At 65.0% G+C, this 162,681-nt stretch carries 138 protein-coding genes, 6 tRNA genes and 1 other RNA gene; 61 read left to right on the top strand and 84 right to left on the bottom strand.

Annotated features, from left to right (window positions below):
- The 3 genes from CBY09_RS07580 to CBY09_RS07570 form a co-directional block, all read right to left on the bottom strand.
- Positions 1 to 1,275, bottom strand: a 1,275-nt coding sequence (locus CBY09_RS07580; RefSeq protein ID WP_094287937.1) for an efflux RND transporter periplasmic adaptor subunit, incomplete at its 3' end; no start/stop codon positions are given.
- 203 nt (positions 1,276 to 1,478) lie between these two features.
- On the bottom strand, positions 1,479 to 1,928 hold the full coding sequence (gene rnhA, locus CBY09_RS07575; RefSeq protein WP_094287935.1) for a ribonuclease HI: 450 nt from the start codon (positions 1,926 to 1,928) through the stop codon (positions 1,479 to 1,481).
- An 80-nt stretch (positions 1,929 to 2,008) separates the two neighbouring features.
- A complete protein-coding gene (locus tag CBY09_RS07570; RefSeq protein WP_094287933.1) occupies positions 2,009 to 2,860 on the bottom strand; it encodes a class I SAM-dependent methyltransferase in 852 nt (283 codons plus the stop codon).
- Between CBY09_RS07570 and gloB the strand changes: the two genes are divergently transcribed.
- Together gloB and CBY09_RS07560 are read left to right on the top strand one after the other, a co-directional pair.
- Positions 2,859 to 3,644 (top strand): hydroxyacylglutathione hydrolase, encoded by a 786-nt coding sequence (gloB, locus tag CBY09_RS07565; protein WP_094287931.1) that lies wholly within the window; start codon positions 2,859 to 2,861, stop codon positions 3,642 to 3,644. The two genes, CBY09_RS07570 and gloB, sit on opposite strands and share 2 nt — an antisense overlap.
- Complete coding sequence (locus tag CBY09_RS07560) at positions 3,641 to 5,149, top strand: transglycosylase SLT domain-containing protein (RefSeq protein WP_094287929.1); 1,509 nt, start codon at positions 3,641 to 3,643, stop codon at positions 5,147 to 5,149. The genes gloB and CBY09_RS07560 overlap by 4 nt, the downstream gene beginning before the upstream one ends.
- A 48-nt stretch (positions 5,150 to 5,197) precedes the next feature.
- Here the strand turns inward: CBY09_RS07560 and CBY09_RS07555 are convergent, their stop codons facing one another.
- The 6 genes from CBY09_RS07555 to dnaX form a co-directional block, all read right to left on the bottom strand.
- Positions 5,198 to 5,350 carry a DUF3096 domain-containing protein gene (locus CBY09_RS07555; RefSeq protein WP_015013605.1) on the bottom strand — a complete coding sequence of 51 codons (153 nt, stop codon included), beginning with the start codon at positions 5,348 to 5,350 and terminating at the stop codon, positions 5,198 to 5,200.
- A 211-nt stretch (positions 5,351 to 5,561) separates the two neighbouring features.
- Positions 5,562 to 6,617 (bottom strand): ABC transporter substrate-binding protein, encoded by a 1,056-nt coding sequence (locus CBY09_RS07550; protein ID WP_094287927.1) that lies wholly within the window; start codon positions 6,615 to 6,617, stop codon positions 5,562 to 5,564.
- 171 nt (positions 6,618 to 6,788) lie between these two features.
- On the bottom strand, positions 6,789 to 7,214 hold the full coding sequence (locus CBY09_RS07545; RefSeq protein WP_094287925.1) for an MAPEG family protein: 426 nt from the start codon (positions 7,212 to 7,214) through the stop codon (positions 6,789 to 6,791).
- A 94-nt stretch (positions 7,215 to 7,308) separates the two neighbouring features.
- A complete protein-coding gene (gene recR, locus CBY09_RS07540) occupies positions 7,309 to 7,899 on the bottom strand; it encodes a recombination mediator RecR (protein WP_094287923.1) in 591 nt (196 codons plus the stop codon).
- Positions 7,900 to 8,142: 243 nt separating this feature from the next.
- The gene (locus tag CBY09_RS07535; RefSeq protein ID WP_055398201.1) at positions 8,143 to 8,475 is read right to left on the bottom strand and encodes a YbaB/EbfC family nucleoid-associated protein; all 333 of its coding nucleotides are present in this window, start codon (positions 8,473 to 8,475) and stop codon (positions 8,143 to 8,145) included.
- Positions 8,476 to 8,728: 253 nt separating this feature from the next.
- On the bottom strand, positions 8,729 to 10,786 hold the full coding sequence (gene dnaX, locus CBY09_RS07530) for a DNA polymerase III subunit gamma/tau (protein WP_094287921.1): 2,058 nt from the start codon (positions 10,784 to 10,786) through the stop codon (positions 8,729 to 8,731).
- 178 nt (positions 10,787 to 10,964) lie between these two features.
- Here dnaX and ffs point away from each other — a divergent pair.
- Positions 10,965 to 11,061: signal recognition particle sRNA small type (gene ffs / locus CBY09_RS07525), an RNA gene on the top strand.
- Positions 11,062 to 11,144: 83 nt separating this feature from the next.
- On the opposite strand, the gene CBY09_RS07520 is transcribed toward ffs, so the two are convergent.
- The 3 genes from CBY09_RS07520 to CBY09_RS07510 form a co-directional block, all read right to left on the bottom strand.
- On the bottom strand, positions 11,145 to 12,476 hold the full coding sequence (locus CBY09_RS07520; protein WP_094287919.1) for a TIGR03862 family flavoprotein: 1,332 nt from the start codon (positions 12,474 to 12,476) through the stop codon (positions 11,145 to 11,147).
- 94 nt (positions 12,477 to 12,570) lie between these two features.
- Positions 12,571 to 16,074 carry a UvrD-helicase domain-containing protein gene (locus tag CBY09_RS07515; RefSeq protein ID WP_094287917.1) on the bottom strand — a complete coding sequence of 1,168 codons (3,504 nt, stop codon included), beginning with the start codon at positions 16,072 to 16,074 and terminating at the stop codon, positions 12,571 to 12,573.
- Positions 16,071 to 18,668, bottom strand: coding sequence for a PD-(D/E)XK nuclease family protein (locus tag CBY09_RS07510; RefSeq protein ID WP_094287915.1), 2,598 nt, complete (start codon positions 18,666 to 18,668; stop codon positions 16,071 to 16,073). The genes CBY09_RS07515 and CBY09_RS07510 overlap by 4 nt, the downstream gene beginning before the upstream one ends.
- Before the next feature lie 110 nt (positions 18,669 to 18,778).
- Here CBY09_RS07510 and trxA point away from each other — a divergent pair, with 110 nt between their 5' ends.
- From trxA to CBY09_RS07485, 5 genes are all read left to right on the top strand, one after another.
- Positions 18,779 to 19,111, top strand: a complete 333-nt coding sequence (trxA, locus tag CBY09_RS07505) for a thioredoxin TrxA (RefSeq protein ID WP_008906761.1) — start codon at positions 18,779 to 18,781, stop codon at positions 19,109 to 19,111.
- Positions 19,112 to 19,382: 271 nt separating this feature from the next.
- The gene (rho, locus tag CBY09_RS07500; RefSeq protein WP_094287913.1) at positions 19,383 to 20,645 is read left to right on the top strand and encodes a transcription termination factor Rho; all 1,263 of its coding nucleotides are present in this window, start codon (positions 19,383 to 19,385) and stop codon (positions 20,643 to 20,645) included.
- Between the two features lie 252 nt (positions 20,646 to 20,897).
- On the top strand, positions 20,898 to 21,152 hold the full coding sequence (locus tag CBY09_RS07495; protein WP_044396829.1) for a type B 50S ribosomal protein L31: 255 nt from the start codon (positions 20,898 to 20,900) through the stop codon (positions 21,150 to 21,152).
- Between the two features lie 107 nt (positions 21,153 to 21,259).
- Positions 21,260 to 22,960: a hypothetical protein gene (locus CBY09_RS07490; protein WP_094287911.1), complete on the top strand. Its 1,701-nt coding sequence runs from the start codon at positions 21,260 to 21,262 to the stop codon at positions 22,958 to 22,960.
- Positions 22,960 to 24,327 carry an MATE family efflux transporter gene (locus CBY09_RS07485; RefSeq protein WP_094287909.1) on the top strand — a complete coding sequence of 456 codons (1,368 nt, stop codon included), beginning with the start codon at positions 22,960 to 22,962 and terminating at the stop codon, positions 24,325 to 24,327. The genes CBY09_RS07490 and CBY09_RS07485 overlap by 1 nt, the downstream gene beginning before the upstream one ends.
- Here CBY09_RS07485 and phoR read toward each other — a convergent pair.
- The 7 genes from phoR to pstS all read right to left on the bottom strand — a co-directional run bounded on the left by phoR (position 24,281) and on the right by pstS (position 31,064).
- Positions 24,281 to 25,624, bottom strand: coding sequence for a phosphate regulon sensor histidine kinase PhoR (phoR, locus tag CBY09_RS07480; RefSeq protein WP_094287907.1), 1,344 nt, complete (start codon positions 25,622 to 25,624; stop codon positions 24,281 to 24,283). The genes CBY09_RS07485 and phoR overlap by 47 nt on opposite strands.
- A gap of 139 nt (positions 25,625 to 25,763) precedes the next feature.
- Complete coding sequence (gene phoB / locus CBY09_RS07475; RefSeq protein WP_063459542.1) at positions 25,764 to 26,474, bottom strand: phosphate regulon transcriptional regulator PhoB; 711 nt, start codon at positions 26,472 to 26,474, stop codon at positions 25,764 to 25,766.
- 23 nt (positions 26,475 to 26,497) lie between these two features.
- The gene (gene phoU / locus CBY09_RS07470) at positions 26,498 to 27,199 is read right to left on the bottom strand and encodes a phosphate signaling complex protein PhoU (RefSeq protein WP_094287905.1); all 702 of its coding nucleotides are present in this window, start codon (positions 27,197 to 27,199) and stop codon (positions 26,498 to 26,500) included.
- A gap of 12 nt (positions 27,200 to 27,211) precedes the next feature.
- Positions 27,212 to 27,994 (bottom strand): phosphate ABC transporter ATP-binding protein PstB, encoded by a 783-nt coding sequence (gene pstB, locus CBY09_RS07465; protein ID WP_094287903.1) that lies wholly within the window; start codon positions 27,992 to 27,994, stop codon positions 27,212 to 27,214.
- 60 nt (positions 27,995 to 28,054) lie between these two features.
- Positions 28,055 to 28,909: a phosphate ABC transporter permease PstA gene (gene pstA, locus CBY09_RS07460; protein WP_094287902.1), complete on the bottom strand. Its 855-nt coding sequence runs from the start codon at positions 28,907 to 28,909 to the stop codon at positions 28,055 to 28,057.
- Positions 28,910 to 28,942: 33 nt separating this feature from the next.
- Positions 28,943 to 29,962, bottom strand: coding sequence for a phosphate ABC transporter permease subunit PstC (pstC, locus tag CBY09_RS07455; protein WP_063459538.1), 1,020 nt, complete (start codon positions 29,960 to 29,962; stop codon positions 28,943 to 28,945).
- Between the two features lie 79 nt (positions 29,963 to 30,041).
- Entirely contained in the window at positions 30,042 to 31,064 is a 1,023-nt protein-coding gene (gene pstS / locus CBY09_RS07450; RefSeq protein WP_094287897.1) for a phosphate ABC transporter substrate-binding protein PstS, read from the bottom strand.
- 265 nt (positions 31,065 to 31,329) lie between these two features.
- On the opposite strand from pstS, the gene CBY09_RS07445 reads away from it, so the two are divergent.
- Together CBY09_RS07445 and CBY09_RS07440 are read left to right on the top strand one after the other, a co-directional pair.
- On the top strand, positions 31,330 to 32,808 hold the full coding sequence (locus CBY09_RS07445) for a Ppx/GppA phosphatase family protein (protein WP_094287896.1): 1,479 nt from the start codon (positions 31,330 to 31,332) through the stop codon (positions 32,806 to 32,808).
- Positions 32,809 to 32,860: 52 nt separating this feature from the next.
- Positions 32,861 to 33,367, top strand: a complete 507-nt coding sequence (locus CBY09_RS07440) for a hypothetical protein (RefSeq protein WP_094287892.1) — start codon at positions 32,861 to 32,863, stop codon at positions 33,365 to 33,367.
- Positions 33,368 to 33,452: 85 nt separating this feature from the next.
- On the opposite strand, the gene CBY09_RS07435 is transcribed toward CBY09_RS07440, so the two are convergent.
- The 5 genes from CBY09_RS07435 to CBY09_RS07415 are packed head-to-tail and all read right to left on the bottom strand — an operon-like array spanning position 33,453 to position 38,945.
- Positions 33,453 to 33,917 (bottom strand): SixA phosphatase family protein, encoded by a 465-nt coding sequence (locus CBY09_RS07435; protein ID WP_094287890.1) that lies wholly within the window; start codon positions 33,915 to 33,917, stop codon positions 33,453 to 33,455.
- Positions 33,914 to 36,109 carry a polyphosphate kinase 1 gene (gene ppk1 / locus CBY09_RS07430; protein WP_276208256.1) on the bottom strand — a complete coding sequence of 732 codons (2,196 nt, stop codon included), beginning with the start codon at positions 36,107 to 36,109 and terminating at the stop codon, positions 33,914 to 33,916. The genes CBY09_RS07435 and ppk1 overlap by 4 nt, the downstream gene beginning before the upstream one ends.
- Before the next feature lie 39 nt (positions 36,110 to 36,148).
- A complete protein-coding gene (locus CBY09_RS07425) occupies positions 36,149 to 37,240 on the bottom strand; it encodes a glycosyltransferase family 4 protein (RefSeq protein ID WP_094287888.1) in 1,092 nt (363 codons plus the stop codon).
- Positions 37,237 to 38,109 (bottom strand): UDP-2,3-diacylglucosamine diphosphatase, encoded by an 873-nt coding sequence (locus tag CBY09_RS07420; RefSeq protein WP_094287886.1) that lies wholly within the window; start codon positions 38,107 to 38,109, stop codon positions 37,237 to 37,239. The genes CBY09_RS07425 and CBY09_RS07420 overlap by 4 nt, the downstream gene beginning before the upstream one ends.
- Positions 38,109 to 38,945 carry a GNAT family N-acetyltransferase gene (locus CBY09_RS07415; protein ID WP_094287884.1) on the bottom strand — a complete coding sequence of 279 codons (837 nt, stop codon included), beginning with the start codon at positions 38,943 to 38,945 and terminating at the stop codon, positions 38,109 to 38,111. Before CBY09_RS07415 ends, CBY09_RS07420 begins: the two co-directional genes overlap by 1 nt.
- Before the next feature lie 199 nt (positions 38,946 to 39,144).
- Between CBY09_RS07415 and CBY09_RS07410 the strand changes: the two genes are divergently transcribed.
- On the top strand, positions 39,145 to 42,096 hold the full coding sequence (locus CBY09_RS07410) for a bifunctional diguanylate cyclase/phosphodiesterase (protein WP_094287882.1): 2,952 nt from the start codon (positions 39,145 to 39,147) through the stop codon (positions 42,094 to 42,096).
- Positions 42,097 to 42,222: 126 nt separating this feature from the next.
- A complete protein-coding gene (locus tag CBY09_RS07405) occupies positions 42,223 to 44,475 on the top strand; it encodes a bifunctional diguanylate cyclase/phosphodiesterase (RefSeq protein ID WP_094287880.1) in 2,253 nt (750 codons plus the stop codon).
- 42 nt (positions 44,476 to 44,517) lie between these two features.
- Here the strand turns inward: CBY09_RS07405 and CBY09_RS07400 are convergent, their stop codons facing one another.
- The 5 genes from CBY09_RS07400 to CBY09_RS07380 form a co-directional block, all read right to left on the bottom strand.
- Positions 44,518 to 45,063: a GNAT family N-acetyltransferase gene (locus tag CBY09_RS07400; protein ID WP_094287878.1), complete on the bottom strand. Its 546-nt coding sequence runs from the start codon at positions 45,061 to 45,063 to the stop codon at positions 44,518 to 44,520.
- Positions 45,064 to 45,132: 69 nt separating this feature from the next.
- The gene (gene glmM, locus CBY09_RS07395) at positions 45,133 to 46,467 is read right to left on the bottom strand and encodes a phosphoglucosamine mutase (RefSeq protein ID WP_094287876.1); all 1,335 of its coding nucleotides are present in this window, start codon (positions 46,465 to 46,467) and stop codon (positions 45,133 to 45,135) included.
- 118 nt (positions 46,468 to 46,585) lie between these two features.
- On the bottom strand, positions 46,586 to 47,416 hold the full coding sequence (folP, locus tag CBY09_RS07390; RefSeq protein WP_094287874.1) for a dihydropteroate synthase: 831 nt from the start codon (positions 47,414 to 47,416) through the stop codon (positions 46,586 to 46,588).
- 146 nt (positions 47,417 to 47,562) lie between these two features.
- Positions 47,563 to 49,482: an ATP-dependent zinc metalloprotease FtsH gene (gene ftsH / locus CBY09_RS07385; protein WP_094287872.1), complete on the bottom strand. Its 1,920-nt coding sequence runs from the start codon at positions 49,480 to 49,482 to the stop codon at positions 47,563 to 47,565.
- Positions 49,483 to 49,655: 173 nt separating this feature from the next.
- Positions 49,656 to 50,318, bottom strand: coding sequence for an RlmE family RNA methyltransferase (locus CBY09_RS07380; RefSeq protein WP_094287870.1), 663 nt, complete (start codon positions 50,316 to 50,318; stop codon positions 49,656 to 49,658).
- A 33-nt stretch (positions 50,319 to 50,351) separates the two neighbouring features.
- On the opposite strand from CBY09_RS07380, the gene CBY09_RS07375 reads away from it, so the two are divergent.
- Entirely contained in the window at positions 50,352 to 50,825 is a 474-nt protein-coding gene (locus tag CBY09_RS07375; protein ID WP_094287868.1) for a YhbY family RNA-binding protein, read from the top strand.
- The gene (locus tag CBY09_RS07370; RefSeq protein ID WP_094287861.1) at positions 50,825 to 51,592 is read left to right on the top strand and encodes a glycosyltransferase; all 768 of its coding nucleotides are present in this window, start codon (positions 50,825 to 50,827) and stop codon (positions 51,590 to 51,592) included. Before CBY09_RS07375 ends, CBY09_RS07370 begins: the two co-directional genes overlap by 1 nt.
- Positions 51,593 to 51,711: 119 nt before the next feature.
- On the opposite strand, the gene CBY09_RS07365 is transcribed toward CBY09_RS07370, so the two are convergent.
- The 4 genes from CBY09_RS07365 to carA all read right to left on the bottom strand — a co-directional run bounded on the left by CBY09_RS07365 (position 51,712) and on the right by carA (position 57,265).
- Positions 51,712 to 52,161 carry a DUF4149 domain-containing protein gene (locus CBY09_RS07365; RefSeq protein ID WP_094288126.1) on the bottom strand — a complete coding sequence of 150 codons (450 nt, stop codon included), beginning with the start codon at positions 52,159 to 52,161 and terminating at the stop codon, positions 51,712 to 51,714.
- A gap of 17 nt (positions 52,162 to 52,178) precedes the next feature.
- Positions 52,179 to 52,655: a transcription elongation factor GreA gene (gene greA, locus CBY09_RS07360; protein ID WP_094287859.1), complete on the bottom strand. Its 477-nt coding sequence runs from the start codon at positions 52,653 to 52,655 to the stop codon at positions 52,179 to 52,181.
- 201 nt (positions 52,656 to 52,856) lie between these two features.
- Positions 52,857 to 56,102 (bottom strand): carbamoyl-phosphate synthase large subunit, encoded by a 3,246-nt coding sequence (gene carB, locus CBY09_RS07355; RefSeq protein WP_094287857.1) that lies wholly within the window; start codon positions 56,100 to 56,102, stop codon positions 52,857 to 52,859.
- Positions 56,102 to 57,265 (bottom strand): glutamine-hydrolyzing carbamoyl-phosphate synthase small subunit, encoded by a 1,164-nt coding sequence (gene carA / locus CBY09_RS07350; RefSeq protein WP_094287855.1) that lies wholly within the window; start codon positions 57,263 to 57,265, stop codon positions 56,102 to 56,104. The genes carB and carA overlap by 1 nt, the downstream gene beginning before the upstream one ends.
- Positions 57,266 to 57,546: 281 nt before the next feature.
- On the opposite strand from carA, the gene CBY09_RS07345 reads away from it, so the two are divergent.
- Positions 57,547 to 58,365, top strand: a complete 819-nt coding sequence (locus tag CBY09_RS07345) for a hypothetical protein (protein WP_094287853.1) — start codon at positions 57,547 to 57,549, stop codon at positions 58,363 to 58,365.
- A gap of 105 nt (positions 58,366 to 58,470) precedes the next feature.
- On the opposite strand, the gene CBY09_RS07340 is transcribed toward CBY09_RS07345, so the two are convergent.
- The 16 genes from CBY09_RS07340 to rpsB all read right to left on the bottom strand — a co-directional run bounded on the left by CBY09_RS07340 (position 58,471) and on the right by rpsB (position 73,570).
- Positions 58,471 to 59,244: a TrmH family RNA methyltransferase gene (locus CBY09_RS07340; protein WP_094287846.1), complete on the bottom strand. Its 774-nt coding sequence runs from the start codon at positions 59,242 to 59,244 to the stop codon at positions 58,471 to 58,473.
- A 21-nt stretch (positions 59,245 to 59,265) separates the two neighbouring features.
- A complete protein-coding gene (gene rnhB / locus CBY09_RS07335; RefSeq protein WP_094287844.1) occupies positions 59,266 to 59,892 on the bottom strand; it encodes a ribonuclease HII in 627 nt (208 codons plus the stop codon).
- Positions 59,858 to 61,021, bottom strand: coding sequence for a lipid-A-disaccharide synthase (gene lpxB, locus CBY09_RS07330; RefSeq protein WP_094287842.1), 1,164 nt, complete (start codon positions 61,019 to 61,021; stop codon positions 59,858 to 59,860). The genes rnhB and lpxB overlap by 35 nt, the downstream gene beginning before the upstream one ends.
- A gap of 9 nt (positions 61,022 to 61,030) precedes the next feature.
- A complete protein-coding gene (gene lpxA / locus CBY09_RS07325) occupies positions 61,031 to 61,819 on the bottom strand; it encodes an acyl-ACP--UDP-N-acetylglucosamine O-acyltransferase (protein ID WP_094288124.1) in 789 nt (262 codons plus the stop codon).
- Positions 61,820 to 61,839: 20 nt separating this feature from the next.
- Positions 61,840 to 62,280 carry a 3-hydroxyacyl-ACP dehydratase FabZ gene (gene fabZ, locus CBY09_RS07320; RefSeq protein WP_094287840.1) on the bottom strand — a complete coding sequence of 147 codons (441 nt, stop codon included), beginning with the start codon at positions 62,278 to 62,280 and terminating at the stop codon, positions 61,840 to 61,842.
- A gap of 16 nt (positions 62,281 to 62,296) precedes the next feature.
- Positions 62,297 to 63,280 carry a UDP-3-O-(3-hydroxymyristoyl)glucosamine N-acyltransferase gene (gene lpxD, locus CBY09_RS07315; protein ID WP_240515611.1) on the bottom strand — a complete coding sequence of 328 codons (984 nt, stop codon included), beginning with the start codon at positions 63,278 to 63,280 and terminating at the stop codon, positions 62,297 to 62,299.
- Between the two features lie 27 nt (positions 63,281 to 63,307).
- On the bottom strand, positions 63,308 to 63,829 hold the full coding sequence (locus tag CBY09_RS07310; RefSeq protein WP_063459514.1) for an OmpH/Skp family outer membrane protein: 522 nt from the start codon (positions 63,827 to 63,829) through the stop codon (positions 63,308 to 63,310).
- Positions 63,829 to 66,126, bottom strand: coding sequence for an outer membrane protein assembly factor BamA (bamA, locus tag CBY09_RS07305; protein ID WP_094287838.1), 2,298 nt, complete (start codon positions 66,124 to 66,126; stop codon positions 63,829 to 63,831). Before bamA ends, CBY09_RS07310 begins: the two co-directional genes overlap by 1 nt.
- Before the next feature lie 44 nt (positions 66,127 to 66,170).
- On the bottom strand, positions 66,171 to 67,535 hold the full coding sequence (gene rseP, locus CBY09_RS07300) for an RIP metalloprotease RseP (RefSeq protein ID WP_094287836.1): 1,365 nt from the start codon (positions 67,533 to 67,535) through the stop codon (positions 66,171 to 66,173).
- A 29-nt stretch (positions 67,536 to 67,564) separates the two neighbouring features.
- The gene (gene ispC, locus CBY09_RS07295; protein ID WP_094287834.1) at positions 67,565 to 68,743 is read right to left on the bottom strand and encodes a 1-deoxy-D-xylulose-5-phosphate reductoisomerase; all 1,179 of its coding nucleotides are present in this window, start codon (positions 68,741 to 68,743) and stop codon (positions 67,565 to 67,567) included.
- On the bottom strand, positions 68,743 to 69,597 hold the full coding sequence (locus tag CBY09_RS07290; protein ID WP_094287832.1) for a phosphatidate cytidylyltransferase: 855 nt from the start codon (positions 69,595 to 69,597) through the stop codon (positions 68,743 to 68,745). Before CBY09_RS07290 ends, ispC begins: the two co-directional genes overlap by 1 nt.
- A gap of 30 nt (positions 69,598 to 69,627) precedes the next feature.
- Positions 69,628 to 70,359 (bottom strand): polyprenyl diphosphate synthase, encoded by a 732-nt coding sequence (gene uppS / locus CBY09_RS07285; RefSeq protein ID WP_094287830.1) that lies wholly within the window; start codon positions 70,357 to 70,359, stop codon positions 69,628 to 69,630.
- 23 nt (positions 70,360 to 70,382) lie between these two features.
- Positions 70,383 to 70,943, bottom strand: a complete 561-nt coding sequence (gene frr, locus CBY09_RS07280) for a ribosome recycling factor (RefSeq protein ID WP_094287828.1) — start codon at positions 70,941 to 70,943, stop codon at positions 70,383 to 70,385.
- 49 nt (positions 70,944 to 70,992) lie between these two features.
- Positions 70,993 to 71,715 carry a UMP kinase gene (gene pyrH, locus CBY09_RS07275; protein WP_026436856.1) on the bottom strand — a complete coding sequence of 241 codons (723 nt, stop codon included), beginning with the start codon at positions 71,713 to 71,715 and terminating at the stop codon, positions 70,993 to 70,995.
- A 66-nt stretch (positions 71,716 to 71,781) separates the two neighbouring features.
- Complete coding sequence (tsf, locus tag CBY09_RS07270) at positions 71,782 to 72,711, bottom strand: translation elongation factor Ts (protein WP_094287826.1); 930 nt, start codon at positions 72,709 to 72,711, stop codon at positions 71,782 to 71,784.
- A gap of 106 nt (positions 72,712 to 72,817) precedes the next feature.
- Positions 72,818 to 73,570 (bottom strand): 30S ribosomal protein S2, encoded by a 753-nt coding sequence (gene rpsB / locus CBY09_RS07265; protein ID WP_094287824.1) that lies wholly within the window; start codon positions 73,568 to 73,570, stop codon positions 72,818 to 72,820.
- Positions 73,571 to 73,752: 182 nt separating this feature from the next.
- Here rpsB and CBY09_RS07260 point away from each other — a divergent pair, with 182 nt between their 5' ends.
- The 3 genes from CBY09_RS07260 (at position 73,753) to CBY09_RS07250 (ending at position 78,014) form a co-directional block, all read left to right on the top strand.
- Positions 73,753 to 75,108 carry an amidase gene (locus CBY09_RS07260; protein WP_094287822.1) on the top strand — a complete coding sequence of 452 codons (1,356 nt, stop codon included), beginning with the start codon at positions 73,753 to 73,755 and terminating at the stop codon, positions 75,106 to 75,108.
- Positions 75,109 to 75,161: 53 nt separating this feature from the next.
- Entirely contained in the window at positions 75,162 to 76,394 is a 1,233-nt protein-coding gene (locus CBY09_RS07255; RefSeq protein ID WP_094287820.1) for an FAD-dependent oxidoreductase, read from the top strand.
- Positions 76,395 to 76,475: 81 nt separating this feature from the next.
- Positions 76,476 to 78,014 carry an NAD(P)H-hydrate dehydratase gene (locus CBY09_RS07250; RefSeq protein WP_094287818.1) on the top strand — a complete coding sequence of 513 codons (1,539 nt, stop codon included), beginning with the start codon at positions 76,476 to 76,478 and terminating at the stop codon, positions 78,012 to 78,014.
- A gap of 6 nt (positions 78,015 to 78,020) precedes the next feature.
- On the opposite strand, the gene CBY09_RS07245 is transcribed toward CBY09_RS07250, so the two are convergent.
- Positions 78,021 to 78,770 (bottom strand): AraC family transcriptional regulator, encoded by a 750-nt coding sequence (locus tag CBY09_RS07245; RefSeq protein WP_094287816.1) that lies wholly within the window; start codon positions 78,768 to 78,770, stop codon positions 78,021 to 78,023.
- Between the two features lie 110 nt (positions 78,771 to 78,880).
- Here CBY09_RS07245 and CBY09_RS07240 point away from each other — a divergent pair, with 110 nt between their 5' ends.
- Complete coding sequence (locus CBY09_RS07240) at positions 78,881 to 79,882, top strand: alpha/beta fold hydrolase (RefSeq protein ID WP_094287814.1); 1,002 nt, start codon at positions 78,881 to 78,883, stop codon at positions 79,880 to 79,882.
- An 87-nt stretch (positions 79,883 to 79,969) separates the two neighbouring features.
- Here CBY09_RS07240 and rnr read toward each other — a convergent pair whose 3' ends face one another.
- Positions 79,970 to 82,303, bottom strand: coding sequence for a ribonuclease R (gene rnr, locus CBY09_RS07235; RefSeq protein ID WP_094287812.1), 2,334 nt, complete (start codon positions 82,301 to 82,303; stop codon positions 79,970 to 79,972).
- Between the two features lie 19 nt (positions 82,304 to 82,322).
- Here rnr and CBY09_RS07230 point away from each other — a divergent pair.
- From CBY09_RS07230 to CBY09_RS07215, 4 genes are all read left to right on the top strand, one after another.
- A tRNA-Leu gene (locus tag CBY09_RS07230) sits at positions 82,323 to 82,407 on the top strand.
- 269 nt (positions 82,408 to 82,676) lie between these two features.
- Positions 82,677 to 82,761, top strand: a tRNA-Leu gene (locus CBY09_RS07225).
- Positions 82,762 to 83,117: 356 nt separating this feature from the next.
- Positions 83,118 to 83,303, top strand: coding sequence for a hypothetical protein (locus CBY09_RS07220; RefSeq protein WP_094287810.1), 186 nt, complete (start codon positions 83,118 to 83,120; stop codon positions 83,301 to 83,303).
- A 151-nt stretch (positions 83,304 to 83,454) separates the two neighbouring features.
- The gene (locus CBY09_RS07215; protein WP_240515610.1) at positions 83,455 to 83,832 is read left to right on the top strand and encodes a hypothetical protein; all 378 of its coding nucleotides are present in this window, start codon (positions 83,455 to 83,457) and stop codon (positions 83,830 to 83,832) included.
- A gap of 13 nt (positions 83,833 to 83,845) precedes the next feature.
- Here the strand turns inward: CBY09_RS07215 and CBY09_RS07210 are convergent, their stop codons facing one another.
- The 4 genes from CBY09_RS07210 to CBY09_RS07195 all read right to left on the bottom strand — a co-directional run bounded on the left by CBY09_RS07210 (position 83,846) and on the right by CBY09_RS07195 (position 86,973).
- Complete coding sequence (locus CBY09_RS07210; protein WP_094287808.1) at positions 83,846 to 84,535, bottom strand: hypothetical protein; 690 nt, start codon at positions 84,533 to 84,535, stop codon at positions 83,846 to 83,848.
- Positions 84,532 to 85,539, bottom strand: coding sequence for an MlaD family protein (locus CBY09_RS07205; RefSeq protein WP_094287806.1), 1,008 nt, complete (start codon positions 85,537 to 85,539; stop codon positions 84,532 to 84,534). Before CBY09_RS07205 ends, CBY09_RS07210 begins: the two co-directional genes overlap by 4 nt.
- 22 nt (positions 85,540 to 85,561) lie before the next feature.
- Complete coding sequence (locus tag CBY09_RS07200; RefSeq protein ID WP_094288118.1) at positions 85,562 to 86,362, bottom strand: MlaE family ABC transporter permease; 801 nt, start codon at positions 86,360 to 86,362, stop codon at positions 85,562 to 85,564.
- Between the two features lie 146 nt (positions 86,363 to 86,508).
- Entirely contained in the window at positions 86,509 to 86,973 is a 465-nt protein-coding gene (locus CBY09_RS07195; RefSeq protein ID WP_094288116.1) for a Cd(II)/Pb(II)-responsive transcriptional regulator, read from the bottom strand.
- Between the two features lie 74 nt (positions 86,974 to 87,047).
- On the opposite strand from CBY09_RS07195, the gene CBY09_RS07190 reads away from it, so the two are divergent.
- From CBY09_RS07190 to CBY09_RS07180, 3 genes are all read left to right on the top strand, one after another.
- On the top strand, positions 87,048 to 87,719 hold the full coding sequence (locus CBY09_RS07190) for a cation efflux transmembrane domain-containing protein (RefSeq protein ID WP_205734105.1): 672 nt from the start codon (positions 87,048 to 87,050) through the stop codon (positions 87,717 to 87,719).
- A 3-nt stretch (positions 87,720 to 87,722) separates the two neighbouring features.
- On the top strand, positions 87,723 to 88,634 hold the full coding sequence (locus CBY09_RS24040; RefSeq protein ID WP_240515609.1) for a DUF3703 domain-containing protein: 912 nt from the start codon (positions 87,723 to 87,725) through the stop codon (positions 88,632 to 88,634).
- Positions 88,635 to 88,773: 139 nt separating this feature from the next.
- Positions 88,774 to 89,430 (top strand): YitT family protein, encoded by a 657-nt coding sequence (locus CBY09_RS07180; protein ID WP_094287804.1) that lies wholly within the window; start codon positions 88,774 to 88,776, stop codon positions 89,428 to 89,430.
- Between the two features lie 43 nt (positions 89,431 to 89,473).
- On the opposite strand, the gene CBY09_RS07175 is transcribed toward CBY09_RS07180, so the two are convergent.
- The gene (locus tag CBY09_RS07175; RefSeq protein WP_240515608.1) at positions 89,474 to 93,031 is read right to left on the bottom strand and encodes an EAL domain-containing protein; all 3,558 of its coding nucleotides are present in this window, start codon (positions 93,029 to 93,031) and stop codon (positions 89,474 to 89,476) included.
- A 219-nt stretch (positions 93,032 to 93,250) separates the two neighbouring features.
- On the opposite strand from CBY09_RS07175, the gene CBY09_RS07170 reads away from it, so the two are divergent.
- The 10 genes from CBY09_RS07170 to CBY09_RS24215 all read left to right on the top strand — a co-directional run bounded on the left by CBY09_RS07170 (position 93,251) and on the right by CBY09_RS24215 (position 103,579).
- On the top strand, positions 93,251 to 93,784 hold the full coding sequence (locus CBY09_RS07170) for a hypothetical protein (RefSeq protein WP_133066248.1): 534 nt from the start codon (positions 93,251 to 93,253) through the stop codon (positions 93,782 to 93,784).
- Positions 93,785 to 93,882: 98 nt separating this feature from the next.
- The gene (locus CBY09_RS07165) at positions 93,883 to 94,341 is read left to right on the top strand and encodes a hypothetical protein (protein WP_094287800.1); all 459 of its coding nucleotides are present in this window, start codon (positions 93,883 to 93,885) and stop codon (positions 94,339 to 94,341) included.
- Complete coding sequence (locus CBY09_RS07160; RefSeq protein ID WP_094287798.1) at positions 94,338 to 95,771, top strand: TolC family protein; 1,434 nt, start codon at positions 94,338 to 94,340, stop codon at positions 95,769 to 95,771. Before CBY09_RS07165 ends, CBY09_RS07160 begins: the two co-directional genes overlap by 4 nt.
- A gap of 3 nt (positions 95,772 to 95,774) precedes the next feature.
- Positions 95,775 to 97,157, top strand: a complete 1,383-nt coding sequence (locus CBY09_RS07155) for a multicopper oxidase family protein (protein ID WP_094287796.1) — start codon at positions 95,775 to 95,777, stop codon at positions 97,155 to 97,157.
- 13 nt (positions 97,158 to 97,170) lie between these two features.
- Positions 97,171 to 97,668, top strand: a complete 498-nt coding sequence (locus CBY09_RS07150) for a cupredoxin domain-containing protein (protein WP_094287794.1) — start codon at positions 97,171 to 97,173, stop codon at positions 97,666 to 97,668.
- Positions 97,669 to 97,697: 29 nt separating this feature from the next.
- Positions 97,698 to 98,231, top strand: a complete 534-nt coding sequence (locus CBY09_RS07145) for a DUF411 domain-containing protein (protein ID WP_094287792.1) — start codon at positions 97,698 to 97,700, stop codon at positions 98,229 to 98,231.
- Positions 98,228 to 98,599: a copper-binding protein gene (locus tag CBY09_RS07140; protein ID WP_094287790.1), complete on the top strand. Its 372-nt coding sequence runs from the start codon at positions 98,228 to 98,230 to the stop codon at positions 98,597 to 98,599. Before CBY09_RS07145 ends, CBY09_RS07140 begins: the two co-directional genes overlap by 4 nt.
- 77 nt (positions 98,600 to 98,676) lie before the next feature.
- Positions 98,677 to 99,684 (top strand): P1 family peptidase, encoded by a 1,008-nt coding sequence (locus tag CBY09_RS07135; protein WP_094287788.1) that lies wholly within the window; start codon positions 98,677 to 98,679, stop codon positions 99,682 to 99,684.
- A 382-nt stretch (positions 99,685 to 100,066) separates the two neighbouring features.
- Positions 100,067 to 101,617, top strand: a complete 1,551-nt coding sequence (locus CBY09_RS07130) for a methyl-accepting chemotaxis protein (protein WP_094287786.1) — start codon at positions 100,067 to 100,069, stop codon at positions 101,615 to 101,617.
- A gap of 372 nt (positions 101,618 to 101,989) precedes the next feature.
- Positions 101,990 to 103,579 carry a methyl-accepting chemotaxis protein gene (locus tag CBY09_RS24215; protein WP_205734104.1) on the top strand — a complete coding sequence of 530 codons (1,590 nt, stop codon included), beginning with the start codon at positions 101,990 to 101,992 and terminating at the stop codon, positions 103,577 to 103,579.
- Between the two features lie 73 nt (positions 103,580 to 103,652).
- Here the strand turns inward: CBY09_RS24215 and CBY09_RS07120 are convergent, their stop codons facing one another.
- A complete protein-coding gene (locus tag CBY09_RS07120) occupies positions 103,653 to 105,221 on the bottom strand; it encodes an EAL domain-containing protein (RefSeq protein ID WP_165773871.1) in 1,569 nt (522 codons plus the stop codon).
- Between the two features lie 223 nt (positions 105,222 to 105,444).
- Here CBY09_RS07120 and CBY09_RS07115 point away from each other — a divergent pair, with 223 nt between their 5' ends.
- From CBY09_RS07115 to CBY09_RS07105, 3 genes are all read left to right on the top strand, one after another.
- Entirely contained in the window at positions 105,445 to 106,242 is a 798-nt protein-coding gene (locus tag CBY09_RS07115) for a lectin (protein ID WP_094288106.1), read from the top strand.
- A 10-nt stretch (positions 106,243 to 106,252) separates the two neighbouring features.
- The gene (locus CBY09_RS07110; protein ID WP_240515607.1) at positions 106,253 to 106,771 is read left to right on the top strand and encodes an EF-hand domain-containing protein; all 519 of its coding nucleotides are present in this window, start codon (positions 106,253 to 106,255) and stop codon (positions 106,769 to 106,771) included.
- Between the two features lie 236 nt (positions 106,772 to 107,007).
- Positions 107,008 to 108,375 (top strand): TAXI family TRAP transporter solute-binding subunit, encoded by a 1,368-nt coding sequence (locus CBY09_RS07105; RefSeq protein ID WP_094287782.1) that lies wholly within the window; start codon positions 107,008 to 107,010, stop codon positions 108,373 to 108,375.
- A 24-nt stretch (positions 108,376 to 108,399) separates the two neighbouring features.
- Here the strand turns inward: CBY09_RS07105 and CBY09_RS07100 are convergent, their stop codons facing one another.
- Positions 108,400 to 110,892 carry a DUF1631 family protein gene (locus tag CBY09_RS07100; protein ID WP_094287780.1) on the bottom strand — a complete coding sequence of 831 codons (2,493 nt, stop codon included), beginning with the start codon at positions 110,890 to 110,892 and terminating at the stop codon, positions 108,400 to 108,402.
- 89 nt (positions 110,893 to 110,981) lie between these two features.
- Complete coding sequence (gene ettA, locus CBY09_RS07095) at positions 110,982 to 112,643, bottom strand: energy-dependent translational throttle protein EttA (protein ID WP_094287778.1); 1,662 nt, start codon at positions 112,641 to 112,643, stop codon at positions 110,982 to 110,984.
- Positions 112,644 to 112,888: 245 nt separating this feature from the next.
- Between ettA and CBY09_RS07090 the strand changes: the two genes are divergently transcribed.
- From CBY09_RS07090 to CBY09_RS07075, 4 genes are all read left to right on the top strand, one after another.
- A complete protein-coding gene (locus CBY09_RS07090) occupies positions 112,889 to 114,676 on the top strand; it encodes a DEAD/DEAH box helicase (protein WP_094287776.1) in 1,788 nt (595 codons plus the stop codon).
- A 100-nt stretch (positions 114,677 to 114,776) separates the two neighbouring features.
- Entirely contained in the window at positions 114,777 to 115,337 is a 561-nt protein-coding gene (locus CBY09_RS07085; protein WP_240515606.1) for a Rossmann-fold NAD(P)-binding domain-containing protein, read from the top strand.
- A gap of 74 nt (positions 115,338 to 115,411) precedes the next feature.
- Positions 115,412 to 116,455: an endonuclease/exonuclease/phosphatase family protein gene (locus CBY09_RS07080; protein WP_094287772.1), complete on the top strand. Its 1,044-nt coding sequence runs from the start codon at positions 115,412 to 115,414 to the stop codon at positions 116,453 to 116,455.
- Positions 116,456 to 116,611: 156 nt separating this feature from the next.
- The gene (locus CBY09_RS07075) at positions 116,612 to 118,501 is read left to right on the top strand and encodes a M14 family metallopeptidase (protein ID WP_205734103.1); all 1,890 of its coding nucleotides are present in this window, start codon (positions 116,612 to 116,614) and stop codon (positions 118,499 to 118,501) included.
- Between the two features lie 304 nt (positions 118,502 to 118,805).
- Here CBY09_RS07075 and CBY09_RS07070 read toward each other — a convergent pair whose 3' ends face one another.
- Entirely contained in the window at positions 118,806 to 120,545 is a 1,740-nt protein-coding gene (locus CBY09_RS07070; protein ID WP_094287770.1) for a cation:proton antiporter domain-containing protein, read from the bottom strand.
- 195 nt (positions 120,546 to 120,740) lie between these two features.
- Here CBY09_RS07070 and CBY09_RS07065 point away from each other — a divergent pair.
- The 9 genes from CBY09_RS07065 (at position 120,741) to CBY09_RS23655 (ending at position 128,854) form a co-directional block, all read left to right on the top strand.
- Positions 120,741 to 120,817, top strand: a tRNA-Arg gene (locus CBY09_RS07065).
- 175 nt (positions 120,818 to 120,992) lie between these two features.
- Positions 120,993 to 122,237, top strand: coding sequence for a tyrosine-type recombinase/integrase (locus tag CBY09_RS07060; RefSeq protein WP_094287768.1), 1,245 nt, complete (start codon positions 120,993 to 120,995; stop codon positions 122,235 to 122,237).
- Between the two features lie 98 nt (positions 122,238 to 122,335).
- A complete protein-coding gene (locus tag CBY09_RS23660) occupies positions 122,336 to 123,031 on the top strand; it encodes a hypothetical protein (RefSeq protein ID WP_133066247.1) in 696 nt (231 codons plus the stop codon).
- Between the two features lie 532 nt (positions 123,032 to 123,563).
- Positions 123,564 to 123,740: a helix-turn-helix transcriptional regulator gene (locus CBY09_RS07055; protein ID WP_338025243.1), complete on the top strand. Its 177-nt coding sequence runs from the start codon at positions 123,564 to 123,566 to the stop codon at positions 123,738 to 123,740.
- Positions 123,741 to 123,751: 11 nt separating this feature from the next.
- The gene (locus tag CBY09_RS07050) at positions 123,752 to 124,045 is read left to right on the top strand and encodes a helix-turn-helix domain-containing protein (RefSeq protein WP_165773870.1); all 294 of its coding nucleotides are present in this window, start codon (positions 123,752 to 123,754) and stop codon (positions 124,043 to 124,045) included.
- A gap of 259 nt (positions 124,046 to 124,304) precedes the next feature.
- On the top strand, positions 124,305 to 126,446 hold the full coding sequence (locus CBY09_RS07045) for a DUF3987 domain-containing protein (RefSeq protein WP_240515605.1): 2,142 nt from the start codon (positions 124,305 to 124,307) through the stop codon (positions 126,444 to 126,446).
- Between the two features lie 191 nt (positions 126,447 to 126,637).
- A complete protein-coding gene (locus CBY09_RS07040; RefSeq protein ID WP_094287760.1) occupies positions 126,638 to 126,928 on the top strand; it encodes a hypothetical protein in 291 nt (96 codons plus the stop codon).
- Positions 126,925 to 127,623 (top strand): hypothetical protein, encoded by a 699-nt coding sequence (locus CBY09_RS07035; protein WP_094287758.1) that lies wholly within the window; start codon positions 126,925 to 126,927, stop codon positions 127,621 to 127,623. Before CBY09_RS07040 ends, CBY09_RS07035 begins: the two co-directional genes overlap by 4 nt.
- A gap of 580 nt (positions 127,624 to 128,203) precedes the next feature.
- Positions 128,204 to 128,854 carry a hypothetical protein gene (locus tag CBY09_RS23655; RefSeq protein WP_133066246.1) on the top strand — a complete coding sequence of 217 codons (651 nt, stop codon included), beginning with the start codon at positions 128,204 to 128,206 and terminating at the stop codon, positions 128,852 to 128,854.
- 314 nt (positions 128,855 to 129,168) lie between these two features.
- Here CBY09_RS23655 and CBY09_RS07025 read toward each other — a convergent pair whose 3' ends face one another.
- The 12 genes from CBY09_RS07025 to CBY09_RS06970 all read right to left on the bottom strand — a co-directional run bounded on the left by CBY09_RS07025 (position 129,169) and on the right by CBY09_RS06970 (position 140,505).
- Positions 129,169 to 129,372, bottom strand: coding sequence for a hypothetical protein (locus tag CBY09_RS07025; RefSeq protein ID WP_094287754.1), 204 nt, complete (start codon positions 129,370 to 129,372; stop codon positions 129,169 to 129,171).
- Between the two features lie 174 nt (positions 129,373 to 129,546).
- Positions 129,547 to 129,622 (bottom strand) — tRNA-His (locus CBY09_RS07020).
- Between the two features lie 48 nt (positions 129,623 to 129,670).
- The gene (locus CBY09_RS07015) at positions 129,671 to 131,599 is read right to left on the bottom strand and encodes a SurA N-terminal domain-containing protein (RefSeq protein WP_094287752.1); all 1,929 of its coding nucleotides are present in this window, start codon (positions 131,597 to 131,599) and stop codon (positions 129,671 to 129,673) included.
- Between the two features lie 60 nt (positions 131,600 to 131,659).
- Positions 131,660 to 131,735: transfer RNA gene (locus CBY09_RS07010), tRNA-Val, on the bottom strand.
- A 16-nt stretch (positions 131,736 to 131,751) separates the two neighbouring features.
- Positions 131,752 to 132,024, bottom strand: a complete 273-nt coding sequence (locus tag CBY09_RS07005; RefSeq protein ID WP_008906675.1) for an HU family DNA-binding protein — start codon at positions 132,022 to 132,024, stop codon at positions 131,752 to 131,754.
- Between the two features lie 301 nt (positions 132,025 to 132,325).
- Positions 132,326 to 133,420 carry a tartrate dehydrogenase gene (locus CBY09_RS07000; RefSeq protein WP_094287750.1) on the bottom strand — a complete coding sequence of 365 codons (1,095 nt, stop codon included), beginning with the start codon at positions 133,418 to 133,420 and terminating at the stop codon, positions 132,326 to 132,328.
- Positions 133,421 to 133,490: 70 nt separating this feature from the next.
- Entirely contained in the window at positions 133,491 to 134,057 is a 567-nt protein-coding gene (pgsA, locus tag CBY09_RS06995) for a CDP-diacylglycerol--glycerol-3-phosphate 3-phosphatidyltransferase (RefSeq protein WP_094287748.1), read from the bottom strand.
- Between the two features lie 43 nt (positions 134,058 to 134,100).
- Entirely contained in the window at positions 134,101 to 136,122 is a 2,022-nt protein-coding gene (uvrC, locus tag CBY09_RS06990; RefSeq protein WP_094288100.1) for an excinuclease ABC subunit UvrC, read from the bottom strand.
- Between the two features lie 117 nt (positions 136,123 to 136,239).
- Entirely contained in the window at positions 136,240 to 137,220 is a 981-nt protein-coding gene (locus CBY09_RS06985) for a Bug family tripartite tricarboxylate transporter substrate binding protein (protein ID WP_094287746.1), read from the bottom strand.
- Between the two features lie 75 nt (positions 137,221 to 137,295).
- Positions 137,296 to 138,276, bottom strand: coding sequence for a Bug family tripartite tricarboxylate transporter substrate binding protein (locus CBY09_RS06980; RefSeq protein WP_094287744.1), 981 nt, complete (start codon positions 138,274 to 138,276; stop codon positions 137,296 to 137,298).
- A 46-nt stretch (positions 138,277 to 138,322) separates the two neighbouring features.
- Positions 138,323 to 139,303 carry a hydroxymethylglutaryl-CoA lyase gene (locus CBY09_RS06975; protein ID WP_094287742.1) on the bottom strand — a complete coding sequence of 327 codons (981 nt, stop codon included), beginning with the start codon at positions 139,301 to 139,303 and terminating at the stop codon, positions 138,323 to 138,325.
- Complete coding sequence (locus tag CBY09_RS06970; protein ID WP_094287740.1) at positions 139,300 to 140,505, bottom strand: CaiB/BaiF CoA transferase family protein; 1,206 nt, start codon at positions 140,503 to 140,505, stop codon at positions 139,300 to 139,302. The genes CBY09_RS06975 and CBY09_RS06970 overlap by 4 nt, the downstream gene beginning before the upstream one ends.
- 149 nt (positions 140,506 to 140,654) lie before the next feature.
- On the opposite strand from CBY09_RS06970, the gene CBY09_RS06965 reads away from it, so the two are divergent.
- The 3 genes from CBY09_RS06965 (at position 140,655) to efp (ending at position 143,417) form a co-directional block, all read left to right on the top strand.
- On the top strand, positions 140,655 to 141,557 hold the full coding sequence (locus CBY09_RS06965; RefSeq protein ID WP_094287738.1) for a LysR family transcriptional regulator: 903 nt from the start codon (positions 140,655 to 140,657) through the stop codon (positions 141,555 to 141,557).
- Positions 141,554 to 142,699 carry an elongation factor P maturation arginine rhamnosyltransferase EarP gene (earP, locus tag CBY09_RS06960; RefSeq protein WP_094287736.1) on the top strand — a complete coding sequence of 382 codons (1,146 nt, stop codon included), beginning with the start codon at positions 141,554 to 141,556 and terminating at the stop codon, positions 142,697 to 142,699. Before CBY09_RS06965 ends, earP begins: the two co-directional genes overlap by 4 nt.
- Positions 142,700 to 142,862: 163 nt before the next feature.
- The gene (efp, locus tag CBY09_RS06955) at positions 142,863 to 143,417 is read left to right on the top strand and encodes an elongation factor P (protein WP_094287734.1); all 555 of its coding nucleotides are present in this window, start codon (positions 142,863 to 142,865) and stop codon (positions 143,415 to 143,417) included.
- Positions 143,418 to 143,549: 132 nt separating this feature from the next.
- On the opposite strand, the gene rimO is transcribed toward efp, so the two are convergent.
- The 5 genes from rimO to CBY09_RS06930 all read right to left on the bottom strand — a co-directional run bounded on the left by rimO (position 143,550) and on the right by CBY09_RS06930 (position 149,602).
- A complete protein-coding gene (gene rimO, locus CBY09_RS06950; RefSeq protein WP_094287732.1) occupies positions 143,550 to 144,941 on the bottom strand; it encodes a 30S ribosomal protein S12 methylthiotransferase RimO in 1,392 nt (463 codons plus the stop codon).
- 181 nt (positions 144,942 to 145,122) lie between these two features.
- On the bottom strand, positions 145,123 to 145,683 hold the full coding sequence (phaR, locus tag CBY09_RS06945) for a polyhydroxyalkanoate synthesis repressor PhaR (protein ID WP_063459464.1): 561 nt from the start codon (positions 145,681 to 145,683) through the stop codon (positions 145,123 to 145,125).
- Between the two features lie 541 nt (positions 145,684 to 146,224).
- Positions 146,225 to 146,301, bottom strand: a tRNA-Val gene (locus CBY09_RS06940).
- 122 nt (positions 146,302 to 146,423) lie between these two features.
- Positions 146,424 to 148,637, bottom strand: coding sequence for a RelA/SpoT family protein (locus CBY09_RS06935; RefSeq protein ID WP_094287730.1), 2,214 nt, complete (start codon positions 148,635 to 148,637; stop codon positions 146,424 to 146,426).
- Entirely contained in the window at positions 148,634 to 149,602 is a 969-nt protein-coding gene (locus CBY09_RS06930; protein WP_094287728.1) for an alpha/beta fold hydrolase, read from the bottom strand. Before CBY09_RS06930 ends, CBY09_RS06935 begins: the two co-directional genes overlap by 4 nt.
- Before the next feature lie 117 nt (positions 149,603 to 149,719).
- Between CBY09_RS06930 and CBY09_RS06925 the strand changes: the two genes are divergently transcribed.
- Positions 149,720 to 150,502 (top strand): 3-hydroxybutyrate dehydrogenase, encoded by a 783-nt coding sequence (locus CBY09_RS06925; RefSeq protein ID WP_094287715.1) that lies wholly within the window; start codon positions 149,720 to 149,722, stop codon positions 150,500 to 150,502.
- Between the two features lie 206 nt (positions 150,503 to 150,708).
- Positions 150,709 to 151,131 carry a hypothetical protein gene (locus CBY09_RS06920; RefSeq protein WP_094287713.1) on the top strand — a complete coding sequence of 141 codons (423 nt, stop codon included), beginning with the start codon at positions 150,709 to 150,711 and terminating at the stop codon, positions 151,129 to 151,131.
- 34 nt (positions 151,132 to 151,165) lie between these two features.
- Here CBY09_RS06920 and CBY09_RS06915 read toward each other — a convergent pair whose 3' ends face one another.
- Positions 151,166 to 152,059 (bottom strand): AraC family transcriptional regulator, encoded by an 894-nt coding sequence (locus tag CBY09_RS06915; RefSeq protein WP_094287711.1) that lies wholly within the window; start codon positions 152,057 to 152,059, stop codon positions 151,166 to 151,168.
- Positions 152,060 to 152,190: 131 nt separating this feature from the next.
- On the opposite strand from CBY09_RS06915, the gene CBY09_RS06910 reads away from it, so the two are divergent.
- A complete protein-coding gene (locus CBY09_RS06910) occupies positions 152,191 to 152,970 on the top strand; it encodes an SDR family oxidoreductase (protein WP_094287709.1) in 780 nt (259 codons plus the stop codon).
- Between the two features lie 107 nt (positions 152,971 to 153,077).
- Here CBY09_RS06910 and CBY09_RS06905 read toward each other — a convergent pair whose 3' ends face one another.
- Complete coding sequence (locus CBY09_RS06905; RefSeq protein ID WP_094288098.1) at positions 153,078 to 153,791, bottom strand: SIMPL domain-containing protein; 714 nt, start codon at positions 153,789 to 153,791, stop codon at positions 153,078 to 153,080.
- A 215-nt stretch (positions 153,792 to 154,006) separates the two neighbouring features.
- On the opposite strand from CBY09_RS06905, the gene ompR reads away from it, so the two are divergent.
- Positions 154,007 to 154,738 carry an osmolarity response regulator transcription factor OmpR gene (gene ompR / locus CBY09_RS06900; protein WP_010460834.1) on the top strand — a complete coding sequence of 244 codons (732 nt, stop codon included), beginning with the start codon at positions 154,007 to 154,009 and terminating at the stop codon, positions 154,736 to 154,738.
- 11 nt (positions 154,739 to 154,749) lie between these two features.
- Positions 154,750 to 156,273, top strand: coding sequence for a sensor histidine kinase (locus tag CBY09_RS06895; RefSeq protein WP_094287707.1), 1,524 nt, complete (start codon positions 154,750 to 154,752; stop codon positions 156,271 to 156,273).
- Positions 156,274 to 156,364: 91 nt separating this feature from the next.
- On the opposite strand, the gene CBY09_RS06890 is transcribed toward CBY09_RS06895, so the two are convergent.
- A complete protein-coding gene (locus CBY09_RS06890) occupies positions 156,365 to 156,805 on the bottom strand; it encodes a nuclear transport factor 2 family protein (protein ID WP_094287705.1) in 441 nt (146 codons plus the stop codon).
- A 31-nt stretch (positions 156,806 to 156,836) separates the two neighbouring features.
- Entirely contained in the window at positions 156,837 to 158,906 is a 2,070-nt protein-coding gene (locus CBY09_RS06885; RefSeq protein WP_240515604.1) for an NADPH-dependent 2,4-dienoyl-CoA reductase, read from the bottom strand.
- 150 nt (positions 158,907 to 159,056) lie between these two features.
- On the opposite strand from CBY09_RS06885, the gene CBY09_RS06880 reads away from it, so the two are divergent.
- Positions 159,057 to 159,593, top strand: coding sequence for a PadR family transcriptional regulator (locus CBY09_RS06880; RefSeq protein ID WP_094287703.1), 537 nt, complete (start codon positions 159,057 to 159,059; stop codon positions 159,591 to 159,593).
- Positions 159,594 to 159,708: 115 nt separating this feature from the next.
- Here the strand turns inward: CBY09_RS06880 and gudD are convergent, their stop codons facing one another.
- The 3 genes from gudD to CBY09_RS24025 form a co-directional block, all read right to left on the bottom strand.
- Positions 159,709 to 161,061 carry a glucarate dehydratase gene (gene gudD, locus CBY09_RS06875; RefSeq protein WP_094287701.1) on the bottom strand — a complete coding sequence of 451 codons (1,353 nt, stop codon included), beginning with the start codon at positions 161,059 to 161,061 and terminating at the stop codon, positions 159,709 to 159,711.
- Between the two features lie 47 nt (positions 161,062 to 161,108).
- On the bottom strand, positions 161,109 to 162,092 hold the full coding sequence (locus CBY09_RS06870) for a Bug family tripartite tricarboxylate transporter substrate binding protein (RefSeq protein WP_094287700.1): 984 nt from the start codon (positions 162,090 to 162,092) through the stop codon (positions 161,109 to 161,111).
- Between the two features lie 79 nt (positions 162,093 to 162,171).
- A partial coding sequence (locus tag CBY09_RS24025; protein ID WP_240515603.1) for a dihydrodipicolinate synthase family protein occupies positions 162,172 to 162,681 on the bottom strand: 510 nt, incomplete at its 5' end.

Below are 162,681 nucleotides of genomic sequence, written 5' to 3'. Positions count from 1 at the left end.
GGCCGCCACAACGGCCGCACCCGATGCGCCCGCCGCAGGCGCATCGGCCACGCCCGCCGCACTGCCCCCCCGAGGGCCCGAGGCCGGGCGCGCGGCGGAGGGCGCAGCACCGGCGCCCTGCTTGCCCAGCTCCACCACCCGCACCTCGGTGCCGTCCTTGCGGATGCGCTGCTGACCGGCGGTGACCACCAGGTCGCCCGCATTCAGCCCCTCGACCACCTCCACCAGGCCCGGCGCGCGGGCGCCCAGTTGCACGGGTGTGCGGCGCGTCACGCGGGTACCGGGTTCCTTGCCTTCCACAATCTTCAGCACATAGGGGCTGTTGCCATCGGGCACGATGGCTTCTTCAGGCACCACACGCGCATCGCTGCGCTCTGCAAACACAGCCGTCACGCGGGCGAACATGCCCGGGCGCAGTTGCAGGCGGCGGTTGTCGATGCAGCCACGCACCGCAATGGCCCGGCCGTCGGCATCGATCTGCGGGCTGATGGCCTGCACCACGGCGGCGTAGCGCACGCCGGGCAGCGCATCAAACGCCACCTGGGCGGTCTGGCCGGTGCGTGCCTTGCTTTGCAGGCGCTCGGGCAGGCGGAAGTCCACATAGACGGCGTCCAGGTCTTCAATGTTGACGATGTCGGCGCCGTCCTTGAGGTAGTCGCCCACGTTCACACCCCGGATGCCCGCAATGCCATCGAAGGGGGCCACGATCTTGAGGCGCTGGGCGGTGGCCTGCGCCAGGGCCAGCTTGGCCTGCGCCACCTCCAGGTTGGCCGCGCTTTCATCCACCGAGCGCTGGCTGATGAAGCCCTGGGCCACCAGCTCCTGGTTGCGCTTGTGGTTGGCCTGGGCGATGGACAGCTCCGCCTGGCTTTGCTGGATCTGCGCACGGGGCAGCTGGTCGTCAAACTGCACCAGCACCTGCCCGCGCCGCACGCGCTGGCCGTCGCGGAAGTTGAGCTGCGTGATGCGCCCCCCCACCTCGGGCCGCAGCATCACGCTCTGGCGCGACCGCAGGCTGCCCACGGCCTCGGCGTCGTCGCGCAGGGCCATCTGCCGCACGGCCACGGCCTCTACCGCCACGGGGCGGCCCGCACCACCGGCGCCACCTGCAGCGCTGGCACCCCGCGCAGCCCCACCCGCTGGCGCCCCCCCACCAGCGACCGCAGACACATCGGTGCGCGCAGGCTGCGCAGGTTTCTGGAGCCACCAGGCGGCCCCCGAGGCGGCGGCAATGCCGATGACAGCGAAAACGATGAACTTGTTCTTGGACGCCATGGGTCAGTGAAACCAGGTGGTGTGGGGAATGCAATCGAACAATGTATCAGTGCGTGTCTTGTGCTGCAGCCAACTTTGGCAAGACCCCAAGGTCAATTGCGGCGGTTTTACGCAGGCTTTACACGCCCAAAAACAAAAAAGCCCCCGAAGGGGCTGGTGGCTGCGCCTATGCACTCTTTTACGGTACCGAACCCGCGCCGAGGTCATCCGCGCCCCAGGGCCTTGTCCACGCCCCGGTTGGCCAGCGCATCGGCGCGCTCGTTGCCCGGATCGCCCGAGTGGCCCTTGACCCAGCGCCACTCGATGCGGTGGCCGCCGGTGCTCACCAAGGCATCCAGCCGCTGCCACAGTTCGACGTTCTTGACGGGCTGCTTGGAGGCGGTGCGCCAGCCCTTGGCCTTCCAGCCATGGATCCACTCGGTGATGCCCTTGCGCACATATTCGCTGTCCAGGAACAGCGTCACCGCACAGGGGCGCTTGAGGGCCGACAGCGCCTCGATCACGGCCATCAGTTCCATGCGGTTGTTGGTAGTGCCCAGCTCACCGCCAAACAGCTCCTTCTCGACCTGCCCGGCGCGCAGCAGCACCCCCCATCCGCCGGGGCCCGGGTTGCCCTTGCAGGCGCCATCTGTGTATATCTCTACCTGGTTCAAACTGTGTTCCTGCTCTCGTAGTTCAGTCATGGCCACCAGGGCCCGGTCAAGGGGCTCCGTGGCGGCCGGTGGGGGATTGTCTATGTTCGGTCGCGCCGGACCGGGGACACATGGGCGGCGGGCACCCGGCCGCCCGCCCGGTTGGCCACAGGCACCGTGGCGGCAGACCGCTGGCGCTGGTTGCGCCATGCGGGCTCCAGCAGGCGCATGCCATGCACCCGCTTGACCGCCACCAGAAAGTAGGCCGCGCCCAGGATGGGCCACCAGCGCTCTCCCAGAGGGTCCATCCAGCCAAAGCGCTCCAGCCACTGGGCGCTGCGCACCGCGGGACGATAACAGCCAAAACGGGCCGATTCGACCTCGAAGCTCAAAAGCCTGAGCCAGTCCCGAAGGCGCCGGTAGCCAATGAACTCGCCCACATCGGGCAAATACAGGGTGCCCCGCCCCATGCGCTGGTACAGCCGCGCCCGCCGCTGGCGCAGGCCCCACAGGCTGGTGGGGTTGAGCCCGCTGATGACCACACGCCCCTCGGGCATCAGCACCCGCTCCACTTCGCGCAGCGTGGCATGGGGGTCGATACTCAGCTCCAGGGTATGGGGCAACACGATGAGGTCCAGGCTCGCATCGGCAAACGGCAGGGCCACAGACTCGGCGAGCAGGTCCACGGTGTGCTGTCGCAAAGGGGCGCCCCCTTCGTCACCCGCTTGCGCATACGCAATAGGGCCCAGCACCGCCTCCTGCCCCAGTGCCAGCCACTGGTAGGGCATGCGGTTGGCGCGCAGGCCGTCCAGCAGAGGCATGCCCAGTTGCAGGCTGTGGTAGCCAAAAATGTCCACCACGGCCTCGTCAAAGCGCGCCTGCTCCCACGCCAGCAGGTACCGGCCCGGCGGGGAATCGAACCAGTGGTGCAAACCTATAATTTGATCGCTCATGAACTTGCTGCCGCTGCCCGCCTTTACCGACAACTACATCTGGATGCTGCACGACGGCCGCCAGGCGATCGTTGTGGACCCGGGCGACGCAGCACCCGTGGTGCAGGCCCTGGACACACTGGGCCTGGGCTTGCAGGCCATTCTAGTCACGCACCACCATGCCGATCATGTCGGCGGCGTGGATACCTTGCGCGAAGCCACTGGCGCACGGGTCTACGGCCCGGCGCGCGAGCGCATTCCCGAGCCCCTGGTCCGCCTGGCGCACGGCGATGTGGTGGAAGGGACCGATGTGCTGGGCCTGCGTTTCACGGTGATCGATGTGCCCGGTCACACTGCGGGCCACATCGCCTACTACTGCGAGGCCATGGACGGCGCGCCCCTGCTGTTCTGCGGCGACACCCTGTTCTCCGGTGGCTGCGGCCGCCTGTTCGAGGGCACGCCCGCGCAGATGCTGGACTCGCTGGACCAGCTGGCCGCCCTGCCCGGGAACACCCGCGTGTGCTGCACCCACGAATACACCCTCTCCAACCTGAAATTTGCGCGGGCTGTGGAACCTGGCAACGCCGCCCTGCTCCACTACAGCAGCCAATGCGAGGCCCTGCGGGCACAGCAGCAGCCCACGCTGCCGTCCCGCATGGACCTGGAGCGGGACATCAACCCTTTCCTGCGCGTCAGGCAACCCACGGTGGCCCAGGCCGCCCGGGACCACGACGCGCAGGTGCCTGAAAACGATGCCGTGGCGGTGCTGGCCGCCCTGCGCCAATGGAAGAACGAATTCCGATGAAAATTCTGCACATCGCCTGCCTGGCGGGCCTGCTCTGGCTCACAGGCTGCGCCACCACCGGGGGCCCCTCGCCCGACCAGGCTGACCCCGACACCAAAACCATCCCCAGCACTGCACGCTCTTCCACCCATACCCCCCTGATTCCCAACGGGCCACTCAAGCCGATCACGGCCGCCCAGGCCAGCAGCGGCGAAGTGGCCTCGCTGTCGGCTCCGGCCGACCTGTGGGACCGCATCCGGCGCGGCTTTGCCATGCCCGACCTGCAGCACGAGCTGGTGCAGGACCGCGAGCAGTGGTACGCCACCCGCCCCGACTACATGCAGCGCATGACCGAGCGCTCCAGCAAATACCTGTTCCACATTGTTGAAGAGCTGGAGCGGCGTGGCATGCCCACCGAGCTGGCCCTGCTGCCCTATATCGAGAGCGCGTTCAACCCCCAGGCCGTGTCCAGCGCCAAGGCGGCGGGCATGTGGCAGTTCATGCCCGCCACGGGCAACTACTTCGACCTCAAGCAGAACGCTTTCCGCGATGACCGCCGCGATGTGCTCGCGTCCACGCGCGCAGCGCTCGACTACCTGCAGAAGCTCTACAACATGTTCGGCGACTGGCACCTGGCCCTGGCAGCCTACAACTGGGGCGAGGGCAGCGTGGGCCGGGCCATCGCGCGCAACCAGAAGCAAGGCCTGGGCACCAGCTACACCGACCTCAACATGCCCGCCGAGACCCGCATGTATGTGCCCAAGCTGCAGGCCGTGAAGAACATCGTGGCCAACCCGGATGCCTTCCGCACCGAGCTGCCGCTCATCGAGAACCACCCGTACTTCCAGACGGTGGACATCACGCACGACATCGACGTGGCCCTGGTGGCCCAGCTCGCAGGCATCCGCGAGGAAGACTTCCGCGCGCTGAACCCTTCCTACAAGCGCCCCGTGATCCTGGCGGCGGGCACGCCCCAGATCCTGCTGCCCTGGGACAACGCCAAGGTCTTCCAGCGCAACCTCGAAGCCCGCCGCGAGGGCCAGTACGCGAGCTGGACCGTGTGGTCCGTGCCCACCACCATGAGCGTGGCGGAGGCCGCGCAGCGCGTGGGCATGAGCGAGGCCGACCTGCGCAGCATGAACAACATCCCGCCACGCATGCTGATCAAGGCGGGCTCGGCCCTGATGGTGCCGCGCGCCAACACCACAAGGCAGGATGTGTCTTCGCACCTTGCCGACAACGGGCAGGTGGCGCTGACACCCGAGATCGTCACCCGCCGCACCACGGTGCGCGCTGGCAAGGGCGAAACCGTGGCCAGCATTGCACGGCGCTACAAGCTCACCGCCGCCAACGTGGCTGACTGGAACGATGTGCGCGCCAATGCCGCGTTCAAGGTGGGGCAGCAGGTGGTGGTGTACCTGCCTGTGCGGCAAGCGCAGGCCAATACCCGCGGAGCCGCCAGCAAACGCGCCGCAAGCGCCCCCGCCCGCAAGGGCGGTACCCCTTCCAAGGTCAAACGCCGTTGATGGCGAAGGGCGGCCCCTGGCGGCATGGGCCACCCCGCCGGGCGAAGCTTAGAACCGGAGCGTGTGCATCCCCAGCAGCCCCAGGATGCCCATGATGATGAGGTACAGCGCCACGATGGTGCTGAGCAGGCGCGGCATCACCAGAATGAGGATGCCTGCGATCAGGGAAACAAGCGGGCCGATGCTGAGGCTCAGCGACATGGGTCAGTCCTTGGAAAAATCAATGAGGGTGTGAAGGGACAAAGGGCCAGGTGAACTGGCCGCAACTGCCTTGGGACGCGCCGGTGATTGCACCTTGGCAAACGCCCCTGCACTGTAGTCCAAACCAGCCCCTGTTTCGGGCGACTCCCCCGGTACAAAAGCCCCATTCCGCAGACCGCACCATGGCGGCCCGAAACGCAGGGCGCTGGGGTCAGACGCTGTACTTCTGGCGCGCCTTGCGCACCAGGTCGTTGGTGTAGGTGCGTGCCAGCTCTACCTTGGCTTCGGCCAGCTCGGGCTGCACGCGCGCCAGTATGCGCAACGCCGTGGCCGGACCGTCGTCCGGCATCAGGCCGTTGGGCGAAAAGGTTTCGCGCACGCGGCCAAAGGCCGCCAGGTACAGCCCCCGATCGCCCATCAAATATGCAGCAGGCACCGCCTTGACGAGGTCGGCCGGCCCCGCCGTCTGCAGCCACTTGAGCGCATGCACGATGCCGTTGACCAGCGCCTGGGCCTGGGCAGGCTGCTTTTGCAAAAACGACTGGGGCGCATACAGGCTGCCCGCAGGCAGGGTGCCACTGCCTACCAGCTCCTGCGCGGCTTTGAGCGAACGCAGGTCGCCCACGATGCGCGTGTCGGCCTTCTGCTCCAGCAGCGTCATGATCGGGTCGGCATGGCACAGCGCATGCACCTGGCCCGAGCGCAGCGCATTCATCGCGTTGGTGCCCGAACCCACGCCCACAAACGCCACGTCCCGGGGCGACAGGCCCGCACGCACCAGCATCAGGCTCGCCGCCAGGTGGGTGGATGAGCCAACCGACGACACACCGATGCGCCGCCCCGCCAGATCGCCCAGGTCCTTGTAGGCAGGCAGCGAGCGCAGCGACACCCCCAGGGCCAATTGGGGCGCACGCCCTTGCAGCACCAGCGCACGGTAGGACTGGCCCCGCACGTGGGCGCGCAGCACATGCTCGAAAGCCCCCGAGCAGACATCGGCCGCCCCCTCCTGCACGGCCTGCTGCGCGAGCGCACCTGCCGCAAAATCGCGCACCACCACCTCCAGCCCTTCCACCCTGAAGTAGCCCAGTGCATCTGCCAGCGCCAGCGGCAGGTGGTAAAGCACCCCCTGCCCCCCCACCGCCACCGTGACGCGCCCCAGCATGGCCCCATCGGTCTGCGCCCGCACCAGCGCAGGCGCACACACCGCAGCCACCGAGACGGCGGACACGGTGCCAAAGGCACGGCGGGTGATCAGAGACTGGGGCATGGAGTCAGGCAAAAAGACAATGCTGCATTGCAACAATCGTGCCCCGAAGGGGGGCAGGCCGCATCAGGGAGATTCCCTGCGGGTTTCTACGTAAGCAAAAAAATGATGTGGAAGGGCTCTTGCTGCGATGCACCCCTTGGGTGCGTCGGCCTGCCTGGGCCCACGCCAGGGTCAGCGGTAACCGATGAAAAGAATCGCCACGTTGACCAGGAATCCTGCCGCCCACACGGCACTGCGGGCCGTGGGCATGTCTGCAACGTACATCATCACGTAGAAGATGCGCAGCAACACAAACAGCAGCGCCAGCATGTCGAGCAGCGTCTGCCCGGCGCCCAGCAGATGGGCAATGATCACTGCACCGATAAAAAACGGCAGGGCTTCAAAACTGTTGGCCTGCGCCGCGTTGGCCCGCGCCCGCCAGTCGGTCTGCCGGGCCATCCAGGCGCGCGGGTCATGGTTGTCAAACCCGCCGTCTTTGCGCGACTTGCCCAGGCTGCCGCTCTTGGCCAGCCAGGCGCAGCCCATGGGCAGCAGTGCGGCAATCAGCACGCACCAATAGGCAGCGGTGAACCGGGCAACATGCATGGTGGTATTCATTTTTGCGACTCTCTTTGGCCGCTACCGCCTGTTGGACAAGCGCGAGCAGCTATTAAATTGTGAGTATTCTAGTGGGCACCCCGATGCGGCGCTGTCACCGGCGGTCCACCAGTGCATGCGCAATGGTGCCCAGGTCCACGTACTCCAGCTCGCTACCCACAGGCACCCCGCGTGCAAGGCGCGTGACATGCACGCCCCGGCTCTTAAGGGCCTCGCTGATCACATGGGCCGTGGCCTCGCCTTCGGCGTTGAAATTGGTGGCCAGGATCACCTCCTGCACCTCGCCACCGGTGGCCCGCTCCATTAGCTTCTGCAGCCCGATGTCCTTGGGCCCCACCCCGTCCAGCGGGCTGAGCCGCCCCATGAGCACGAAGTACAGTCCCTTGAAGGCCCCGGTACGCTCCATGGCGGACTGGTCCGCAGGCGTTTCGACCACACACAGCCGTGTGGCATCACGCTCCGGGTCCAGGCAGGTGCTGCACACCTCGGCCTCGGTGAACGTGTGACAACGCGCACAGTGGTGCACCGTGCCCACCGCCTCCGAAAGCGCCCGCGACAGGGCCAGCGCCCCCTCGCGGTCGTGCTGCAGCAGATGAAACGCCATGCGCTGCGCAGACTTCACCCCCACCCCCGGCAACCGGCGCAGCGCCTGGATCAGAACGTCGAGGGAATTGGTGGTGGACATGGAAACGAGCGATGCAGGAAAGATGTGAGGAACGAGCTGGGCAAGGCTTCGACAAGCTCAGCCCGAACGGATGCAGGCAAAAACAACAGGCATGTGGTCCTTGCCTTCACACCCCGCCCTCAAGGGCGTAGCGAGCGGGATCAGCTGCTAGGCGGACGGAGCACAGCCACCGGAACGTACTTGAAGTACGCGAGGATGGCGAGCACCGCCCAACGACGCAGATGGCCCGCTTGGTAGCCAGTATCAGAAAGGGAATTTCATGCCGCCGGGGAGGCCTGGCATGCCTTGCGTGAGCTTGCCCATCTTCTCCGACGAAGTCTCCTCGGCCTTGCGCACTGCCGCATTGAACGCGGCCGCCACCAGGTCTTCCAGCATGTCCTTGTCTTCCGCCAGCAGGCTGGGATCGATGGTGATGCGCTTGACGTCGTGCTTGCAGGTCATCACCACCTTCACCAGGCCCGCGCCCGATTCACCCTCCACCTCGATGAAGGCCAGTTCGTCCTGCGCCTTCTTGAGGTTGTCCTGCATGGCCTGGGCTTGCTTCATGAGGCCGGCGAGTTGTCCTTTGTTGAACATGGTGTGGTTTCCTTTGCTTTCTTTCTGGTTGATCGATTCCCACGAAGGGACTGAAATTCAGTGTCCGAAATTCACGGTATTGTGCTTTGCACCGTTAGTGGCCGTCGAAACTGCCGCAGCCCTGACCAGTGCTCCCGCGCAAGGGCCGCCAAGCCGCGTAGGCGGCGCTTCGCTTGCGTGCGCTGGGAGCGTCCCCCTCCCGCGAAGCGAGAGAGGGGGAAGGCGCCAAAGGCGACTCAGGGGGTGCTCCATTTCACGCGGGTTTTATGCTGCCCGGCACGATTCTCGCGCCGTAGTCACGCATCAGCGATTGCACGAAGGGGTCGTTGTGCACGATTTCCTCGGCGCGGCGCTGGCGCTCGGCCGCGGCAGCGGCGTTGCGGCGGGCGGGGCTGTCAATGACCACGCCCACCTCCACGCTGATCTGGGTGGCATGGCCTGCCGCCTCCAGCGCGGCGCGCAGGCGCTCGCGGGCGGTGGGCTGGTTGAGCGACTCGCGCTCCACGCGCAGCAGCCAGTGGCCACCATCGCGCGCCACCAGCTGCGACTGCAGGGCCAGCTCCCGCACCAGGGCGTTGATGGCCTCGGCCGCGACCATCTGCTGCACCGTGGCATGCCAGACGTCGCCCTCCTCGGTGGGTGTATACCGGGCCGACGCGGGCACAGGAGCCGAATGGGGGGCTGGCTGCAAACGCGCACCGGGCTCGGGGGCTACGCGCACGGGAATTGCTACGAATTCAGGAGCACCCTGCGCTTGCTGAGTAAGCGCAGGGGCCTGGTTTTGTTCAAAATTTCGCGCCTGGCGCACGGGCAGCGCCGTGACGGCGGCGGGCGCCGTAGGTGCAATCAGCGCACCGGCTGCAGGACCTGCATCGTCCTCCGACCCGGGCCAGGGCGGAGGCTCGGAGGAAGAGGCGTCGTCAAAGCCCGGAGCGCCATCATCGAGCGCCGACACGGCCGCTGTTGTGGGGGCGGGGGTCGGCATGGCAGATGCCGCAACAGGGGCCACAGCAGGTGGCACGGGCATCGCCGGTGTGGGCTGAGCCACCGGGACGGCGGCGACCAGAGGCGCAGCCGGGGGAATCGGCGCTGCAGGCGCCGCCAGGGGGGCCGGTGCAGACGCCGCAGAAGCCCCTGTGGATGCAGTTTCAGGCCGCGTCAGAGTTTTTTTTTCAGCCGATTCGCCAGCGCCGCCCACACCGCCCGCAGGCTTGAAAGCCAGCAGGCGCAGCAGCACCATGGTCAGCGCCGCGTACTCATCAGGCGCCAGGCCCAACTCGCCGCGACCGTGCAGGCACAGGCTGTAGAGCAGCTGGGTTTCGTCGGCGGGCATCAGCGCCGCCAGGCGGGCTGTTTCGGCAGCCTCGGGGTCGTCGGCATCCACCGCACCGGCCATCTGCGGCACGGCCTGGAACACAGCCATGCGCTGCAGCACTGCGCTCATCTCTTCGAGCGTGGACGCAGCGGACAGGCCGTTCATGCGCAGTGCGTCCGAGGTTTCGACCACGGTCTTCCCATCGCCCTGGGCCAACGCTTCGATGAGGCGGAACACATAGGAGCGGTCCACCGCACCCAGCATCTGGCGCACACCGGCTTCCTGCAGCTGGCCGCTGCCGAAGGCGATGGCCTGGTCGGTGAGCGAGAGCGCATCGCGCATGGAGCCGCGCGCAGCGCGCGACAGCAGACGCAGCGCCTGCGGCTCGGCGGGCACGTTCTCGGTTGCCAGCACCTGCGTGAGGTGCGAAAGCACGGTTTCGGGCGCCATGGGGCGCAGGTTGAACTGCAGGCAACGACTCAGCACCGTGACCGGCACCTTCTGCGGGTCGGTCGTGGCGAGCACAAACTTGAGGTATTCGGGCGGCTCTTCCAGCGTCTTGAGCATGGCGTTGAACGCCGTGTTCGTGAGCATGTGCACTTCGTCGATCATGAAGACCTTGAAGCGCCCCTGCACCGGTTTGTAGACCGCCTGCTCCAGCAGGCTCTGCACCTCGTCCACGCCCCGGTTGGAGGCCGCGTCCAGCTCGGTGTAGTCCACAAACCGGCCGCTGTCGATGTCGGTGCAGGCCTGGCACACGCCGCAGGGCGTGGCGGTGATCCCGCCCTGCCCGTCAGGCCCCTGGCAGTTGAGCGACTTGGCCAGAATGCGCGACACCGTGGTCTTGCCCACGCCGCGCGTGCCAGTGAACAGGTAGGCGTGGTGCAGGCGCTGCTGGGTCAGCGCATTCGACAGGGCCTGGACCACATGCTCCTGCCCCACCATCTCGGTGAAATTGCGGGGGCGGTACTTGCGGGCGAGCACGAGGTAGGACATGGGGGGTGATTCTAGGGCCCAACCAAGTGCCCCCGCCCTTCGATAACGGCACGCTCCCCACCAGGGACACCGCGCAAGGGCCGCCCCGCCGCGCTGGTGTCGTCCCCCTTCCCGAATTGCGCAGCAATTCGAGAGAAGGGGGAAACGGCGCAGCCGTTCAGGGGGTAGAATGCGAACTGACGGGCCTCCTCGCATGGTGAAGCGGCCAACCGGGTCAGGTGGGGAACCAAGCAGCCCTAACTGTGGAGTCAGTGCCGGGGGTAAGGCTCGTCAACTTCTTCTTTCTTTTTGCGTGGTCGCGCAAAAAACTCCCCTTTCTCCAGTATTTCCATCGCGCGCCGTGCGCTTCAGCGACCGCTCAGGCCCCTGACGACTGCCCCAGCCAGCGCAGCGCCCCCTCGCCCGCTACACGGCCGCTGGCCATGCTGGCGGTGAGCAGGTAACCCCCCGTGGGCGCCTCCCAGTCCAGCATTTCGCCCGCGCAGAACACGCCCGGCAAGGCCGTGGCCATGAGGTGCGCGTCCAGCGCCTCAAACGCCACGCCACCCGCCGTGCTGATGGCTTCGTCCAGCGGGCGCGCAGCCACCACGGTGATCGGCAAGGCCTTGATCGCGTGGGCCAGGGCCACGGGGTCGTTCATGCCGTCCTTGCCCAGGTGCTCATACAGGATGCCCGCCTTGATGCCGTCCAGGCCCAGGCGGCTCTTGAGGTGGCTGGAGAGTGAGCGTGATCCGCGCGGGTGGCGCACTTCCACCAGCACACACTCGGGGCTGTGGTCGGGCAATAGGTCCAGGTAGAAGGTGGCGTGGCCATGGGCCTGCACCTCGTCGCGCAGCAGGTGCGATACGGCATAGACCAGGCTGCCCTCCACCCCCGTGGCGGTGACCACAAACTCGCCCCGGCGGCTGAAGCTGCGGCCCTGGCTGTCGGTGAAGCTGAGCACCACGGTCTTGAAGGGCTGGCCCACAAACTTCTCGGAAAAATGCGGCGTCCAGCCCACCGTGGGCGCGGGCGTGCGGCCCAGCAGCTCTTGCAGAAAGGCGCGGCGCGTTTCGCCCACAGGTGCATCGGCGCGCAGCACATCAAAACCGCAGTTGGACGGGCGCAGCGGCGCCACCGCCACCCCGCGCTGCGCCAGCAGCGGCACCCAGGCACCATCCGACCCCAGACGTGCCCAGCTGCCGCCGCCCAGCGCGAGCACTACGGCCTTGGCGGCCACCCGCACCTCGCCTGCCGGTGCGGCAAAGCGCAGCGCACCCTCCTCGGCCCAGCCCAGCCAGCGGTGGCGCATGTGGAACAGCACCCCCTGCCCGCGCAAGCGCTGCAGCCAGACGCGCAGCAGCGGCGCGGCCTTCATGTCGGCGGGGAACACACGGCCCGAGGTGCCCACAAAGGTCTCCACCCCCAGCCCCTGCGCCCAGGCACGCAGTTCGGGGCCGCCAAAGGCGCGGACCAGCGGCTCGATCTGCTGCTCGCGCTCCGCATAACGCCCCACAAAGGGCTCGTGCGGCTCGGAATGGGTGAGGTTGAGCCCGCCTTTGCCCGCCAGCAGAAATTTGCGCCCCACCGACGGCATGGCGTCGAACACATGCACGGCCACACCCGCCTGGGCCAGCACCTCGGCGGCCATCAGGCCCGCTGGACCGCCGCCGACGACGGCCACATCGCACTGCAACGGTTCCGCAGACAAGGTGGGAGCATCGGAAGGAGGAAGGATGTGGGACACAGAAGGGCCTTGCTAAAAAGAGGGAGAGCGCTGCGCTGCCTGGGGGCGTAAGGACCCGTCAGAACAAGGAGCCTTGCGGAGAATCCGCAGGCCCCGGCGCGGCGCGGGCACGCTCTGGCTTTGCAGGGACAACCGGCGCAGCGGGGGCGAGAGTATGCCCCACCGCAGGCACCTGGGCTGCCGATGCCCCTGCCGCACCGGGCACTTCGCCCACGGGCACTAAGCGCCCATCGCCCGTGAGAAAGGCGGCGTACACCGCCTCGCCCGGCATCAGAACCGAAACGGCTTCGCGGTAGCGCTGCAGTTGCGCCACCAGCGCCTGCTGGCGCTGGGGCTGGGCGGCGCTTTTGTAATCCAGCACCCACCAGCCTGCCGCTGCGTCGTCGGCATACGCCGCGCGGCGCAACACCAGGCGGTCGATTCGCAGGCTCTGGCCCTGGTAGTGCAGCGGGGCTTCGTTGATGGCGGTCTGTACCTGGGCCGGGTCCCAGGCCCAGGCGCCCTCCCCGGCCAGGATGCCCTGGGCCATGTGCGCGGCCAGCTCGGCGGCGACGGGGGTGATGTCGTGGTCGCTGGCCAGCCGGGCGATGCGTGCGGCGGGCCAGCCGTTGGCGCGGAGGTCGGCCAGCGGGGAACCGGCCACACCGGCCTGCTCCAGCAGCTGGTGCATGGCGTCGCCCTGGCGGGACAGCGGCGTGGAGTCGCCATCGCCGGGCATGGCCACGGGCGTGGCGCCACTGGGGTCGGCGGCTGCTGCACCCGGTTGGGTGCGGGCGCTTTGCAGGGCCTCGGGCAAGGGTTTCAGCGCGGCGATGGTGAAGGTGTCGGGGGTTGCCCCGGCTCCGGCGGAAGGCGCAGGGGCCGCGCCCGCGTCCACCCCGGTCACCAGTGGTGCCAGCCGGTTCCACCAACTGCCCGGCGCCGAATTGCTGGGCAACACGGACGACAGCGCCAAGCAATGCTTGGCACGCGTCATGGCCACATAGAGCATGTTCAGTTCTTCGCGGCTGCGGGCCTGCTGCTCAGCAGCCAGCGCGGCTTCGGCGCTGGGCGGGGGGGTCGATTCGCTGGCGAGAAAAACAAAGGCCGCAGGCACGGGCTGCTCGCCCGGCCAGTCCACCAGCACGCCCATGGTCTCGGCTTTTTGCGGGCGGGTATCGGTGTCGAGCAGCAGCACGCAGTCGGCCTCCAGGCCCTTGGCACCGTGCACCGTCAGCAGGCGAATGGCCTGCGCATCGGCCCGGCCGGGCGCGCGCACGCCGCCCTTCTTCATGGCCCGCACAAACGCATAGGGCGTGAGGTAGCGGCCGCCATCGTGCTGCAGCGCGGCGGCCAGCAGCGCGCGCAAGTTGGCCTGCACTGCCTGGCGCTGGGTGACTGGGGCGGCGGCGGCAAAGCGGGCCAGCACATCGCCATGTTCGTAGATGGCATGCAGCGCATCATGCGGCGGCAGGCTATCCACCCAGGCCTGGTATTGGGTCAAAACAGCCCCTACCGCCTGATGGTCATGCCCTAGTAGCTCATTTTTTGATAGCAAATAAAACCAGCTGCTGCTCGCATGCTCGCTCTGACGGCGCAGCGCGGCCAGGGCCACCAGGGCCTCGTCGCCCAGGCCAAACAAGGGCGACTTGAGTGCACGGGCCAAAGACAGATCGTGCGTGGGCGAAACCAGCACATCGAGCAGCGCCACAACGTCCTGCACCTCGGGCGCGTCGAACAGGTCCGCCTTTTCAGGCTGCACGCAGGGCAGGTGCAAGGCGCGCAAAGCGTCTTGCATGCTGGCCAGGCGGTCGCGTTTGCGGGCCAGCACCAGCACTTCTTTGGGTGGGGTGCCGCTGGCGATCTGCGCGGCCACCCAGGCGGCGGCCTGGGTGCATTCGCGCATGCGCTGGGTTTCTTCGGCCTCGTGGCGGGGTTCGGTCAGGCTGTCGCGCCAGGCCAGGGGGTCGCGGGCTGCGCCCTGGCTGTCGTCGTCCGCATCGGTGATGGCGGGCAGGCGCAGCAGCTGGCCGGGGTGCTTGGATTCGGTGGTGTGGTCGCGAAAGCCGCTGGTCTCGTGCTGCGCCTGGGCCTGCCCCATGACGGCGTTGACGGCGGCAATCACGCCCTGCGCGTTGCGGCGCGTGTGGTCGCAGCTGAGCAGGTCGCCGCCCAACCCGTCGCGCACAAAGGCCTGCGCAGCGATGAACACCTGCGGCTCGGCGCGGCGAAAGCGGTAGATGCTCTGCTTGGGGTCGCCCACGATGAACACGCTGGGCGCGGCAGACCCGCCGCCCGAGCCCGCATAGCCCGCCAGCCACGCATGCAGTGCCTGCCACTGCAGCGGGTTGGTGTCCTGGAACTCATCGACCAGCAAGTGGCGGATGCGCGCGTCCAGCCGCTCCTGCACCCAGCCACTGAGCACCGGATCGGCCAGCATGACCAGGGCCGTGCGCTCCACATCGTTCATGTCCACCCAGCCGTGCTGCTGCTTGACGGCCACAAACTGCGCAATCAGGCAGCGCGCCAGCCGGGCCATGCGCTGCTGGTGCTGCCAGGCCTCGTGCTGGCGGCGAGCGGTGAGCAGGCGCTGCAACTCGGGCTCTGCCTCCTGCGCAGGGGGAAATTTCTCCAGGTTCTTGGAGAGGCGGTCTTCCTTGGCGACGAATATCGCTTTGCGCAACATGTCGAGCCGCTGATTCACATCGGGGCAAGCCAGAGCGTCAATGATGGCGTCGGCCGCCTTCTGGGGGGTCTTGTTGGCCTCGGCGCCCAGGGCGCTGGCACGGTTGCGCCAGCGTTGCAGGGCGGCTTCGGTCTGCAGGGCCTCGGCGGGCTCGGCCAACGCGGCCAGCTCGGGGTATGCCTCCTGGAAGGGCGGCACGGATGCATCCACCACGCCTGCCGCGTCGGCCAGGTCAAATTCCACCCGCTTGGCCAGTGCCGCCGCCAGCGCCTTGTGCGTTTGCGAGCGGCCGTGGCGGGCCACCACAGCTTCGTAGTCGGCACGCAGGCTGGCGCTTTCGGCCACGACCTGCAAGAACGGGGGCCAGACCTCGCGCACGGCCTCGGCATCGTCTTCGAGAAGCTCAAAGTGCGCGGGCAGGCCCTGTTGCTGCAGCAGCGCCAGCGGCGCTGTGCCCAACAGCGCGGCAAACCAGCTGTGGAAGGTGCGGATCTGCACCGGGCGCCCTGCTTCGAGCAACTGGCGGTATAAATTTTGTAGCGCCTCGCGCTTGTCCAGTGCGCCTTGGGGGCTGATTCCGCGTGCAATCAGCTCGGCCGTCAGTTCTTCCACCGGCTTGTGGCTGAACTGCTCCAACCATTCTTGCAGGCGCTGGCGCATCTCGCCCGCGGCCTTTTTGGTGAAGGTGATGGCCAGGATCTCGTGCGGCGCGCAGCCGTCGAGCAGCGCCCGCAGCATGCGCGAAACCAGCATCCAGGTCTTGCCCGCACCGGCGCAGGCCTCCACCGCCACGCTGCGCGCGGGGTCGCAGGCAATGGCGTAGAACGCCTCACGCGAGACGGGGCGGCCGTTGTGTTCGTAGGCGGCCTGGGTGGGTTGTGAAATGCTGACGGTCATGGCGTCTCTTGCGCGGGCAACGCCTGTTCAGTGTCTGCCCACATGTCTTTGCGGCACAGGCCCCGCACGGCGCAAAACTCGCACACCGAGCCCTCGCCCAGCGCGGGCAGCGGAGCCCCGGCGGCAATGCGGGCCATGTCGTGCTGAATGCCTTCGATGAGCACATCGCGCAGGTGCACCACCTCGTCCTGCTCGTGCATGCTCGTTTCACCGCGCTCGCCCACGTTGACGTAGGCAGCGCGCAGGGTGTCGTGGCTCAGCAGGGCGGCGTAGAAGGCCAGTTGCGTGTCCTCCGCTCCGCTCTTGATGCGCTGGCGGGTCACGCTGTCGCTTTCGGTTTTGTAGTCAATGACCAGTACCGTGGGCTCGCCAGTGGACGAGACACCATCGATTCGGTCGAGGGTGCCAACCAGCTCCAAGTCGCCCAGCGGCTGGCGGGCCTTGACCTCGGCCTGGCGGAAGGTGGCGCCCCGCTGCTCGTGCCCTGCCAGCCATTGCAGGTAGCCGTCACGCAGTTGCGCCCAGCCTGCGGCGAAGGGCAGAAAGTCACCGTCTTGCAGGCGTTGCTCGCGGGTCACGGCTTCGGCGGCGGCGTCCATGCGGGCGCGGCGCTCGTCCGGGTGGTCGGTGGGCTCAGCCAGCAACGCCTCGTGAAAGTGTTGCAGCACGGCGTGCAGCCAGTTGCCAAAGTCGCGCTTGTCCACTTCGGCATCCAGTTCGTCAGCCTCGCGCAGACCCAGCTGGCGCTGTGCAAAGAAGCGGTAGGGGCAATGGCGCAGGTCGGAATACGCGGTGGAGGACAGGTGCGCCACCGGCAACGCCTGGCCCACGGGCTGGGGACGCAGCGTTGGGGTGGCGGCCACGGCACGGGCCGCACGGTCGTCCGTGCCGGGTGTAGCGGCGCCATCCAGTTGCAGGGCCAGCACCAGGGCGCTGGCCAGCAGGGGCTCGCCGCCCTCATCGCCGGTGCGCCACAGCACGTCCACCACGGGCGTGCGCAGCGCGTGGGCCCAGGCGGCCCGCTGGGCGGCCTCCAGCGACTGGCGTGTGGGCAGGCCCCAGGCCTCGCGCTGAGCCTGCGACCAGTCGCCCGCAGGCTCCGGCGCAGCCTGCAGGCGCTTTTCATCGCAGCCCGGCAGCACGGCGGCGGCAAAGGGGCGGGCAAGCAACTGGGGCAGCGGCAACACGACCACGGGCGCATCGGCGGCCTGGGCGGCCACGTAGCGCCCGGCTTCGAGCACGTCCCTGGCCCAGCGGGTGAATTCGGCCAGCGTCATGCGGCGACCCGCGCTGTCGCCCCAGCCGTCCAGCTCGGCCTGCTGGCCGTCTTGCAGGCGCAGGGCGGCCGACACGCGCATGCCCGCCGGGTCGGCCTGCAGGCCTTGCCACTGGCCGGCTTGCTCCAGCACGGCGCGCAGGGCGGGCAGCCACTGCGCCAGCGGGCGCGCGGCGCGCAAGGATTCGCGCCAGGCCTCTACCGTAGCCACGGTGCGAGCCAACTGGGGCTGCGCGCTCAGATCCCGCGCGGCGGCGGCGGCCCAGTGCTGCACCACGCCCTTGCGCAGCCATTGCTCCAGCCGATTCACGTCGCCCGGCATCAGCGCAGGGGTGTGCTTGATCCAGTCCAGCACCGCGTTGGATGAAGCGTTCCACGCCGCAGCCTGCAGCGCGGCCATGACCCGCGAAGCGGCGCGTGTGGTCGAGAGAATCCAGCCACTTTCATCGCGCACCAGCACGCCGCTGCTGTCCAGGTGGGCGAGCACGCGGCGGATCAGTGCGCGGTCGGTGGCGGCCAGCGCCACGGGCACCCGGCCATCTCGCACGTGGGCCAGCACGCAGGCAGCGGCGCGGTGGGCTTCGTCTTCGGCATCGGTGGCGGCATGCTGGGCGCGTTTTGGCGGCGCGGGAGCTTCATCGACCAATACTGGCAGCGCAACACAAGCCCCCTGCTCGCCCCAATGGGCCAGCAGGGCCTGGGGCAGCGCGTCGGATTGAAAACCTTCGAGCACCACCAGCGCATCCACCGCCGCGCGCACACCGGGCTCGAACAGCACATCGGTGGCGTGGCGTGAGGCCAGCACCCATTCCAGCGCCAGGCGCGCCACCAGGGCCTCGTAATGCAGGCTGCTGCCCTCGTCGGCGGTGGTCAGCAGTTTGCGGGCCTCGTCGCCCCAGGCGGCGCGCTGCGCGGGGGGCACAGCGGCCACGGCGGGGGCCAACTGGGCGGCGGCTTCTTGCAGGGGCGTGGCCAGCATCTCGCGCTGGGCGCCCTGCCCCACGCGGTCGAGCAACGCGCGGGCCGTGAGGGTGTCGCGCGCCACGTCGCCCGCAAAGTCGTCGGCCGAAGGCTCAAACACCTGCAGTTGGCGGGCCCAGTTGCGGGTGGTTTCAAAGCGCGGCGCAAAGCCTTGCGGAAACTGCAACGCCCAGTGGCGCTGGGCCCAGGGCATGAGCTGCGCGTAGGGCACCAGCACCACGGTGCGTGCTAGGTGAGCGCCCTGGGCGCTGGCATGCGCGGCCACCTGGGCCAATGCGCGCTGCCACAGGCCCATGCTCCAGCCTGCGCACTGATCGCTTTTCGCTATGACAGTCATAGCGTCGCAAGCCCCGGCCATACCGGTGAATGGGGGATTGGTTTCTGTCACAATGCCCTGACTTTAAACGTACACCGGTTCCAACCCGCCCAAGATCAAGGAATTCCGCCATGGCCAGCGAACTCATCAAACATGTCTCTGACGCCAGCTTTGAAGCCGACGTGCTCCAACCCGGCTCCGCCGTGCTGGTGGACTACTGGGCCGAATGGTGCGGCCCCTGCAAGATGATTGCCCCCATCCTGGATGAAGTCGCAGGCACCTACCAGGGCAAGCTGCAGATCGCCAAGATGAATGTGGATGAAAACCGCGAGATCCCCGCCAAGTTCGGCATCCGCGGCATCCCCACCCTGATGCTGTTCAAGGACGGCCAACTGGCCGCCACCAAGGTCGGTGCGATGAGCAAGGCACAACTGACCGCCTTCATCGATCAGCAACTGGCCTGATCCCCCAAGCCCCGCTGGTGCGCTGCCTGCGGGGCATTTTTTTGGGTGCATATGGCATGCATGCAGTGCCAGAGTGGCGCTGCATGCAGCTGCTCATAGCACACCCCTGAAGCACCTGCTTTTTTTCCTGTCATAATTCCCCTCGATCACCGGCCTGCACGCATTGGCAGCCGGACCAAGATCCCCGGCGGGCCGGGCCTGCAAACAGCAGCCCTTCCGGCACCAGCCCCCTCCCCCAAGATTCTTACCAGCTCCGCCAAGGAGTCACTCCATGCACTTAAACGAACTCAAGGCACTGCACGTGTCTGAAGTCCTGAAGCAAGCCGAAGAACTCGAAATCGAAAACACGGGACGGATGCGCAAACAGGAGTTGATGTTTGCCATCATCAAGAAGCGCGCCAAGGCGGGCGAGCAGGTGTTTGCGGATGGCGTGCTGGAAATCCTGCCCGACGGATTTGGCTTCTTGCGCAGCCCTGACACCAGCTTCACGGCTAGCACGGACGACATCTACATCAGCCCCAGCCAGGTGCGCCGCTTCAACCTGCACACCGGCGACATGATCGAAGGCGAAGTGCGCACGCCCAAGGACGGTGAGCGCTACTTTGCCCTGACCAAGCTCGACTCGGTCAATGGCGGACCGCCCGAGCAGAACAAGCACAAGGTGATGTTCGAAAACCTGACGCCCCTGTTCCCCAAGGAACAGATGCGCCTGGAACGCGAGATCAAGGGCGACGAGAACATCACCGGTCGCATCATCGACATCATTGCCCCCATCGGCCGCGGCCAGCGCGCACTGATCGTGGCGCCGCCCAAGAGCGGCAAGACGGTGATGATGCAGCACATCGCCCACGCCATCACGGCCAACAACCCTGACGTGCACCTGATGGTGCTGCTGGTGGACGAGCGCCCTGAAGAAGTGACCGAAATGCAGCGTACGGTCAAGGGCGACATCATTGCCTCCACCTTCGACGAGCCTGCCGCCCGTCACGTGCATGTGGCCGAAATGGTGATCGAGCGCGCCAAGCGTCTGGTCGAACTGAAGAAGGACGTGGTGATCCTGCTGGACTCCATCACCCGCCTGGCCCGCGCCTACAACAACGTCGTGCCGTCGAGCGGCAAGGTGCTGTCGGGTGGCGTGGACGCTGCTGCACTGCAGCGCCCCAAGCGCTTCTTTGGCGCCGCGCGCAAGGTCGAGGAAGGCGGCTCGCTGACCATCATCGCCACTGCGCTGGTCGATACCGGCAGCCGCATGGACGAAGTGATCTTTGAAGAGTTCAAGGGCACGGGCAACTGCGAAATCCACCTGAACCGCCGCCTGTACGAAAAGCGTGTGTTCCCCGCCATCGAACTGAACAAGAGCGGCACGCGCCGCGAAGAGCTGCTGCTGGCGCCCGAGATCCTGCAGAAGACCCGCATCCTGCGCCAGTTCATGTACAACATGGACGAGATCGAGTCCATGGAGCTGATGATCAAGAACATGAAGGCCACCAAGACCAATGTGGACTTTTTCGACATGATGCGAAGAGGCGGGTGACATCCCCCTGAGGCGCTTTGCACCTTCCCCCGTCTCTCGAATTGCGCTGCAATTCGGGAAGGGGGACACCGCCAGCGCGGCGGGGGACCCTTGCGCGGCGGTTCTCGCATGGGCTGCCGTGGCAGTTTCGAACAAACGCGGGAAACCTGAAAATGGAGAAATCGCCGTCTATGCAATAATAGAGGGCTTTTTCTTGCGGAAAGTACATCGGACTGGCCGGTGCGGCTCCCGCAGTTGACTCAAAGGAAGATCATGAAAGAAGGCATTCACCCCAACTACCGCGAAGTTCTGTTCGTGGACCTGTCCAACGGCTTCAAGTTCGTGACCCGCTCGTGCGTGAACACGAAGGAAACCGAAACCTTCGAAGGCAAGGAATACCCGCTGTTCAAGCTGGACACCTCCTCTGAATCGCACCCCTTCTACACCGGCACGCAAAAGTCCGTGGACAACATGGGTGGCCGCGTGGAGCGCTTCCGCAACCGTTTCGGCAAGACCGCAGCGAAGTAATTCGCTTCCTGCGTTCCCGCCAAAAAGGCAGCCCGGGCAACCGGGCTGCCTTTTTCTTTGTTTTGCCCTTATTCTCGGTGGCTCTTCGCATTGCTACCCACTGACGCGTGACCCCACCGACCCCCGCCATCGTTACCCAGAATGCCGTGAGCCCACTTCCACGCTGGGCGTTGCTGCTGCTGTGCATCGCCTACGTGGTGCCGGGCTATGTCGGGCGTGGCCCCTGGAAGAATGCCGATGTCACGGCATTTGGTTACATGCTGGAGCTGGCCCAGGGCCGCACACCATGGCTCGCCCCCTTGCTGGGCGGCATGCCACCCGAAACAGAGGGGCTGCTGCCCTACTGGCTGGGCGCCTGGGCGATGCAGATTGCGCCCTCCTGGCTGTCGGCCGAGATGGCCGTGCGCATTCCGTTTGCCGGGCTGCTGGCTCTCACACTCATAGCGACCTGGTACGGCGTGTACTACCTGGCCCGCAGCCCCGGCGCGCAGCCCGTGGCGTTTGCGTTTGGCGGCGAGGCCCCTCCGCTCGACTATGCCCGTGCGATTGCCGATGGCGCGCTGCTGGCCTTGATCGCCTGCCTGGGGCTGGCCCAGCTGTCGCACGAAACCACCAGCTATCTGGTGCAGCTCAGCTGCACCGCACTGCTCTTTTTTGCGGTGGCCGCCATGCCCCACCGCACCGTGGCACCAGCCATTGCGCTGGTGGTAGGCCTGCTCGGGCTGACGCTGGCCGGGGCCCCTGCCCTGGCCGCGATGCTGGGCATTGGCAGCATGGCGCTGGTAGCGCTGGCCCCAGGCAGCAGCACCGACCGCCGGTGGCCCTGGGCGCTGGGCTTACTGGCCGTCACGCTGCTGGCAGCCTGGGCGGCCTGGGCGCTGGACCTGTGGCGCTGGCGCATTGTGGGCGGCGGTACAGGCGCCAAGGAGTGGCAGAGTCTGGTGCGGCTACTGATATGGTTTGGCTGGCCCGCCTGGCCGCTGGCGCTGTGGACCCTGTGGCGCTGGCGCAAGCAGATCGTGAGCCGCCAGGGCCACCGGCATCTGCTGCTGCCGCTGTGGTTCTCGGTGGTTTCCGTTGCCGCCACCCTCAGCACCCAGCCTGCAGACCGCGCCCTGTTGCTGGGCCTGCCCGCCATGGCGGCGCTGGCCGCGTTTGCACTGCCCACCCTGCGCCGCAGCGTGGGGGCCCTGATCGACTGGTTCACACTGCTGTTCTTCACCGTGTCCGCGCTGGCGATCTGGGTGATCTGGATCGCCATGCAGACCGGCGTGCCCGCCAAGCCCGCCGCCAATGTGGCCAAGCTGGCTCCAGGCTTCGAGCCCCAGTTTTCAACCCTGGCCCTGGTGGTGGCCCTGGCAGCCACCGTGGGCTGGTGTGGGCTTGTCTGGTGGCGCGCGTCCCGCAACCGCGCCCCGATCTGGAAAAGCCTGGTGCTGCCCGCTGGCGGTGCCGCCCTGGGCTGGGTGCTGCTGATGACGCTGTGGCTGCCGCTGCTGGACTATGCGCGCAGCTACACCCCGCAGGTGCGCAGTGTGTTGGCGGCAATGGGGCCGGAGCCCGGGTGCATCCAGACGGTGGGGCTGAGCCGCGCCCAGGTGGCCGCGCTGCAGTACCACGGCCGGCTCTCGCTGCAGCGGGCGGGCCTGCAGGACGAATGCCAGTGGCTGCTGGCAGACATCGCATCTTGGCCCGCGTCTGAACGCATGGTCAACGCTGCCTTGTGGGAGCTCAAGGCCACCCTGCCCCGCCCGACGGACAAGAACGACCACCTGCTGCTGCTGCGCCGCAAAGGCCCGGCGCGCTGATGTCGGAACGCTCCACCATCACCCGGCATGCCCTCACGGTGCTGGCCGGGCAACTGGCTGTCATGGCCTTTGGCGTGACGGACACCATTGTGGCTGGCCGCTACAGCGAAGCCTCGCTCGCCGCGCTATCCGTGGGCTCGGCCATTTTCATCAGCGTCTATGTGGCGCTGATTGGTGTGCTGCAGGCGCTGCTGCCCGTGTGGGCCGAGCAGCGCGGTGCGCGCGAGACCGAGGGGGTGGGCCGCTCGCTGCGCCAGGCCCTGTATCTGTGCGGAGCTGCCTCGGTGGCGGGCATGGCCATCCTGCTCTCGCCGGGGCCCATCCTGCGCTGGACCGATGTCCCAGCCGCACTGCAACCCGACGTGGAGAACTACCTGGCCGTTCTGGCGCTCGCGCTGCCCCCGGCCCTGCTGTTCCGCATCTACAGCACGCTGAACCAGGCTCTGGGCAAGCCCCAGCTGGTGACCTGGCTGCAGGTGGGCTCGCTGTTCATCAAGCTGCCGCTGTCGGTGTGGTTCACGTTTGGTGGTGCGGGCCTGCCCGCGCAGGGCGTGGTGGGTTGCGCCTGGGCCACCCTGGTCGTCAACTGCAGCATGCTGGCCCTTGCCATCTGGCTGCTGCGCACGCAAGACCTCTACGAACCCCTGGACCTGTGGCGCCGCATGGAACCGCCCCACTGGCCCACCATTGCGGGCTTCGCGCGGCTGGGCATTCCTGCGGGCCTGGCGGTGATGGTCGAGGTGACCTCGTTCACGCTGATGGCTTTGTTCATCGCGCGCCAGGGCACTACGGCATCCGCAGCCCACCAGATTGCCGCCAACCTGGCCGCCGTGCTCTACATGGTGCCGCTGTCATTGGCCATCGCCACCAGCGCGCGGGTAAGTTACTGGCTGGGTGCAGGTAACCCGGCGCAGGCGCGCAAGGTTGTTTTCATAGGTTTCAGGCTTTCTGCGCCTGCTGGTATTGCCTTTGCAGCTATATTATTGATAGCAAAAGACCATATTGGAAGCGTGTACTCGGCCAACGCCAGCGTGGTGGCGATGACCGGGGGCGTGCTGGTGTGGGTTGCCGCCTACCACGTGGCCGATGTGCTGCAAACCCTGTGTGTTTTTGTGCTGCGCTGCTACCGCATCACCCTGGCCCCGCTGGCCGTGTACTGCACCCTGCTCTGGGGTGCGGGCCTGGGCGGAGGCTACTGGTTGGCCTACGCTGGCCACGGCCCCTGGGCGCAGGCCCCTTCGCCCATCCCGTTCTGGGCGGCCAGCGCTGCCGCCCTGGCGGTCACGGCCGCCCTGTTCATGGCCATGCTCTGGCAGGCCATCACCCCGGCAGAGCAAAACCACGCAGCCGGTTTGCAGGGAAGGTGACCGAAAACACCGAGCCCTTGCCCAGGGTGCTGGATATGTCGAGCGTGGCGCCGTGGCGCTGCAGCACATGCTTCACGATGGCCAAGCCCAGGCCCGTGCCGCCCGTTTCGCGCGAGCGGCTGCGGTCCACACGGTAAAAGCGCTCTGTCAGGCGCGGAATGTGCTCGGGCGCGATGCCGGGGCCGGTGTCCTGCACCGAAAACACGGCATCGCCGTCTTCCTTGCGCTCCCACACCACGGCGATGGAGCCGCCAGCGGGCGTGTAGCGCACGGCGTTGTTGACCAGGTTGGACAAGGCGCTTTGCAGCTCGGCGGGCACACCGGCAATCTCGCCCTCGCTGCGCAAGGCCTCGGCTGTCGGGAAGCGGATCTCATGCGTGCGCTGCTGGTTCTGCGTGAGCAGTGCCGACAGCGCCCGGCCCTCCTCCTCGCAGCGCTGCATCAGCGACTGCACGGGGGTCCATTCGGCCATGCCGGGCAGCGGGCTGCCCTCCAGGCGCGACAGGGTGAGCAGATCCTGCACCACGCTTTGCATGCGCTGGGCCTGCTGCGCCATCATGCCCAGGTAGCGGGCGCGCTCATCAGCACTCAGGGGCAGGGTCTGCAGGGTTTCGACAAAACCCGTGAGCACGGTGAGGGGGGTGCGGATCTCGTGCGACACATTGGCCACAAAGTCGCGCCGCATGGCGTCGGCCTGCTCCAGTGCCGTGACATCGCGCGAGAGCAGCAAGGTGCGCCCGTCACCATACGGGTGCAGGTGCACCGAGATGCGCACCGGGCGCGACGACGTGCTCAGGCGCCCCTCCAGCACCACGTCGCTGGAGAAATCCTTGGCCGCGAAGTAGGCCGTGAACTCGGGGTTGCGCAGCAGGTTGCCGATGGACTGCATCACATCGCGCTGGGCATCAAAACCAAACTGGCTCGCCGCCATCTGGTTGCACCATTCAATGCGGCCCTGCGCATCGAGCAGCACCACGCCATTGGGCGAAGCCTGCAGCGCGGCCAGGATCTCCTGTAACCGGTCCTGGCTGTCGCGGACAAGCGCCTCCTGCCTGCGCAGCAGGCGCCGGGCGCGGTCCGCCGCCTCGCCCCAGATGCCACGCATCACGGGCACATTCACCAGATCGCCGGTGCGCAGCCAGCGCAGCACCCGCACGCCGCGCAGCAGGTCCCACACAAACCAGGCCCAGCCCGCCAGCGCTGCGCCCAAGGCCGCGCCCCAGGGGCCCCCCTCCCACCAGCCCAGCCCTCCGCCCGCAATCTGCCAGAGCAGGAAATACGTAATTCGCCACAGCATGCGCTCAGCAAAGCCTTTTCAAAAACACCAGGGGCGCAACGCGTGCGCCCCGTTTACATCACAAGGAGAACCAGCTCAGACGGTATGCAAGGCCCCGGCCCGTCCGGGGCACGGGCACGCCGGGTTCGTCCACGCCGTTTCAGGCCTGCTGCAATTGCACCTGTGGCTGTGCCGTGAGCCGGTAGCCCGCGCCCCGCACGGTTTCCACCATCACCGATGCGCCGCCCAGCGCCTCGCGCAGGCGCTTCACATGCACATCCACCGTGCGCTCTTCAATGAACACATGGTCACCCCATACCTTGTCCAGCAGTTGCGAACGGCTGTGCACACGCTCGGCGTGTTTCATCAGAAAGTGCAGCAGCTTGAATTCGGTGGGCCCCACCTTCAGGGGCTGCGCCTGGTAGGACACGCGGTAGGTCGCAGCATCGAGCACCAGTTCGCCAATCGTCACGCTGTCACTCACTTGTTCAGGAGCGCGGCGGCGCAGCACGGCGCGGATGCGGGCCAGCAGCTCCTGCGTGGAGAACGGCTTCGTGATGTAGTCGTCGGCACCGGCGTCCAAACCCGCCACCTTGTCCGGCTCGTCGCCACGGGCGGTCAGCATGAGGATGGGGATGGGCTTGGTGCGGCTGTCGGCGCGCCATTTGCGGGCCAGCGACAGGCCGCTCTGGCCGGGCAGCATCCAGTCAAGCAGGATGACATCCGGCAGCACGGCATCGAGCTCGCGCTGGGCGGAGTCGCCGTCTTCTGCCCAGAAAGGCTGGAATCCGTTGTGGCGCAGATTGACGGCGATCAGCTCGGCAATCGCGGGTTCGTCCTCGACGATGAGGACGCGTGGGAGCTTTCTCATGGTGTTGCCAAAGCCCTTTCTTCTTACAGCACGGCCGACTCGATCTCGTCGAGGGCAGTGTGGCGCACATCCTTGCCCTTGACCAGATAGATGATGAGTTCGGCCACGTTCTTGGAATGGTCTCCGATGCGCTCGATCGCCTTGGCCAGGAACAGCAGGTCCAGGCTGGGCGAGATGGTGCGGGGGTCTTCCATCATGTAGGTGATGAGCTTGCGCACGAAGCCGTCAAACTCCTTGTCGATGAGGTCGTCCTCCTTGAGGATGGCCACGGCAGCCTTCACATCCAGGCGCGCAAATGCATCCAGCGTCTTGCGGAGCAGGCCCGAGGCCAGTTCGGCCGCCGTGCGCAGGTCGCTCGACGGCAGCGAGCGCGGGGCACCGCTCTCGATGATGGAACGCACCATGCGGGCCATCTTGTTGGCCTCGTCACCCATGCGCTCCAGGTTGGCCGTGGCCTTGGAGAAGGCCAGCAGCAGGCGCAGGTCGCGCGCGGTGGGCTGGCGTCGGGCAATGATGGAAGACAGCTCCTGGTCGATCTCGACCTCCATCGCATTGATGCGGGTCTCCATCGAGGCCACGGTGTCCACGGCTTCCAGGCTGAACTGCGAAAGCGCGTAGACCGCCTGGCGGATCTGCGACTCCACGAGGCCGCCCATCTCCATGACGCGGGCAGAGACGCTGTTGAGTTCGCTGTCGAACTGCGAGGAAAGATGTTTATCGGGCATCTCGTTGTCTCCTTAGCCGAAACGGCCGGTGATGTAGTCTTCGGTTTCCTTGCGCTCGGGCTTGAAGAAGATCTGCTCGGTAGCGCCGAACTCGATCATTTCGCCGAGGTACATGTAGGCCGTGTAGTCGCTGCAGCGCGCGGCCTGCTGCATGTTGTGGGTCACGATGGCGATCGTGTAGTCGTGCTTGAGTTCGTCGATCAGCTCTTCGATCTTGGCGGTGGACAGCGGGTCCAGCGCCGAGGTGGGCTCGTCTAGCAACAGCACCGATGGCTTCACCGCCACGCTGCGCGCGATGCACAGGCGCTGCTGCTGGCCGCCGGACAGCGACAGGCCGCTCTGGTGCAACTTGTCCTTCACTTCGGTCCACAGCGCGGCCTTGGACAGCGCCCATTCCACGCGGTCATCCATCTCACTCTTGCTCAGGCTTTCATACAGCTTCACGCCAAACGCGATGTTGTCGTAGATGGACATGGGAAACGGCGTGGGCTTCTGGAACACCATGCCGATGCGGGCACGCAGCAGGTTGATGTCCTGCTTGGGGTCCAGGATGTCCTGGCCGTAGAAGTTGATGGAGCCCTCAGCGCGCTGGCCGGGGTACAGGCTGTACATGCGGTTCAGCGTGCGCAGCAGCGTGGACTTGCCGCAGCCCGAGGGGCCGATGAAAGCGGTGACCTTGTGTTCTGCGATGTTGAGGCTCACGTTGCGCAGGCCCTGGAACTTGCCGTAGAAAAAGCTCAGGTTGCGCAGCTCCAGCGCGTTCTTGCTGGCAGTGGCGGTAGCAGTGGCGTTCATGTCAATTCCTGAAGATGGAGACTGTCTTGTCAGTGTCTGCAGTGGGGTCTGCGGGCCGGGTCAGACGCGGTTTTTCTCGCGCAGGAACACCCGCGCCACGATGTTGAGAATCAGCACCGAGAGCGTGATCAGCAGCGCGCCGCCCCACGCCAGGCGCACCCAGTTTTCGTATGGGCTCAGCGCAAACTGGAAGATCACCACGGGCAGGTTGGCCATGGGCGCATTCATGTTGGTGCTGAAGAACTGGTTGTTCAGCGCCGTGAACAGCAAAGGAGCTGTTTCTCCGCTGATGCGGGCCACGGCCAGCAGCAGGCCGGTCATCACGCCGCTGCGGGCAGCGCGCAGAGTGACCATGGTGGAGACCTTCCAGCGCGGAGCGCCCAGGGCAAAGGCGGCTTCGCGCAGGCTGCCGGGCACCAGGCGCAGCATGTTTTCGGTCGTGCGAACGACCACGGGCACAGCGATCAGCGACAGCGCCAGGCTGCCCGCCCAGCCAGAGAAGTTGCCCACCGTGGCCACGGCAATCGCATAGACGAACAGGCCCAGCACGATGGACGGTGCCGACAGCATGATGTCGGTCACGAACCGGGTCAGTTCCGCCACCTTACTCTGCTCACTGTATTCGGCCAAGTACACGCCGGCCAACACGCCGATGGGGGTAGACACCAGCACGGTGAAGCCCACCATCAGCAGGCTGCCCACGATGGCATTGGCCAGACCGCCGCCTTCCGAGCCGGGCGCTGGCGTGGACTGGGTGAACATGTTCCAATCCAGCGCAGCGAAGCCGTTGGTCAGCAGCACGCTCAGGATCCAGAGCAGCACAAACAGGCCCAGCACCATGGCGCCCAGGGACAGGGTCAGACCGATGGCATTGGAGCGCTGGCGCTTTTTGTAGAGTTGTTGGTTGAATTCCATGGAGCTTGTCTCGATAGAGGGTTTCATGGGGGCTCAAAGGCCCTTGGCCTTCTCGGCGCGCAGCAGCATGATCTTGGCGGCCGACAACACCACAAAGGTGATCACAAAGAGCAGGAAGCCCAGGGCAAACAGCGTGGAGAGGTGGAAATCCGCCGCTTCGCCAAACTCGTTGGCCAGGGTAGATGCGATGGAGGTTCCAGGCGAGAAGAGCGAGGTCGGCATGCGGTTGGCATTGCCAATCACAAAGGTCACCGCCATGGTCTCGCCCAGAGCGCGACCCAGGCCCAGCATCACGCCACCAATCACGCCCTTCTGTGTGTAAGGCAGCACCACGCGGCGCACCACCTCCCAGGTCGTGCAGCCCAGGCCATAGGCCGATTCGCGCAGGATGGGGGGCACGATCTCGAACACGTCGCGCATCACGGCTGCCACGAAGGGCAAAACCATGAAGGCGAGCACGATGCCCGCTGCCAGGATGCCGAAGCCATTGGTGCTGCCACCAAACAGGAAACCCACCAGCGGCATGGAGCCCAGCAGCTTCTGCACAGGCATCTGGAAGTAATCGGCAAACAGCGGCGCGAACACGAACAGGCCGAACATGCCGTAGATGATGGACGGCACGGCCGCCAGCAGTTCAACCGCCGTGCCCAGTGGGCGGCGCAGCCACACCGGGCAGGTTTCGGTCAGAAACAGGGCGATACCGAAGGCCAGCGGCACCGCAATCAGCAGCGCAATGCCTGCGCTCGCCAGCGTGCCGACGATGGCAATGGCGGCACCGAATTCTTCATTGACGATGTCCCATTCCACACGCCAGATGAACTGGACGCCAAACTTGTGAAACGCTGGCCACGCGTAAATGAAGAGCGAGACGATGATGCCGAGCAACGCAGCCAGCACCAGCAAAGAGAGGCTTTGGGTCAGCCGATGGAAAAAGATGTCCTGAAGTCGCTGCCGCTTGGCAATCGACACCATCGACTTAGTGGGGGCGCCTGTCACTTTGACAGACGCGGGTTGTGAACTCATGGTGGTTCCCACGCTCATGTTGACTCCCATCTGGCTTCTGGAGGCCCCACAAACCAGCGCCCATCGGCCAGCCAGGCCGACCGATGGGCGCTATTTTGGAGCAGACTGCTTACTTCTTGATTTGCGACCACACCTTGGAACGGATCTCAGCGGTCAGGCTGTCGGGCAGGGGCACGTAGTCCAGGTCGGCAGCCATCTGCTTGCCGTTCTTGAAAGCCCAGTCAAAGAACTTCAGCACTTCGGCCGACTGGGCCTTGTCGGCGGGGTCCTTGTACATCAGGATGAAGGAGGCTGTGCTGACCGGCCAGCTGTTCGCACCCTTGGCGTTCACCATCGAAATGCCCATGCCAGGCACGCTGAACCAGTCGGCGCTGGCGGCAGCGGCGGCAAACGTGGCGTCGTCCGGGCTCACATACTTGCCGTCGGCGTTCTGCAGTTGCAGAAAATTCATGTTGTTCTTCTTGACGTAGGCGTACTCCACGTAGCCGACAGCGCCCTTCACGCGGGTCACATTGGCTGCAACGCCTTCATTGCCTTTGCCGCCCACCGAAGACGCAGCAGGCCACTTCACAGCCGCACCCTTGCCCACGGAATCCGCCCACTCCTTGCTGACGGCAGACAGGTAGTCCGTCCAGTTGAAGGTGGTGCCGGAACCATCTGCACGGTGGACCACCGTGATGTTCTGGTCGGGCAGGGTCTTGCCGGGGTTCAACGCTGCCAGCTTGGCGTCATTCCACTTGGCGATCTTGCCCAGGAAAATTTCGGCCAGCACGGGGCCGGTCACACGCAGCTCGCCAGGCTTGAAGCCGTCCAGGTTGATCACGGGCACCGTGCCGCCGATGATGGCGGGGAACTGCACCATGCCATCCTTGTCGAGCTCTGCGCCAGGCACCGGGGCATCCGTGGCACCAAAAACAACGGTCTTGGCACGGATCTGGCGAATGCCACCGGAAGAACCGATGGACTGGTAATTGAGACCTGTCCCCGTTTCCTTCTTGTAGGCTTCCGCCCACTTGGCGTACATGGGGAAGGGGAAGGTGGCACCCGCACCGGTGATATCCGCCGCGAAAGCGCTGCCAACGGCCAGGGAGGCCAAGGCTACAGCGACGGTTTTGAGAAATGTGCGTTTCATTATTCAGTACCTTTTGGCTAGGGTTGACAGGAACAGGCTGAACTCTAGGGCTCCAAGATGACAATTCAGTGACACAAATAGCCACCCTCAGGCTATTGCCACACAAGTGACGACGAACACCCTGCGGAAGTCACCCATTCGTCATAAATGAGGCACACACTCCAGTGTTCTAAAAATCCCCCTGCTCCGGCTGACAGGGGATTTGCTGCCCCAGCCCCTCAGAAGCTCGCGGTACGATGCCGCACGACGCTTTCACCAGAATCCCATGCAGAACGGCACACGCCTCGCCGCGGTAGACCTCGGCTCCAACAGCTTTCGCCTTGAAATCGGGCGCTATGAGTTCGGTCACATACAACGGGTGGAATACCTCAAGGAGACCGTGCGCCAGGGCAACGGACTGGATGAGAACCGGAACTTGACACAAGACGCCATGGAGCGGGGCTGGGCCTGTCTGGCGCGATTTGGCGAGCGGCTGGCAGGTTTCCCCCGGGCCCAGGTCCGGGCTGTGGCCACCCAAACCCTGCGGGAAGCCCGCAACCGCGAGGAATTCCTGTCGCGCGGCAGCGAGGTACTGGGCTACCCTATCGACGTGGTGTCCGGCCCCGAAGAGGCCCGCCTGATCTATCAGGGCGTGGCGCGGCTTCTGCCTCAATCGGATGAACGGCGGCTGGTGGTGGATATCGGAGGGCGCTCCACCGAATTCATCCTCGGCCAGCAATTCACCCCACATGCCGTCGCCTCGTTTCGCGTGGGAAGTGTTGCCTGGTCCCAGCGTTACTTTGCCCATGGCGAGTTCACGGCCCAGGCCTTCCTGGCGGCAGAAATTGCGGCCAAGGCGGTGCTGGACGAGGCCCTGGCGACCTTCCGGCCCGACGCCTGGGAGGTCGCCTATGGGTCTTCGGGCACCGCAGGCGCCGTGGGAGATGTGCTGGCTGCCGCAGGTGGGCCCGAAGGCCTGATTACGCGCGACGGCTTGAACTGGCTTCATGACCGCATCTTGCGCGCACAAAGCGCCGACCGCCTGCGCGTGGAAGGGCTGAAAGAAGAGCGGCGCGCCGTGATCGGGGGCGGCATCAGTGTGCTGCGCGCCATCTTTGACCTTCTGGAGATCGACGAAATGCAGGTGGCGCAAGGAGCGTTGCGCCAAGGCGCGCTCTACGACCTGCTCGACCGCGAACAACCCGAGACCGATCTTCGAACCACCACCGTGAACGGGCTCATGCACCGCTTTGGCGTGGACCTGGAACATGCGGAGCGGGTGGCACGCACGGCGTGCGCGCTGTTCGACCAGGCAGCCCCGCAGGGCAGTGAGCGCGCATCGCGCAAACTGGACTGGGCAGCCCGCCTGCACGAGATCGGCTGCCTCATCTCGCACAGCGACGCGCACCGCCACGGCGCCTACATCCTCGACAACACCGATGCCGCTGGCTTTGCCGTGCCTGAGTTGCACCGGCTCGGCGTGCTCGTGCAAGGTCAGCGTGGCAAGGTCCGCAAGCTCGGCGTGGACCTGGATGACCCCATCTTCGTGCTTCAACTACTCTGTCTGCGGCTTGCTGTGGCCCTGTGCCACGCGCGCCGCGCCCCAGACACCGCCGGCCTGACGCTGCAGTGCAATGGGCAACGCCTCTTTATCCGCACACGGGTCGGCTGGGCCGCTGCGTACCCGCAGTCCGCACACCTTCTGCGTGAAGAGGCACAGGCCTGGCAAAAAACGCCTTGGGAGCTACTCATTGACCTACCGTAGCAATCGGCAATAAACTATATAAACTGTTTATATCGTTTATTGATTTACTGCCATGACCAACGCGACCTCTACATCCGGTACTACGACCTCTCCGGCAGCCCCCGCCCCTTCGGCACAACCTGCCAAGGCCATCAAGCCCGCCAAAGCAGCCAAACCTGCAGCCAGCGCCGCAACCGAGCCTGCCAAAAAAGCCGAAACCAAGAAGGCGCCTGCCACTAAAAAAACTGTGGCACCCAAGGCACCCAAAGCTGCTGCGACAGTCGTTGCCAAGGACGTCAAGGCCAAGAAGCCCAAACTGGTGCGCGACAGCTTCACCATCCCCAAGGATGAGTATGCAGTGATCGAAACGCTCAAGCAGCGCGCTGCCACCCTGGCGCAGCCAGTCAAGAAGAGCGAATTGCTGCGCGCAGGCCTCAAGGTATTGGCAGGCCTGTCTGACACTGCGCTGCGCGGCGCGCTGCAGGCCGTGCCCTCCATCAAGACGGGGCGCCCCAAGGCAGAGGCCCCAGCCCCCGCCGCCGCACCGGCGACAAAGGCCAACACAAAATCCCGCAAGTAAGACAACGACGGTCGTACAGCCGGCGGACGAGCGAGCGAGAGCGAATAAGCGCTCCGCCCGCCGCTTCCTCTTCTCGCCGCGCGAGCTAGAGGAACTCCGGTGATTGCACCGTCAGCAGCACCGTCTGGCTCTGGTCCAGCCGCTGGCGCTGACGCAGCCACCACACGGCGCCTTTTCGGACTGCACATTCAGAGGCCTGCAGCTCCAGCAACTGAGCAATGGTCTGCCCGAGCACAGGCTGGTGCCCGACAATCAGCACCGCGCCCTTGGCGCGAGGCCACTGGGCCAGCTCCAGCAGATCCTCGACACTTCCGCCGGGAAGCAGCTCCGCCCGCATCTTGAACTTGCGCCCCAGCGCGTTGGCGGTCTGCTCGGTCCGCCGTGCGGGGCTTGCCAGCACGCGCAACCCCTCCGGCAGTTGCCGATCCAGCCATGCCGCCATGCGCGCAGCCTGTTTCTCCCCCCGGGAAGTCAGCACCCGCGCCAGATCATCGCCGCCGTCCAGAGCCTCTTCGGCTTCAGCGTGACGCCACAGAATCAGATCCATCATTCCGCCCTTTGCTCGACCCGGGAAATGGCCGTGGCGGGCCCATAGCGCACCATCAAGGCATTCTGTGCACCCAGTCCATCCGCCGGTCGCGGGGCACGGTCATAGGTGCCACGCGCGTTGAGGGTCCAGGCGTCGCGGTCATCATGCAGATAGGCAACCAGGCATTCGTCCACGATCTGCTGACGCAAGCCAGGGTCCGTGACGGGCCAGGCCAGCTCGACACGGCGCATCATGTTGCGGTTCATCCAGTCGGCACTGGATAGATACAGGTCTTCCTCCACGCCCGCACGGAAATAGAAGACACGCGTGTGTTCGAGAAAACGGCCAATCACGGAGCGCACACGGATGTTGTCCGTGACGCCCGGCACCTGGGCGGCCAGCATGCAGGCACCGCGCACAATGAGGTCAATGCGCGCTCCGCGTTGCCCCGCGAGGATCAGTGCGCGAATCAATGTCTCATCCGTGAGTGCATTCATCTTGGCGACGATCCGCGCGTCCTCGCCCCGGCTTGCTGCCTGCCCGACCTGCTCGATCTTGTCGATCATGCGGCGGTGCAGATGAAAAGGCGCCAGCATGAGCTTGCGCAGCTTGGGCGGGCGATTCTGGCTTGCCAGGTGGTTGAACACCCCGTCCATGTCGGCGGTGGTTTCCTCGTCGGCTGTCAAGTAGCTCAGATCGGTGTAGAGCCGGGCCGTGCGCACGTTGTAGTTGCCGGTGGAGAGATGCCCATAGCGCCGCAGCTGCCGCCCCTCCCTGCGCGTGACCAGCAGCATCTTCGCATGGGTCTTGAGCCCCACCACGCCGTACACCACCTGCGCGCCAATCGACTCCAACGCTTCAGCCCAGTTGATGTTGGCCTCTTCGTCAAAACGCGCTTTCAGTTCCACGACCGCCATGACTTCCTTGCCCCGGCGCACCGCCTCGGACAACAGGTCCATGAGCTCCGAATCGGCGCCTGTGCGGTAGATGGTCTGCTTGATGACCAACACCTGCGGATCGTTCACTGCCTCGCGCAAGAAGGCCAGCAGGCCATCGAAGCTCTCAAAGGGCTGGTGGATCAACACGTCCCGCTGGCGCAACTGATCCATGATGGACACACCCGGCTGCAACTGGCGCGGCCACGACGAACTCCAGGCCGGGAACAGCAACGCAGGGTCGTTGACGAGGTCCACCAGTTGCGTCAGCCGCACCAGGTTCACAGGCCCATGCACGCGGTACAGCGCAGCGGCCGGAAGGCCGAACTGCGCCAGCAGAAAATCCGAAAGAAATTTCGAGCACCCCGCCGACACCTCCAGCCGCACGGCCTGCCCGTAGTGGCGGTGCTGCAACCCTTGGCGAAGCGCGGTGCGCAGGTTGCGCACGTCCTCCTCATCCAGTGCCAGATCGGAGTGGCGCGTAACCCGGAACTGTGAGAACTCGGTGACTTCCCGGCCTGGGAAAAGGTCTTCCAGGTGCGCGCGGATGATGCTTGAAAGGCTGACGAACAGTGCCTCGCTGGGCGCCACCTTCGCCGGAATGCGGATCAGGCGTGGCAGCGCGCGCGGCACCTTCACGATGGCAATTTCGTTTTCGCGCCCGAAAGCGTCGTGTCCCTTGAGACGAACGATGAAGTTCAAGGATTTGTTGGCCACCTGCGGAAAGGGGTGCGCTGGGTCCAGCCCCACAGGAATCAACAAAGGACGCACTTCGCGCACAAAGTAGTCATGCACCCAGCGCCTCTGCTCGGGTGATCTGTCACCATGGCCAACGATACGAATGCCATGCTGAGCAAAAGCGGGCACCAGGGCGTCGTTGTACAGGGTGTACTGCCGCTCCACCAGATCGTGGACCTTGATAGAGAGCGCCTCAAAGGAGCCTACGGTGTAGAGCCCCTTGGTTTCGCCCTTTTTGGCAGCGGTGATGTGGGGTGCGGCGCGCACCTCGAAAAACTCGTCCAGATTGGACGACACAATGCACAAATAGCGCAGGCGCTCCAGCAACGGCACGTCCGCGCGCACTGCCCAGTCGAAGACCCGCTCATTGAACGCCAGAATGCTGTGGTCACGGTCGAGGAACATGGCGGGCGGCGCCCCGTCATGTGGCACCTCTGGCGCGCGCCCCTCGCCGGGCAGCGGCGCCCGCAATGCGTCTGCCACAGTGTCTGAACGCTCACGCTGCGCGGACACAGCATCATTTGGAAGCAAAGGCAACATGGATACGCAAACGCAACAAATGCAGGATGGCCCCAGTATTTAACGACCAGATGACAGTGATGTGACAGATTTTGTGACAGTCGCACAACCCGTCACAGGCACACTGCGGGCAGGTACAAGGTATTGCTGGAACAACTGCGCGGCCTGGGTCCAGGTGAAGTCCATGGCACGGCTGCGCGCCTCGGAGCGTGGAATCGCCAGTGCCTGCTGACTGGCCGTCAGCAAGTTGTCATGCAGCACGCCACCACGGGGAACACGCCCCAGGTGAGCCCCCAGCACCTCCATGGGACCGTCCACCGGAAAGGCCGCCACGGGGGTCCCGCAAGCCATGGCCTCCAGCATCACGAGTCCAAAAGTTTCCGAGCGACTCGGAAAAACAAAAACATCGGCCGCTGCATACACCTGCGCCAGAGCCGCACGGTCCAGAATACCGAGCCAGCGCACCTGCGGGTACTTTGCCTTGAACCGCGCCTCCAGCGGCCCGACGCCACATACCACCTTGGTGCCTGGCATGTCCAACTGCAAAAAAGCCTCAATGTTCTTTTCGTAGGAGATTCGCCCCACATACAAGGACACAGGGTGGGCCAAAGCCCCGGTCAGCGGGCTGGGACAGGCCGCGCCTTGGAATGGGAAAGCCTGGGTGTCCACGCCATGCGTCCACGGGCGCAGATTGCGAAAGCCCCGCTGCTCCAGCATCTGCAACACCCCATGCGTGGGCACCATCACGCCGCACGAAGGCCGGTGGAAATGCCGGAACAGCGCATACCCCCACGACAGCGGAACCCGCAGCGCCGCATGGAGAATCTCCGGAAACTTGGTATGAAACGCAGTCGTGAACGCCAGCCCGCGCCGCAGGCAATGGCTGCGCCCGGCCCAGCCGAGCGGCCCCTCGGTAGCCAGGTGGATGGCATCGGGCTGCATGTCGTCCAGCATCTTGGCCACCAAGCGACCTGGACGCACCGCCAGATCAATGCCCGCATAGCCAGGGCAAGACCGCGTGGTGAACAGCCCCGGATGCACCACCTGCACTTCGTGCCCCACCCCTTCCAGCTCCCGCACCAGTTCCAGCAAAGTCGTGACTACCCCATTGACCTGTGGCAACCACGCGTCTGTCAGCAGAGCAATTTTCATGCGGAGGCTCCAGCTTTGACAGAGGATGTTGTGCTGTGCGCAGGCACAGCGGGCCACTGCAGCAGTTCAAGCCGACCGTCCAAATGCTCTACCAGTGCGGTGTGGCTTTCCACCCAATCACCGTCGTTGCAGTACAGCGTGCCACCGATCTCCCGCATCTCGGCCCGGTGGATGTGGCCGCATACCACACCATCGTGACCACGGCGGCGCGCCTCTGTGGCCACAGCAACTTCAAAATCCGTCACGTAATTGAGGGCCTTCTTCACCTTGCCTTTGAGGTAAGCCGACAACGACCAGTAAGGCAGCCCCAAGCGCGCACGCAAAGTGTTAAGGTGACGATTGAGCTTGAGCGTGAACTCGTACAGGTTGTCACCCAGGTATGCGAGCCACTTGGCGCACTGGATGACACCGTCAAAGTGGTCTCCATGCGTAACCCAGAGGCTGCGTCCATCGGCCGTGGTGTGCACCGCATCCGCCACGACCTCGATGCCGCCAAACGAGTGACCTACAAACGCCCGCGCAAATTCATCATGGTTGCCCGGCACAAACACCACCCGGCACCCCTTGCGCGCCCGACGCAGCAGCTTCTGCACCACATCGTTGTGGGTCTGCGGCCAGAACCACTTACGCCGCAACTGCCAGCCGTCCACGATGTCACCCACAAGATAAAGATGATCGCTGGGGTGGTGCTTGAGAAAGTCCAACAGAGCCACGGCCTGGCACCCTGGTGTACCGAGGTGCAAATCGGAGATGAAAACGGCGCGGTACCGGTGCGGCCCGCTGGCAGACAAGAGGGTGTCGGGCTCGGTTTCATCCGGCCCCAAGGGCTCATGCAGCCAAGGACCGAGTGCGTCGAACGCGGCGCGCATCAGGCCCCCAGGAAGTGCTTGCGATAGCGGGGATGCAGGTCTGCCAGTCGCATCAGCATGGGCAGGTCTGCGGTGTTGAAATCGGGGTCCCAGGCTGGAGCACCCAGCACGCGCGCCCCCAGGCGCAGATAGCCCTTGATCAGCGCTGGAGGCTCCACGGCGATGGAGCTGTCCAGGTGTTCCACCGGCAAGGGAAGACGCGGGAGCACATGGTATTCAATCGCGGCAAGATGGGTCTTGCGCACCTGCTGCCAGATGCTCGCGGCGGCATCACCACTGACCACGCCGTTGTGCAGCATCGGAATGCTCGCGCAGCCAATCATGGTGTCGAGCTGGTTGCGCACCATGAAGTCCGCCAGGGCGCTCCACAAGGCCATGATCACCCCCCCGTGGCGGTGGTCGGGATGCACGCAGCTGCGACCCAGCTCTACCATGCGGGGACGCAGGGTGCGCAAGCGCGTCAGGTCAAATTCGGTATCGCTGTAGGTACCGCCCACCCGCCTGGCCTGTGCGGGCGTGAGCACTCGGTAAGTCCCAATGACTTGCTGGCTCTGGGCATCGCGCACCAAAAGGTGTTCACAGTAGTCGTCGAACAGATCAACGTCGTGGCCTGCGATGGGGGTCGTCAATCGAGCGCCCATCTCCGCAGCAAAAACGTCGAACCGGAGTCGCTGCGCCGCGCGCACCTCATCCAGATGCCTTGCCCACGTCACCTCAATGGCTCCTCGCTCCTGGCCAGGCTTCGCTGCCCCCGACACAGCTGCAGGGCGATGCGAAGCGCCGGCACCAAGGGCATCGGCAGCGGGCGACAAGGTCAGACGGGACAATTCATTCATGGTGCAGCGTCTCTTTCTTTGAGGACGGGGCCGGCTGAAGCCGCCAGCCACTCAGGGAATCCTTTTCCCTGGCCGCGAGTGTGGAATTGGCGCATGACGCCACCGTGTCGGCGACATGTCCGCAGCATGACAAAGAGGCCCTTTGCGACGGGTGCCACGCAATCCCTGGGCCTGCATAATCGGTTCAGGAAGCTGCAACATGTCCGCACAGCCCCCGCCCTCATCCCGTCGCGCTCTGACGGCCTTCCTGGCCGTGTTTGCGCTGGCCGCACTCTGTGCGGGCGCGCTGATCTGGACCCTGGAGCAACAGGACAGAGCCCAGCAGCGCACCCAGGCCGCAGACATGGCGGGTGACCATGTGCAGGCGCTGCAACGCGCGATCGAACTGGCGCTGTCGGCCAACAACGCACTCGTAGCGCTGGTCCGGCAAGGGCGGGGCAATGTCACCCAATTTGAGGAAGTGGGCACGCAGATGCTGCCGTTCTACCCCGGCATTGCGGCCATGGGCCTCTCGCCCGGAGGAGTGGTGAAGCAGGTTGTCCCTCGCCAAGGAAATGAAAGCCTGATCGGGTTTGACCAGCTCAACGACCCCAGGCAAAGCGCAGAATCGATCCGCGCGCGCGATACGGGTCTGCTCACGCTGGCCGGCCCCATCGAGCTTGTGCAGGGGGGCCTTGGGGTGGTGGGCCGCCAGCCGGTGTACCTGGACGGCGAACAGGGGCAGCGCAGCTTCTGGGGCTTCACCTATGTCACCATTCGCCTGCCCGAGGTACTGGCAGCCACCCGGCTGCCCCAACTCACCGAACGCGGCTACCACTATCGTCTTTGGCGGGTGCGGCCCGACACTGGCGAAGAACAGACCATTGCGGCATCGACTCCGCCCCCCGGAGCCGATGCAGTGGGCCGCGCACTGACTCTGCCCAACGGGCAATGGACGCTGAGCCTGGCGCCTGCCAAGGGCTGGGGTACACCAGCCGTACTGGCGCTGCGTTGTGCCCTGGGCCTGCTGTTTGCGCTGCTCATGGCTTTCCTGGCCCGCCTCCTTGTAGCCCTGAAAGCGCATGAGCGCGGGCTGGCCTTTCAAGTGGCCCAGCGCACCTCCGAAATCCAGGCCACTCAGCAGCAGTTGCGGGCCACCATCGACGCCATTCCCGATCCCCTGTTCGAACTTGACATCGATGGCCGCTACTACAGCGTACACAGCCCGCGTACCGAGCTGCTTGTAGCCCCCGCCGAGCAATTGATTGGGCGCAATGTGACCGATGTGCTCCCTGCCCTGGCAGCACTGTCGGTGATGGATGTGTTGAAAGAAGCCCAGGCGCAGGGCTGGTCTGCCGGACGGCAAATTGTGCTGGACCTGCCTGGTCTTGGTGCCACCTGGTTCGAACTGTCGGCTGCGCGCAAATCAGGTTCGTCTGGCGCCATACCCCGCTTCATCCTTTTGTCGCGCGACATCACGGAACGCAAACGCTCGCAAGAACAGCTGCTGCTGACCGCCCAGGTGTTCGACCAGAGCAGCGAAGCCATCGTGGTTGCAGATGCATCCCACACCATCGTGCGCATCAACCGGGCCTTCACGCGCATCACTGGCTACCAGGAATCCGAAGCTGTTGGGCAGTCCGTGCGCCTGCTCACCGTGGCAGAGTCCACCCCGGACTTCGATGCCGATGCCGTTTACGCCCGCCTCACCCAAGAGGGGCACTGGGAAGGCGAGGCCTGGGGCCGCCGCAAGGACGGTTCCACCTACCCCCAATGGCTGTCCGTGAGCAGCGTGCGCGACGGCAATGGCTGCGCCACCCATTCGATCACGCTGTTCCGGGACATTACGGTGCAGCGCGAGGCGCAAGACCGCATTCAGCGACTCGCGCACTTTGACCCCCTGACCGAACTGCCCAACCGCGCCTTACTGGCCGAAAGGGCCCGGCGCCACATCGCTGACGAGCAGGCCAAAGGTGGCACCCTGGCGATGCTGTTCCTGGACCTGGACCACTTCAAGAATGTGAACGACTCGCTTGGCCACCGGGTTGGCGACATCCTGCTTGTGGCCGTGGCACGCCGCCTGCAGTCCCTGCTGAACCCGCAGGACACTGTCTCGCGGCTGGGGGGCGATGAGTTCCTGCTGCTGCTGCCCTCGGCCTCTGCAGCCCATGCCGCCGAAGTGGCCACCCGGTTGCTGACGGCTGTGGCCCAGCCTTTCCAGATCGATCCCTACGAACTCACCACCACCTTGTCCGTAGGCATCGCCATGTATCCCGCCGATGGCGATTCCTTTGACACGCTGTACCAGCGTGCGGATGCCGCCATGTACCGTGCCAAACAAAATGGGCGCAACCGATATGGGTTCTTCACGGCCGATCTGGAGGCCAGAACCGCCCGCGCACTGCAGATCGAAAATGCCCTGCGCCGCGCTCTAGAGCGCAACCAGTTCGAACTGCACTACCAGCCGCAAGTGTCCCTCGCCACACGCCAGGTGGTGGGCGCCGAAGCACTGCTGCGTTGGCGCCATCCGGAGCTGGGCATGGTGTCACCGGCAGAGTTCATCCCTGTGGCGGAGAGCAGCGGCATGATCGTGTCGATTGGCGAGTGGGTACTCCACACCGCCGTGCACGACGCCAAGCGGTGGCTGGACATGCAACTGCCCTTGCGAGCGATATCGGTCAACCTCTCTGCCGTGCAGTTCCGCCATCCGCAACTGCCAGAAATGGTGACGCGCTGCCTGCAACAGGCCGGTTTGCCCGCCCGTCGGCTGGAGCTGGAGTTGACCGAGGGAGCTGCGGTGGATGACCCTGCCGCAGCGCTGGCCATGATGGACCAGTTGCACGACCGCGGCGTGCGCTTGTCGATGGACGACTTTGGCACTGGCTACTCCTCGCTGAGCTACCTCAAACGCTTCCAGATCTACAAGTTGAAAATCGATCAGTCGTTCGTACGCGATCTCGATGACGATGCCAACGACCGTGCCATCGTGAGCGCCATCATCCGCATGGCGCAGGCGCTGGGCATGCAGACCACGGCCGAGGGAGTGGAAACCGATGGCCAGCTCGAATTCCTGCGAGAACAAGGCTGCGATGAAGGCCAGGGCTACCTCTTCAGCCGCCCCCTGCCCGCCGATGAGTTCGAGGCCTACCTGCGCCAACACCTGCGCGGCTAGGCTGCACCAACCAGCATGCTCCCCCCCTGCGACATACCCGCAGTAGGGTTGTAAGCTGGCACTGCTACACTTTGGCACAAATTTTTTTGAGGCCACCGTCTGGCCCTGCCGCCCGTACTGGTCTCTATGTCCCCGCTGTACAGCGCTCCGGAATTGCAGCGTCCTGGAGTAGCTACTGATCCGCCACTGCATCGCACCCTGCGTGAACAACAAATCCTGCTCGACAGCGCAGGGGTGGGTATCGTTTTCCTGCGCCAACGCAGCGTGGTCCGCTGCAACCAGCGATATGCGGAGATTTTTGGCTACCCCAGCCCCGCGCGCCTGGTCGGGCTCAACACTGAAGCCTTCTACCCCGACCGCGAAGCATTCCGCGAGTTGGGTCGCGCGGCCTACCCGGTATTGGCGCAGGGACAGTCCTTCCGCGTGGAACGCCAGTTGCGCCGCCGTGACGGCACCCTTTTTTGGGGCAGCCTCACGGGCAGGCTCATCAATCCGCATGACACCTCCGAAGGCTCCATCTGGATCCTCGACGACATCGACGAACAAAAACGCGCCCAGGCCGCCCTCAACGCGGCTGAACGCGAAAAGCAACTGCTGTTCGACAGTGCCATGGTGGGCATTGTGTTTCTGCGTGACAGGCGCCTGACCCGGTGCAACGACCATTTCGAGCAAATGCTGGGGTTCCAGCCCGGCGAACTCATGGGCAGTTCGTCGCGCCGCTGGTACGCCAGCGACGAGGCCTGGGAGGAGGTGGGACGCCGCTGCTATCCAGGCCTGGCATCCGGTCAATCCTATGAAGGCGAGGTGGAACTCTGCCGCAAGGACGGCACGCCAGTGATCTGCGAGGTTCGCAGCAAGTCCATCGATCCCGCCGACCCCTCTCAGGGCTCCATCTGGATCACGATGGACATCACCGAGCGCAAACAGGCCCAGGCAGCGCTGGCCCGCGCCCACGAGGAACTGGAACAGCAGGTGCAGGACCGCACCCGAGAGCTGCGCGAAACGGTAGACAACCTGCACCGCGAGATCAACGACCGCAAGGCCGACCAGGAGCGCATCTACTGGCTGGCCCACTACGATGCGCTCACCGGCCTGCCCAACCGCGCACTGCTGGCCGAGCGTGCCCAACAGGCCATTCAGGTGGCCCAGGAGCACAACACGCCACTGGCCGTGATCTTCCTGGACCTGGACCATTTCAAGCACGTGAACGACTCGCTGGGGCACCGCGTGGGCGATGCCCTGCTGGTCGAGATTGCCAAACGGCTGCGTGCTGTGGTGCGCGAAAAGGACACCGTGGCACGCCTCGGCGGGGACGAGTTCATCCTGCTGCTGCCAGGCGCCAATGCCCATGGGGCAGCCCGGGTGGCAGGCAAGCTGCAAGAGGCATCACGCCAGCACTATCAGATTGACCACCACGAGCTGACCATGGCGCCATCCATGGGTGTGGCCTTGTTCCCGCAGGACGGGAGCGATTTCGACACGCTCACCCAGTCTGCCGACGTGGCGATGTACCGCGCCAAGCTGGATGGCCGCAACACATTCCGCTTCTTCACTCCTGAAATGCAGGCCCAGTCGGTACGCGCATTACAGCTGGAAAACGCCCTTCGCCGTGCGCTGGAGCGCGACCAGTTCCGACTGCACTACCAGCCCCAGATGAGCCTGGCCACGGGCAATGTCCGCAGTGTGGAGGCCTTGCTGCGCTGGCAACACCCACAACTCGGGCAGGTCTCGCCCGCAGAGTTCATCCCCATCGCCGAAGACAGCGGGCAGATCCTGCAGATTGGGGAATGGGTGCTGCGCACAGCACTCGCACAGCTCAAGGCCTGGCGGTCTTGCGGCTTCCCGGGGCTGACGATGGCGGTGAACCTCTCCGCCATCCAGTTCCGCCAGCCCCAGTTGCCTGAACTCGTCAGCCGCATGCTGGCAGAGTTTGACCTTCCGCCCGACTCGCTGGAGCTGGAACTGACCGAGGGGGTGGCCGTGGACGACCCGCATGCCGCCGTAGCGACCATGGACCAGTTGCATGCAAGAGGGGTGCGCATGTCCATGGATGACTTTGGCACCGGCTACTCGTCGCTGAGCCAACTCAAGCGGTTCCAGATATTCAAGCTCAAGATCGACCAGTCGTTCGTGCGCGACCTGGGCAACGACAGCAACGACCGCGCCATCGTGAGCGCCATCATCCGGATGGCGCAGGCGCTGGGCATCCGCACCACGGCCGAGGGCGTCGAGACGGAAGGTCAGTTGGCCTTCCTCCATGCTCAGGGATGCGATGAGGCCCAAGGCTACCACTTCAGCACGCCACTGCCTGCAGCGGACCTGGAGGTGTTCATGCGCCAGCACCTGCATCAGGCCTCCGCAGCGAACGCCCTGGCCTGAGCCCGCGCCCCCTGCGGGCAGGGCGATGGCTCCGCCGCCCGTTCAGTCCAGCAACAGCTTCTGAAAAAATTGCGCCGATCCCATCCGAGGGTCCAGCGCGTAGGCAGCAAAACCTTCACGCTCATAGGCTTGGATTGCCGCCCGGTTGCCAGACAGGACCTCCAGTGTGAGCTTGCAGGCACCGCGCCCCCGGGCCAGGGTTTCGACCTCTTGCAGCATGCGCTGCGCAATTCGATGGCCACGCCACGCCGGCAACACAACCACATCGTGCACATTGACCAGGGGCTTGCAGGCAAAGGTGGAGAACCCTTCGAAGCAGTTGACTAGCCCCACGGCCACACCGGCATAGGGCGCGGAGGCGCTCCCCTCCTCCTCGGCCCAGGCCATGACGCTGAACGCCTGGGGCTGCCGCTGGCGCAGCGCCTGGACCAGCCCTTGCTTGACCTCAGCCTCCAAGGGCTTGCCACCGCCCGCCACGTCCCGCGCGTAGCCGTCCAGCAAATCCACGAGTGCGGCTGCATCGCGGGGGTTGGCGTAGTCCACCGCGCGCACGGCGATGCGGGGCACGGAGTCTATGGCCGGCGTCATAAACCGCTCCTGAGGATTGGCATGGGGAAGAACGGCCCCACCGGGGTCTGTGCAAGAGTAGACAACCGCTTAGCCCGCACGGGCTGCATCGGCCAGCCGCTGCGCGCAGGAGCTCGCCATCTCAGCATCCCGGGCCTCCACCATCACGCGCAGCAAAGGCTCCGTGCCACTGGCACGGATGAGCACGCGGCCCGAAGCCCCCAGATCGCGCTCCACAGCCTGTGTCGCATCCGCCAGCAAGCGGTTCGACTTCCAATCCTGGCCTGGGGCCAGGCGGACATTGAGCAGCACCTGGGGATACAGCGTGACTCCGGCCAGCAATTGGGCTAGCGTCTGGCCACTGCGCACACAGGCCTGCAACACCTGCAAGGCGCTCACCAGGCCATCGCCCGTGGTGTGCCGGTCCAGCGCCAGCAGGTGGCCAGAGCCTTCGCCCCCAAGCACCCAGCGATGGCGTGCCAGTTCTTCGAGGACATAGCGGTCCCCCACCTTGGCACGCACGAACTTCACCCCACGGGACTGCAAAGCCACCTCCACCGCCATGTTGGTCATCAAGGTGCCTACCACGCCGGGCACATGCTCGTCGCGGCCCATGCGATCGGAGGCCATCAGATACAGCAACTCGTCGCCGTTGTACAGGCGCCCCGTGGCATCCACAACCTGCAGTCGGTCCGCATCGCCGTCCAGCGCTATCCCGTAGTCGGCCCGGTTGGCACGCACTGCGCGCACCAGGGCGTCCGGGTGCGTGGCACCCACCTCATGGTTGATGTTCAGGCCGTCCGGGGCACATCCGATCGACAGGACTTCGGCCCCCAGTTCGTGAAACACCTTGGGAGCCACTTGATAGGCCGCCCCATGGGCAGCGTCCACCACGATTTTCAGCCCCTTGAGGGTTAGGTCTTGCGGGAAGGTGCTCTTGCAGAATTCGATGTAGCGCCCTGCGGCATCGTCCAGCCGCCGCGCCTTGCCCAAGCTGGCCGAGTCGGCCCACACCGGTGGCTGGGCCAGGGCCTCTTCGACAGCGAGCTCCCAGGCGTCGGACAGTTTGGTGCCCTGCGCACTGAAAAACTTGATGCCGTTGTCGGGGTACGGGTTGTGGCTCGCACTGATGACCACGCCCAGGCTGGCCCGCTGTGCACGGGTCAGGTAGGCCACACCGGGTGTTGGCAAAGGCCCGAGCAGCACCACATCCACGCCTGCGGAATTGAAGCCGGACTCCAGTGCGCTCTCCAGCATGTAGCCAGAAATTCGGGTGTCCTTGCCAATCAGAACCGTGGGGCGCTCTTCCGTCTGGCGCAAGACACGCCCCACTGCGTGCGCGAGGCGCAACACAAAGTCCGGCGTAATGGGTGGCTGCCCCACCGTGCCACGGATGCCATCGGTTCCAAAGTACTGGCGCGTCATGTTGCTGCGTCTCCTCGTGTTGATCTAGTTGTTGGCGGGACAGCACGCCATCCCACCTGTTTGGTTAGTGTGAACAGGCTCCAAGACCGCCCTCATGAATACCCCGCGCGCTGCCCCTTCAGCCCGTCCGCTGCATGGCCGACCACACTGCCAGCGCAGCAACCGTCTCCCGCACATCGTGCACGCGCACCACCGAAGCTCCCCGGTCTACTGCGAGCACCGCAGCAGCCACACTGGGCACCATGCGCTGGTCTACATCCAGCCCCGCGACGGCACCCAACGACGACTTGCGCGACCAGCCCACCAGCAGCGGATAACCGGCCCCCAGCAGGTCATTCTGCCGAGCAAGCAAGGCGAAGTTCTGCTCCACCGTTTTGCCGAAGCCGATGCCCGGGTCCAGGAGAATTTGATCCTTTTTAACCCCCTGAGCCTGCAGATTATGCGCATGCAGCTCTAAAAATGATAGCACTTGCGGCACCACATCTCCCGTCATGGGGGCCGCCTGCATGGTCTGGGGGTCGCGGTGCATGTGCATCAGGCACACACCACATTGCGGGTGGGTAGCCACCACGGCCACAGCCCCCGGTTGCCGCAAGGCCCAGATGTCGTTGACGATATCGGCCCCCAGGTCCAGCACAGCCCGCATGACGGCAGGTTTGTACGTGTCCACCGAAATTGGAACGCCCAGCGCCACCGCCTCGCGCACCAGCGGCACCACACGGGCCAGCTCTTCGTCCAGAGGCACGGCCGGGCTGCCGGGGCGGGTGGACTCGCCCCCGATGTCCAGGATATCGGCTCCGTCCTTGAGCAATTGCTCGCAATGCCGCAACGCTGCGATGGTAGAGGCATGGCGCCCACCATCGGAGAAGGAGTCCGGGGTCACATTGACGATGCCCATGACCTTGGGCCGCTCCAGATCGATGGAAAAGCGGGAGGTTTGCCAGATCATGAAATCACTACAACAGAGCCTGCGGAGCCAGTGGATACGGCGCGTATGGGCCGAACCTGAAAGCGCAGGAGAAGAAAGGCAACAGCCTCAAACACAACGAAAAACGGGGCACAAGGCCCCGTGGGAACGGCTGAACAGGCAAACCCTCAAGCCGCCGTGGGCGCGGTATCTGCCGCCACTGCAGGGGTGCCGCCGCTGGAGTTGTCACCACCCGAGGGCGGTGTGCGAGGCGTCCAGTCCTTGGGAGGACGGGGTTCCTTGCCCGCCATGATGTCGTCCAGTTGCTCGGCATCAATGGTTTCCCATTCGAGCAAGGCCTTGGCCATGGCGTGCATCTTGTCGCTGTTCTCCTCGATCAGGCGACGCGCCAGATTGTACTGTTCGTCGATGATGCGACGCACTTCGCTATCGACCTTTTCCATGGTCTGCTCGCTCATGTTCGTCGTCTTGGTGACCGAACGGCCCAGAAAGACCTCACCCTCGTTTTCAGCATAGACCATGGGCCCCAGGGCCGCAGTCATGCCGTAACGGGTCACCATGTCGCGTGCGATGTGCGTGGCGCGCTCAAAGTCGTTGCTCGCACCGGTGGTCATCTGGTTCATGAACACTTCTTCGGCGATGCGGCCACCGAACAGCATGCTGATCTGGTTGAGCATGTATTCGCGGTCATAGCTGTAACGGTCCTGCTCGGGCAGGCTCATCGTCACGCCCAAGGCACGGCCACGGGGGATGATCGTGACCTTGTGCACCGGATCGCACTTGGGCAGCAGCTTGCCAATCAGGGCGTGGCCCGCCTCGTGGTAGGCCGTGTTGCGGCGCTCTTCCTCGGGCATGACCATGCTCTTGCGCTCGGGGCCCATGAGGATCTTGTCCTTGGCCTTCTCAAAGTCCTGCATCTCCACGGTGCGGGCGTTGCGGCGGGCCGCCATCAACGCAGCCTCGTTGCACAGGTTGGCCAGATCGGCGCCGCTCATGCCGGGCGTGCCACGGGCAATGATCGCAGGGGCTACATCCTGACCGACCGGAATCTTGCGCATGTGCACATTCAGGATCTGTTCGCGGCCACGGATGTCTGGCAGCGTCACATACACCTGGCGGTCAAAACGACCGGGGCGTAGAAGAGCCGCGTCCAGGATGTCAGGGCGGTTGGTGGCAGCCACCACGATCACGCCTAGGTTGGTCTCGAAGCCGTCCATCTCAACCAGCATCTGGTTCAGCGTCTGCTCGCGCTCATCGTTGCCGCCACCCAGGCCAGCGCCACGCTGGCGGCCCACGGCGTCGATTTCATCGATGAAGATGATGCAAGGGGCGTTCTTCTTGGCGTTGTCGAACATGTCTCGCACACGGGCAGCGCCCACGCCAACGAACATTTCCACAAAGTCCGAACCCGAGATGCTGAAGAAAGGCACCTTGGCTTCGCCCGCAATGGACTTGGCCAGCAGGGTCTTGCCGGTACCAGGAGGGCCGACCAGCAGCAGGCCACGCGGAATACGGCCGCCGAGCTTCTGGAACTTCTGTGGGTCCTTCAGGAAGTCCACGACTTCCTTGACTTCTTCCTTGGCTTCGTCGCAACCTGCCACATCCGCGAACGTGACCTGGTTGTTGTTCTCGTCGAGCATGCGCGCCTTGCTCTTGCCGAAGCTGAACGCCCCGCCCTTGCCGCCGCCCTGCATCTGGCGCATGAAGTACACCCACACGCCAATCAGCAGCAGCATGGGGCCCCAGCTGACCAACAGGGTCATGAGAAGTGAGCCTTCTTCACGGGGCTTCACGTCGAATTTGACGTTGTGGTTGAGCAGGTCGCCCACCAGCCCCCGGTCCAGCACCGAGGCATTCGTGCGGATCTTGCGCTCATCGGTGGTGATCGCCACGATTTCACCGCCGCTCAACCCCTCGGGAATGGTCGCGCTCTTGATGCGGTTGTTCCGGACTTCGTCAAGAAATTCGGAATAGCCGATGTGTCCGGCACTGGCGCCAGTGCGGGTGTCAAACTGTTTGAACACCGTGAACAGCACCATGGCGATGACCAGCCATACGGCAATTTTTGAAAACCACTGATTGTTCAAGCGGGGCTCCAGTTGCGGGGAACAGAAAACGGACACACTGCCGTCACGGCGTATGTGCGGTGCATTTTAGGTCTTTCAAGCAGCCGGGCCACCCATATTCCCACTGACGGCCATGGGATCAGCGCGGGCTTTGCTGCCAAATTTCACGAATTCTTGACCGGTGGCAAGCCAATTCAGGCCGCCTTCTTGAGCCCCATGCCCACGAGAAAGGTCTCTGACGATTTGTCGCGCGAAGCCTTGGGTTTGAGCGGCTTGACCACTTTGAAGGTGTGCTTGAACAAGGTCACCAGATCGTTGTATCCGCTTCCGTGGAAAAGCTTGACCACCAGCGCCCCGTCCGGTTTCAAATGGTTGCAAGCAAAATCCACCGCCAGCTCCACCAGGTGGGCAATACGGGCCGCATCGGCCGACCCGATGCCAGAAAGGTTGGGCGCCATGTCGGACACCACCACATCCACCACACGGCCATCGAGCGCCTGCTCCAGGCGCTCCAGCACATCGGGCTCACGAAAATCGCCATTGAGGTACGTTACACCCTCGATCGGCTCCATGGGCAGAATGTCCAGCGCGATGATCGCGCCATTGAGCTGCCCCGCAGCCGCACCGGTGGGAGACAAGCGCCGACGCAGGTATTGACTCCAGGCACCCGGGGTAGAACCCAGATCCACCACGGTGTAACCCGGCTTGATGAGGCCCAATTGCTCGTCAATTTCCTTGAGCTTGTAGGCAGCGCGCGCGCGGTATCCCTCTTTCTGCGCCAATTTGACGTAGGTGTCGTTGACGTGGTCGTTCAGCCACGCCTTGTTGACCTTCTTGCTCTGGGTTTTGACTTTCATTACTTTTTTCTTTCAGCCTCGATAATACGGCCCATGCCCCAAATTCAACTGACTCCCGCCGAGCGCCGGGAACAACGCGCCAATGCCCACCACCTGGACCCCGTGGTCCTGATCGGCGGCGATGGCCTGACTCCCGCCGTCAAGAAAGAGGTGGATGCTGCCCTCAATGCCCATGGGCTCATCAAGGTCCGCGTCTTCGGCGACGACCGCGCAGCGCGCGAACTGATGTACCAAGAGCTTGCCGCAGAACTCAACGCCGCCCCGGTGCAGCACATTGGCAAGCTGCTGGTGCTCTGGCGCCCCATCCCCGCCAAGGCCAAGGCGGTGGACGAAGACCGTATGCCCGGCCCGCGCGACGTCAAGGTGCTCAAGTTCAGCAAACGGGGCGGCCAACGCCCTGAAATCAAGCAACTGCGTGTGCTGGGCAACCAGCGCCTGACCTCGGGTGGCCAGATCAAGCGCGCCAAGCCCAAGCAAAAATCCATCAAAAAGCGCCAGGCCGACTGATGAACCGCGCGGTAGCACCTGCAGCCCCGGTCGGCGCAGCGCCTGTCCGCCACATCCTCTGCATGAAATGGGGCACGAAATACGGCCCCGAGTATGTCAACCGGCTTTACGCCATGGTCCGTCGGCACCTGAGCGGCGACTTCCGCTTTGTCTGCCTGACGGATGACAACACCGGCATACGCAGCGAGGTGCAATGCCTGCCCATCCCTCCACTCGATCTGCCGCCCGGCATTCCCGAGAGGGGGTGGACCAAGCTGGCCACTTTCAGCCAGGACTTGCATGGCCTCAAAGGCACGGCCCTGTTCCTCGATGTGGACGTGGTGATCACCGGATCGCTGGATGACTTCTTCACCCAGCCCGGCGAATTCCTGATCATCCACGATTACAAGCGCCCCTGGCGCATCACCGGCAATTCGTCCGTGTACCGCTTTGAGCTGGGCGCGCACCCCGATGTGCTGGAGCACTTTCGGGGGCATTTTGCAGAGATTCGTGCGCAGTTCCGTAACGAACAGGCCTACTTGTCGGACTTCCTACACCGCCAGGGCAAGCTTGCCTACTGGCCTGCGGAGTGGTGCCCGAGCTTCAAGTACCACGGCATCCCGGCCTGGCCCACCAATTACTGGAGGGCGCCCTTTGTGCCCACCGGGGCTCGGATCGTGATTTTTCACGGTGAATGCAACCCGCCCGATGCATTGGCCGGTCGGCGCAACCGGCGCTTTCGCTACATCCGGCCCGCCACCTGGGTTGCGGAGCACTGGTACGAGTAGGCCCACCGAAAGCTGCTGTTGCGGCCTTGTCAGTAGCAACTCGGCCACTCCCGAGTTAGCAGCGCTACGGCGCACCGGCGATCTTGGACCGCTATCCTGACCCGCTCCAGCCAGCCCACTCAGACTTTGTCTGGATTCACCTCAGGCTGGATCAAAACCGCGTCCTGGCGCAGGGTGTGCCAAAACACCGCCAGCGCACAGCCCCACTGCAGCATGTACGTCACCGTCCCCACGCTGTGCCACAGGCGCAGGTCTTGCCGGGCCACGATGCGAGGAGCCACACCGTACTGATTGACCAATGCCAGCAGCAGGCCACCCAGTACAAAAAGCATAGCACCCTGTGCCCACGGGTATTGGGCTACAGCATGCCTGGGTCGGGCAATCAACAACAGCACCAGGCAACATGCCACTGCCACCCAGGTCTGCGCAGCAAACAGCCGGGCCGCCATGTTGCCAGCGATGCTGGGAGACGGCAGGTATGCAAACAACAGAGGCACTACCAGAAAGCCGATAGTGGTCAAACTGCCCCACCAGAGGGCAGCCACCAGGGCAGGAAGACGGTGGCGCATGCGCCGCACGGCGGCGTTCACAGGTAGCTCACGGCCACCACTTCGTAGCGGCGGATGCCGCCGGGCGCCTGCACTTCGGCGGTGTCGCCCTCTTCCTTGCCGATCAGCGCCCGCGCGATGGGGCTGGAGATATTGATCAGGCCCTGCTTCAGATCGGCCTCATCCTCACCCACGATCTGGTACTTCACGGTATCGCCAGAGTCCTCATCCTCCAGCTCGACCGTAGCGCCAAAAACCACCTTGCCGCCGCCATCTACACCGCTGGGGTCGATGACTTGCGCCACAGAGAGCTTGCCCTCGATCTCCTGAATGCGGCCTTCGATAAAGCCCTGGCGATCCTTGGCCGCGTCGTAGTCGGCGTTTTCACTCAGATCGCCTTGCGCACGTGCTTCAGCGATGGCCGTGATCACGGCGGGCCGCTCCACGGTCTTGAGACGGTGCAGCTCTTCCTTGAGCTTTTCAGCGCCGCGTTTGGTAATCGGAATAGTGGCCATTTTGTTGAGACTCCACAAATCAAAACGGTGAAAGCGCAAAGCACTTCCACCGGTCAGCCGCCATGTCACACCCCGGACGGGCCGGGCAGTGTGAAACGGCAATCTACAAAAGGAAACCGCCGCACGTTGCCGCGCGGCGGTGTCTGGTCAGGGGCAGATTATGCCGCTTTTACCGGGCAGCAAGCCACCCCCAGGCCACGATCAAGCAGCCAACTGGGCGTGCAGTTCCTGCACCGAGTACACGTCGAGCTTGTCGAGGTACTTCATGCCCTCCACAGCCGCCTCAGCACCGAAGATGGTCGTGAAAGTCGTCACACGGGCGAGCAAGGACGAGGTGCGGATCGCCCGCGAATCGGCAATCGCATTGCGACGCTCTTCCACGGTGTTGATCACCATCACGATCTCGTTGTTCTTGATCATGTCCACGATGTGCGGGCGGCCTTCGGTGACCTTGTTGACCACCACCACCGGAACACCCGCCTCGGCAATCGCTGCAGCAGTGCCCTTGGTCGCCACCAGGTCGAAGCCCAACGCCACCAGCTGACGCGCGATGTCCACCGCGCGGGGCTTGTCGTTGTTCTTGACGGTCAGGAACACCTTGCCCGACGTTGGCAGCTTGGTGCCCGCGCCCAGCTGGCTCTTCACAAAGGCTTCGCCAAAGGTCTTGCCCACGCCCATCACCTCGCCGGTGGACTTCATCTCGGGGCCGAGGATGGTGTCCACACCAGGGAACTTGACGAAGGGGAACACGGCTTCCTTCACGCTGAAGTAAGGCGGCGTGACTTCCTTGGTGATGCCTTGCGAAGCCAGCGTTTGGCCGGCCATGCAGCGTGCGGCGACCTTGGCCAGCTGGATGCCGGTGGCCTTGGAGACAAACGGCACCGTGCGCGATGCACGGGGGTTCACTTCCAGCACGTAGATCACGTCCTTGCCATCCACCTCCTGAATGGCGAACTGCACGTTCATCAGGCCCACCACGTTCAGGCCTTCTGCCATGGCGGCCGACTGGCGCTTGAGCTCGTCCACCGTGGCCTGCTTGAGGTAGTACGGGGGCAGCGAACAGGCCGAGTCGCCCGAGTGCACACCGGCTTGCTCAATGTGCTCCATCACACCGCCGATGAAGGTCTTGCCTTCGGGGTCGCGCAGGCAATCCACATCGCACTCGATGGCGTCGTTCAGGAAGCGGTCCAGCAGCACGGGTGAGTCATTGCTCACCTTCACGGCCTCGCGCATGTAGCGCTCCAGGTCGCGCTGCTCGTGCACGATTTCCATCGCACGGCCACCCAGCACGTAGCTGGGGCGCACCACCAGGGGGTAACCCAGCGTGGCGGCCTTTTCCAGGGCCTCGGCTTCGGTCCGTGCGGTGGCATTGGGCGGCTGGCGCAAGCCGAGGTCGCCCAGCAGCTTCTGGAAGCGCTCGCGGTCTTCGGCCGCGTCGATCATGTCGGGGCTGGTGCCGATAATCGGCACGCCTTCGGCTTCCAGGCCCAGCGCAAGCTTGAGCGGCGTCTGGCCGCCGTACTGCACGATCACGCCGTGTGGCTTTTCCTTGTCCACGATTTCGAGCACGTCTTCGAGCGTCAGCGGCTCGAAGTACAGGCGGTCGGAGGTGTCGTAGTCGGTCGAAACCGTTTCGGGGTTGCAGTTGACCATGATGGTTTCGTAACCATCTTCGCGCATGGCCAATGCGGCGTGTACGCAGCAGTAGTCGAACTCGATGCCCTGGCCAATGCGGTTCGGGCCACCGCCCAGCACCATGATCTTCTTCTTGTCGGTGGGCTCTGCCTCGCACTCTTCCTCGTAGGTCGAGTACATGTAGGCGGTGTTGGTCGCAAACTCGGCGGCACAGGTGTCCACACGCTTGTACACGGGGCGCACCTTCAGGGCACGGCGTGCCTCGCGCACCGATTTTTCGGTGGTCTTGAGCAGCTTGGCCAGGCGGCGATCGGAGAAGCCCTTCTTCTTGAGCGTGCGCAGCGTGTCCGCATCCAGGGCGGCCAATGCGCCTTCACCCTTGTCGGCGGCCAGTTGGTCGAGTTCGAGTTCGATCTTCACGATCTCTTCGATCTGCACCAGGAACCACTTGTCGATCTTGGTGAGGTCGTACACCTCGTCCACCGACAGGCCCATGGCAAACGCATCGCCCACATACCAGATGCGCTCGGGGCCGGGCTCGCCCAATTCCTTTTCGAGCACTTCGCGGTCCTGGGTCTTCTCGTTCATGCCGTCCACGCCCACTTCCAGGCCACGCAGGGCTTTCTGGAAGGACTCCTGGAAGGTGCGGCCCATGGCCATCACCTCGCCCACCGACTTCATCTGTGTGGTCAGGCGGCTGTCGGCCGTGGGGAACTTCTCGAACGCGAAACGCGGGATCTTGGTGACCACGTAGTCGATCGAAGGCTCGAACGACGCGGGCGTGGCACCACCCGTGATTTCGTTGCGCAGCTCATCCAGCGTATAACCCACGGCCAGTTTGGCGGCCACCTTGGCAATCGGGAAGCCCGTAGCCTTGGACGCGAGCGCAGACGAACGCGACACGCGCGGGTTCATCTCGATGACGATCATGCGGCCGTCCTTCGGGTTCACCGAGAACTGCACGTTGGAGCCGCCCGTGTCCACGCCGATCTCGCGCAGCACCGCCAGCGACGCGTTGCGCATGATCTGGTATTCCTTGTCGGTCAGGGTCTGCGCGGGGGCCACGGTGATGGAGTCACCGGTGTGCACGCCCATCGGGTCCAGATTCTCGATGGAGCAGATGATGATGCAGTTGTCCGCCTTGTCGCGGACCACTTCCATCTCATACTCCTTCCAGCCGAGCAGCGACTCTTCGATCAGCAGCTCGTTGGTGGGCGAGGCTTCCAGGCCGCGCTTGCAGATGGTCTCGAACTCTTCAGGGTTGTAGGCAATGCCACCGCCCGTGCCACCCAGCGTGAAGCTGGGGCGGATCACCGTGGGGAAACCCACGTTCTTCTGCACTGCCCAGGCTTCGTCCATGCTGTGGGCAATGCCCGACCGCGCGGAACCCAGACCGATCTTGGTCATGGCATCCTTGAACTTCAGGCGGTCTTCGGCCTTGTCGATGGCTTCGGGCGTGGCGCCGATCAGCTCGACCTTGTACTTGTCGAGCACACCATTGCGCCACAGGTCCAGCGCGCAGTTCAGTGCGGTCTGGCCGCCCATGGTGGGCAGGATGGCATCAGGGCGTTCCTTGGCGATGATCTTCTCGACCGTCTGCCAGGTGATGGGCTCGATGTAGGTAACGTCGGCCGTGGCCGGGTCGGTCATGATCGTCGCAGGGTTGCTGTTGATCAGGATGACCTTGTAGCCTTCTTCGCGCAGGGCCTTGCAGGCCTGCACGCCGGAGTAGTCGAACTCGCAGGCCTGGCCGATGATGATCGGGCCAGCGCCGATGATGAGGATCGATTTGAGGTCTGTGCGCTTTGGCATTATTTCTTCTCCATCAGCGCGGTGAAGCGGTCAAACAGGTAGGCGATGTCGTGCGGGCCGGGCGATGCTTCAGGGTGGCCCTGGAAGCAGAACGCAGGCTTGTCGGTGCGGGCCAAGCCTTGCAGCGTGCCGTCGAACAGGCTGATGTGCGTGGCGCGCAGCGTGGCAGGCAGCGAGGCCATATCCACCGCAAAGCCGTGGTTCTGGCTGGTGATGCTCACGCGGCCGTTGTCCAGATCCTTCACGGGGTGGTTGGCGCCATGGTGGCTGTTGTCCATCTTGAACGTGGTGGCGCCGCTGGCCAGGGCCATGATCTGGTGGCCCAGGCAGATGCCGAAAGTGGGCACGCCCGCGTCGATGATCTGGCGCGTGGCTTCGATGGCGTAGTCGCAGGGCGCAGGATCGCCAGGTCCGTTGGACAGGAAGACCCCATCGGGATTCATGGCCAGCACGTCGGCGGCAGGCGTTTGTGCGGGCACCACGGTGACCTTGCAGCCACGTTCGGCCAGCATGCGCAGGATGTTCTTCTTCACACCGAAGTCGTATGCCACCACATGAAAGCGGGGCTGCGCGAGAACGCCGTAGCCGGAACCCAGTTGCCACTCGGTCTGCGTCCACTCGTAACGCGATGCCGTGGTCACCACCTTGGCCAGATCCAGCCCGGCCATGTTGGGGGCGGCCTTGGCTTTGGCAATGGCTTCATCGATGAGGCCCTGCGTCACCACCTGCCCTGCGGCCAGGCCCACGATGGCGCCATTCTGGGCACCCTGGGTGCGCAGCAGACGGGTCAGCTTGCGGGTGTCGATGTTGGCAATGGCCACCGTCTTTTCGCGCACGAGGTACTGCGAAAGCGTTTCCGTGGATCGGAAGTTGCTGGCCAGAAGGGGCAGGTCTTTGATGATCAGGCCTGCGGCATGGACCTTGTCGGCTTCGATGTCTTCCGCATTGACGCCGTAGTTGCCGATGTGCGGATACGTGAGCGTCACGATCTGCTGGCAGTAGCTGGGGTCGGTGAGGATTTCCTGGTAGCCGGTGATGGCGGTGTTGAACACCACCTCGCCGACCGTGGTGCCGGTGGCACCAATCGAGTTGCCGATAAAGACCGTGCCGTCTGCGAGCGCCAGGATGGCGGGCGGGAAACTTCCCTGTAGAGACAAAAGCACTGGGTTCTCCGGATGGTTACGGTCGCCCGGCGCCTGCAGGCCACCCGCACACACAAGGTGCGATAGTGCCAGTGGCTGCTCTCAGATGGGTTGTTGCTTTGGGTGCGGTCGGGCGACGCTGTTGCGAGAAAAGCTCCCGATTATACCCTTGCCCCGGCACTTCACATCAAATGCACGTCTTGCATAACCTTGTTACGTAAGCAAACGCTTCCGGTGTTACGGGCCACGCTGCCCCACCTAGACTGCGCCGCTGATCTGCAACCACCCAAGGATATGTCTCAATGCACCCCCTCCTCCCCCGCTCTCTGACATTGGCCTTTGTCGGCAGCCTTGCCGCCATGGCATCCCACGCCATCGAACTGGCCAAATATCCCCAGGTGTTTGTGGCCCCGCAGGGGGTGGAAGTGGTGCTGGCACCCACCGCCGACGGCAAGCAGGCGCTCGTGCGCGTGAGTGGCATCAATGACCCCATCGACCAGGTGGTGTTCCTGAGCACTCGAGAACCCCAGGGCTCCGCACGCGAGGTCTACACCACCCGCATCGATGGCCGCAGCTACGGCTTGCTGCACAAACAAAGCCACACCTACCGTGGCGGAGACCACTACGTGGTGTACCTGCCGGGCAAACGGGATGGCGTCGCCCTGGCCTTCAGCGACGACAAGAGCAAGGCGTTCAAGCTGGCCGACCTGCAAGCCAGCTACGAGCGCCAACTCAAACAAGGCATACAGGAGAAACTGGCCCGCTTCGACCGCAACAAGCGGCTGGCAGGCGCCCAGGCAGAACTCGCCAAGATGGACCTGGACGCCAGCGCATCTTGTGGCACCCCCGTAAAGACCACGGTGGACTGGGCCAGCATCGATGACGAAAAGCTGCAGAGCCTCAGCATCCCCAGTTTTTGCGGTGTGGTGGCCTCGGAGATCGACAGCCTCTGCCGCAATACCCCACAGTTCAAACCAACGGCAGCAGGCCTGGGCCAGGTGCAGTGCCACTTCGGCCCCCGGCTCAAGATCCGGGTGGAAAACCAGCAGGTGGTGTTCAGCACCGAGAAGGACGCCCCCAATCAGGAGGAATTTGTCCGCCAGTTTCTGCGCAACCAATAAGCCGCACGCACGAGGGACTCACGGGGGCCTGTGCCAGAGGCCCGCCCCGCCCATGGGATTGGCACATGCGCGCTGAATTGGGGCGGTGCCTGCGCTTGCCGGAGTTCAGCGGCCCGCGCCGCTGGCGTGCAGGCAGATGGCTGCGGCGGCGGCCACATTCAGCGATTCCTCGCCCCCGGGCTGGGCAATGCGGATGCGCAAGGCGGCCCGCTCCTCCAGAGCGGCAGAAACACCCTGGCCCTCATGCCCCATGACCCAAGCGCAGGGCCAGGGCAAGGCAACGCGATGCAGATAGTCGCCCGCGTGCGAACTGGTCACCACCAAGGGCACCTGGAGCGCCTGGACATCCTCCAGCCCCACCCCTTCGATCAGGTCCAGCGCAAAATGCGCGCCCATCCCGGCACGCAAGACCTTGGGCGACCACAGCGCAGCACTGCCCTTGAAGGCTACTACCTGCCGAAACCCGAACGCCGAGGCACTGCGCAGGATGGAGCCCACGTTGCCCGCATCCTGCACCCGGTCCAGCACCACGGTCGCAGCATCGGCACGCAGGGCAGCTGGGGCCGGCAGGTCCAGGATGAACCCCATGCGTGCTGGGGATTCCAGCCCGCTGATGTCGGCAAACAGCGCATCGGCCAACACTATTGTTTTGATAGCATCTTGGGCATACTCAACGCGCGCAGACGGCCAAAAAGACTCAGAAAAGACCGCCACCGACGCGCGCAGCCCGCGCGCCAGCGCCGCACGGCAGAGATGGTCCCCCTCCAGCCACACGCGGCCTTGCTTGCGGTAGGCCGTGGTGTCCTGGGCCAGGCGGCGCAGGTCCTTGACGAAGGCGTTGTCGCGGGAATGGATGGCAATCACAGACGAAGAGGTCATCGGTAGTCTCGTGCAGCCCGGTCAGCTCGGCAGGTTCTGGGCAACCGGTGCGAACGAGCGCCGGTGGTGCACACAGGCGCCATGCTCGCGCAGGGCGGCCATGTGCACTGCCGTGCCGTAGCCCTTGTGCCCGGCAAAACCGTATTGGGGAAATTCTTCGTGCACCTGCACGCACCAGCGGTCTCGGTGCACCTTGGCCAGAATGGACGCCGCCGAGATCGAAGGCACCAGCGCATCGCCCTTGACGATGGCCTCGGCCGGCACATCCAGCACGGGCAGCCGGTTGCCATCCACCAGCACCATCACCGGCTTGAGGCGCAGCCCCATCACGGCCCGGCGCATGGCCAGCATCGTGGCCTGCAGGATGTTGAGGCGGTCGATCTCTTCCACGCTGGCCTCGGCAATACAGAAACACAGCGCCTTGGCACGAATCTCGTCATAGAGCTTTTCACGCCGCGCCGGGGTGAGCTTCTTGGAGTCGGCCAGGCCTGCAATCGGATGCAGGTCATCGAGGATGACGGCAGCAGCCACCACGGGCCCGGCCAGAGGGCCCCGGCCCGCCTCGTCCACGCCAGCCGCCAAGCCGGGTGGATGCCAGGGCAGGCAGGCCTGCTCAGGCAGCGGGGGAGAGGATTTTCTGGATCGCATCGGCAGCCAATTGGGGGGTATTGCGTTGCAGGCTTTGGTGCAACGCTGCAAAGCGCTGCTCCAGCGCAGTGATTTTTGCGGGGTTGTTGTGCCGGGCATCCAGCCATTCCAGCGTGGCCGCGCAGAGCGCCTGCGGTGTGGCGGCATCCTGGATCAGCTCGGGCACCACAAACTCACGGCACAGAATGTTGGGCAGGCCCACCCAGGGCTGCAGCTGCTTGCGGCGCATCAGCCACCAGCTCAGCGGGTGCATGTGGTACCCAATCACCATGGGGCGCTTGAACAGTGCGGCTTCGAGTGTGGCGGTGCCACTGGCAATCAGCGTGGCGTCACAGGCCGCGAGCACCGTGTGGGACTGTCCGGTGATGATCTGCACGGCATCCCCCAGGCCACAGGCCTGGGCCGCCTGCTCGATGCGGCCGCGCAACGCCGGGACAGCAGGAACTATCAATTTGATGGCTGGTCGCGCCTGGCGGAGAAGCGCAGCCGCCTCAAAAAATGGGCGGGCGATGTACTGGATTTCTGAAGACCGGCTACCGGGAAGAATGGCCAGGACTTCGTCGCGGTCCTGAAGGCCCAGCTGCGCCCGGGCTGCTGCGCGGTCAGGCACCATGGGGATCACCCCGGCCAGCGGATGGCCCACGTAGGTGGCGGCAATGCCATGCTGCGCGAGCAACTCCGGCTCGAACGGGAAAATGCACAGCACATGGTCGGCACTGCGGCGGATTTTCTCCACCCGCTCGGCACGCCAGGCCCAGATCGACGGGCATACGAAGTGCACCGTCTTGACGCCGGCGGCACGCAGATCAGCCTCCAGCCCCAGATTGAAATCGGGCGCGTCCACGCCGATGAACACGTCGGGGCGGTCCTTGAGCAGGCGCTCGCGCAGTTGTTTGCGGATGCCCAGCAGCTCGCGCAGGCGGCGCAGCACTTCCATGCTGTAGCCATGCACGGCCAGCTTTTCGCTGGGCCACCAGGCGCTGAAGCCCCGGCGTGCCATCTGCGGGCCGCCGATGCCGCAGGATTGCAACCCCGGCCAATGGGCCTGCATGCCGTCGATCAAAAGACCGGCGAGCAAGTCGCCCGACGTCTCGCCCGCCACCATGGCGATGCGGGGGGAAACACTCATCGCAGCCCCTCAGCGCGCGATGCCGCGCGTGGACGCATCCAGGAACGCCAGCACCAGCGCGACATCGGCAGCCGCCTCCGGATGGGCGGCGGGCAACTCGGCCATGGCGGCGCGCGCGGCGTCCAGTGTCAGCCCTTGGCGGTACAACGCGCGGTGCATCTGCTTGATGCCCGCCACGCGTGCGGCCGAGAACCCCCGGCGGCGCAAGCCTTCCAGATTGAGCCCCCGTACGGACAACGGGTTGCCATCGACCATCATGAAAGGCGGCACGTCCTGCGACACAGCGCTGGAGAACCCGATCATGGCGTGCGCCCCGATCTTCACAAACTGGTGGATACCGGTGAGCCCGCCCACCGTGACCCAGTCGCCAATCAGCACATGGCCGGCCAACGTGGTGTTGTTGGCCATGGTCGTGTGGTTGCCCACATGGCAGTCGTGCGCGATGTGGGTGTAGGCCATGATCCAGTTGTCGTCGCCGATGCTGGTCTTGCCACCCGCACCCGGAACACCCCGGTTGAAGGTACAGAATTCGCGCACCGTGTTGCGGTCGCCGATGACCAGCTCGGTGTCTTCGCCCTTGTACTTTTTGTCCTGCGGCTCGGCCCCCAGGGATGCAAACTGGAAGATCCGGTTGTCCTGGCCGATGGTGGTGCGGCCCTGGATCACGCAGTGAGAGCCCACGGAACTGCCTGCACCGATCACGACCTGCGAACCAATCACCGCATAGGGCCCCACCGTGACGGAAGGGTCGATGCGGGCACCCGCCTCAACAATGGCAGTGGGATGAATGTTGCTCACGATCCAATGGCCAGAGTCGGTCAGCCCACGCTGCGCATGGTGCACATGAGTTCGGCCTCGCAGGCCACCTCATCGCCCACACTCGCCACACCCTTGAACTTCCAGATACCGCCGCGCACGCGGTCAATGGTGATGGTCAGGACCAGTTGGTCGCCCGGCTCCACGGGACGCTTGAAGCGCGCGCCATCGATGCCGACAAAGTAGTAGATATTGTTTTCGTCGGGCACCTTGCCCATGGCATCAAAAGCCAGCAGCCCGGCGGCTTGCGCCAGGGCTTCGAGGATCAGCACGCCGGGCATCACGGGGCGTCCCGGGAAATGCCCACCAAAGTACGGCTCGTTGAAGGTGACGTTCTTGATCGCCTTGATGCGGGTGTTGCTCTCAAGCTCGATCACCTTGTCCACCAGCAGAAAGGGGTAGCGGTGCGGCAGTTGCTTGAGAATTGCGTGGATATCCATCATCGAGTTGTTCTTCCGTTCATGCTGCTTTGAGGGCCTGCTCCAGCGCCTTGATGCGCTCGCGCAGGCTGTGCAGTTGTTTGAGTGTCGCAGCGTTCTTTTCCCACCGCGCATTGTCGTCGATGGGAAACATGCCCGTGTACTGGCCAGGCTGGGTCAGTGACCGGGTAACGACCGTCGCCGCCGAGATATGCACGTTGTCGGCCAGTTCCAGGTGCCCCAGCACAATCGCGCCGCCGCCCACCGTGCAATGTGCACCAATGGTGGCGCTGCCCGCAATGCCCACGCACCCAGCCATCGCGGCATGCTTGCCGATGCGTACGTTGTGACCCACCTGGATCAGGTTGTCGAGCTTGACGCCGTCTTCAATCACGGTGTCTTGCAGCGCGCCCCGGTCGATGCAGGTATTGGCGCCGATTTCCACATCGTCGCCGATGCGGACTGCACCCAGTTGCTCGATCTTGACCCATTGCCCGTTTTCAGGCGCAAAACCAAAACCGTCGGCACCGATCACCACACCGGAGTGCACGATGCAGCGCGCGCCGATATGGCAATCCTCACCCACGGTGACCCGCGACTTGAGCACGGTGTCGGCTCCCACGCGCGCACCGCGCTCGACCACACACAGCGGGCCGATGGTGGCTGTGGGGTGCACCTGGGCCGTGGGGTCCACCACGGCACTGGGATGCACGCCAGCGGGCCGTGCGGGCGCATTGCGCTGCCGCCACAGCTGGGTGGCACGCGCAAAGTAGACATAGGGGTTGTCTGCCACGATGCAGGCGCCACGCGCCAGAGCGGCCTCGCGCAAGGCAGGCGCCACAATGACACAGGCCGCCCGGGAGGCGGCCAGTTGCTGTTGGTAGCGGGGGTTGCTCAGGAAACTGAGGTCCCCGGGGCCTGCAACCTCCAGTGGCGCGATGCGGGCAATGGCGGTGTCACGCGCCCCCCCCTCCAGCGAACCACCGAGCACATCCACAATGTGCCCGAGCAGCAAGCCGCTCACGCGCCACCTGCCCAGCGCTGTGGCTGATTACTTGGCGCCAGCAGCGGCATTCAACGCCTTGATCACCTTGTCGGTGATGTCATGCTTGGGATTGATGTAGACGGCCTCTTGCAGGATCACGTCGTACTTTTCAGCCTCTGCCACTTGCTTGACGACCTTGTTGGCGCGCTCCAGCACCTGGGACAGCTCTTCGTTCTTGCGGGCGCTCAGGTCCTCCTGGAACTCACGGCGCTTGCGCTGGAAGTCGCGGTCCTGGTCCACAAGCTGGCGTTGGCGCGTGGTGCGCTGGCTCTCGGCCATGGTGGGGGCTTCGCGTTCAAACTTGTCGGTGGCGGTTTTCAGGGTGTTGCCCAGGTCCACCAGTTCTTTCTCGCGGCGGGAGAATTCCTGCTCCAGCTTGGCCTGCGCAGCCTTGGCGGTGCTGGCTTCACGGAAGATGCGATCGGTATTGACAAAACCGGCTTTGAATTCCTGCGCCTGCGCAGGGGCTGCGACGGCAACAACGCCAAGCAGCAGGGCCACAGAGAGATGGCGAGAAAAGGATTTCATTAGAAAGACGTTCCGATCTGGAATTGCAATTTTTGGATTTTATCGCCAGCGAACTTGCGCACCGGCTGCGCAAACGCCAAACGCAGCGGACCGAGCGGGGAAATCCAGCTCAGCCCCAGGCCCACGGAGGCACGCATGTCGCTGAAAGTGACTTTTTCATGCTCTCCGTACACGTTCCCCACGTCCACAAAAGTGAACACCCGCAAGGTCCGGTCGTTCCCTGCCCCGGGGAAAGGAGCAATCAGCTCCGCATTCAGGGTCACCTTCTTGGGCCCGCCCAGAGAGGCCCCTGTCACGTCGCGCGGGCCGAGCGTGCCCTGGTCGAAGCCACGCACGGAACCCAGGCCGCCCGAATAGAAGTTCTTGAACACCGGGAAGGGGCGGCCGTTCATGCCCTTGCCAATGCCCGCCTCCCCATTGAAGGCCACCGTGAAGCGCTTGTTGAGCGGTATGTACTGCTGGTACTGGTAGTTGGCACGCACATAACGCGCATCGCCGGCCACGGACCACTCGGAGTTCAGGCGCTGGTAACGGCCTGAGTTGGGGGCCAGGGCACTGTCCCGATCGTCGCGCGACCAACCCACCGTCAATGGAATGGAGGTGCTGGTGTAGCCAAACTTGTCGGCGTAGTACAGGTAGGTCGCGGGAATGTTGGTTCCGGGCTTGATCTGGGTCTGCTCCAGACCACCGCCAAAGAACACGGTATCGGTTTCACTGAACGGTACCCCAAAACGCACCGAAGTCCCGGTCGTGACCAGCTGGTAGTTGCCGCCCTGGTCCTCATAGGGTTTGTCGGTGCGGTAGTACACGTCCAGCGTGCGCGAGATGCCGTCGGCCGTGAAGTAGGGATTGGTGGTGCTGAACACCAGCGTACGGCGGTATTTGCTGGTGTTGACATCGATCCCCAGGTAGTTGCCGGAGCCGAAGATGTTCTCCTGCTTGATACCAAACGAAAGCGAGGCCTTTTCAGCACTGGAGAATCCGACCCCCATCTGCAGCGAACCCGTGGGTTTCTCGGCCACGTTGATCACCAGATCCACCTGGTCGGGCGCGCCCGGCACCTCCTGGGTCTCGACATTGACTTCTGTGAAGAAGCCCAGGCGGTCCACGCGGTCGCGCGACAGGCGAATCTTGTCGCCGTCGTACCATGAAGCTTCGTACTGGCGGAACTCGCGGCGGATCACTTCGTCCCGCGTGCGGTTGTTGCCGCTCACGTTGATGCGGCGCACATAGGCGCGGCGCGATGGCTCGGCCTGCAGAACCAGCACAGCGCGGTTGTTTTCGCGGTCGATTTCCGGCACGGCCTCGACCCGGGCAAATGCAAAACCGAATCGCGCAAAGTACTCGGAGAATGCCTTGGTGGTCTCGGTCACCTGGTCGGCGTTGTAGGGCTCGCCGGGGCGGATCGTCACCAGGGACTTGAACTCATCCTCACGGTCGAGGTAGTTGCCCTCCAGCTTCACCCCCGACACCACAAACCGTTCGCCCTCGGTGACGTTGACGATGATGGAGATGTCCTGCTTGTCTGGCGAAATCGCCACCTGCGTGGAATCCACGCGGAACTCCAGGTAGCCGCGCTGCAGGTAGTACGAGCGCAGCGTCTCCAGGTCAGCATTGAGCTTGGCGCGGGAGTAGCGGTCGGACTTGGTGTACCAGCTGAGCCAGCCGCCCGTGTCCTGGTCGAACAGCCCCTTGAGGGTGGATTCGCTGAAGGCCTTGTTGCCTACGATGCGCACTTCCTTGATGCGTGCGGGCTCCCCCTCCACAACCGTGAAGGTCAGGTTCACACGGTTGCGCTCGATGGGCGTCACGGTGGTCACCACCTCGGCACCGTACAGGCTCTTGTTGATGTACTGGCGCTTGAGTTCCTGCTCGGCCCGATCGGTCAAGGCCTTGTCATAAGGACGACCTTCCGCGAGGCCCACATCACGCATGGCCTTCTTCAAGGCGTCCTTGTCGAACTCGCGGGCGCCCGCAAAGTCCACATCCGCGATGGAGGGGCGCTCTTCGACTACCACCACCAGCACGTTGCCGCTGGCCTCCAGGCGCACGTCCTTGAACAGGCCCAGGCCAAACAACGCGCGAATGGCAGCAGCGCCCTTCTCGTCGTTGTAGTCATCACCCACCCGCAGGGGCATGGAGGCAAACACGGTGCCGGGCTCTACACGCTGCAGGCCCTCCACACGGATATCCTGCACCTTGAAAGGCTCCAGAGCCCATGCCGCATTGGCGGCAAAAACCATGGCGGCAACGGCCGATGCGGTACGCACGCCCAGGCGATTGATGTGTTTTTTCATGAATGAAGCTGGAGCCGCCATTGCAGGGCAATCGCGGCAAAAGGTTAGCCAAAGAGCCGGGTGATATCGTTGAACAGGGCTATGGACATCATGAGAAGCAAGACCGCAACGCCTCCACGCTGCAGACGCTCCATCCATGCGTCCGACACTCCCCTGCCCGTGACACCCTCCCAAAGATAATACATCAGGTGCCCACCGTCCAAGACAGGCAGCGGCAGCAGGTTGAGCACGCCCAGACTCACGCTGATGAGGGCAAGAAACACGAGGTACTGGGTCAACCCCATGCTGGCCGAACGCCCGGCGTAGTCTGCAATCGTCAAGGGGCCGCTCAGATTCTTGAGAGATGCCTCGCCGATCACCATGCGCCCCATCATGCGCAAGGTCAGCACCGACACATCCCAGGTCTTGACCATCCCAGCCCAGACGCCCTCGAACAGGCCGTAATCCACGGTCACAAACTCGGGGGGGGCGCCCACAAAAGCACCAATGCGCCCCACCGTGGCGCCCTGCTCCTGCTTGGCTTCGGGCAACACATCCAGTGTGAGCAACTGCCCCGCGCGGTCAATGCGCCAGGCCTGCGACAGGGGCTCATTCCCGCGCAGCGACTGGCGGATCAACTCGCGCAACTGCTGGCCATCCACCACGTCGGCGGCCCCCAGCTTGAGCACCAAATCACCCTCGCGCAAGCCGGCGCGGGCCGCTGCGCCATCGGGCATGACCTCGCCCAGGACCGGGCGCGTCCACGGCCCCAGAATCCCGATCTTGCGGAACAACTGCGCATCGGCTTCGCGGCTGTCGATGCCCGACATGTCCAGCAGAATCTCTCGGTGCGCGGCGCCCGCCTGCGGCTTCACATCCAGACGCACCGTCTGCCCTTCCAGCGCGCCACGCGTGAGCAGCCAACGCAGATCCTCGAACGAGCGGACGGGCTCCATCTCGTCGGCGCCCAGCGCCGCACGTTCCACCAGTTCGCCCCCCCGCAAGCCCGCTTTGTGCGCGACCGATCCGGCCACGGGACTCGCCAGCACGGCGCGGGGCTCTTCCACGCCATTCCAGTTCACAATGGAATACAGCAGCACCGCCAGCAACAAGTTGGCCAGGGGGCCGGCCGCCACAATGGCTGCCCGCGAGCGCAAAGGCTGGGTGTTGAACGCCAGGTGGCGCTCTTCGGGCGGCACAGGCGCCTCGCGCTCGTCCAGCATGCGCACATAGCCGCCGAGCGGAAAAGCACCAACCACAAACTCCGTGGGAGACCCCTTGGGTTGCCAGCGCAGCAGGGGGTGGCCAAAACCCACGGAGAAGCGCAACACCTTCACCCCACAGGCCACAGCCACCCGATAGTGGCCGTACTCATGTACCGCAATCAGAAGACCGAGGGCCACGACAAAAGCAACAAGGGTCAGCAGCATGGCGAAATGGTTCCGTGGGTCGGGAGGGCTCAGGCCGCCAATCGGCCTGCGGCATGCTCTGCAGCGCTGCGGGCCTGGGTGTCCAGATCCAGCAGGGCTTCGAGCGAATCCGGCTTGGAGGGCATCACGGCCTCCAAAGTTGCAAGGTTGACCGCATGAATGTGATCAAACCGCAGGCGCCCGGACAAAAATGCCCCCACGGCCACTTCATTGGCGGCGTTCAGCACGGCGGTCGTGCCCTCGGCCGCCTTCAGCGCCTGCCACGAAAGATGCAGGCCCGGGAAACGGATGGCGTCGGCCTCTTCGAACGCCAGCGCGCTCAGCGTCGAGAAATCCAGCCTGCTGGCACCGCTGGCAATGCGCTCAGGCCAGGCCAGGCCACAGGCGATGGGCACGCGCATGTCCGGCGTGCCCAGCTGCGCGAGGATGGATGCGTCCTTGAACTGCACCATCGAATGGATGATCTGCTGCGGATGGATCACCACCTTGATCTGGTCCGGGTGCAGGTCAAACAGCCACCGCGCCTCGATCACCTCCAGCGCCTTGTTCATCATGGTCGCCGAATCGACCGAGATCTTGCGGCCCATCGAAAAGTTGGGGTGTGCGCAGGCCTGGGCCGGAGTGATCTCGGCCAGGGTCGCAGGGTCACGCTGGCGGAAAGGCCCGCCGGATGCCGTGAGCAAAATACTGTCCACCCGGTCGGGCCAGGTGGACGGATCCTCGGGCAGGCACTGGAAGATGGCGGAATGCTCGCTGTCGATGGGCAGCAGCGTGGCGCCGCCCTGGCGCACCGTCTGCATGAACAAGCCACCGCCCACCACCAGCGCCTCCTTGTTGGCCAGCAACAATCGCTTGCCCGCACGGGCCGCAGCCAGACAAGGCGCCAGACCGGCAGCCCCGACGATGGCGGCCATGACGGCATCCACATCAGGATGTAATGCTATATTTTCAATAGCATCAACCTCAAACAGGACGCGCGTAGGCAGGCTGTTTTCCTTGATTTTTTCAGCCAACAGCTGCGCATGGGGCGCACTGGCCATCACCGCATAACGAGGCCGGAACTGCGCGCACTGGGCCAGCAGCACATCCACTTGGGTGGCCGCACTCAGTGCAAACACCTCAAAACGATCCGGGTGGCGCGCCACCACATCGAGGGTGCTGGTGCCGATGGAGCCGGTAGAGCCGAGGACGGTGATTTTTTGTTTCATCATGGGGTCGTGAGGCGCGTGAGCATCATGGCCAGGGGCAAGGTTGGCAACAGGGCGTCCACGCGGTCGAGAACACCACCGTGCCCTGGCAGCAGGCCACTGCTGTCCTTGACCCCGGCGCTGCGCTTGATGAGCGATTCCACCAGGTCGCCGGACACGCTCATGGCCACCATGAACAAGGCCGCAACCACCAGCAGCCACCAGCCCTGCTGCGCCATGCGGCTGTAGAAGCTGGGCACCAGGGCCTGCCAGTGAGCGTCGGCTGCCACCCAGGCGAAGGCCATGACCACCACACCCGCCAGCCCGCCCCACACGCCTTCCCAGCTTTTGCCCGGGCTGATGGAGGGGGCCAGCTTGCCCTTGGTGAAGCGCAGGCCAAACGCACGACCCGCAAAGTAGGCAAAGATGTCGGCCACCCACACCAGCAGCAGCACCGACAGCAAAAAGTTGATCCCGACGTTGCGCGCCTGCACCACCGCCAGCCAGGCGAGCCACAGGGCCAGCACCCCGGCAACAAGGCGCACACCGGCTGGAATGCGGGGCCAGCCCGGCACGCCGGCCTGGAGCAGCCATGCAGCCGCCAGCACCCAGAGCCCGCCCCCTGCGACCCACAGCGCCGTCAGCGGGCGATCCACCCAGCCCAGCGCCCAGGACCCCGCGCACAATGCCGTGCAGACAGCCCCCACAGCCACTGAGCCTGCCTGGCCCAGCCCGCTCAGGCGGCCCCACTCCCACGCACCAGCGGCCATGAGCACCAGCACCACCACAGCAAAGGGTACGGTGGAGGGATAAAAAAGTGCTGGCAGCAGGATGACCAGCAGGACAAGGGCGGTGATGACACGCTGTTTGAGCATGGGGCCTTTCAGAAGAACCTGCTGGGGTTCTCAGCCCGGCATCGGATCGGGATGCGCGGACAGGATCTGTTCGGAAGTTTTGCCAAAACGGCGCTCGCGGCTGCCGAAGGCGGCAATCGCCTCGTCCAGCGCCGACTCATCGAAGTCCGGCCACAGCCGGTCACTGAACACAAACTCGGCGTACGCAGATTGCCACAGCAGGAAGTTGCTGATCCGCATTTCGCCGCCGGTGCGGATCACCAGGTCCGGGTCGGGCACATGGGACATGCCCATCGCCCCGTGCAGGCTGGCCTCGGTGATGGGCTCGCCGCGCGCCGCCAGTGACGCTGCCGCCTGGGCAATGTCCCAGCGACCGCCGTAGTTGAAACACACATTGAGCACCAGGCGCGTGTTTTCGGCCGTGGCGGCTTCTGCCTGCGCCAGCCCCTCGCGGACTTTCTGCGAGAGACCCGCACGCTCACCCACAAAGTACAGACGCACGCCGTCTTTCTTGAGCTGCGGCACTTCACGGCCCAGCGCCAGCGCGAGCAGTTCCATGAGGCCCGACACCTCGTCGACAGGGCGATTCCAGTTCTCTGAAGAGAACGCAAAAACGGTCAACACGCCCACGCCGCGCTCAGCGCAGGCGCGCACACAGCGGCGCAGCGAGTCAACCCCTTGCTTGTGGCCCGCCAGGCGCGGCAGAAGGCGGCGCTTGGCCCAGCGGCCGTTGCCATCCATGACGATGGCAATGTGGTGTGGCACCACCGGAGAAACAGACATGGGAACGATCAAGCCCTGGGGGCTTAAACCGCCATGATTTCCTGCTCTTTGGCGGCCACCAGCGCATCGATTTCGGCGATGTGCTTGTCGGTGAACTTCTGCACGTCGGTTTCGGCGCGCTTCTGGTCGTCTTCGGATGCCAGCTTGTCCTTGACCAGCTTCTTGACGGATTCGTTCGCGTCGCGGCGCAGGTTGCGCACGGCAATCTTGGCGCTCTCGCCCTCGTTGCGCGCGAGCTTGGTCATTTCCTTGCGGCGCTCTTCGCTCATGGGGGGCATGGGCACGCGGATCAGGTCGCCCATGGAGGCCGGGTTCAGACCCAGGTCGCTCTCGCGGATGGCCTTTTCGATCTTGGCGCCCATGCCCTTTTCCCAGGGCTGCACGCTGATAGTGCGCGAATCGATGAGAGCCACATTGGCCACCTGGGAGAGGGGCACCAGGGAGCCGTAATACTCCACCTGCACCGTGTCGAGCAGTGCTGGGTTGGCGCGGCCCGTACGGATCTTCTGCAGGTTGTTCTTGAAGGCCGTGATGGACTGGTCCATCTTGGTCTCTGCGGTTTTCTTGATGTCGGCAATCGTCATGTTTTCTCCTGCGGCCAGCCTGCATCCGGTGCAGGCCCATCCATCGTGGTCAAGCGTAAACCAGCGTACCTTCGTCTTCGCCCATCACCACGCGCTTCAGGGCGCCGTGCTTGATGATGGAAAACACCTTCACCGGCAGCTTCTGGTCGCGGCACAGGGCAAAGGCGGTCGCATCCATAATGCCCAGATTGCGGGACATGGCCTCGTCAAAGCTGAGCTTTGTATAGCGCGTGGCCGTGGGGTCCTTCTGGGGGTCGGCAGTATAAACGCCGTCCACCTTGGTGGCCTTGAGCACCAGCTCGGCGCCGATCTCGGCACCGCGCAGGGCTGCTGCCGTGTCCGTGGTGAAGAAAGGGTTGCCCGTGCCAGCGGCAAACACAACCACCTTGCCCTCTTCGAGGTACTGCAAGGCCTTGGGGCGCACATAGGGCTCAACCACCTGCTCGATGGCGATGGCGGACATCACACGGGCCACCAGGCCTTGCTTGTCCATGGCATCGGCCAGGGCCAGCGCGTTCATCACGGTGGCCAGCATGCCCATGTAGTCGGCGGTGGCCCGGTCCATGCCGACCGAGCCGCCCGCGACACCACGGAAAATATTGCCCCCACCGATCACCACCGCCACCTGCACACCCAGACGGGTGACTTCGGCGATCTCCTCCACCATGCGAACGATGGTGGCGCGGTTGATGCCAAAGGCGTCATCCCCCATCAGCGCCTCACCAGACAGCTTGAGCAGGATGCGCTTGTGGGCTGGTGCAGCGTGGGACATGGGTGATTTCTCCAAAGGCAGGTACGGCGGTAAAAAAAGTGGGGGACGGGGCTGCGGTGCAGCCGATCAGGCAGCAGCGGCCTTGGCGGCAGCCACCTGGGCAGCCACTTCGGCAGCGAAGTCGTCAGCCTTCTTCTCGATGCCTTCGCCCACCACGTAGAGGGTGAAGCCCTTCACGTTGGTGTTGGCAGCCTTGAGCATCTGGGCCACGGTTTGCTTGCCGTCGGCAGCCTTCACGAAGACCTGGTCGGCCAACGAGACTTCCTTCAGATACTTCTGCACGGCGCCGTCAATGCGCTTGGCCGTGATTTCGGCGCTCTGCGCAGGCTTGCCAGCGGCCACTAGTTCCTTGTTGGCTTCGTCGGCCTTGCCTTCGGCCACCGAGCGCTCCTTGGCGATCAGGTCGGCAGGCACGTCGGCGCTGGTCAGGGCCACGGGCTTCATGGCGGCCACGTGCATGGCCACATCCTTGGCGGCGGTGGCGTCACCGTCGAACTCGACGACCACACCGATGCGCGAACCGTGCAGGTAGGCAGCCAGGTTGGAGCCGCTGAAGCGCTTGAAGCGGCGGAACGACATGTTCTCGCCGATCTTGCCGATCAGGCCCTTGCGCACGTCTTCCAGCGTGGGGCCGAAGCTGTCCTGCTCGTAGGCCAGGGCGCCCAAGGCGTCGATGTCGGCAGGGTTGTGCTCAGCGACCAGCTTGGCAGCGGCATTGGCCATGGCGATGAAGCTGTCGTTCTTGGAAACGAAGTCGGTTTCGCTGTTGACTTCGATCAGGGCACCCACGTTGCCGCTGATGAAGCTGGCGACCACGCCTTCAGCCGTCACGCGTGAGGCGGCCTTGCCAGCCTTCGTGCCGAGCTTGACGCGCAGCAGCTCTTCGGCCTTGGCCATGTCGCCATCGGCTTCGGTCAGCGCCTTCTTGCATTCCATCATGGGAGCGTCGGTCTTGCCACGCAGTTCAGCCACCATGCTTGCGGTAATTGCAGCCATCTTTATTCCTTCAGTATTCAGTTCAATGGGTTCAGATTCGGGCTAAAAAAAAGGGGGCTCACCAGGGGCCCCGCTTTTGTTCGCGACGGATCGCGCAGCCGGGCGCTCAGGCAGCGGCTTCTTGCACTTCCACGAATTCGTCGGTGCTCTCGCCAGCGGCAGCCTTCACGACTTCGTTCACGGCGTTGGCACGGCCTTCGATGATCGCGTCAGCGATGCCACGGGCGTACAGCGTCACAGCCTTGGCCGAGTCGTCGTTGCCGGGGATCACATAGTCGATGCCTTCGGGCGAGTGGTTGGTATCAACCACACCGATCAGCGGGATGCCCAGCTTCTTGGCTTCGGCCACGGCGATCTTGTGGAAGCCCACGTCGATGATGAAGATGGCGTCGGGCAGAGCAGCCATGTCCTGGATGCCGCCGATGTCCTTTTCGAGCTTTTCGATTTCGCGGGAGAACGTCAGTTGCTCCTTCTTGCTCAGGCTGTCGAGGCCAGCTTCTTGCTGAGCCTTCATGTCCTTCAGGCGCTTGATCGAGGTCTTCACGGTCTTGAAGTTCGTCAGCATGCCGCCCAGCCAGCGCTGGTCCACGAAAGGCACGCCAGCGCGTTGCGCTTCGGTGGCCAGGATTTCACGGGCTTGACGCTTCGTGCCGACCATCAGGATCGTGCCGCGGTTGGCAGCCAGTTGCTTGGCGAACTTTTGTGCCTCCTGGAACAGTGGCAGCGACTTTTCCAGGTTGATGATGTGAATCTTGTTGCGATGGCCGAAGATGTAGGGGGCCATCTTGGGGTTCCAGAAGCGGGTTTGGTGACCGAAGTGGACACCGGCTTCCAGCATTTCGCGCATGGTAACGGACATAAAAATACTCCAAAGGTTAGGTCTAAAATCAGCCCCAATACTTGCGGCGCCGTGTTCTTCACGGATGCCGCAACACCTTGACAGGGCTGCTTTGCGATTGGCTTTGTGACAGCCGCCACACCTGCGATGCATGCACCGCCTGCGTCGCTGCTCCCAGCAAAACCCAAAGATTCTAGCACACCATGCTGCCTGACCTGATCACCACCCGCGACCGACTGCGGGAGGGCGCCACCACTGCGCCCGCCGAGCTGGAACGTTGCATCGGCGCCGCCCAGACCCCCGCCAACACCCACAGCTTTGTACGAACAATGTTCGACGAGGCACGCACCACGGCGGTGCAGTCCGGCCTGGCCCAGTTGCCCCTGGCGGGACTGGCGGTGTCGGTCAAGGACCTGTTCGACATCGCAGGCCAGGCCACGCCCGCAGGCTCCACCGTTCTGGCCGATGCACCGGCCGCTACCCAGGACTGTCCTGCAGTCGCCCGCCTGCGCGCAGCCGGGGCCAGCCTGATCGGCCGCACGAACATGGTCGAGTTCGCCTTTTCGGGTGTGGGCGTGAACCCGCACCATGGCACGCCCGCCGCCTGGGATGCGCGCTCCGGCGCGCTGCCCGGCGCAGCGCGTGTGCCGGGCGGCTCGTCCTCTGGCGCGGGGGTATCCGTGGCCACCGGGGCGGCGTTCATCGGGCTGGGGTCGGACACCGGGGGCTCCATCCGCATTCCCGCAGCGCTCAACGGCATCGTAGGCTTCAAGAACACGGCCCGGCTGGTTCCTACTGCAGGCGCCGTGCCGCTGTCCACCACCCTGGACACTGCCTGCGCCATGACGCGTACCGTGCGCGATGCCATCGTGGCGCACGAGGTGCTGGCCGCCCGGCGCGTGACGCGCAGCCTGGCGCCGCTGTCGCAGTACCGGCTGGCGGTGCCGTCCACCCTCTTCCTCGACGGGCTGGATGCCACCGTGGCGCGCGCCTTTGAGCGCAGCGTGGAAGCCTTGCGCCAGGCCGGCGCCCAGATCGACACCATCGACCTGCCCGCCGTGTTGGAGCAGCCCGCCTATGGTTTTGCCGCCCCCGAAGCCTACGCCTGGCACCGCGCGCTGCTGCAGCGCGCGGGCGACCGCTACGACCCCCGCGTGCGCATGCGCATCGAAAAAGGCGCCACGCTGATGGCCTGGGAATACATCGACCTGCTGCAGGCGCGCGAGCAATGGATCGCCCGCATGCTCGCCGACATGGCGCCCTACGACGCCCTGCTCTCGCCCACCGTGCCCATCCTGGCACCGCTGCTGGCCGATGTCGCCCCCGCAGATGGCGTGGACAAGGCCCAGGACGCCGCCCGCGACGCCGAGTTCTTCCGCGTCAACAACCTGCTGCTGCGCAACACCAGCGTGGTCAACCTGCTGGACGGCTGCGCGCTGTCGCTGCCTTGCCATGCAGCGGGGGAACTCCCGGTGGGCCTGATGGTCTGGCACGGGGCCTTGCGGGACGACACCGTGCTCAACGTGGGCCTGCAGATCGAACAAACACTACAAAAATAATAGCTGCTCGCGCTTTACCAACAGGCGCAAGAGGCCAAAAACACCCAAATTTCATGAAGATTGCCATCGTGGGCGCCGGAATTGTCGGCGTCACCACCGCGTACGAGCTGGCCAGCGACGGCCACGAAGTCACCGTTTTTGAACAACGCAGCGCCGCCGCAGAAGAAGCCAGCTTTGCCACAGCAGGCCTGCTCGCCCCCCACCTGCTCAGCCCCTGGGCAGTGCCCGGATTCGGCCACGCCCTGCGGCTGATGGGGCCACACGCCACGCTGCGGCTTTCCGGCGGGCTGAGCCGGGCCAACTGGGCCTGGCTCAGCCGCTGGCGCAGCGCCACACACGCCAGCAGCGCCCCCGCGGCGGCGCTGGAGCGCCTGGCGCAATACAGCCAAAGCCGGCTACAGGCCCTGGCCCAACGGCACGAACTCGACTTTGAGGCCAGCGTAGGCCGCCTGGTGCTGCTGCGCACGGAACAAGAACGCGCCCAGATCCAGCCCGCCCTGCAGGTGCTGCGCGACAGCGGCGTGGCCCTGCGCGAAGTGGATGCCGACATCGCACGCCAGATCGAGCCCGGCCTGTCGCCCGAGGCGCCACTGGCCGGTGCCATCCACCTGCCCGATGCCCGCGCTGGCAACTGCCGCCTGTTTGCGCAGCTGCTGCGCCAGGGCACGCAGGGCTCGGGCGTGCACTTTGCCTTCAACACCCGCATCGATCGCATCGGGACCACCCCGGTCGGCGTGGTGGTGCAGGGCGAGAGCGACCTGCGGCGTTTTGATGCCGTGGTGCTGTGCGCCGGCACGGCCTCGGCCGCGCTGCTGCCCGCGCTGGGTATGCGCCTGCCCATGGCGGCGGTGTATGGCTACTCCGTTAGCGCCCCACTGCGCGAATCCACCCATGCCCCTCAGGGCAGCGTGGTGGATGTGGCCCAGCAGATCTCCATCACGCGCCTGGGCCAGCGTGTGCGCATTGCGGGCGGCGCCGAACTGGCGGGTGCCGACGCCGAGCACCACGCCGCTACGCTGCAGCGCCTGTACCGCACGCTCAACGACTGGTTCCCGGGCGGTGCGCAGCTCTCGTCCGGCGTGCAGGTCTGGCGGGGCGCACGCCCCCTGCTGCCCGACGGTGCCCCGGTGGTGGGTGCCAGCGGCGTGCCGGGCCTGTGGCTCAACACCGGCCACGGCGCGGGTGGCTGGGCACTGGCCTGCGGCAGCGCGCGGGCCCTGGCGGACCTGATGGCACAGCGCGCGCCCGAGGTGCCGCTGGACGGCCTGGGCATGCGGCAGTTCTGACGCAGGCGCGTTGTCGCCCCCGGGGTGGCGACGCACAATGGCAGGCGCACGGCATGGCGCCGTGCAGCACCTGCCGCCACCATGCACCGCATCACCCCCCACCAACCCCACCCGCTGTTCCACACCGCCGCCACCCGCCGCATCGAGCAGGCGGCGGCGGCCCCCCTGCCCCCGCACACCCTGATGCAGCGTGCGGGCCTCGCCGTGGCGCAGCTGGCCCAGGCCCTGGCGCCCCACGCGCGCACGGTCTGGATTGCCTGCGGCCCCGGCAACAACGGCGGCGACGGGCTGGAGGCCGCCATGCACCTGCAGCGCAGTGGCCGCCAGGTGGTGGTGACCTGGCTCGGCCAGCCCGACAAGGCTCCGGCGGACGCAAAAGCATCATGGCAACGCGCCCTGGCTGCGGGCGTGGCGTGGGCCGACACGCCCCCCGCCGACCTGGGCCCGCAGGATCTGTGCATTGACGCGCTGCTGGGCATCGGCGTGTCCTCATCGCCCCACGCCCCCATCCGCGTGCCCGATGCGCGACTGCGGGCCTGCCAACACGCCCTGCAACACAGCCCGGCGCCCGTGCTGGCGGTGGACCTGCCCAGCGGGCTGGATGCCGACACCGGCCAGTTTGCAGCGGGCTTTGCACCCCAGGCTGCGCCACACCACCATCCCCACATCACACACATACCGGGCCCGGCACGCCACACGCTGAGCCTGCTCACCCTCAAGCCCGGCCTGTTCACCGCCGCCGGGCGCGACGCTGCGGGCCAGGTGTGGTGGGACGACTTGGGCGCCCACCCTGGGCATGAGGCGCCCACGGCCTGGCTCTGCGGCCCGCCATTGCCCGCGCCACGCGCCCATGCCAGCCACAAGGGCAGCTTTGGCGATGTGGCCGTGGTGGGTGGCGAGGGTTTGGCAACACGCGGCCTTGGGATGGCAGGCGCCGCGCTGCTGGCCGCGTCGGCCGCCCTGCACAGCGGCGCGGGCCGGGTGCTGGTGGCGCTGCTCGACAACGGCCACCAGCAACTCGACACGCAGCAGCCGGAGCTGATGTTCCGCCGCTTCGATGCGCTGGCACTGGGACAGCTCACCATGGTCTGCGGCTGCGGCGGTGGCCAGGCCATTGCCGCCGTGCTGCCCGAGGTCATCCCCCGCGCCGCGCGCCTCGTGCTGGATGCCGACGCGCTCAACACCATCGCCACCGAAGCCGCGCTGCACGCGCTGGTGGTGGCGCGCGGCCAGCATGGGCAACCCACGGTCATCACCCCCCACCCGCTGGAGGCTGCCCGCCTGCTGGGCCTGACCACCGCCGAGGTCCAGGCCGACCGGCTGGATGCGGCGCAACAACTTGCAGACCAATTCAACTGCGTGGCTGTGCTCAAGGGTTCGGGCACCGTGATTGCCGCACCGGGCCGCGTCCCCGCCATCAACCCCACAGGCAACGCGCGGCTGGCCACGGCGGGCACAGGCGATGTGCTGGCGGGCATGGTGGGCGCACATCTGGCCGCTGGTGCCAGCGCGCTGCGCGCTGCGAGCGAAGCGGTGTACCAGCATGGCCAGGCGGCGGATGCGTGGCCCGCAGGCCAGGCCCTGACCGCCAGTGCGCTGGCACGGCGTGTGGGCGGGTGACGGGCGTCAATCCAACAGCGTGACCTGCTTGAGCGGCTTGAGCACGCTCGACGGCGTCATGCCAAAGGTCTGACGGAACATGCGGCTGAAATGCGCCGAGTCCGCAAAGTCGCCGTGCAGCGCCGCATCCGTCAGGCGCGGGCTGGCTGCCAGCCCGGCCATGGCCAGCCGCACCTGCGACCACACGCGGTAGCTGCGCAGGCTCACGCCCATTTCAGCGCGGAACAAGTGGTTGAAGCGGGAGGCCGACAGCTGTGCCGCAGACGCCAGCCCCGCCCGGGCCAGGCGCCCCTGCTCGTGCTGCGGGCGGCGCAGGGCGTGCAGGCTGTGGGCCACGCGCGGGTCCAGCGGGGGCGCTGCCTGCAGCAGGTGGCGGTGCAGCAGGGCCGGTAGATCAAAGGAGCGCAGATGGCCCTCCATGGCCCCACGAGCACCCACCGGCGCCGCCACATCCAGCAGCACGCCACCCTGCCGCTGGAACACGCTGCGCATGCCGCGCGCCTCTGGCGAATCCGGCTCCAGGTACACCAGTGCCACCACCTCGCCGCAGGGGTCGAACAGATGCTCCACCCCCGCATCCACCAGTGCGCTGTGGCAGGTCTCCACCGGCCCCGTGCCCCAGTGCAACGCAAACCGGCCCGAAAGCCCCATCAGCAGCACGGGCGATGCGTGGCAATGCCAGCCTGTGGCCGGGATCTCGCCCACATACAGCGCGCGGTCAGCGCCCAGCGTCAGGGTGTTCTTGCGCTGCGGCATAGCCCAAACCTACAAGTCTTGCGGCACGGTTCTCGGTAGCCTTGGTCGGCCCCGGCGCGCGCCCACAGCGCAGCACCACGGCACCCCATCGTTCTATTGGAGACTGGTTCTTGAAACGCATTGCCTTCATTTCTGTTGCTGCCGCCCTCGCCATTGGCGGCGTGGGTTTCTACTACGGCGCGCCGTCGCTGCTGAAGGAGCCCCTGCTCCACCTCAACCGCAGCCTCTCGGGCATGGAAGAAAAAACCACCACCGCAGCGCTGCACACCATCCACTACCTGGACAGCGGTGCGCCGTCTCAGCCGGCGCCCAGCAACCCTGGCGCCACCCCCTTGGTGCTGCTGCACGGCATTTTTGCGGAGAAGGACCATTGGGTGGATTTTGCGCGCCCCCTCACCAGCCAGTACCGGGTGGTTGCCCCAGACTTCCCCGGTTTTGGCGAGAGCACGCGGCTGGAGGACCAGCCCTATGACTACGCCGCCCACACCCAGCGCCTGGGCGCGTTGCTGGACGCGCTGGGCATCGAAAAGGCCCACCTCGCGGGCAACTCCATGGGCGGCACCATCGCCGCGCTGTTTGCGCTGCAGCATCCCGAGCGCGTGGCCAGCGTGGCTTTCATCGGCGCGCCCCATGGCATCCGCTCGCCCAAGCCCAGCACCATGGACCGGCGTATCGACGCAGGCCAGCGCCCGCTGGTTGCCCACGACGCCGCAGCCTTCCGCGCCATGATGGACCTGGTGTTTGAAAGACGCCCCTTCCTGCCCTACCCCATCCTGCACGCCACCGAGCAGGCAGCGCTGGGCAACGCGCCGTCGAACACCCGCCTGTGGGACGCCCAGCTCAAGGACCGCTATTTGCTGCAACAGCGGTTGGGCGATCTACAAAATCACCCCGTGCTCGCGCTATGGGGCGACAGCGACCGCGTGTTTGACCGTTCGGGCCTCTCGCCCTTGCAGAAGCTGTTGCCCCAGGCGCAACTGGAAGCCCTGCCCGGCATCGGCCATCTGCCCATGATGGAAGCGCCTGCCGACACGGCGCAGCGGTATGCGCGTTTTCTGGAGGGCCTGGCCCCGCCCAGCGCGCTGGCGCCCCAGAAAATTCAACAAAAATAGCTGCTACCGCCCGTCCATCAAGCGGTAGCAGCTATCAATTAATGAGCAATCGGTTTCAACAACCAGCGCCCGCGGGGACGCGGCCGGTCACCCCCGGCGTGGCTTGCGCGCCTTGCCCTTGCTGGACTTGCCCGCCACCGCTTTCTTGACCGAGGCCTTCAACGACTGGATGGGCGAACGCGCCGCGCGCTCGCGGGTCAGACCCGCCTTTTCGGTGGCCGACATCGCAGCGCCTTTGTCTGCCTTGCGGCCTCCCGCACGGCCACCAGCCTTGCGCGCACCGCCGCCTGCGCCGTCAGGGCCCACCCCCTTGTCCTTGAGCGCACGGCCCAGCAGCTCCTCGCCCTCGCGCACCAGGCGGAAGTCGATCTTGCGGCCGTCCAGATCCACACGGCTCACCTGCACCCGCACACGGGCACCGATGGCATAGCGGATGCCGGTGCGCTCGCCACGCAGCTCCTGGCGCGCCTCGTCGAACTTGAAGTACTCGCCACCCAACTCGGTGATGTGCACCAGCCCTTCGACGTACATCGCGTCCAGCGTCACGAAGATGCCGAAGCTGGTCGCGGCGCTGACCACGCCGCTGTATTCCTCGCCCAGGTGCTCGCGCATGTATTTGCACTTGAGCCAGGCTTCCACGTCGCGGCTCGCCTCGTCGGCGCGCCGCTCGTTGGCGCTGCAGTGCAGGCCAGCGGCTTCCCAGGCCTGCGTCTCGCGGCTGGGCGGCTTCACGTCTTTGCGTGGCTTGGTGCCAGGCGCGGCCACGCGCGCAGCGAGGCGCTTGGCCAGCTTGGCATGCGCCTCGCCCGGCGTGGGCAGCGCAGGCAGCTTGTACTGCGTCTTGTTCAGAATCGCCTTGATGACCCGGTGCACCAGCAGGTCGGGGTAACGCCGGATCGGGCTGGTGAAGTGGGTGTAGGCATCAAACGCCAAGCCAAAGTGGCCGCTGTTGGTAGGCGTGTAGATGGCCTGCTGCATGGAGCGCAGCAGCATGGTGTGGATCTGCTGCGCGTCGGGCCGGTCTTTGGTGGCCGTGGCAATCGCCTGGAAGTCGCCCGGCTTGGGGTCGTCGCCGATGCTCATGCCCACGGCCATGGCCTTGAGGTAGTTGCGCAGAATCTCCTGCTTCTCGGGCGTGGGGCCTTCGTGCACGCGGAACAAGCCGGGCTGACCGCCCTGCGCGATGAAGTCGGCGCTGCACACGTTGGCGGCCAGCATGGCCTCTTCGATGAGCTTGTGCGCGTCGTTGCGGGTGCGCGGCACGATCTTTTCAATGCGGCCGTTTTCGTCGCAGACAATCTGCGTTTCGGTGGTCTCAAAGTCCACCGCGCCGCGCGCCTGGCGCGCGATCAGCAGCGCGCGGTACACATCGTGCAGGTTGAGCAGGTCCTTGACGCGGTCCTTGCGCTTGCTGGCCTCGGGGCCGCGCGTGTTGGCCAGGATGGCCGCCACCTCGGTGTAGGTGAAGCGCGCGTGGCTGAACATCACAGCCGGGTAGAACTGGTAGGCGTGCACCTCGCCCTTGGCGGTGACCAGCATGTCGCAGACCATGCACAGGCGCTCCACCTCAGGGTTCAGAGAACAGAGCCCATTGCTGAGCTTCTCGGGCAGCATGGGGATCACGCGGCGCGGGAAGTAGACGCTGGTGGCGCGGTCGTAGGCATCGATGTCGATGGCGCTGCCGGTCTCCACATAGTGGCTCACATCGGCAATGGCCACCAGCAGGCGCCAGCCCTTGCTGCGGCCCACCTTGGCGGGCTCGCAGTACACGGCATCGTCGAAGTCGCGCGCGTCTTCGCCGTCGATGGTGACCAGGGGCACGTCGGTCAGGTCCACACGGCGCTTCTTGTCCTGCGCGCGCACCTTGTCGGGCAACTCCTTGGCCTGGGCCAGGCACTCGGCCGAGAACTCGTGTGGCACGCCGTACTTGCGCACGGCGATCTCGATCTCCATGCCGGGATCGTCCACCTCACCCAGCACTTCGGTGATGCGGCCCACGGGCTGGCCGAACAGTGCTGGCGGCTCGGTCAGTTCAACGACGACCACCTGCCCGGGCTTCGCTGCGCCTGTGGCGCCCTTGGGGATCAGCACATCCTGGCCGTAGCGCTTGTCTTCTGGCGCCACCAGCCACACGCCGCTTTCCTGCAGCAGGCGGCCAATGATGGGCTGGGGCGGGCGTTCGATGATTTCGACCACGCGGCCCTCGGGGCGGCCACGGCGGTCCTGGCGCACGATGCGCACGCGCACACGGTCTTTGTGCAGCACGGCGCGCATTTCGTTGGGGGGAATAAAGATGTCGCCTTCGCCATCGTCGCGGATGACAAAACCGTGTCCATCACGGTGCCCCTGCACGCTGCCTTCAATTTCCTGAGACAAATGCGCAACGGGTTGCGCGCCGGGGGTGGTTTTTTTGTTATACAATCTGAGTCTTTCCTGAAATGCCCAGGTGGCGGAATTGGTAGACGCACTAGTTTCAGGTACTAGCGAGTAACATCGTGGAGGTTCGAGTCCTCTCCTGGGCACCAAGTTTAACGAGAACCGGAGACGGTTTTCAAAATATCAAAGCCGCTGCACACACAGCGGCTTTTTTATTTTTCAGGCGACCTGCGCACGCAGACCATGTGCGCACACCAGGCAAGCCACGCCCATTGAGCCAACCGCAGCCTCATGCAGACGCACCATCCGGCTACCACGGTGCACGATGACAAAAGAGTGCCGCAAACAATTTTCAAAAAAATGAGCAACTTGGCCGGAGCCCTCAAAAAACGCTCTATAATTCAAAGCTGATCTGAAAGCCCAGGTGGCGGAATTGGTAGACGCACTAGTTTCAGGTACTAGCGAGTAACATCGTGGAGGTTCGAGTCCTCTCCTGGGCACCAAATACAAAGCCTGCAAGTTGCAAAACTTGCAGGCTTTTTCTTTGCCTGTCTCGCCCCGAAAGACGCGCTTGAACCCCGGCCCCGACGTGCTCAGCACACAAGGGCAAGATCTCGACTACTGAGCCAACCCGGTGGCCGCCGCATCGCCTGCCCGCCCCATCGCCCCGCCAGTCATGTCGGCTTCGCAAAGAAGGCAACTAGCCGTAACAGCCTGCCTGTGGCGCCCAGATATCGCCCTTGTCTTACAGACGGAACTGCGGCACCTTGCTGAAATCCTATTTGGTAGCCATTGAGGCCACCTGGGCGGTCATTGAGACGCCCACCCTTTTTTGTCTCTTGATGACGAGGACTTCATCATGAAACGCCATTCCCTTCCACCTGGAGCACGCGCCGTAGCAGCCTTTCTGGGCACCGTGGTGTTGGCCGTGCTGGCGGCAGTCACCGTGCTGATGCCCGAAGTGGCCGTGCAGTCGGTGGATTCGATGCTGCACCTGCCTGCCGGGCTGGACGAGATTTTGTCCAGCGGCTTGGTAAGCCACTGAGCCACTGCCCCCCTTGCGGCTTGGGCACCACGCCCGACACGCGGGCGTGTGGGTCAAAACAGCAACACCGTAGCAAAAACGATAGCATCAGAGTACCATTCCGCGCTGCACACCTTGATTTTTGGGTGGCATTCAGGAATGGAGGACGATCGTGAACCCACGTTTTCGAATCCCTGCAGACATTCTTCGCTCACTCTTCACCGCCCGTCCTTGGGCAGCACTGGCGCTCCTGGGGGGGCTTGCGGGCTGCTCCAGCCCCCGCGACGGAGCCCTGGAGGAGTTCTCGCGATGGCATGACAACGCGCGGGCCCAGGCCCAGGCAGGCGCGCTCAGCTGGAGCGAGTTGTACAAACAAAGCTTTGACCGCCTCACGGCCCTGCCACCGTCGCTGCAGCAAGACACACGCCTGGAAAACACGGTGCTGCTGCTGTCGATGGCACGCAAATTTGAAGCCAACGAGATCAGCGCCCAGCAATTTGCCGCAGAGCGCAGCGACATCGAGAGCCAGCTGCAGGCGCGCCTGCGCTGAGCCGCTGCACCGCCTACTTCGCCTTCGTAGCGCCCTGCTCCACGATGCCCACGCGGCGGCGCAGTGCTGCGGCGGCTTCCGCATCCCCGGCTGCCTCGGCCCGCTGCACCTGAAGTAGCAACCAGGCCAGCAACGGCCTGCGCCAGCCTTGGGCGGATGCTGTGTCTGTCGCAGCAGCGATCACAGCAGGGCTGGCGCGCCCGGCCTGGAACAACACCCCGGCAGCGACCAGGCGCGAGAGCGGGTCTTCGATGCCCGCCAGCGTGGCGGCTTCGCCCGACGCTGCCACTTTGCGCTGGGCTTCAGGCAGCAATGGCGCCTGCTGCGGCGACACGCGGCCAGCCAGGTAGTCGGCATACGCCTGCTCTGGCGCGGACGCATCCGGGCGCAGCGCTTCAAACCGATCACACGGCGTCACCACCAGGCTGGCCACCTGCGCCGCGCAGCGCATCAACTCCAGCCGAGCCAGCAGGTCAGCGCGGCCGGTGCGGGCCACTTCGGCGCGGGCCCGGTCCCACTCCAGTTGCTCGACGCGCGCATTGCCCGACAGATAGGCCTCGGTGGCCTTGGTGGCGGCCCCCTGGGCGTTCATCTGCCAATCGGGCACCGGGGGCTTGCTGGAGCAGGCCGCCAGCAGCAAGGCGCAGCCCACGGCGGCAAGCCGCCCCTGCACCCGCAGACGAGGAATGGCATATCGCTTCATGGCAGTTTCAGCTCCGTGTCGCGTGCAAAAGGCCATTTGCGGTTGATCTCGTTGACCAGGCTTTCCACCTTGCGCAGGTTGCTCTCCACCTCGGCACGCAGGGCCCCGAGGTCGTTGGTGGCCTCGCGGGCGTTGGCGCCAACGGCCTGGGCTTCGACCAGCACAGCGTCCACCTTCCTGACGCTGGCGCGGGTGTCGGCCAGCAGGCCATTGAGCTGCGCAACGGCCGCGCGCACTTCGGGCACCAACGCGTCCTTGCTGCCGTCGCTGCCCAACACCTGCCGGTCGGCCCGCGCGGCCATGCCATCGAGCCGCGCCAGCAGCGCATTGGTACGCTCCAGCGTGGCGATGATTTTTTTCGCATCGGTCTCGTTGCCCATCAGCACACCCAGCGCGCCCCCGGGGCCATTGAGGCGGTCGGTGAGGGCTTTGACATTGGTCAGACTGTTGCCCAGCGCAGCGTCCGGAGCGGTCAGGGCGTTGAGGTTGGTGAGCAGCTCGCGCGCGGTAGCCATGAGCTGAGGGATCTCGGCCGTGGCATCGCCGCGCAGCACGGGCCGCACGGCGCCATCGGGCAGCGGGTCGTCGGTGAGGATGCCGGAATACGCCCGGATGTTGGTGCCCCCCACCAGCCCCCGCACCAGCGTGAAAACGCTGGACACGCGCAGCCAGTGCGCGTCCTTGCGGGGCACATCGACCAGGATGCGGGCATTGCCGCTATCAGCCAGTTCGATGCGGCGCACCCGGCCAATGGGGAAACCCGAGAACGTCATGTCCATGCCTACCACCACACCTTCGGAATCGTCGGCCGTGAGGACCAGGGTCTGGGTGGGCTCGAACGCGCCCCGCGCATACAGCAGGTACAGGCCCGAACCCACGATGAGCGCCAGCGTGAACAGCAGCAGCGCGGCGGCCTTCAGCTCCAGGTAGGCCACGGGGCGCAGGGTTTCGACGGGCGGCACGCCATCGGCTGCGGTGGGGGGCGTGGGGGTGGGATCGTTCATCGATGCGGGTGGAACAAACCAGTCAGTAATAGTTGCCCATGAGCGAGGCGGTCTCGATCAGCAGCAGCACGGCAAACATGCGGGCCAGGCCACCCAGCTCCGAGTCGGGCTGGGCGCGCTCGCCGCTGTCGTACAGGCCTGCGGCCATGGGGATCAGCGCCACGGCCAGGCTGAAGAACAGGGTCTTGAGCACAAACACCATGGTCACGCTGGGCGAGAACACCTGGCCAAACATGCGCGTGTAGCCAGACAGCCCGGCCATGTTGAAACCATACACGCCCAGGTAGGCCAGCACCAGCGCCACCACGCAACTGAGCGCGGCCAGCGTGACGCAGGCAAACACCCCGGCAATCACACGCGGCAGCAACTCGATGCGCACCGGGTCGGAGCCCTGGCTGCGCAGCGCATCAAACCGCCCCGCCTGCCGCAGGCGCGACAGCTGCGCGCCGTTGGGGATGGTGCAGCGCATGGCCACAAAAAGGGCCGCCGTGAGCGGAATCAGCTCCAGCACCAGCACGCGGATCACCATCTCCAGCGCGTAGCGGGACAGCCCATAGCTCAGCGCCGTGACCACCACGATGCGCGTAAGCACCAGGCTGATGAGCGCCGCCAGCACCGTGAAGCCCAGCAGCACGGGTGCCGTGTCCAGATACAAGTGGCGGGCCAGGGCCCGGCGTGTGCCCTTGCCGTAGCTGGACGGCGACAGCACCAGCACCAGCACCACAGCCCCCAGGTACAGGATGCGCCACCAGGCCACCGCCCAGCGCCGCGCCGTGTTCCACACACGTTCGGGCAGGGAGAGGCCGGGCAGGCGCGAGATCATGGCCGGATCATAGCGGCGGCCTGCACACGGGCGCATGGCGCGCCTGCAGGCACGGGGATACATGCTTTTTTGGGCTCTTCCGCCTGATGGATATGCCTTTCAAGCTATTAAAACAATAGCAATTGCCATCCCCAGGAAACATGCCCTCACACATGGCGCTTGCCCGGCACTGCCGGGGTGGGCAGGGCCACCTGCTGCGCGTCGGCCCGCTCGTGCAGGGCTTCGATGATGTGGCAGGTGGCGTCCGATCCATCGCAGCGGCTGCGCAGGGCGAGCAGGTCAGACTCCAGCGCCTGGAGCTCGGCCAGGCGGGTGCGCACATGCTGAAGGTGGGCATCCAGCGTGTCGCGCGCGGCGTCGCAGTCGGCCTTGCGGCCCCAGTCCAGCGCCAGCAGGGTGCGCACCTCGTCCAGCGACATGTCCATGGCCCGGCACAGGCGGATAAAGCGCAGCCGGTGCACATCGGCGCTGCTGTAGAGGCGGTAGCTGTTGCCCTCGCGTGCGCCGGGGGGAAGGAGACCCTCTTTTTCGTAGTAGCGGATGTTGGCGGCCGACACCCCGGACTGCTGGGCGGCCTCGCCGATGCGGAACTGTGCGGCATGCTGATGCATGGGCTTGACCTTCAAGTGACTTCAAGGTTTCCAATGATGCCATCGCTTTCAAAAACCGCCAGGAGAAGAAATCCATGTCTGCCCATTGCAATCACGACCACCATGACCACGGCGCCCCCGGCCACAGCCACGGCGCGCCCGCTGGCGCCGACCCGCGCTACCGCCGCATCCTGTGGATTGCGCTCCTCGTCAACGCCGCGATGTTTGTGCTGGAGCTGGGCGCGGGCATGCGCTCGGGCTCGGCCTCGCTGCTGGCCGATGCCATCGACTTTCTGGGCGACGCAGCCAACTACGGCCTGTCGCTGTGGGTGTTGGCCATGGCCCTCAGCTGGCGCGCCCGCGCCGCCCTGATCAAGGGCGCCAGCATGCTGGCCTTCGGCGTATTCGTGATCGGCCGCGTGGCCTGGGGCGCATGGCAGGGCATTCCGCCCGAGCCCTTCACCATGGGCGGCGTGGGCCTGCTGGCGCTGGCCGCCAACCTGGGCGTGGCCGTGCTGCTGTATGCCTACCGGGAGGGCGACGCCAACATGCGCGGCGTGTGGCTGTGCACACGCAACGACGCGCTGGGCAACCTCGCCGTGATGGGCGCGGCCCTGGGCGTGCTCGGCACGGGCACAGCGTGGCCCGATCTGGTGGTGGCCGCCATCATGGCGGGCCTGGCCATCAGCGGGGGCTGGAGCGTGGTCCGCCAGGCCCGGCAGGAGCTGGCTGGCACCGCTGCGGGTGCACAACTGCAGGGGTATTGAGCCATGCGCGTGCACCTGTCCACCCCCTTGAACGCGCCGCCCGACTGGGTGGCCGCACAACTGCAAAGCACCGCCGTGTTCCGCCACATCACCGCGCCGCTGGTGCGGTTCAAGCGCCCGGGCGGCGCGCCCTGGCCCGCCCACTGGGCCCCCGGCGACCTGCGCGTGCAGATGTGGCTGCTCGGCCTTCTGCCCATGGGGCCGCAAACCGTGCGCATCTCCATCGAGGCACCCGCGCAGGCCGGTGGCTGGCCCACCCTGCGCGACAACGGCGAGGGCGCGCTGATGCGGCGCTGGGACCACCGCATCACCCTGCAGGCCCTGCCCGATGGCCGCACGCTGTACACCGACGACATCGAGGTCGCAGCCCGCCACCTGCCCTGGCTGATGACGCCGCTGAGCGCAGCCTTTGCCCAGCTGTTCTACCGGCACCGCCAGCGGCGCTGGCGCCAGCTGGCCGCGCAGCACGCGGCAGGCGCCACCACCCCGCCTTGGCAACAACAGGCCGCATTCGACCACCTGCTCGCCGCCTTTGCCCTCGACGCCGGGGCACCACCCACCACGCGCTGGCACTGGCTGGAGGCCGCCCATGTGCTGGGGCAGACCACGCTGTCGCTGCACTGGCGGTCGCACACTGCCATGCTGCGCTATGCCCTGCAACTGCGCGACGCGCGTGAGGCGGCGGGCCAGCTGCTGCGGCTGGCGCTGGTGCCGCTGGGCCATGCGCTGGCACGCCTGCCCATGGGCAACATCGGCCGTGCACGGGTGAGCGCGTTCGCACCCATGGCGCCCCAGCCAGAGATCACCCCGCTGATCGACGAAGCGCTGGCCGCCACGGCGGTGAGCGAAACATTGGATAAAAAATGGCCTCTGCGCTCGACCAGCTTGCCCAAGCAGCTATCAAATGATGAGTAAACCCATGCCACAACGGGGCCCCCGATCCACTGCGACCCTCGCCCGGCACGGCGCCAGAACTTGACGCGCGACAAGCCAGGCATGGGGCTTGCGTGCTCCAATGCGGCGCACGCAAGCCCCCAGCCTTCCTTCGCCGAACATGTCCAGCTCCCCCGCATCCCCTGCCCCGTCCACCCCCAACGCGGCGCCCGCCGCACCGGTGGTGGTGCCCCACAGCCTCACGGAAGACGCCGTGGCGATCTTCACCGGGGTGCTGCTGATCTCGGTGGGGGTGGCGTTTTTCACCAGCGCGGGGTTGCTCACCGGGGGCACGGCGGGGCTGGCGTTTTTGCTGCACTACGCCACAGGCATCGGCTTCGGCAAGATCTTCTTTGTGCTGAACCTGCCGTTCTACTGGCTCGCGCTGCGCAAGCTGGGGCGGGCGTTCACCGTCAAGACCTTCATCGCGGTGCTGCTGCTGTCGCTGCTGACCGAGCTGCAGTCGCAGTTCCTGCAGTTTGCGCAGCTGCAACCGCTGTATGCGGCCATTGCGGGCGGGCTGATCACGGGCACGGGCTTTCTCGTGCTGTTCCGCCACCGCTGCAGCCTGGGCGGCGTGGGCATTGCCGCGCTGTACCTGCAAGACCGCTACGGCTGGCGCGCAGGCAAGGTGCAGATGGCCGTGGACTGCTGCATCGTGCTGCTGGCGCTGTGGACGGTAGAGCCCCTGCGCGTGGCCTGGTCCATTGCGGGCGCCGTGGCGCTGAACCTGGTGCTGGCCATGAACCACCGGCCGGGGCGCTACATGGCGGTGTAGTCCCCCGGCCAAGGGCGGTTGAGCACTCCAAGAAACACGTCTTCTAGGTGGACACCCGCCAGCCCAATGCGCTGTGCAGGCGGTGCTCCAGCACCTCGATGGGCACGGGGCGGCTGAACAAATAGCCCTGCCACAGCGTGCAGCCATGCTGCTCCAGAAACGCCCGCTGCGCCTCGGTCTCCACCCCTTCTGCGATCACGTCAATGCCCAGGCTCTGCGCCATGCCGATGATGGTCTGCACGATGAGCGCATCCGTGTGCTGTATGCCGATGTTGCGCACAAAACTCTGGTCGATCTTGAGCTGGTCCAGCGGCAGCCGCGTAAGGTAAGACAGGGACGACTGCCCCGTGCCAAAGTCGTCCATCGAAAACCCCAGGCCCAGCGCACGCAGAGTGTTCATCTTGGCGATGGTGTCGTCCACGTTGTCCAGCGCCAGGCTTTCGGTCAGCTCCAGCTTCAGGCGGTCGGGCCGCGCACCTGTCTGGCGCAGCACCGTGACCACCTGCTCGATGAAATCGTCCTGGTGGAACTGGCGCGCGCTCACGTTCACGGCCAGCTGCAGCTCGGCGGTGGCGGGGTGGTCCTGCCAGCGGCGCAGCTGCGCGCAGGCGGTCTGCAGCACCCACAGGCCCATGGGCAGGATCAGGCCGGTTTCTTCGGCCAGGGGGATGAACTCGAACGGCGACACCATGCCGCGTGTGGGGTGGTTCCAGCGGATCAGCACCTCGGCCCCCACCACCCGGGTGCCGCACCCCACCTGGGTCTGGTAGTGCAGCGTGAACTGGCCCTGCTCAACGGCCGTGCGCAGGTCGTTCTCCAGCGTTGCGCGGGCGGTGACGGCAGCCTGCATGCGTGGGTCAAAAAAGCGGATGCTGTTGCGCCCGGCGGTCTTGGCGGCATACATGGCCAGGTCGGCGTGCTTGACCACATCCTCCACCGTCTGCCCCTGGCCGCTGAACAGCACGGCGCCCACGCTGGTGGTGCTGTGCACATGGTGCGATGCCAGCTGGTAGGGCTGGTTGAGCGCGGCCAGTATCTTCTCGCCCACGGTCTGCGCCTGTTCGGCCGCGTCGGTGGCCTGGGCGCCCAGGTCTTCCAGCAGCACCAGAAACTCATCACCGCCCAGGCGCGCCACGGTGTCGCCTTCGCGCACACAGCGGGTCAGGCGCTCGGCCACCTGCTGCAGCAGCACGTCACCCATATCGTGGCCCAGGGTGTCGTTCAGGGTCTTGAAATGGTCCAGGTCCAGGCACAGCAAGGCCCCTTGCAGGCCAGAGCGGGCGCCAGTGGCAAAAGCCTGCTGCAACCGGTCCATCATCAGGCGGCGGTTGGGCAAATGCGTAAGCGGGTCGTAGAAAGCCAGGTGCTCGATCTCGCGCGCGGCGGCGGCGCGCTGCGTGATGTCGCTGAGCGTGGCCACGTAGTGGGTCAGCGCCCCGTGGCGGTCCGTCACGGCGGCAATCGCCATGAAATGCAGGTTCACCTCGCCGCTCTTGCAGCGGTTCCACAGCTCCCCTTTCCACTCGCCCGTGCTAGCCAGGCTGGCCCACATGGCGTCAAAGAAAGCCTTGTCATGGTGGCCCGAGGCCAGCAGGCGGGTGCGCTGGCCCATCACCTCGTCGGCGCTGTAGCCGGTGATGCGGCTGAAGGCGCGGTTCGTGCGCAGGATGCGGGTGTCGGCATCGGTGACGATCATGCCCTCCTGCGACTCAAACGCGATGGCGGCAATGCGCAACTCGTTTTCGTCGCGCTTGCGGGCGGTGATGTCCTTGCCCACGCCCCGGTAGCCACAAAACACGCCGTCTGCGTCAAACACCGGCGTGCCGCTGATGGACACCCAGTACGAGTGGCCCTGCCGGTCGTGGCGCTCGAACTCGAAGTCGCGGAACTCCTGGTGGCGCTCCAGCAGCGCGCGGTGCTCTTCCCACTGCGCATCGCTCATGCCCGGCGCAGCCAGCTCCCAGCGCGTCTTGCCCATGTGCAGCGACGCCTCCTGCACCAGCCGGTCATCGGCACGGCCTTCCACATGCGTGAGGCGAAACTGCGCGTCCTGCTCCCAGTACCAGTCGGACGACAGCGCCGTGAGGGTGCGAAAACGCGCCTCGTTGTCCTCCAGCTTGCGGCGCACGCGGTACGACTCGCTCACGTCGCTGAAGACCAGCACCACGCCCACGATCTGGCCCTGGGGGTTGCGGATGGGGGCTGCGCTGTCGGCGATCTGGTACTCGGCCCCGTGGCGCGCAAGCAAGGTGGTGTGGTTGCTCAGCGCCACCACCTGGCCTTTGTCCATCACCTGCTGCACCGGGTCCACCTGGGGTTCGCGCGTGCTGGCGTTGACGATGCGGAACACATCGGCCAGTGGCTGGCCCAGGGCCTGTGCCAGCGGCCAGCCGGTCAGGCGCTCGGCCACCGCATTCATGCGGGTGATGCGGCCCTGCGCATCGGTGGCCACCACAGCGTCACCAATGGAATGCAGAGTGATGGCCAGATTCTCCTCGCTCTGGCGCAGCTCGGCCTCGGCGTTCTGGCGGGTCAGCGCCATGCGGTCGAAGCGGCGGCCCAGCTCGGTCAGCTCCTGCAGCCCCGTGGCGGGCGCGCGCGACACATAACGCCCCTCGGCCAGCTCGTCGGTGGCGTGCAGCAGGCGCTGCAGGGGCCGTACCACGCCACGCTGCACGCCCACCTGGGCCACCACCACCGACACCAACAGCCCGGCCAGCAGGAAGGCCATCTCGGTCCACATGCGCTGGTTGGCGGCGGCATACAGGTTTTCCAGCGGCACCGTGAGGCTCATGGTCGCCACCGGTCTGCCGCCCGCCTCGATGAGGGGCTGGAACACCACCAGCTCTGGGGCGCCGTCGGCACGCGTGCGCAGGCGCTGGCCCTGCGGGGTTTGCAGCACCATGGCGCGGAACTCGCCATCGGCGAACGGGGCGCCCAGCTCGCTGGCTTCGGGCGGGTAGCGGGCCAGCACGCGGCCATCGGGGTCCGACACCCGGGCCACGGCCCCGTCGGGCAGGCCCAGGTCGGTGAGCCGCAGGCTCCACCATTCCAGCGACACCACGGCCACGGCCGCCCCCACCACGTCCTGCGTGCCCGCCGGGATCACCGGGTAGGCAAAGTTGACGCTGGCCACCTGGGCGGCGCGGTCCACCTGGAAGCTGCCCACGGCAAAGTCCCGTCCGGTGATGGTCTGCTGAAAGTACGGGCGGTTGGCCACATTGACCGGTGCCTTCAGCGGGCGGGCATTGCACAGCAGATCGCCGTCTGCACGCGGCACACCGATGTTGACGTACGTGGTGTTGAGCGACAGCACCTCGGCCAGGTAACGGCCACATTCGGGCGCTGCGGGGTCGCGCACCTGCGGCATGGCGGCCAGTTGCTGGAGAAACTGCCGCGTGTTCTGGATCAGGCGCTGCTGGGTGCCAGCCACCGAATGCAGCGTCTGCAGCGCGCGGGCTTCTGCCGCCGCAATCGCGTCGGCGCGGTGGGCCCGGGCCTGGTAGACGACCAGCAGCACGGCTGGCAGCGTGGCCCACAGCACCAGCCAGCGGATCCGCGCGGGCAAGGTGCTCCACATTCCTGCAACCCAGGGGTGCATACCGACCTTTCTGTGCTAGACAAGGAAAGAAGGCTGGCGCGCTGGTCCGCCGCAGGCCACAACCCGTAGGCCGCACCCCGCAGCGGACATGTTTTGTTGCATGTTAGCGCCCCCCGCCCCGGCCGTCCTCCATTGTTTGCGCAGTTCGGCCAGCGCTGCCGGGAGGAGAAAAGTCCGCGCACAGGGGAACCAACCCTTTGCGCGCCGTATCATTGGCAGATGCGTCGCGGCCTCTCTCTTTTGCTGATGGTGGTGCTGGTCCTGCGGGGCCTCACCGGCACCGCCATGGCCGCCGGGGTGTTGCCCCCGCTCCAGTCCCCAGCCGCACCACACAGCCACAGCCAGGCCGATACCGCCCGTGCCGCCGCCTCCCACACCCCGGCCGAGGCCCATCAGGCTCCCTCTGCCCCCCATGGCGCACATGGCTCACACCACGGCAGCCCCCCGCCCCCCGAGAGCACGGCCACAGAGCCCGAAGCCGAACACGACCACCACGATCACGACCATGACCACGCCTTGGCGGCCCCAGCCGCTGCCGATGCGGTCGCGTGCAATGGCGCCAGCACCGGCTGCGCCGCCCACGAACACCACGCCAGCGCCTGTTCGGCCTGCGAGATCTGCCATTCGGCCATGCTGGATGTGCCCGCAGCGCTGATCCCGGTGCACCAGCCCCCCGGCCCCCTGCGCGCCCTGAGCACGGCGCCATTTGACAGTGCCCCGGCGGCACTGGCCATCAAACCACCCATCGCCTGATCTCCGACGCCCGAAGTGCGTCTGCACCGCCGGTCCGCCCCACCTGGGGCGCGCCGGTTGCAGCGCATTACCTTTTTTCTCGCTGTCTGGAGATCGCCATGCGCGCCCTTTTTTACCCCCCTTACCGCCCAGCCCCATGCCTGCGGCCACCCCGCACCCGGCTGGCCTGTCTTGCCCTGCTTGCGCCGCTGTTCACCCCATGGATCGCGGTGCCCACCGCCTTTGCCCAAAGCCCCCACGCTGCCGCCCGTGCGGCCGACCCCGGTGCGGCCACGGCGCCACTGAGTCACCCCGCACCCCCAACCCCCACCGCCCTGGCCGAGCTGCCCACGGGGCAGGCCTGGCGGGACGCCCACCACGCGGTCGGCCAGTTCCCGCGCGGCCACGCCGACATCGTGGTGTGGGAGAAGCAGCAGGGCGCCACACCCACCCTGCCCCCATCCTCGTCCCACCAGCACAGTGGCGCTGAAGCGGCCCCCGGTGCAGCCCACAAGCCCATGCACCAGCACCACCGCAGCCACTACGGCGACCAGCCCATGCATGGGGGCAAGCCATGATTCGCCTACCCCACCTGCAGCGCTTGTCCACCCTCGCTGCAGCCCTCGCTCTCGCGGGCTGCGCCAGCGTGTCGCCCGACGGCCTGCGCGGCGACGTGGCTACGCTCACCCAGGGCCGCACCGGCGGCGTGCAGGCAGCCCTGCCCGCCACCGACCCCGCTGCCCGCGCCACAGCGCAGCAATCCATCGAAGGCTGGCTGGCTCAGCCCCTCACGCAAGATGCAGCCGTGCGCATTGCGCTGCTGAACAACCCCGGCCTGCAGGCCCGTCTGGCCGCGCTGGGCGTGGCCGATGCCGAACGGGTGCAGGCCATCACCCTGCCCAACCCGCACCTGAGCCTGGGACGCTTTGCCAACAGCCACGAGCGGGAGATCGAACGCACCCTGGCCTTTGGCCTCCTGGACCTCATCACCCTGCCCTGGCGAACCCAGCGCCAGGCCGAGCGCCTGCAGATCGCCACGCTGCAAGCCGCGCAGGACGTGGTGCTGCTGGCCGCCGACACGCGCCGCGCCTGGCTGCGTGCCGTGGCGGCCGAGCAGGTGGCCGCCACGCATGGGCGCATGGTGGAAGCCGCCGAGGCCGGTGCCGAGCTGGCCCGCCGCATGGTGCAGGTGGGCAACTGGAGCCGCCTGCGGCAGGCCCGCGAACAGGCCACGCTGCACGACGCCCGCAGCCAGCACGCCCGCGCCCGGCTGGCTGCCGCCACCGCGCGCGAGGAGCTCCACCGCCGCCTCGGCCTGTGGGGCTTGCAGACGCAGTACCAGTTGGCTGCCCAGTTGCCGCCGCTGCCCGCCAGCGCGCTGCCCGCAGACGGCATCGAAGCCACCGCCCTGCGCGAGCGGCTCGATGTGCAAGCCGCTCGCCGCCAGCTCGACACCCAGGCCGTGCGCCAGGGCTGGAGCCGCGCGGGCGCGGTGTTTGGCGACATCGGCCTGGCCTACAGCCGCAACACCACCACCGAGCGTGACAGCGGCCACCGCGAAATCACCCGGGGCTGGGAGCTGGAACTGCCCCTGCCCCTGTTCGACTGGGGCGGCGCCGCACGCACCCGCGCGCAGGCCGAGGTGGAGCAAAGCGCCGCCCAGCTGCAGGACACCGCCGTGCGCGCCCGCAGCGAGGTGCGCGCCGCCTGGCTGACCTACCGCACCGCCCTGGACCTGGCGCGCCAGCAACAGGCCGAAGTAGTGCCCCTGCGACAACTCATCAGCGACGAAACCACGCTGCGCTACAACGGCATGCTGGCCAGCGTGTGGGACATGCTGGCTGAAGCGCGCACCAGCACCCAGGCCGTGGCCAACGCCATCGAAGCGCAACGCGACTTCTGGCTGGCGGAGACCGACCTGCAACTGGCCCTCACCGGCACCTCGCCGGGCGCCCTGCAGGGCCTGACCTCCGGCGCCGCCGCCTCCACCACCCCACAAGGTCACTGAACCATGAACCGCCGCAATTTCTTCTCCGGCGCTGCCACGGCCGTGGCTGCCGCCTCCGTCAGCCGCGTGGCCCTGGCCGCACTGCCCGAGCCCGCAATGCAGTCCAGCGCCGACACCGCGCCGCCGCTGCACCCGCCCACGGGCCGCCCCTACAACCCCGTGGTCACGTTGAACGGCTGGACCGCGCCCTGGCGCATGAATGCAGGCGTGAAGGAATTCCACCTGGTGGCCGAGCCCGTGGTGCGCGAGGTGGCGCCCGGCTTCATGGTCAACATGTGGGGCTACAACGGCCAGAGCCCCGGCCCCACCATCGAGGTGGTCGAGGGTGATCGCGTGCGCATCTTCGTCACCAACCGCCTGCCCGAGCACAGCACCATCCACTGGCACGGCCAGCGCCTGCCCAATGGCATGGACGGCGTGGGCGGGCTCAACCAGCCGGCGATTCCACCGGGCAAGACCTTTGTGTACGAGTTCGTGGCGCGCCGCCCCGGCACCTTCATGTACCACCCGCATGCCGACGAGATGGTGCAGATGGCCATGGGCATGATGGGTCTGTGGATCACCCACCCCAAGGCCAGCCACCCGCAGATTGCCACCGTGCAGCGCGACTACGCGTTTTTGCTCAACGCCTTCGATGTGGAGCCCGGCAGCATGACCCCCAAGGTCAACACCATGCTGGACCACAACATCTGGTGCTGGAACAGCCGCGTGTTCCCCGCCATCAGCCCGCTGGTGGCGCGCCAGGGCGAGCGCGTGCGCATCCGCGTGGGCAACCTCACCATGACCAACCACCCCATCCACATCCACGGCCATGAGTTCGAGGTGACCGGCACCGACGGCGGCCCCGTGCCCAAAAGCGCGCGCTGGCCCGAGGTGACCACCGACGTGGCCGTGGGCCAGATGCGGCAGATCGAGCTGATCGCCGACGAACCCGGCGACTGGGCCCTGCACTGCCACAAGAGCCACCACACCATGGGCGCCATGGGGCACGACGTGCCCACCATGATCGGCGTGGATCACCGGGGCCTGGTCGGCAAGATCCAGAAGATCGTGCCCGACTACATGGTGATGGGGGAGCGCGGCATGGCCGACATGGGAGCGATGGAGATGCCCCTGCCGGACAACACCTTCCCCATGATGACAGGCACCGGCCCCTATGGCCCGCTGGAGATGGGCGGCATGTTCACCACCTTCAAGGTGCGTGCGGGGCTGGCGGCAGGCGACTACCGCGACCCCGGCGACTACACCCAGCCACCGGGCACGCAGGCCTACGAATGGCAAGGCGCCCCTGCCAGCACACCCCGCCCCGCGCGCACCACGGCGCCGGGCACCGCCCCAGGCGCGGCCAGCGCCCGCAAACCCGCCGCCAGCGGTCACCAACACTGAGACAGGACACACCATGAATACTATTAAATTGATAGCTATTTGCGCTTTACTAGCGGGCGGAAACGCCTCTTTTGGTCATGAAAACATGCCCCATCACAACCGCAATGCCCCCGTTGTGAAGGAGCAGAAGCCTTGGGGCATAGCAGGCGACACCCAGGCCGTGGCCCGCACCATCACCATCCGCATGACGGACGACATGCGCTTTACGCCCCGCCACATCGAAGTGCGCGAAGGCGAGACCGTGCGGCTGCGCGCCGAGAACAAGGGCCAGGTGCTGCACGAGATCGTGATCGGTACCAAGGCCGAGCTGGACGCGCACGCCGAGATGATGGTCAAGCATCCCGGCATGGAACACGACGAGCCCTATATGGCCCATGTGGGCGCTGGCAAGAAGGGCGACATCGTGTGGCAGTTCAACCGCGCCGGGAGTTTTGACTTTGCCTGCCTCATCGCGGGCCACTACCAGGCGGGCATGACGGGAACCATCACCGTTCGCCCGCGCAAGCCATGACCCGCCCCCATCCACGCAGGAATCACACCATGACCCCCACACCACGCACCACGCCTGCCCTGCCCACCCGCCGCCAATGGCTTGCCACCGCACTGCCGCTGGCGGGCGCAGGCCTGGCCATTGCCCTGCTGCCCTCCGCTGCCCGCGCCACCCCGCCCACAGCGGCCGCCACGCCCCTGGAGGTCTGGAAAGACCCGAACTGCGGCTGCTGCCAGGACTGGGTGGACCACATGCAGGCCAATGGCTTTGCCGTGAAGGTGCACGCCACCGGCAACAACGCGGTGCGCGCCCGCCTGGGCCTGCCGCAAAAACTGGGTTCGTGCCACACCGCGCTGGTCGGCGGCTATGTGGTCGAAGGCCATGTGCCCGCCAGCGACGTGCGCAAGCTGTTGCAGCAAAAGCCCAAGGCCCTGGGCCTGGCGGTGCCCGGCATGCCTGTGGGCTCGCCGGGCATGGACGGCGCCGTGTATGGCGACCGGCGTGATCCGTACGACGTGCTGCTGGTGGCCCACGATGGCAGCACGCGCGTATTCAACAGCTACAACAAGAAGGCATCGACATGAAGAAGACATTCCTCTCCATCCCGGTGGCGGCCAGCCTGCTCTTGCTGGGCACTGGGACCGCTTGGGCACAGGCACCTGCTGCAGCAGCCTCTGACAGCCACAGCAACCACCACACTGAAGCCACCGCAGCGCCCACACCGCAGGCGGATCTGAGCGAAGGCGAAATCACCCGCTGGGACCCGCGCACCCTGCGCCTCACCCTCAAACACGGAGAGATCAAGAACCTGGAGATGCCACCCATGACCATGGTGTTCCGCGTGGCAGACGCCAGCGTAGTCGGTGACCTGAAACCGGGTGACAAGGTGCGCTTTCGGGCCGAACAGGTCAGCGGGGCCTACCATGTCCAGCGGATCGAGAAAGCGCCCTGAAGCGGCTCCGCGCGCGGCACCGGGGCGCTGATACTGCGCAAGTGCCGCAAGGCGCCCGGGCACCATAATCAGCGGCCATGACTTCCTCCAACACACTGGCTGGCGACGCTGGCAGCATCACCCGCGTGGCCGGCATCGAGGTCGGCCACTTCACCGAAACCCGCCGCCCCACGGGCTGCACCGTCATCATCACCCGCGAGGGCGCCGTGGCTGGCGTGGATGTGCGTGGCGCCGCCCCCGGCACACGCGAGACGGACCTGCTGCACCCCTCCAACCTGGTGGACCAGGTGCACGCCATCATGCTCGCGGGTGGCAGCGCCTGGGGGCTGGACGCCGCCACGGGCGCTGTGCGCTGGCTGGAAGAGCGTGGTATCGGTTTTGACGTGGCCGTGGGCCGCCTGCCCATCGTGCCTGCCGCCGTGCTGTTCGACCTGCTGGTGGGCGACATGCGCGTGCGGCCCGATGCGGCAGCGGGCTACGCGGCGTGCGAGGCAGCCTCCACCGCCGACCCGGCCGAAGGCAACGTGGGCGCGGGCACCGGCGCGGCGCTGGGCAAGATCTTCGGCATCCAGCGTGCCATGAAGGGTGGCATCGGCACCGCCTCCGTCACCGTGGACGGCGTCACGGTGGGCGCCCTCATCGCCTGCAATGCGCTGGGCGATGTGATCGACCCGGACACGGCACAAGTCATTGCCGGAGCCCGCACCGACGACGGCCTGCGCCTGCGCGACACACGCCGCGCCCTGCTGCGCGGCGACCCGCCCCAGCCGCTGCTGGCGGGCACCAACACCACCATTGGCGTGGTGGCCACCGATGCCGTCATCACCAAGGTGCAGGCCCACCGCCTGGCCGTGGCCGCACACGATGGCCTGGCGCGCAGCATCAACCCGGTGCACACCATGTCCGACGGCGACACCCTCTTCAGCCTGGGCACGGGCCGCAGCGGCAAGAGCCTGGGCATGATGGTGCTGGCCACCATGGCGGCCGAGGCCACGGCCATCGCCACGGCCCGTGCGGCACGGGCAGCCCAGGCCATCACCACGGCCGAAGGCCTGTACCTGCCCGCTGCCGCCGACCTGCGGTAGGCCGGGACGATGGCATCGCCTTCGCGCTGAGCGCCACTTCCTCCCTATCCAGCCTCGGATCCAGCCGGGGCCATGGGCTTCTGCTTTGCGCCCACGCCTCCACACCTATCCAAAACCATCTGGGCGGCGGATACTGTGCGCAAAACAACCTTTGCGCATGTCGCTGTTCCGAGTTCAATCGGGGCATGGGGTGGTCTGCGGCGCTGCCGATACTCGCAATAGCTGCGGCTGTGGCCGTTTTTCCTCGCAGGCCTTTTCATGCACCGAGCGCGCATTCCCTGCGCGGTAAGCACCGAGGCCCCCGGTGCTTGCGCTACTTGCTACTTACTTGTTAGGAACATGTTCTCGATCTGAATCTAGCCAATTTTTTGAGGAGAAAAGCATGCGACTGTCGAATCTGCGAGTCGGTTTGCGCATGGGCCTGGGTTTTGGCCTTTTGCTGACATTGGTGCTGGCCATGGGGCTGTTTGCCGTGAACCGCGTCAATCGGGTGCAAGGCAGCGTGGAAGACCTTGCCACCAACTGGTTGCCCAGCACCCAGCAGTTGGCAGGCCTCAACGAAGCGCTCAATCAAATGCGCCGTGCCGAGCTGCAGGTGCTCCTGGGTGGCGGTGACAAAGCCCTGCAAGAAGAAAGCGCGCGCATAGACAAGCAGTGGACCCTGGTACCCAAGCTGCTGCAGGCCTACGCGAACACCCTGGACGACGACGCAGAGCGCAAGCTTTTTGACACCTTCAAAGCTGCGGTCGAACGCTACAAAGGCACCCAGAGCCAACTGCTGGCCCTGGTGCGGGACGGCAAGGGTGAAGAGGCCCTGGCGTACCTGCGGGGTGATTCACGGCAGGCATTTCGTGCAACCACCGACGCCATTGGCAAGCTCAACCAGCGCAACGATGAAGGTGTGGAAAAGGCACAGCAAAAAGGCACCGAGAGTTACCGCGCGGTGCTCTGGGGCATCTGGCTGATGGTTGCAGTGGCCTTGGCCCTCGGTGCCGCCATTGGCTGGGTGCTGACACGTTCGCTCACCATTCCTCTGAGTTTTGCGGCGGGCACGGCTGATCGCATCGCTGATGGCGACCTGACGGGCGAAGTGCATTCGTCGCGCGGCGATGAGTTGGGTGACTTGCTGCGCGCCCTTGCCCGCATGCAACAGGCCCTGAACGAATCCGTCACAAACGTGCGTCGCAGCGCCGACAGCATCGCGACCGCCAGTGAAGAGGTGAGCAACGGCGGGCAGGACTTGTCAGTACGCACCGAGGCGGCGGCCGCCAGCATCGAGGAGACATCTGCAGCGCTGCAGCAAGTCACCGAAACAGTGCGCCACAGCTCAACGTCTGCGCAGCAGGCTCACCAGTTGGCGTCGGCAGCTTCGACAGTGGCTGTCAGGGGCGGTGAAGTGGTGGCACGTGTGGTGAGCACCATGGACGGCATTCAATCCTCATCGCGCAAGATTGGAGACATCATTGGCGTGATTGACGGCATTGCGTTTCAGACCAACATCCTGGCCTTGAATGCAGCCGTGGAAGCGGCACGGGCCGGCGAGCAGGGGCGCGGGTTTGCGGTGGTGGCAACCGAGGTGCGAACGCTCGCGCAGCGCAGCGCGCAGGCAGCGCGGGAGATCAAAGAGCTGATATCAAGCTCGGTTGACCAGGTGGAAGGCGGGGCGCAGTTGGTCGGCGAAGCTGGCCGAACAATGGATGAAGTGGTGGGCTCGGTACAGCAGGTAAGCCATTTGATTGGCGAAATCGCCAGCGCCATCAAGGACCAGACCCAGAGCGTGGTCGAGGTCAACACCGCCATCTCTCAACTGGACAGCATGACCCAACAGAATGCCGCACTGGTGGAGCAATCTGCAGCGGCGTCTGAGTCGCTGCGCGATCAGGCCGGGCGGTTGATCGAGGTCGTGGCACGCTTCAGACTCAAGGCCGGTTGAGCCGGGAAAAATGCCCTTCAGCCATCCTGTCAATGGATGGGGGATTGGGGCCGTCCCTTCTGACTAGCCCGACGACCCGGCCAGCAGTTCCACCACTCGCTTGGCGCGGCGATGCCCCAATGGAAATGGCATTCAGGAGCGCAGCGCATGGCTCGCGGGATCCTTTGTGCGCGGTCAAAAAAACCTTGACTGGACTGGAAAGGCGCTCAACATCAATGACCACGCCACAGCCCCGGCGGGAACGCGCCGTGGCGCCCTGCGCGCCCTGCGCGACCTGTGAGCATGTGGCTGCTGGCTCACAAAAGCTTGAGAACGTGGCGCTTCAGCCCACAAAAGTGCATCATCGTTACCACCAGTTGGAGGGCCTATCGCATGAATGTCCTGCAAAACCTGAGCATCAAGGCGCGTCTTGGCATGGGCTATGTGGTTATCACCGGTGCTTTGATCCTGGTGGCTGCCATGGGGCTGCATGGGGAGGCGAAGACGCAGGAGAGCCTGGACAACCAGGTCAATCACCTGAATGTGGTCAAAAGCCTGGGCAACCAGGTGCTGGATGCGGCCAACGCACGCGCCATCTCGGCCCGCAACCTGATGATTGCCGGGTCGAAGGAAGATGCCGCCGCCGAACTCCGGCTCATCGGGGCGGCGCACGACAGCATGGGGCGGGCACTCAAGAGCGTGGAGGAAGCCCTCCAGACCGCCCCACCCGAAACAGCCCCTTTGCGCAGCCTGCTGGCCCAGATCAAGGAGACGGAAGCCGCCTATGGGCCGATCGCGCTGGAGATCACTCGGCTGGGCAGCCAGGGCGAGAAGGACGTGGCAATCCAGAAGATCAATGCGGAATGCCGCCCCCTGCTGACCAAGCTGGTGGGCAACATCGGCGCATTCCTGGCCGAGAGCGACGCCATCAGCAAACGGGCCAGCGAGCAGTCGATGCGCCAGTTTGAATCGCTGCGCCTGCAACTGATTGCGCTGAGTGTGGCGATGGTGGTGTTTGCCTGCGTACTGGGCATCGCCACCATGCGCTCCATCGTCAGGCCCCTGAGCGAGGCCAGTCGGGCCACGCAGGAGTTTGCGCAGGGCAATCTGGCAACGCCGCTGGTGGCGCAGGGCAAGGACGAAATCGCCACGGTGGTTGCCTCGATGGAGGCCATGCGCCAAAGCCTGTCGAACCTGGTGGCAGGGGTGCGCCAGGGGTCGGAGAGTGTCTCCAGTGCCAGCGCCGAGATCGCGCAGGGCAACCAGAACCTGTCGATGCGCACCGAGCAACAGGCCAGTGCGCTGCAGCAAACCGCGGCGTCGATGGAACAGCTGGGCTCGACCGTGAAGCAGAACGCGGACAACGCGGTCAATGCCAACCGGCTCGCGCATTCGGCCTCGACCGTCGCGCAGCAGGGGGGCGAAGTGGTGGCCATGGTGGTGGCCACCATGAAGGACATCAACGACTCCAGCCGCAAGATCAACGACATCATCAGCGTGATCGATGGCATTGCGTTCCAGACCAACATCCTCGCGCTCAATGCCGCCGTGGAGGCCGCGCGCGCAGGCGAGCAGGGCCGGGGCTTTGCCGTGGTGGCCAGCGAGGTGCGCAACCTGGCCCAGCGCAGCGCAGCGGCGGCCAAGGAGATCAAGCAGCTGATTACAGAGAGCGTGGGCCGCGTTGAGCATGGCACCGCCCTGGTGGACAAGGCAGGCCAAACCATGACCGAGGTGGTGGCCAGCATCCGCAATGTGACGCACATCATGGGCGAGATCAGCGCTGCCAGCTCTGAACAGAGCGCGGGGGTCACGCAGGTGGGTGAAGCGGTCACGCTGATGGACCAGGCGACGCAGCAGAATGCCGCACTGGTGGAGGAAATGGCGGCAGCCGCATCGAGCCTGCGCGGGCAGGCTGACGACCTCGTGAAGGCCGTGGCGGTCTTCAGGATTCACGGCAGCGGGTCGGCACTGCTGCTCAAATGAGCAGACGACCAGACGACCAGACGAGCAGGCGCTGCTGAAAACCCGGCGCACGTTCGCAAAGGATTGGGTGGCGCTACTGCGGTTGGGAGGGCGGTGCCACGCGCAGCCCCGCCAGCAGTTCCTCCAAGGGCATTGCGCGGGCGAACTTCCAGCCCTGGGCCTGGCGCACGCCCCGCGCAATCAGGAAGTCCACCTGGTCCTGCGTCTCCACGCCCTCGGCAATCAGCGCCAGTTGGAGCGTGTGGGCCATTTCGATGATGTGGGTGGTGACCGGGCTGATGGCGGCCTGCGCCCCGATGCTGGCGATGAAGATGCGGTCGATCTTGAGGGTGTCGATGTCGATGGACTCCAGCATGGACAGGCTGGAGTAGCCCGTGCCGAAGTCATCCAGCGCAATCGACGCCCCGATCTGCCGCGCCGCCTGCAGCGCGGGCCGCGCGGCCTCGATGTTCACCAGCCCCCGCTCGGTGACTTCGAGCATCAGCGCGCCTGCCGGAAACTCCATGGCACTGAAGCGCCGCTGCAGGTACTGCACGGGTCCGTCGGCCACCAGGTCCTGGGGCGAGAGGTTCAGGCTCACATGAAAGCCCGGGCGGGCCTTGAGCAGCTCCGGCAGGTCGGCGAGCACCACGTCGATCACGTAGCGTGTGATGGGAGCGATGACCCCGGCCTTCTCGGCTTCAGCAATGAACTCGTCGGGTGGTACCAGGGTGCCGTTGCGGCGGCGCCAGCGCAGCAGCGCCTCGGCACCCACCCATTGGCCGGTCTGCAGATCGACGATGGGCTGGTAGAGGATGAAGAACTCGCGCCGACGCAGGGCTGTCCGCAGCCGCACACGCGGCGACAGTTGCCACCGAGTGAGCACTGCCACGCCCAGCGCAAACAGGGCGCTGGCCACCAGGCCCAGCGGCGCCAGAATCAGCGCCTGAGCCCAGAGCCCGCCGTAGGCCTGGGCCTTGGGGGCTGCGGCAACGGCTGCGATGTTGTTGTCTTTCGATGCCCGGAAGACAATGTGGTGGGTATCGCTTTCGACCTGGCTGCTGGCATCGGGGGTGTACAAAGCCAGCCACTGCGCATCCAGCGGACCCTTGGACCGTATCAGCGCCTGCGGCGTGCTGATCAACAACCCCAGCGAGACATCGGCGTGAAGCACCGGCATGTCGATCACGATGCCGGGGTGGATGATTACCGCGTGGCCGTTGCGGGCGTAGATGTTGAAGGGCTGATCAGGCGCAAAAGGCAGGCGGGCACCGATCCAGCTCGAAATTCCGGTGGCGGTGACCATGTGGTTGCCGGTGAGCGGCACCAGGTCGCTGCCCTGCGTGAGCGTGCTGCAGACCAGGGTGCCATCCATCACCGAACCCATGCCTTGCAGGTAAAACGAGGTGCCCACGAGCTGCTGCATGCGCGTGAGGCTGGCCTGGCTGCAGGGTGCGTGCGGGTCCCTGTCCAGGTCATTGAGCGCAGCCACCAGCTGCTGGCGCGACGCTACGCCGCGCCGCAGAACCTCGTCTGCCAGCGAGGTCAGGTAGGTGATCTGGTCGTTCTTGGCCTGGCGATGGGCCACCCACAGCGATGCTGCAATGGGGATCAGCGCCGCCAGCAGCAGTGGGATGGAGGCAACGACATAGAAGCGTTTCATCGGACACGGCAGTGGTTGGAGGTGACACAGGCAGACACAGTCCTGCCCTGGCGCGGTGCCATCATGCACGAACCGGCGCCGTGGGGCCAACGGGATTTCAACCGATGGCGCGAACAACAACCCAACGCGGTGGCTGCAGGCCATCCTATGATGCAGACAGCGGGTGGTGCCCTGCAGCGAGCCCTGCCAGCCCCCGCCCCTTATCGCAACGAGGAGAGAAACCATGAAAGACCCGGCCTTTCGGAAACCAGCGTGGCTGCTGTGCCTGCCATTGCTCATGAGCGTCCAGGCGGTGCAGGCGCAGGACCAGGTGGTGGATCTGCAGTCCAGCGGCGGCTACACCTCCTACCGCCTGGCGGACGATGTGACCCAGGTGGACCTGGTGGAACAAACCCAAGGCGCCTGCCGCTTCAACCGCACCTGGGGCTACGACCTGACCAACCGCGAGCTGTGGACCAACGGCGGCTGCGGCGGTCGCTTCAAGGTCACGCGCAGCTACGCCCCCGGCAACAACGGTGGCTCCAACGCCGGAGCAGCCGTGGCGGCGGTCGCCGCCATCGCGGGGATTGCCCTGCTGGCCAACCACAACCGGCACGACCACGACCAGCGCCCCGAGTACCCGGATTACCCCCACCAAGGTGGCGACTGGGGCCGCGAGATCCGTGCGGGCGGCGGCCTTTGCCTGGATGTGCGCGGCGGCAAGTTCCAGCCCGGCACTACGCTGCAGGTGTACGAATGCAACGGCACGGCGTCGCAGCGATTCGCAGTGGGTCGTGGCGGTGAGATCCGGGTGCGCGACCTGTGCGTGGACGTGGACCGGGGCGACCCGCGCGATGGCGCACGGGTGGTGCTGTGGTCCTGCTCGGGCTCGCGCAGCCAGAGCTGGTCCACCCGGGGCGGGCAGGTCGTGAGCCAGCTCACCGGCAAATGCCTGGATGTGGAGGCCGGTCAGGTTCGCCCGGGCGCGCACACCATGATCTGGCCCTGCAACCGCAGCCCCAGCCAGCGCTGGTGGTGGTAAGGAGCGCGTGATGATGATGATGAAAAATACCGTTCACCGCATCTGCGCAGTCACCTGCGCTCTGGCCTCGCTGGTCCTCCTGGCGGCTGCCCCCGCAGCCTACGCAGCCGATGCCCCCGTGACCTCTCCCACCACACCGGCCCGGCCCGCCAAAGCGGGCCCCAAACAGGCCGCCAGGCCCCTCGCCGACCGCCTCCAGGCCATTTGCTCATCGGCCGACTTCAACCACGATGGAAATGTGTCGCTGGACGAGTTTCACCAGGACATCGTGCAGAGCTGGCACAGCCTGGGGCCCGATGCACAGGGCTATGTGCACTTGGCTCAACTGAGCCAGGTGCCCCGCATCGGCAAGGGCGCGCTGCGGCGACTGGCCGCAGCCGACAAGGACGCAGATGGCAAGCTGTCCTTCTCCGAGGTGGTGCAGGCGCGCATGGCCTTTTTCGAAGCCGCTGACGGCAACCAAGACGACCTCTTGTCACTGCAGGAGTGCATTGCGTACGAGCGCCAGCGGCGGAGCCAGCCACAGTAAACCGTGGGCAAAGGGCGGCCGGCTGTCTAGCCACCCCGTGGCCCGCACAACCTTGCTGGTACCAGCAGGGGTTGAGGTGGCAAGGATTCCTGCCTGCCACACACTCCACGGCCCGGGATAATCGACAGCGCCGCCGAACAGACTTTCTGCAGGTGGGGCTGGGGCATCCTTGCAGCCTTGGCCCAAGTGCCGCGCCGCCCCTGCCCCACTGCCTTTGAGATCTTCATCCCTATTCCATGTCCCAGGCCCTTCGCAACACCCTGCTTTCCCTGCGCGATCTGATCGTTTCCGCCGGCCCGCTCGCTTTTCTGGCCGTGGGGCTGCTGGTGCTGGCCTACTGGTGGCTCAACCCCAATCCACCCAAAACCGTGACCCTGGCCACAGGGCCCGCGCAAAGCGCTTACGAGGAGTTTGGCAAGCGCTACCAGAAGGCACTCGCAGCGGACGGGATCGAGGTGACGCTGCTGCCCAGCGAGGGCTCATCTCACAACCTGCAATTGCTGCGTGAAGGCAAGGCGGATGTGGCCTTTGTGCAAGGCGGAACCGCCGAACTCCTGCCCGACGATCCCGACGAACTGGTGTCACTGGGCAACCTGTTTGTGGAGCCTGTCTGGCTGTTTTACCGCACCGAAACGGCACAGCGCATGTACAACACGCCCCGGCTCGATGGTCTGCGGCAACTGCGTGGCCTGCACGTGAATGTCGGTTCGCAGGGAAGCGGTGTACCCACGCTGATGGAACGCCTGCTGGAGGCCAACAAGGTCGAGCGGGGGGCCGTCAAGCTCTCGCGGCTGGACCAAACCCCGGCCACCGTGGACTTCCTGGCGGGCAAGCTGGACGCGCTGGTGTTCGCATCGGCCCCCGAATCCCTGATGGTGCAGATGCTGCTGCAAACCCCCGGAGTCCAGTTGTTGGACTTCGCGCAGCACGAGGCCTATGCACGGCGCTTCCCGTTCCTGACGCCGGTCACCCTGCCGCGCGGCGTGGTGGACCTGGCCAGCAATGTGCCGGTGAGGGACGTGCGATTGGTGGCGTCCACCACCTCGCTGCTCGCCCGCGAGGGCACCCACCCGGCTTTGTTCACGCTGTTTGCGCAAAATGCCCAGAAGCTGCACGGCGGCGCCGGCTGGTTCAACCGTGCACGCGAGTTCCCCAACGCGCGCAACAGCGAATTGCCCATTGCAAAAGAAGCCGATCGCGCCATGAACGAGGCCGTGCCCATGCTGCAGCGCTATCTGCCGTTCTGGATTGCCAACCTGATCGAGCGCATGTGGCTGGTGCTGGGTATTCTGCTGGCGATCATGCTGCCGCTGTCGCGCATCGTGCCGCCGCTGTACCAATTCCGCGTGCGCTCGCGCGTGTTCCGCTGGTATGGCCGCCTGCGCGAGATCGAGAGTGACATGGAAACCGGCAGGGCCAACACGGCCGAGCTGCTCAAGGCCCTGGCCGCACTGGAAGCCCAGGCCGAAAAAGTGAGCGTCCCCCTCTCCTATGCCGACGAGCTGTACGCACTGCGCAACCACATTCACCTGGTCCGCAAAAAACTCCTTCGGGTGTCGGAGGCGGGAGAACCCAGGCCACTTCCCGAGGCAGCAGTTCCCTGAACGCAGGAAACCAGGCCGGGTGGATCAGCGGCTTTTGGAGGACTTGGAGCCCGACGAGGGCGAGAGAGGGGCCGACTTGGACAGTGGCGCCATCTTGGAGCTGGACGCTGGCCGTGCGCCGGAGGACCGGCCATCGGACGGTCTGCGCTCCGCGCCTGCGGCATCGGCTGAGCGGCTGGCCCCCTTGGGTGGAAGTGCAGGCACCACGCGCAGAGCCCCCTCCTGCGCCAGCTTGTCCCGCATCCGCCGCGTCATGGACTGGGTACTGGCATCTGGGGCGGTGAACAGGAACAGCGTGCCATGGGGACTAGACCAGGTGAGCTGCGTGCGCACCACACGCCCGTTGGTCACCAACTCCACCCAGGCACCGATCACAAAATCGGCGTAGGGGTCGGGCAGCTCCACGGGCGGGGTGCTGCTGCCCTCGGCCTCTTCGGGCGCCACGGGCTGCGCTTCAACGGCACTGGCCTCAGGGGGCGTCTCCACCACAGGCTCTGGCGCGACGACGGGCGCGGGCTTTTCAAAAGCCTCCTGGTGCAAACCCACCAGGCGCTGGAGCAAGGCACTGGTCTGGACCGCCGGGTAGTTGATGGTCTTGAGGCCCTTGCGCAGCTTGGCGAGCAGCCCGGGGATGGCCTCATTGAGCCGGTCCGGCTCTTGCCGTGTCAAGTCCGGCTGGGCACTCCAGAGCAGCACGGGCACCAGCGCCAGGTAACCCCCCGGGTCGTCCTTGCCGCCGTCGCTGTTCATCACCTGGGCCAGGGCAATCACGTCAGCCCAAGGGCCTGCGGCAAAGTCAAGAATGTCGGCGGGTACCTGCTCCAGGTCAGGCAGCTTGCGGATATCGGCCGCCACTTTTTCAGCCAGCAGTTCCCGCTGCTCGGCATGCAGACGGGCTTTCTCCTCGGCCTCCTGCTCTGCCTTGATTTTCTGTTCTTGCTTGTCCCAGGCCGACTGCAGGGCCTTGAGCACGGTATCGAAAGGACCCGCGTCCTTGATCTCGTTGGTGGACAGGTGCTCGACGGCTTCCGTGACCAAGCGCATGAAACGGCTGAATCCCTGATCCGTCTCGGCAGTAAAGGCCAGGCTGCGCTGGGTCAGCTCGTCAAGCAGGCGACGTGCGGGATGGGTGCCATCGGTAAAAAAACGCCCATCGTGGTGCACCAGTTGCTTGAGAGCGGGCTCCAGGCTCTTGACCGCCAGCTGGACAGGAGGCAATAAACGCGCATCCTGCGCAATGTTCGCCATCATGCGCCCCACCACCTCCACCGCCATGGCGGTGGACTGCGTCGCAGCCTCCATGGGCATGGAGGCATACACCACCGGCGCTACCCCTGGGCCACGCCAGCCGGACAAGGGCACCGGCAATGAGCCGCCCTGGCTGCTGGCACCACCCGCCAGTCGCCCCACCAGCCGCTCCAGCTGGGCCATGTCTTCGATGGCCTCGGCAGCCGCTCCCGAGGGGAAGTAAGCCCCGGACAGCGAAGACTGCGCACTGGCCGCGCCTGCGCGGGGATCCACCCACCCGGGCTGCCCAGCCACAGGTTGCGCAACCACGGCCCCATAACCCGGGGCGGCAAACGGATCACCCCCGGCCAGCATCTGGCGCAGGATGCCCACCGTGAGCAGGGCTTCTTCAGCCGCATCGACCGCTGCCGACACGGGCACTTGCTGGGAATCTCCACTCCAGCCCGTGGACGGCCCCACGCCCCGGCCATAGCCGGTGTTGCCGTAGTCGCCCATGGGAGCGTTCATGGAGTGGCCATAGCCCGAGTATCCGGTGCCATAGCCTGTTCCAGGACCGCCGTAGGCCTGCCCGTAGCCCGTGCCCGGGCCGCTGTTGCGGCCGCCACCCGATGGCGTACCCAGCACGGCATAGCCCACAGGCTGGACACCATGCTCGCGCAGGCTCTTGGCGGTGTTTTTGTATTCTTCTACGAGCAGCTTGCCCAGCAAGTCCCGCATGTGCTGCATCCAGAGCTGCCGGACTTCGGGGGACACGCCCGTATCGCTGACCACCCGCTGCAGGGCCCGTATGTAACTTTCGGGGCGCAGCGGGTTTCGCTCGGGCTGCACGCTGCGCAACCCCTGTGCCGCGCTGACCAGGGTATTGAGTTCAGCCAATACAGCATCGGTGGCATGCAAGGCCGATTGCTGGGCCTTGGAGAGTTCCACCTGCGCCAGCATCTCGTTTTCGTCCATGAGCGACAGCTCACCGAAATCCATCCCGGTGTCGTCGGCAGAACTGCGCCCCTTGGTAACGGCAGGCCCTTCCGCAAATATCTCCAGCAGGGCCATGGGATAACCCTTGACCAGCGCAGCCTCATGCTGATTGAGGTAGCGCAGGCTGTCACTGATCAGGTTGCGCTGCTGGATGCCGACGCTGCCCGTCTCCTCCTCCGCCAAGGCCCCTTGGGTGACCTTGACCAGCTGCTGCATCAATGCCTCGCCCCCGCGCACGGCGTTGACGACACAGGCACGAAACACGGTTCTCGTACGAGACGCAGGCTGGGACATGGTGGGGAGGAGTCGGCGAACAGGTTTCCAGTTGCAATCCTACTTGACCTGAAGGCTGGATTCAGGTCTTTGAACCGCCTACCGGCGGCTTATTTCAGGGCTTTGTAACGCATCCGCTTGGGTTTGGCCCCCTCTTCACCCAGACGCTTCTTCTTGTCGGCCTCGTACTCCTGGTAATTGCCGTCAAAGAACGTCCACTGGCTGTCACCTTCGGCCGCCAGGATGTGGGTGGCGATACGGTCCAGGAACCAGCGGTCGTGGCTGATTACCAACACTGTGCCAGCGTATTCCAGCAGCGCATCTTCCAGGGCACGCAGGGTTTCCACGTCCAGGTCGTTCGAGGGTTCGTCCAGCAGCAACACGTTGCCGCCTGCGATCAGGGTCTTGGCCAGGTGCAGGCGGCCGCGCTCACCACCGGAGAGCATGCCCACCTTCTTCTGCTGGTCGCCGCCGTTGAAGTTGAAGCGACCGCAATAGGCGCGGCTGGCCATCTGGAACTTGCCGATGTTGATCATGTCCAGCCCGCCAGACACGTCTTCCCACACCGTCTTGTCGTCCGACAAGGCATCGCGGTGCTGGTCCACAAAGGCCATCTTCACCGTGGCGCCGATCACCACTTCGCCGCTATCAGGCTGCTCGCGGCCCGCAATCAGCTTGAACAGCGTCGATTTACCGGCCCCGTTCGGGCCGATGATGCCGACGATCGCGCCCGCCGGGATGGTCATGGACAGGTTATCGATGAGCACGCGGTCGCCAAAGGACTTGGTGACGTTGTGGAACTCGATCACCTGGGTGCCCAGGCGGTCGGCCACAGGAATGAAGATTTCCTGCGTTTCGTTGCGCTTTTGGTATTCGTAGTCGGAGAGTTCCTCGAAGCGGGCAATGCGCGCCTTGCTCTTGGCCTGGCGGCCCTTGGCGTTCTGGCGCACCCACTCCAATTCCTTCTTCAGAGCCTTGGCACGGGCTTCTTCGCCCTTTTGCTCGGACTCCAGGCGGGCCTGCTTCTGGTCCAGCCAGGTGCTGTAGTTGCCCTTGTAGGGAATGCCGTAGCCACGGTCCAGTTCGAGAATCCACTCGGCCGCGTTGTCCAGGAAGTAGCGATCGTGGGTGATGGCCACCACGGTGCCGGGGAAGCGGTGCAGGAACTGCTCCAGCCAGTCCACCGACTCGGCATCCAAGTGGTTGGTGGGTTCGTCAAGCAGCAGCATGTCGGGCTTGGACAGCAGCAGGCGGCACAGCGCGATGCGGCGCTTTTCGCCACCGGACAGCAGGCCGATCTTGGCCTCCCAGGGCGGCAGTCGCAGGGCGTCGGCGGCGATCTCGAGCTGGTGCTCGGAATCGGTGCCAGCCGTGGCGATCACGGCTTCCAGGCGGGCCTGCTCGGCGGCCAGGGCGTCGAAATCGGCATCGGGCTCGGCATAAGCGGCGTACACCTCTTCGAGCTTTGCCTTGGCGGCAAACACTTCGCCCATGGCCTCTTCCACGCTCTCGCGGACGGTGTGCTCGTTGTTGAGCTGGGGTTCCTGGGGCAGGTAGCCGATCTTGATCCCGGGCATGGGGATGGCTTCGCCTTCGATTTCCTTGTCCACGCCGGCCATGATCTTGAGCAGGGTGGATTTGCCCGAGCCGTTCAGGCCCAGCACGCCAATCTTGGCGCCGGGGAAGAAGCTCAGGGAGATGTCTTTCAAGATCTGCCGCTTGGGCGGCACGGTCTTGGAGACGCGGTTCATCGAATAAACGTATTGGGCCATTGGGTTCTAACCTGGGGAATGGGGCAGAAGAATTTCTGCGTTCAAATGCCGATTATCGGGCCATGCGACAATATGCCCCGCGACGGGCTCCAGTTGCCCGCTGCATCAGCACACTGCTGGGGACGAAAGAAGCACCCTGCTTCCGGGCTCCCAATCCTGAACCTCATCGGCTTGAGACTGGCTCGGCAACCCCCGGTTGCACGACAGGCCGATACCCAGCGCCCCGGACGGGCGCATCCAAAGACATGACATTTGACGAACTGAACCTGGCTCCTGCCATCCTGAAGGCCGTGCACGAAACGGGCTACGAGACCCCCACGCCCATTCAGGCCCAGGCCATTCCCGCTGTTCTGGAAGGCCACGATCTGCTGGCCGGCGCCCAGACAGGCACTGGCAAGACCGCCGCGTTCACCCTGCCCATGCTGCACCGCCTCTCGCAAGGCACGGCCCCCAAGAACAAGTTCGGCGGCAAGGGCATCCGCGCCCTGGTGCTGACACCCACCCGTGAACTGGCTGCCCAGGTGGAAGAATCCGTACGCGAATACGGCAAGTACCTCGACATCAACTCCACCGTCGTCTTTGGCGGCGTGGGCATGAACCCACAGATCGACCGCATCAAGCGCGGCGTGGACATCCTGGTGGCCACCCCGGGCCGCCTGCTGGACCTGCAGCAGCAGGGCTTCCTGGACCTGTCCACCGTGGAAGTGCTGGTGCTAGACGAAGCCGACCGCATGCTGGACATGGGCTTCATCCACGACGTGAAGAAGGTGCTGGCCCTGGTGCCCAAGGACAAGCAGAGCCTGCTGTTCTCGGCCACCTTCAGCGACGAGATCCGCGATCTGGCCAACACCCTGCTCAAGAACCCGCAAAGCATCCAGGTCACCCCCCGCAACACCACGGTGCAGCGCATCACCCAGGTGATCCACCCCGTGGGCCGTGGCAAGAAGAAGCAGGTGCTGCTGCACATCATCCAGCAGCACAACTGGAGCCAGGTGCTGGTGTTCACCCGCACCAAGTTCGGCGCCAACAACGTGGCCGAGTTCCTGACCAAGAACGGCGTCTCGGCCATGGCCCTGCACGGCAACAAGAGCCAGAGCGCCCGCACGCAGGCCCTGGCAGGCTTCAAGAGCGGTGACATCCGCGCGCTGGTGGCGACCGACATCGCTGCGCGCGGCATTGACATCGACGACCTGCCCCATGTCGTGAACTACGAAATCCCGAACGTCTCGGAAGACTACGTGCACCGCATTGGCCGCACTGGCCGCGCGGGCGCAACCGGTGAAGCCGTGAGCCTGGTCTGCATGGACGAAGAAGGCTTCATGATGGAGATCGAGCGTTTCACCAAACAGCAGATCCCCGTGCAGGTCATCGAGGGCTTTGGCCCCGAACCCGGAGAGAAGGCTGAGCCCATTGCCATGGGCCGCCAGACCATCTGGGGTGGTGCAGGCAAGCCTCCGAGCCGTGACGTGATGCAGGCAGCTGCCAAGGCCGCCCGCAGCGAGATGATGGAACGCATCCGCACCAACAAAGCCAGCCAGGGCGGCGGTGGTGGCGAGCGCGGCCCCCGCCCTGCCGGTGGCGGCAATGGCGGCGGCCGTGGTGGGCGCGCCGGTGGCGGTGCAGCAGCGAATGGCGGCGGCAACGGCCCACGTGGCGGCCGTGCCGGTGGTGGTGGCCAGGGCGGCGGCGCGCGCGCCGGTGGGCAGGCCCCTGCACGCGGTCGCTCCGGCGGCGGTGGTTACGAGGGTGGCGGCAATCGATATGACGACTCGCAACCCCCACGCGCCAATGCCCACCTGGGTACACACTCGGGCCACAGCAACCCCGGCAACCGCCACTCAGGCCATTCGGCCGGTGGGCAGCCTGACCCCATGCGCACCAGCGTAGACAGCATGGGCGGCGGTGGTCGCCGTGGTGGTGGCGGTTATCGTGGCGGCAACGGTGGAGGTGGCGGCTATGGCGGCGGCAATTCTGGTGGCCGGGGCAACGGGCCTCGTGGGTCGGGCGGTCCTCGCGGCTCTTTTAACCGCTGACACCACCCCGTCGAGGGGCCATGCAGCGACGCCAGCGACCGCTGCAGGCACCTCGCCGCCTCTTTCGGAAGACCCCCAGGGCACAGCAGCCACCATCCACGTGCTGCATGCCCGGGACCGGCGCCCTCCGGCGCTGGCCCACCCTCGGCTGCAACTGCACGCAGTCGATTTTTCCGACCTGCCCGCATTGCCTGCGGTGGACCATGTCTATATCACCCTGGGCACCACCATGGCGGCAGCAGGCAGCCAAAGCGCTTTTCGCAAGGTGGACTACGACGCGGTGATGGCCACCGCCCGGGCCGCACGTGCCGCAGGCGCAAGCCGCTGTGGCGTGGTAACCGCCATGGGCGCAAACGCGCACTCACGCATCTTCTACAACCGCGTGAAGGGCGAGGTCGAGCGCGACCTGCAGGCCCTGGGCTTTGCCACCCTGGTCATTGCCCGCCCCTCTTTGATGATCGGCGAGCGCCAGGCTTTGCAGCAGACCGCACGCCCGGCCGAATCTCTCTCGATCCAGCTCTTCAAATGGCTGGACCCGCTCATTCCTGACAACTACCGCGCCCGCCCCGGCGCCGATGTGGGGCGTGCGCTGGTCCATGCCGTACAGTCAGGCCCGCCCGGGCTGCAGGTGCTGTCGGGCCGCGCGCTACAGCAGCCTTGACGCCTGCCCGGCCCCAGCGCTTGAAGGCTGCCCCGCGAGTTTTTACCCCCAAGGACTCCCCGACTCCTCTGCCCATGCGCCCCAACGACCCGCCCCAGCCCTTGGCCACCCTGATGGTGGCCACCTGCAATGTGTTGAACCTGGCCAACCCTGGGCGCATGTTCTATCAAAACCAGGACCCCTACAGCGCCGCAGAGTTCGAGCGCAAGCTCAACTGGCTGGGGGAGCGCCTGCGCATGCTCAACGCCGATGTGCTGGCGGTGCAGGAGGTCTGGGACGAAGCCGCCTTCAAGGGCGCCCTGGGCCGCAGCGGGCTGCGCTACGACTTTGTGGCCGTCCCCGGGGCCGAGAACGACGCCGAGCGCCATGGTGCGCAAGGCACACCCCGCGTGGGCATTGCCACGCGGCTCAAGGTGGAAGCCCTGCAGTCTTTTCCTGACTTTCCCCCAGACCTCCAGGTGGAGGTGCCCGGTCTGGGACCACACACCCGCTTCGAGCGCCCGCCCCTGGTCGCCACACTGCGCATGAAACATGGTCAGACCCTCAATGTGCTGACCGCTCACCTCAAGTCCAAACGCCCCAAGTTCCTGCAGGATGCGCAGGGCAACCCCACGGAGGACCGCGACGACCACAAGGTGATGGCACTGGCCTCACTGCGCTCGCTGGTCATGCGGGGCTCCGAAGCCATGGCTCTGCGCTGTCTGATCATCGACCTGCTGCACCGCACCAACATCCCGCTGGTGGTGCTGGGCGACTTCAACGACACACCCGACAGCGTGACCACGCAGCTCATCTGCGCTACCAACGAGATCGCCTACGACCGGTCGGCCAGGGATGTCGCCCTGTTCAACGCCTATGACCTCCAAGGCGAAGCCACGCTGAAAAAGGACGTGGCGTATTCGCACATCCACCAAGGCTCCCCTTCCGTGCTCGACCAGATCCTGGTAAGCGAAGAGTTCATGGCCACCGGGCGCAACAGCGTGGGCGATGTGCGCCGGGTCGACTACTTCAACGACCACCTGCACGAAGGCCGCGACCGCACCCGATCCGACCACGGGTTTGTGCGTGCGCTGCTGCGGCTCAAGATGCCGCCTGCAACACCACAATCACCACCCTAGCCATCGCCACAAGACCATTCGGCCTGGAGCGCAGGCCTCTCGCCATGTCAACCAGCGCATTGCAACGGGATGTACGCCGATACAGCTGGGCACAACTGCACAGGTAACATCAACGCCACTGACGCCCCCCAGCGAGGATCCCTTGGCAGAAAACCCATGACCATGCACCCATCTCTTCGCCGCACGCCCCTTGCAGGGACAGACACCGCCCGCCCCATCACGGCTTCTTTGCGGGCCATGCGCTGGGCAACCTCTGCCACCCTCGCTGCCCTGCTGCTCACGGCCTGCGGCAGCACACCGCTGCCCCCCTGGCCCTCCACTCCAGCCGCCCAACGGCCGACTGCGCCAGCCCCGCTGCCGCGCACGCAGCAGGGCACGGTGGTGCCTGCGCCGCTGGGCCAGCAGCAGCTGGCACCACAGCAGCCGCCACAGCGCGCAACCGTGGTGTCCACCCCCCTGCCCCCGGCTGCGCCGCTGGTGGTGCAGAACGAAGGCCCCATGGCGCCGCCTTACAGCGCTGCCGTGGCCGCACGTTTTCCCAACCCGCCGATTTCCTACAACACGCCAGGGCTGGGGCAGGATCGCCGGGCCTTCACCACCAATGCCGAACTCGGCCAGTGGCTGCGGTCCCTGGCGGATGCAGCCCCCCGTGGCGCCACCCGCACCAAGCTGCTCAACATCGGCACCTCGCAGCGCGGTGAGCCCATCCAGGGGTTGCTGCTCACCCGCGCAGCAGGCACAGACCCTGCCAGCCTGGACAACAGCGGCCGCCCCACGGTGGTGCTGATCGGCCAGCAGCATGGTGACGAGCCCGCAGGCAGCGAAGCCTTGCTTGTCATCAGCAGCGAGCTGGCCCAGGGACTGCTGGAGCCTCTGCTGGACCGCATCAACGTGGTGGTGGTGCCCCGCGCCAACCCCGATGGCGCCGAGGTCGGCACCCGTGTCACGGCCAATGGCACGGACATGAACCGCGACCACCTGCTGCTCAACACCCCCGAGGCCCGCGCGCTGGCCCGGGTCATCAACGACTACCGTCCCATCCTGGTGGTGGATGCCCACGAATACACCGTGGTCGGCCGCTACCTGCAGAAGTTCAACGCCATCCAGCGCTACGACGCCCTGCTGCAGTACACCACCACGGCCAATTACCCCGAGTTTCTGACCAAGGCCTCGCAGGAGTGGTACCACCAGCCCATGGTAGCCGCGCTCAAGGCCCAGGGCATCGCCAGCGACTGGTACTACACCACCTCGACCAACCTGGAAGACAAACGCATCTCCATGGGCGGCACGCAGCCCGACACGGGGCGCAATGTTCATGGCCTCAAAAACACCGTCAGCCTGCTCATCGAGACACGCGGCGTGGGCATTGGCCGCATGCACATCCAGCGCCGTGTGCATTCACAGGTCACAGCCATCTCCAGCGCCCTGCGTAGCACGGCCGAGCGGGCCGCCAACCTGGAGCAGGTACGCTCTTTTGTCACCCGGGACGTGAGTGCCCAGGCCTGCCGTGATCAGGTGGTGGTGGAAGCTGCAGCCACCCCCACGCAGCGGGACCTGGACTTTCTGGACCCGGAGACCGGTGCAGACCGCACCATCCGCGTGGACTGGAACTCGTCGCTCACCCTGCGGACCACCAAGTCCCGCGCCCGACCCTGCGGGTACTGGCTGGCAGCGGGCTCCACAGCGGCGGTTGAGCGCCTGCGGCTGCTGGGTCTGCAAGTGATGCGTGTGGCCGAACCCGGCGCCATGCTGGCCGAAACCTACCGGGAAACCGCGCGCGAAACCGGCGACCGCCAGGACGTGATTGGCACCATTGCAGGTGGCACCGGCATCGTGCGTGTCCAGGTGTCCACCGTGCGCAGCGCCGTGGATGCCCCGGCGGGCAGTTTCTATGTGCCGCTGAACCAGCCCCGCGCCAACCTGGCCGTGGCCGCGCTGGAGCCAGACACGCAGAACAGCTACTTTGCCAACCGGATGATCGAAGACCTGGGCCAGTTGGCACGCGTCATGGCCACGCCCGCCTTGGTGTTTGAAGAAACCGAGTAATTCATAGACCGCGCCCCAACGAAGGGGCACGGCACCCTCGGCCGCTGCTGCTGCAGGGCAGATCGCCTGCGCAGAGAGGGCCTGCGGTCACCGCAACGTGCAGGTGCCCCGGTGGTGGCGAGAGGTGTTTGATGGCCGACATGGCCAGCCCGCTTTTTGGCAGACCCGCCAGCCACTTGCGGGCCGTTTCAAAACAGGTGCAGACACTCTGGGTGATCCCGGAAAACGCGACACCATGATATTGCTATATATTTAATAGCAATAAATTCTTTATGGTAGCGCGCAGAGACTTGTTTTGCTTGGATCACACCGGTCCATGCAGGGGGGCAGGACCGGTGGAGCGCACCTGCCGCGCCCGGGACCGCTCCAGCACATGGTGCGACATCAGCTGAGCCAGCGCATCTTCGGCCAGAAACACCACGGTGCCATCACACTCCTGCACCAGCCTGCGCGCCTCGTCCTCGCTGTGGCTGCGCACCACGGTCTCGATGGCGGGGTTCAACGTGACCGCCGTGGCAATGATCTGGCGCACGTTGAGAGAGTCGGGCGTGGCAATCACCAGCATGGCGGCACGGGCGATGTGTGCCTGGATCAACACGGCGGGCTCCACCGCATCGCCGAACACGGCGGCAATGCCCTCCGCCCGCAGCGACTCCACCAGTTCACGGTTCTGCTCGGCCACCACAAACGGAATGTCGTGAGCGGCCAGGGCACTCGCCACGCGCCGCCCCACCCGGCCATACCCCACCAGCACCACCTGGCGGGCAAGATACCGCGAATCCGTGCTCATCGGCAGCTCGGCCAACGGGTCATCGCGCTGCTCCAGCCGGCGCGCCCAGGCCGAGCGGGCCCGCAGCCAGTCCTGCAGCGGCGCAATCGCATGAAAGAGCAAGGGGTTGAGCGCCATCGAAATCAGCGCCCCTGCCAGCACCAGGCTGGCGCCTTCGGGCGGCAACAGGCCCAGCGTTGCCCCCAGGGCCACCAGGATGAATGAAAACTCGCCAATCTGCGCCAGGCTGGCCGACACCGTGAGCGCCGTGTTGAGCGGGTAGCGGAACGCCAGCACCAGCGCAGCCGCCGCCAGCGTTTTGCCCACCATGATGATCGCCACCACCGCCAGCACCTGCAAAGGCCGCTCCCACAACACGGCAGGGTTGAACAACATGCCCACCGACACAAAAAACAGCACGGCAAAGGCATCGCGCAGTGGCAGAGACTCGTGCGCGGCCCGGTGGGCAAATTCGGATTCACGCATCACCATGCCGGCAAAAAAGGCACCGAGCGCAAACGACACACCAAACAACGCGGCCGAGCCGAATGCAATCCCCACCGCCGCTGCCACCACGCACAGGGTGAAGAGTTCGCGCGAACCGGTGCGCGCCACCTGCCACAACACCCAGGGGAACAAGCGGCGCCCCACCAGCAGCATCAAGGCCACAAAGCCGCCGACCTGGAGCAGCGTCCAGCCCACCGTACGCCCCAGTTGTGCGGCGTCCAGCTCCGCGCCAGCGCTGTTCCCCAGCCACCCGGCCAGAGGGGGCAACAGCACCAGCACCAGCACCATGGCCAGGTCTTCCACCACCAGCCAGCCCACGGCAATGCGGCCGGTGTAGCTGTCCAGAATGCCCAGCGTCTCCAAGGCCCGCAGCAACACCACCGTGCTCGCCACCGACAATGAGAGCCCCAGCACCAGTGCCCCGCCCAGGCTCCATCCCCACCAGGTGGCCAATGCCGTGCCCAGCGCCGTGGCCACCATCATCTGCACCACCGCTCCGGGGACGGCAATCTTGCGCACCGCCAGCAGGTCCCCCAGCGAGAAATGCAGGCCCACGCCGAACATCAGCAGCATCACACCAATCTCGGCCAACTGACTGGCCATGGCCGCATCCGCCACAAACCCCGGGGTGAACGGCCCGATCGCCACCCCAGCCAACAGATAGCCCACCAGCGCCGGCAAACGCAGACGTGTTGCCAGAAAACCCAGCGCCAGCGCCAGCCCAAGGGCTGCGGCGATGGTGTGGATAAGGGAAACGCTGTGCGGCATGGGGATGTGTGCTGGAGGGGAGAGCGCCTCGTGCGCCCGCGCATGGCCTCGTTATAACCGCATCCCCCCCTGCACTGCAAAATCGGAGGGCTTCTTGCAAGAGGGCACCGTCATGGCGGGTATGATCCAGCCTCTGCATCAAACGCAGTGGCGGACACTCCGCCCAGCCAGTAGGCGTCACCGCCGAAAGCCTTTCTGCCCGTAGCTCAACTGGATAGAGCAATAGCCTTCTAAGCTATAGGTCGGGGGTTCGAGTCCCTCCGGGCAGGCCAAAGCAGCATTTCAGACAGTCTCACAACCTCTCAGAACCCGCATGTTTCCTAGCATTGCGGGTTTTTTGTTGTCTCAGGCCATTTCACTGCGTACCATGACATACCAACAAAAAGTTGGTACTTCTGCCGGTATCTCTGCATACCAACGGAGCAGATACCAACAACAGGGGTACTCATGGCACTTACAGACACCTTTGTGAAGAACGTCAAGCCTGCTGGCTCTGCCACGGGCGAGAAGCACGCGGATGGGCAGGGCCTGTACCTGCACGTCAAACCGGCTGGCAAGTATTGGCGCATGAGTTACCGCCATCTGGGCAAGCAGAAAACGCTGGCGATTGGCGTGTACCCCGCAGTCTCTCTAGCCAAGGCACGCAAGCGCCGCGAAGAAGCCCGCGAACTCCTGGCCGAAGGGCTGGACCCCAGCGCAGCCAAGAAGGCCGAAAAGCTGGCAACCCGCGTAGCCGCAGCCAACACCTTCGAAGCAGTGGCCCGCGAATTCCACGCCACCCAGGCCAGCGGCTGGAGCCCCCGCTATGCGGCGCGGTGGATCGAGCGCATGGAGAAAGACCTGTTCCCGTACATCGGCAAGCTGACACTGCCCGCCATCACCGCCCCCGTGCTGCTGGACGCACTGCGCAAGGTAGAGAAACGCGGGGCCAACGAAACCGCCCACACCCTGCGCCAGACCGCCGGGCAGGTTTTCCGCTACGGTGTGCAGACCGGGCGCTGCGAGCGCAGCCCCGTTACCGACTTGCACGGCGCGTTGAAGCCCATCGTGGTCAAGCACATGGCTGCCGTGCTGGAGCCTGCCAAGGCGGGCGAGCTGTTGCGGGCCATTGACGGCTACACCGGCCAGCCCATGACCAAGGCGGCGCTGGCGTTGTCTGCCCTGCTCTTTCAGCGCCCCGGCAACATCCGGCAGATGGAATGGGCGTGGATTGACTTCGACAAAACCATGTTGACCATTCCATCCCAGGACATGAAGCGGCGGCTGGCACAGAAGATCAATGGCAGACCGCACTTTGTGCCCCTAGCCCCGCAGGCCATCGCCATCTTGAAAGAGCTCCAGCCCCTCACGGGCCATGGCCGCTACGTGTTCCCCAGTCTGCGCACGGGCGAACGGGCCATGAGCGACAACACCATCAATGCAGCCCTGCGGCGCATGGGCTTTGCCTCCGACGAAATGAGCGCCCACGGGTTCCGGGCGATGGCGCGCACCCTGATGATTGAGCGCATCCACGGCATATCCGCCGATGTGATCGAAGCCCAACTGGCGCACGGCAAATCAGGGCCGCTGGGGGCTGCCTATGACCGGGCGGAATTTATGGAGCAACGGCGCAGGATGATGAAAGAGTGGGCGGAGTACTTGGACAAGCTGCGCAGGGGGGCCGATGTAATCCCACTGCATGGCGCTGCATGATGTAACTTGGACCGATTCGCCAGCTCTAGGCTGATCCCCGAAAACCCGTTTCCCCTGACGGGCTGGGCTGGCACCTTTTCAGGGAGCGTGGGGACCGCATGAGAACACCTAGAGACGTCTTCAGGTTTAAAAACGCACTGGCGGAGTTACAAGAACTAGCCTCCGCCCAGAATGCCAAAGAATCCGACGTAGAAAACATCGAGCTCACTGCAGATCAAATTTGCGAAGTCGAAAAATTCAGATGCGGTGAGCTTAGGCACACTCAATTGAGCCGCACCGTTTCCATGTGGCTCAGTTTCGAATCTCTAAATACACGACGTAAAAATCCAATTTTCTTTTCAGATCTGCCAGTTCTCTTGGAACAGGAAACATGGAGCCCCAACGATGCGCTTTTGATACTCGCCGGGGTAGACCCAAGAGGGGCCGTGCTTGATTGGAACACCGAAAATCATCTGGGCGCCGAGACTGGCAGACCTCAAATCAAACATGCCATCTGGTTTACATCGACCTCTGATCTATATGACTACCCAGTTCCTGAGGATTTTGAGAACTCAGCCAAGGATTATGAGAATGCGACCCAGGACCTGATTGAAAACAAGAGCTCAACCCAAGAAGTTCAAAAGCTTCTAAAGCGCGCTGATGATTGGAAGAAATGGTCCAACGATAAGACATCAATCTTTAAAAGCAAAACACTCGCCCTTCGTTCTGAGCTGGTCTATATCCTTAAGCGACGATGGGAAAGTGGCGATCATGATCCATCAATTCGGCGTACGCCGATGTTCTTTGTTCGCTAGGCAGAAGCGAGGGGGTTTGAAATCGAATGGGCCCCTTGGGCCAGAGAGCACGGCTACATAGAAATAACTGAAGAAGCAACCGCCCCACCATTCTTCGACGCTGATAGCGAAGACTATCCCGAGCTACTTCACATAGCGGTTCGCGCATGGGACCACGCTAGGCACCAGACAAGTGCAACCCCAAAAAAGCGAATTCTAGCGTTCGTCACGGAACGATACCCTCACATTTCCGATGGCGCCAAAGATGCAATAGCGTTGATTGCGAACTGGCAAAAAATGGGGGGCAGACCAAAATCAGGGGGGGTAGGTTTATATATACTTCCGAGAAATATTTGACCTTTTTCACTCACGAGAATCTTCATCAAATTGCTTCCGTAACTTCACAGAACGGCAAGCAATGTCACAATTTACTAGCCCCACCCCTACTGCTGCAACCTCGATATCTAAAAAGATATCTGCTAACACAACCGGTGTAATCCGACTGACCTTTGACGCCCTGCCCGACAGCGCATTCATCCGCGAAGCGCAACTGGTGCAGAGCCCCAAGCGCCCCGACAGCCCAGCCCCCCTGCCCTTCAGCGCCCCCACCCTGTGGCGCAAAGTGAAGGCGGGCACGTTCCCCAAGCCGCACCGCCTGTCTGAGCGTGTGACGGCCTGGAAAGTGGGCGACGTGCGCGCATGGATCAACCAACACACCGCCAATGCGTAAGGGGGCACACCATGCACACCGACGCAATCAAGCGGCAGGCACTGGCCGAGATTCTGGCCGCGCATCCGGGCACCGACACCATGGCGCAATGCACACGCATACGGGCTGCGCTGGTCCGCTTTGCACTCAGCACGTTTGAGGCTTCACGCTATCTGGACTGCTACGACCCGCGCGCACGGGTGATGCAACTGCGCCATGCCGGTGACGTGATCCGTACGCACTGGCAGACGGTAGAAACCGAAGGCGGTGGCAAACACCGCGTGGGGCTCTACGTGCTGGAACCCAAGGGGGGCAGCAATGCATAGCTCCATCGAACAATTCAGCGCGGCCATCCGGAGCGCAGGGCTGTGCCCTCCAGAAACCATTGAACCAGGGCGCTGGCATCGGTTCCCAGGTTCCCAAAAAGGCGCGCGAAATCGCGCTGGCTGGTGCTATTTGTTTGACGATCTGAAGGGGGGGTTTTTCGGGGACCACTCAATAGCCTCAAATCATCACTGGAAATCAACCGAAGGGAAGCATCTTTCCGATGCGGATTGGGAGCGCTATCGCCAGCGCATCAATGCCATGAAGGCGCAGCGCGATGCAGAGCAGGCCCAACGCCAGCAGCAAGCCCGGCAGACTGCGGCGGCGCTGTGGCAGGCCGCAGCACCGGCCATGCAGCATGAATACCTGGCACGCAAAGGCATACAGCCCCACGGCGCACGGTGTGACGGGCAGCGGCTGGTGATCCCCTTGCGCGATGTGGACGGCACATTGCACAGCCTGCAAACCATTGCACTGGATGGCGACAAGCGATTTATGCCCGGCGGGCGCGTGGCAGGCTGCTATCACTCCATGGGAAAGCCCCAGGGAGTGCTGGTGGTGTGCGAGGGCTTCGCCACCGGGGCCAGCATCCATGAGGCCACGGGGCACGCGGTGGCTGTGGCCTTCAACGCGGGCAACCTGCTGCCCGTGGCCCAGGCACTGCACGGCAAGTACCCTGCGCTGCGGATCATCGTGGCCGCCGACGATGACTGGCACACCGATGGAAACCCAGGCCTGACCAAAGCCAGCGAGGCGGCGCAAGCGGTGGGCGGCGACCTGTCAAAACCTGACTTTGGCGACAACCGCCCAGAGAAGGCAACGGACTTTAACGACCTGCACCAACTGCTGGGGCTGGACGCGGTGAAGGCGTGCATTGATGGCGCCGTGACTGCATCTACCGACAGCGGCTGGCCTGACCCCGTGCCCCTGCCCAGCGGCCTGCCGCCCGTGGCACCGTTTGATGCAGAGCTGCTGCCCGAGGCGCTGCGGGGCTGGGTGGCAGACATTGCAGACCGTATGCAGTGCCCGCCTGACTTTACGGCGGTGGGGGCTCTGGTGGCCTTATCCAGCCTGATCGGTGCGCGTGCAGTGGTCAAGCCCAAGGCCCGCGACGATTGGGCAGTGCCCCCCAACCTGTGGGGCGCCATCGTAGGCCGCCCCGGTGTGATGAAGTCACCTGCACTGAGCGAGGTTTTGAAGCCCCTGCAGCGCCTTGAAAAAACAGAGCGGGAACATTGGCAGGCAGCGCATGAAGCCTGGCAACTCGATTGCAAAGTGGCCGAGCTGGCAGCCAAGGCCAACGAAAAGCAGGCCGCAGCCCAGGTCGCCAAAGACCCCGCCAGAGCGCGGGCGCTGCTGCAGCCAGTGGACAACATGACACCAGAGCCCACCATGCGGCGCTACGTGGTCAACGATGCCACGGTGGAAAAACTGGCCGAGCTGCTGACGGTGAACCCATGGGGCACGCTGGTTTACCGCGATGAAATCCACGGCCTGCTGTGCAGCATGGACAAGCAGGGGCAAGAAGGCGCACGCGGCTTCTACCTGACGGGCTACGACGGCAACCAGGGCCACGCCGTGGACCGCATCGGGCGCGGTGAATCGTTTGTGCCCCGTGTGTGTCTGGCAATGCTGGGCGGCATCCAGCCCGGCAAGGTGCAGAGCTATGTGCGCGACGCCGTGGCGGGCGGCGCGGGCGATGATGGCTTGCTGCAGCGCTTTGGGCTGACAGTATGGCCCGATGTGAACCGCGAATTTGTCTATGTGGATCGGTGGCCCGACACCCCCGCCAAGCAGGCGGCATGGGCAGTGTTTGAGCGCTTGAATCAACTGCAGCCAGCCACCGATAGCGACGCGCAGGAATGGCGCTTTACGCCCGATGCACAGGCGTTGTTTGAGGAATGGCTGATCCCGTTTGAAACGGAGCTGCGCGGCGAAGAACTGCACCCCGCCCTGGTGTCGCACCTTGCCAAGTACCGCAAGCTGGTGCCAGCCCTGGCGCTGATCTTTGCCCTGGTGGACACGCCCGAAAGCGAACACCTGATCCACGAGCGCGAGCTGATCCGCGCATTGGCATGGGCCGACTACCTGCGCACCCATGCCGAACGCCTGTATGCCGCAGCGGTGATGCCCGAAACCAGCGCAGCCAAACAACTGCTGGACAAGATCAAGGCGGGCAAGCTGGCCGACAGTGACGGCGTTTTGCTGGATGCCTTTGCCCCCCGGCAGGTCGCGGTGAAACACTGGGCAGGACTGGGCACACCAGACGCCGTGCGCAAGGCCGCCGACCTGCTGGCCGACTACGGCTGGCTAGAACGCGAGGCCACAACCAGCGGCGCAAAGGGCGGCAGGCCCGGCGAGCGTTACATCTTGCACCCAGCGCTGGTGAAAGGTGGTGTGTGATGAAGTGGCTTCAGCGCCTGAAATCGGCGCCAACCCTAAACGCCGACGCTTCGAAACCTACAGAACCCGGTTACGTAGGTTTTATAGCGTGCCCCGATGGGGCTTCTGAAAACTTCACAGCCCCAGAGCAGCCACCGGCCAACGAAGCCACGTCAGACCCTGACCGCTGGTGCTGGCCCCATGGCTCTGCGATGAACGCGGAAGAGATTGACGCCTTCACGGCGCGGCTGGCGCGATTCACCGACAAGGGGCTGCCCTTGGGTGACGCCGAAGCCCTGGCCGACAAGCTGGTGACGCGGGACAGGGAAAACGACAGCCGCCGACTGTGCCTGGAGTGCGCCCACCTGCAAGGCGTGAGCCGCTGGGGCTGCGGCAACTGGAAACAAGCAGCCGTCTGCACCCGCCCGGCAGACGCAGGGCTGGCGCATGTGCTGGTGGTGATGCCCCAACACTGCCCAGGATTCAAGGAGCACACGCTATGACCAAGAAGGCCCAGACCCCGGCGGTGCAAAACGGCAACACCGACCCCAATAGCCTGCAGCTACACAAAGACCCGGCGCAAACTGATGCCGCCCAGATCGCAGCAATGGCACTGGGCGGCGTTGCGGCCAACGCGATGACCGCACGCACCTTTGCAAAGGGCACGTTTGGAACGTTGGACGTTACCGAATGCGTGATGACGCTCAAGAAGCGTGTGGACACCACCCACGGCGGCGACCTGAAGCACGCAGAAACCACCCTCACGGCGCAGGCTGCAACGCTGGACGCAATCTTTAACGAGATGGCCCGGCGGGCGGCACTGAACATGGGCGAGTATCTAGACGCCACCGAGCGCTATATGCGGCTGGCACTCAAGGCCCAAGGCCAGTGCCGCGCCACGCTGGAAACGCTGGCCGCCATCAAGAATCCCCCGGCAATCTTTGCCAAGCAAGCCAACATTGCCCACGGGCCGCAGCAGGTGAACAACGACGGTTTCAAGACCAATACGCACGCCCGCGCGCGCGCGAGAAAACCGAGAACCGCGCCAGACGAACTATTAGAGGGGCCGCAGCATGGCAGCACGGACATGGACGACAGAGCAGCGACAACGCCAGCGCGAGGCCATCCAACGGTGGAAGCCCTGGAACCAATCCACCGGCCCCGTAAGCCCCGAAGGAAAAGCGGTGGCGGCGCGTAACGCCTACAAAGGCGCGAAGCGGAAAGAGATGCGAAGGATCTTCACCGAGCTGCGTGGAGCGCTCAGGGTCCAGCGCGAACTGCTGGAATAAGCCCAAGAAGCGCCAAGCTCAGGTGGACTAGGGAGCTATAGTGCCCGCATAAATCCTCGTGTCCGATCAGCCATTCAGCACTTTTGTACCTACGAACTACCGCGAGTATGCAGACATCCTGAGTCAGTCACTCAAGCACACATGCGTTTACGGCAACATGAAAAAAACTAACGTCGCGGCCACGCTTTTCGCGCTATTGGCCACCAATTCATACGCTGATCTTGCTTCGGATATGGGTCGGCTGACCGGTTACACGATCATCCACAGCGGAACAATTACCGGATATCAAGATAGGGGAAAAAAGCGCCAAGATAGCTACGAGGGATGCGACTATGGGCGAGTCATCATCATTGATGACTCTTACACGGTAACTTGCGCAACCTACACATACTCATACGCCTACAGACCTACCGTCACCATACTGTCTCGGAATGGCAGCCTAAAAATGGTGGTCGCAAACGACATTCTTGACGTAAGCAAGTGACGCCCGTGCAGCAATCAGATCAATGGCGGCGGGCCATAGAAAGTCTCAGCGAAATCGACTGGAGACACCCCGCAGTTCCTCACGCACATAAAAATGATCCGTTTGAAAACAATCAAACGGAAATTCGCCAATCAACCATGCCCCCGGTGAACTCATGCAGATTAGGGAACAGCGTGTACTTCAAAGCCATCTGCGCACTTAGCGCACTGCTCGCAACAACGGGCGCAAGCTCGCAGCAAGCGGAAATTGCAACATGCAGAAGCCCTGCTGGTAAGGTGTTCCGACACTTCAGCGGCATCGTGGAAAAGGCAGATGCCGGATGGTCAGATGAAAAAATCTCAGAGGGAGTGCTGACACTCGTGCGGACATCAAACGGAACGCTGGACATGCTGTTCATAGATGCACGCAACAAGCCTATCAGCATGACGCAGGACGGCGCAAAACTCGTGTTGCTTAGGTCATCCGACAGATCAATTTCGGTGCTTGCGCACTACCCTGGCGCAACTACTGAGATCTATTCGTTCTTTCAGGAAAAAGACGGTCGCAATAGATACAGCGTTCTCACCAGCAGAACAGGCCCGCAGGCCACTGTGGAGAAAAGTAGCGTAATGGTCGGCCTATGCGACCCCATCAAATTTGACCTGCTGCCGCGATAAGCGCGCGAGCCGGTAGGCAGGCGAACGACAGCGAATCCGGCGTGGACTTTTCGCAACGCAGCGGGACACTTTCAGAAATGACGGTACTTTTGACGGTACTTTTCTAAATCGAAAACATGAAACCCAGCATCCATGCGGGTTTCAAGGCGCTATGTGAACTCCTCCGGGGCCAATACTCACGCGGTAAAACTCATCCGACTGGCGTTGATTGCGCCAGGGAACAATGCCGAGAATTCCACTTCGGCCAGGCCGCGAACCGCCCCACCCACATCTTCGCTTCATGATGGTCGGCCGGGGATTCTGCGCTCTTGCCGTTAGCGGTTGGGTTGCGGTACGGCCGCATAGTTCATTGCGATGGCCTGCACCACGGCGCCAATCAACGCCGAATCTCCCGCACTCTGTGGCAGCACTTCTTTCACAATCTTGACTGCGTATTCCAACTGCTCCTTGGCCAGGGCCGCAGACATGGCATTGCCACGCTTCTCACTCGGCGACGCATCGCGGACTACAAGATTCATCAGGGGCTCCCAGAAAGCAGTGAAACAAGCAGTATGCGCTGCCTTCTTCTGGAAACACGACCGTTGGAGAAACTAAGTGGGAGAACAGGTCGCGATAGTCGGAACCGGGGCCTGAAAACCACTGCAGAAAGCAAAAAAGCGCTGCAACGTCTCCGTTGCAGCGCTTTGCATTTTTGGGGTGGCTGATGGGGCTCGAACCCACGACAACAGGAATCACAATCCTGGACTCTACCAACTGAGCTACAGCCACCGTAGCTTTGTATTATAGCCTGGGTTTTTGCCCCCAGGACTAAATTGCTTAATTTTCTGCAGTGACTTGGGCTGCAGCGTCAGGACGCGGGGCCTTGATCTGCACCTTGAAGCGCTGCTTCAGCAATTCGTAGTAAGCCAAGCCTTCTGCGGTCGTCAGCCACTGCTCGTACTGCTGGCGCTCCTGCTGGGCACGCTGCGCATCAGGCGCCTGGCGGGGTACCACGCGGTTGACCTTGACCACCATGTAGCCAGCGGTCCCCAGGTCCACGCCCGTCCAGCCGGGCAAGGCATCGGCAGGTGCGCGCAAGGCGGCGTCAATCACTGGGCGGGGCAGGTTCTGGGGTTGTTCACGCGATACTTCCGTCGCTGCAGAAAGGCCCGTGGCCGAAGCAGGCGCTGCCTTCCAGGCGGCCAGCTTGGCCTCGCCTTCCTTGCGCGCCAGTTCGGCCGACTTTTCGGCCACATAGAGGGTGCGCACGCGGGCCCGCACTTCGTCCAGCGGCAAGGTGCGAGCCGGGGTGTAGGTCGTCACGCGGCCTGCGGCCATCTGGCTGGGGCCCACTTCGACGGCTTCGGTGTTGCGCTTGTTCTGCACGGAGTCCGAAGCAAACAGTGCCTCCAGGAACTTGGCATTGGCCAGGGGCCCCTTGGCGCCTGGGGCTGGGGTGCGGGTGACGCCCGTGGCCGTCTGCACCTTGAGCTTGAGCTTGTCGGCCACCGGCTGCAGGCTGTCTGCCTGCTCATACACACCGTTGGTGAAGGACTCGGCCACTTCGGCGAATTTGCGCTGGGCCTGCTGCTGCTTGAGTTCAGCTTCCATCGAGGGACGCAGCTCCTCGAACGAGGGCTGGCGGGGCGTCTTGATGTCGGTCAACTGGATGATGTGAAAGCCAAAATCGCTCTCCACCACATCGCTGATCTCGCCCTTCTTCAGAGCAAAGGCCGCATCTTCGAAAGGCTTGACCATGGCGCCACGGGCGAAGAAGTTGAGGTCTCCGCCGACCACGGCCGAGCCCTTGTCGTCTGAGGATTTCTTCGCCACGTCCGCAAAACTCGCGGGCGCCTTGCGCACCTGGGCAAGCAGTTCGGCAGCGCGGGCCTTGGCCTTCTCGCGGTCTGCAGCCGGTGCATCCTTGGCGGCATTGACGAGGATGTGGCTTGCGCGGCGCTCCTCCTTGGCCGTCATGCGCGCCACGTTTTCCTTGTAATAGGTACGCAGGTCGTCTTCACTCAGGGAGATGGTGGCGCGGACACTGTCGAGGTCCAGCACCACATACTCCACGGCCGCCTGTTCCAGCTGCTGAAACTGCGCGGGATGGGCTTTGTAATAGGCTTCAAGGTCCGCATCCGTGGGCGTGACCTTGCTCGCAAAATCGGATGCATTGAAACGTGCCACCTGGATGTCGCGCCGCTCGTACAAGGCGTTCAGGGCCAGCTTGACCTGTGCATCCGAACCAAAAGCCGAGCCCATCACGCCACCCATGACCTGGTTGATGGAGATGTCGCGGCGCACATTGGCCTCAAAACCCGCAGGCGTGAGGCCCTGGCCGGCCACCAGGGCGCGGTAGGCTTCGGCGTCCAGGGTTCCGTCCGCGCGCTTGAGACCGGCGATCGCCGGGATCTCCTGCAGGCTGCGTGCCAGGCGCGCATCGCTGGTGACGAGGTGCATTTTTTTCGCGGCAGCGGCCAGCACACGGTCGCGCACCAGGCGCTCCAGCGTGGCGTAGCGTGCGCTAGGCGAGTCCAGCAACTTGGGATCGACCGTGGGAGACTGCGCGCGAATGCGGTCCGTCTCCATGCGGTGGGCATTGTCCCAGTCTGTCTGCTTGATATTGTCTCCATCGACACGCGCCACCACCGGGCTCTTTTCAGAGAAGTAGTTGCTGTCAATGCCTACCAGCACAAACGAAGGAATGATCAGCAAGAACAAGAAGATCATCACGATCTTGGAGTGCTTGCGGATGGATTCAAACATGGTCGATCTTTCAAGAGGCAAAAAACAAAAGGCGAACTTGCGTTCGCCTTTGTTCGGTGATGGTGGGTCCTGACGGTCTCGAACCGCCGACCTACTCCGTGTAAAGGAGCCGCTCTACCAACTGAGCTAAGGACCCCACCTAAACTTGATCCTCAGTTCAAGGCATCTTTCAATGCCTTGCCAGGACGGAACTTTGGAACTTTAGCAGCTTTGATTTTAATCGTAGCGCCGGTACGGGGATTGCGGCCCGTGCGGGCAGCGCGCTTGCCCACGGCAAAAGTGCCAAAACCGACGAGCGACACCGTGCCGCCCTTCTTCAGAGTCTTCTTGACAGCCTCGATCGTGGATTCCAGGGCACGCGCAGCAGCGGCCTTGGAGATGTCGGCGTTGGTAGCGATGTGCTCGATCAGTTCGGTTTTGTTCACAAGAAGCCTCTCGGAAAAGAGTTGATGGAATGTCTCGCGGATATCTGGTCTTCACACGTCTGACGGCACAGCCGAAGGCTGATGGGGAACAGGCGGGGGAATGACTGGCATACACAGCAGTGGCTGCTGCATCAGATTAAAGCCATCGAGTTTCAGAGTGTCAATACAGCACGCTGATTTGACGCAGCGTTGCGATGAATTCTAGTCGTATTTCACGCAGCGACAGGGCTTGCCGGGCCGTTTTGTCTCAAACACGCCGTATGGGCAGCATCCCGTATTGACACCCCAATTCTGGCGCCACTCAAACGGCCGATAACGCCTCGGCAATGGCCTTGCCAACGTCCCGCGTGCTGGATTTTCCGCCCAGATCAGGGGTACGCGGCCCGCCACTTTGGGGGTCCAGCACGGCCTCGATCGCGGCCAGCACCGCATCGTGCGCCGCCCGGTAACCCAGGAAGTCCAGCATCATCGCGCCACACCAGATCTGGCCGATGGGGTTGGCAATGCCCTGCCCGGCGATGTCGGGCGCCGAGCCATGCACGGGCTCGAACAGCGACGGCATGGTGCGCGTGGGATTGAGGTTGGCGCTGGGCGCGATGCCGATGGTGCCCGTGCAGGCCGGCCCCAGGTCCGAAAGGATGTCGCCAAACAGGTTGCTGGCCACCACTACATCGAAAAAGTCGGGACGCTGCACGAAATGGGCCGTAAGGATGTCGATGTGGAACTTGTCCACCTTCACATCCGGATACGACTTGGCCATCTCGGCCACACGCTCGTCCCAATATGGCATGGTGATGGCGATGCCGTTGGATTTTGTGGCGCTGGTCAGGTGCTTCTTGGGGCGCGACTGGGCCAGGTCGAAGGCAAACTTCAGCACGCGGTCCACGCCGTGGCGGGACATCACCGTCTCCTGCATCACGATCTCGCGCGGCGTGCCTTCGTACATGCGGCCACCGATGCTGGAGTACTCGCCCTCGGTGTTCTCCCGCACGATCAGCATGTCGATCTCGCCGGGCAGACGCGGGCTGCCGTCGCGGCGCACCACAGGCGCGATCACGCCGGGCATGAGGCGTGCGGGGCGCAGGTTGATGTACTGGTCAAACTCGCGGCGGAACAGCAGCAGCGAACCCCAGAGCGAAACATGGTCGGCAATCTTCTCGGGCCAGCCCACGGCGCCGAAGTAGATGGCCTCATGGCCGCCGATCTGGTCCTTCCAGTTGTCGGGCAGCATCTTGCCGTGCTTCTCGTAGTAGTCCCAGCTCGAAAAGTCGAAATGGTCAAAGTGCAAGTCGATGCCGAACTTGCGCGCAGCCACGTCCAGCACACGCAGGCCCTCGGGCATGACCTCTTTGCCAATGCCGTCACCCGCCACCACGGCAATGCGATGTTTAGCCACGGGAATGCTCCTGAAAATATAGCTACCTGCGCTTACTCAGAGCGCGCAAGCGGCCTAAAAAGCTTGAAAGTTACTTGACGCGAGCCCGGATTTCGGGGAGCGCCTTCTGCAGGTAATACACCATGGACCAGACCGTGAGCACGGCAGATGCCCAGATGAGCCAGGTGCCCCACACGCCCGTGTCGATCAGGCCAAACAGGCGCCCGTCGTACAGCAGGAAGGGGATGGCCAGCATCTGCACCGTGGTCTTCACTTTGCCGATCATGTGCACGGCCACGCTCTTGCTCGCACCGATCTGCGCCATCCACTCGCGCAGCGCCGAGATGGCAATTTCGCGGCCGATGATGATGAGGGCCACAAACACATCGGCACGTTGCAGATGCACCAGCACCAGCAGCGATGCACACACCAGGAACTTGTCGGCCACCGGGTCAAGGAACGCGCCGAAGGAGGAAGTCTGGTTGAGCTTGCGGGCCAGGTAGCCGTCCAGCCAGTCGGTGGCGGCGAACACCACGAACATCACGGTGGCGATGAGATTGCGTGTGGCTGGCTCCAGTGGCGCATAGAACACCCCCACGATCAAAGGTATCGCGACGATGCGCGTCCAGGTCATCAAGGTGGGGATAGTCCAGAACATGGCGGCGATTGTGTCACGGCGCGGCCGTGGAACTGCGCGGGGCTTATCTCAGGGCCTTGTAAATTTCTTCTGCCAACTCGCGCGAGATGCCATCGACGGTGGCCAGGTCCTCAACACTGGCCGCCGCCACGCCGCGCACCCCACCAAACCGCTGCAGCAGCCGCGCGCGCTTCTTGGGGCCGACGCCCGCAATTTCTTCAAGCTGCCCGCCGCCCACCCGCACCTTGGCGCGCGCCGCGCGCATTCCCGTGATGGCAAAGCGGTGCGCCTCGTCGCGGATCTGCGCCACCAGCATCAGCGCGGCCGAATCCTTGCCCAGATAGACCTTCTCGCGCCCATCGGCAAACACCAGCTCTTCCAGGCCCACTTTGCGGCCCTCGCCCTTCTCCACCCCCACGATGCGGGTCAGGTCCAGCCCCAGCGCGGAGAACACCTCGCGCGCCACGCCCACCTGGCCCTTGCCTCCGTCGATGAGCACCAGGTCGGGCAGGCGCGCCTGGCCCTTGGGGCGGGCTGCGGCTTGCGCTTCGGGAGACTTCGCATAGTCGATGCCCCCCTCCTCACGCTGCGCCTCCACCACCTTGCTGTAGCGGCGTGTGAGCACCTGGCGCATGGCGGCGTAGTCGTCGCCGCCGGTGATGCCCTCGATCTTGTAGCGGCGGTATTCGCTGCTCTGCATCTTGTGGTGGTGAAAGACCACACAGGACGCTTGGGTGGATTCGCCCGCCGTGTGCGAGATGTCGAAGCACTCGATGGTGAGCTGGTCCAGATCTTCGGGCGGCAAATCCAGGGCCTCGGCCAGCGCGCGGGTGCGTGCTTGCTGCGAGCCCTCCTCAGCCAGAAGGCGGGCGAGTTGCAGGTCGGCGTTCTTCTGGGCCATGTCCAGCCAGGCGCGGCGCTGTTCGCGGGGCTGGTGGATGGCGTTCACGCGCAGGCCGCTTTGCTCGGTCAGCGCGTCGAGCAGGGCCTTGTCCACCGGCACGCTGGTCACCAGCAGTGGGGGCACAGGCACGCCGATGTAGTGCTGGGCGATGAAGGCTTCAAGCACCAGCACTTCCACGGGCCGGGCAGGCAGAGCAGGCGCGGGGTTTTCCCCTTCAACGCCCTCCACAGCGTCCGTGCCCTCGCCCCCCTCTTCCGCATACACCGCCGCCGCATCCTCGACATGCACCGGAAAGTACGGCCTGTCTCCCAAGTGGCGGCCACCGCGCACCATGGCCAGGTTCACGCAGGCACGGCCGCCTTGCACACGCACAGCCAGGATGTCCACATCCTTGTCATCCACCGTCTCGATGGACTGCTGGTGCAGCACGCGCGACAGCGCCTGGATCTGGTTGCGCACTTCGGCCGCCTGCTCGAATTCGAGCTTGTCCGAATGCGCCATCATGCGCGCCTCCAGCGCCTGCAGCAGCTCCTGCGTTTCACCACGCAGCAGTGCCTCGGCATGCTGCACGTCGGCGGCATAGGCCTCGGGCGAGATCAAGTCCACACAGGGCCCGGTGCAGCGCTTGATCTGGTACAGCAGGCAGGGCCGCGTGCGGTTGGCAAACACCGTGTCTTCGCAGGTGCGCAGCCGGAACACCTTTTGCAGCAGCTGGATGGTTTCCTTCACCGCCCAGGCGCTGGGGTATGGGCCGAAGTAGCGGTGCTTTTTATCAACCGCGCCCCGGTAATAGGCCATGCGCGGAAATACCTGGCCCGGCGCATCGCCCCGCGTGTGAGCGCCCGGTGTGCCAGTGATCTTGAGATAGGGGTAACTCTTGTCGTCTCGGAACAGGATGTTGAACTTGGGGTTCAACGTCTTGATGAGGTTGTTTTCGAGCAGCAGCGCCTCGGCCTCGGAGCGCACCACGGTGGTCTCCATACGCACGATCTTGCTGACCATGTGGCCGATGCGCGTGCCGCCATGGTTCTTCTGGAAGTAGCTGGACACCCGGCGCTTGAGGTTGAGCGCCTTGCCCACATACAGCAGCGCATCCTGCGCGTCGAAATAGCGGTACACGCCCGGCAGCGCAGGCAGCGCAGCCACCTGCGCCAGGAGTTCTTCGGAATGCACATCAGACATGGCGCGTATTGTGGCCTTGTGCGCGCCAGGGATCATTCGCTATGAAATAAATAGCTACTTGCGCATATCTAGCGGGCGGTAGCAGGCTTTTTAATCCAATTTCCCGCCCCCTCCGGGTCACTCCGCCTCGATCTTCGACGTTTTCACCACCTGCGCCCAGTTGGCAAGATCTGCCTTCACCTTGTCGCCCAGCTGCGCCGGGGTCTGGTAGTCGGCCGTGGCGCCCTGCTCCTGCGCCTTCTGCTGGAAGGCCGGGTTCTGCACCACGGTGCGGATATCAGCCGTGAGCTTGTCCACCACGGCCTTGGGCACGGCGGCGGGGGCAAACACCGCAAACCACGAGGTGGCATCCACCTTGGGGTAGCCCGCCTCGGCGGTGGTGGGCACATCGGGCAGGCTGGGCAGGCGCTGCTTGCCCGTCACGGCCAGCACGCGCAGCTTGCCGCTGGCGATGTGGGGCATGAAGGGGGGCGCGGTGCCGAATGTCAGGTCCACCTGGCCGCCCAGCAGATCCTGCAGCGCGGGGCCCGTGCCTTTGTAGGGCACGTGGACCATCTTGATGCCACCCTGCTGCTCCAGCATGGCACCTGTGACGTGCTGCAGCGAGCCGTTGCCCGACGAGGCGTAGTTGAGCTTGCCGGGGTGGGCCTTGGCGTAGGCGATCAGCTCGGGCAGCGTCTTCACCGGCAGGTCGGCCCGCACCACGATGATCTGCGGGGCCGAGATGACATTGGCCACGGGCTGGAAGTCGGCCTGCTCCCACTGCTTTTGTTTGGTGATGTGGGGCGAGATGACGTGGTAGCCCGAGTACTGCATGAGCAGCGTGTAGCCATCGGCCTCGGCCCGCTTGACGGCGCTGGCGGCAATGTTGCCGTTGCCACCGCCCTTGTTGTCCACGATGACCGACTGGCCCAGCACCGGAGCCAGGGCCTGCGCCAACATGCGGGCCGACAGGTCGGTGGTGCCGCCTGCGGCGGTGGGCACCACCAGGGTGACGTTTTTGGACGGGTAGGCGCCCTGCGCCGATGCATGGCCAACAAAGCCGGTGGCCAGTGCGACCAGAGCCAGGGTGGTGAATTGTTTACGGGTGGTTTGCATGAAAGGAATGTCTCCGTTGTCGTTGTTGTCAAAAATCTGAATTGCGAGAGCGGGAGGGCGCGGAGGAAGCGCTGGTCAATCGACCGTGGCGCCCGTGTCCTTGACCACGCGGCTCCACTTGGGCAGGTCGGACTGCACCAGCGCTGCCAGCTGCGCCGCCGTGCCCTTGAAGGGCTCGCAGCCCACGGTGGCCAGCTTGTCCACCACATCCTTGTGTTCCAGCGCACGCGCCACTTCGGCCTGCAGCTGCGTCACGATGGGCGCGGGCGTGCCGGCCGGGGCAAACAGCGCGTACCAGGGCGCCTGGCCAAAGCCCTTGATGGTTTCGCCAATCGTGGGTACATCGGGCAGCGCGGCCACGCGCTTTTCATTGACCACGCCCAGCACCTTGAGCTTGCTCGCCTTGATGAACGCGATGGCCGACGGCAGGCTTTGCACCGACAGCGGCACCTGCCCGCCCACCACGTCGGTGGCGGCAGCCGCCGAGCCCTTGTACGGGATGTGCTGCAGCTGGATGCCTGCGGCCTTTTGCAGCATCTCGCCGATCAGATGATTCAGCGTGCCGTTGCCCGCCGAGGCAATCGAATACTTGCCAGGGCTGGCCTTGGCCAAATTCACCAGCTCGGCCACGTTGTTGGCGGGAAATGACGGGTGCGCCACCAGCACATAACCGGCCGTGGCGATAGGGGCCACGGGGGCAAAGTCCTTCACCGGGTCAAAGCCGGGGTTCTTGTACAGCGCGGGGCCAATCACATGGGCGCTGTCGGCCGTCAGCAGCAGGGTGTAGCCATCGTTGCGCGCGCGGGCCGTGGTGCCCGTGGCCAGCGTGCCGCCGGCACCAGGGCGGTTCTCCACGATCACGCTCTGGCCCAGTTGCTCGCCGAGCTTTTGCGCCACCACGCGCGCAATGGCGTCGTTGGCGCCGCCCGCAGCCTGGGGCACGACCACGGTGATGGGCTTGGAGGGGTACTTGTCCTGCGCGCCCGCCGCGAAGGCGGCAGAGCAGAACACGGCGGCCGTGAAGAGTCGGCGGGACAGTGGGGTGGCGAAGGTCATGGCTTTTGTCTCCTGTTGTGATGGTGGGGTGCTGGCGCGCCAGCTTTCAGCGGGACAGCGCTCTTTCGCGGATGGCATCGAAATCGGCAGGCACCGGGTGCAGCGTCAACCGCGGCCCCGCCTTGGCGATCTGGCTCGGAATGTCGTGGCCGATGAGCGCAGGCAGCTGCTGCGCGGCGGCCACCAGTTGCGCCAGATCCACCCCCGTGTCATAGCCCATCAACCCCAGCGCGTGCACGATCTCTTCGCTGCACACATTGCCGCTGGCGCCCGGCGCGTAGGGGCAACCGCCCAGGCCGCCCAGCGAGGCGTCAAACCGGTCTGCCCCCGCGCCGATGGCGGCGAGCACATTGGCCAGCCCCATGCCCCGCGTGTTGTGGAAATGCAGGGTGAACTCCACCCCCGGCCAGCGTGCGCGGGCGGCCGCCGCGAGCTGGTGCACCTGCGTGGGGTAAGCCATGCCCGTGGTGTCGCACAGCGTGATGCCACGCACGCCCATATCCACAAAACGCTGCACCCAGCCGAACACATCGGCCTGTGCCACATCACCTTCCATGGGGCAACCGAAAACACAGGACAGCGACACATTCACCGCCACATTGGCGCCCTGCGCCAGGGCCACCACCTGCGCCAGTGCGGTGAACGACTGTTCCTGCGTCATGCGCAGATTGGCGAGGTTGTGGGTGGCGCTGACGGACATCACCAGATTCAGCTCGTCCGTGCGCGACTCGATGGCGCGCTCTGCCCCGCGCAGATTGGGCACCAGCGCGGTGTAGACCGTGCCAGGGCGGCGCGTGATCTCGCGCATCACGATCTCGGCGTCTTTCAGCGCGGGGATGGCGGTGGGTGATGTGAATGAAGTCACTTCGATCTTGGACAGGCCCGCTGCCGACAGCGCATTGCACAGCGCGATTTTGTCGGCCGTGGGCACAAAGGCCTTCTCCATCTGCAGGCCATCGCGCAGGCCGACTTCCTGCATGTGGATGCGGCGGTTCGCCCCCTGCCACACGGTGCTGGATGCACTCATTGGATCACCCCCTTGCTGCGCAGCAGCGCAATCTGTTCGGCCGTCAAACCAGCCTCAGCCAGCACCGCATCGGTGTCATCGCCCAGGTGCGGCGCACTGCGGCGGATGCTGCCCGGCGTGGCCGAGAGCTTGGGCACGATGCCCGGCACCTCCACGCTGTAGCCATCGCGCGTCTCTTGCGTCAGCAGCATGTCGCGGGCCCGGTAGTGCGGGTCTTCGGCAATGTCTTTGGCGGTGTAGACCTTGCCTGCGGGCACACGGGCTGCGCCCAGGGTCTCCATCACCTGCTGTACCGAGCGGGCGGCCGTCCAGGCGCCAATCGCGGCGTCGATTTCGCCCACCCGCGCCACGCGGCCGGTGTTGCTGCCCAGGTCGGGGGCGTCGGCCAGGTCCTGGCGGCCGATGGCCGTCATCAGCCGCTTGAAGATGCTGTCGCCATTGCCCGCCACCAGCACCCAGCCGTCCTGGCAGGGGTAGGCGTTGCTGGGCGCAATGCCCGGCAGCGCGCTGCCCGCCGCCTCGCGCACCGCGCCAAAGGCGCTGTATTCAGGGATCAGGCTTTCCATCACGTTGAACACGGCTTCGTGCAGCGCCACGTCAATCACCTGGCCTTTGCCGCCGTGGACCTTGCGGTGGTACAGCGCCGTGAGCACGCCGATGGTGCCGTGCAGCGCCGCCAGCGTGTCGCCTATGGACACGCCCACACGCACCGGCACACGGCCCGGTTCGGCCGTCAAGTGGCGCAGCCCGCCCATGGCTTCGCCAATCACGCCAAAACCCGGCAGGTCGCGGTACGGCCCGGTCTGGCCGTAGCCCGAGATGCGCAAGATGACGAGGCCAGGGTTCAGCGCGTGCAGCTCGTCGGGCGACATGCCCCAGCCCTCCAGCGTGCCGGGGCGGAAGTTCTCGACCAGCACGTCGGCCTCAGCGATGAGTTGGCGGGCAATGTCCTGGCCTTCCTTTTGGCGCAGGTCCAGCGCCACCGAACGCTTGTTGCGCGACTGCACCTGCCACCAGACGGAGGTGCCCTCCTTGATCAAACGCCAGTTGCGCAGGGGGTCGCCCGTCTCGGGGGCTTCGATCTTGATCACATCGGCGCCAAACTCGCCCAGCGTCTTGCCGCAGAACGGCCCGGCAATGAGCTGGCCCATTTCGATGACGCGCACGCCTTGCAAGGCGGCGGGGGAAGCAATGGAATCCATGGGTGGGGTTGTCTCCTGCGGCCAGCCCCACGCTGGGGTGGCTCGGGGCGAATGATGCGCAGGGCGCGCGGGGCCGTAAATCGCTCAAGCAACAAGATGCCATCGCAAACCGGCATGGCAGTTGCGGCGCTTGTTACCATCAGCAACTCATGAAACTCGACCCCGTCTCCCTGCGCCTGTTTGTGGCCGTGATGGAAGAAAGCACCATCGCCGCCGCCGCTGCGCGCGAGCACATTGCCGCATCGGCCGTGAGCCGCCGTCTGGCCGACCTGGAAGACGCCCTGCGGGTGCCCCTGTTCACGCGCAGCAACAAGGGCACCGAGCCCACGGCTGCCGCCTATGCGCTGCTGAACTTGGCGCGCGGTGTGCTCAACGACCTGGACGGCATCGCCAGCCAGATGCGCGACTACGGCGCGGGCGTACGCGGCCACGTGCGGGTGGTGGCCAACATCTCGGCCATCACGCAGTTTTTGCCCGCACAGTTGCAGAGCTTCATGGCGCTGCACCCGCAGGTGGATGTGCGCCTGCAGGAGCAGATCAGCACGGCCATCGCCCAGTCCGTGGCCGAAAACGCGGCCGATGTGGGCATCCTCAACCAGGGCCAGTACGGCGAGCGCGTGGTGCAACTGCCCTACCGCACCGACGAGCTGGTGCTGGTGGTGCCCACAAGCCATCCCCTGGCGCGGCGCAAATCGGCCCGCCTGGCCGACGCCCTGCCCTATGACTTTGTGGGCGCGCACCCGGGCAGCGCCATCAACAACCAGCTGACCCGCGCGGCCTCTGAAGCCGGCTTGCCGCTGCGCCTGCGCATGCAGGTCACCAGCTACGACGCGCTGTGCCTGATGGTGGCCGCTGGCCTGGGCGTGGGCGTAATGCCGCGTGGCAGCGCCGCGCTGTACAAGGGCTCGCAGCCCATCCGTGTGGTCACACTGAACGAGACCTGGGCACACCGGCAGCTGGTGCTGTGCGTGCGCTCGGAAGAATCTCTCTCCAGCGTGGCGCGGTTGCTGGTAGACCACCTGCGTGCGCCACCAACTACACCCGCCCCATGACCACGCGCCCCCCCCTCCCTGCCCTGCAATGGGATGTGTTCTGCCGCGTGATCGACAACTTTGGCGACATCGGCGTGTGTTGGCGTCTGGTGACGCAACTCGCCAGTCTGGGCCACCGCGTGCGGCTGTGGGTGGACGACGCCTCGGCCCTCACGTGGATGGCGCCCGCAGGCTGCCCGGGCGTGGAGTTGCGTGCCTGGGGATCGCCCCCGCCCGACCCCACCGAGCCGAAGCCCGATGTAATGGTGGAGGCGTTCGGCTGCGAGATTGCTCCTGAATTCATAGCATATAGCGCATGCCAGTCGCGCGCAGGTGGCAAAAAGCCTGTGTGGATCAACCTGGAGTACCTGTCGGCGGAAAGTTATGTGGAGCGCACCCACCGGCTGCCGTCACCCCTCCTGTCGGGGCCCGCTGCGGGCTGGACACGCTGGTTCTTCTACCCCGGCTTCACGCCCGCCACGGGCGGGCTGCTGCGCGAGCCCGACCTGATGGCCTTGCGCCAGGCGTTTGACCGCACCGCCTGGCGCCAGGCGCACGCCGAAGCGTTTGGCCTGGACAACGACGGCCCAGAGCAGCGCTGGGTGTCGCTGTTCTGCTACGAACCCGCAGCCCTGCCCGAGCTGCTGCAGCGCAGCCAGGCCCAGCCCACGCAGTTGCTGGTCACGCCAGGCCGCCCCACGGCGGCGGTGCAGGCCGCGCTTGGTGCTGCCAAAAATCATGCTCAAAATGCCTGCCTAGGCGCGCCTGACAAGCTCGGGCAGCTATACATTTCATATTTGCCCGCGCGCCCCCAGGCGGCGTTTGACGACATGCTGTGGGCCTGTGACCTGAACTTTGTGCGCGGCGAGGACTCGCTGGTGCGGGCGCTGTGGGCCGGGCAGGCCCTGGTCTGGCAGATCTACCCCCAGCACGACAACGCCCACCACGACAAGCTCTGGGCGTTTCTGGATTGGCTGCAGGCCCCAGAATCGCTGCGGCAGTTCCATGCCACCTGGAACGGGCTCAACACCGCGCCCCTGCAGTGGCCCGGCGATGACACCCTGGCCGAATGGACCGCCTGCACGGTGGCGGCGCGCGCGCGCCTGCTGACGCAAGACAACCTTGTGGCGCAACTTTTGGGCTTTGTCGCCGAAAAACGGTAAAATCCGAGGCTTTGCGCAAATGAGGTGCGGCACACCGGTGCCCAGCCCTCGCGCATTCCCGCCGCGGAACATGCATCGGCACGGCGCGCCTTCTGCCTCCCCAGCGAGACAACAGAAAGCCACCGGCCCGCGCGTTGAGCGGCCCCAACCCAAGCAACTCGCTATGAAAATCGCTCAAGAAATCCGCGCCGGCAACGTGATCATGCACGGCAAGGACCCCATGGTTGTCCTGAAGACCGAATACGCCCGTGGCGGCCGCGGTGCAGCCACCGTGCGCATGAAGCTCAAGAGCCTGATCGGCAACTTCGGCACCGAAGTCGTGTTCAAGGCCGACGACAAGATCGACAACGTGATCCTGGACAAGAAGGAATGCACCTACTCCTACTTCGCCGATCCCATGTATGTGTGCATGGACACCGAGTACAACCAGTACGAAGTCGAAGCCGAAAACATGGGCGACTCGCTGAACTACCTGGAAGACGGCATGGCTGTTGAAGTGGTGTTCTACGACGGCAAGGCCATCTCGGTCGAACTGCCCACCAGCGTCGAGCGCGAAATCACCTGGACGGAACCCGCCGTCAAGGGCGACACCTCCGGCAAGGTCATGAAGCCCGCCAAGATCGCCACCGGCTTCGAAGTGCCCGTGCCGCTGTTCGTCAGCCAAGGCGACCGCATCGAAATCGACACGCGCACCGGCGAATACCGCAAGCGCGTCTGAGGCAGCTTCTGCCCCGGCCCACAAAAAAGGCTTCCCTCGGGAAGCCTTTTTTACTGGTTTTTTTGGGGCCTGGCGCCTGATAGACAAGCGCTTTAAGCTATAAAAATAATAGCAAACACCCCTTAGACCTCATCACACCGGTACGGCCACCAGATCGTGCCCCTGCGTGCCCACGATGCGCGCCTTGGTGAACTCGCCCACCTTGAGCTGCTTGCTGATCTTCTCGGGCGGCAGCAGGTGCACCACGCCGTCGATCTCGGGCGCATCGGCATAGCTGCGGCCCCGGCCGCCCTTCTTGCCGAGCGCGGGGGCATGGTCCACCAGCACCTGCATGGTCGCACCCACACGGCGCTGCAACCTGGCAATAGAGACCTCTTCGGCCACGGCCATGAAACGGGCACGACGCTCTTCGCGCACTTCCATGGGCAACATGCCGGGCAGCTCGTTGGCAGCGGCGCCATTCACGTCGCTGTAGGCAAAGCAGCCCGCGCGGTCGATCTGCGCCTCGCGCACAAAGTCGAGCAGGTGCTGGAACTCTTCTTCCGTCTCGCCCGGAAAGCCTGCAATGAAGGTGCTGCGGATGACCAGCTCGGGGCATGCCTCGCGCCAGCGCAGGATGCGCTCCAGATTGCGTTCGCCGCTGGCGGGGCGCTTCATGCGTTTGAGCACGTCGGGGTGGCTGTGCTGGAAGGGCACATCCAGGTACGGCAGCACCTTGCCTGTGGCCATGAGCGGGATGACCTCATCTACGCTGGGGTACGGGTACACATAGTGCAGGCGTACCCAGGCGCCATAGGGCTCGGCGATCTCGCCCAGCGTCTGCACCAGCTCCAGCATGCGGGTCTTGACAGGCTTGCCGTCCCAGAAACCCGTGCGGTACTTCACGTCCACACCATAGGCCGAGGTGTCCTGGCTGATGACCAGCAGCTCCTTCACACCGCCTTCGAACAAGGCCTTGGCCTCGCTCAGCACATCGCCAATGGGTCGCGACACCAGGTCGCCACGCATTGAGGGGATGATGCAGAAGGTGCAGCGGTGGTTGCAGCCCTCGCTGATCTTCAGGTAGGCGTAGTGCTTGGGCGTGAGCTTGATGCCTGCGATGCCGAAACCGCCGGGTACCAGATCGATGAAGGGATCGTGGGGCTTGGGCAGATTCAGGTGGACGGCGTCCATCACCTCCTGCGTGGCGTGTGGCCCGGTCACGGCCAGCACGCTGGGGTGCATCTCGCGCACCAGGTTGCCGCCGCCTTCGCCCGCACGCGCGCCCAGGCAGCCGGTGACGATCACCTTGCCGTTTTCGGCCAGCGCCTCGCCAATGGTGTCCAGGCTTTCCTTGACCGCATCGTCAATAAAGCCGCAGGTGTTGACAATGACCAGATCCGCGCCATGGAAGGTCTTAGAGGTTTCGTAGCCCTCGGCGCTCAGTTGCGTGAGGATGAGTTCGGAATCGGTCAGCGCCTTGGGACAGCCCAGGCTGACGAATCCGACTTTGGGTGTTTTCGTGGGGGAGAGTGCTTCGCTCATAGCCCCGTATTGTCCCAGTTCCGGCGCCTGGGCGGTGAGGGAGCCCCTCCAGTAAGGCGGGAGCGACATTTTGCAGCGGTGGAGACCGGCTTGGCACAAGGTCCGTGCCACACCGTGGACTCAACGTTGCCAGGCCACCGGGGCAGCCCCAGGGCGCCCCGAGCGATGACCCAGGACGGGCTTACCGCTTCAAACCAAAAGCACCCAGCATCTGCTCGGTCTGCTTCTGCATCTGCTCCTGCATCTGGGTGAGCATGGACTGCGACTGCTCCACGTAGTTGCCCATCATGCCCTTGAGCATGGGCGATTGCAGGTTCATGAACTGCGCCCACATCTCGGGCGTCACGCTCTGCGATTGTTCGGCTAGCTTGGTCTGCACATCAGTGAAGGCCTGCACGTTCTTTTCCAGATACGCCCCCATGAAGCCTTGCATGGCATGGCCGTAGAAACGAATGATGTTGGCCAGCACCGCCTCGGTGAACATGGGGGCACCGCCGGCCTCTTCTTCCAGAATGATCTGCAGCAGGATGCTGCGTGTCAGATCTTCCCCCGTCTTGGCATCGCGGACCACCACCTGCTGGTGGTCCATGACCAGTTGGCGCACTTCGGCCAAAGTGATGTAAGTGGAGGTGTCTGTGTCGTACAGACGGCGGTTGGGGTATTTCTTGATGACGCGCTGGGCCGACTTGGACGCGGCACTTTTCTGTTCGGACACGACGAACTCCTCGGGCTCGAAACCCATGTATTGCAGTGCAGCACATTCTAGGGAGAGTGCACCACCGCAGCGGCAAAGGAATACCCTGATGGGGCGCCGGCATCACATGTCGCAATCGCGACACCCCAAATTCACACGGCATGGCGGCACCATGGACCGTCAGCATGACCGCCCCTGCTTGAGCCCTTTGCGGCCGATGCCATCGGGGCAAAAAAAAGCCCGCACGGGGCGGGCTGAACTCTTACCTTGAAGCAAGAGGGAGGGAGGTCGTCAACGCAGCGAGCGTGACAGAGAGATCTTACGAGCCGCTTAAGACACACACTGGGCAAGAGACGCAACAGATCTGTCGGGACGTAACGCCGGCGATCGCCGCATAAACCGCCGTAAAAGAATGAACGGGAGAAAGGAGGGACTTGGGCGTTGTTGCCTGCGGCTTATCACCACCGTCAAGGCAAATCGATTGCAACGGTAGACACGGGCCGAAAAACAAAAAAGCCGCCAAAAATGGCGGCTTTGTTTTTTCCCAAGTTTTCGAAAACACTGAAAGCTGGTTTCTTTCAGAAAAACTTGGTAGGCGCGATTGGACTCGAACCAACGACCCCCACCATGTCAAGGTGGTGCTCTAACCAGCTGAGCTACGCGCCTGTCGTTGTTTAGACCACGATTATAGCCATAAAAATTGCTTGTCCTGAAAAGCCCGGCAAACAAATCATATCAATCGGCAACATGACCGCCACCTGAAGCCCTCATGCCCCAGGCGACCCATCTCATCGCCGGCGTGCAGATCGCACGCCCTGTACGCTGGCCACAATCCCCAGCACCTTGTTCAGGCGCCCCGAGTCAGCCACCTCCACCGTGAACGTCATCCAGGCGGTGCCTTTGACCGACTGGGTCTGCACGCCAATCACATTGGTTTTCTCTCGGGCAAAGACCTCCGAGATGTCGCGCAGCAGGCCCTGCCGGTCGGCAGCTTCCACGGCCACATCCACCGGGTACACAGCGGCAGTGGCCGCCTGCTTGGGCGCCCCCCACTCCACATCGATCACACGCTCGGCACTGCGGGCGGCCATTTCACGAAAATTGCTGCAATCGGCGCGGTGCACACTCACCCCTTTGCCGCGCGTGACAAAACCACGGATGGCATCGGGCGGCGCGGGTTTGCAGCATTTGGCCAGCTGCGTCATGAGCGAATCGATGCCCACCACCAGCACACCGCCCTTGGGGGCTGCTTCGTTGGTGCGTGTCTTCTTGAGCAGCAGAAAGTCGTCAGGCTGCAGCACGGGTTCGGGCGGACGCAGCACCGTTTCGATGTTGCGCAGCGAGAACTCGTCCTTGCCCACGACCTCGAACAAGGCGTCGGCCGACTTGAAGCCCAGCTGAACCGCGAGGTCATCGAGCTTGATGGCGGTCTTGCCTTCGCGCTGCAAAAGTTTCTCGACCGATTCGCGGCCACGGGCCACGGTTTCGTGGGTCGCCTGGGCATTGAACCAGGCGCGCACCTTGGCCTTGGCACGGTGGCTGGTAAGGTAGCCGAGTTCGGCATTGAGCCAGTCGCGCGACGGACGCCCCTCCTTGACCGTGGAAATTTCCACCGTCTGCCCGTTCTGCAGTGGCGTGTTCAACGGCACCATGGCGCCATCGACCTTGGCGCCCCGGCACCGGTGGCCCAGGCTGGTGTGCACGGCATAGGCAAAGTCCACAGGCGTAGCCCCCTGCGGTAGCTCGACCACGGCTGCATCGGGCGTCAGTACATAGATGCGGTCCTCAAACAGGCCCCGGTTGGGCAGAGCGCCCGCCAGATCCCGCTCCCAGGCCAGCAGTTGGCGCAACACCGCAATCTTGGCGTCATATTCGCCGGTGGCGGACACACCGGCATAGCCCTTGGATCCGGCCTCCTTGTAGGCCCAGTGCGCCGCCACGCCGTGTTCGGCGTGTTCGTGCATGGCCTGGGTGCGGATCTGGATCTCTATGGGCTTGCCGTTGTCGTCGCGCACGATGGTGTGCAGCGACTGGTAGCCGTTGGGCTTGGGCTTTGCGATGTAGTCGTCAAACTCTTCCACGATGGGCTTGAACTGCTCATGCACCCAGCTCAGGGCGGCATAGCAGTCCTTGACCGTGGGCACCACCACGCGCAGCGCACGGATGTCGAACACCTGGTCGAAGTTGAGCGATTTACCGCGCATCTTCTTGACGATGCTGTAAATGTGCTTGGGGCGCCCTTGCACGCTGGCGCTGATGCTGCGTGCACGCAGGTCGGACTCAAGCCGCGCGCGCAGTTGCTCCATGTACACCTCGCGCTCGCCCCGCTTTTCGTCGAGCAGGCGGGCCACCTCTTTGTAAGTGTCGGGCTCCAGGAAGCGAAAGGACAGGTCTTCCAACTCCCACTTCACCTGCCATATGCCCAGGCGGTTGGCCAGCGGCGCAAACACCTGCAGCGACTCGCGGGCCAGGCTGGGGGACACGGGGCGTTTACTGGCCGCATGAAAGCGCAGCGTCTGCAAGCGTGAAGCCAGCCGAAGCATCACCACGCGCAGGTCGCGCGAGAAGGCAAGCAGCATCTTGCGCACGTTCTCGGTCTGCACCGCCGGGTCATCCAGGTGCTCGGCGGCTCGGGCCTGCTGCTGCACGCGCATGAGCTTGGTGGTTTCTACCGCCAACGCCGCAAAGTTGTCGCCAAAGGCCTTGGCGATCACCTCTTCCGGCTTGTTGAGGTGTACGCACGCATAGACAAGATAGCTGGCGGCCTGCATCGCCTCCGAGCCGCCGATCCCCTTGAGGATGGCAGCCACGGCATCCGCGTGGGCCAGCGTGTTCTCGCCCGAGTCGAGCGTCTCGCCCGCCATCAAAGGCTCGGCAAAAGCGCGCGCACGCACCAGCGCGTTCACCTGCTCGGGCAGCGTGTGCGCGGTGGCGGCAATAAGCTGCGGAACGGTGTCGGACTGAAGGGGAAGGGACGCAAGTGCGGGAGGGTTGGTTTTCATCCGGCCACAACACCTTCTGCCGCCAGCAGGAACTCCGTGACGGCCGCGACCTGATCGGCCGCCACCAGGGTGGGTGCATGCCCCACCCCCTCAAACTCGACCACGTGCGCCCTCGGGCCGCGCTCCGCCATCGCCTGCGCCGTCGCGCGAGTGAGCAGATCCGACTGCGCACCGCGCAACAGCAGCGTGCGAGCCCGGATATGGTCGTACAACTGCCACAGCGCAGCCTCGCCCGCAACGGCGGACTCCGGAGTGAGGGTCTTGAACGGCACAGCAATGGCGGGGTCGTAATGCAGCGTGATGCCGCCCCCATCCGACGCAGGCAACGTGCGCACCATGGCCCGCGACAGCTCCAGCCACTGGGCTGGCGTGTGCGGGCCAAAGCTGGTGGAAATAGCCCACATGGCATCGGCGGCCTGCTGCAGCGAAGCAAACCGCGCCAGTTGACCCAGGTACTGGCCGATGCGCTGCAAGGCCTCCCACTGGATGACCGGCCCCACATCGTTGAGCACCAGCCTGCGCACCGGCACCGGCAATGGCAACCCTGGCTGGCCTGCAATGCCCATGCCAATCAGCCCGCCCATGCTGGTGCCCACCCAGTCCAGCGTGGTGATGGGCCCCTGCTGCTGCAACTGCGCCAGCAAAACCAGCATATCGGCAGCGTACTGCGGAATCTGGTAGCCCATGGGGTCGGCCAGCCAGTCGCTCTGGCCGCGCCCCGCCACGTCGGGGCAGACCACCCGTGCATGCGCACTCAACGCACGCGCCAAAGTGTCGAAGTCGCGCCCCTGGCGCGAGAGGCCATGCACGCAGACCACCACATGCGGATGTGCCGGATTGCCCGTGGCATTCCACTCCCAGTAGGCCATGCGGTGTTGCTGCGCCGGAGCAGGCGCACGGTCCGGGGCGACTGGCGGGGCCGCAGGGCCCGGGCACAGTACGTAGTTCAGCGTAGGTTCATTCATGGGTGCGAAATCCGGGGTCGGCGCTCGATAATGCATGCGGAATTCGGAACGTATGGCGCATGCCATGGTTGCCGACTTTCCCTTGCGTGGCATCGTAATTCATTCGGAGAGACTCTCATGCTGAAAGGCAAAACCGCCCTCGTCACCGGCTCCACCAGTGGCATTGGCCTCGGAATCGCCAAGGCCCTGGCCCGCCAGGGTGCGAACATCGTGCTCAATGGTTTTGGCGACGTGGACGGCCCCCGTGCCGAAGTCCTGGCCGCAGGCGCTGCGGCGGAAGTGCAAGTGGCCTACCACGGCGCCGACATGAGCCGGGCGGCTGACATCGAGGACATGATGAAGTCCAGCGCCGCACAGTTCGGGCGCGTGGACATCCTGGTGAACAACGCGGGCATCCAGCATGTGGCCAATGTGGAAGACTTTTCCGTTGAGCGCTGGGACTCCGTGATTGCCATCAACCTCTCCAGCGCCTTCCACACCTCGCGTCTGGCGCTGCCCGCCATGAAAAGCGCCAACTGGGGCCGCATCATCAATGTGGCATCGGTGCATGGCTTGGTGGGCTCCGCCCAGAAGGCGGCCTATGTGGCCGCGAAACATGGCGTCGTAGGCCTGACCAAGGTCACAGCGCTGGAGAACGCCACCACGGGCGTAACCTGCAACGCGATCTGCCCCGGCTGGGTGCTCACACCCCTGGTGCAAAAACAGGTCGATGCCAAGGCCGCCGAGCACGGCCTGTCGAACGAGGATGCCAAGAAACTGCTGCTGGGCGAGAAAGAGCCCTCGATGCAGTTCACCACGCCCGAAGAACTGGGTGAGCTGGCCGTGTTCTTTTGCTCCCCAGCGGCCAACAACGTGCGCGGCGTGGCCTGGAACATGGACGGCGGCTGGGCGGCGCAGTAAGCCATCCTCGCGGCGCTCGGCCCACGGCCCCGGGGCCCCTCCTGCCCTGCGGGCCCCACCTACCGCCACCTGCGGGTCTCGCATTCCACCAGACCATGGCCGAGGTGGCTTCCCTAGAATGGTGTTGTCCTGCAGGAAGCCGTTGGGGCGCATTGCCTCTTGCTCGCGAGCCCCTGGACGACATCCCACCATGGGAGGAAATCGCGATGTCTGCCGCAATGATTGCTGCCATGTTCTTCACCGTGGCGCTGCTCGTGACCACGGCGTACTTCATCATGGGCTCCATCCCGCTGCTGGTGCTCAAGCACGATACGCCGCTGGACGCACGCTTTGTGCGCGGGTTCTTCCATGTCTACTATCTCTGCGCCTTTGTGACGGCCTCCGCCACGGCGATCAGTTTTGCGCTGGCAGGCCACCCTGGCATTGCCTGCGGTGCGGCCGCGCTGGCCGGAATCGCCGTTGCGCTGCGCAGCAGGATCATCCCGAAGATGGATGCGCTCGGGGAGCAGATCCAGTCCAACTACATGGATGCCATCCCGGGGTTCCGCAGAACCCACACCATCGCTATCCTGATCAACCTGCTCCAGCTCACTGTGATCGTATGGGGGTTGATCGACTACAGCAAATAGGTGCATTGGCCCGGAAAACATCCATGAGGGTTGCTCACCCCACCGCCCGTGTCCTGTCTCTTGCTACTTGCGTGTCGCGGACCGGCGGCAAACCGAACAGCCGACCGTATTCGCGCGTGAACTGGGGCACGCTTTCATAGCCTACGGCGAAGGCCGCGCTGCTGGCACTGGCCCCCTCCGACAACATCAACCGCCGGGCCTCGATCAAACGCAGCTGCTTCTGAAACTGCAGCGGCGACAGCGAGGTGACTGCCCGGAAATGCTGATGAAAAGATGAGGGACTCATGCCTGCCAGCGCCGCCAGGCTCTCCACCGGCAGGGGCTGCGCAAAATCGGCACGCAGCACGGCAACGGCGCGCGCCACCCGCTGGGCGTGGCTTCCGGGCCAGCCCAGGCGGCGGATGGCAGCACCATGCCGCCCCGCCAGCAACCAGTAGTGCAACTCGCGTACCAGGGACGCATGCAGCAACGGGACGGCCTCGGGCCGCTCCAGAAGCCGCATGAGACGCAGAGCCACATCGGCCACTTCCGCATCGGTGGGATCCACGTGTACAGGGACATGGTCGCCCCGGGGCACAACCCCCATCTGGGCCGACAAGTCGGCAATTACTGGCAAGCTCAGCTCCAGCGCAATCGAGAGATACGGCGCTGCAGCACTGGCACGGGTGATCTGGCTCACTGTAGGCACATCGGCCGTAATCAGCAAAGACTCGCCCGCTGAGAACTCAAAGGTTTGTGCCCCCATCGCTACCTGTTTGCTGCCCTGTAGAACCAGGCACACAAGGGGCTGCGCAATCGCATGCAACAACCCGCTGGGCTCGGTAGCACGCACCGTGCTCAATCCGGGGATGGGGGTCTGCACCACGCTGCCCTGGCGGGCATGGGCTTCGGCATAGCGGCTCACCGCCTCGAACAAGGGAGTCGTCATGCCGCAAGCGTACCGGTTTGTAGATCTTCCGGCGCTGAATTTGGAGAATCAGGCAAAAACCGGAGCGATTTCGGCAACCAACACGGACCATGGAACCGGACACTGGATGACATCACACACAGGAGTTCACCATGACACCAAACACCACCTTGCACAATCCCACCATCTCGCTGGTCACTGGCGGCAGCCGGGGCCTGGGCCGCAACACCGCGCTGAGCATCGCCAGGGGCGGTGGTGATGTGGTCATCACCTACCGCAGCCAGGCCGAGGAAGCGCAGGCTGCCGTGGCCGAAATCCAGGCCCTGGGCCGCCGGGCCGTGGCGTTGCAGCTCGATACCGGCCATATTGCCACCTTCAGCACCTTTACCGAGCACCTGCGCACTGCGCTGCAGACAATCTGGCAACGCACTGATCTTGATCACCTTGTGAACAATGCTGGCCACGGGGACTATGCGGCGTTTGCCACTACAAGCGAGGCGCAGTTCGATCACCTCGTCAACGTGCACTTCAAAGGGGTGTTCTTTCTCACACAGGCGCTGCTCCCGCTGATTGCGAATGGGGGACGCATCGTGAATTTTTCGACTGGTCTCACCCGCCTGTCGCTCCCGGGCTATGCGGCCTACGCGGCAGCCAAGGGGGCCGTGGAGGTGCTGACGCGCTACCTGGCCAAAGAGCTCGGCGCGCGCAGCATCACCGTCAACACAGTGGCGCCAGGAGCCATCGAAACCGATTTCGGCGGCGGCGTGGTGCGCGACAACCCCGAACTCAACCAGCATCTGGCCCAGATGACAGCCCTGGGCCGCGTGGGCCTGCCCGATGACATTGGCCCCATGGTGGCGGGCCTGCTGGCACCCGCCAACCGCTGGGTGACGGCACAACGGATTGAGGTGTCGGGCGGGCAGGCCCTTTGAGCACGGCCTGCTGGCGGCATGCAACCACACGACGAAGCTGAGAATTCCAGGCCACGCGGCGCATGGCCTGTTCCACCGACGTCGCAGGCGATCGAAGGCCGCCAGCCTCAGCGCATTTGTACGGAGCCGGAAACAGTCACCACCACCTGCGCCTTGCCCGCCTCCACGGGCACCGCCGCATCAGAGAATGACGAGGTCTTGGCCTCCATCGCCATTATGCGCGGACGGGGACCGGGCGACATCTCGTTGCTGTTCACCGCCACTTCGCGCAGGCTGTAGTTGGCAAAACCAAAGCCCTTGGCCAACTCGGCCGCACGCGCCTTGAACTGATCGATGGCCAGGGTCTGCGCCTCGGTTTCAACCTTGGCACGGGCCTCGCGCGAGAGTGCAAAAGCGACCTGGCTGATGGGCATGGATGGAATCTTGCCCGCCGCCGCAGTGATGCGTGCAAAGTCACGCCCCTCCAGCACCATCTCTGCCCGGCCCTGCCAGCCATTGATCTTGCCGTCCTTGGCATAGCGGGGGTACAGACCAAAGGGACCGGTGCGCACATCAAGTTGCCCCGGCTGCGCAGTGCGCTTGGCTTCGGTCAGGGCTGCATCGAGCGCCTGCTTGAGCTGGGCCTGCACGGTTGCGGCGTCCGGGCCGTCTTTGGCGGCTGAGAGAGTGAGCACCAGCAGGTCTTGCTGCGCTTCGACCGTGCCAGAGGCCGACAGCTGCACCACGTTGCGTGGCTCCTGGGGGGTGGCTGTCTGCGCCATGGCCGCGCCAAAACAGGCCAGCAAAGCTGCAGCGGTGACCAGACGGGTCGTGATTTTCATGGTGATGGCCTTTTCGAAAGAGCGCGCAACAGATGATCCGATTGCGCAGGCCGCCACCTTACCCGCTGTAAAGCACTGCCCCGTGAAATCACAGTGGCGAGTGTGAGAAGTCGGGCAAAACTTGTAACAGTTGGTCAAACCAGCCCCCAAAAACCGAACTTCGGCGTTCCAAGTGGTCAGAATCGGCTCTGTTACAAATTGGACTTGGGATCAACATGGCCACAACAACCAATCGCACCGACAAAGTACTGGTGGTGGACGATGACGCGCGAATCCGCGATCTGCTGCGCCGCTACCTCACGCAAGAGGGCTTTGAAGTCATGGTCGCCGAAGACGGGAAGGCACTGAACCGCCTGCTGCTGCGCGAAACGGTGGACATCATCGTGCTGGACCTGATGATGCCCGGGGAAGATGGCCTCTCGATTTGCCGCCGCCTGCGGGCCGCCAACGACCGCACGCCCATCATCATGCTCACCGCCAAGGGCGAGGACGTAGACCGCATCGTGGGCCTGGAAGTGGGCGCCGACGACTACCTGGGCAAGCCTTTCAACCCCCGCGAGCTGCTGGCGCGCATCCACGCAGTGCTGCGCCGCCGCCCTGCCCAGGAAGCACCCGGTGCCCCATCGGGCGACAACGAGGTCGTGACCTTTGGCCCCTTCACCTTCGACCTGGGCACGCGCGCCCTGCAGCGCAATGGTGAGGAACTGCCCCTGACCACCGGCGAGTTCGCCATGCTCAAGGCCCTGGTGCGCCACCCGCGCCAGCCCCTGTCGCGCGAAAAACTGGCCTTGCTGGCCCGTGGCCGCGAGTTCGAGCCCTTTGACCGGAGCCTGGACGTGCAGGTCTCGCGCCTGCGCAAACTGGTGGAAGTGGATGCCGCAGCGCCGCGCTATATCCAGACTGTGTGGGGCGTGGGCTACGTGTTCGTGCCGGACGGCACGAGCTGATTGATCTGCCCATGTACAAGACCGAGGGCAAGCCCAGGCAGTCGTCTCACAAATCGGTGACGGCCTCGGAGGCCACCAGCCCCGCGCCCCTGGAGGCTATCCGCCGGGCGCGGGAGCAGCGCGCACGTGTGGGCCTCAACCTGTTCTGGCGCACTTTTTTCCTGCTGGCGCTGCTGCTGGTGGGCAGCATCCTGGCATGGCTGCAGACCTTGCGCGCGCTTGAATTCGAGCCGCGCACACTGCAGACTGCCCAGCAGATTGCGTCGCTTGTCAACCTGAGCCGTGCTGCACTGGTGCACTCCGACGCCATCGCACGCGTGTCCCTCATCAAGACCATGGCCGACCAGGAGGGCGTGCGCATCCTGCCTCGCGAGCCCAAGGACAAGTATGCGCTGCTGGACCCGACCGCCCTGGGCAACCGGCTGACCGACGAGCTGACCATGCGCCTGGGGCCCGACACCATCGTGGCCCAGAGCGTGAATGGGGAAAACGGCCTGTGGGTGGGTTTCAACATCAACGGCGACCCCAACTGGTTGCTGATGGACCGCTCGCGCTTCAGCCCGGCCGGTGGTCGCACCTGGCTGATATGGCTGATCACGGCCGCCGCACTCTCGCTGGCGGGCGCAGCTGCCATTGCGCGCCTGATCAATCGCCCGCTCAAGCAACTGTCCTATGCGGCCAATCGGGTCAAGGACGGAGACTTTGCTGCCAGCCATCTGGACGAAGAGGTGGTGACCAGCGAAATCCGCGAGGTGAACATCGGCTTCAACCGCATGGCCCAGAAACTCGCCAAGCTGGAGCAAGACCGTGCGGTGATGCTGGCCGGTATCTCGCACGACCTGCGTACGCCACTGGCGCGCCTGCGGCTGGAAACCGAGATGAGCGTGACCGACGAGGTGGCCCGCGAGCACATGGTGGCCGACATCGTGCAGCTCGACGCCACCATCGACAAGTTCCTCGACTACGCGCGGCCCGACCACGTCACACTCACCCCCATCAATCTGCATGCGGTGGTTTCGTCCTGTGTGTATGCCGTGCAGGACCACCGGGAACTGCAGATCACCATGAACGTGCCCGAGGACCTGAACGTGCTGGCCGATGAAGTGGAGCTGGCCCGCGTGATATCCAACCTGCTGGAAAACGCCCGACGCTATGGAAAAACCGAGGAAACAGGCATCACCAGCGTGGACATCGTCGCCAAAAGCCGCGAGCGCTGGGTACTGGTCAAGCTGCGCGACCATGGCGCGGGGGTTCCCCCCGAGCAGCTGTCCAACCTGACCAAGCCGTTCTTCCGGGGCGACTCGGCGCGTACGGCGGCTGCGGGTGCGGGCCTCGGCTTGTCCATCGTGGACAAGACGGTGCAGCGCATGGGAGGGATTTTTGCCCTGGCCAACTCCAGCACCGGAGGGCTAGTGGCCCACCTGCAATTGCAGCGCGCCACGGATCTGCCCGATGGCGTGGACCCCAAACAGCGCTTGCAACGCCCCTCCGTCAAGCGGCAACTTCCGCGCCGCCGCGCCGAGGACAAACTCTAGCTTGCTACCACACCGCGTTCACGGAATACGGCATTCACCAGAAAGCCATGCAGGAGGACCGCACCAGCCAGGTGCGGTCCTCCTTTGCCTTTCAGGCCTTGGCCTTGAAGGCGGGCAACTTATCCCCTAGGCGCGCGCCCATTTCCGTACCCAGGGCCTGCAGGCCGCTCAGGGGACGCACCATGACTTCGAACTCTGTGATCTGACCCTGCTCGTTGAAGCGCACGAGGTCGATGCCCTTGAGCTGCTTGTCGCCCACACGGGCGCTGAACTCCAGCACGATGTTCAGGCCGTCATCGGTGGTCAGTTGGCGGTGGTAGGTGAAGTCTTCGAACACCTGGATCACGGTGGACAGAGCCAGCATCAACGCCGGGGCCGAGGTGTAGGCCGTGTTCGCCATGGGCGAGCGGAACACCGCGTCGGGGTGCACGATGGACAGCAGGTTTGAGAGGTCGCGGCTGGCCACCATGTGGTGCCAGGTGTCGAGCGATCGGGCGACGGCGGGGTGAATGTTCTTCGGGGCTTCGGTCACGGAATGTCTCCTCTGAGTGGATTGAAGGAAATCAGATGTGGGCAGCGAGCGTTGTGCCCTGCAGGATGGCGCGCTTGGCGTCGAGCTCGGCGGCCACGTCGGCACCGCCGATGAGGTGAGCGCTCTGGCCTACAGCCACCAGCGCGTCGTACAGCTGGCGCAGCGGCTCCTGGCCCGCGCAGACCACGATGTGGTCGACATCGAGCACCTGGGGCGCACCACCGTCGATCGTGACGTGCAGGCCCGCGTCGTCCACACGGTCGTAGGCCACGCCCGAACTCATGCCGACGTTGCGCGCCTTCAATGAGGTGCGGTGGATCCAGCCTGTGGTCTTGCCCAGTTGGTCGCCCACCTTGCTGGTCTTGCGCTGCAGCAGGTGCACCTGGCGCTTGGGCGCCTGCACCTGCGCGGCACGCAAGCCACCGACCTGCGCGTAGGCGGTGTCGATGCCCCACTCGTCATTGAATTTGGCGGGCGCCAGGGCGCCGCTCTCGCCTTCGTGCGTGAGGTACTCGCCCACATCGAAACCGATGCCGCCCGCGCCGATGATGGCCACGCGCCGGCCCACGGGCTGCTTGTCGCGCAGCACATCGAGGTAGCTCAGCACCTTGGGGTGGGTTATGCCTTCGATATCGGGTATGCGCGGTTGTATGCCTGTGGCCACCACCACCTCGTCGTAGCCCTGGCCCGCCAGGTCGCTCGCCTGCACGCGGGAGTTCAGGCGCACCTCCACGCCATGCAGCTCCAGCTGGCGGCGGTAGTAGCGCAGGGTTTCGTAGAACTCTTCCTTGCCAGGCACCTGCTTGGCGATGTTGAGCTGACCGCCGATCTCGGCCGCCGCATCGAACAGCACCACGACATGGCCGCGCTGCGCGGCGGTGACGGCAAAGCTCAGGCCCGCGGGGCCGGCACCAACCACGGCAATGCGCTTCCTGGCGGCGGTGGGGGCAATGACCAGTTCCGTCTCATGGCAGGCACGCGGGTTCACCAGGCAGCTGGTGATCTTGCCGCCGAAGGTGTGGTCCAGGCAGGCCTGGTTGCAGGCAATGCATGTGTTGATCTCGTCGGCCCGGCCCTGGCGCGCCTTGCGTACGAAGTCGGGGTCGGCCAGCAGCGGCCGCGCCATCGAGACCATGTCGGCGCAACCCTCGGCCAGCAGGCGCTCGGCCACCTCGGGCGTGTTGATGCGGTTGGAGGTGATGAGCGGTATGTCCACCTGCCCCATCACCTGCTTCGTCACCCAGGCATAGGCCGCCCTCGGCACCTTGGTGGCGATGGTAGGGATGCGCGCCTCGTGCCAGCCGATGCCGGTGTTGAGGATGGTGGCGCCCGCCGCTTCGATGGCCTGGGCCAGCTCGATCACCTCGGCCAAGGTGGAGCCGCCCTCCACCAGGTCGAGCATGGACAGGCGGTAGATGATGATGAAGTTCGGCCCCACGCGCTCGCGCGTACGCCGCACGATCTCCACAGGGAATCGCATCCGGTTGGCATAAATGCCGCCCCACGCGTCGTCGCGATGGTTGCTGCGCTCGGCGATGAACTCGTTGATCAGGTAGCCCTCGGAGCCCATCACCTCCACGCCGTCATAGCCCGCGTGCTGGGCCAGCGCAGCGCAGCGCACGAAGTCCTCGATGGTCTGCTCGACCTCGTCGGCCGTGAGTGCATGCGGCACATGGGGGTTGATGGGCGCGCGCAGGGCGCTGGGCGCCACCAGGTCGCGGTGGTAGGCATAGCGGCCGAAGTGCAGGATCTGCATCGCAATCTTGCCGCCCTCGGCGTGCACAGCCTGGGTCACCTTGCGGTGCTGCTCGGCCTCGCGCTCGTTGACCAGCATGGCCCCGCCCTGCATGGGTCGGCCGCGCTCATTGGGCGCAATGCCGCCGGTCACGATGAGTCCCACCTCACCGCGCGCCCGCTCGGCATAAAAGGCCGCCATGCGCTCGAAGCCGTTAGCCACCTCTTCCAGCCCCACATGCATGGATCCCATGAGCACGCGGTTCTTCAGCGTGGTGAAGCCCAGGTCCAGCGGTGCATGAAGGTGTGGGTAGGGGCTGTGACCTGCCGACAGAGCGGCAGAGGCAGGTTTCATGACGGCGTTCATCGGGGGTCTCCTTTATGTTTATGCAACCAGTTGCACAAATGTAGCCAGCATCCCACGTTTATGCAACCGGTTGCATAAAAAAATGGAAAGCACTCCCGATTCAGGCAAGATGGCAAGTTCCGAATCGTCCTTCGCGCCTTTCTGCTTCCGATGTCCCTTCCCCACGCCCTCCTCACCGCCTTGGTCGAGCACCCCTGCTCGGGCTCCGAGCTTGCCGAGCGCTTCGACAAGTCCATCGGCTACTTCTGGCACGCCACGCACCAGCAGATCTACCGCGAGCTGGCGCGGCTGGAGGAAGCGCTCTGGATCGAGGCCCTGCCGGCCGAGACGGGCCGCGGCCGCAAGCGCCAGTTCCGCCTGCTGCCCGCAGGCCGTAAAGAGCTGCGCCGCTGGATCGCGGAGCAACAAGACCCCACGCCCCTGCGCGACGAGCTCATGGTGCGCTTGCGCGCTGAAGCAGCCATCGGCCCCGCCGGGCTGGCGCAGGAAATTGCCAGACGCCAAGCCATGCACCAGGCAAAGCTGGATGTTTACCAGCGCATCGAGCAGCGCGACTTCCTCGGCAAGGAGCCGAGCCGCGAACGCCGTCTGCAGCACCTGGTGCTCAAGGCCGGCATCCTGCAGGAGCAGTTGTCGCTGGCGATCGCGAAAGAGGCGCTGGAGATACTGGGCGACCCTGCAGCCTGAGCGGGAGTGCAGCGCCGGGGATGCCCCTCAAAAAGAATCAGGGGGCACCCGCCCATGTGCGGATGCCCTGCTGCGGAACCTCTGAGAAACGAGGGGGACAACCAACGGCGCGTGCTCAGCGTACCATGCAAGGCGACTTGTTGTTGAACTTCCAGCCTGGGATCAGGTACTGCATGGCAATCGCGTCGTCGCGCGCGCCCAGGCCATGCTGCAGGTACAGGCGGTGAGCCCGCTCCACTTGGTCCATGTCCAACTCCACACCCAGGCCAGGCTCCTTGGGCAGCTCGATGAAGCCGTTTCGGATCTGGAACGGCTGCTTTGTCAAACGCTCGCCGTCCTGCCAGATCCAGTGTGTGTCGATGGCCGTGACGCGGCCCGGAGCGGCGGCGCCCACGTGCGTGAACATCGCCAGCGACACATCGAAATGGTTGTTGGAGTGCGAGCCCCAGGTCAGGCCGAAGGCCTGGCACATCTGCGCCACGCGCACCGATCCCGCCATCGTCCAGAAGTGCGGGTCGGCCAGCGGAATATCGACGGACTGCAGCGCCAGGCTGTGCGCCATTTCGCGCCAGTCGGTGGCCACCATGTTGGTGGCCGTGGGGAGCCCCGTAGCGCGGCGGAACTCGGCCATCACCTCGCGGCCCGAGAACACGCCTTCGGCGCCGCAGGGGTCTTCGGCATAAGCCATCACACCGTGTAGGTCGCGGGTGAGACGGACCGCGTCTTTCAGCAGCCAGCCGCCGTTCGGGTCCAGCGTCACGCGCGCTTCGGGAAAACGCTCGTGCAGCGCGCGGATGGCCTCGACCTCTTCCTCGCCCCGCAGCACACCGCCCTTGAGCTTGAAGTCGGCAAAGCCATAGCGCTCATACGCGACCTCGGCCAGGCGCACGATGCCCTCGGCCGTCATGGCCTTCTCGTTGCGCAAGCGAAACCAGTCGTTGTCTGCACCGGGCTCGGTGCGATAGGCCAAGTCGGTCTTTCCGCGGTCGCCCACGTAGAACAGGTAGCCCAGCATTTGCACCGATGTTCGCTGCACGCCGTCGCCCAGCAGCGCGGCCACGGGCACCCCGAGATGCTGGCCCAGCAGGTCGAGGAAAGCAGACTCCACCGCCGTCACGGCATGGATGGTGACGCGCAGGTCAAAGGTCTGCAGGCCGCGCCCGCCCGCATCGCGGTCGGCGAACTGGGCGCGCATGGCGTTGAGCACGGCGTTGTGCTGGCCGATGGGGCTGCCCACAATCAGCGGGCGCGCATCCTCGATGGTCTGGCGGATCTTCTCGCCGCCGGGCACCTCACCCACCCCGGTGTTGCCTGCACTGTCGCGCAGGATGAGCAGGTTGCGCGTAAAGAAGGGGCCGTGCGCGCCGCTCAGGTTCATGAGCATGCTGTCATGGCCCGCCACGGGCACGACGCGCAGTTCGGTGATGACAGGGGTGCTGGTGGCGGAGGGGATGGAAGAGTTGGTCATGGTGTTCGGGAAACGGGATGGGGCACGCCAATGCCCCGTGGAGAAACTCAATCAGCAGTGATTTTTCGCGTCTCAATCACTGTCTTCCAGCGTGCGAACTCGCGCGCCTGGTAGGCGGTGAAGGCCTCGGGCGTGCTGGCCACAATCTCCAGGCCCAGATCCAGCATGCGCTTCTTGACTGCGGTGTCATTGATCGCCGCGATGGCGGCGTCTGCCAGCTTTTGTTTGACGGAGGCGGGCAACCCCTTGGGCGCCGCCATGCCTTGCCAGGAGTACACCTCGGCACCAGCTACACCCGCTTCGGCCAGCGTGGGTACATCGGGCAGCACAGGGCTGCGTTTGTCGCCGGTCACTGCGATCGCATGCAGCTTGCCTGCGCGAATGTGCTGCAGCACGGCATTCACGTTCTGGAACGAAAAGTCCACCTGCCCGCCCAACAGGTCATTGATGGCCGGGGCGCCCCCCTTGTAAGGGATGTGCAGGCCTTCGGTGCCGGTTTGCTGCCAGAACACTTCGGCTGAAAGGTGGTCTGAAGAGCCGTTGCCAGACGTCGCGAAACTCACCTTGCCGGGATTGGCCTTCAGCTGGGCGATCACCTCCTTCACCGTACGGGCCTTCTGGCCCGGCGAGGCCACCAGCACATTGGGCGCCTGCACGGGCACGGTGATGTAGTCGAAGTCCTTGAGCGCGTCATAAGGCACGCTCTTGAGCAGGTGCGGCGCCACGACAAAGGCACCGAGCGACGACACCAGCAGCGTGTACCCATCTGGCGCGGCGCGCTTGACTGCGCCTGCACCCAGCGTGCCTGTGGCGCCAGGACGGTTGTCCACCACAAAGTTCTGCCCCAGCTTGTCGCCCATCTGCTGTGCCATGGCGCGGGCCACCATGTCGGTGGAGCCACCGGCAGGGAATGGAACAACGATGGTCACAGGCTTGTCGGGCCAGTTACTGGGGGCGGCTGACTGCGCTGATGCGGCAAAGGCCACGCTGCAAGCGCTGGCGATGAACAGGAGTTTCTTGGCAAGGAACATGGATGTGTCTCCAAAAGGGATGGTCGATGGCCCTCTGCGGGGCCTTGGGCGGGGGTTGATTAGGGGAAAAAGGCGAGGCTTACTGCGGCCCGAGCTTCTTGATCAGCGCAGCCAGCTCTTCCACCTCATGGGGCTTGAGGTCCGTCAGCGGCGCCCGCACCGGCCCGCCGTCATGGCCCACGATGCGCGCCCCCGCCTTGATGATGGACACGCCATAGCCCTCCACCCGGTTGCGGATAGCCAGGTACGGCATGAAGAACTCCTTGAGCAGCCGGTGCTGCGTGGCCATGTCGTCGGCCGCCACGGCCTTGTAGAACTCCATCGCCGTCTTCGGGATGAAGTTGAACACCGCCGACGAATACACCGGCGTGCCCAGCGCCTTGTAGGCCGCTGCATACACCTCGGCCGTGGGCAGGCCACCCAGGTACGAGAAGCGGTCGCCCAGCTTCATGTAGATGGAAGACATGGTCTCGATGTTGCCCACCCCGTCCTTGAAGCCGATCAGGTTGGGGCAGCGCTCGGCCAGGATGGCCAGGGACTCGGCTGTGAGCTTGGTGCGGTCGCGGTTGTAGACGATCACACCGAACTT

The sequence above is a fragment of the Acidovorax kalamii genome, assembly GCF_002245625.1.
Taxonomy (GTDB): Bacteria; Pseudomonadota; Gammaproteobacteria; order Burkholderiales; family Burkholderiaceae_C; genus Acidovorax; species Acidovorax kalamii.
Note: the sequence above shows the minus strand (reverse complement) of the source record. Positions and strands in the feature narration are given on the sequence as shown.

Coding starts and splice junctions, on each gene's coding strand:
- CBY09_RS07155 (WP_094287796.1), top strand. CDS start 95,775: ATGAACCGCCGCAATTTCTTCTCCGGCGCTGCCACGGCCGTGGCTGCC.
- CBY09_RS23660 (WP_133066247.1), top strand. CDS start 122,336: ATGAGAACACCTAGAGACGTCTTCAGGTTTAAAAACGCACTGGCGGAG.
- pgsA (WP_094287748.1), bottom strand. CDS start 134,057: ATGTTCTGGACTATCCCCACCTTGATGACCTGGACGCGCATCGTCGCG.
- CBY09_RS07255 (WP_094287820.1), top strand. CDS start 75,162: ATGAAGATTGCCATCGTGGGCGCCGGAATTGTCGGCGTCACCACCGCG.
- CBY09_RS07205 (WP_094287806.1), bottom strand. CDS start 85,539: ATGAACGATCCCACCCCCACGCCCCCCACCGCAGCCGATGGCGTGCCG.
- CBY09_RS07560 (WP_094287929.1), top strand. CDS start 3,641: ATGAAAATTCTGCACATCGCCTGCCTGGCGGGCCTGCTCTGGCTCACA.
- CBY09_RS07105 (WP_094287782.1), top strand. CDS start 107,008: ATGTCCCAGGCCCTTCGCAACACCCTGCTTTCCCTGCGCGATCTGATC.
- CBY09_RS07170 (WP_133066248.1), top strand. CDS start 93,251: ATGCGTCGCGGCCTCTCTCTTTTGCTGATGGTGGTGCTGGTCCTGCGG.
- phoU (WP_094287905.1), bottom strand. CDS start 27,199: ATGCCCGATAAACATCTTTCCTCGCAGTTCGACAGCGAACTCAACAGC.
- CBY09_RS07550 (WP_094287927.1), bottom strand. CDS start 6,617: ATGCCCCAGTCTCTGATCACCCGCCGTGCCTTTGGCACCGTGTCCGCC.
- uppS (WP_094287830.1), bottom strand. CDS start 70,359: ATGTCTGTTTCTCCGGTGGTGCCACACCACATTGCCATCGTCATGGAT.
- ettA (WP_094287778.1), bottom strand. CDS start 112,643: ATGGCCCAATACGTTTATTCGATGAACCGCGTCTCCAAGACCGTGCCG.
- CBY09_RS07340 (WP_094287846.1), bottom strand. CDS start 59,244: ATGACCTCTTCGTCTGTGATTGCCATCCATTCCCGCGACAACGCCTTC.
- CBY09_RS06915 (WP_094287711.1), bottom strand. CDS start 152,059: ATGACGACTCCCTTGTTCGAGGCGGTGAGCCGCTATGCCGAAGCCCAT.
- CBY09_RS06975 (WP_094287742.1), bottom strand. CDS start 139,303: ATGAGTGCATCCAGCACCGTGTGGCAGGGGGCGAACCGCCGCATCCAC.
- fabZ (WP_094287840.1), bottom strand. CDS start 62,280: ATGATGGATATCCACGCAATTCTCAAGCAACTGCCGCACCGCTACCCC.
- CBY09_RS06910 (WP_094287709.1), top strand. CDS start 152,191: ATGACACCAAACACCACCTTGCACAATCCCACCATCTCGCTGGTCACT.
- CBY09_RS07365 (WP_094288126.1), bottom strand. CDS start 52,161: ATGCGCCACCGTCTTCCTGCCCTGGTGGCTGCCCTCTGGTGGGGCAGT.
- lpxB (WP_094287842.1), bottom strand. CDS start 61,021: ATGAGTGTTTCCCCCCGCATCGCCATGGTGGCGGGCGAGACGTCGGGC.
- CBY09_RS07190 (WP_205734105.1), top strand. CDS start 87,048: ATGTCTGCCCATTGCAATCACGACCACCATGACCACGGCGCCCCCGGC.
- CBY09_RS06895 (WP_094287707.1), top strand. CDS start 154,750: ATGTACAAGACCGAGGGCAAGCCCAGGCAGTCGTCTCACAAATCGGTG.
- CBY09_RS24215 (WP_205734104.1), top strand. CDS start 101,990: ATGAATGTCCTGCAAAACCTGAGCATCAAGGCGCGTCTTGGCATGGGC.
- CBY09_RS07090 (WP_094287776.1), top strand. CDS start 112,889: ATGACATTTGACGAACTGAACCTGGCTCCTGCCATCCTGAAGGCCGTG.
- frr (WP_094287828.1), bottom strand. CDS start 70,943: ATGACGATTGCCGACATCAAGAAAACCGCAGAGACCAAGATGGACCAG.
- CBY09_RS07495 (WP_044396829.1), top strand. CDS start 20,898: ATGAAAGAAGGCATTCACCCCAACTACCGCGAAGTTCTGTTCGTGGAC.
- CBY09_RS06880 (WP_094287703.1), top strand. CDS start 159,057: ATGTCCCTTCCCCACGCCCTCCTCACCGCCTTGGTCGAGCACCCCTGC.
- ppk1 (WP_276208256.1), bottom strand. CDS start 36,109: ATGTTGCCTTTGCTTCCAAATGATGCTGTGTCCGCGCAGCGTGAGCGT.
- CBY09_RS07145 (WP_094287792.1), top strand. CDS start 97,698: ATGACCCCCACACCACGCACCACGCCTGCCCTGCCCACCCGCCGCCAA.
- uvrC (WP_094288100.1), bottom strand. CDS start 136,122: ATGTCTGATGTGCATTCCGAAGAACTCCTGGCGCAGGTGGCTGCGCTG.
- CBY09_RS07510 (WP_094287915.1), bottom strand. CDS start 18,668: ATGACTGTCATAGCGAAAAGCGATCAGTGCGCAGGCTGGAGCATGGGC.
- CBY09_RS07180 (WP_094287804.1), top strand. CDS start 88,774: ATGTCCAGCTCCCCCGCATCCCCTGCCCCGTCCACCCCCAACGCGGCG.
- CBY09_RS06905 (WP_094288098.1), bottom strand. CDS start 153,791: ATGAAAATCACGACCCGTCTGGTCACCGCTGCAGCTTTGCTGGCCTGT.
- CBY09_RS07060 (WP_094287768.1), top strand. CDS start 120,993: ATGGCACTTACAGACACCTTTGTGAAGAACGTCAAGCCTGCTGGCTCT.
- CBY09_RS07425 (WP_094287888.1), bottom strand. CDS start 37,240: ATGAAAATTGCTCTGCTGACAGACGCGTGGTTGCCACAGGTCAATGGG.
- gudD (WP_094287701.1), bottom strand. CDS start 161,061: ATGACCAACTCTTCCATCCCCTCCGCCACCAGCACCCCTGTCATCACC.
- CBY09_RS07440 (WP_094287892.1), top strand. CDS start 32,861: ATGACCAACGCGACCTCTACATCCGGTACTACGACCTCTCCGGCAGCC.
- greA (WP_094287859.1), bottom strand. CDS start 52,655: ATGGCCACTATTCCGATTACCAAACGCGGCGCTGAAAAGCTCAAGGAA.
- CBY09_RS07310 (WP_063459514.1), bottom strand. CDS start 63,829: ATGAAATCCTTTTCTCGCCATCTCTCTGTGGCCCTGCTGCTTGGCGTT.
- CBY09_RS07040 (WP_094287760.1), top strand. CDS start 126,638: ATGAACGCGGAAGAGATTGACGCCTTCACGGCGCGGCTGGCGCGATTC.
- CBY09_RS07445 (WP_094287896.1), top strand. CDS start 31,330: ATGCAGAACGGCACACGCCTCGCCGCGGTAGACCTCGGCTCCAACAGC.
- phaR (WP_063459464.1), bottom strand. CDS start 145,683: ATGGGTTTCGAGCCCGAGGAGTTCGTCGTGTCCGAACAGAAAAGTGCC.
- CBY09_RS07130 (WP_094287786.1), top strand. CDS start 100,067: ATGCGACTGTCGAATCTGCGAGTCGGTTTGCGCATGGGCCTGGGTTTT.
- CBY09_RS07370 (WP_094287861.1), top strand. CDS start 50,825: ATGAACCGCGCGGTAGCACCTGCAGCCCCGGTCGGCGCAGCGCCTGTC.
- CBY09_RS07140 (WP_094287790.1), top strand. CDS start 98,228: ATGAAGAAGACATTCCTCTCCATCCCGGTGGCGGCCAGCCTGCTCTTG.
- pstA (WP_094287902.1), bottom strand. CDS start 28,909: ATGGAATTCAACCAACAACTCTACAAAAAGCGCCAGCGCTCCAATGCC.
- CBY09_RS07015 (WP_094287752.1), bottom strand. CDS start 131,599: ATGTTTGAATCCATCCGCAAGCACTCCAAGATCGTGATGATCTTCTTG.
- rnhB (WP_094287844.1), bottom strand. CDS start 59,892: ATGCGATCCAGAAAATCCTCTCCCCCGCTGCCTGAGCAGGCCTGCCTG.
- CBY09_RS07405 (WP_094287880.1), top strand. CDS start 42,223: ATGTCCCCGCTGTACAGCGCTCCGGAATTGCAGCGTCCTGGAGTAGCT.
- ispC (WP_094287834.1), bottom strand. CDS start 68,743: ATGAAACAAAAAATCACCGTCCTCGGCTCTACCGGCTCCATCGGCACC.
- CBY09_RS07535 (WP_055398201.1), bottom strand. CDS start 8,475: ATGTTCAACAAAGGACAACTCGCCGGCCTCATGAAGCAAGCCCAGGCC.
- CBY09_RS06970 (WP_094287740.1), bottom strand. CDS start 140,505: ATGGATTCCATTGCTTCCCCCGCCGCCTTGCAAGGCGTGCGCGTCATC.
- CBY09_RS07115 (WP_094288106.1), top strand. CDS start 105,445: ATGAAAGACCCGGCCTTTCGGAAACCAGCGTGGCTGCTGTGCCTGCCA.
- CBY09_RS07345 (WP_094287853.1), top strand. CDS start 57,547: ATGCACCCCCTCCTCCCCCGCTCTCTGACATTGGCCTTTGTCGGCAGC.
- glmM (WP_094287876.1), bottom strand. CDS start 46,467: ATGACGCGCCAGTACTTTGGAACCGATGGCATCCGTGGCACGGTGGGG.
- CBY09_RS07120 (WP_165773871.1), bottom strand. CDS start 105,221: ATGAAACGCTTCTATGTCGTTGCCTCCATCCCACTGCTGCTGGCGGCG.
- folP (WP_094287874.1), bottom strand. CDS start 47,416: ATGATCTGGCAAACCTCCCGCTTTTCCATCGATCTGGAGCGGCCCAAG.
- CBY09_RS07150 (WP_094287794.1), top strand. CDS start 97,171: ATGAATACTATTAAATTGATAGCTATTTGCGCTTTACTAGCGGGCGGA.
- CBY09_RS07160 (WP_094287798.1), top strand. CDS start 94,338: ATGATTCGCCTACCCCACCTGCAGCGCTTGTCCACCCTCGCTGCAGCC.
- CBY09_RS07545 (WP_094287925.1), bottom strand. CDS start 7,214: ATGAATACCACCATGCATGTTGCCCGGTTCACCGCTGCCTATTGGTGC.
- pstC (WP_063459538.1), bottom strand. CDS start 29,962: ATGGGAGTCAACATGAGCGTGGGAACCACCATGAGTTCACAACCCGCG.
- CBY09_RS07075 (WP_205734103.1), top strand. CDS start 116,612: ATGACCATGCACCCATCTCTTCGCCGCACGCCCCTTGCAGGGACAGAC.
- CBY09_RS07435 (WP_094287890.1), bottom strand. CDS start 33,917: ATGATGGATCTGATTCTGTGGCGTCACGCTGAAGCCGAAGAGGCTCTG.
- tsf (WP_094287826.1), bottom strand. CDS start 72,711: ATGGCTGCAATTACCGCAAGCATGGTGGCTGAACTGCGTGGCAAGACC.
- CBY09_RS07485 (WP_094287909.1), top strand. CDS start 22,960: ATGTCGGAACGCTCCACCATCACCCGGCATGCCCTCACGGTGCTGGCC.
- rpsB (WP_094287824.1), bottom strand. CDS start 73,570: ATGTCCGTTACCATGCGCGAAATGCTGGAAGCCGGTGTCCACTTCGGT.
- CBY09_RS07250 (WP_094287818.1), top strand. CDS start 76,476: ATGCACCGCATCACCCCCCACCAACCCCACCCGCTGTTCCACACCGCC.
- CBY09_RS07260 (WP_094287822.1), top strand. CDS start 73,753: ATGCTGCCTGACCTGATCACCACCCGCGACCGACTGCGGGAGGGCGCC.
- trxA (WP_008906761.1), top strand. CDS start 18,779: ATGGCCAGCGAACTCATCAAACATGTCTCTGACGCCAGCTTTGAAGCC.
- phoB (WP_063459542.1), bottom strand. CDS start 26,474: ATGAGAAAGCTCCCACGCGTCCTCATCGTCGAGGACGAACCCGCGATT.
- CBY09_RS06920 (WP_094287713.1), top strand. CDS start 150,709: ATGTCTGCCGCAATGATTGCTGCCATGTTCTTCACCGTGGCGCTGCTC.
- recR (WP_094287923.1), bottom strand. CDS start 7,899: ATGTCCACCACCAATTCCCTCGACGTTCTGATCCAGGCGCTGCGCCGG.
- dnaX (WP_094287921.1), bottom strand. CDS start 10,786: ATGTCCTACCTCGTGCTCGCCCGCAAGTACCGCCCCCGCAATTTCACC.
- CBY09_RS06925 (WP_094287715.1), top strand. CDS start 149,720: ATGCTGAAAGGCAAAACCGCCCTCGTCACCGGCTCCACCAGTGGCATT.
- CBY09_RS07210 (WP_094287808.1), bottom strand. CDS start 84,535: ATGAAGCGATATGCCATTCCTCGTCTGCGGGTGCAGGGGCGGCTTGCC.
- CBY09_RS07420 (WP_094287886.1), bottom strand. CDS start 38,109: ATGCGCGCCGCGTTCGACGCACTCGGTCCTTGGCTGCATGAGCCCTTG.
- CBY09_RS07220 (WP_094287810.1), top strand. CDS start 83,118: ATGAAACGCCATTCCCTTCCACCTGGAGCACGCGCCGTAGCAGCCTTT.
- phoR (WP_094287907.1), bottom strand. CDS start 25,624: ATGCTGTGGCGAATTACGTATTTCCTGCTCTGGCAGATTGCGGGCGGA.
- CBY09_RS07025 (WP_094287754.1), bottom strand. CDS start 129,372: ATGAATCTTGTAGTCCGCGATGCGTCGCCGAGTGAGAAGCGTGGCAAT.
- gloB (WP_094287931.1), top strand. CDS start 2,859: ATGAACTTGCTGCCGCTGCCCGCCTTTACCGACAACTACATCTGGATG.
- CBY09_RS07415 (WP_094287884.1), bottom strand. CDS start 38,945: ATGAATGAATTGTCCCGTCTGACCTTGTCGCCCGCTGCCGATGCCCTT.
- CBY09_RS07400 (WP_094287878.1), bottom strand. CDS start 45,063: ATGACGCCGGCCATAGACTCCGTGCCCCGCATCGCCGTGCGCGCGGTG.
- rseP (WP_094287836.1), bottom strand. CDS start 67,535: ATGCTGCTGACCCTTGTTGCTTTTGTCGTGGCCCTCGGTCTTCTGATT.
- carB (WP_094287857.1), bottom strand. CDS start 56,102: ATGCCAAAGCGCACAGACCTCAAATCGATCCTCATCATCGGCGCTGGC.
- CBY09_RS06870 (WP_094287700.1), bottom strand. CDS start 162,092: ATGTTCCTTGCCAAGAAACTCCTGTTCATCGCCAGCGCTTGCAGCGTG.
- CBY09_RS07080 (WP_094287772.1), top strand. CDS start 115,412: ATGCGCCCCAACGACCCGCCCCAGCCCTTGGCCACCCTGATGGTGGCC.
- CBY09_RS07070 (WP_094287770.1), bottom strand. CDS start 120,545: ATGCCGCACAGCGTTTCCCTTATCCACACCATCGCCGCAGCCCTTGGG.
- bamA (WP_094287838.1), bottom strand. CDS start 66,126: ATGAAAAAACACATCAATCGCCTGGGCGTGCGTACCGCATCGGCCGTT.
- CBY09_RS07165 (WP_094287800.1), top strand. CDS start 93,883: ATGCGCGCCCTTTTTTACCCCCCTTACCGCCCAGCCCCATGCCTGCGG.
- CBY09_RS06985 (WP_094287746.1), bottom strand. CDS start 137,220: ATGCAAACCACCCGTAAACAATTCACCACCCTGGCTCTGGTCGCACTG.
- CBY09_RS06980 (WP_094287744.1), bottom strand. CDS start 138,276: ATGACCTTCGCCACCCCACTGTCCCGCCGACTCTTCACGGCCGCCGTG.
- efp (WP_094287734.1), top strand. CDS start 142,863: ATGAAAATCGCTCAAGAAATCCGCGCCGGCAACGTGATCATGCACGGC.
- CBY09_RS06965 (WP_094287738.1), top strand. CDS start 140,655: ATGAAACTCGACCCCGTCTCCCTGCGCCTGTTTGTGGCCGTGATGGAA.
- CBY09_RS24040 (WP_240515609.1), top strand. CDS start 87,723: ATGCGCGTGCACCTGTCCACCCCCTTGAACGCGCCGCCCGACTGGGTG.
- CBY09_RS07375 (WP_094287868.1), top strand. CDS start 50,352: ATGCCCCAAATTCAACTGACTCCCGCCGAGCGCCGGGAACAACGCGCC.
- CBY09_RS07050 (WP_165773870.1), top strand. CDS start 123,752: ATGCACACCGACGCAATCAAGCGGCAGGCACTGGCCGAGATTCTGGCC.
- CBY09_RS07175 (WP_240515608.1), bottom strand. CDS start 93,031: ATGCACCCCTGGGTTGCAGGAATGTGGAGCACCTTGCCCGCGCGGATC.
- rimO (WP_094287732.1), bottom strand. CDS start 144,941: ATGAGCGAAGCACTCTCCCCCACGAAAACACCCAAAGTCGGATTCGTC.
- pstS (WP_094287897.1), bottom strand. CDS start 31,064: ATGAAACGCACATTTCTCAAAACCGTCGCTGTAGCCTTGGCCTCCCTG.
- CBY09_RS07555 (WP_015013605.1), bottom strand. CDS start 5,350: ATGTCGCTGAGCCTCAGCATCGGCCCGCTTGTTTCCCTGATCGCAGGC.
- CBY09_RS07515 (WP_094287917.1), bottom strand. CDS start 16,074: ATGACCGTCAGCATTTCACAACCCACCCAGGCCGCCTACGAACACAAC.
- rho (WP_094287913.1), top strand. CDS start 19,383: ATGCACTTAAACGAACTCAAGGCACTGCACGTGTCTGAAGTCCTGAAG.
- CBY09_RS07410 (WP_094287882.1), top strand. CDS start 39,145: ATGTCCGCACAGCCCCCGCCCTCATCCCGTCGCGCTCTGACGGCCTTC.
- CBY09_RS07380 (WP_094287870.1), bottom strand. CDS start 50,318: ATGAAAGTCAAAACCCAGAGCAAGAAGGTCAACAAGGCGTGGCTGAAC.
- CBY09_RS07570 (WP_094287933.1), bottom strand. CDS start 2,860: ATGAGCGATCAAATTATAGGTTTGCACCACTGGTTCGATTCCCCGCCG.
- CBY09_RS07110 (WP_240515607.1), top strand. CDS start 106,253: ATGATGATGATGAAAAATACCGTTCACCGCATCTGCGCAGTCACCTGC.
- CBY09_RS06930 (WP_094287728.1), bottom strand. CDS start 149,602: ATGAATGAACCTACGCTGAACTACGTACTGTGCCCGGGCCCTGCGGCC.
- CBY09_RS07100 (WP_094287780.1), bottom strand. CDS start 110,892: ATGTCCCAGCCTGCGTCTCGTACGAGAACCGTGTTTCGTGCCTGTGTC.
- CBY09_RS07195 (WP_094288116.1), bottom strand. CDS start 86,973: ATGCATCAGCATGCCGCACAGTTCCGCATCGGCGAGGCCGCCCAGCAG.
- pyrH (WP_026436856.1), bottom strand. CDS start 71,715: ATGTCCCACGCTGCACCAGCCCACAAGCGCATCCTGCTCAAGCTGTCT.
- CBY09_RS07035 (WP_094287758.1), top strand. CDS start 126,925: ATGACCAAGAAGGCCCAGACCCCGGCGGTGCAAAACGGCAACACCGAC.
- CBY09_RS07045 (WP_240515605.1), top strand. CDS start 124,305: ATGAAGGCGCAGCGCGATGCAGAGCAGGCCCAACGCCAGCAGCAAGCC.
- pstB (WP_094287903.1), bottom strand. CDS start 27,994: ATGAACGCCACTGCTACCGCCACTGCCAGCAAGAACGCGCTGGAGCTG.
- earP (WP_094287736.1), top strand. CDS start 141,554: ATGACCACGCGCCCCCCCCTCCCTGCCCTGCAATGGGATGTGTTCTGC.
- CBY09_RS06935 (WP_094287730.1), bottom strand. CDS start 148,637: ATGAAAACCAACCCTCCCGCACTTGCGTCCCTTCCCCTTCAGTCCGAC.
- CBY09_RS06885 (WP_240515604.1), bottom strand. CDS start 158,906: ATGAACGCCGTCATGAAACCTGCCTCTGCCGCTCTGTCGGCAGGTCAC.
- CBY09_RS07200 (WP_094288118.1), bottom strand. CDS start 86,362: ATGATCTCGCGCCTGCCCGGCCTCTCCCTGCCCGAACGTGTGTGGAAC.
- CBY09_RS07290 (WP_094287832.1), bottom strand. CDS start 69,597: ATGCTCAAACAGCGTGTCATCACCGCCCTTGTCCTGCTGGTCATCCTG.
- ompR (WP_010460834.1), top strand. CDS start 154,007: ATGGCCACAACAACCAATCGCACCGACAAAGTACTGGTGGTGGACGAT.
- CBY09_RS07135 (WP_094287788.1), top strand. CDS start 98,677: ATGACTTCCTCCAACACACTGGCTGGCGACGCTGGCAGCATCACCCGC.
- CBY09_RS07245 (WP_094287816.1), bottom strand. CDS start 78,770: ATGCCGCAGCGCAAGAACACCCTGACGCTGGGCGCTGACCGCGCGCTG.